At 40.1% G+C, this 230686-nt stretch carries 214 protein-coding genes (2 of these 214 only partly in view); 88 read left to right on the plus strand and 126 right to left on the minus strand.

The genetic code is table 11. The features are described 5' to 3' along the window. The 5 genes from ACFQZJ_RS15705 to ACFQZJ_RS15725 form a co-directional block, all read right to left on the minus strand. Positions 1-2328: the 5' portion of an ABC transporter permease gene (locus ACFQZJ_RS15705; protein ID WP_379935824.1), read on the minus strand. It extends 51 nt beyond the left edge of the window; 2328 of the gene's 2379 nt are visible here — the first part of the coding sequence; it begins with the start codon at positions 2326-2328; its stop codon lies off the left edge, out of view. A gap of 155 nt (positions 2329-2483) precedes the next feature. Further along, positions 2484-4886, minus strand: a complete 2403-nt coding sequence (locus ACFQZJ_RS15710; protein ID WP_379935825.1) for an ABC transporter permease — start codon at positions 4884-4886, stop codon at positions 2484-2486. A gap of 410 nt (positions 4887-5296) precedes the next feature. Continuing rightward, positions 5297-5992 (minus strand): ABC transporter ATP-binding protein, encoded by a 696-nt coding sequence (locus ACFQZJ_RS15715; RefSeq protein ID WP_379935826.1) that lies wholly within the window; start codon positions 5990-5992, stop codon positions 5297-5299. A gap of 151 nt (positions 5993-6143) precedes the next feature. Further along, the gene (locus ACFQZJ_RS15720; RefSeq protein ID WP_379935827.1) at positions 6144-7394 is read right to left on the minus strand and encodes an efflux RND transporter periplasmic adaptor subunit; all 1251 of its coding nucleotides are present in this window, start codon (positions 7392-7394) and stop codon (positions 6144-6146) included. 229 nt (positions 7395-7623) lie between these two features. After that, positions 7624-8976: a TolC family protein gene (locus ACFQZJ_RS15725; protein ID WP_379935828.1), complete on the minus strand. Its 1353-nt coding sequence runs from the start codon at positions 8974-8976 to the stop codon at positions 7624-7626. Positions 8977-9291: 315 nt separating this feature from the next. On the opposite strand from ACFQZJ_RS15725, the gene ACFQZJ_RS15730 reads away from it, so the two are divergent. Continuing rightward, positions 9292-10656, plus strand: coding sequence for a sigma-54-dependent transcriptional regulator (locus ACFQZJ_RS15730; RefSeq protein ID WP_379935829.1), 1365 nt, complete (start codon positions 9292-9294; stop codon positions 10654-10656). Between the two features lie 670 nt (positions 10657-11326). Continuing rightward, positions 11327-12673, plus strand: coding sequence for a sensor histidine kinase (locus ACFQZJ_RS15735; RefSeq protein WP_379935830.1), 1347 nt, complete (start codon positions 11327-11329; stop codon positions 12671-12673). On the opposite strand, the gene ACFQZJ_RS15740 is transcribed toward ACFQZJ_RS15735, so the two are convergent. From ACFQZJ_RS15740 to ACFQZJ_RS15760, 5 genes are read right to left on the minus strand one after another with little or no spacing between them, the layout of a single operon-like run. Continuing rightward, positions 12670-13017, minus strand: a complete 348-nt coding sequence (locus tag ACFQZJ_RS15740; RefSeq protein ID WP_379935831.1) for an MGMT family protein — start codon at positions 13015-13017, stop codon at positions 12670-12672. The genes ACFQZJ_RS15735 and ACFQZJ_RS15740 overlap by 4 nt on opposite strands. 2 nt (positions 13018-13019) lie before the next feature. Continuing rightward, entirely contained in the window at positions 13020-13649 is a 630-nt protein-coding gene (locus ACFQZJ_RS15745) for a LysE family transporter (protein ID WP_379935832.1), read from the minus strand. Positions 13650-13653: 4 nt separating this feature from the next. Beyond that, positions 13654-14322, minus strand: coding sequence for a tRNA (guanosine(46)-N7)-methyltransferase TrmB (gene trmB / locus ACFQZJ_RS15750; protein WP_379935833.1), 669 nt, complete (start codon positions 14320-14322; stop codon positions 13654-13656). Between the two features lie 49 nt (positions 14323-14371). Next, positions 14372-15436 (minus strand): sensor histidine kinase, encoded by a 1065-nt coding sequence (locus tag ACFQZJ_RS15755; RefSeq protein WP_379935834.1) that lies wholly within the window; start codon positions 15434-15436, stop codon positions 14372-14374. Then, on the minus strand, positions 15436-16122 hold the full coding sequence (locus ACFQZJ_RS15760; RefSeq protein ID WP_379935835.1) for a response regulator transcription factor: 687 nt from the start codon (positions 16120-16122) through the stop codon (positions 15436-15438). The genes ACFQZJ_RS15755 and ACFQZJ_RS15760 overlap by 1 nt, the downstream gene beginning before the upstream one ends. A gap of 183 nt (positions 16123-16305) precedes the next feature. Between ACFQZJ_RS15760 and ACFQZJ_RS15765 the strand changes: the two genes are divergently transcribed. The 5 genes from ACFQZJ_RS15765 to ACFQZJ_RS15785 all read left to right on the plus strand — a co-directional run bounded on the left by ACFQZJ_RS15765 (position 16306) and on the right by ACFQZJ_RS15785 (position 22497). Beyond that, entirely contained in the window at positions 16306-19128 is a 2823-nt protein-coding gene (locus ACFQZJ_RS15765; protein WP_379935836.1) for a TonB-dependent receptor, read from the plus strand. A gap of 33 nt (positions 19129-19161) precedes the next feature. Beyond that, positions 19162-20364 (plus strand): multidrug transporter, encoded by a 1203-nt coding sequence (locus ACFQZJ_RS15770; RefSeq protein ID WP_379935837.1) that lies wholly within the window; start codon positions 19162-19164, stop codon positions 20362-20364. Positions 20365-20508: 144 nt separating this feature from the next. Continuing rightward, the gene (locus tag ACFQZJ_RS15775; RefSeq protein WP_379935838.1) at positions 20509-20817 is read left to right on the plus strand and encodes a T9SS type A sorting domain-containing protein; all 309 of its coding nucleotides are present in this window, start codon (positions 20509-20511) and stop codon (positions 20815-20817) included. Positions 20818-20993: 176 nt separating this feature from the next. Then, the gene (locus ACFQZJ_RS15780) at positions 20994-21317 is read left to right on the plus strand and encodes a T9SS type A sorting domain-containing protein (RefSeq protein WP_379935839.1); all 324 of its coding nucleotides are present in this window, start codon (positions 20994-20996) and stop codon (positions 21315-21317) included. A gap of 190 nt (positions 21318-21507) precedes the next feature. After that, positions 21508-22497 carry a LuxE/PaaK family acyltransferase gene (locus tag ACFQZJ_RS15785; RefSeq protein ID WP_379935840.1) on the plus strand — a complete coding sequence of 330 codons (990 nt, stop codon included), beginning with the start codon at positions 21508-21510 and terminating at the stop codon, positions 22495-22497. On the opposite strand, the gene ACFQZJ_RS15790 is transcribed toward ACFQZJ_RS15785, so the two are convergent. Together ACFQZJ_RS15790 and tyrS are read right to left on the minus strand one after the other, a co-directional pair. Continuing rightward, entirely contained in the window at positions 22494-22943 is a 450-nt protein-coding gene (locus tag ACFQZJ_RS15790; RefSeq protein ID WP_379935841.1) for a hypothetical protein, read from the minus strand. The two genes, ACFQZJ_RS15785 and ACFQZJ_RS15790, sit on opposite strands and share 4 nt — an antisense overlap. 98 nt (positions 22944-23041) lie before the next feature. Next, positions 23042-24337 (minus strand): tyrosine--tRNA ligase, encoded by a 1296-nt coding sequence (gene tyrS, locus ACFQZJ_RS15795; RefSeq protein ID WP_379935842.1) that lies wholly within the window; start codon positions 24335-24337, stop codon positions 23042-23044. A gap of 102 nt (positions 24338-24439) precedes the next feature. Here tyrS and ACFQZJ_RS15800 point away from each other — a divergent pair, with 102 nt between their 5' ends. Continuing rightward, positions 24440-25444 (plus strand): NAD-dependent epimerase/dehydratase family protein, encoded by a 1005-nt coding sequence (locus ACFQZJ_RS15800; RefSeq protein ID WP_379935843.1) that lies wholly within the window; start codon positions 24440-24442, stop codon positions 25442-25444. Here the strand turns inward: ACFQZJ_RS15800 and ACFQZJ_RS15805 are convergent. The 3 genes from ACFQZJ_RS15805 to ACFQZJ_RS15815 are packed head-to-tail and all read right to left on the minus strand — an operon-like array spanning position 25428 to position 27933. Next, complete coding sequence (locus ACFQZJ_RS15805) at positions 25428-25868, minus strand: DUF4296 domain-containing protein (RefSeq protein ID WP_379935844.1); 441 nt, start codon at positions 25866-25868, stop codon at positions 25428-25430. The genes ACFQZJ_RS15800 and ACFQZJ_RS15805 overlap by 17 nt on opposite strands. Then, positions 25865-27202, minus strand: a complete 1338-nt coding sequence (locus tag ACFQZJ_RS15810; RefSeq protein WP_379935845.1) for a dihydroorotase — start codon at positions 27200-27202, stop codon at positions 25865-25867. Before ACFQZJ_RS15810 ends, ACFQZJ_RS15805 begins: the two co-directional genes overlap by 4 nt. Positions 27203-27204: 2 nt before the next feature. After that, a complete protein-coding gene (locus tag ACFQZJ_RS15815; protein WP_379935846.1) occupies positions 27205-27933 on the minus strand; it encodes a polyprenol monophosphomannose synthase in 729 nt (242 codons plus the stop codon). Between the two features lie 130 nt (positions 27934-28063). On the opposite strand from ACFQZJ_RS15815, the gene ACFQZJ_RS15820 reads away from it, so the two are divergent. From ACFQZJ_RS15820 to ACFQZJ_RS15830, 3 genes are read left to right on the plus strand one after another with little or no spacing between them, the layout of a single operon-like run. Next, positions 28064-29740, plus strand: a complete 1677-nt coding sequence (locus ACFQZJ_RS15820) for an ArnT family glycosyltransferase (RefSeq protein WP_379935847.1) — start codon at positions 28064-28066, stop codon at positions 29738-29740. Then, positions 29737-30390 (plus strand): DUF4271 domain-containing protein, encoded by a 654-nt coding sequence (locus ACFQZJ_RS15825; protein ID WP_379935848.1) that lies wholly within the window; start codon positions 29737-29739, stop codon positions 30388-30390. The genes ACFQZJ_RS15820 and ACFQZJ_RS15825 overlap by 4 nt, the downstream gene beginning before the upstream one ends. 8 nt (positions 30391-30398) lie before the next feature. Continuing rightward, entirely contained in the window at positions 30399-31142 is a 744-nt protein-coding gene (locus tag ACFQZJ_RS15830) for a uroporphyrinogen-III synthase (RefSeq protein ID WP_379935849.1), read from the plus strand. Between the two features lie 74 nt (positions 31143-31216). On the opposite strand, the gene pckA is transcribed toward ACFQZJ_RS15830, so the two are convergent. From pckA to ACFQZJ_RS15855, 5 genes are all read right to left on the minus strand, one after another. Beyond that, complete coding sequence (pckA, locus tag ACFQZJ_RS15835; protein ID WP_379935850.1) at positions 31217-32833, minus strand: phosphoenolpyruvate carboxykinase (ATP); 1617 nt, start codon at positions 32831-32833, stop codon at positions 31217-31219. Positions 32834-33097: 264 nt separating this feature from the next. After that, positions 33098-34228, minus strand: coding sequence for a glycerate kinase (locus ACFQZJ_RS15840; protein WP_379935851.1), 1131 nt, complete (start codon positions 34226-34228; stop codon positions 33098-33100). Next, positions 34225-35694 carry an SLC13 family permease gene (locus ACFQZJ_RS15845; protein WP_379935852.1) on the minus strand — a complete coding sequence of 490 codons (1470 nt, stop codon included), beginning with the start codon at positions 35692-35694 and terminating at the stop codon, positions 34225-34227. Before ACFQZJ_RS15845 ends, ACFQZJ_RS15840 begins: the two co-directional genes overlap by 4 nt. A gap of 265 nt (positions 35695-35959) precedes the next feature. Next, positions 35960-36391: a hypothetical protein gene (locus ACFQZJ_RS15850; protein WP_379935853.1), complete on the minus strand. Its 432-nt coding sequence runs from the start codon at positions 36389-36391 to the stop codon at positions 35960-35962. 275 nt (positions 36392-36666) lie between these two features. Further along, the gene (locus tag ACFQZJ_RS15855; protein WP_379935854.1) at positions 36667-37050 is read right to left on the minus strand and encodes a DUF423 domain-containing protein; all 384 of its coding nucleotides are present in this window, start codon (positions 37048-37050) and stop codon (positions 36667-36669) included. Positions 37051-37132: 82 nt separating this feature from the next. Between ACFQZJ_RS15855 and ACFQZJ_RS15860 the strand changes: the two genes are divergently transcribed. Together ACFQZJ_RS15860 and ACFQZJ_RS15865 are read left to right on the plus strand one after the other, a co-directional pair. Next, a complete protein-coding gene (locus tag ACFQZJ_RS15860) occupies positions 37133-38506 on the plus strand; it encodes a saccharopine dehydrogenase family protein (protein ID WP_379935855.1) in 1374 nt (457 codons plus the stop codon). A gap of 87 nt (positions 38507-38593) precedes the next feature. Then, positions 38594-39064 carry an Lrp/AsnC ligand binding domain-containing protein gene (locus ACFQZJ_RS15865; RefSeq protein ID WP_379935856.1) on the plus strand — a complete coding sequence of 157 codons (471 nt, stop codon included), beginning with the start codon at positions 38594-38596 and terminating at the stop codon, positions 39062-39064. A gap of 86 nt (positions 39065-39150) precedes the next feature. On the opposite strand, the gene ACFQZJ_RS15870 is transcribed toward ACFQZJ_RS15865, so the two are convergent. The 5 genes from ACFQZJ_RS15870 to ACFQZJ_RS15890 form a co-directional block, all read right to left on the minus strand. After that, complete coding sequence (locus ACFQZJ_RS15870; protein ID WP_379935857.1) at positions 39151-39561, minus strand: GNAT family N-acetyltransferase; 411 nt, start codon at positions 39559-39561, stop codon at positions 39151-39153. A gap of 456 nt (positions 39562-40017) precedes the next feature. Further along, positions 40018-40713, minus strand: coding sequence for a zinc metallopeptidase (locus tag ACFQZJ_RS15875; protein ID WP_379935858.1), 696 nt, complete (start codon positions 40711-40713; stop codon positions 40018-40020). 150 nt (positions 40714-40863) lie between these two features. Continuing rightward, positions 40864-41964, minus strand: coding sequence for an alanine dehydrogenase (ald, locus tag ACFQZJ_RS15880; RefSeq protein ID WP_379935859.1), 1101 nt, complete (start codon positions 41962-41964; stop codon positions 40864-40866). A 144-nt stretch (positions 41965-42108) separates the two neighbouring features. Then, positions 42109-42363, minus strand: a complete 255-nt coding sequence (locus ACFQZJ_RS15885; RefSeq protein ID WP_379935860.1) for a SemiSWEET family sugar transporter — start codon at positions 42361-42363, stop codon at positions 42109-42111. 104 nt (positions 42364-42467) lie between these two features. Beyond that, positions 42468-45479 (minus strand): leucine--tRNA ligase, encoded by a 3012-nt coding sequence (locus ACFQZJ_RS15890; protein WP_379935861.1) that lies wholly within the window; start codon positions 45477-45479, stop codon positions 42468-42470. Positions 45480-45670: 191 nt separating this feature from the next. On the opposite strand from ACFQZJ_RS15890, the gene ACFQZJ_RS15895 reads away from it, so the two are divergent. The 6 genes from ACFQZJ_RS15895 to ACFQZJ_RS15920 all read left to right on the plus strand — a co-directional run bounded on the left by ACFQZJ_RS15895 (position 45671) and on the right by ACFQZJ_RS15920 (position 51343). Next, positions 45671-47551, plus strand: coding sequence for a T9SS type B sorting domain-containing protein (locus ACFQZJ_RS15895; protein WP_379935862.1), 1881 nt, complete (start codon positions 45671-45673; stop codon positions 47549-47551). Positions 47552-47678: 127 nt separating this feature from the next. After that, positions 47679-48557: a cell division protein FtsX gene (locus ACFQZJ_RS15900; RefSeq protein WP_379935863.1), complete on the plus strand. Its 879-nt coding sequence runs from the start codon at positions 47679-47681 to the stop codon at positions 48555-48557. Between the two features lie 85 nt (positions 48558-48642). Continuing rightward, positions 48643-48906: a DUF3098 domain-containing protein gene (locus ACFQZJ_RS15905; protein ID WP_379935864.1), complete on the plus strand. Its 264-nt coding sequence runs from the start codon at positions 48643-48645 to the stop codon at positions 48904-48906. Beyond that, a complete protein-coding gene (locus ACFQZJ_RS15910) occupies positions 48907-49704 on the plus strand; it encodes an undecaprenyl-diphosphate phosphatase (RefSeq protein ID WP_379935865.1) in 798 nt (265 codons plus the stop codon). Positions 49705-49856: 152 nt separating this feature from the next. Further along, positions 49857-50561, plus strand: a complete 705-nt coding sequence (gene truB, locus ACFQZJ_RS15915; protein WP_379935866.1) for a tRNA pseudouridine(55) synthase TruB — start codon at positions 49857-49859, stop codon at positions 50559-50561. 53 nt (positions 50562-50614) lie between these two features. After that, the gene (locus tag ACFQZJ_RS15920) at positions 50615-51343 is read left to right on the plus strand and encodes an energy transducer TonB family protein (RefSeq protein ID WP_379935867.1); all 729 of its coding nucleotides are present in this window, start codon (positions 50615-50617) and stop codon (positions 51341-51343) included. On the opposite strand, the gene ACFQZJ_RS15925 is transcribed toward ACFQZJ_RS15920, so the two are convergent. The 6 genes from ACFQZJ_RS15925 to ACFQZJ_RS15950 all read right to left on the minus strand — a co-directional run bounded on the left by ACFQZJ_RS15925 (position 51326) and on the right by ACFQZJ_RS15950 (position 58303). Then, positions 51326-51937, minus strand: coding sequence for a thioredoxin family protein (locus ACFQZJ_RS15925; protein WP_379935868.1), 612 nt, complete (start codon positions 51935-51937; stop codon positions 51326-51328). The genes ACFQZJ_RS15920 and ACFQZJ_RS15925 overlap by 18 nt on opposite strands. Before the next feature lie 353 nt (positions 51938-52290). After that, positions 52291-52656 (minus strand): hypothetical protein, encoded by a 366-nt coding sequence (locus tag ACFQZJ_RS15930; RefSeq protein ID WP_379935869.1) that lies wholly within the window; start codon positions 52654-52656, stop codon positions 52291-52293. A 535-nt stretch (positions 52657-53191) separates the two neighbouring features. Next, positions 53192-54595, minus strand: coding sequence for a TolC family protein (locus ACFQZJ_RS15935; RefSeq protein ID WP_379935870.1), 1404 nt, complete (start codon positions 54593-54595; stop codon positions 53192-53194). Between the two features lie 2 nt (positions 54596-54597). Next, positions 54598-55950: an HlyD family secretion protein gene (locus ACFQZJ_RS15940; protein WP_379935871.1), complete on the minus strand. Its 1353-nt coding sequence runs from the start codon at positions 55948-55950 to the stop codon at positions 54598-54600. Then, a complete protein-coding gene (locus tag ACFQZJ_RS15945) occupies positions 55943-57622 on the minus strand; it encodes a peptidase domain-containing ABC transporter (protein WP_379935872.1) in 1680 nt (559 codons plus the stop codon). Before ACFQZJ_RS15945 ends, ACFQZJ_RS15940 begins: the two co-directional genes overlap by 8 nt. Positions 57623-57628: 6 nt before the next feature. Then, positions 57629-58303, minus strand: a complete 675-nt coding sequence (locus ACFQZJ_RS15950; RefSeq protein WP_379935873.1) for a TetR/AcrR family transcriptional regulator — start codon at positions 58301-58303, stop codon at positions 57629-57631. 140 nt (positions 58304-58443) lie between these two features. Between ACFQZJ_RS15950 and ACFQZJ_RS15955 the strand changes: the two genes are divergently transcribed. Both ACFQZJ_RS15955 and ACFQZJ_RS15960 read left to right on the plus strand, forming a co-directional pair. Then, positions 58444-58833: a hypothetical protein gene (locus ACFQZJ_RS15955; RefSeq protein ID WP_379935874.1), complete on the plus strand. Its 390-nt coding sequence runs from the start codon at positions 58444-58446 to the stop codon at positions 58831-58833. Between the two features lie 688 nt (positions 58834-59521). Next, positions 59522-59839, plus strand: a complete 318-nt coding sequence (locus ACFQZJ_RS15960) for a hypothetical protein (RefSeq protein WP_379935875.1) — start codon at positions 59522-59524, stop codon at positions 59837-59839. Here the strand turns inward: ACFQZJ_RS15960 and ACFQZJ_RS15965 are convergent. Beyond that, positions 59829-60752, minus strand: coding sequence for a LysR family transcriptional regulator (locus tag ACFQZJ_RS15965; protein ID WP_379935876.1), 924 nt, complete (start codon positions 60750-60752; stop codon positions 59829-59831). The genes ACFQZJ_RS15960 and ACFQZJ_RS15965 overlap by 11 nt on opposite strands. 98 nt (positions 60753-60850) lie before the next feature. Between ACFQZJ_RS15965 and ACFQZJ_RS15970 the strand changes: the two genes are divergently transcribed. The 5 genes from ACFQZJ_RS15970 to ACFQZJ_RS15990 all read left to right on the plus strand — a co-directional run bounded on the left by ACFQZJ_RS15970 (position 60851) and on the right by ACFQZJ_RS15990 (position 63910). Beyond that, a complete protein-coding gene (locus ACFQZJ_RS15970) occupies positions 60851-61297 on the plus strand; it encodes a hypothetical protein (protein WP_379935877.1) in 447 nt (148 codons plus the stop codon). A gap of 107 nt (positions 61298-61404) precedes the next feature. Next, positions 61405-61713, plus strand: coding sequence for a hypothetical protein (locus ACFQZJ_RS15975; protein ID WP_379935878.1), 309 nt, complete (start codon positions 61405-61407; stop codon positions 61711-61713). Between the two features lie 354 nt (positions 61714-62067). Then, entirely contained in the window at positions 62068-62631 is a 564-nt protein-coding gene (locus tag ACFQZJ_RS15980; protein ID WP_379935879.1) for a DNA-3-methyladenine glycosylase I, read from the plus strand. A gap of 12 nt (positions 62632-62643) precedes the next feature. After that, positions 62644-63234 carry a hypothetical protein gene (locus tag ACFQZJ_RS15985; RefSeq protein WP_379935880.1) on the plus strand — a complete coding sequence of 197 codons (591 nt, stop codon included), beginning with the start codon at positions 62644-62646 and terminating at the stop codon, positions 63232-63234. Then, positions 63221-63910 (plus strand): DUF2490 domain-containing protein, encoded by a 690-nt coding sequence (locus tag ACFQZJ_RS15990; protein ID WP_379935881.1) that lies wholly within the window; start codon positions 63221-63223, stop codon positions 63908-63910. The genes ACFQZJ_RS15985 and ACFQZJ_RS15990 overlap by 14 nt, the downstream gene beginning before the upstream one ends. On the opposite strand, the gene aat is transcribed toward ACFQZJ_RS15990, so the two are convergent. Next, a complete protein-coding gene (gene aat / locus ACFQZJ_RS15995) occupies positions 63902-64561 on the minus strand; it encodes a leucyl/phenylalanyl-tRNA--protein transferase (RefSeq protein WP_379935882.1) in 660 nt (219 codons plus the stop codon). The genes ACFQZJ_RS15990 and aat overlap by 9 nt on opposite strands. A gap of 135 nt (positions 64562-64696) precedes the next feature. Beyond that, the gene (locus tag ACFQZJ_RS16000) at positions 64697-65074 is read right to left on the minus strand and encodes a DUF3127 domain-containing protein (RefSeq protein WP_379935883.1); all 378 of its coding nucleotides are present in this window, start codon (positions 65072-65074) and stop codon (positions 64697-64699) included. Positions 65075-65204: 130 nt separating this feature from the next. Between ACFQZJ_RS16000 and ACFQZJ_RS16005 the strand changes: the two genes are divergently transcribed. Both ACFQZJ_RS16005 and ACFQZJ_RS16010 read left to right on the plus strand, forming a co-directional pair. Then, a complete protein-coding gene (locus ACFQZJ_RS16005; protein ID WP_379935884.1) occupies positions 65205-66353 on the plus strand; it encodes a sensor histidine kinase in 1149 nt (382 codons plus the stop codon). 2 nt (positions 66354-66355) lie between these two features. Further along, a complete protein-coding gene (locus ACFQZJ_RS16010) occupies positions 66356-66712 on the plus strand; it encodes a hypothetical protein (protein ID WP_379935885.1) in 357 nt (118 codons plus the stop codon). On the opposite strand, the gene ACFQZJ_RS16015 is transcribed toward ACFQZJ_RS16010, so the two are convergent. Both ACFQZJ_RS16015 and greA read right to left on the minus strand, forming a co-directional pair. Beyond that, positions 66699-67091 carry an HIT family protein gene (locus tag ACFQZJ_RS16015; protein ID WP_379935886.1) on the minus strand — a complete coding sequence of 131 codons (393 nt, stop codon included), beginning with the start codon at positions 67089-67091 and terminating at the stop codon, positions 66699-66701. The two genes, ACFQZJ_RS16010 and ACFQZJ_RS16015, sit on opposite strands and share 14 nt — an antisense overlap. Before the next feature lie 174 nt (positions 67092-67265). Continuing rightward, positions 67266-67742, minus strand: coding sequence for a transcription elongation factor GreA (greA, locus tag ACFQZJ_RS16020; protein ID WP_379935887.1), 477 nt, complete (start codon positions 67740-67742; stop codon positions 67266-67268). 133 nt (positions 67743-67875) lie between these two features. On the opposite strand from greA, the gene ACFQZJ_RS16025 reads away from it, so the two are divergent. Then, a complete protein-coding gene (locus ACFQZJ_RS16025; RefSeq protein ID WP_379935888.1) occupies positions 67876-68313 on the plus strand; it encodes a hypothetical protein in 438 nt (145 codons plus the stop codon). Between the two features lie 154 nt (positions 68314-68467). Further along, positions 68468-69436, plus strand: a complete 969-nt coding sequence (locus ACFQZJ_RS16030; protein WP_379935889.1) for a sugar phosphate isomerase/epimerase family protein — start codon at positions 68468-68470, stop codon at positions 69434-69436. A 24-nt stretch (positions 69437-69460) separates the two neighbouring features. Here the strand turns inward: ACFQZJ_RS16030 and ACFQZJ_RS16035 are convergent, their stop codons facing one another. From ACFQZJ_RS16035 to ACFQZJ_RS16050, 4 genes are read right to left on the minus strand one after another with little or no spacing between them, the layout of a single operon-like run. Next, entirely contained in the window at positions 69461-70366 is a 906-nt protein-coding gene (locus ACFQZJ_RS16035; protein ID WP_379935890.1) for an ABC transporter substrate-binding protein, read from the minus strand. Positions 70367-70393: 27 nt separating this feature from the next. After that, positions 70394-70987, minus strand: coding sequence for a nicotinamide riboside transporter PnuC (gene pnuC, locus ACFQZJ_RS16040; RefSeq protein ID WP_379935891.1), 594 nt, complete (start codon positions 70985-70987; stop codon positions 70394-70396). Next, positions 70988-71776 (minus strand): 2OG-Fe(II) oxygenase family protein, encoded by a 789-nt coding sequence (locus ACFQZJ_RS16045; protein WP_379935892.1) that lies wholly within the window; start codon positions 71774-71776, stop codon positions 70988-70990. A gap of 10 nt (positions 71777-71786) precedes the next feature. Further along, positions 71787-73964, minus strand: a complete 2178-nt coding sequence (locus ACFQZJ_RS16050) for a TonB-dependent receptor (protein WP_379935893.1) — start codon at positions 73962-73964, stop codon at positions 71787-71789. Positions 73965-74517: 553 nt separating this feature from the next. Between ACFQZJ_RS16050 and ACFQZJ_RS16055 the strand changes: the two genes are divergently transcribed. Beyond that, positions 74518-77001: a hybrid sensor histidine kinase/response regulator gene (locus tag ACFQZJ_RS16055; protein ID WP_379935894.1), complete on the plus strand. Its 2484-nt coding sequence runs from the start codon at positions 74518-74520 to the stop codon at positions 76999-77001. On the opposite strand, the gene ACFQZJ_RS16060 is transcribed toward ACFQZJ_RS16055, so the two are convergent. The 9 genes from ACFQZJ_RS16060 to ACFQZJ_RS16100 all read right to left on the minus strand — a co-directional run bounded on the left by ACFQZJ_RS16060 (position 76976) and on the right by ACFQZJ_RS16100 (position 83654). Continuing rightward, complete coding sequence (locus ACFQZJ_RS16060; RefSeq protein WP_379935895.1) at positions 76976-78301, minus strand: sigma-54-dependent transcriptional regulator; 1326 nt, start codon at positions 78299-78301, stop codon at positions 76976-76978. The genes ACFQZJ_RS16055 and ACFQZJ_RS16060 overlap by 26 nt on opposite strands. Before the next feature lie 175 nt (positions 78302-78476). Beyond that, the gene (locus tag ACFQZJ_RS16065; RefSeq protein WP_379935896.1) at positions 78477-78776 is read right to left on the minus strand and encodes a hypothetical protein; all 300 of its coding nucleotides are present in this window, start codon (positions 78774-78776) and stop codon (positions 78477-78479) included. A 291-nt stretch (positions 78777-79067) separates the two neighbouring features. Continuing rightward, a complete protein-coding gene (locus ACFQZJ_RS16070; protein ID WP_379935897.1) occupies positions 79068-79250 on the minus strand; it encodes a hypothetical protein in 183 nt (60 codons plus the stop codon). 217 nt (positions 79251-79467) lie between these two features. Next, positions 79468-79770 (minus strand): hypothetical protein, encoded by a 303-nt coding sequence (locus ACFQZJ_RS16075; RefSeq protein ID WP_379935898.1) that lies wholly within the window; start codon positions 79768-79770, stop codon positions 79468-79470. Between the two features lie 94 nt (positions 79771-79864). Continuing rightward, the gene (locus ACFQZJ_RS16080; RefSeq protein WP_379935899.1) at positions 79865-81397 is read right to left on the minus strand and encodes a DUF4301 family protein; all 1533 of its coding nucleotides are present in this window, start codon (positions 81395-81397) and stop codon (positions 79865-79867) included. Then, positions 81394-81957, minus strand: a complete 564-nt coding sequence (locus tag ACFQZJ_RS16085) for an AAA family ATPase (RefSeq protein WP_379935900.1) — start codon at positions 81955-81957, stop codon at positions 81394-81396. The genes ACFQZJ_RS16080 and ACFQZJ_RS16085 overlap by 4 nt, the downstream gene beginning before the upstream one ends. Continuing rightward, positions 81918-82550: a nicotinamide riboside transporter PnuC gene (gene pnuC, locus ACFQZJ_RS16090; RefSeq protein ID WP_379935901.1), complete on the minus strand. Its 633-nt coding sequence runs from the start codon at positions 82548-82550 to the stop codon at positions 81918-81920. Before pnuC (ACFQZJ_RS16090) ends, ACFQZJ_RS16085 begins: the two co-directional genes overlap by 40 nt. Further along, positions 82534-82794, minus strand: coding sequence for a thiamine-binding protein (locus tag ACFQZJ_RS16095; RefSeq protein ID WP_379935902.1), 261 nt, complete (start codon positions 82792-82794; stop codon positions 82534-82536). Before ACFQZJ_RS16095 ends, pnuC (ACFQZJ_RS16090) begins: the two co-directional genes overlap by 17 nt. 215 nt (positions 82795-83009) lie before the next feature. Beyond that, a complete protein-coding gene (locus tag ACFQZJ_RS16100; RefSeq protein WP_379935903.1) occupies positions 83010-83654 on the minus strand; it encodes a 4'-phosphopantetheinyl transferase family protein in 645 nt (214 codons plus the stop codon). Positions 83655-83780: 126 nt separating this feature from the next. Between ACFQZJ_RS16100 and ahcY the strand changes: the two genes are divergently transcribed. Together ahcY and ACFQZJ_RS16110 are read left to right on the plus strand one after the other, a co-directional pair. Further along, complete coding sequence (gene ahcY / locus ACFQZJ_RS16105; protein ID WP_379935904.1) at positions 83781-85097, plus strand: adenosylhomocysteinase; 1317 nt, start codon at positions 83781-83783, stop codon at positions 85095-85097. A gap of 68 nt (positions 85098-85165) precedes the next feature. Next, a complete protein-coding gene (locus tag ACFQZJ_RS16110) occupies positions 85166-86269 on the plus strand; it encodes an SDR family oxidoreductase (protein WP_379935905.1) in 1104 nt (367 codons plus the stop codon). A gap of 13 nt (positions 86270-86282) precedes the next feature. Here the strand turns inward: ACFQZJ_RS16110 and ACFQZJ_RS16115 are convergent, their stop codons facing one another. Next, positions 86283-86618 (minus strand): CCC motif membrane protein, encoded by a 336-nt coding sequence (locus ACFQZJ_RS16115; RefSeq protein ID WP_379935906.1) that lies wholly within the window; start codon positions 86616-86618, stop codon positions 86283-86285. 222 nt (positions 86619-86840) lie between these two features. Here ACFQZJ_RS16115 and ACFQZJ_RS16120 point away from each other — a divergent pair, with 222 nt between their 5' ends. Both ACFQZJ_RS16120 and ACFQZJ_RS16125 read left to right on the plus strand, forming a co-directional pair. Then, positions 86841-87362, plus strand: coding sequence for a 5' nucleotidase, NT5C type (locus tag ACFQZJ_RS16120; RefSeq protein ID WP_379935907.1), 522 nt, complete (start codon positions 86841-86843; stop codon positions 87360-87362). A 72-nt stretch (positions 87363-87434) separates the two neighbouring features. Next, positions 87435-87773, plus strand: coding sequence for a DoxX family protein (locus ACFQZJ_RS16125; protein ID WP_379935908.1), 339 nt, complete (start codon positions 87435-87437; stop codon positions 87771-87773). A 166-nt stretch (positions 87774-87939) separates the two neighbouring features. On the opposite strand, the gene ACFQZJ_RS16130 is transcribed toward ACFQZJ_RS16125, so the two are convergent. The 4 genes from ACFQZJ_RS16130 to ACFQZJ_RS16145 form a co-directional block, all read right to left on the minus strand. Further along, positions 87940-88314: a DoxX family protein gene (locus ACFQZJ_RS16130; protein WP_379935909.1), complete on the minus strand. Its 375-nt coding sequence runs from the start codon at positions 88312-88314 to the stop codon at positions 87940-87942. Positions 88315-89150: 836 nt separating this feature from the next. Beyond that, entirely contained in the window at positions 89151-89411 is a 261-nt protein-coding gene (gene rpmA, locus ACFQZJ_RS16135; RefSeq protein ID WP_379935910.1) for a 50S ribosomal protein L27, read from the minus strand. Positions 89412-89474: 63 nt separating this feature from the next. Then, positions 89475-90155, minus strand: a complete 681-nt coding sequence (gene rplU / locus ACFQZJ_RS16140; RefSeq protein ID WP_379935911.1) for a 50S ribosomal protein L21 — start codon at positions 90153-90155, stop codon at positions 89475-89477. Positions 90156-90251: 96 nt separating this feature from the next. Further along, positions 90252-90707, minus strand: a complete 456-nt coding sequence (locus ACFQZJ_RS16145) for a DUF4199 family protein (RefSeq protein WP_379935912.1) — start codon at positions 90705-90707, stop codon at positions 90252-90254. A gap of 170 nt (positions 90708-90877) precedes the next feature. Between ACFQZJ_RS16145 and ACFQZJ_RS16150 the strand changes: the two genes are divergently transcribed. Both ACFQZJ_RS16150 and ACFQZJ_RS16155 read left to right on the plus strand, forming a co-directional pair. Beyond that, positions 90878-92200 (plus strand): M16 family metallopeptidase, encoded by a 1323-nt coding sequence (locus tag ACFQZJ_RS16150; RefSeq protein WP_379935913.1) that lies wholly within the window; start codon positions 90878-90880, stop codon positions 92198-92200. Between the two features lie 8 nt (positions 92201-92208). Continuing rightward, positions 92209-94281 carry a M16 family metallopeptidase gene (locus tag ACFQZJ_RS16155; RefSeq protein WP_379935914.1) on the plus strand — a complete coding sequence of 691 codons (2073 nt, stop codon included), beginning with the start codon at positions 92209-92211 and terminating at the stop codon, positions 94279-94281. A gap of 69 nt (positions 94282-94350) precedes the next feature. On the opposite strand, the gene ACFQZJ_RS16160 is transcribed toward ACFQZJ_RS16155, so the two are convergent. Together ACFQZJ_RS16160 and ACFQZJ_RS16165 are read right to left on the minus strand one after the other, a co-directional pair. Further along, entirely contained in the window at positions 94351-95094 is a 744-nt protein-coding gene (locus ACFQZJ_RS16160; RefSeq protein ID WP_379935915.1) for a head GIN domain-containing protein, read from the minus strand. Positions 95095-95167: 73 nt separating this feature from the next. Beyond that, the gene (locus ACFQZJ_RS16165; RefSeq protein ID WP_379935916.1) at positions 95168-96052 is read right to left on the minus strand and encodes a DMT family transporter; all 885 of its coding nucleotides are present in this window, start codon (positions 96050-96052) and stop codon (positions 95168-95170) included. A 237-nt stretch (positions 96053-96289) separates the two neighbouring features. Here ACFQZJ_RS16165 and ACFQZJ_RS16170 point away from each other — a divergent pair, with 237 nt between their 5' ends. The 3 genes from ACFQZJ_RS16170 (at position 96290) to ACFQZJ_RS16180 (ending at position 97822) form a co-directional block, all read left to right on the plus strand. Continuing rightward, on the plus strand, positions 96290-96847 hold the full coding sequence (locus tag ACFQZJ_RS16170; RefSeq protein ID WP_379935917.1) for a hypothetical protein: 558 nt from the start codon (positions 96290-96292) through the stop codon (positions 96845-96847). Between the two features lie 202 nt (positions 96848-97049). After that, on the plus strand, positions 97050-97400 hold the full coding sequence (locus tag ACFQZJ_RS16175) for a heavy-metal-associated domain-containing protein (RefSeq protein ID WP_379935918.1): 351 nt from the start codon (positions 97050-97052) through the stop codon (positions 97398-97400). Next, positions 97397-97822: a hypothetical protein gene (locus tag ACFQZJ_RS16180; protein ID WP_379935919.1), complete on the plus strand. Its 426-nt coding sequence runs from the start codon at positions 97397-97399 to the stop codon at positions 97820-97822. The genes ACFQZJ_RS16175 and ACFQZJ_RS16180 overlap by 4 nt, the downstream gene beginning before the upstream one ends. A gap of 47 nt (positions 97823-97869) precedes the next feature. On the opposite strand, the gene ACFQZJ_RS16185 is transcribed toward ACFQZJ_RS16180, so the two are convergent. From ACFQZJ_RS16185 to mutY, 5 genes are all read right to left on the minus strand, one after another. After that, the gene (locus ACFQZJ_RS16185; protein WP_379935920.1) at positions 97870-98817 is read right to left on the minus strand and encodes a pyridoxal-phosphate dependent enzyme; all 948 of its coding nucleotides are present in this window, start codon (positions 98815-98817) and stop codon (positions 97870-97872) included. A 101-nt stretch (positions 98818-98918) separates the two neighbouring features. Continuing rightward, the gene (gene gldD / locus ACFQZJ_RS16190; protein ID WP_379935921.1) at positions 98919-99476 is read right to left on the minus strand and encodes a gliding motility lipoprotein GldD; all 558 of its coding nucleotides are present in this window, start codon (positions 99474-99476) and stop codon (positions 98919-98921) included. After that, positions 99466-100794, minus strand: coding sequence for a gliding motility-associated protein GldE (locus ACFQZJ_RS16195; protein ID WP_379935922.1), 1329 nt, complete (start codon positions 100792-100794; stop codon positions 99466-99468). Before ACFQZJ_RS16195 ends, gldD begins: the two co-directional genes overlap by 11 nt. 17 nt (positions 100795-100811) lie before the next feature. Then, positions 100812-101276: a single-stranded DNA-binding protein gene (locus ACFQZJ_RS16200; protein WP_379935923.1), complete on the minus strand. Its 465-nt coding sequence runs from the start codon at positions 101274-101276 to the stop codon at positions 100812-100814. A 27-nt stretch (positions 101277-101303) separates the two neighbouring features. Next, positions 101304-102353, minus strand: a complete 1050-nt coding sequence (gene mutY, locus ACFQZJ_RS16205; protein ID WP_379935924.1) for an A/G-specific adenine glycosylase — start codon at positions 102351-102353, stop codon at positions 101304-101306. A 126-nt stretch (positions 102354-102479) separates the two neighbouring features. Between mutY and ACFQZJ_RS16210 the strand changes: the two genes are divergently transcribed. From ACFQZJ_RS16210 to ACFQZJ_RS16220, 3 genes are all read left to right on the plus strand, one after another. Beyond that, entirely contained in the window at positions 102480-102770 is a 291-nt protein-coding gene (locus ACFQZJ_RS16210) for an HU family DNA-binding protein (RefSeq protein WP_013306152.1), read from the plus strand. Between the two features lie 262 nt (positions 102771-103032). Then, positions 103033-104583: an Rne/Rng family ribonuclease gene (locus tag ACFQZJ_RS16215; RefSeq protein ID WP_379935925.1), complete on the plus strand. Its 1551-nt coding sequence runs from the start codon at positions 103033-103035 to the stop codon at positions 104581-104583. A 1178-nt stretch (positions 104584-105761) separates the two neighbouring features. Beyond that, positions 105762-106235 (plus strand): regulatory protein RecX, encoded by a 474-nt coding sequence (locus ACFQZJ_RS16220; protein ID WP_379935926.1) that lies wholly within the window; start codon positions 105762-105764, stop codon positions 106233-106235. Positions 106236-106483: 248 nt separating this feature from the next. Here ACFQZJ_RS16220 and ACFQZJ_RS16225 read toward each other — a convergent pair whose 3' ends face one another. From ACFQZJ_RS16225 to ACFQZJ_RS16255, 7 genes are all read right to left on the minus strand, one after another. Beyond that, positions 106484-106978, minus strand: coding sequence for a DUF6646 family protein (locus ACFQZJ_RS16225; protein ID WP_379935927.1), 495 nt, complete (start codon positions 106976-106978; stop codon positions 106484-106486). Between the two features lie 69 nt (positions 106979-107047). After that, on the minus strand, positions 107048-107896 hold the full coding sequence (locus ACFQZJ_RS16230; protein ID WP_379935928.1) for a cupin-like domain-containing protein: 849 nt from the start codon (positions 107894-107896) through the stop codon (positions 107048-107050). A 79-nt stretch (positions 107897-107975) separates the two neighbouring features. After that, entirely contained in the window at positions 107976-109070 is a 1095-nt protein-coding gene (bioB, locus tag ACFQZJ_RS16235; protein WP_379935929.1) for a biotin synthase BioB, read from the minus strand. A 292-nt stretch (positions 109071-109362) separates the two neighbouring features. Further along, positions 109363-109551, minus strand: a complete 189-nt coding sequence (locus ACFQZJ_RS16240; RefSeq protein WP_379935930.1) for a hypothetical protein — start codon at positions 109549-109551, stop codon at positions 109363-109365. A gap of 19 nt (positions 109552-109570) precedes the next feature. Next, complete coding sequence (locus ACFQZJ_RS16245; RefSeq protein WP_379935931.1) at positions 109571-111001, minus strand: flotillin family protein; 1431 nt, start codon at positions 110999-111001, stop codon at positions 109571-109573. A gap of 4 nt (positions 111002-111005) precedes the next feature. Continuing rightward, positions 111006-111584, minus strand: a complete 579-nt coding sequence (locus ACFQZJ_RS16250) for a hypothetical protein (RefSeq protein WP_379935932.1) — start codon at positions 111582-111584, stop codon at positions 111006-111008. 222 nt (positions 111585-111806) lie between these two features. Next, positions 111807-112970, minus strand: a complete 1164-nt coding sequence (locus tag ACFQZJ_RS16255; protein ID WP_379935933.1) for a beta-ketoacyl synthase N-terminal-like domain-containing protein — start codon at positions 112968-112970, stop codon at positions 111807-111809. 301 nt (positions 112971-113271) lie between these two features. Between ACFQZJ_RS16255 and ACFQZJ_RS16260 the strand changes: the two genes are divergently transcribed. Then, positions 113272-113706 (plus strand): cytochrome c oxidase assembly factor Coa1 family protein, encoded by a 435-nt coding sequence (locus ACFQZJ_RS16260; protein WP_379935934.1) that lies wholly within the window; start codon positions 113272-113274, stop codon positions 113704-113706. Here ACFQZJ_RS16260 and bioA read toward each other — a convergent pair. Continuing rightward, on the minus strand, positions 113692-114960 hold the full coding sequence (bioA, locus tag ACFQZJ_RS16265) for an adenosylmethionine--8-amino-7-oxononanoate transaminase (protein ID WP_379935935.1): 1269 nt from the start codon (positions 114958-114960) through the stop codon (positions 113692-113694). The two genes, ACFQZJ_RS16260 and bioA, sit on opposite strands and share 15 nt — an antisense overlap. Positions 114961-115095: 135 nt before the next feature. Here bioA and ACFQZJ_RS16270 point away from each other — a divergent pair, with 135 nt between their 5' ends. Continuing rightward, a complete protein-coding gene (locus ACFQZJ_RS16270; protein WP_379935936.1) occupies positions 115096-116586 on the plus strand; it encodes an ArnT family glycosyltransferase in 1491 nt (496 codons plus the stop codon). On the opposite strand, the gene bioD is transcribed toward ACFQZJ_RS16270, so the two are convergent. The 3 genes from bioD to ACFQZJ_RS16285 are packed head-to-tail and all read right to left on the minus strand — an operon-like array spanning position 116572 to position 118701. Next, a complete protein-coding gene (bioD, locus tag ACFQZJ_RS16275; RefSeq protein ID WP_379935937.1) occupies positions 116572-117189 on the minus strand; it encodes a dethiobiotin synthase in 618 nt (205 codons plus the stop codon). The two genes, ACFQZJ_RS16270 and bioD, sit on opposite strands and share 15 nt — an antisense overlap. Positions 117190-117191: 2 nt before the next feature. Next, a complete protein-coding gene (locus ACFQZJ_RS16280) occupies positions 117192-117575 on the minus strand; it encodes a putative signal transducing protein (protein WP_379935938.1) in 384 nt (127 codons plus the stop codon). A 4-nt stretch (positions 117576-117579) separates the two neighbouring features. Then, a complete protein-coding gene (locus ACFQZJ_RS16285; RefSeq protein WP_379935939.1) occupies positions 117580-118701 on the minus strand; it encodes an aminotransferase class I/II-fold pyridoxal phosphate-dependent enzyme in 1122 nt (373 codons plus the stop codon). Between the two features lie 323 nt (positions 118702-119024). Here ACFQZJ_RS16285 and ACFQZJ_RS16290 point away from each other — a divergent pair, with 323 nt between their 5' ends. The 4 genes from ACFQZJ_RS16290 to ACFQZJ_RS16305 all read left to right on the plus strand — a co-directional run bounded on the left by ACFQZJ_RS16290 (position 119025) and on the right by ACFQZJ_RS16305 (position 124110). After that, positions 119025-121292: a PAS domain S-box protein gene (locus ACFQZJ_RS16290; protein ID WP_379935940.1), complete on the plus strand. Its 2268-nt coding sequence runs from the start codon at positions 119025-119027 to the stop codon at positions 121290-121292. After that, on the plus strand, positions 121289-121699 hold the full coding sequence (locus ACFQZJ_RS16295; RefSeq protein WP_379935941.1) for a response regulator: 411 nt from the start codon (positions 121289-121291) through the stop codon (positions 121697-121699). Before ACFQZJ_RS16290 ends, ACFQZJ_RS16295 begins: the two co-directional genes overlap by 4 nt. A 79-nt stretch (positions 121700-121778) precedes the next feature. After that, positions 121779-123575, plus strand: a complete 1797-nt coding sequence (locus ACFQZJ_RS16300) for a M61 family metallopeptidase (protein ID WP_379935942.1) — start codon at positions 121779-121781, stop codon at positions 123573-123575. A 1-nt stretch (position 123576) separates the two neighbouring features. Next, positions 123577-124110, plus strand: a complete 534-nt coding sequence (locus tag ACFQZJ_RS16305) for an N-acetyltransferase (RefSeq protein ID WP_379935943.1) — start codon at positions 123577-123579, stop codon at positions 124108-124110. Between the two features lie 309 nt (positions 124111-124419). Here the strand turns inward: ACFQZJ_RS16305 and ACFQZJ_RS16310 are convergent, their stop codons facing one another. Next, the gene (locus tag ACFQZJ_RS16310; protein ID WP_379935944.1) at positions 124420-125274 is read right to left on the minus strand and encodes a universal stress protein; all 855 of its coding nucleotides are present in this window, start codon (positions 125272-125274) and stop codon (positions 124420-124422) included. Between the two features lie 432 nt (positions 125275-125706). Between ACFQZJ_RS16310 and ACFQZJ_RS16315 the strand changes: the two genes are divergently transcribed. From ACFQZJ_RS16315 to ACFQZJ_RS16325, 3 genes are read left to right on the plus strand one after another with little or no spacing between them, the layout of a single operon-like run. Further along, a complete protein-coding gene (locus tag ACFQZJ_RS16315; protein WP_379935945.1) occupies positions 125707-126075 on the plus strand; it encodes a DUF2975 domain-containing protein in 369 nt (122 codons plus the stop codon). A gap of 10 nt (positions 126076-126085) precedes the next feature. Then, positions 126086-126547, plus strand: coding sequence for a DUF2975 domain-containing protein (locus tag ACFQZJ_RS16320; RefSeq protein ID WP_379935946.1), 462 nt, complete (start codon positions 126086-126088; stop codon positions 126545-126547). A gap of 1 nt (position 126548) precedes the next feature. Beyond that, on the plus strand, positions 126549-126770 hold the full coding sequence (locus ACFQZJ_RS16325; protein ID WP_379935947.1) for a helix-turn-helix domain-containing protein: 222 nt from the start codon (positions 126549-126551) through the stop codon (positions 126768-126770). 3 nt (positions 126771-126773) lie between these two features. Here the strand turns inward: ACFQZJ_RS16325 and ACFQZJ_RS16330 are convergent, their stop codons facing one another. From ACFQZJ_RS16330 to ACFQZJ_RS16365, 8 genes are all read right to left on the minus strand, one after another. Continuing rightward, entirely contained in the window at positions 126774-127304 is a 531-nt protein-coding gene (locus ACFQZJ_RS16330) for a hypothetical protein (RefSeq protein WP_379935948.1), read from the minus strand. Between the two features lie 72 nt (positions 127305-127376). Beyond that, positions 127377-127655, minus strand: coding sequence for a hypothetical protein (locus ACFQZJ_RS16335; protein WP_379935949.1), 279 nt, complete (start codon positions 127653-127655; stop codon positions 127377-127379). 68 nt (positions 127656-127723) lie between these two features. Continuing rightward, entirely contained in the window at positions 127724-129232 is a 1509-nt protein-coding gene (gene atpD, locus ACFQZJ_RS16340; protein ID WP_379935950.1) for a F0F1 ATP synthase subunit beta, read from the minus strand. Positions 129233-129432: 200 nt separating this feature from the next. Beyond that, positions 129433-131076, minus strand: a complete 1644-nt coding sequence (locus ACFQZJ_RS16345) for an SGNH/GDSL hydrolase family protein (protein WP_379935951.1) — start codon at positions 131074-131076, stop codon at positions 129433-129435. A gap of 20 nt (positions 131077-131096) precedes the next feature. Further along, complete coding sequence (locus ACFQZJ_RS16350; RefSeq protein ID WP_379935952.1) at positions 131097-133898, minus strand: TonB-dependent receptor; 2802 nt, start codon at positions 133896-133898, stop codon at positions 131097-131099. Positions 133899-134093: 195 nt separating this feature from the next. Next, a complete protein-coding gene (gene glmS, locus ACFQZJ_RS16355) occupies positions 134094-135938 on the minus strand; it encodes a glutamine--fructose-6-phosphate transaminase (isomerizing) (protein ID WP_379935953.1) in 1845 nt (614 codons plus the stop codon). 149 nt (positions 135939-136087) lie between these two features. Beyond that, entirely contained in the window at positions 136088-137971 is a 1884-nt protein-coding gene (locus ACFQZJ_RS16360) for a DUF4270 family protein (RefSeq protein WP_379935954.1), read from the minus strand. Between the two features lie 5 nt (positions 137972-137976). Next, the gene (locus tag ACFQZJ_RS16365) at positions 137977-138786 is read right to left on the minus strand and encodes a glycogen/starch synthase (protein ID WP_379935955.1); all 810 of its coding nucleotides are present in this window, start codon (positions 138784-138786) and stop codon (positions 137977-137979) included. A gap of 103 nt (positions 138787-138889) precedes the next feature. Between ACFQZJ_RS16365 and panC the strand changes: the two genes are divergently transcribed. The 6 genes from panC to radA all read left to right on the plus strand — a co-directional run bounded on the left by panC (position 138890) and on the right by radA (position 143883). Then, positions 138890-139735 (plus strand): pantoate--beta-alanine ligase, encoded by an 846-nt coding sequence (gene panC / locus ACFQZJ_RS16370; protein WP_379935956.1) that lies wholly within the window; start codon positions 138890-138892, stop codon positions 139733-139735. A gap of 13 nt (positions 139736-139748) precedes the next feature. Then, complete coding sequence (gene panD / locus ACFQZJ_RS16375) at positions 139749-140099, plus strand: aspartate 1-decarboxylase (protein ID WP_379935957.1); 351 nt, start codon at positions 139749-139751, stop codon at positions 140097-140099. A gap of 2 nt (positions 140100-140101) precedes the next feature. After that, the gene (locus ACFQZJ_RS16380) at positions 140102-141070 is read left to right on the plus strand and encodes a lysylphosphatidylglycerol synthase transmembrane domain-containing protein (protein WP_379935958.1); all 969 of its coding nucleotides are present in this window, start codon (positions 140102-140104) and stop codon (positions 141068-141070) included. A 22-nt stretch (positions 141071-141092) separates the two neighbouring features. Further along, positions 141093-142235 (plus strand): alpha/beta hydrolase, encoded by a 1143-nt coding sequence (locus ACFQZJ_RS16385; protein WP_379935959.1) that lies wholly within the window; start codon positions 141093-141095, stop codon positions 142233-142235. Positions 142236-142284: 49 nt separating this feature from the next. Beyond that, positions 142285-142446, plus strand: a complete 162-nt coding sequence (locus ACFQZJ_RS16390; RefSeq protein ID WP_379935960.1) for a hypothetical protein — start codon at positions 142285-142287, stop codon at positions 142444-142446. Positions 142447-142521: 75 nt separating this feature from the next. Further along, positions 142522-143883, plus strand: coding sequence for a DNA repair protein RadA (radA, locus tag ACFQZJ_RS16395; RefSeq protein ID WP_379935961.1), 1362 nt, complete (start codon positions 142522-142524; stop codon positions 143881-143883). 105 nt (positions 143884-143988) lie between these two features. On the opposite strand, the gene ACFQZJ_RS16400 is transcribed toward radA, so the two are convergent. Next, complete coding sequence (locus ACFQZJ_RS16400) at positions 143989-145029, minus strand: NADP(H)-dependent aldo-keto reductase (RefSeq protein WP_379935962.1); 1041 nt, start codon at positions 145027-145029, stop codon at positions 143989-143991. 182 nt (positions 145030-145211) lie between these two features. Further along, positions 145212-145973 (minus strand): exodeoxyribonuclease III, encoded by a 762-nt coding sequence (locus tag ACFQZJ_RS16405; RefSeq protein WP_379935963.1) that lies wholly within the window; start codon positions 145971-145973, stop codon positions 145212-145214. A gap of 203 nt (positions 145974-146176) precedes the next feature. Between ACFQZJ_RS16405 and ACFQZJ_RS16410 the strand changes: the two genes are divergently transcribed. Together ACFQZJ_RS16410 and ACFQZJ_RS16415 are read left to right on the plus strand one after the other, a co-directional pair. Next, positions 146177-146731: a DUF3575 domain-containing protein gene (locus tag ACFQZJ_RS16410; RefSeq protein WP_379935964.1), complete on the plus strand. Its 555-nt coding sequence runs from the start codon at positions 146177-146179 to the stop codon at positions 146729-146731. Positions 146732-146761: 30 nt separating this feature from the next. Then, positions 146762-148837, plus strand: coding sequence for a TonB-dependent receptor family protein (locus ACFQZJ_RS16415; RefSeq protein ID WP_379935965.1), 2076 nt, complete (start codon positions 146762-146764; stop codon positions 148835-148837). A gap of 1 nt (position 148838) precedes the next feature. Here ACFQZJ_RS16415 and ACFQZJ_RS16420 read toward each other — a convergent pair whose 3' ends face one another. Both ACFQZJ_RS16420 and ACFQZJ_RS16425 read right to left on the minus strand, forming a co-directional pair. Then, complete coding sequence (locus tag ACFQZJ_RS16420) at positions 148839-150383, minus strand: glycine--tRNA ligase (protein ID WP_379935966.1); 1545 nt, start codon at positions 150381-150383, stop codon at positions 148839-148841. Between the two features lie 37 nt (positions 150384-150420). After that, positions 150421-151317 carry a hypothetical protein gene (locus ACFQZJ_RS16425; protein WP_379935967.1) on the minus strand — a complete coding sequence of 299 codons (897 nt, stop codon included), beginning with the start codon at positions 151315-151317 and terminating at the stop codon, positions 150421-150423. 171 nt (positions 151318-151488) lie between these two features. Here ACFQZJ_RS16425 and ACFQZJ_RS16430 point away from each other — a divergent pair, with 171 nt between their 5' ends. Further along, complete coding sequence (locus tag ACFQZJ_RS16430; protein ID WP_379935968.1) at positions 151489-152064, plus strand: ComF family protein; 576 nt, start codon at positions 151489-151491, stop codon at positions 152062-152064. 375 nt (positions 152065-152439) lie between these two features. Beyond that, positions 152440-154056: an Ig-like domain-containing protein gene (locus ACFQZJ_RS16435; RefSeq protein ID WP_379935969.1), complete on the plus strand. Its 1617-nt coding sequence runs from the start codon at positions 152440-152442 to the stop codon at positions 154054-154056. Here ACFQZJ_RS16435 and ACFQZJ_RS16440 read toward each other — a convergent pair. Together ACFQZJ_RS16440 and ACFQZJ_RS16445 are read right to left on the minus strand one after the other, a co-directional pair. Further along, positions 154040-154816 (minus strand): amidohydrolase, encoded by a 777-nt coding sequence (locus ACFQZJ_RS16440; protein WP_379935970.1) that lies wholly within the window; start codon positions 154814-154816, stop codon positions 154040-154042. The two genes, ACFQZJ_RS16435 and ACFQZJ_RS16440, sit on opposite strands and share 17 nt — an antisense overlap. Positions 154817-154908: 92 nt before the next feature. Further along, a complete protein-coding gene (locus tag ACFQZJ_RS16445; RefSeq protein ID WP_379935971.1) occupies positions 154909-155388 on the minus strand; it encodes an ankyrin repeat domain-containing protein in 480 nt (159 codons plus the stop codon). 354 nt (positions 155389-155742) lie between these two features. Here ACFQZJ_RS16445 and ACFQZJ_RS16450 point away from each other — a divergent pair, with 354 nt between their 5' ends. The 3 genes from ACFQZJ_RS16450 to ACFQZJ_RS16460 all read left to right on the plus strand — a co-directional run bounded on the left by ACFQZJ_RS16450 (position 155743) and on the right by ACFQZJ_RS16460 (position 158937). Then, positions 155743-157935, plus strand: coding sequence for a PAS domain S-box protein (locus ACFQZJ_RS16450; protein ID WP_379935972.1), 2193 nt, complete (start codon positions 155743-155745; stop codon positions 157933-157935). 11 nt (positions 157936-157946) lie between these two features. Next, the gene (locus ACFQZJ_RS16455) at positions 157947-158354 is read left to right on the plus strand and encodes a response regulator (protein ID WP_379935973.1); all 408 of its coding nucleotides are present in this window, start codon (positions 157947-157949) and stop codon (positions 158352-158354) included. Between the two features lie 178 nt (positions 158355-158532). Beyond that, a complete protein-coding gene (locus tag ACFQZJ_RS16460; protein WP_379935974.1) occupies positions 158533-158937 on the plus strand; it encodes a response regulator in 405 nt (134 codons plus the stop codon). 6 nt (positions 158938-158943) lie between these two features. Here ACFQZJ_RS16460 and ACFQZJ_RS16465 read toward each other — a convergent pair whose 3' ends face one another. Then, entirely contained in the window at positions 158944-160332 is a 1389-nt protein-coding gene (locus ACFQZJ_RS16465; protein ID WP_379935975.1) for a DUF5689 domain-containing protein, read from the minus strand. 3 nt (positions 160333-160335) lie between these two features. Then, on the minus strand, positions 160336-163077 hold the full coding sequence (locus tag ACFQZJ_RS16470; RefSeq protein WP_379935976.1) for a carboxypeptidase-like regulatory domain-containing protein: 2742 nt from the start codon (positions 163075-163077) through the stop codon (positions 160336-160338). Between the two features lie 111 nt (positions 163078-163188). Between ACFQZJ_RS16470 and ACFQZJ_RS16475 the strand changes: the two genes are divergently transcribed. Continuing rightward, on the plus strand, positions 163189-164241 hold the full coding sequence (locus tag ACFQZJ_RS16475) for an endonuclease/exonuclease/phosphatase family protein (protein WP_379935977.1): 1053 nt from the start codon (positions 163189-163191) through the stop codon (positions 164239-164241). 141 nt (positions 164242-164382) lie between these two features. On the opposite strand, the gene ACFQZJ_RS16480 is transcribed toward ACFQZJ_RS16475, so the two are convergent. The 9 genes from ACFQZJ_RS16480 to uvrC all read right to left on the minus strand — a co-directional run bounded on the left by ACFQZJ_RS16480 (position 164383) and on the right by uvrC (position 178620). Further along, complete coding sequence (locus ACFQZJ_RS16480; protein ID WP_379935978.1) at positions 164383-164976, minus strand: 3-keto-disaccharide hydrolase; 594 nt, start codon at positions 164974-164976, stop codon at positions 164383-164385. 122 nt (positions 164977-165098) lie between these two features. Further along, positions 165099-165539, minus strand: a complete 441-nt coding sequence (locus ACFQZJ_RS16485) for a hypothetical protein (RefSeq protein WP_379935979.1) — start codon at positions 165537-165539, stop codon at positions 165099-165101. A 96-nt stretch (positions 165540-165635) separates the two neighbouring features. Beyond that, complete coding sequence (locus ACFQZJ_RS16490) at positions 165636-168890, minus strand: TonB-dependent receptor (RefSeq protein WP_379935980.1); 3255 nt, start codon at positions 168888-168890, stop codon at positions 165636-165638. A gap of 173 nt (positions 168891-169063) precedes the next feature. Then, complete coding sequence (gene pgi / locus ACFQZJ_RS16495; protein ID WP_379935981.1) at positions 169064-170710, minus strand: glucose-6-phosphate isomerase; 1647 nt, start codon at positions 170708-170710, stop codon at positions 169064-169066. 1 nt (position 170711) lies between these two features. After that, a complete protein-coding gene (locus tag ACFQZJ_RS16500; RefSeq protein ID WP_379935982.1) occupies positions 170712-171989 on the minus strand; it encodes a peptidoglycan DD-metalloendopeptidase family protein in 1278 nt (425 codons plus the stop codon). Then, the gene (locus ACFQZJ_RS16505; protein ID WP_379935983.1) at positions 171989-172960 is read right to left on the minus strand and encodes a tryptophan 2,3-dioxygenase family protein; all 972 of its coding nucleotides are present in this window, start codon (positions 172958-172960) and stop codon (positions 171989-171991) included. Before ACFQZJ_RS16505 ends, ACFQZJ_RS16500 begins: the two co-directional genes overlap by 1 nt. Before the next feature lie 6 nt (positions 172961-172966). Further along, positions 172967-173746, minus strand: a complete 780-nt coding sequence (locus ACFQZJ_RS16510) for a DUF3108 domain-containing protein (protein WP_379935984.1) — start codon at positions 173744-173746, stop codon at positions 172967-172969. 784 nt (positions 173747-174530) lie between these two features. Continuing rightward, positions 174531-176849 (minus strand): patatin-like phospholipase family protein, encoded by a 2319-nt coding sequence (locus ACFQZJ_RS16515; protein WP_379935985.1) that lies wholly within the window; start codon positions 176847-176849, stop codon positions 174531-174533. After that, entirely contained in the window at positions 176827-178620 is a 1794-nt protein-coding gene (gene uvrC, locus ACFQZJ_RS16520; protein WP_379935986.1) for an excinuclease ABC subunit UvrC, read from the minus strand. Before uvrC ends, ACFQZJ_RS16515 begins: the two co-directional genes overlap by 23 nt. 588 nt (positions 178621-179208) lie before the next feature. On the opposite strand from uvrC, the gene ACFQZJ_RS16525 reads away from it, so the two are divergent. Continuing rightward, positions 179209-179778, plus strand: a complete 570-nt coding sequence (locus ACFQZJ_RS16525) for a 5-formyltetrahydrofolate cyclo-ligase (protein WP_379935987.1) — start codon at positions 179209-179211, stop codon at positions 179776-179778. Here ACFQZJ_RS16525 and ACFQZJ_RS16530 read toward each other — a convergent pair. The 4 genes from ACFQZJ_RS16530 to ileS all read right to left on the minus strand — a co-directional run bounded on the left by ACFQZJ_RS16530 (position 179757) and on the right by ileS (position 184919). After that, positions 179757-180443 carry a lipoprotein signal peptidase gene (locus ACFQZJ_RS16530; RefSeq protein ID WP_379935988.1) on the minus strand — a complete coding sequence of 229 codons (687 nt, stop codon included), beginning with the start codon at positions 180441-180443 and terminating at the stop codon, positions 179757-179759. The genes ACFQZJ_RS16525 and ACFQZJ_RS16530 overlap by 22 nt on opposite strands. Before the next feature lie 31 nt (positions 180444-180474). Continuing rightward, positions 180475-181062, minus strand: coding sequence for a hypothetical protein (locus ACFQZJ_RS16535; protein ID WP_379935989.1), 588 nt, complete (start codon positions 181060-181062; stop codon positions 180475-180477). A gap of 70 nt (positions 181063-181132) precedes the next feature. After that, the gene (locus ACFQZJ_RS16540) at positions 181133-181516 is read right to left on the minus strand and encodes a TraR/DksA family transcriptional regulator (RefSeq protein WP_379935990.1); all 384 of its coding nucleotides are present in this window, start codon (positions 181514-181516) and stop codon (positions 181133-181135) included. 4 nt (positions 181517-181520) lie between these two features. Next, the gene (ileS, locus tag ACFQZJ_RS16545; protein ID WP_379935991.1) at positions 181521-184919 is read right to left on the minus strand and encodes an isoleucine--tRNA ligase; all 3399 of its coding nucleotides are present in this window, start codon (positions 184917-184919) and stop codon (positions 181521-181523) included. 471 nt (positions 184920-185390) lie between these two features. On the opposite strand from ileS, the gene ACFQZJ_RS16550 reads away from it, so the two are divergent. Continuing rightward, positions 185391-185843 (plus strand): hypothetical protein, encoded by a 453-nt coding sequence (locus ACFQZJ_RS16550; RefSeq protein WP_379935992.1) that lies wholly within the window; start codon positions 185391-185393, stop codon positions 185841-185843. Between the two features lie 52 nt (positions 185844-185895). Here ACFQZJ_RS16550 and ACFQZJ_RS16555 read toward each other — a convergent pair whose 3' ends face one another. From ACFQZJ_RS16555 to ACFQZJ_RS16570, 4 genes are all read right to left on the minus strand, one after another. Next, positions 185896-188325: a TonB-dependent receptor gene (locus ACFQZJ_RS16555; RefSeq protein WP_379935993.1), complete on the minus strand. Its 2430-nt coding sequence runs from the start codon at positions 188323-188325 to the stop codon at positions 185896-185898. Next, on the minus strand, positions 188309-189028 hold the full coding sequence (gene recO, locus ACFQZJ_RS16560) for a DNA repair protein RecO (RefSeq protein ID WP_379935994.1): 720 nt from the start codon (positions 189026-189028) through the stop codon (positions 188309-188311). Before recO ends, ACFQZJ_RS16555 begins: the two co-directional genes overlap by 17 nt. A 138-nt stretch (positions 189029-189166) precedes the next feature. Then, complete coding sequence (gdhA, locus tag ACFQZJ_RS16565) at positions 189167-190510, minus strand: NADP-specific glutamate dehydrogenase (RefSeq protein WP_379935995.1); 1344 nt, start codon at positions 190508-190510, stop codon at positions 189167-189169. A 176-nt stretch (positions 190511-190686) separates the two neighbouring features. Beyond that, positions 190687-191844, minus strand: coding sequence for a cystathionine gamma-synthase (locus ACFQZJ_RS16570; RefSeq protein WP_379935996.1), 1158 nt, complete (start codon positions 191842-191844; stop codon positions 190687-190689). An 83-nt stretch (positions 191845-191927) separates the two neighbouring features. On the opposite strand from ACFQZJ_RS16570, the gene ACFQZJ_RS16575 reads away from it, so the two are divergent. Continuing rightward, the gene (locus ACFQZJ_RS16575) at positions 191928-192674 is read left to right on the plus strand and encodes a DUF3298 and DUF4163 domain-containing protein (RefSeq protein WP_379935997.1); all 747 of its coding nucleotides are present in this window, start codon (positions 191928-191930) and stop codon (positions 192672-192674) included. 2 nt (positions 192675-192676) lie between these two features. On the opposite strand, the gene ACFQZJ_RS16580 is transcribed toward ACFQZJ_RS16575, so the two are convergent. After that, the gene (locus tag ACFQZJ_RS16580) at positions 192677-193132 is read right to left on the minus strand and encodes a DinB family protein (protein WP_379935998.1); all 456 of its coding nucleotides are present in this window, start codon (positions 193130-193132) and stop codon (positions 192677-192679) included. 86 nt (positions 193133-193218) lie between these two features. On the opposite strand from ACFQZJ_RS16580, the gene ACFQZJ_RS16585 reads away from it, so the two are divergent. Then, the gene (locus ACFQZJ_RS16585; RefSeq protein ID WP_379935999.1) at positions 193219-193572 is read left to right on the plus strand and encodes an arsenate reductase family protein; all 354 of its coding nucleotides are present in this window, start codon (positions 193219-193221) and stop codon (positions 193570-193572) included. Beyond that, positions 193569-194471 carry a DMT family transporter gene (locus ACFQZJ_RS16590; protein WP_379936000.1) on the plus strand — a complete coding sequence of 301 codons (903 nt, stop codon included), beginning with the start codon at positions 193569-193571 and terminating at the stop codon, positions 194469-194471. The genes ACFQZJ_RS16585 and ACFQZJ_RS16590 overlap by 4 nt, the downstream gene beginning before the upstream one ends. On the opposite strand, the gene ACFQZJ_RS16595 is transcribed toward ACFQZJ_RS16590, so the two are convergent. Beyond that, on the minus strand, positions 194468-195088 hold the full coding sequence (locus ACFQZJ_RS16595) for a GntR family transcriptional regulator (protein WP_379936001.1): 621 nt from the start codon (positions 195086-195088) through the stop codon (positions 194468-194470). The genes ACFQZJ_RS16590 and ACFQZJ_RS16595 overlap by 4 nt on opposite strands. A gap of 34 nt (positions 195089-195122) precedes the next feature. Then, positions 195123-195602, minus strand: coding sequence for an acyl-CoA thioesterase (locus tag ACFQZJ_RS16600; RefSeq protein ID WP_379936002.1), 480 nt, complete (start codon positions 195600-195602; stop codon positions 195123-195125). Between the two features lie 110 nt (positions 195603-195712). On the opposite strand from ACFQZJ_RS16600, the gene ACFQZJ_RS16605 reads away from it, so the two are divergent. Continuing rightward, entirely contained in the window at positions 195713-196687 is a 975-nt protein-coding gene (locus tag ACFQZJ_RS16605) for an NAD(P)H-dependent flavin oxidoreductase (RefSeq protein WP_379936003.1), read from the plus strand. Between the two features lie 203 nt (positions 196688-196890). Then, positions 196891-197853 (plus strand): YheT family hydrolase, encoded by a 963-nt coding sequence (locus tag ACFQZJ_RS16610; RefSeq protein ID WP_379936004.1) that lies wholly within the window; start codon positions 196891-196893, stop codon positions 197851-197853. Here ACFQZJ_RS16610 and ACFQZJ_RS16615 read toward each other — a convergent pair. The 3 genes from ACFQZJ_RS16615 to ACFQZJ_RS16625 form a co-directional block, all read right to left on the minus strand. Further along, positions 197850-198884 carry a lactonase family protein gene (locus ACFQZJ_RS16615; protein WP_379936005.1) on the minus strand — a complete coding sequence of 345 codons (1035 nt, stop codon included), beginning with the start codon at positions 198882-198884 and terminating at the stop codon, positions 197850-197852. The genes ACFQZJ_RS16610 and ACFQZJ_RS16615 overlap by 4 nt on opposite strands. An 832-nt stretch (positions 198885-199716) precedes the next feature. Next, a complete protein-coding gene (locus ACFQZJ_RS16620) occupies positions 199717-201294 on the minus strand; it encodes a SulP family inorganic anion transporter (RefSeq protein ID WP_379936006.1) in 1578 nt (525 codons plus the stop codon). 81 nt (positions 201295-201375) lie between these two features. Further along, complete coding sequence (locus ACFQZJ_RS16625) at positions 201376-202350, minus strand: phytanoyl-CoA dioxygenase family protein (RefSeq protein WP_379936007.1); 975 nt, start codon at positions 202348-202350, stop codon at positions 201376-201378. A gap of 188 nt (positions 202351-202538) precedes the next feature. Between ACFQZJ_RS16625 and ACFQZJ_RS16630 the strand changes: the two genes are divergently transcribed. Next, positions 202539-203402: an AraC family transcriptional regulator gene (locus ACFQZJ_RS16630; protein ID WP_379936008.1), complete on the plus strand. Its 864-nt coding sequence runs from the start codon at positions 202539-202541 to the stop codon at positions 203400-203402. Between the two features lie 153 nt (positions 203403-203555). Here ACFQZJ_RS16630 and ACFQZJ_RS16635 read toward each other — a convergent pair whose 3' ends face one another. Next, positions 203556-204467 (minus strand): nicotinic acid mononucleotide adenyltransferase, encoded by a 912-nt coding sequence (locus ACFQZJ_RS16635; protein ID WP_379936009.1) that lies wholly within the window; start codon positions 204465-204467, stop codon positions 203556-203558. 125 nt (positions 204468-204592) lie between these two features. On the opposite strand from ACFQZJ_RS16635, the gene ACFQZJ_RS16640 reads away from it, so the two are divergent. Next, positions 204593-205594, plus strand: a complete 1002-nt coding sequence (locus tag ACFQZJ_RS16640) for an NAD(P)H-dependent glycerol-3-phosphate dehydrogenase (RefSeq protein WP_379936010.1) — start codon at positions 204593-204595, stop codon at positions 205592-205594. Here the strand turns inward: ACFQZJ_RS16640 and ACFQZJ_RS16645 are convergent. The 4 genes from ACFQZJ_RS16645 to ACFQZJ_RS16660 form a co-directional block, all read right to left on the minus strand. After that, positions 205591-207255 (minus strand): glycerol-3-phosphate dehydrogenase/oxidase, encoded by a 1665-nt coding sequence (locus ACFQZJ_RS16645; protein ID WP_379936011.1) that lies wholly within the window; start codon positions 207253-207255, stop codon positions 205591-205593. The two genes, ACFQZJ_RS16640 and ACFQZJ_RS16645, sit on opposite strands and share 4 nt — an antisense overlap. A 74-nt stretch (positions 207256-207329) precedes the next feature. Further along, complete coding sequence (gene glpK, locus ACFQZJ_RS16650) at positions 207330-208817, minus strand: glycerol kinase GlpK (protein WP_379936012.1); 1488 nt, start codon at positions 208815-208817, stop codon at positions 207330-207332. Between the two features lie 351 nt (positions 208818-209168). Further along, complete coding sequence (locus tag ACFQZJ_RS16655) at positions 209169-209474, minus strand: antibiotic biosynthesis monooxygenase family protein (RefSeq protein ID WP_379936013.1); 306 nt, start codon at positions 209472-209474, stop codon at positions 209169-209171. Positions 209475-209477: 3 nt separating this feature from the next. Continuing rightward, positions 209478-209834 carry a hypothetical protein gene (locus ACFQZJ_RS16660; protein WP_379936014.1) on the minus strand — a complete coding sequence of 119 codons (357 nt, stop codon included), beginning with the start codon at positions 209832-209834 and terminating at the stop codon, positions 209478-209480. An 83-nt stretch (positions 209835-209917) separates the two neighbouring features. Between ACFQZJ_RS16660 and ACFQZJ_RS16665 the strand changes: the two genes are divergently transcribed. The 9 genes from ACFQZJ_RS16665 to ACFQZJ_RS16705 all read left to right on the plus strand — a co-directional run bounded on the left by ACFQZJ_RS16665 (position 209918) and on the right by ACFQZJ_RS16705 (position 217154). Next, positions 209918-210418 (plus strand): CvpA family protein, encoded by a 501-nt coding sequence (locus ACFQZJ_RS16665; RefSeq protein ID WP_379936015.1) that lies wholly within the window; start codon positions 209918-209920, stop codon positions 210416-210418. A gap of 218 nt (positions 210419-210636) precedes the next feature. Next, positions 210637-211116: a CAP domain-containing protein gene (locus ACFQZJ_RS16670; protein WP_379936016.1), complete on the plus strand. Its 480-nt coding sequence runs from the start codon at positions 210637-210639 to the stop codon at positions 211114-211116. 285 nt (positions 211117-211401) lie between these two features. Continuing rightward, positions 211402-211908 (plus strand): CAP domain-containing protein, encoded by a 507-nt coding sequence (locus ACFQZJ_RS16675; protein ID WP_379936017.1) that lies wholly within the window; start codon positions 211402-211404, stop codon positions 211906-211908. A gap of 117 nt (positions 211909-212025) precedes the next feature. Continuing rightward, a complete protein-coding gene (locus tag ACFQZJ_RS16680) occupies positions 212026-212565 on the plus strand; it encodes a 3-hydroxyanthranilate 3,4-dioxygenase (protein WP_379936018.1) in 540 nt (179 codons plus the stop codon). Continuing rightward, the gene (locus tag ACFQZJ_RS16685) at positions 212566-212928 is read left to right on the plus strand and encodes a DUF1304 domain-containing protein (protein WP_379936019.1); all 363 of its coding nucleotides are present in this window, start codon (positions 212566-212568) and stop codon (positions 212926-212928) included. Beyond that, a complete protein-coding gene (locus tag ACFQZJ_RS16690; RefSeq protein ID WP_379936020.1) occupies positions 212925-213350 on the plus strand; it encodes a nuclear transport factor 2 family protein in 426 nt (141 codons plus the stop codon). Before ACFQZJ_RS16685 ends, ACFQZJ_RS16690 begins: the two co-directional genes overlap by 4 nt. Positions 213351-213407: 57 nt before the next feature. After that, positions 213408-214961 carry an L-piperidine-6-carboxylate dehydrogenase gene (gene amaB / locus ACFQZJ_RS16695; RefSeq protein WP_379936021.1) on the plus strand — a complete coding sequence of 518 codons (1554 nt, stop codon included), beginning with the start codon at positions 213408-213410 and terminating at the stop codon, positions 214959-214961. A gap of 701 nt (positions 214962-215662) precedes the next feature. Next, the gene (locus ACFQZJ_RS16700) at positions 215663-216568 is read left to right on the plus strand and encodes an OmpA family protein (RefSeq protein WP_379936022.1); all 906 of its coding nucleotides are present in this window, start codon (positions 215663-215665) and stop codon (positions 216566-216568) included. Between the two features lie 31 nt (positions 216569-216599). Then, a complete protein-coding gene (locus tag ACFQZJ_RS16705; protein ID WP_379936023.1) occupies positions 216600-217154 on the plus strand; it encodes a hypothetical protein in 555 nt (184 codons plus the stop codon). 74 nt (positions 217155-217228) lie between these two features. Here ACFQZJ_RS16705 and ACFQZJ_RS16710 read toward each other — a convergent pair whose 3' ends face one another. From ACFQZJ_RS16710 to ACFQZJ_RS16725, 4 genes are all read right to left on the minus strand, one after another. Then, complete coding sequence (locus ACFQZJ_RS16710) at positions 217229-218227, minus strand: acyl-ACP desaturase (protein ID WP_379936024.1); 999 nt, start codon at positions 218225-218227, stop codon at positions 217229-217231. 64 nt (positions 218228-218291) lie between these two features. Beyond that, positions 218292-219026 carry a metallophosphoesterase gene (locus ACFQZJ_RS16715; RefSeq protein ID WP_379936025.1) on the minus strand — a complete coding sequence of 245 codons (735 nt, stop codon included), beginning with the start codon at positions 219024-219026 and terminating at the stop codon, positions 218292-218294. Continuing rightward, positions 219023-220105, minus strand: a complete 1083-nt coding sequence (locus ACFQZJ_RS16720) for a DNA helicase PriA (protein ID WP_379936026.1) — start codon at positions 220103-220105, stop codon at positions 219023-219025. The genes ACFQZJ_RS16715 and ACFQZJ_RS16720 overlap by 4 nt, the downstream gene beginning before the upstream one ends. Before the next feature lie 65 nt (positions 220106-220170). Next, a complete protein-coding gene (locus tag ACFQZJ_RS16725) occupies positions 220171-221310 on the minus strand; it encodes an SPFH domain-containing protein (RefSeq protein ID WP_379936027.1) in 1140 nt (379 codons plus the stop codon). Positions 221311-221436: 126 nt separating this feature from the next. Between ACFQZJ_RS16725 and ACFQZJ_RS16730 the strand changes: the two genes are divergently transcribed. The 3 genes from ACFQZJ_RS16730 to ACFQZJ_RS16740 are packed head-to-tail and all read left to right on the plus strand — an operon-like array spanning position 221437 to position 224474. Continuing rightward, positions 221437-221568 carry a hypothetical protein gene (locus ACFQZJ_RS16730; protein WP_379936028.1) on the plus strand — a complete coding sequence of 44 codons (132 nt, stop codon included), beginning with the start codon at positions 221437-221439 and terminating at the stop codon, positions 221566-221568. A gap of 28 nt (positions 221569-221596) precedes the next feature. After that, positions 221597-222538: a carbohydrate kinase family protein gene (locus ACFQZJ_RS16735; protein ID WP_379936029.1), complete on the plus strand. Its 942-nt coding sequence runs from the start codon at positions 221597-221599 to the stop codon at positions 222536-222538. A 1-nt stretch (position 222539) separates the two neighbouring features. Next, entirely contained in the window at positions 222540-224474 is a 1935-nt protein-coding gene (locus ACFQZJ_RS16740; RefSeq protein WP_379936030.1) for an alpha-amylase family protein, read from the plus strand. A gap of 38 nt (positions 224475-224512) precedes the next feature. Here the strand turns inward: ACFQZJ_RS16740 and ACFQZJ_RS16745 are convergent, their stop codons facing one another. The 5 genes from ACFQZJ_RS16745 to ACFQZJ_RS16765 all read right to left on the minus strand — a co-directional run bounded on the left by ACFQZJ_RS16745 (position 224513) and on the right by ACFQZJ_RS16765 (position 229441). Continuing rightward, the gene (locus ACFQZJ_RS16745; protein ID WP_379936031.1) at positions 224513-224977 is read right to left on the minus strand and encodes a Fur family transcriptional regulator; all 465 of its coding nucleotides are present in this window, start codon (positions 224975-224977) and stop codon (positions 224513-224515) included. A gap of 361 nt (positions 224978-225338) precedes the next feature. After that, a complete protein-coding gene (locus ACFQZJ_RS16750; protein ID WP_379936032.1) occupies positions 225339-225731 on the minus strand; it encodes a GIN domain-containing protein in 393 nt (130 codons plus the stop codon). Between the two features lie 840 nt (positions 225732-226571). After that, on the minus strand, positions 226572-227708 hold the full coding sequence (locus ACFQZJ_RS16755) for an ATP-binding protein (protein ID WP_379936033.1): 1137 nt from the start codon (positions 227706-227708) through the stop codon (positions 226572-226574). Then, positions 227705-228484, minus strand: a complete 780-nt coding sequence (locus ACFQZJ_RS16760; protein ID WP_379936125.1) for an SDR family NAD(P)-dependent oxidoreductase — start codon at positions 228482-228484, stop codon at positions 227705-227707. Before ACFQZJ_RS16760 ends, ACFQZJ_RS16755 begins: the two co-directional genes overlap by 4 nt. An 81-nt stretch (positions 228485-228565) precedes the next feature. Further along, on the minus strand, positions 228566-229441 hold the full coding sequence (locus tag ACFQZJ_RS16765; RefSeq protein ID WP_379936034.1) for an aldo/keto reductase: 876 nt from the start codon (positions 229439-229441) through the stop codon (positions 228566-228568). 251 nt (positions 229442-229692) lie between these two features. Between ACFQZJ_RS16765 and ACFQZJ_RS16770 the strand changes: the two genes are divergently transcribed. Further along, a protein-coding gene (locus tag ACFQZJ_RS16770; protein ID WP_379936035.1) for an AAA family ATPase crosses the window boundary here: on the plus strand, positions 229693-230686 show its 5' portion. Its footprint extends 8 nt past the window's final position; the window shows 994 of its 1002 coding nt (coding positions 1-994); the start codon lies at positions 229693-229695; the stop codon falls past the right edge of the window.

Consider the following 230686-nt stretch of genomic DNA (forward strand, 5'->3'; position numbering starts at 1 on the left):
TTGAAAACTTACCGTTACTAAGGCAATACAAATAGCCACCGCCCCAGCAATTACGAATACCCAAATATTTATCTCTATGCGATATGCGTAGCTTTCCAACCAATTTTTCATCACCCACCAAGCTAATGGCCCTGCCAATACCAACGCTATTAGAACCAAGCCCATAAAGTCTTTTGAGAGCAACTGCACAATGCCGCTAACACTCGAACCTAAGACCTTACGCACGCCAATTTCTTTCTTACGCTGTTCTGCGGTATAGGCGGCTAGGCCGAACAAGCCTAAACAAGAAATTATAATCGCCAAGGCAGCGAATATCTTTGCTAACTCACCAATCAACTCTTCATTTTTGAACTTAGAATTAAATAAGTCGTTTTCAAATCGATATTCAAATGGAAATGCAGGATTATATTTTTTCAAAACATTCTCGATAGCTGCAAGGGCATCAGTTCTAGATGATTTGGGTTTTATGTTTACATACATAGTGTTCGCATTGTCCGAATAACTATAAAAAATAACCGGTCCTGAATTGTTATTACCGTATATGTCCCCATAGACATAATCATTAACTATACCTATTACATTATAGTTGATACCATCGTCCATAATAGTTTTACCAATAGCACTATCTTCTCCCATCAATTTAGCAAAAGATTTGGTTATTATAACATTGGTACTGTCTATCATAGCATCGTTGTTGAAGTTACGACCTTCAAGTAAATTTAATCCTACTGTGCTAAAAAAGTTTGGACTTACAAACCTATATCTTACCAATACATTCTCGGAATCCTGCCCTCCTTGCCATCGATATCCTTGCCCATTAAAACCCCCTGTGAGCATGTTTGCATTGGTCAGCGCAGCATTATCTATTAGACCTGATGCTATCAATTCCTCTTTAATAGGTTGAAATTTCTCAATCATATTCCCGCTTACAGGTAGATTTAGCAATGTTCCTTTGCTATAACCTACATCCCGAGAGCTTATATGTTGTATCTGTTGATAAATAATTGTACTGCAAATGATGAACATGATGGAAACCGTAAATTGAGTAACCACTAAACCTTGACGAATTAATGATGTGTTTCCTAGATTTTTGCCGGTACCTTTAAGTACTTCTGCAGGTCTAAAAGAGGATAAGTACAGGGCGGGATACCAGCCTGCCAAAACTCCAGAAATCAACGTGATGCCCAAAAGAAAAAGAATATGAGTAGGGTTACCCAATCTAAGCACTATTTGCTTTTCGACTAGGGTATTAAAGTACGGTAACAATAGTACTACAAGAACAACACTTAATATCGCCGACATAACGGATAAAATCATAGACTCCGTTAAAAACTGACCTACCAATCTTTTTTTGCTTGAACCCAATACTTTTCTAACCCCAACTTCATTGGCACGTTTCCCACTTCGAGCTGTTGAGAGGTTCATAAAATTGATACAGGCAATCAATAGAATGATTAAAGCGATGAAGGCCAGCGACCTTACCAAACTAACCTTACCTCCAACAATTTTCCCTTCTTTAAACTCGGAACGTAGATGCCAATCCTTAATGGAATGTAAGAACGCCTCATTTGGAACTTCCGTATCATATTCTATTTTGGAAGCTATCATTTTCCTGACCTTGCTATCTACTGTTTTAAAGTCGGTGTTTGGAGTGAGTTCTACGAAAGTATCAGCAAAATTTCCACCATATTGTTGGGCCCAAGCCATATTTTCTTGTCCTAATTGGAAACGCTGAAAGGGTATAAGCCAATCAAATTTATAGGTAATCGTACTTGGCAAATCTTGTATGATGCCCGTTACGGTAAAGGAAAACTCATTATTCAATTGTAGTACTTTATTCAAGACGTTTTTATCGGTGCCGAAAAGTGCTATTGCGGTTTTCTGTGTCAACACAATTCCGTCTGGCCTGGAAAGGGCTGTCTTCAATTCTCCCTCCAAAAAGTTTAAACTAAAGATTTCTAAAAAATCAGGTTGCACGTACCTTCCAAATCTATTGATTCCCGTTTCCCCGTTGGTGAGCAACATCTCCTCCCCAAATGTTGCGGCAGATTTTGCAATTCCGGGCACTTCTTCTTTTAAATCTTTGGCAAGCGGTCCCGGGGTAACGTTATAAGTATATACTTCCCCTTCAAAAGTTTGGTTGGTGGGCACGTAATAGACCAGATTCTGTTTTGGGAAAACACTATCAAAATTTATCTCGTCCTCTACCCAAAGTAATATCAAACAGGCACAGGTAATGCCTATGGACAGCCCGAAGATGTTAAGCGCACTAAATCCTTTGTTTCTCCAAAGGTTTCTGAATGCGATTTTTAGGTAGTTTTTTAACATGATTTTATCGTTTTGATTTGATTGATGATTATACGCTTGTTTTCTATTTAACTCTGCCAATATAATCCCTCATTCTCGCTGAGGCAAGCCACCTGTGCCTTCCTCTCACTCATACTTCGTTCGTCGGAGACAAGTGAAAAAGGGAGGCCCTTTTCTTACTCGGTTCGCAAACTTTTTACTGGATTATTGTTGGCAGATTTGAACGCATGGAAACCAACGGTAATGATCGCAATCGATAGCGCTATTGCCCCAGCTAAGACAAATACCCACCATTCCACATCAATACTATAGGCATATTCATTAAGCCATTGTCGCATAGCGTACCAAGAAAAGGGTATGGCTATGATAATGGCGATACCTACCAGTTTAATAAAATCTTTGGACAATAGGGTAACTATACTAGAGACTTCGGCCCCTAACACCTTTCGAATACCAATTTCCTTCGTTCGCAACATAGCACTATAGGTTGCCAATCCAAATAGACCCAAACAAGCAATAAAAATGGCCAAACAAGAAAATATCGTAAAGAGTTTTCTAAAACGTATATCAGCTATATATTGTTTGTTAAAAGCATCATCCAAAAAACTATAAATGAACGGTCTATGCGGAGCCAATTGACTCCATTTGTTTTCTATTGCGGCTATCGCTTTGGTATAATTAGTTGAGCTGATACGTAAAGAAAGGTACCTGCCATAAGGAACTTGTCTTATGGTAAGTGGCGCGACCTCTGAGTGCAGCGATATATAGTTAAAATCTTTGACCACACCAACAATAGTACCCTCGCGGCCCCATTGCTGAAACTTTTTTCCAATAATCTGATTTGGGTCTGTATATCCGAATTCTTTAGCAGCCGCTTCGTTAATAATGAGCGAACTTATGCTATCAGCCGGAAAATCTGGAGAGAATGCCCTACCGGCTACCACATCAATTTTATAGTGTTGAATGAAATTATTGTCCACTTCATAAATGTAAGGGGAGAAATTTTCCATATTCCCCTCATACGTTTCTATATCTGTCCCCGCAGCAGGAAAGTGACTACTGGGTACCGTTCTTGAGAGGGAAACCGAGCTTACATCAGCTAGCGCCAACAGCTCTCCTTTAACGGCCTCAGCCTTGTTCAGTACTTGATTGTCCCAATTAAAGTCCAATATCAGCTGTTGTTCCTTATCAAAGCCCATATCCTTATTTAGCATAAATCCAAGTTGGTAGTATACGACCACCGTACTGGCAATAAGCGCAATGGATATGCTAAACTGAAGTACGACCAACCCTTTTCTAAGGTTGGTGCCTTGAGGTGATGTTCTAAAGGCGCCTTTCAGCACACTGACCGGTCTAAACCCAGAAAGTACAAAGGCTGGGTAACTTCCCGAAATAAGCGCGGTCAACAAAGACGTTCCAAAATAAAGCAGAAGGATAGGAGCGGTCATAAAAGAAGCCATTGTAAATACGTTACCTGTTAAGGAGCTCAACCATGGTAAGCCTATAAATGCTAGACCAAGACCAAGAAGTGAGGCAATCAGCACCAAAATCAACGATTCCCCTAGGAATTGATATATAAGACCTCTTCGCTCCGCCCCAATTACTTTGCGTATCCCCACTTCTTTTGCCCTTTCCAAGGAACGTGCAGTGGACAAATTCATAAAATTGATACTGGCAATAACTAAAATAAACAGCCCAATGATAGCAAATATGTAGATATTGGATAAACTACCTGTTTCGCCCGGTTGACGATCGGCGGTAGAATACAGATATATTTCGTTCATGTTCTCCAACGAGAAGTTGTAGTAATACTCTTCAGCTTCTTCTGCATCAAGATGTTTTTCTAAAAAACTTGGAATTTTGGACTCGAATGCGGCTTGATCAAAATTGTCGGCAACCAAGAGATAGGTATAAAAATCAACATAGCCCCACCATTCAAAGATCTCAGATCTGCTCTGCCGAAAACTACTCATGGACATGAGTACATCAAAGTTGAAATGGGAATTTTGGGGAATGTCTCTCATTACTCCCGTTACTGTATATGTTCCATCATTGGCCCTGCCACCAATACCTTCTATGGTTTTACCAACAGGGTTTTCATTACCAAAATATTTTTTTGCCGTGCTTTCAGTTAAAACAATGGAATAGGGAGCCTCTAGCGCGGTTCTCGCATCCCCATTGAGTAAGGGCCAACTAAAGACATTAAAAACGGATGCATCTGCATAAAAGCATTCCCCTTCTTGAAACTTGCGGTTGTTATATTCCAATAAGATATCACTTCTACCAGAAAATTGTGCCTTTTCAATAATTTCTGGAAAATCAGATTTTAATGCGGGACCAATCGGGGCATTGCCCCAAACCCATGCATCTTCTGGGTTGTTTGCGTTGGAATGATGGATTACCCTGTAAATCCCATCTTTCTTGTCATGATAGGTATCATAAGAAAGTTCGTTGGATATAAAAATGGCAATTAATAAAAAGCAAGCAAGGCCTATGGCCAATCCCCCAATATTTATAAAGGAATATCCGCTATTTTTTAGGATATTTCGCCAAGCGATTTTAAAATAGTTTTTGAACATGCTATTCGTTTTTTGTCCTCCCCCTAGCCCCCTCCCAAGGAGGAGGGTACAAGCTTGGTGTTGATGAATAAACTTCCACTTTACCCTAATTCAGACCTGTCAGGTTTCTTTCTTTTTGGCAACTTTCTATATCGATAGCCTCTTGATTTGATTAAAATTTAAACCTGACAGGTCTTGCCTTTTTTATTGATTTTACTGTTGAACCTCAGGCCTCAGGTTCCTAGTAATTGATGAATAAACTCCTATTTGTACTATTTGGTTTCAATCTTTATCACGCAAACCCTCCGTCAGCAAAGCTGCCACCTCCCTTTTACTTCGGCTACACTCAGCAACCAAGAAAGGGAGGAGCTTTTTTTACTCAGTCCTTAGAACACCCAGCATGAAATTCCCCCTTCGGGGGCTAGGGGGCTTTACATCATGGCGCCAATAGCTCTATTTTGACTTTCCGTAACTATTTGACCATCAAATAAGTTCACCACCCTATGGGCGTAATGAGAATCCCGATCCGAGTGCGTTACCATAACGATCGTAGTACCTTCTTGGTTGAGTTCCGTGAGCAAGTTCATAACTTCGATACCATTTTTGGAATCCAAGTTACCGGTTGGCTCATCGGCAAGAATTAGTTTGGGATTGGTGACCACCGCTCTTGAAATAGCGACACGTTGCTGCTGCCCACCCGATAATTGTTGTGGAAAGTGCTTTTCCCTGTGCGCGATCTTCATACGCTCCAAGACCTTCATTACTTTTTCCTTACGCTCTGCCTTGCCCATTTTTAGGTAAATAAGGGGCAGTTCCACATTTTCATAGACGGTGAGCTCATCTATGAGGTTAAAGCTCTGGAAAACAAATCCTAAGTTCCCTTTTCGCAATTGTGTACGTTGACTTTCTTTTAAACCTGCAACCTCATGGCCTGCAAAGTTGTAACTACCCTCCGTAGGATTATCCAGCATCCCTATGATATTCAATAAGGTAGATTTACCACAACCGGATGGTCCCATGATGGCGACAAACTCGCCATCTTCAACGTTCAGGTTTACATTGTTCAATGCCAGTGTTTCTACCTCCTCCGTTCGAAAACTCTTTTTTAAATCTTTAATTGTTATCATTTGTTGTTCGTTTTTGTGTTTGTTTTTTTTTGAAAAAATCGCTCACTAACCCTCTCCAAAGGAGCGGGAATTCCTTTGAGAACAGGGAGGAGCTTTTGCCCTGTCCTTTTAACACCCGGCTTAGCACTCTACGCCTATGGCGGACTAGGGGCTATTTTAATATGATCCGTTCCGCATCGCCAAAACTGTCATAATTGCTGGTAATGACTTGTTCGCCAGACTCCAAGCCATCCAAGACTTCGTAAAACCTGGCGTTCTGTTTCCCAACCCTGATATTTCTTCTTATAGCTTCATCGGTACCTGGGGTCACCACAAATATCCATTGTCCTCCCGTGCTTTGAAAAAAACTTCCCTTGGGCAACAACAGAGCATCGCTAGATTCGCCCAGCTGTAATTTGATATTGTAACTCTGTCCGGTACGGATCGTTTCCGGCTTTTCATCGATAAAAACAAGATCTACCCTAAACCTACCATTTCTAACTTCTGGATATACTTTTCTAACCCGGAGTTTAAAATCTTTTCCGTTACGCTCCAACACGGCACTTAGATCGCGTTTAACACGGTCAATATAATGTTCGTCTATATCTGCCTCTATCTTATAATCGGTCAGTACATTAATCTGTCCTATACGTTGCCCTTGCGATATATTCTGTCCTATTTCGGCATCCAGAAACCCTAATTGTCCGTCAGCTGGAGCCCTAACATTTAAGTGATCCAGTCGTTGGTAAACCATACCCAAGGTTTTTTGCATACGAGCCAGATCGGCATCGAGACCAGTTAATGAAGTTACGCGGAGTTCGTCGTCATTTACCGTCTGCATCTTTACAATATCATATTGCTTTTGGGAGAGTTCGTAGTTTTCTTTGGAAAGCTGATATGCTTCCTTGGATATTAATTCTTCCGCGAACAAGGCTTTATTCTGCTCGTAATTCCGTTTTAGCCTTTGTAAATCGGTACTAGCTGTTGCGAGCGACCGGCGACCTTCAACCTGACGGGAATCGAAGGTTAGTTTTGTAGAACGCAAATCATTTTGCTTTAATGCCAAATTACTCTCACTGGCTAGAATCTGTTCGTAAAGGTTCATATTCTCCAACTTTAAAATGATATCCCCCTTTTTGACCATGGCGCCTTCCTCTATCAATTTTTCGGTCACGCGTCCGCCTTCGTAAGCATCCATATAAATGGTAGTAATAGGTGCAACATTCCCATTAATAGTGATATAATCGTCGAACTTGCCCGCTGTTACCTCCGCAATGGATAGTTTGTCCTTCTCCGTTCTAAACGTAGCTACGGAGGTGCTAAAAATGAGCTGGTACCCCACAAAAAGCACTAACAATCCTATGGCAATATATCCGTAATGCTTTGGCCGTAATCCTTTTTTCTTTTCTAATTGTATGTCCATCTTATTTGGTTCCTGTGTTATTAGGTTACTGTGTTATTAGGTTATTAGGTTACTGTGTTATTAGGTTATTGGGTTACTGGGTTATTTGGTTATTGGGTTACTGGGTTATTGGGTTACTGTTTTATTTGGCTTCATGTTTCACGTTTGAGATTTAAGACCCGCCCGCCGCATGAGGTTCCAATGTTTTGGATATCCGTTGCGTAAACCAACTTAATTCCCCCTTTGGGGGCTAGGGGGCTTTTATATTAAACACCGGTAAACCCCTATAAAAGTCTAATGTACTCTTATTGATCTCGGAGCGCAGCCTAACCTGTAAATTTTCGTTTTGCGCACTGGCAAATAAATTTTTTGCAGTGAACAGTTCAATACCGTTTATCATTCCTTTTTCGTATCGTTTTTGCGCTATGGCAAAGGCCATGCGTTGCGCCTTCACATTTTGATCGCTCTGCCCTGTTTCTACTAAAAGTGCATTATACTCCTGCACCAATTCTTGTATGGTCTGAAAAAGCACCTGTTCCTGTACTTTTAAATTATTTTCTTGCCGTAGCCTTTCTATTTTTGCCTGCTTTACCCTAGATCTTGCAGACCAGCCGTTACTAATTGGTATGTTAAGATTTAGACCATAGAACCGAGAAAAATTATCCCTGAACTGTTCGCGAAAAGGTAAGGTACTTCCCAAACTATCCCTAAACGTTTCAAAGTAACCTGTACCCATACCTGCAAAAAGTGATAACGATGGGTAAAGTCTACCTCTAGCGACTCCCACCTGTTTTTTTGCCGCTTGCGCCCTTAATTCCTGTGCCTTGATTAACGGCAGAAATTCACGGGCTTTGGCATATACGGTATCCGACTTCATTTCTGTTCCGGCTTCTGCATCGGTCATTACTTCTAAATTGGCTATAATTTCTATTTCGGAGGTGTCTTCCAGGTTCATTTCTTGGATAAGTGCCAACTTTGCAGCCGCTAGCTGATTCTTACTTTGTGTTAAGTTTAATTCATCCGACAGCAGTGAAGATTTAGCCTCATACCTATCGGCCCCGGCCATAAGGCCCAATTCAATTTGTTTCTCTACCAATTGAAAATTGGTCTTTGAAACAGATACCTGTTCGGTCGCAATAGCCACTAAACCTTCAAAAAAACGAATGTTGTTAAAGGCTTGCATTACCCGGAACGCTAAAAGATATTTCTGTTGTAAACGTTCCTCCTTAGCTGCCCTGAAAAGAAATTTAGAAACCTTTATCGAGTTTATTTTCTGAAAACCTTGAAACAAGTCGATGTTGGACTGAACCGAATAATTATTAGAGAAAAAATCCTGTACCCCGAAGGTACCCGTAGTAGGATCCTCTGCCCTACCGGAATTCACCTGGTAATTTGCTCCACCGTTTACTTCTGGCAACAGATTTCGAACAGATTGACGGTAGTCTTCCCTATTCGCATCACTGTTATACTGAAAGTCCTTAAGCAGTAAGTTATGTTCCAAGGCATAAGCAATACAAGCATCCAAGGTCCATTGCTCCTGGCCTGTAGCTTTTATGCTGAGGACAAGAAAACAAAATAACGTTATTTTAATTTTTAAATTCATAGGTATAGTACTGTGCCAAACCATACACTAGATACGTGCCATAAATTTAAATACCTGTTTATCAGTTGTTTAATTAAGGAATAAATTATTCGTGTAAAACAAAGTGTAAAATAACTATACAGATATTGTCCAAAAATTGGACAGTGTGCTAAATGTATAGAATTTGATTTGTAGTTTTAACTGTGTTTAAGGTTTAAAAAATTAATGCTAAACACATAAACAAATAATCATATCCTCTTTTTTTGGGTTGCAGGTATAGCCTTGTTTTACATCAAATAAGAGGGTTTTTGGGATTTTTTTTTAATTGAGAACAACATGACAGATGCGAACATACTGGTAATAGACGACAACAAAAGTGTTCTTAGTGCTCTGGAGATTCTATTACAGTTTGTGCATAAAAGTGTGCAGACCATTTCCAATCCTAATCAAATTTCTTCCTTTCCCAATCTTAATGCCATAGACATCATACTACTGGACATGAACTTTTCCGCCGGTGTAAATACTGGAAACGAGGGGCTCTATTGGCTACGGGAAATAAAGAAAAAATCGCCCCATATTTCCGTTATTATGATGACAGCTTATGGTGCCATAGACTTGGCTGTTGAGGCACTAAAAGAAGGAGCCTCGGATTTTATTCTTAAACCATGGAACAATGAGCGATTATTGACTACTGTAAAATCTGCATACGAACTCCGAAAAAGCCAAAAAGAGGTCGATCAACTTAAACAAAAAGAGAGCAACCTCAAACAGGTCATCAATCAAAACAAAAATTTTATTGTTGGCACATCAAAAGCATTGAATTCTGTGCTAAGCCTTGTACAAAAAGTAGCTAAAACAGATGTAAATGTATTGGTTACGGGTGAAAATGGCACCGGAAAAGAACTCATCGCCAGAGAATTACACAACCGCTCCATTAGAAACAACGAAGTTTTCATTTCTGTTGATATGGGTTCTATCTCGGAGAATCTTTTTGAAAGTGAACTGTTCGGCCACGTAAAAGGTTCCTTTACAGATGCCAAGGAAGACCGTGTTGGAAAATTTGAAGCGGCAAACGGCGGCACCCTCTTTTTAGATGAAATAGGAAACCTTTCCCTTCAAACCCAGGCAAAACTATTATCCGCTATACAAAACCGAGTTATCGTACGGGTAGGTTCCAATAAACCGATCAGTGTAGATATTCGCTTAATATGTGCAACCAATTGTAATCTTGACCAAATGGTAGCGGACGGATTATTTAGGGAGGATTTGCTCTATAGAATTAACACGATACGGGTGCAAGTACCTCCACTGAGAGAACGGGACGGCGACATACTGGTCTTGGCCGATTTTTATCTGAATAAATTCGTGAACAAATACGGTAAGCCAGGACTTAAAATAAACCAAGCTGCACAGGAAAAATTAATGGCCTACCACTGGCCTGGAAATATTAGGGAACTACTGCATACTATGGAACGTGCCGTGATACTGTCCGAAGGAAATGTATTAAAACCTACCGACTTCTTATTGGAAACCGGACAAGCGGTTTCCATAGAGAACGGGCCAAGTACTTTAGAAGAAATGGAGTTGGTAATGATAACCAATGCCTTAAACCAGAATGATGGCAACTACAGCGCAGCCGCGGAACAATTAGGGATTTCCAGACAAACGCTCTATAATAAGTTGAAGAAAAGAGGTGGGTAGTTGGTAGTTGGTAGAGGGTAGTTGTTAGAGGGTAGTTGGTAGAGGGTAGTTGGTAGTGAAAAGTAGCAGTTGGCAGTGGCAGTGGCAGTTAAAAGTGAGAAGTAATAAGTGGTCTTGTTCGTCTTTGCGAGGAGTAAAACGAATGCTGAAGTTATGATAGATGGTCGTTGCGACGTGGCAATCTGTTGAAATAGAGGGTAATTGGTAGTGGGTAGCGGGTAGTGGGCAGTAAAAAGGAGTAAAAAGTTAAAAGTGAGAAGTAATAAGTGGTCTTGTTCGTCTTTGCGAGGAGTAAAACGAATGCCGAAGTTATGATAGATGGTCGTTTCGACGCGGCAATCTGTTGAAAAGGTGGATGGTTTTTAGTGGGTAGACGGTAGTGAGAAAAGTTGGTAGTGGCAGTTAGCAGTGGCAGTGGCAGTGGGCAGTGAAAAGGAGTAAAAAGTAATAGGTGAGAAGTAATAAGTGGTCTTGTTCGTCTTTGCGAGGAGCGAAACGGATTCTGATGTACGAAAGCATGGTGAATGCGACGTGGCAAACTGTTGAAATCCGGACATTGCAAAATAACAGATTGCCTCGTGCCCTGCAATCACGTAAGTATAGTGGTAAAGCAGTTCGGTTTACATTTGGAGTTACGGTTGTGTTTGATTTTTTTATTTGAACTTGAACTATGGTAAGTAGAAATATATATCTTCAATTAGTGTTTAGGGTCATTTTAATGACACTTACGATAATCATTTCCACCTATTTCTTTTTTAACGACCATTATGTAGCGGGAGGTATTGGAGCGATTATCATGATTTTCCAAACAGGCGCACTTATAGAATACGTAAACCAGACCAATCGTAAGATAGCCTATTTTTTTGATGCGATCAAGAACGAGGATTTTACGCTTCGGTTTCCCGAGAAACTTAGTGTAAAATCATTGGAAGAACTAAATCATAGTTTGAACATGCTTAATTCCATGATTCAAGATATCCATCTAAAAAAACAAGCTCAGGAACAATACTACCAAGAAATACTGCGGCAGGCAGATATTGGTATTTTTACCATAAATCCAAAAGGGCATATTCTTTACGCAAATCCTACGGTTCAAGAACTTCTGAATTATAGACCACTGAACCACGTAAAGCAGCTCAACCAAGTAGACAAAGACCTCTATGCACTTTTTGCCGACCTTCAACCCTTTGGAAATACCATTTTTAAACTTGGAAACGAGCGCGGTAAAAAGGAACTAAGTCTAAAATGCACACCGATTGTTATAGAAGGCCAACAGCTGCTTTTGGTCGTTGTTCATGATATTCATAAGGAACTGGATGAAAAAGAAACCGATTCCTGGGTTAAGCTTATTCGCGTATTAACCCATGAGATCATGAATACGATTACGCCTATCACGTCAATTTCGGAATCTATTCTAAATTACTTCAAAAAAGGCACCAATCCGGACATACCTACGCACTTTTCCGAACAGCAAATTAAAAATACCACCAAAGGTCTTGAAGTGATAAAGGAACAAGGGTCCGACTTAATGAGTTTTGTACAATCGTACCGTAATTTTTTAAGTATTCCGGAACCTGATAGAGAACTGGTGCCGGCAAATGCACTTCTGGAAAAAATAACCCTCTTGCTAAATGAACAAAAAGAACATTCCGGCATTACCATAAAAACCCAAATAGAACCAATAGGCTTAGAATTATACATAGATCAAAAACAACTAACGCAGGTGCTATTGAACCTAGGAAAAAATGCCAAACAATCATTGGAAGGAATAGATGATGGTTATATCCATTTTACCGCCGGAATAAACGCTGTGAACAAAAAATACATTCAAGTGACAGATAACGGTGCCGGAATCCCGGAAAACCTGATCGATGAAATCTTTGTACCTTTCTTTACCACTAAGAATACAGGGACCGGTATAGGGCTGAGCCTTTCAAAACAAATAATGAGGTTGCACGGCGGAAGTATAAACGTATCATCTGGTGAAAAAACAGTGTTTACCTTAACATTTGACTAAACGTCCTTAGGAGTGCCCAACTCTTTATACGGATCCCAAAAGTGGGCGTCCAAATTCTGGATTTGATTTTCGATAACGGTTACACCTTCACTTTCCAGTAATTGCTGCATAAGGTTTGTGCCGTCAAAATGGTGTTTCCCTGTTAATAGTCCTTGTTTGTTCACAACTCTATGGGCAGGAACATTTTCTATAGTATGCGATGCGTTCATGGCCCAACCTACCATTCTTGCGCTACGAGCAGCCCCCAAGTAACTGGCAACCGCACCATAGGAAGTAACCCTGCCATAGGGAATCTGTTTTACGACCTCATAGACCCTGGTAAAAAAATTAGTGTTATCTGCCATTTTTAGGTGTTGTAAACTCTGACAATGGTAATAATGAGTAGTACCAGCATTAAAAATCCAAGGATATAATTAGCGTTCTTAGCAAATTTTTGGGTCTTATGTTCTAGTTTGTCAAAATAAAAAACATAAAGATAAAGTACTGAAAAAGTCCCGGTTCCTGCCGCTAAAACGAAAGTTACAATGTCCAACACCTGAAATTTTATCCACCCGGATGCGTTCCACATAATATTCAATCCGCTGTAATAGGGAATCGTTAACAAATTCACCGCCGCTAAGAAGACACCTTTAAAGTAGCTGCTACGCTTACTGATTTTTATTTCCTTTATTTTCTTCTTTTTGTTACTTCTGGCAGCCATAAAAAAGTAAACTGCCAACGCTGCAAAAACAATAATAGCGATTTTAAGCAGTATAGCGACTACATCCGGATTTTTATGAAGAAACTTGGAAATGAATACGGCTACAATGGCTTGCAGCATAATCATGGTGGATACTCCCAAACTGAAGACAATACCATTTAGTTTGTTCTTTTCCACACTGGTTTTCGCAGCATTTACGTTTAGCAACCCAGGTGGGACCGTGGCCATAAAAGCGGCTGAAAACGTGGCAAAATAGAGTATCAACAAGTGTTGCATAGCATCAATTTATCCGAAACTGGATATAGGTAATCGGTTTTCCCTTTTCAAGGTACTGATTTTCGTAGAAAGTCTGCAGTTCCAACACTTCCTTAGGACTTCCTTCATTTTTATAAACGTCATGGTTCGCATATAGTACTTCATATCCGGCTCCATGCAAAAGTCCCAACGTGTAGCCATGCATAAATTCGCTATCGGTCTTTAAATGCATTAGCGCTCCTGGTTTTAGTACTTTCTTATAGCGATCTAGAAAAACTTGGTTCGTCATCCGGTGTTTGGTGCGCTTATACTTTATTTGAGGATCTGGGAAGGTTATCCATATCTCGGAGACTTCATTTTCGGCAAAAAGCCGGTCTACCAATTCTATTTGGCTCCTTAAAAAAGCTACATTATCGAGTCCTTCTTCCAAAGCAGTTTTGGCTCCGCGCCAAAAACGGGCTCCTTTAATATCGATTCCTATGAAGTTTTTATCTGGAAACAGTTTAGCAAGGCCAACGGTATACTCTCCTTTACCACAACCTAATTCTAAAACAATGGGGTTATCATTACTAAAATGTTCCTTCCAAACCCCTTGTTTAGAAAAGCCTTTTTCTACCTCGTCCCTAGTGGGCTGAATTACATTTTTAAAGGTCTCGTTTTCCTTAAATCTCTTAAGCTTGTTCTTACTGCCCACAATTCATAGTATAAGTGGACAAAGCTACTAAAAATAAGACCTTTGACCGTTATCCCTTATCTTGAATTTGCATCTTGCTCTTTTCTAAAGTAAACGAAAACTCCGAACCTACGTCCAAGACGCTTTCTACGTATATTTTTTCCCCGTGGGCCTCTATCACGTGTTTTACAATGGCCAGGCCCAAGCCAGAACCACCTTCCTTTCTACTTCGATTTTGATCTACCCTATAAAAACGTTCAAATAATCTAGGAATATGTTCTTTGGGAATACCGTCACCGTTATCCGTTACCCGCACGATCACTTTGTTTTTTACCAAATTTTCTACACTCACCTCTGTTGTACCGTTCTCATTTCCATATTTTATGGAATTGACCAAGAGGTTGGTAAGCACCTGTTGTATTTTTTCCCTATCGGCATGTACCATAATAGGCTTGTCGTACAAAATGTCAAAGGTTAGGACAATTTTATTTTTTGCCGCCTTCATTTCCAAAAGGTCAAATACATTCTGTATGAGCTCAATAATATCAAAATCCTGCTTGTCTAGCCGTAAGTCACCAACTTCCAACTTGGTAATCAAATCCAGATCCTTTACGATATATATAAGTCGATCTACTGCTTTATTGGCCCGCGAAATATATTTTCTTCTAACGTTCTTGTCTTCGATAGCGCCATCTAGAAGCGTCTCCAAATACCCCTGAACGGTAAACAGCGGGGTCTTAAGTTCATGGGAAACATTCCCTAAAAAATCTTTTCGATATTCCTCGCGAATCTTTAAGGTGTCTATTTCTATTTTCTTGTCTTTTGCGAATTTTTCGATTTCTGCCGTAAGTGTCCGCATGTCGGTAGTAATTGGATCGGTAGTCAAGGTAGACGATTCCAACAAGGCAACATCATCGTAGATTTTTTTAATTCGCTTGTAAATGAATTTCTCTATTCTCAATTGAAGCGTTACAAATGAGACCAAGTAGATAAAGAGGAGCAGACAGCTATAAAACCACCAGTTCAAAAATTGAAATTGCCAGAGCAATAATGCCAAGAAAAAGGCGGATAACAGGGTAATATAAAAAGCGGACCTAAAGGCGAACCTATAGGATTTTTTTATTTTACCGGTCATTAGAGTACGAACTTATATCCCACACCCTTGACCGTTTTAAAGTGCTCTTCCCCGATCTTTTCCCTTAGTTTTCTGATATGAACATCTATGGTGCGGCCGCCCACCACCACTTCGTTGCCCCATACCTTATCTAAAATCACCTCCCTTTTAAACACTTTACTGGGCTTGGAGGTCAAAAGGGCCAACAATTCAAATTCCTTTCTCGGTAGGATTATTTCCTTTCCTTTCTTAACAATTTTATACTCTTCCCTATTGATGATGATATCCCCTACTTGGGTGATATCTTCTTGTGAATCCTCATCCTTTAGCACACGCCTTAGTAAAGCGTTTACCTTACTTACCAGTACTTTAGGTTTTATTGGTTTGGTTATATAATCGTCCGCTCCGGCGTCAAAACCCGCCATTTGCGAATAATCCTCTCCGCGGGCCGTTAGAAAGGTGATCACCATATTTTCCAGTCCGCTGGTTTTTCTCAATATCTCACAGGCCTCTATACCGTCCATCTCCGGCATCATTACATCTAAAATAACAAGATGGGGCTGTTTCTTTTTGGCCTTGGCCACTCCTTCCACTCCATTTTTTGCGGTAAACACTTCATAGCCTTCCGCAGTGAGATTATAGCTTATAATCTCAAGAATATCTGGCTCATCATCTACTAAGAGTATTCGAATGTCCTTTTTTTTCATGCTGTTGTGGTACGCTTATTTTCTCAAAAGTAAAGATAATACACGTACGATAGGATGGCTTAACATTGATTTAATGTAGTAACGTTTAGGTAACACTAAAAAAATAAATGTTTAACACGGTAGTAACTCCACCTTTACAATATACCGGTTTCTTTGCAGCGGATTTTAGAACCAATTGATCCTATGAAGAAATTAGTACTAGTTGCTTTACTTATTTGCAGTACCAATGTAGCTGCACAAGAGACCGGCAGCATGGTAGGAAAATTAATCGATAAAGAGGTTAATGACGAGCCGCTACCGTTTGCCAATGTTTTGATCAAAGGCACCACACAAGGAACTACCTCGGATTTTGACGGCCTATATCAAATAGAAAATCTGAAGCCGGGCAACTACACCTTAGTGGTTAGCTACTTGGGTTATGAAACCGTAGAAATTCCGAATATTGAAGTTGTTGCCGGGAAGGTTTCTACAGTTAACGTTCCAATGAGTGCCTCGGTAGGGATGTCCTTGGATGAAGTTGTGGTTACGGTTTCCGCAAGCAAGGATTCGGAAGTCGCTCTGCTTTTACAACAAAAGAACGCAACCGTAATGCAAGAGGCAATTAGCGCAGAAGCCTTAACCCTAAAAGGTATCGATGATGCCGCAGCAGCTGTCTCGCAAATATCAGGGATATCAAAACAAGAAGGTTCCAGTAATGTATACGTGCGTGGTTTGGGTGATCGATATCAGAACACGACCATGAACGGTTTATCGTTACCCTCGAATGACGTCAACAAAAAGAATATAGATTTAAATCTGTTTTCATCTAGTATTATCGAAAACGTTTCGGTAAGCAAAGCATATAATTCTTCTTACTACGGCGATTTTGCCGCAGGAAATGTAAATATAGATTCCAAGGAATATACCGGAGACGGTTATTTGGAAATTGCTCTTGGCAGTGGCATCAATACCAATGCCGTCGGAGCGGATTTTTTGCAAAGTGAAGGTACTAGTTTCTTCGGTTATTACAATCGATACAACAACAACCCCTTTGCAGTAATCCTATCACACGGCGTTGATCCGGAACCTATGTCAACGCCCGTGAACATTAACGGGGCCATTGAAGGCGGTTACTCTATAAACTTGAACGAGGAATCCCGACTAAGTTTCTTTGGAACGGCAAGTTTTAGAAACGGATATGAATTCTTGGAAGGTCCTGCGAGGGATTTCACCAATGTATTAAAGTTCGATTTTCCCAATACGGAAGAATATGCGTACAAAACAACTACTACCGCACTTGGAAATATCGTTTATAAAATTAACAACGAGCATAAAGTTAAGTATAGCTCCTTGTTCATTAACAGTGCAACAGATGCCGTTAGTTTCTTTGGTACGGAAGGACAGGGATTTAACCGTGACGGTATTACCTCGGATGACGGGTTCTTTATTTCTAACGTGCAGTTTAACCAAGACATGATTTTTGTAAATCAGCTTACGGGTCAACATCGATTTAACGAAAAATTGAAATTAGATTGGGGAACAGGTTACAACAAAGTCTTCTCGGACGAACCGGACAGAAAACGAATCACTTTAGAGAACTATCAATTTGCCCTGGATAGCGACCCCAATACAAATCCGGTATTCTTTACCAACACCGCTTTTGAAAATCAACGATTTTTTCAAAGTATACAGGATGATGAGCTTAACAGTTTTGTAAATCTGACCCATACGGTTTCAGACAAACTAAGCTTGAAGTTTGGATATAACGGACGAACCAAGGAACGAAATTTTAGCAGTATCCGATACGGCTATCGCATTTTTGACCGTACCACACCGGTAACGGACGTCAACAACTATGATGCCTTCTTTACGTTGGAAAACAGTAGCCTGGGAACACCACAAGGTGGGCTGTACGAAATCAGAAACCTTAACCCGATCAACACTGAAATCGGAGCCGTGAACAGACCTGGACTACCCGATAACAGCTATCAAGGAAATCTAGATATTCATGCAGGGTTCCTAACGGCAGAATGGAGTATCAACGACAAATTTTTGATAGTGCCGGGTATAAGAGCGGAATCCGTGAGCCAGAATATTGAGTATGATGTAATTAACCTTCCGCCCTCCGATCCCGGGTTTAGAAATGTATATGAGAATATATTTCTACCCAGCTTAAATATGCGTTACAAACTCACCGAAAATTCTAATTTACGATTTGGATTTAGCAATACCGTTTCTTTTCCGGAATTCAAGGAAGTCGCACCCTTTGTCTATGAAGGCGTAACCCAGCGTTTTGGGGGTAATCCCGATCTATTCGGTGGCAAAAACGGGGATGGTGTTAATTTTTCGGATATCTATAATTTTGATCTTAAGTATGAGTGGTTTATGGAACGTGGCGAATTAATTTCCATAGCGGCTTTTGGTAAACTTATACAGGATCCGGTAAACCGGGTTATTGCCGCGGATGCTACGGGAACGCAGCGGCTGTTTCGAACAGGGGAGCAAGCAGAGGTCATTGGCTTGGAGGTAGAGATGAGAAAAAACCTTATTACCGATGAAGACGATAAAGCAACCCTTTCCTTAGGTTTAAACGCGGCATATACGCATACCAACCAGGACCTAAAAAATATTGAGGCCGGAGATGAAAATACGTTTGGAACTACCTTTGACCGCGATTCCGATGCATTGCAGGGCGCATCTCCTTTTATTATCAACACCGATATAAATTATAGTCCGGCTTTTGAAAATTACCGGCCTAAGGCCACTTTGGTATTCTCTTATTTTTCGGACAGAATAGCGGCCTTAGGAGCAGGTTCTTTAGGAAACATTGTAGAAAAGGCCGTCCCTACCCTAAACTTCGTCTGGAAAAATCCAATAGGGGAACATTTTGAGGCAAACCTCAGCGCTTCCAACCTCTTAGACCCAAGCATCTCCTTGGTAAGGGAGAATACCGGAAACGGAGACATCACCATCAGGGAATATAATTTGGGCATCAACTTAGGAGTAACACTTAAATATAAATTTTAACAAAAGCTATAATTACACTTTAAACTAAAGAACATGAGAAACAAAGTATTAGTATTTGGTATAGCAGCCTCATTATTTTTTTCCTGTGAGCGAGATGATACGGCAGATATTATCATCACCGACAATAGCGTAACAACGGTTACCAACAACACAGGTACCGAAGGAGAAAATGATGGGGAGACCATCGTATTAACACCGGCATCCGGATCCATTACAGAAAATTTGACCTTGGAAGCAAGTAAGGAGTACATCCTTAACGGGGCTACCATAGTAGCATCGGGAGCAGTGCTCACTATAGAACCCGGCACCGTAATAAAAGCACAGGCAGGTCCTAATGTGTACTTGGCGGTAGAACAGGGCGCGCAGATCATTGCGAACGGTACCTCTTCCAATCCTATCATATTTACCTCTAACTCCACTACGCCTTCGGCCGGAGATTGGGGCGGGATCATTCTTTTGGGCAGAGCCCCCGTAAACTCGGTTACAGGTACATCTACGGCGACTTCCGAAATAGGAAATTTACCTTACGGCGGAAATATTGTGGACGATAACTCCGGTGTTCTAAGATATGTTCGCGTACAGTATTCCGGTGGCGCTGCAGATGGCCAATCAGAAAACAACGGCTTTTCATTTTATGGTGTAGGTAACGGAACTACCATAGAATACATTCAGGCGTTCGAGGGTGCGGACGATGGTATCGAATTTTTTGGAGGAACGGTAAATGCAAGTTTTTTAGTCGTTGTAAATGCAGAAGATGATTCTATTGACTGGACGGAAGGCTATAACGGAACAATAACGGATGCTTATGTATTACAAGGAAACGGCATTGGGGACGAGGCCTTTGAATGTGATGGTTTTAATACCGATTTCACGAATGCATCCGGAGCTTTTTCCAACCCTACGGTGACCAACGTTACTATTGAGAGTGAAAGTGGTACCAACGACAGTACAAGAGGATTTTTGCTAAGAGCAGGTACACAAGGAACTTTTTCGAATGTGCTTATCATAGGTAAAAATACAGGTATTTCTGTCGATGATGATGAAGCATCCACACCAACCTCATCGGGAGTTTTGGACGGCACACTACGTTTTACGGATGTTACTTTCACCAATGTTGCTGTCAATACTTCTATTGATGGAACAGCAACGGAAGATAATTTAGTAAGCGGAGTCGGGAACGGAACTGGAACTAATGTTACTGATTGGGGTGCCGGCTGGACAGCGGGTATTAATTAAAAAATACTATTGTATTGGACAAAGCCCGTTATTTTCGGGCTTTTTTTACGTTTCATCGAAAAAATACAATAAAGAGTAGTCTAGTTTTACGATAGGTCAATAGATTTTCTATCTTTGTGGCATAGCATTTGTAACTAGCTATATATGAAGCAAATCTACTTTATCATTTTCTTCTTGTTTATTTCCTTTAGCTATGGGCAAAGTGCTCAGGGTAAAGGAGACATAGATGGTTTTACAATGTACCCAAATCCGGTTTCTACAGGTAAGGTTTATATATCCACTACCAACAACGATGCTAAGGAAATTCTCATTTATGATGTTCTAGGTACTCTAGTGCTAAAAACCACCATTTTACGCAAAGAACTGAACGTAAGCGATCTTGATGCCGGTGTTTATGTGTTGCGTGTTTTTGAAAAAGACAAAGTAGCTACCCGAAAGTTGATTATCAAATAATTGTCCCTCGTTTCCGTTTCTTCTTTAGTTTACTCAGTGTCGACCATCGGCAAAAAAAACCGATGAAAAACGCAGCGTATTCCATTGACCTACAAAATACTAGCTTTCACAACATTTTCCGGTAATCCCTAAACTGCTGATGTACCTTTACTGTGTTGACCCCAAATCAATACAAAATGAAAAAAATTTACTTTATCCTACTTCTAGGCTTTTCACTTACGATTCAGGCTCAGGATAACACGCTACCGGTACAAAACCAAAATACTGAAATATCAGGTTTTAAACTCTATCCAAATCCTGCAACGGCAGATATTGTTTATGTCACCACGGAACAAAATGCAGTAAAACAAATACGGGTTTTTGATGTATTTGGCGAACTCGTACTTACCGACAGGATCTCTAACAAGGCATTGGATATTTCTCGCCTGTCACCCGGAGTATATATGGTACAAGTCGTTGAAAACAATAAATCCATTAATCGCAAACTTGTTGTGCGATAGCCATTTGGTTATGTTTTAAACCAACATCTTTGGATAAAAGCTAGAAAACATACCCTTTAAAACTAAAGCTAAGACCAGCCTTTTGACTTAATTAATTCGTAAGCAGCAACACCCAAAATCAGCATACTAACTAAACTAAATACAGCTCTTCCCGTTTCTATATCTACCTGTGTTTCCTACCTTTGCTCCTATGGAAAAGGAAGCACATAACGACCATCTGTTTCAGATCAAGACCGAGGCAGAGTTCTTGGCCATCGCCTTAGAAACCTTTCGTTTTCAATACACCAACAACGGTGTATACCAATCATTCTGCGAGTACCTTAAAGTAAGTCCAGAAAAAGTCATCAACTTGGAGGACATACCCTTTTTACCCATTCAATTTTTTAAGAATAAAAAACTCGTAAGCACTACCGATTCCCCACAGGCAATTTTCACAAGCAGTGGCACCACGGGAAGCACCGCCAGCAAACATCTTGTGACTGATATTGGTCTTTACGAGAAGAGTTACCTAGCCGCTTTTGAGCAATTTTACAGCAAGCCTTCCTCTTTCTGTATCCTTGCCTTATTGCCTTCGTATTTGGAACGGAAAGGTTCCTCGCTTATCTATATGGTAAACGATCTTATAAAAAAATCCGGACATCCTAAGAGTGGTTTTTTTCTTAATGATTTTAACCGTCTGAAAGATAACTTAGACGCATTAGAAGCATCAGGGACCAAAACCCTATTGATCGGGGTCTCATTTGCCCTATTGGATTTTTGTGAACAGCATCAACTGGATTTAAAGCACACGATTGTCATGGAAACCGGAGGTATGAAAGGCCGCCGAAAAGAACTTATACGGGAAGAGCTGCACAAGCTGCTGAAAAAAGGTTTTGGGGTTGACCGAATACATTCCGAATACGGGATGACGGAACTACTTTCACAAGCCTACTCCAAAGGAAACGGTGTATTTAATTGTCCGCCATGGATGCGGTTATTAGTGCGGGACACCGAAGACCCACTTACCTACTTAACCTCGGGAAAATCAGGAGGTATAAATGTGATTGATCTCGCAAACAGGAACTCATGCTCTTTTATTGCCACCCAAGATCTGGGTAAGAAATATGAAGATGGTAGTTTTGAAATTATAGGTAGGTTTGATGCTTCCGATATCCGAGGCTGTAATTTGATGGTGCTTTAGTCCGCCACCAGAACATAATCAAGACCCGGACCATCGCAGGCCATCCAAGTATTCGAAATCTCGGTGGCCGACCTGTATATCAAAACTTCCTTTTGGTCGCCAAAACAATTTCCAATTAATCCATATCCCTCGGTATAGGATAGCTCCAAATAATCGGCATCGTCATTTTCATATTCCACCACTTCAAAAGTGCCCGCGGCTTTAGAGACAACTCCGGCCCTTTCCCTTTCTTTCTGAAACCTACCGTCCGGACAAAAAACGTAGTATTCCTGCCATTCCATATCCGCCCCTGTCGTTGTAGAATTGGCCATACTTCCGGACATACGAACCAATTCCCATCTTTGGTCTGCGAATTGCAGCTCGGTTTCTTCAAATGCCGAAGTATCCGGTACTGAACAGGAGAACACCATAAACAGGACAACAATGGTTATGTATAACTTATTCATGTTAAAAACCTATAGGTTTACCTAAAAAAAGATGTAAAACCTTCCAAATGGTTGCGTTGGCAATTAAATTTTATATGCTTTCGGCTGCCTCGATAATCCTAATTAACTACCAGAACAAAGTAGTTCTTTTTACCCCGTTGTAACAGCACAAATTTTTCGTTAATAAGGTCTTCTTTCGTTATTAAATAATCCTCTTTTACTTTTTCCTTGTTTACGGAAACTGAATTCTGTTTTAACTCTCTGCGCGCTTCTCCGTTGGACCCTAAAAAACCTGTTTTGGCCGACAGCGCAGCGATCATATCCAGGCCACTTTCCAGTTCCGATGCAGAAATTTCCGCTTGCGGTACGCCATCGAACACGTCTAAAAAGGTTTTCTCGTCCAAGCCTTTGACATCTGTTCCGGTAGACTTGCCAAAAAGAATGGCACTTGCCTTAACGGCATTATCCAGATCATCTTGAGAATGCACCATTACCGTAATTTCATCTGCCAAACGTTTTTGGAGCAGTCGCGTATGGGGCGCTTCTTTATGTTGGGAAACCAGTTCCTCAATTTCTCCCTTAGGTATAAATGTGAAAATTTTGATATACTTCTCGGCATCCATATCGGAAGTATTCAACCAATACTGATAAAATCGATACGGCGATGTTCTGTTGGCATCCAACCAAACATTACCACCTTCGGTCTTACCAAATTTGGTGCCATCGGCCTTCGTAATCAAGGGGCATGTAAGTGCAAAACCTTTACCGCCACCAATTCTCCTTATGAGTTCGGTACCGGTGGTAATATTTCCCCATTGATCACTGCCGCCCATCTGCAAGGTGCAGTTGTGCTCTTTATACAAATGCAAAAAATCATATCCCTGTACCAATTGATAGGTAAACTCCGTAAAGGACATACCTTCTTTTGCTTCGGAGGACAAACGTTTCTTAACCGAATCCTTTGCCATCATATAATTTACCGTAATATGCTTTCCTACGTCCCTGATAAAATCCAAAAATGATATATCCTTCATCCAGTCGTAGTTATTTACCAAAACCGCAGCATTCTCCGCATCACTTTCAAAATCCAAAAATCGGGAAAGTTGTTCCTTTAATGCCTTCTCGTTGTGGCGCAGTGTCTTCTCGTCCAACAAATTTCTTTCTGTAGATTTTCCAGACGGATCACCTATCATTCCGGTTGCGCCACCAATAAGCGCATAAGGTTTATGCCCAGCCAACTGAAAATGGCGTAACATCATTACCCCTACCAAATGACCAATATGCAAGGAATCTGCCGTAGGATCTATACCTACGTAAGCAGATTGCATTCCTTCCAATAAATGCTCTTCCGTGCCGGGCATTGCATCGTGTAACATTCCTCTCCATTCCAATTCCTTAACAAAATTCAAAGTCATTCGTATTTTTATTTGATACTATGCAAATATAAAAGGAAATCCGCAGGCTATCTACCTGAAATTATGGGGAATTTATTTCTATGTATTCCCTAACTTTGAGCTATGGTTTTAGTTACCGGAGGTACAGGGTTGGTAGGTTCACATCTTTTATTGGAATTGGTACGTTCCGGGACAAAGGTTAGGGCAATTTACAGAACGGAACACAAACTGGCCCAAGTAAAAAAAACATTCTCCTATTACACAGCTGATCCACAAGCAGTATTTGACAAAATTGAATGGATCCAAGCGGATATTCTGGACATACCGGCCTTGGAAATTGCTTTTATCGATATTCACTACGTATATCATGCAGCAGCTTTAATTTCCTTTGACCCCAATGATTTCGATACTTTACGGAAAATTAATGTTGAGGGTACCGCGAATATCGTTAACCTCTGTGTAGCGTACAAGGTAAAGAAACTTTGTTATGTAAGCACCATCGGGACAATCGGAAGAAGCTTGCCCAACAAGAAAGCCACCGAGGAAAATGAATGGACTGCGCAACGCACAAACGTATATGCATTGACCAAATATGCCGCCGAAATGGAGGTTTGGCGCGGATCACAAGAGAACCTTGAGGTCGTTATCGTAAATCCCGGTGTTATTTTAGGGCCGGGTTTTTGGGAAACGGGTAGTGGAAAATTCTTTAAAGCGGCTAACAAGGGTTCCAAATATTACCCGCCGGGAGGAACCGGTTTTGTAACCGTTGCAGATGTTGTTAGAATTATGATCGGTCTGTTAAAATCCGATATTGTGCAGGAACGCTTTATTCTCGTTGCAGATAACTTGACGTTTAAGGATATACTAACCCGGATTGCGCTGGCCATGAAAAAAAAACCACCGGTCAAGGAGTTAAAAATATGGCAACTAAAGATTGGCCGGTATTTGGATATATTGAATAATGTATTGGCAGGAAACGAACGGAGAATAACCAAAAACACGATCTATTCCCTACAGCATACCAAAGTTTACAGCAATGCCAAAATTAAAGCGGCCCTTGATTTTGAGTTTGAAGACTTGGAAAATACCATACAGCTATGTGCCGAACATTTTATTTCTGATCGTTAGCAATTTTTTTAGGTATTGCCTTTAAACTGTCATTCTTCCTTTGCAAGGCTTGGCGTTCTAGCAGCTTTAGGCTGTCGTTGATTTTCTTTTGCGCATCCAAAATCTCTTTCTTTTCTGTTAGCGAGGCTTCGATCTCTTCGTACATGCTCAAGTATTCCAAAGGGATGGAAGCGTAGTATCTGTCGCTTTCCACGAACATGGTGGAATCGATGTCGTATTTTTCAAAAAGATGTGTTGTTGGCTCTATTCCGTTTTCCTTTAAAATCTTGGTATTGGTTGTCCTACCCGCGTTTAAAATGGCCATTTCCTCCAATATGGCCACCATTTTGTCCCTAGGGATGAGATTCTCGGGTTTTTCGATTAGCTTTTGCACACAGGATACCATGACAACTAACACCGATAAGATACTTATAGATTTTTTCATGATCTATTGAACGTAAGTCTTTTTGCATTTCGCTCTTCGGAGAACACACCATTTTCATAAGCTAAATGTCCGTTGACAAAGGTATGCGTAACCGAAGCCTTGAACATTTGTCCTTCAAAAGGGGACCAACCGCACTTGTATGCTATGTTCTCCCTGGTTACCTGCCAAGGACTATTTAGGTCAATAATCGCAAGATCTGCGTAAAAACCTTCACGAACATACCCTCTTTTTTCTATTTGGAACAATATGGCAGGGTTATGGCACATTTTCTGAACCATGGTTTGCAAACTAATTCTGCCTTCTATATGTTTTTCCAACATGGCGGGCAAAGCATGCTGTACCAATGGGCCGCCACTTGGTGCTTTGGTGTATACATTTTCTTTTTCCGCACGTGTGTGGGGCGCATGGTCCGTAGCCACAACATCTATTCTATCGTCTAAAAGCGCCTCCCATAAAGCATCCCGATCTTGAGCCGTCTTTACTGCGGGATTCCATTTGATAAACGCTCCTTTTTCCTTATAATCGGCATCTGAAAACCATAAATGATGTAGACATACCTCAGCTGTTATTTTTTTCTCCGATAGCGGAATATCGTTTCGAAACAAATCCATTTCCTTTGCCGTGGACAAGTGGAACACATGTAATCTTGCTCCCGTTTTTTTTGCAAGTGCAATAGCGCGGGACGACGATAAATAACAGGCCTCTTCACTTCTTATAAGGGGATGGTATTCCATAGGGATATCATCCCCGTACCTATCCATATATTCTGCTAAATTGCGTCTAATCGTAGTTTCATCCTCACAATGAGCGGAAATAACCATATCGGTACTCCTAAAAATTTGCTCTATTACCTTTTCGTCATCCACCAACATATTACCGGTAGAGGAACCTAAAAATAGCTTGATACCGGAGCAAGAGTTCTTGTCCAATCGTTTTAGTTCCTCTAGGTTATCATTGGTTCCACCAAAAGGAAACGAGTAATTCGCATACGCGGTTTTACTTGCCACAGCAAATTTTTGTTCCAACTTTTCTATGGTAGTGGCCTGTGGTACGGTATTGGGCTGTTCCATGAACGTGGTAATTCCGCCCCCAACCGCTGCCCTACTTTCCGTGGCTATTGTTCCTTTATGGGTAAGGCCAGGCTCCCTAAAATGCACTTGATCATCTATGATTCCCGGTAAAATATATTTTCCGGCGGCATCTATTACTTTGGCTTTCGCATCGGAGATTCCAGGGGCTATTTTAACAATAAGCTCACCGTTCAGCAATATATCTACCTCTTGTATCTTGCCCTCATTGACAAGTTTTCCGTTCTTTATAAGTGTTTTCGTCATAATTAAAACTTATTTCTTTGAAATAGACTTTTTAGTTTCATGGAAAAGACACCCCAAATTGCTTCGGTAATAATCGCAGAACTCATTTTGGATTTACCACGTACCCTGTCCCTGAAAATAATTGAAATCTCCTGTATATTAAAATTCTTTAAGTACGCCCTAAATTTCATTTCTATTTGAAAAGCATAGCCTACAAAACGCACCGAATCCAAATCAATGGCCTCCAGAACAGCCCTTTTGTAACACACAAAACCCGCCGTTGGGTCATCTACACGCATACCTGTGACCATTTTCACATAAAATGAGGCCCCATAGGACAACAACACCCTGTATAATGGCCAATCTACTACGTTTACACCTTGTTTATACCTAGATCCAACAGCGACATCAGCCCCATTTTCGCATGCTTTAAGCAAGCGCAACAAATCTGTAGGGTTGTGCGAAAAATCGGCATCCATCTCAAAGATATACTCGTATTTGTTCGCGATACACCATTTGAACCCATGTATATAGGCGGTACCCAAGCCCGACTTGCCCGTACGGGTTTCTAAAAATAACTTCTCTGGAAATTCTTTTTGTAACATGGCAACGGCCTCGCCCGTACCATCAGGTGAATTATCATCTACTATAAGGATGTGAAACTCCTTTGGCAACTCAAAAACGGCCCTGATAATAGGTTCAATGTTTTCGATTTCGTTGTAGGTTGGAATTATTACAATGCTGTTGGCCATAAAATACTACCGTATTTAAACAAAAATACTATTTTAATACCGGTGCAAGAACAAGGTCGAGAGCTTTATGATTTTTTTAAAAATTGAATGATGTACAGAATTTGTAGTTTTGCACCAAGTAAAACCGACCATGTTAAAGGAGATACCTAAGCAGTTTTATTATTTTTTGGCCGTTATCCTGGTACTCAATCTAGTTCAATCATATTTCACCGAACTGATCTACGATGAGTCTTACTATTGGTACTATAGTCAGAATATGGCTTGGGGTTATTTTGACCATCCTCCTATGGTAGCCTTGCTTATAAAAATAAGCAGTCTTTTTTTTAATGGCGAGCTCGGCGTACGATTTATGAGTAGCATCCTATCCGTTGCGAACATATTGGTTTTGTGGTTACTTATAGATCACCCTAAAAAAAATACATTCATCCCGCATTTTTTCGTTCTGGTTTTTTCGATGACATTACTTAACGCGTATGGGTTCCTTACCCTACCGGATACGCCTTTGTTATTCTTTACTTCCTGCTTTTTGTTGGTATACAAGAAGTTTATCGACAAACCCTCTTTAGGGCTGTCGATTGTGCTTGGCGTTGTAATGGCCTGTTTAATGTACAGTAAATACCATGCAGTACTGGTTATTATATTCGTGCTCTTATCCAACCTAGCGCTTGTTAAGAACAAATACGCGTGGTATGCCGTCATAATCGCATTGTTTTGCTATGCCCCGCATTTTTATTGGCTCTACCAACAAGACTTTGTCTCTATAAACTATCATATTTCCGAGCGCCCAAACGGTGCTTACAGTTTTGAGAAGTATACCTTGGGATTCTTTGTGAACTTGGTAGCTATTTTTGGACTAACGTTTCCGTTCATATACCAAGCCCTGTTTAAAACTAAGGCGAGTGGTCTATTCAATAAAGCGCTTCTGTTTTTAACCTATGGTGTCATCGTCTTTTTCTTCCTCTCCAGCTTTAACAGGAGGATACAGACACAATGGGTCATCCTTATTTGCATTCCCATGGTTGTTTTGGTGTTTGAGTATATGATGCAAAACAAAACAAATGCGAAATGGATATATCGTTTAGGACTTGCCAACATCATTATAATATTTTACCTCCGCATTGGTCTGGTGCATCAGCCTTTATTGTTCAATATGCACTATGAAACCCATGGAAACAAGGAATGGGTTAACAAAGTGGCCCAAGAGGCGAGGGATACACCTGTCGTTTTTGAAAACTCCTACAGAAACGCATCCATGTATGCTTTCTATAGCGGCAACACCTCTTTTTCACTGAACAATGTACGATTCCGAAAGAACCAATATTCGATAGACAACACTGAAGAAACGGTAAGAAGCAAAAAAATACTCTATATAACGAAATATGCCAAAGAAGGACCTTTTACCTTTACCAAAGCAGATGGGGGTAAGTATTACGGTACTTATATTGATAATTTCAGCTCGTACCGAAAACTCCAATGTATCATGGATATGGAAAAGGATGCTATACAATTAGGAAAAATGCTCGATTTCAAGGTCTATAACCCTTATAGCTTTGAAATTCCGTTACATGAATTAAAGTTTGGGGTTGCCTATCTAGATCGCTACAAAAAAGTAAAAGAACTAGTCCCCTTGACCGTAGAAACCACAAAAGAACAAACCGGATTATTACAAGCAAGGGATACCATGTTTTTAAAGATCGCTCCACCGGTAGCGACTAAAATTAAGAATCCTGCTTATTTCAGAATAGTTGTTTCAGAGAACAATCTGTATTTTGGACTTAACGGAAAACCCATATCCTTAGCCCAATGAACCCCATTTTAAGAACTCCCGAATCATTGGATTGGATTACACTGCTCATTTTCGGTAGTCTGATCTTCGTGATTATTGCAAAGAGTCTATACTACGTTCGTTTTCTGAATTTTATGGTATTGCCTTTCAATAACAAGTATATATTCATGTACAACAAAAAAGAGCGGCTAGTCCATCGGTTCCATGTTCTTTTTACCATTTTTCAAGTCATCAATACCGCGTTATTCCTTTTCTTCGTAAACAAACATTTGTTGGCTTCCGGAGCTGGAGATTCCCCTTATTTATTTCCGTTGGTACTGATAGGTATTTTTTTATTCCTTCTTATCAAGACCGTCTTACAATTAGCGAACGGGTCTATTTTTGGATCTCAATCCACAATTAGTGAAATCATATTTAAGAAAACATCTTATCTGAACTACGGAGGCATCCTATTTTTCATGGCGAATCTATTACTTGCTTACGTAACGATCAGTCCTACCGTTGTGATTTTCATAACGATATTCTTATTCTTAGGTATTAATATAATTGGTTGGGTATTAGTGCTGAAGAATTATCAAAACTTCATTGCAAACTATTTCTTTTATTTTATTTTGTACCTTTGCACTCTCGAAATTGCACCCTTAGTAATAATAGGAAGCCTTCTCAAATAGTGCGACATATGAAAGTAAAAACGATTTTGGTATCTCAGCCCGAGCCAAAAATGGAAAATTCTCCCTATTCCAAGCTAATTGACAAAGAAAAGATAAAGGTAGATTTTAGACCGTTTATACATGTAGAAGCTGTGGACGCGAAAAGTGTTCGCCAGCAGAAGATAGACCCTAAAGAGTTTACCGCTATTATTCTTACAAGCCGTAATGCAGTTGATCATTTTTTTAGGATTGCAGAAGAAATGCGATTCAAGGTTCCGGACAGCATGAAATATTTTTGCCAGTCCGAGGCCGTTGCCTACTATCTTCAAAAATACGTGGTTTATAGAAAACGTAAAATATATGTAGGCAAAAGACAATTCTCGGAGTTGATACCACTTATTAAAAAATACAAGGACGAAAAATTCCTGTTCCCTTCTTCGGATGTTTTAAAACCTGAACAACCGGAATTATTGGATACCTTGGGTATTTCTTGGAAAAGAGGCATATTCTATAAAACCGTTATAAGTGACTTATCCGACTTAAGAAACGTCTACTATGACGTACTCGTCTTCTTTAGCCCATCCGGTATCGAGTCTTTACTGCAGAATTTCCCTGATTTTGAACAAAAGGATACAAGAATTGCAGTATTTGGAAATTCTACCGTAGACGCCGCAACCGGAGCGGGTCTTAGAATAGATATCAAGGCACCGACACCCGAAACACCATCGATGACGATGGCACTGCAGAAATACATTACCAGCGTTAACAAATAAGAAACGCCGGCATAGCAATACAGCATAAAAAAACCGGCACTACTGCCGGTTTTTTTATGGGTATCGAATTCTATCTAAAATCCATAACGCTGTGGGCCACCTCTCCTGATCTCCTCACTGGCGTAACTTTCAAACTTCTTAAAATTCTCCCTAAATGCATTCGTTAACTTAAACGCTGTAGTGTAGTATTTTTGATCGTTGTTCCAAGTAGCTCTGGGACTAAGTACAGCTGTTGGCACACCTGGGCATTCCCTAGGTTGTGCAACCCCAAAAACAGAATGTATGTGGTACTTGTCATACGAGTACAATCCTAGATCACCGTTTAAAACGGCATTGATCATTGCTCTGGTATACTTTAATTTCATTCGTGTTCCTATGCCGTAAGGTCCACCTGTCCAACCCGTATTCACCAACCATACCGCTACACCGCTCTCCTTCATTTTCTTACTAAGCATATCTGCATACTCTGTAGGATGTAAAGGCATGAACGGAGCACCAAAACAGGCAGAAAAAGAGGGTTGGGGCTCTACAACACCCGCCTCGGTACCTGCTACTTTGGCCGTATAGCCGGATATAAAATGATATGCCGCCTGACTAGGGGTAAGCTTTGAAATTGGGGGCAGTACGCCAAAAGCATCTGCAGTTAAAAAGAAAATATTCTTAACGTTCTCACCAATAGAGGGTCTTCGTATGTTATCGATATGATAAATAGGATAACTAACGCGCGTGTTCTGTGTTATTGAGGTATTGGTAAAATCAACATTTTTAGCATCGTCCAAAACCACATTTTCCAATATCGCGCCAGGTTTTATAGCACCATAAATTTCGGGTTCTTGCTCCTCGGATAAGTTAATGACTTTTGCATAACACCCACCTTCAAAATTAAAAACGGTATTCTTACTGGTCCATCCATGTTCGTCATCGCCTATGAGCTCCCTGTTCGGGTCTGTGGACAAGGTTGTTTTTCCTGTTCCGGATAAACCAAAGAAAATAGCGGTATCTCCATCTTTTCCCACATTGGAAGAACAGTGCATAGGCAGGGTATTCTTTTCAACCGGGAGGATAAAATTTAAGGCCGAAAAAATACCTTTCTTGATTTCCCCCGTATAACCGGTGCCACCTATCAAGGCTATTTTTTTTGTAAAATTGAGAATCGCAAAATTATGCTGCCGTGTACCGTCTTTGGATGGGTCTGCCATAAAACCAGGTGCATTTATCACCGTCCATTCGGGAGTAAAGTTTTCCAACTCGTTATCCGTAGGCCTTAAAAACATGTTGTACGCAAACATGTTGGACCAAGGATACTCGTTTATTACCCTAATATTCAATTTATATTCCGGATCCGCACAGGCATAACAATCGCGAACAAATAGTTCTTTATTGTTCAAATAATCAATAACCTTTTTATGCAGGGCATCAAAGGTATCCGCCGAAAAAGGAATATTAATATTACCCCACCATACTTTGTCTTTTGTAATAGTATCCTCTACAATAAACCTATCCATCGGAGACCTTCCCGTAAACTCTCCGGTATGCACGGCCAAAGTACCGTTGGCAGTTTCCGTCCCCATTTTATTTTCTACAGTGATAGACTGTAGTTGGCTAGGACTTAATTGATACTGTATGTTCTCGTGCGTAATACCATAGTCTTTTAACGAAATCGTTTTCGTCGTCTGGTCGGATGCAGTCATATATTCGAAATTTATTTTGGGCAAAGCTATTAAAATTATATTTCAAGCAAGTTTGTTTAAACCGTTAATCAAAAGAATATCGGTAGAATTATACTATCCATATCCGATGCTAAAAACTATTGAAAATAACAGGTTGTATGTTACAAGAGTTTAGGTTTAAATCGAAAAATAAACGATTATATTGTGATTTTAATAAAATAAAATACTTTTTTTAAGATTTTCGTACTTTATATTCCAAATGCTATTTTGCATTATATGTACTATTTAAGTTGCACTTTTATAGAATTTTTCCATAGCTTTTATCAGTAAATCTTGGGCGTTTTTCAGGTTATAGGAAAGAGGTTTGTTGGCATTCTGAATTTCGATTACATCCGCAATACCCATTTCCTTTAGCGTAGTCATCTCAACATCCAACTGTCCGCAGACCGCGATTACGGGTATATCAAATTTCTTTCCCAAACTCAAGACACCCTGTACCAGTTTACCGCTAAGGGTCTGTGCGTCTATCCTGCCTTCACCGGTAATAATATAATCAAATGTTTCCGATGCCATAGTGGTCTCAATCTCAGAAAGCTTAAGTATAAAGTCGATACCATGCAGGAATTCGGCATTTAGAAAACTTTTAAGTCCATAAGCTGCTCCCCCAGCTGCACCAGCACCTGAAAGTACCGAATTATCACTTCCAAACAGATGCGTTACCACCCGGTGTAAATTTTGGAGGCCTTTGTCCAAAGCAACAATGACCTTAGCCGAAGCACCTTTCTGCGGGGCATAAACAAATGCAGCACCGTCTTCACCAAATAAAGGGTTCGTTACATCGTTCACCGCAAAAAATGACACCTCTTTCAATAGGGCGGAAACACAGGAAGTATCAATGTGACGAACATGTAACAAGTTCTTACCTATAGGTTTCAGTACGTTACCTTCATCGTTCAAGAACACAAAGCCTAATGCGGCGGCAATTCCAATACCTCCATCGTTCGTGGCACTACCGCCCAATCCTACGTAGATATTACGTGCGCCTTTTTCAATCGCATCTTTGATCTGCAATCCTGTGCCATAAGTAGAAGTTATCATAGGGTCGCGCTCCTTAACGCTAAGCAATTCCAGACCCGATGCGTTTGCAAGTTCTATGTAGGCAGCGGACTCTTCTTGATTGTACAGATAACTACATAGCCTTGCTCTACCCAATGGATCCTCACCCACTGTTTGGATACCTATATATGGTTTGTACCGCGCAATTGCATTTAAAAAACCATCGCCACCGTCCGACGCCTTGATACTATGGAAAGCCGCTCTTGGTTGTACTTTTTCTATCCCAAGTTGAACGGCGCGAGCTACCTCCTCGCTGGTCAACGATCCTTTAAACTTGTCTGGAATCAATAGAAATTTCATTCTTTCAGCTGATCAGGAAACGTATCTATGACAAGGCCCCATAACTCCGGTAAAACAAAGTAAACAAATAGGGTTACCGTAAAAATAGATACTACGTTCATAAAAAGACCCTTACTTACCATATCGGGAATTCGCAAATACCCGGAGCCAAATACCACGGCGTTAGGTGGCGTTGCCACCGGCAGCATAAATGCACATGAGGCAGCGACGGCTGCCCCGACCATCAACACAAAAGGATGCACGTCTATGGTCAACGCCATGGGCGCCAGTACGGGTAAAAGCATAGCTGTAGTCGCTAAATTAGAGGTAATCTCGGTGAGGAAGTTTACGGCCGCCACAAGTACCAAGATCAGCAATAAAATAGGCAGACCGGAAAGCGCCGTCATTTGACCACCGATCCAAGTAGCCAGTCCGCTCACCTCAAAACCTTTGGCCAATGCCATACCACCTCCAAAAAGCAAAATGATGCCCCACGGCATTTTTACGGCTTCTTCCCAGTTGATCAATTGTTCCCTTTTATTCTTGGCGGGAATCAGGAACAAAACGATGGCAAAAAATATAGCGATAATAGTATCGTCCAATGCCGGTAAGAATTTCTGAAGCAGAAAGGAACGGGATATCCAACAAAAGGCCGTAGCGGCAAAAATAAAGGCTACCATTTTCTCCTCATAGGATAACGGGCCTAGTTGGTTCAATTGTCGTTTTATTTCCTGTTTTCCACCGGGGAATTCAACTTGTTTAAATTGAAAGGCATACCGCGTTAAATACTTCCAGCAGATAAACAGCAAGATGATAGAAATAGGCAGTCCAAAACTAAACCATTGCATAAAAGTTATCTCATAACCATACGTATCTAAAACTACCCCTGCCAAAACTAGATTAGGAGGCGTACCGATCAACGTGGCCACACCACCTATAGACGCACTATAGGCTATGGCCAACATCAAGGCTTTTCCAAAGGTCTGGTTTTCGTCTTCAATGGTATCCGGGTTATCCCTTAACTGCTTAATGATCGCCATACCTATGGGGAGCATCATTACCGCGGTAGCCGTATTGGATATCCACATGGACAAAAAAGCCGTTGCCACCATAAAGCCCAAAATTATTTTACGAACATCCGAACCTATAAAATTAATAATCGTCAAGGCTATACGTTTATGAAGGCTCCACTTTTCAATAGCAATAGCAATAATGAACCCGCCCATGTAAAGGAATACATATTTGTGCCCAAAGGAAGCAGCGGCAGATGACAGCTCCAACCCACCGGACAAGGGAAACAGCACCAATGGCAACAAGGCCGTAACTGCAATAGGTATGGCCTCTGTAATCCACCATATAGCTATCCAAACGGTAGTAGCTAAAACAGCATTTGCTTCTTGTGAAAGTCCTACAGGTTGAAAAAAGAATAGTATTAAAAAGAACGATAGCGGCCCCAATAAACGACCTATAAATTTTGTTCGATTCATATTTATATACCTATGGAGAATATAATAGGCAAGGAAACCCGTTGTTTTTGTGTGTAATAAGAGTTTACGCTTGTGCTTATTTCTACCTCTATTTTGTCAATTCAAAACCTTTGAACCACGTTGCAGTCAAAGGATATTTTACGGCACCTAAATCTAATACTTTATACGCTATCTACCATAGCTATCCATCATTGGCTCTTAGCATACTATTTACCTTTAAACCCTTCCCATTCTTGAATATCTTGTGAAGAAACCAACTAAACCTTTAAACCCCAAATTGTTTTAAATGATGATTTAGGTGATATACAGCAAGTTCATGCCAGCGTTTATTTGAAATTTCTCCTAAATACGGATGAACAGCGCATTTATAATTTTTCGTAAAATTTGAGAATTCCAGAATATGTTGTTTTAAAATTATCTTATCATTCTCCAAGTTAGTGGCTGTAGTTCCCTCACCTTCAGTTTGTCCAAATCCGCTTGGTGCGGGTACAGATTTACCTGTTTTAGCAATCGCGATTATATCGTTAGGGTTTATTTTTCCATATTCGTTCGCCTTCTTTACGCCTTTCGCCATTCTGTAAAAATCCGCACAATGACAAACCATTTGATTCACGTTCATTTTGCCAAAAGATGGTTTTGATTCAAGATTTAAACGCTCGATTCTTCCAAAAAACCTTTGTATTTGAATTTCGGTCACCCTAATTTATATTTTAAAGGACAAAAAAACTACTGATAACCCCTTAAACACCTTAAAAGGAACCATAGAAGTCATTTAAACTTTTTCCGTTCGCTCAAAAAGCGCCCTTATTCACTGCGTGCTGCAGCCGGCTACTCATTCAAAAGCCAAATGCTTTTGTTTCTGCCCTGTTTTTTTCCTTCCGTAGCGATGCTATGCAACTCATAAAAGTATTCAAATGTTCAAAAAACATCTAATTTTCGCTTGAACCCGAAAAGTTTAAACCACCTCATAAGCTATTTGCCTTTATATATACTATAGCCCAATACCCCCCATGCAGTAATGAGCAAAGTACCGCCGATAGGGGTTATAAATGCAATCACCTTAAAATCAAAATCAAACAAACCATTAATGGCCAACAGATAAATAGAAAAGGAGAACAGCACAATACCCACAATTACCAAATAAAAAACAGACTGTTTTACGCGGTCGGACAAACCTGGCAAAAAGCCCAGCACATATAAGAAAAAGGCATGGTACATCTGATAGCGTACACCGGTTTCAAAACTAGTAACGGCCTTGGCGTCCACAATCTTCTGTAACCCATGTGCTCCAAAAGCACCCAATAAAACAGCCAACAGACCTAAAACGGATGCTGTTACAAAAATTGTTTTGTTCATAACTTAATTCTCTCCATTTTTTATAAATGTAACAATTTGATACCTTAGTTCATCGTTCTATAACAAAAGTAAGCAATACAAAATGTCGCGAAAAATTTTGGTAGTAGGTGCCGGTAAATCCACCTCATATTTATTAGATTATTTCTTGGATAAATCCATAAGTGAGTCCTTACATCTTACCATTGGGGATTTGAACCCCGAATCCATTCCAACAAAAATAGCATCACATCCTAACTGTAAGGCCCTTGAATTAGATGTGTTTAAAGATGAGGAACGTGCGGCGGCAATTAAAAATGCAGATATCGTAGTTTCCATGCTACCCGCTAGATTTCATATAAAAGTTGCAGAAGACTGTATAAAATTCAAAAAGCACTTGGTTACCGCGTCCTATGTGAGTCCCGAAATAATGGAACTGGACGAGGCAGCTAAAGAGAACGGACTGGTTTTCATGAACGAGATCGGTCTAGACCCCGGTATTGACCACATGAGCGCCATGCAAGTCATTGACCGAATTCGTGACAAAGGCGGTAAAATTCTATTGTTCGAATCCTTTACCGGAGGCCTGGTGGCACCGGAGTCGGACAACAATCTTTGGAACTACAAATTCACTTGGAACCCTAGAAATGTAGTCTTAGCCGGACAGGGCGGAGCTGCAAAATTTATACAAGAAGGAACTTATAAATTTATACCCTATCACAAATTATTTCGTAGGACAGAGTTTTTTGAAATTGATGGTTATGGCCGTTTTGAAGGGTATGCCAACCGAGATTCTTTAAATTACAAGGAAGCCTACGGATTACAAAATGCGCTTACTATTTACAGGGGCACCATGCGACGGGTGGGATTTTCAAAAGCATGGAATATGTTCGTGCAGTTAGGTATGACAGACGACAGCTATACCGTAGAGGATTCTGAAAACATGACCTATAGGGAGTTTGTGAACCTTTTTTTACCATACTCGCCAACAGACTCCGTAGAGCTGAAATTACGCCACTACTTAAAAATAGATCAGGACGATATTATGTGGGACAAACTCACAGAACTAAATCTTTTTGACACTGAAAAACGTATTGGACTTAAAAATGCCACTCCGGCTCAAATCCTTCAAAAAATCCTTGAAGACAGCTGGACATTAGCCCCGGAGGACAAGGACATGATCGTCATGTACCATAAGTTCGGTTACGAAATTAACGGCAAAAAAGAACAGATCGATTCCAATATGGTAGTGCTTGGCGAGGATCGAACCTACACTGCCATGGCAAAAACCGTAGGACTTCCCGTAGCGATCGCCACACTGCTCATATTAAACAAGAATATAACCCAACCTGGCGTTCAGATTCCTATTTCAAACGAGGTTTACACTCCAATACTTAAGGAACTGGAGAACTATGGGATTAGCTTCAAAGAACACCATGTACCCTATTTAGGCTATAACCCGGATACTGTAGCCAGTTAAGAAAATTTTGTTCACCGTAATATTTTTTTTTGACTAACACTATTAGGGTATTTTAGCTATTTTTGATTTCAAATTGATATGTAAAAAATGAAATCACCTAATCAAAATGTCAAAATTGATGGGATAGACAAAAAAATCCTAAGATTTTTGATGGAGGATGCACGTAAACCGGTACTGGAAATTGCGCGAAGTATAGGGATATCCGGTGCCGCCATACACCAAAGATTACGAAAACTAGAAGCTTCCGGGCTTTTGGTAGGATCAAAATTTGTAATCAATCCCAAAGTTATGGGCTACACAACCATGGCCTATATTGGCATTTATCTGGACAAGGCCATGAGCAATCCAAGGGCTGTAAAACAGTTGGAAAAAATTCCGGAGGTACTGGAATGCCACTACACCACTGGCAACTGGTCTATCCTGATCAAAATCCTTTGTATGGACAACGAACATCTAATGCATGTACTGAACAAAGAGATCCAGCAGATAGAAGGCGTTTCCAGAACGGAGACCTTTATATCACTAGCTCAGCAAATTGATCGTCAAATTACGATCTAGCCCACAAATAGCATCAATTCGTGTGCATCTACATTGGGCCTTATTGTACCGTTTTCAATAAATCCCAGTTTTTTCAAAAGATGAACCTACCTTGTATTGGTTTCTAGGCAAATGGCAAATATTTTCTTGAATTTCAACTGATCTCTACCATATTCCATTATTGATTTGGTAGTTTCATAAGCATATCCTTGCCGTGCAAATTTCGGCAAAAAGGCAAACCCGATATCTGGATGTTCCAAATAGTCGCGTTGTAAGAACCCACATATACCTATAGGTTGGTTATTTGTTTTTAAACACACCTTTCGCATACCCAGTCCGCTTTCTGTATAGCCCTTCAACAAGGATTCATTTATATGTTTACCGGCTTTTTCTATGGAGTTAATCCCCTTATCGCCAATAAAGCTGATCCATTCTGGGGCGTTCATCAAATCGAAGATAAAACCGGCATCTTCAATTTTTAGGTCCCCCACAAATAATCGTTCTGTCTCTAAATACATCGTGTCGACTTAAACCCAAAATATGAATTAGAAAACTATTACAGTTCCAAGCTACTGCGAATGCTACCGCTGTGCTACTTTTTTCGATTTCACCATGGCGATGCTATAATAAATCGATGCAAGCCCAGGATTCATAGTATCTCGAAACTCCATAACGAGGTTTCAATACATAATTTGGCTAAAAATAAAAAAACCTGTTACGCTCTCGGCAACAGGTTTACTATTTGAAGTCATTTAAACTTTTTCCGTTAGCTAAAAAAATGCTCTTTTTCGCCGCGGGCTGCAGCTGGCTCCTCATTCAAAAGCCAAATTGTTGGCTTTTGTTTCGGCCCTGTCTTTTTTTCTTTCCATAGCTATGCCATGCAACTCAAAAAAGCCTTCAAATGGTCATAAAATTTCTAATTTTCGCTTGAACGCGAAAAGTTTAAACCACTTCTTTTCCTTACTTTAGAAAAACTAGTCCCTTCCGCCAAATACCTGAAGACCCCAATAAACCAAAGTAGCCAAGGAACCGATAGCGGCAACCAAATAGGTTCTTGCGGCCCATTTAAGAGCATCCTCCGAACCTTTATACTCTTCTCGAGTAACAATATTCCTATCTTTTAACCATGCCAACGCCCTGTTACTGGCATCATACTCCACCGGCAAGGTTACAAAACTGAACAGGGTGGCGAAACCCATCATTACCAAACCGGCAACTGCAACGTAATATCCTAAACCAACTCCTGCAGCAGCCCCGAGTGCGAGACCCCCAAAAACTACCCAAGTAGACATACTGGATGTGACGCTTACTATAGGCACTAATTTGGAACGCATACCTAACCACTCGTAAGCAGTGGCGTGTTGTACGGCGTGCCCTACTTCGTGCGCGGCAACAGCTGCTGCCGAAGCATTTCTTTGGTTATAAACCCCCTCACTTAGGTTTACCGTTTTATTCTTTGGATTGTAATGGTCGGTCAACATCCCTGGTGTAGACACCACCTGCACATCCCTGATTCCATGGTCGTCCAACATTTTTTGTGCTATCTCGGCACCACTCATTCCATTTTGTAGGTGAACTTTTGAATAATGCTTAAACTTACTTTTGAGTCGGCTACTTACCAACCAGCTTACCAAAGCAATACCACCTATCAATATATAATATCCCATCATAACGTTTCAACTATTTAAATTCAAAATAAATATAAGTAAAGATTCCGATTTACAAACGAAATCCTGCTCTTGCAAAGCAAAAACCCCGCCAAACCCTTTTTACGTTACAAAAGGGCTGGAGAGGTCTAAATATACTGACAAAATGTACTTTTACGAGAGAACTTCTTCCCAGCTAAAAGCCTCTATGATTTCTTGATATACCACTTTACCGGATACAATATTAAGTCCCTTCTTTAAGCTGGCATCCTTTTCACATGCTTTTTCCCAGCCCAAATTTGCCAAACGTACCGCATAGGGCAAGGTCACGTTAGTCAAGGCTACCGTAGAGGTATAGGGTACCGCCCCGGGCATATTGGCAACCGAATAATGTACGACATCATCTATAATATAAATAGGGTCTTCGTGGGTCGTGGGCTTTGTGGTTTCTACGCATCCGCCTTGGTCTACCGCCACATCAACGATCACCGTTCCGGGCCGCATCTCTTTTAGCATATCCCTCGTAATCAAGTTCGGTGCTTTTTTACCTTTCAATAAAACGCCGCCAATAATAAGGTCATGAGTTTTTATATGTTTTCTGATGTTGTATTCGTTAGAGAATTCGGTAACTACATGGGGCGGCATTACATCGTTTGCATATCGCAATCGTTTCATATTAATGTCCATGATCGTAACGTGGGCACCCAAACCTGCTGCCATTTTAGCAGCTTGTATGCCAACTACACCGGCTCCCAGTACTAAAACCCTTCCCGGTGCAACACCGGGAACACCGCCTAACAGCACACCACGTCCTTTAACGGGTTTTTCCAAATATTTTGCGCCTTGCTGAATCGCCATTCTCCCGGCGACCTCGGACATTGGAGTTAATAGGGGCAAGGTTCCTTCCTCATCCTCTACAGTTTCATAAGCAATACAAATGGCCTTTTGTTTGATCATGGCCTTGGTAAGCGGTTCGCTAGACGCAAAATGGAAGTAAGTAAACAATATCTGCCCTTCTTTGATCAAGTCATATTCCTCAGCAATAGGTTCCTTTACTTTTACGATCATCTCGGCGATAGCATACACTTCCTGTATCGTTTCCAAGACGGATGCACCAACCTGTTGGTAATCCGCATCAAAAAAACCACTGCCCTCCCCTGCTCCGGACTGCACATATACGGTATGGTTGTTCTTTACCAATTCAAAAACTCCTGCAGGGGTCATCCCTACCCGACTTTCATTGTTCTTAATTTCTGTAGGAATACCAACGATCATTATTATATCATTTTAAATTATACAGCTAAGTTGTGATAATTAATGTTATAATAAAAAATTACTCGGTAAAATACAGGGGTTATTAGTTTAATTATTATTTATTTTAACATATACCCCCTAAATATCAAGGGGTATGTATTATAATTATCTATATTTCATTTTCATTAAAAGCATTAGAAACAGAAGAACTGCCGTAATGGAATTTGCAAGGATAATTGGAAAACTAGCAATACGAACACCATAAAAAAGCCACAATAAAGTACCCGTTAACAACACCATATACATCACAAGGGAAATATCCCTTGTGGATTTGTGCACCCAAGTTTTATACACTTGGGGCAAAAATGCAGCCGTCGTTAATGTGGCAGCTACCAGACCAATTAGCTCTGTGGTTTGCATATATTTATTTGGTTTTACCTAAACGTGAACCTCATCCTACTTTTATTTACCACATAATGATCAGCTATGGCAATCCTTAACCAAGTCCAACAAATCAACTATGCCTAACCCACAATATTCACAATCTTACCTGGTACTACAATCACCTTTTTAGGGGTTCTGCCCTGCAATTGCTCCTTGGTCTTTTCATGCGCCATAACTACGGCCTCTATTTCATCTTTAGATAAGTCCAAGGATAATTTCAGCTTAAAGCGCATTTTACCGTTAAAGGAAATAGGGTATTCCTTGTTACGCTCTACCAAATAGCTAGATTCGAATTTTGGGAAAGGAGCGGTGGAAATAGATTCCCTATGCCCTAGTTTTTCCCAAAGTTCCTCTGCGATATGGGGCGCATAGGGCGATACCAAAATAGCAAGCGGTTCCAGAATAGCACGACTTGTACATTTTTGGCTCGATAGCTCGTTCACACAAATCATAAAGGTAGAAACCGAAGTGTTAAAGCTAAAATTCTCGATATCCTCTTCCACTTTTTTGATGGTTTTATGCAGTGTCTTTAGGCTCTCTGCGGATGGCCCACTCAGACCGACCTCCCCCTCGCCCCCTCCCGAGGCCGGGGAATCGGTCACGAAAAATGTATTATCCGGTCCTGAATGATACAAACGCCATAATTTTTTTAAGAAGGAATGTGTTCCCGTAATACCTGCCGTGTTCCAAGGTTTTGATTGCTCCAAAGGCCCCAGGAACATCTCGTACAAGCGTAAACTGTCTGCCCCGTATTCCTCACATATAGCATCTGGATTCACGACGTTGTATTTGGATTTGGACATTTTTTCGACCTCGCGATGAACCGTAACCACATCTCTCTTTTGTTCCTCTTTTGAAACAATAAATTTTAAATAATCAAGGTTGAACTCTTTCATCCATCTACGAAATTCAGGAATATCAATTTCATTTGATGCGTTTACATATTTCACATCAACCCTAATCGGATTTAATTGAATTGCAGTTAAATCCTGACCTGTAAAACTTTGAATGAATTTTAAAGTTTCTAATCTACTACTTGGGTTATTATAATTTTTATAAACCGCATTAGAAACCATGAATTCCGGATATTCAACTATAGAATAAACAAAAGCACTTGTCCCCGTTATCATCCCTTGATTGATCAACTTCTTCGCAAACTCGTCTTTGGGCACTAAGCCTTTATCGAACATGAACTTTTGCCAAAAACGGGAGTACAACAAATGGCCCGTGGCGTGCTCGCTGCCGCCTATATATAAGTCCACATCCTGCCAATAGTTAATCGCCTCTTGGGAAAAGATCTCTTCGTCGTTATGGGGATCCATGTAGCGGTTAAAATACTGGGAACTTCCGGCCCAACCGGGCATGGTGTTCAGCTCCAAAGGCCCTCCCAACCTTTCTTCTGGGGAGGAATTATTGTATTCTTCCTCGGATACCACCTTTCCTTCATCGCCATATTGCAACCAATGCCATTCCTTGGCATTGCCTAAGGGCGGTTCACCGGTTTCGGTGGGTAAATACTTATCCACCTCCGGTAATTCCAAGGGTAGAAACTTTTGGTCGAGCATCTGCGGCATTCCATCGGCATCATAATATACCGGGAAAGGCTCTCCCCAATACCTTTGGCGACTAAAAACCGCATCGCGCAAGCGATAATTGATCTTGCCTTCTCCCTGTCCTAAGGCCTCCAATCGTTCAATGGCCAATGTACTGGCCTCTTTTTGTCCAAGGCCGTTCAAAAAATCGGAATTCGCGATGATTGTCTTATCCTTGTCAGCAAATGCTTCTTCCGAAATATCGACACCTTCAAAAATATTTGGGATCGGGATATTAAAATGTTTCGCAAAATCATAATCGCGCTGATCGCCGCAGGGAACGGACATGACCGCCCCTGTACCGTAACCGGCCAATACGTAATCGCCTATCCAAATAGGAATGGGTTCTTTGGTAAATGGATGTTCCGCATACGCCCCGGTAAAGGCACCGGTAATAGTCTTCACATCGGCCATACGATCTCGCTCGGAGCGTTTTGCCGTAGCTTCTACATAAGCCTCGACCTCGGCTTTTTGTGCATCCGTAGTTATTTGCGCCACCAATTCATGCTCTGGCGCTAATGTCATGAAGGAAACTCCGAAAATGGTATCGGGTCTCGTTGTAAACACATCAATACTATGTTGTACTGTTTTATTCTCAGCAAGCACATGGAACGTAACGCTAGCCCCCACCGATTTACCTATCCAATTCGTTTGCGAATCTTTAAGCGGCTGCGGCCAATCTATTTTGTCCAATCCATCCAATAAGCGTTGGGCATAGGCAGCGATCCGCATACTCCATTGCGTCATCTTCTTTCGGATGACCGGATGGCCGCCACGTTCGGAGACTCCGTTAACGATCTCATCATTGGCCAAAACGGTACCCAATGCCGGACACCAGTTTACTTCACTTTCGGCCAAATAGGTTAGCCTATATTTTAAAAGGATTTCTTGCTTTACTGTATCTGAATACGACTTCCAATCTACTGCTGTGAATTTTTCGATGGCATCATCACAAACGGCATTGACTTTACTATTTCCATCGGATTCGAACATGGAAATCAAAGTGGATATATCCTCTGCTTTATCCGTCTCTTTGTTGTACCAGGAGTTGAACAACTGAATAAAGATCCACTGTGTCCATTTGTAATATTTTGGGTCGGAGGTGCGTACTTCCCTGCTCCAATCAAAAGAAAATCCCAGTTGGTCCAATTGTCGCCTGTAGGTCTTGATATTTTCAGCAGTGGTTATAGCAGGGTGCTGTCCCGTTTGTATGGCATACTGCTCTGCCGGGAGGCCAAAAGAATCATACCCTTGCGGGTGCAGCACATTAAAGCCTTTATGCCTTTTGTAACGGGCATAAATATCACTGGCGATATAGCCCAAAGGATGACCTACATGAAGCCCTGCACCAGAGGGATACGGAAACATATCCAACACATAGTATTTAGGTTTTAAAGGCTCCCCTCCTTGAGAGGCATCGGGTGAGGAAGCCTTAAATGTTTGATTCTTGGCCCAATAGGTTTGCCATTTCTCTTCTATCGCATTAAAATCGTAGTTCATAGGATACCTGTATAAAACACTAAAATCATACCCGAGCCGTTTTGAAATAACGGTTACGCATGCCCTTATTTTGCGGGGCAAAAATAGGTGTAATCGATGAAAGTTAAAAAGATATTGGCGATTAACCTTTTTGGTTCGTACAATCGTTGCCCAAAGAAAACGTTATACCCTAAAACAGTATTTTTAGAAAGATGATCGTACGTTGCTCCAAACTCCTGTTTTTACTCTTCTGTTCTCTCGGATTTTTTACGAATGACCTTAGCGCGCAGCTTGGATTTTGCACTGGAAATTCGGGCACTCCGATCTTTACCGAGGATTTTGGCACCGGCCTCACCGATGGCCCTGCCTTGCCCATTGGAACCACTAATTATCTATTTACCACAGGTACGCCAGCAGATGGGGAATATACCATAAGTAGCACTACGGACTATTACGATTGGGCCAATGTTGCCGACCATACCCCAGGGGACACCAATGGACGGTCCTTGATCGTAAATGCAAGTTTTACCGCCGGTGAATTTTACAGGCGAACAGTGACAGGCCTTTGTGAGAATACAACTTACGAATTTTCTTCCTGGCTAATAAATTTACAACCAACGAATCCAGGTTGCGACGGTATTCCCATTCCCATAAATGTTAGGTTTCAAATTTGGGACGAAACGGATACCGATCTTCTTGCACAAGGAGATACGGGGAACATTCCCAATAGCAACAGTCCAGAATGGGAACAATACGCCCTTGTGTTCAAAACCTTACCGGGGCAGACCTCGGTTATTTTAAAAATGAGGAACAACGCCAACGGAGGCTGCGGAAATGACTTAGCTATAGATGATATTTCATTTAGCTCTTGTGGTGATACGATTACAATAACAGATGAACAAAATGAAACCGCACTTATTTCCTGCGAAGGGCAAGGCGGTATCACGGCCGAGTTAGAAGCTACACCAGATGGCACTATTTTCACCAATTTCGCCTATCAATGGCAAGAAAGCACCGACCAGTTAATCTGGACGGATATCCCAGGTGAAAACACTAGTAGATTGGTAACATCTCCAATAATTACCACCACTTATTTCAGGACAAAAGTAGCGGAAGACCCTGTAAATCTATCCAACGATCTTTGCAATGTCCTTTCAGATGTTTTTGAAATCGTAGTTATACCCACCCCACCACCCCCTGTTAGCAATGGCGATATAAGCCAATGTGAAAATGAGGAAACCCCCTTAACCGTTTCCGTTGCAGGAGACGCACGGGTCAACTGGTACGATGCCCCCACGGGAGGTACTCTTTTATTGGAAGACAGCCCTAGCTACAGGCCTGCTGCTACCGGAACCTACTATGCGGAAAGTGTTGCGGGAAGCATAGGCTGTATATCTACTCTTAGAACGCCCCTTACCTATACGGTAAACCAAATACCCCAAGTAACGGACGAAACAATAGAGATTTGTAACGGAAGTTCCGTTGTCCTTTCGGCTGATCTGGAAAACATGTCCTATGCATGGAGCACAGGAGAGACTACAGAAGAAATTTTGATAACCACTGCAGGGGAATACACGGTTGTTGTTACCAATTCCGAGGGCTGCTCCAATACTAAAACGATAACCGTGAGACCGGCAACACAGCCAATAATAAGCAATATAATATCTAACGGCGCGGACATTAGTATCGATTTGGAAAACGAAGGACAGTTTGAATTTGCATTGGGCAACGGCCCTTTTCAAACGAGCCCTGAGTTCTACGGAATTCAAGGAGGTCGCTATACCGTTAACATACGTTTTGGGAATAACTGCGGTATTATATCCCAAGAATTTATCCACTTGGTCATCCCTAAGTTCTTTACTCCCAACGCAGATGGGAATAACGATGTATTTATACCGCAAGGGCTGGAATTCTTTTCTTCCTTTGAGCTATCCATTTTTGACCGATTTGGACAACTGCTTAAAAACGCGGGGGCAGATAATCCTTCTTGGGACGGTACTTTTAACGGAGCCCAAATGCCCTCCGGTAATTACTGGTACCGCATACAGATTCAAGATACCGTACGTAACGGATATTTCGTTTTAAAGCGATAATACCATGTTTTACGATTACTGTAACGTTATAAACGCTCCACACCTTAAATAGCGAACCAATAGCAATGTTAATTGTTGTGGCCCGTTTCACATTACTTTCCTATTTTTACGGTACTTAAATGGTCCTATGAGCACTTCTTTTGAAAATTACCAGAAGCGAAAGCTTATCTCCTCCTATTTCTCGGTAGTACTAAGTATTGCTTTGGTACTCTTTTTATTGGGAATATTGGCACTTCTGGTTTTGAATACCAAAAAAATGGCAGACCGCTCCAAAGAGCAGATCACCATTTCTATATTCCTAAAAGAGAACGCTAAAGAAATAGAGGTGGAACAGCTACAGAAAACCTTGGCTATGTCCGACTACACAAAATCTGCCGTATATGTATCCAAAGAAGAAGCGGCCAAACAGCATAGTGAGGATATTGGGGAGGATTTTGTAGATTACCTTGGCTATAATCCTTTAAAGAATTCTATAGACGTAAACCTTAAGGCAGATTTTGTTACGGCCGAAAAAGTAACTGAAATTGCCGAGACCCTCTCTGAAAAAAGCTACGTAGAAGAAGTAAGCTACGATAAGGTATTGGTAGGCATGGTAGCCAAAAGTGTGGAGAAAATCAGTTTTTGGATATTGACCGCCAGCGCCATTTTTACCCTCATCGCCGTATTATTGATCAATAGTTCTATTCGCCTATCTATTTATTCCAAGCGTTTTGTAATTAAAACCATGCAAATGGTAGGCGCTACCAAAAGCTTCATCAGAAGGCCTTTCATTTGGCAAAATATAAAACTGGGCATGTTGGGAGCCCTCTTGGCCCTGATAGCGATCGGTGGTGTACTCTATTATGTGAATACCAATTTCCAAGACCTAGGACTTTTGGACGAACCTTATATTATTATAAGTCTGCTCGTCGGGGTTTTCGTATTGGGCATACTTATTTCCTTAACCAGCACTTATTTTGCCACACAGCGGTTTTTAAACCTTAGAACCGATGAACTTTATTATTGATAACTTCATGCCGGATATGAACCTATTTAATGGTTTTATTGGGTGACATCGATGTACTTATGACCAACTTTGCTAACTTTGTATTATGAGTAAGAAGAAACATATTCAGTCTGCCCCTAAACAAGAGTTTATTTTCCAAAAGAAAAATTATCTTTTCATGTTTATAGGGCTGGCGTTTATTACATTAGGTTTTATATTGATGAGTGGGGGCGGAACGGACGACCCCAATATCTTTAACCCTGAAATATTTAATTTTAGAAGAATCCGCTTAGCTCCTACTTTAGTGCTTATAGGCTTAGGAATAGAAGTGTACGCTATTTTGTTGAATCCGCATAAAACAAAAAGCTAATTGGAAATTTTAGATGCCATTATCCTGGGCATAATACAGGGATTAACAGAATTTTTACCTGTCTCCTCCAGTGGTCATTTAGAATTGGGGAAAGCCATTCTTGGAGATAACTCCGTACCCGAAGAAAGCCTACTGTTTACCGTAATACTGCATTTTGCAACTGCATTGAGTACCATTGTAGTTTTCAGAAAAGATGTATGGGAGATCCTAAGCGGGCTTTTACAGTTCAAATGGAACGAGGAAAGTCAGTTTTCCGTCAAAATAATCATCTCCATGCTCCCCGCTGTTTTTGTGGGCCTGTTTTTTGAAGAGCAGTTAGAAGCATTTTTTGGTGGCAATATTCGCTTTGTTGGCTTTATGCTGGTAATTACGGCCGTACTCCTATATTTTGCGGACAAGGCAAAGGATACGGATAAAAAAGTAAGTTTTAAAAATGCCTTTATCGTAGGAATTTCGCAAGCGATCGCTATGCTACCTGGAATTTCGCGAAGTGGCGCCACTATTTCAACATCGGTACTTTTGGGAGTAGATAAATCTAAAGCGGCGCGATTTTCTTTTTTAATGGTCGTGCCTTTGATCTTTGGCAAGATTGCCAAAGATCTGCTAAGTGGGGACCTTACTTCTAATGGAGAAAACAATATTGCTATGGGAGCCGGATTTATAGCGGCCTTTGTAGCCGGGCTAGCAGCATGTACATGGATGATAAAACTTGTACGTAAAAGCAAGTTAAGCTATTTTGCCATATACTGTTTGGTTGTAGGACTTATCGCCATTGTTTATGGTTTCATGAATCCATAGACTCTTTTCGAAATTAAAATAGTAAGGAAAAACGACATCTTTACAAGGAATCCAACCAATATTAGGATTTGATAATTAGGTTCTTGGAAACCCCCAAGATAAGATAGCCGGTTCGAATGAAGCACCACGAGAACTACATACCTAAAAAAAACGTGAAAACTAAAGAAGATTACTTAAGCGGTGAATTACTATTGATAGATAAGCCTTTACAGTGGACCTCCTTTCAGGCAGTAAATAAACTAAAATGGGTTTTAAAAAAACGCTTTGGTCTAAAAAAGATTAAAATAGGCCATGCCGGAACCTTAGACCCGCTCGCAACAGGTTTGCTTATGATATGTGTTGGCAAATTCACTAAAAAAATACACGAGTTCCAAGGACTCGAAAAAGAATATACCGGCACACTAATACTTGGTGCAACTACACCTTCATACGACCTGGAAACAGAAATAGACAATACGTTTACCATTGAACATATTACGGAAGAACTGGTACATAAAACCGCAAAAACCTTCATTGGCGAGCTAGATCAGGCCCCACCTATATTTTCCGCACTTAAAAAAGACGGAAAAAGACTATATGAATACGCGCGAGAAGGAAAACCTGTAACGATACAAACCAGAAAAGTTACCGTGACCGAATTTGAAATAACTGAAATTAAATTACCCACAATTCGTTTTCGTATCGTATGCAGTAAGGGAACCTATATCCGTTCTATCGCTCATGATTTTGGAAAAGCCTTGGTTTCCGGCGCCTATTTATCCTCTCTTAGGAGAACCAAAATAGGGGTTTACAACGTAGATAATGCCCTAGACCCAATGGTTTTTGAGGAAATAGTATTGAAAGAACTAGACTCCTAAGCCTTATGGCTTGGATTTTTGTACTATTTTCCAAATAAAGCAGTTATATATCCATGAACCTCAACAGGCAACAATTATCCCTTATAATTACCATTTTCTCCTTGGCAATTGTTGTATTGGTACTTTATTCGATTCAATTAGGTGGCAAGACCGAAAAGGACGAAGACTATGTAGTAGAAATGATCTTGGACGAGGAGCTACTGGAAGAAATACTTGCAGAAGAAAAAATTATTGAAGAAGAGTCCAAGGTCCAACAGGTAAAAAGCCATACAGCATTCAACGAAACGGCCAAACCCAGCTATGGCAATCCAGAACCCCTTAAAACATTAGAAGAAATTCTAGCGGAAAACACACCTTTTGCAGAAGGCTCCGCATCGGACGATTTAATGGCCGACTCGGAATATAGCACCAAAATAAAGGAACTTGCAAAAAAACGTGAAGAACAGAAACAACTTTTAGGCGAAAAAGAAGCCAAAAAAAAAGAGTTTACGGATTATTTGGCAGAACGAAGAACAACGATATCCTATTCCCTGTTAAACAGGAACAGTATTAAACTTCCTCCGCCCATATACACCTGTATAGAAGGGGGAAAAGTAGTAGTTAACATAGATGTAGACGCCAATGGCTATGTTACCGATGCCAGTTTCAATGCAAAAAGTTCCGGTACGTCCAACGGCTGTCTGGTAGAGAACGCTATCGCCTATGCGTTAAAAGCAAAATTTAGCAAAGCATCCAAACCAATACAAAAAGGAACCATAACGTATTTATTCCAAAGTAAGTAATTCCAGGAGCTCCTTTAAAATACTTTGCCCTTTATCCGTATTGTACCATACTTGTAGTTCTTCCTTAAACTCGGGCAATATAGAACCGTGCAAGGCCTTGTGGTCTTCTACCAGTTTTGTGGCGTTTTGGGAGCGAGGCCCCCAAGTTCCAAGTACTTTTTGGCTTGCGTTATCCATGACAATAAGTTTAGGGATAGACATACCACCATTGGTCAAGAATCTATTCATTAACGCCTCGTTCTCGTCCCTAATGATGATCCGCAAACTAATACCCGGATTAAGACTTGCTACTTTCTCCATAACCGGCAGGGCAGGTGAAGCGTCTCCACACCAACTTTCGGTCAAGACAAGCCATGTTTGGTTTCTAGTTGTCCCGAGAACAATTTTGGCGGCCGTCTCGTCTATCTTGAACATTTTGTCCCAACGTTTCATTCGTCGGTCATTCAACTTTGTATAGTTTGCCAAGTCATCTGTTTGCGTAGCACCGGTTGATTTGCCGTATTTGGCCAAATTGGCAACCAGTTCTCTATATTCCGTGTAGGAAATTGCTTTTGTCAGCGCTTCTTGTATTAACTCATCCGTAGATCTTGTCATAAAATTTGTTCTATACGTTTATGTGATTCGTACTTTTAAGTGCAATTTACGAACTTAATCAACGTTGTTTTGCAACTCCTGTTACATTGCACCAAGCCAGCGACCGAACACCCGTTTTATATATGCTCATTGTAACCCTAAATTGGATAATTATTTAAATTATTCTCTTGTAAGGAGCTCACCAATTTAATGGTAGCTGGAAATATTTTCCAGCAAAATCCTTATCTAACCTGCAAAGTGAAAGGCTGGGAGCTTACTTTTATACCTGTTGTACGTTTATCTATAAAGACAAAGTATCTAAAAAACTACTCATATAGGCCCAAAATGGTTGTGCTGCTATACTTTATACGCAGTTAAGCATCCAGCAACTCAAATGATTCGTGCGCCTTTTGAATTTCGGCATAAATATGCACCATATCCTGGGAGAAAAGCACATCTCCCTGCCTAGCCAAAACGGCATAGGACTCTCCATTTTTCATTTTTAAAATACTTCTTACGTATACTTCAAAACCTTCATAATCCAATAGGCCGTTTAAGTTATCCAAACTATGATCTTCAAAATTAAGCGAGGGGTAGATATACTGATAATATCGATTGGATGGCTTTCCAATTTTCAACTTATGCTCCGGTCTAATATCCTGCCATCTAACGTCCACTTTGCTCGACATATTTTCATTACCGATAAACTCTGGAAACAACACAGGTCTGCTCTTCTTCATACAATTTGTCTTTTTATATTTATTCTATAAATCGACTAGGTTGTTGGTCTAGTGTGCTGCACAAAAATACCTCACAAAATTTATTTCAATAGTAATAATCCGTTAAACAATAGTTAATATATCATATTTTCATAGTAAAACTATCATATTGTGATATAATAATGGCAGAGCATTAAAAGAATCTATTTTTGGTACCTTATTTTTAAGATGAAATAAAGTGAAAAACGGGGCTATTATCCGATTGCCCCAAAGCCAAAAACCCAAAATTAAACGCAGTTATGACAACTATGGTTTCAAGCCTATAAAACCTTTTTCGGGTTACCAAATTGTAATTCTACTACATCACATCTGTTGGCTTCGGCTATTGCTATCCAAACCCAAGATACAAGCGATCCGCTCAACTAATGACTACAACAACCTACGTTACAAAACAAACTTTTCATAGCATCCAAACAGATGTAACCTATAGCTTTTGGTCACAGAACGCCGCCTACAATAGAAGCTATTAGTGTTTCTAGCGGATAAGCCAATATTTTTAAAGATTTTCCGGATTCACCGCCAAACTATTGAACAGTTTTGCCTTTGCCGCGTAGTACTTGTTCTGCACCAAGTTCTGTTTTAATACCGCATCTATAAGCTTGCTTTCCCTTGAGTTGATCAAGAACAGGGAACTCTCCCCAAAACTAAATTTTCTTTCCTCCGCAGCGAGTAACACCCTGTAGTTTATAACAATATCGTTTATTAGTACATTTTGGTCCTGAAAAGATTCCAACTCGTTATAAATAGCGTACACTTTATTACGAATCTCTATCTGGGCATTGTCATACTCAAATTCCGCATCTTGTAATTTAATCTTCGCCAACCGCAAATCGCCTCTTTCCTTTCGCAGAAACAGTGGTAACTGAAATGTAACCCCACCTTTGTACTCGTCCGTCACGAAAGAATTGATACGTTCTGGGGATTCTGTCAAAAAATTATAGTCTACGTCTATCGTGGGCAATAATTTATTGGTCTTAAGGCGCTTATCTACTTGTAGGCCATCTATCTTAAAACCTAAGGACCTAAGTTTAGGGTGGTTGTCAATGGTAAAACTATCCAAGGGTTTACCTAAGATTTCCAATGTATTATCTATGTCGGCAGCAATATCCTCTTCCGGTATTACATTGTTCTGTAGCTCTAACGGAAGATTGTCGTTCAACCATAGAAAATTGGAAAGTTCCAAAGATTTATTCCTGAACCTTACCTTGGCCTGCTCCAGTTCCAAGGCCCTACTTTGGACGGCAATTTTGGCCTCAACGGTATCTATAGCCGCTATTTCTCCTACCAAAGCACTCTTTTTGATGCCTACAAACCTAATTTGCGCGTTGTTAAGAAAGTTAGCGAATACTTTGCTGTCCCTATACGCCTGTAACCAATCAAAATAGGTAAGGGAAGCATCGAACAGTATTTGGTTTACCAGGAGGTCGCGATCTGCCTTGGTCTGTTCCCTAAAAAACTTGGCTTGTTTTAAGGTAGCCATTCGTTCGTTGATCCAAGAACCACGTCCTAATGAAACGGAAACTCCCGCACTGTAAAGCCCATTGGTCGGAACAGTTTCCGCAGGATTCAAAAAATCGCCTTCGTTTTGTTCAAAATTTCCTTTTAGATCTATTCCATACCAAGTAGGAATCTTAAACGTTGCATTAAGTTCGTCATAGTATTCCGTTCCCTTAAACTCTTTACGGGCATAGTCTACCTCTATTTTTGGATCGAAGCCCCCACGGGACTTCATTAAATTCGCCTGCCCCATACCTATTGCCAATTCTGCCTGTTTGGCTATCGGATGATATTTTTTAACATACCCCAAATATTCGCTAAACTGCAGGACAATAGAATCCTGTGCGCAAAGCTTGGGCGCAATGGCCATGAAACAAATCACCAATACAACCAGGTTTCGCATCACTATTTCTTTACCGGTTTAGCCTGGGCGCCCTCTGGTTGATAATAATTTGGCGGAAATCCGTTCAGTTGCCGCCAAAGTTCGAACCATATAGGCACATCCTCTAACAAGGCTATGGTCTTGGCCCCAGAACCTACTCTAATATCCTTTGGCCATGCATTATCCTCTTCATCGGGAGCCAACAACACCCTGTATTTACCGTTATCGCTAATAAAGGTCTCAATCGCTACCACTTTGCCACCATAAGTACCGTAAGACACATTTGGCCATCCGCTAAAAACAATGGCCGGCCAACCATCGAACCATATTCTTACTTTTTCCCCCAAATGCATTAAAGGCAAATCTATAGGCGATACAAAGGTCTCTACCGCCATTTGGTAGTCCGATGGCATAATACCTACCAGTCGATCACCTTCTTTAAAGGTTTCTCCAATACCTCCTTGTATGGCCCTATTGATAAAACCGTTTTGGGGAGCTCGAATGTAATACATCTGGTTCCGGATTTCATAGTTTGTCTTTTCGTTTTCCAGTTTGGTTACCTGAGCTTCCGAGTTGAACTGATTGGACTGCGCTGTAAACATATCGCTCTGGGCCTTCGAAATCTTGTCCGTATACGAGGCTCTAACCCTGTTAATTTCTACCTCGGCGTTTATGACCTCGTTTTTGGCGGCCAGCAATTTATTCTCTTGGGAAATCAATTTAGCTTGTGTTTCCTGTAATTTCAAGCGTTTTTCTTCCACATCGGTAACTGCTTTCAATCCTTCGCTCTCTAGCTGCTCTGTGCGCTCAAACTGGCGTTGTGCAATTTGTATATTGGTCTTAGCGGCCTCTAGGTCTATACTATCACTTTGCACCTTTAATTTGGACTGTAACAATTTGTTACGCGCTTGTTCCAGTTTTAACTCACGTTCCCTGCCCAGAGCGATAATTTGATTGTTCAGCGCACCCACCTTGCCTTCATAAGAGACTACCGAGGCAGACTTGGCCCTGATCTGATCTCCGGTCCGCTCCACTAACATTGGATCAAAGTACTCGTTCTTAATTTCGGATATGAACAATATGGTATCTCCCTTTTTCACATAATCTCCTTCTTGCACGTACCACCTTTCTATCCTACCCGGAATCGGGGATTGTATGGTCTGAGGACGTTGGTCCGGTCTAAGCGTGGTGAGGAAACCTTCACCACTTACATTTTGCGTCCAAGGCAGAAACAGTATAATCACCATAATCACGGCAAACACCTTAAGAAACTGATTAAAGCGTTTGTAGTGTTTTTTATGAAAAACCCTATCGGTGGATTTGTATCCAACAAGATGTACCGTCTTATTTACAGGGTTCTTTGAAATATTAAGCATCTTTCTGTTTTTCGCTAATTAATTTTCCTTTTTCCAAAGTAAGAACTCTTCCGCACCGCTGCGCCCATCTAGGGTTTTGACTAACAACGACCAAAGCCCACTTGCGATCCGGATGTGTTAAAAAATCCATTATCCTAATAGCCTCATCCGGATTAAAATGGTCTAACGGGTCTTTAAGAATAAGTAGTTTTGGCCTTCGAATAATACTCCTGGCCAACACAATTTTTTTGGCAATAGTAAAGGATATTTGTTTACCCTCGGGATACAGTATCGTGCTTAAGCCCAAGGCTTGTGATTTAACGAACTCCGTTAGACCCGTGTGCTTTAAGGCCCAATTAATATCGTCTCTGGTGATGGATGTATCGCCAAAGGTTAGGTTTTCCAAAAGTGTTCCCTCAAAAGGGGACTCTTCGGTCAATGACTGGCCCAAATGTGATCTAAAGTAATTTAGGTTAAGACCTTGTAGAGAAACATCGTTTACATAAATATCGCCCTCGGTAGGCTCAATAATACCGGCAATCAACCTTAACAGTGTTGTTTTTCCAGATGAATTATTGCCTTGAAGGACTATAGAGCAATTAGGGGTAATTGTAAGCGATATATTATCAATAATCTTACCGGTCTTCTCCGGCACTTCATAAGACACATTACTCAACTCTACCGTAAAACTATCATTTTCCCCAAATGGTTTCTCACCGCTCTGTGGTTCAAGATCCTTGTCTACCACCTGTCCCAATTTCTCCAAGGAGGTTAAAACATCATAAAAGGATTCTAGTCCCAAAATTAATTTTTCTACAGAGGCGATGACCAATAAGATAATAATCTCCGCAGCAACAAACTGTCCAATGTTCATTTCTTGATTAAGTACCAAAAGACCTCCGATCAAAAGAAGTCCCGCCGTTACCAGTACCTTAAAGCCGATCATTTGTATAAATTGCAGCACCAAAACCTTAAAATGACCTTCCCTGGCTTCTAAATACTTATCTACCAAACCGTCTGTTTTATTCAGTGCATGCGAAGTTCTGCCAGATAATTTAAAACTTATTATGGATCTGGCCACCTCTTGGATCCAGTGCGCCATCTTGTACTTTTGCTTGGATTCTATCAAACTACTTTCCAATCCTTTCTCAATGGTAAACTTAAAGACCACATAAATCAAGGCCAACAACAATATGCCATAAATAATGAAAAATGGATGGTAGAAGGAAAGCAGGAGCAGGCCAAAAATAATTTGTAACAGTGCAGCGGGAAAATCCAACAAAATCTTAGAAAGTCCTTTTTGAATATTGAGTACATCAAAAAAGCGATTTGCCAATTCCGGTGGGTAAAAATTACGTAGTTCACGCATCTTTATCTTTGGAAAACGATACGCAAACTCAAAGGAAGCCCTCGTAAAAATCTTTTGTTGTACATTTTCTATGATACGTATTTGCATCAACTGTAATGCCCCTACGAAAACTACTCCAAGGGTTACCACTACCACAAGCACAATCCATGACGTGCTCACTTGAGCCCCCTGGATCAAGTTGATAATAGCCTGTATACCCAGAGGCAGGGAGAGGTTAACCAAACCTGCAAAAATAGCATAGTAAAAAACTTGTAAAACGTCTCGCTTATCCAAACGCAACAACCCAATAAGCCGCTGCCAAGCGGTCAATATATTTTTTGACATCTTCCTTTAAGATTTAAGCACGGAAAAAACGAGGTTTGTAAAATACTGACTCAAATCATCGTTCCCCCTACAATCTGTTAAAGAAACAAAATGGTTCTTTAGAAAATGCTGGTGCAACGAACCTTCCAATACTGTACTGGCCAAACTAGAAGGATATGCGTACCCCTTATCAACATTTTGTATCATTTCCTTTAAACGGTTTACCAATCTCTTATAAATAACAAAATATCCCTCCTTATTTTCGGTATCTACCTCCTTTGTCAAATATGATTTTGAGTATTCGTTAATTACAATTCTATTCAAAAGTACTTCGTTTATATGTGAAAACGCATTGTCCTCAGCAGTAGTTTTCGTAACAATTTCTATTGCCCTTGATAATTTGTCCCTACTATCCGCGATACCATTGGTTGCAAACACTAGTTGATACTCTAACCAACCCCAGTACCAAGAGGTTAAATACAGGAGCAATTTGTGCTTATTCTCAAAATACCTATATATGGAACTTTCATTGGACCCTATCTTAATTCCCAATTTTTTAAAGGTAAAGCTCTCAAAACCCATCTCGTTAATCATTAGAATACTATTTTCTATAATTCTCTTACCTAGATCTGAAGACTCTGGATCTTTGAGAAAAATCTTTTCGTTTATCTTTATTTTAACGGATTGAAGCAAATGTTCCATAGCTGTTATTTATTTTCCTGCACAAATATAATAGCATTACTACTAATTACTAATAGTTTAACTAATATTTAACGACACTAAAGCCATTATTTTTACTACTTAACCGTATATTACATAAATAAATTCAAAATCAAACAGTTATGGTTAAAAAACTACTCTTAATCGTACTAATTCTGCACCCTTTAATAGGGAAATCCCAAGAGCTATTCCAACTATCTTTTGAACATAGGCAAACCTCTTCCTATAGTCCTTGGACAGAAGCAAACGAAACTAGCTTTCCTACGACAAATTCTACCATTATCGTAGGAGGGTTAAATGACCTGGACGGAATTGGAAATTATCTAAATATTTTTGGCAGCAAACTTATTGTCGATAGTTTGGACATAGCATCCGATGGCACACAAAACGTGGTGCTAAGAAGAGAAGATGGAGGTAACTTTTTTAACTTATACCCCACTATAAATGCTAAACTCACACCTGTTCGCTACGGTAAAAATGAAGCGGCCCTACCCATAGAAAGCACGCCATAAGCCTTAGGTAAATAAACAGTGTTAACAGTAACTATTAATTAAACCTTGTATCATATCGAAATATATTAAATACGGAAATTAGGATCAAATATCCGGCACAACCCTTAAAGTTGTCTAAAGCCGTTTAAGTTTCCAAAGATTCCGCTTTTTTTATCTATTGCTCCTAACACTTACTAGATATTAAAGTGTTAATGAAAAAATAAAGGAAAAGACATACAACCAAAGCGCGTTTTATTCGTGTTGCGTTTATAAGTCTAACCGGGATAAAGAAAACATCCGTCAAAAAAATCCTAAAATTTTCATGACAATTACTTGAATCCAAACAACGTAAAGATGAGGACAACAAATTAACATTAAAAAATCTAGCGATAAATTTAGTTTTCCAAAGTTTCAAAGGCTATTATCACCAGATTAGAGATGCCGTTTTTTACCAAGTTCGGCTTTACCGGAAATTTACATGTTAAACCCAGAATATGCATTAGAAAAACTATTACAGCTCCTAGCTACTGCGAATACTACCGCTGCGCTACTTTTTTACGATGTAACCATAACGGTACTATGCTAAAATCGATAAAATGCCGGTATTCATTGTATCTCGAAGCTTCATAACGAAGTTCCAATACATAATTTAGGTGAAACAAACCGCTGAATAAAATATTGGGACAGTACCACTAAAACAACAAAAAGAATGATACTTGCACATATCATGGCTACGGATCGTGTTCAGGCTCTTGAAATCATCGATCTTTTAATGGACAAAAAACTATTGCTACAAGCAGCTGTATCGGAAAAGACCATTTATCAGAAAAAAACAGAGAAAGGCGAATTGGTAAGCGAGCACCGAACTTTAATTATCGGCAAAACCAAGGGTTTACTCTTCTCGGCCATAAACAAGGAACTCAAAAAACATTTTGTTGAAAACATGCCCATGCTGTATTCCGTTCCCATAATTTACATGGATGAGGAACTCGCAGACCTACTTAGAGAAAACACGGCTAAAGTGTAGTCTCAAACCAGCTAAAGTGCTCAGCAATAATTCGTTCCTTATCTTGTTCTATATACTCTAGAAATGCAATTGCCGCCGGAGATTGTTTTTTTGCCGAAAGCCAAACCAAGTTCCAGGTAGTACTTATGGGAAGCCCCGCTACCTCCATTATTTGTAACTCCTTATTCAGCAATTCGCTTTTGATACCGATAAGGGGCATTATAGAATACCCTAATCCTGCGATTACAGCTTGCTTTACCGCCTCATTTGAGGTGAGCTCAATTTTTTTTGTTGATGGTAGATTATTTTTTTTGATAAAATTCTCCATTGCATTTCGCGTTGCCGAGCCTTGTTCGCGATAAATGAGCGGTAATTGCTCAAAAATCCTTTTCGTTATTTTACGACTTGTTTTACTCTTAGTACTGCCTACAAGAAAAAGCTTATTTTCCATAAGGTCTACGCTGTTCACTTTAAGATGATCGGGTACTACGGACACCAAGGCAAAATCCACCTCGTTACGCTCCAAAGACCTAACCACCTTGGATTTATTGGTGACATCCATGACCAATTCCACTCCAGAATTTTCATTAATGAAATCACTCAAAAAATAGGGCATAACGTACTGCCCTGTAGATACGATCGAAATCTTAAGCTTACCGGACAAACTACCTTCGTACGCCAAAGACTTATAATTTATGGCATAAACCTGATCGATTATTTTTTCCGCTGCCTCGGCAATTTCCTTACCAAAATCGGTTACATATAGTTTTCTGCCTACCACTTCTGTTAAAGGAATGGAAAACTGGTCTTGAAAATTCTTTAATTGAATGGACACCGCCGGCTGGGTCAAGAACAATTCCTCGGCAGCCTTTGTAATGCTCTCCTTCTCGGTAACCTTCAAGAATACCTGTAGTTGATGTAGTGTATAATTCATTAAAAACTTTTATGTTTTTGATAATAAATATAAATAAAAATTAATGATAAATGCTTCTTACCTTTAAAAAAAGCGGAAATCTTTAAAATACCTTAGCTATGAAAAATATAATCATCACAATATGTTTTAGTCTTATATGTTTACAAGCTAATAGTCAACTTGCTTATGAAGTTTTGGACATCGTTTATTTAGACGAGTTCTCGGCCAAGAAACATAATCTTAATGGCACTCCGTTTACTAACGCCAGCTCAGAAACTAGAGCAGTTTTGCCAAAACAGGCATTAGATAGGAAAAATACGACCAAGCTGCGTAGCCTAACCACTTTGGCTCCTGCCAAATACCCTAGTATTTACTCCTTGCACAGCTTTAGTGCCTTTAAAAGAAACTTCTCAGACGCAGAAAAACGTACACCTTTATCGCTTGTGTTTCACAGAACTAACGAGGGGAACCTTTTTAAGTTCCTTTTACCAATTAACCATGATATCCTAAACCTACCCAGCAGTCAACAAATTCCTAAGGGATTTGGACCTACGTTTAAAATTTAGCGCAATATAATCTATATTTATGTATTATATAATTAATATAAATAAAAATTTATAAATAATTAATACCAACTTTGTACTTTAACTTAAATTTATACAAAAAAAACATCATGAAAGTAGCAAACGCCAAAACGGAACAGACCACAACGCAAAAAATTCAACTAGTAGAGGGAGAGTTTACCATATCGGAGGCCAACGACGTTGTAACTTCCCTTATTGATGAAAAACTAAATTTTCATAAACTACAACGACTGTCATTGAGTGAGGGCTCTTCCTTTGCGGACACTAGATATCCAGACGGGAGAATAGGAGAGTTAGAACGGGAAAAAGCAACAGCAAGAGCTTTTTTTGCGGAAGCACGTAAAACAGGGGCGACCATAAAAATAAATGGCACACTGGAAATCTCTTTACTTAAGTAAAAGTTATGTAGCGGCACACTGATCAGTTAATGAGAAGCATCAGGATAATCCTTAGGAACAAACTAAGCTACACAGCCTTCCTTTTTATTTTATCCTGATTGTTTCCAACGGGGCGCTAGTATCCGTACTGTTCGTTTTTAAAACAGTAATAACAAAAGTAGACGATATGCAAACAGCTACTTCTGTATACTGTTCATAGCTAACCGAACACCTCTTTTCCTTTGAGGGTACAGCACTGCATAGCACAACAAACGGCTCGTGGCCACCTTAAAAACAATCTAGTTACCCCCCATAGATATAAATTGCAATAACCTTGTAATTATTGCCCTATCTTTAGGCAATTAATGGTATACTATGGATAAAAATAGATGTGGTTGGTGCAAGGGAGATGCCCTGTACGAAGCCTACCATGATCAAGAATGGGGGGTTCCGCTAAAGGACGATGCCTCTATTTTCGAATTTTTGATACTTGAAACCTTTCAGGCGGGTCTCAGTTGGATAACCGTACTAAAAAAGAGAGAGAATTTTAGGGAAGCACTAGACCATTTTGATTACAAAAAGATAGCCGAATACGATCAGTCAAAGATAGACGCCCTTTTACTGAACAACGGTATAATTAGGAATAAACTTAAAATAAATGCTACCGTTACAAATGCTAGGGCATTTATTGAAATCCAAAAAAAATACGGCAGTTTTAGCAATTACATTTGGGGATTTGTAAATCACGAACCTATAAAGAACAAGGTAACCAATTATAAAGAGGCCCCTGCTAACACTCCTATTTCGGACCGACTCAGCAAAGACCTTAAAAAAAATGGATTTAAATTTGTAGGAAGCACCGTTATCTATGCACACATGCAAGCAACCGGAATGGTCAATGATCATGAAACGAGTTGTTTTAGATATAACGAAGTATAAAATCCAAACCCAATGTCTGTAACCCTTAAAATTTTCACTGTTACTATTTTCTTTTTATACTCCTTTGGTTCATTTGCCCAAAACAAATACGAACGGGAATATCGCATAAGAAAAGACCAATTTCCAACACTGGCACTACAGATTCTAGATACCAATATAACAGATACAAAACGATTACGATTCTATAAGGAAACGGATAGTGCCAAAAGTAGTTATGAAGCAAAGTTTAAAAAGGACAAACTTTGGTACAGTATGGAATTTAATGTTGCCGGCAACCTTGAGGACATTGAAATAACGATCAAACCTTTAGACATCCCATCAGATGTGCTAGCGAGGATAACAAGGTATTTTGGCATGTCTTTCCAAAAATACCGTATAAAAAAAATACAGCAACAATACCTCTGTTCCGCAAATGAAGATCTGACAACCACATTGCGGAACGCATTTCAAAATCTACTTATACCTACCCTAAACTACGAAATTATTGTATCTGGCAAAGAAGGTAAAAGCTATTTGGAATATGAAGTTCTTTTTAATGCCGAGGGCAATTTTATAAATAAAAGAAAACGATTACCTGCCAATTATGACCATGTCCTTTACTAATCATAATCGTTTTTTATTTATTCTGGTTCTCTTTGCCTCGTACTTTACGCAAGGGCAAGATGCTGTTATCGGATACTGGCAACCCCAAATAGGAATAAACTATACCGTAGCACCAAACTACTCGCATAATTTTTCACTTGCAAAACGTACGTTTGTCTTTAGGGACAGTGAAACAGAGTTCACGATAAGGCAGTTGGACCTTGCCCATTTTTCCAACCTAAAGATCAGGGGCAACCAAAGTGTTGGTTTTGGAATTCAATACCGGTTTAGCGGGTTTTTTGATGCCACTAGGGAAAACGAGCTACGACTTGTGCAGCAATACAACATAACCAAAAGCGATAGGGGACTTCGTTTAGGCCACCGGTTACGCTCCGAGCAGCGCATTACCAACAGTGCTACCATCCATAGATTTAGATACCGGTTCGCTTTGGATTTTCCCCTTCAGGGCGAATCATTGGATATTGGCGAAACCTATTTGGTGCTATCCACAGAATCCCTATGGAGCGTTGCGACAGCTACGCACCCTGAATATGACCAACGTATTAAGGCAAACTTGGGATGGATGCTGGACCAAAACACCAAAATACAGATTGGTACGGAATACAGGGCAGAGAACTATACACAAGAAACAGGACATGTTTTTTTTCTGCTCACAAGTCTTGTGCTATCACTTTAGGAGACCAATAAACTCCTTCCTAGGAATCTCAAAGGCTCCCATACTTGCCAAATGGTCCGTATAGATCTGACAATCAATGCAGCTATAGTTTTTCTCTTTAAGTTCCTCTGCCAGTTTTATGAACGCGAATTTGGAAGCGTTGGCCTTAAAGCTAAACATACTTTCTCCGCAAAAAACCGTACCCAAGTCAACACCATATAATCCGCCAACTAAACTATCGTCCTCCCATACTTCGTAGGACTTGGCAAATCCCAATTCATGAAGCCTTATATAAGCATTTCTCATGTCTTCGGTAATCCATGTTCCCTCTTGATCCTGGCGTTTTACGGTAGAACAGTGCTTTATTACAGCTTCAAAACATGTATTTACGGTTATTCTAAACTTTTGGTCCCGAAGTACTTTACGCATACTTTTGGACACCTTTACTTGATCTGGAAAAAGCACCATTCTGGGGTCTGGACTCCACCAAAGAATCAACGAATCTTCATTAAACCAAGGAAAAATACCGTTTTGATAGGCCAACAAGAGCCGTTCGGGAGAAAGATCGCCACCAACGGCCAATAGGCCTTCCTTATTGGCCAAAGATACATCCGGGAAGACCAATCTATCCGACAGAAATGCAATGGAATTTTGCCGTTTTCCTTCTTTCACACCGTTTTTATTTACAATGTAACCAAAAGCTAAAAAAACAAAAAACTTGTTCAACCTTTTATGTCAAACAAGTTTTATAGTTCCAAATAATATGGAAACTGCGGTAAGCAAATATAATTATGCTATATCAGAATTTTAAAACGGAAGATCATCGTGATCTTCTTCGTTTAAATTATCTGCAGGTTCAAATGCTTCCATAGGAGGAACGGGAGGCATGCCTGCCGCCGGAGCTTGTTGCTGTACCGTTTCTATACGCCAGCCTTGAATAGAGTTGAAATACTTCACCTCTCCCTGTGGGTTGGTCCATTCCCTTCCCCTTACGTTAATACCTACTTTTACATCTTGTCCAACGCCGTAATTGTTCAACAAATCACATTTATCCTGTACAAACTCTACCAAAATATGCTGTGGATATTGCTCATCTGTAGTAATCACCAGTTCTCTTTTCCTAAATCCGTTGTTACCAAAAGTTTTGGTTTCTCCAACTAACTTTACTTTACCTTCTAATTCCATCTTAAATGCTCTTTAATTCGATCTAAATTCAAAAGTACATAAAATGATGCGGTAATAAAACTAACACCCAAGAATACAGCACAACAATTATTTACAATTTAGGTTATCTTTAGTATTAGATAACATTGGAATGAAATTCAACCCTAAAAGCAAGACCTCTACTATTTTTCTACTCATTGGTTCGTTCGCTGTGGTTAGCCTTATTCTTTGGAACACCAATAGCTTTTTTAAAACCTTTAAAGAAGAGGAACGCCTTAAAATGGAAATCTGGGCTACGGCACAGTCAGAGTTTTTACAATCGTCCGAAAACGTAGAGCTTGGAAACCTTCATCTTCGGGTATTCCAGAACAATACCTCTACGCCAATGATCTTGATCAACAAGGACAGTTCTATTCGCGTAAACAACATCCCAAAGGAAAAAGTAACGGACTCGGTCTATATTCAAAAAAAATTAAAACAGTTCCAAAGCGAAAACACACCAATTTCAATTGATCAACAAGGCGAACATTTAGCTACCCTATATTACGGAAATTCAGATGTGTTGAACAAATTAAAATACTACCCCATTGCGCTTTTATTGATAATTTTTCTATTTGGAACCGTAATTTATTTCCTTTTCAAGACCAATAAATCCTCCGAGCAGAACAAACTATGGGCGGGCATGGCAAAAGAAACAGCGCACCAGATCGGCACTCCATTATCCTCATTACTTGGCTGGAACGAATTATTAAAAACGGAACATATAAACCCGGACATCACCAAAGAGATAGAAAAGGATATTGACCGACTACAGACCATTACCGAACGTTTTTCCAAAATTGGCTCCTTGCCCAAATTGGATAAATTGGATATTGTAGATGAAACTGAAAAAGCTTACGCCTATTTAAAAAAACGCAGTTCCAAGCTCATCCATTTTTCCTTTGTAAGCAAAATAGAATCCGTGCCCGTACTCCTAAACAGCTCCTTATACAACTGGACCATAGAAAATCTAGTCAAAAACGGAATAGATGCCATGCGAGGCAAAGGCAGCATTGCCATAGAGATCGTTCCCGATGGGAAATTCGTGAATATACTGATAGCGGACACAGGCTCTGGAATTCCAAAAAGCAGCTATACCACCATCTTTAACCCCGGGGTTACGACCAAGAAAAGAGGTTGGGGACTAGGCCTGTCGCTTGTTAAAAGAATCGTAGAAGAATATCATAATGGAAAAATAAAAGTACTTTCGTCTGGTAAAGAGGGTACCATCATGCAAATATCCCTAAAAGTAGCAGTGTAATTATGGCAAAAGAAAAGTTAGTCGTTGTTAAAGAAGCGAACCTCACAAATAATTGTCCGGAATGCTTTAACCAAGACTTGAACCTCACCTTTTTTCAAAAACATACGTACGGCCGTTTCTATCATAAAACAACCGCTGAGGTTACCAACAGGTTGGTTTGTAATACATGTAAATCAAATATCTATCCCGTGAGCTGGACGGAGGATATAGAACGGATGTTCAATTACTATCAAAAAACGGTAGTCCCGGAACCAAAATCCTCCAAGCCCACCATCTTGCTATATATAGCACTATTATTGTTGCTGGTGGTGGTTGCCGCAGTACTCTACCTTCTTTTTGGCCCGCCTATCGAATATTAGCCCTAATACTGGCTGCTATTGTTTCAAATTCCTCGGTAGTGCAAGTAACTTTATGTTGAAATTTTGCATCTTCCATGGTATTCAATGGAATCAGGTGCACGTGCGCATGCGGAACCTCCAAACCTATAACGGTAATACCTACCCGCTTACAAGCAATGACCTCACCAATAGCCTTGCCTACTTTCCTGGAAAAAGCCATTAAGCCCAAAAAGTGCTCTTCTTCCATATCCAAAATTTTATCTACCTCAATTTTAGGAATACATAAGGTATGGCCTTTGGCGTTTGGGTTGATATCCAAAAAGGCGAAAAAGTCGGCATCCTCCGCAATTTTATAACAAGGAATTTCCCCGTTTATGATTTTTGTGAACAAGGTTGACATATAAAATAGATTTTGGGTTCAAAGCTCAAGGTTTCAGCTTAAAGGTTCGAGTTTCCAGGTTTTATAACATTCCCCAATTGAAAATCATCCGATAAATTGGAATCAATTTAAAATCTAAAACCTAAAAATCCTGTTCTTTTTGGGAACAGGATTAAAGATAATAAAATTCGTGAGCTATTCTCTTGTAATTTCCAATACCTCTAATTTTAGGGTACCGTTAGGAACGGCAATTTCTGCCACCTCACCTACTTTTTTGCCCAAAAGACCTTTTCCAATTGGCGAACTCACGGATATTTTACCTGTTTTTATGTCAGATTCACTTTCGGCCACCAAGGTGTACTTCATCTCCATACCGTTACCTTGATTTTTTAGTTTTACGGTAGAAAGGACAAGGACTTTTGAAGTGTCTAGTTGGGATTCGTCTATTAATCTTGCATTGGCCAGAATCGCCTCCATTTTAGAAATCTTCATTTCCAACAGACCCTGTGCTTCTTTGGCGGCATCATATTCCGCATTTTCGGACAAATCACCTTTATCACGTGCCTCGGCTATGGCTTGCGAAGCTTTAGGACGTTCAATATCCCTAAGCTGATTTAACTCATCTTTTAGTTTTCTTAGACCTTCTGCGGTGTAGTAAGATACGTTACCCATAATAGCATCGTTTAATAAATAAGAAAATCCCCTACTTATGCCTTGTTTACAGGCTTTTTTAGAGAGGATTTAACGCAAAGATACATATTTTTTATGCATTTTTGTTTAGCTTTTGTTAAAACCGTGGTTAGACATGAAACGTATTTTCCTACTTGTATCCTTACTAGTTTTATGCGCTTGTGAGAGCGAACGCACCAACAGAAATCCCTACTTGCAGGAGGTGGGCTTTAGTTTTGAGCTCAATTTAAACCTTCCGTTATATAGCCCTTTGACAAATTTAGGGAGCGTAGTTTTGGTAACGTCCCAAGAGGTAGGTACCCGCGGGGCTTTCGTTATAAAATCAGGTATCGACACCTATAGTGCCTTTGAGGCCAGCTGTCCAAACCATCCGCCCAACGACTGCTCTACCATGAGCTTTAGCGGACAAGTGGCCACCTGCTCTTGTGAGGACTATGAGTACAGTCTTTTTACGGGACAAATGCTGAACAGACCAGATGACGGTAATAGGTATTACGATATGCTGAATTACCGTACCAGTTTTAATGGGAATTCTGTACGGATCTTTAATTAACTGGCATACCTAGTGCTTTATGTCTTTGTAATCATCGAATTCCCGTGATTTGATAAAACCGCTACCTATGGCACACTTTAGAACACTGAACTCCTCAAATTTTTAAACCACCGGAACTACGCACATAAGTACCACCAATAATAATCCAACTTGCATGAAAAGAAGAAGCTTCGTTAAAAACATAAGTACCGTAGCTACCGCCTTGGCATTTGCACCGGCGTTGGCTACGAGCCGCAAAAGCCCAAAACCATCTAAGGTGGGCGTACAGTTATTCTCGCTCCCCAAACTTTTGGAAAAGGACTTTAATGCAGGGATCCAAATGATCTCGGAAATAGGCTATAAAGAAATTGAAATGTACGGTCCCTTTCCGTTCAGTGTGGATGCCATTAAAGAACGGTGGAACACCATTACCCCGAACTTAGGTTTTAGCGGCAGCGGTTATTTTGGACATTCGCCCCAAGAGGTCAAGAAAATTTTGGACCACCATGGGATAAAGGTGACTGCCGCACATGCCGATATGGATACCATGCAGACCCGCATGGAGCAAATTGGCGAGGCCGGTGACCAACTTGGCTTTGAATATATTGGCCTACCCTCTATCCCGGAGGCCAAACGACAAACCTTGGATGACTATAAAAGGGTGGCCGAGGAATTTAATGAAATAGGCGAAAAAGCAAAAAAAGTAGGATTGAAATTTGCCTACCACAATCATGGCTACGGGTTACAGAAAGTAGCTGGTCAAATACCCTTGGATCTTATTTTTGAGGAAACAGATCCCGATCTTGTTTTTTTTGAAATGGATATCTATTGGACCATTGCCGGAGGAGCGGACCCCATAGCATATCTTACAGCATACCCCGATCGCTATCGGTTAATGCACATTAAGGACATGAAGGAAAAGGTGCGATTTTCTGGCGATGGCGGCGAACCCAGTCAGTGGATCGCCCTGTTCCCCTATATGACCGCCTTGGGGGAAGGCGTATTGGATATACCCTCCATTATTTCCTTTGCACGGGAAAAAGGGGTGAAACACTTTTATGTAGAACAGGATATGGCAGCCAATCCTGAATCGGAGCTCAAAAAGAGTTTTGATTATTTGAAGACAGTGGGATTACTGAGATAATAAAATTTATAACAAACCAGATTCTTAAACCAAGCCAGAAACCACCAACTCGGCCACCGTACAAGAACGCTGCTCCAGCTTATTTTCCAATAACCAATCCAAGTAGGCCTTTACTTTCTGTTTATCCATAACGCCCCAAGTATCCATAGTGCCGTAGAAAGGGGAAGTGAATTCCTGACTTTGTAAAAGATCTATATCCCAATCCTGCTTCGCTACATAAGGCGCAATACACTCCACTCCTTTAACGGGATTTGCTTGGGCGAACAAATAGCCTTTTTTGGTGGCCTCCAAAAAACGGGCGTAATCTCCTTCGTTATCGGAAACTAACTTTTCACTGGCTAAAATAATCGGGGAATAGCCGTAAGGAATACCGTAATCGGACATTTTAAAAAGATTTAGTGCTATACCCTCGTTTGCTGCCTGTACGCCCTCCCAGTTTCTAAATATCCACGTGGCATCCGCCTTGCCAGTTAAGATGGTTTCCCAGATGCCCAGTTTCTCCGGATAGCTTATTTCAAAATCTCCAACACCGCCATCGTTCTTGATCATTTGCCGAACAATTTCGTCTTCATAACGCGCTTTGTACGATGCATATTTTTTTCCGTCCAAATCTGCAGGGCGTTTAATTTTTCCATTGGCCAAAGTTGCTATGGCACTTATATCTTCTTGAAAAATAGTGGCAATGGCGACCGCCTCGAACGGAGTTGCCTTGGTGCGATAACTCACCACACTCTCAAACGGACACAAGGCCATATCCGCTTGGCGCAGTTCTACCTTTTTCGCCGGAGTAACACTGTAATTGTCCATATCGGGAGTAGTTATCGTTACATCTAAACCCAATTCTTTATAAAATCCTTTGGCTTTGGCAACATAAAAACCGGTATGGTTTGTATTTGCCGTCCAATCCAAGGCAATTGTAAATTTTTTCATCGTTTTCGTTTTTACATGATATCCGCATTAAGCGGACACCATCTTATTATTATTATACTTTTTTCTCCAGTTCCAGAAACCAAAAAAGGAGAATGCAAAATACACCATAGTAAGCAGGGTGTATATATTTAAATCTTTGGATTGATACAAGAAAATAGTAGCTCCATTAATGAGTATCCAAAACAACCATGCTGCAATGTATTTTTTCACTTCTAAATAACTGGCTACAAAACTAAAAGCCGTTGTTGCAGCGTCAAAATAAGGGCTATCCGCATCTGAGTGATTCGAAAAGAACCAACCTAGGAATAAAGCACCTAAACACCCCACAACGACACTTATCAGCAGTATTTTTTTAGGTATTTTAATAATCTCGACCGGCGTGTTCTGCGCACTTTTTGTGGTCCACAACCAATAGCCGTACACTCCAATAATAACGTAGTAGACAAACAGAATGGCCTCTGAATACAAGTTGTTCCGATAAAAAAGAACAATACTCAATAACGAAGCTGCGATGCCGAACAACCAGCATGTCCGTTTTTCCTGTATCAGAAAAAACAAATAGGCCAAACCAAAGAGTACGGCCATAATTTCCAAGCCCAAAGCAAGAATTTCCCCTTTCATTTAAAACTTGTTTAGGTAGTATTCGTAATATGCTTTACCACTTCCGGTAAATGAACTGTGTTGAATGCTTGCCCTTGGCTCGGGTATAGAGAAAAAAGCAAATGAAAATCGCTCTTCACTACTATTTTCCGGTAATATCACACCATGGTTCAAAGCTTTTATTTTTCCATTGGTCATTAGTTCCATAAAACAACCCGGAAAAAGGACTACCTCATCTATGGCGTTTTGCAGTACTTTTTTCCCGTTGGATTTCTCGTAGGCAAAGCCGGACTCCAATCCAAACAGGAAAACGGAAAACAAGGAAACATCGGTGTGAAAAGAGAGTCGGTCTAAGGGTTTTGTTTTTTGATCCGTCAACGCTAATGCCGGATAGTAATTACAGGAAACCATCTGTTTTATATAATCATCATAAAACAGGTCTAATTCAGAAACACCTAACCAATGTAGCACTTTTTTCTCCAGCGCATTAATATATGCCAACTGCTCGGGAAACTCTTGTTTCAGGTATTCTTGAAAAGTTTCGGGGAAGGTCTCTACCGTACTGATATCCGACAATACAAAAGAATGTAACAGGTCTTTATCATATTGGTTGAGACTGTCTGTCTGCCCCATATAGGAGTAGCCATCAAAGGCAACTCCCAATTTCTTTTGAGAATACTGCATTCTTTCGGATAAGGGCAATTCCAAGAACCGTTGTAAAGCGGTCCTTAGAACAGAATCCTTAGATGCGGGAATATTCGTGGTTATAAAACCATCATCCCTAAGGCGAAGTTTCAAATCTTGAAACATCTTTTCCCCTTTAAAAATTAACCGTTGCGCCCAATAAAAAATTGGTTCCTGCCTGCGGATAAAAGCCTGCTCCCTCTATGGTAGTTACCACATTTGGTGTAGAAAAATCGTCATCGAACGTGAAGAAATATCCGTTGGATTCAAACTTCGCGTCGAAAATGTTATTTATCAAGCCAGAAAACACAATACTCTTTAAAAAACCATTGCATTTTAATTCATACTGGATATTGAAATCGGTCTGGGAATAGGCATCTAAAACCGAAGTATCCGAATCTATATTTCCCATATACTGCTTGCCTACATATTTAGATAATAAAGACATCTGAAAATTAGTGGTAGGGCTATACACAAATATGTTGCCGAGGACTACATTGGGCGAAAATGCAATATTCGTATTACCCAATTCTTCCAATACCCCATCCCGTTCAAATATAAAATCCCTATTCTGGTTAATGCTCAGTGCGGCATTAGGTCTTAGGGCGAACTTCTCCCCGATACTAATGTTCGCATCCACTTCCAGACCTAAACGGTAACTATCGCCTACATTTTCTCGCAACGGCGCACCAACATCGTTCAATGCTCCCGTAAGCACCAACTGGTCTTGGTATTGCATATAGTACATATTCGTATTTACCTGTAAGCTAGGCGAAACATAGCGCCAACCCAACTCATAATCCTGTAACCGCTCCGGTTTAGGATTACCACCTTCGTAGTCGTTTCTATTGGGCTCTCTATTGGCCACGGCGTAGGAAAAATAGAAGTTATTGTTTCGATTTAAGTCGAAGGTTAGACCCACTTTAGGATTGAAAAAATTAAAGGTATCGTCTACCAGACCGGTCTCAATGGCATTGGCTTGATATCCAACGGTTCTGTACTGTAAATCCCCATAAACCGACCATTGTTCATCTAACTGATAATTAGCTTTGGTGTAAAAATTGAAGTCGGTCTTTGTAGAGTTGTCCTCATAATACCTATCTCTTATTTCACTATCGCTCGCAAAACGTGCCCATATCACCTCGCCAAAATGGTCTCCTTCGTAACGGTTCCAGCCACCGCCCATGATTAGGTCCAATTTATCCTTTTTATAATTGGCCGAAAAAACGGTACCGTAGAAATCATTGTCCAGCCATCTTCTACGAATAAGGTCCGTGGTATTTACCTCGGTACCATTTACCGTAAGTGGATCAAAACCATAGGTCTCAAAATCGTCGTCTTCCCTAAATTGTTCAAAAAATCCTCTTCCTCTAGTATAATGTAAGGCGATGTTGGTACTCCAATATTCGTTTATTTGCTCGTTCCACAGCAATTGGGCGTGATCTTGCTTGTAGTTATCTACTTCATTATCATAGAATTGAGTCTCCCCATTTTCATCCGTAAATATTCCAGAAGGATTAAAAGTTCTATCGCGCTCCAATGTTTCGGCATCAATTCCGTACCACGCTTGGTAGGTTATTTCGTGACCACCGAACAACAAGGCTTTTACGACCGTATTGTCATCTTTATAGGCTCCCTGCAAAAAATAGGAGTCCATGTCGGCACGGGCACGGTCAATGTATCCATCGGAATTTAATTGGGACAAACGGCCTGAAATCTCAACATGGTCGTTCAGCATGCCCGTACTGAATTTGATATTGTTGCGTAAGGTGTTGAAACTCCCTATGGAGGAACCTATTTGGGCAAAGGCATCCTCGGAGAAACCATCGGTCAACAAGTTTAAACTCGCTCCAAAAGCTCCCGCCCCATTGGTGGATGTTCCTACCCCACGTTGTAATTGCAGACTCTCTGTAGAAGATGCAAAATCGGGCATGTTAACCCAGAACGTTCCTTGGGATTCTGCATCGTTGTAAGGGATACCATTGATGGTTACATTTACCCTTGTAGCATCGCTACCGCGCACTCGGATACCGGTATAGCCTATTCCCGCTCCTGCATCGGAGGTTGTGACCACAGAGGGCAAAAAATTCATTAAAATTGGAATATCCTGACCCAAATTTCGGGGTGCAATTTCCTCCTTGGTAAGATTGGAAAAGGTTACCGGGGATGCCTTGGTAACCCTCACTGCGGATACAAAGACCTCATCTAATGCTACTTTTTTCCCTTCTAAGGAATCGGTTGGTTGTTGTTGTTGGGCCTGTAGGCCCATGTTCATCGCAAGACCTGCGGCAATTGTAAAAATAGATAGCTTCATTCGTACTAGAATTTAGTTACGAATAAAAGGGGCTATTATTCTAAGTTAAAGATTTGTTTTTGTCTAGTTAAAGACGGTGTAATCCATAATGAAGTTGGCCAACCTAAAGGCCAACCCGTCGTAAAAAACGCCTACTGGGCATTTAAAACGCTCGGTCCCTTGGCGGCATTACCCGCCCAGGTTCATTGGGTATAATCTCAGCTTCATCCTAAACGCCTTTCAGGACCGGCCTGATTTTGTTCGGGAATTAGCACCCCTTTGAGATGCCACAAATGTAATGCGCATTTTTAATCTTGCAAACCTAAAAATGAAAATTTAACGAAATACAACGAAGCACGAGACAAGAAGTAGGAAGCTAAATAGAAAAGTCAACTGGTATGACTTCAAATTCCAACCTAAAAATGACTTTACTTTTTACAACTTGCTCACTACTGCTTACTGTTACTATAAACTGTTACCTCCATCCATTCTCCCTATCCTACAAAATATCACTTACAAAAGAATTAACATCTTAAAATAACCCAGCACAAGGTAACCTACGTAAATACATTGTATGCAAACTCCAAAGACTTTATCGACCTTAAAAATACTGATCAGTTACCTGCTCTTAGGTATATTGGCCTTGCTTGCCTCAGTATTCGTCTATGCGGAAATACGGGACTACCTTAGCGACAACACAGAGATAAGGAGCGAAGAAAAACTGCTGATGATCAACACCTTATTGACCAAACTTCACGAAGCTGAGAGTTTATCAAAACTGGCTGTACAGTCAAAAAAACAAAAGAACTTTGAGGACTACGCTCTAAAAATAGATTCGGTTCGCAATACAATTGACACCATCAAAAGAATGACCATAAGTCCCCAACAGCAGCACTTATTGGACAGCTTAAAACTACTCCTAAACAAAAAGGAAACGAATATTGAGGCTTTACTTGCCCTAAAGGTTACGAACAATACCAGCTCAACGATTACGAACGCACTGCAACAATTGAACGATATGGAAGCATCCTTGGGCATTATTACGCCCGAGGCTCTTGCCCCGAATATAAAATCGCTCTCGCCCAAGGCCCAAGAAACTATAAAGAAAGTTGCCAACTATCTAAACGACAATGTGCCGAACACCGATTCCAATGCACAAAATGCGCAAAAAACAGACAGTATCCTTCGTTTATCCAAAGCTTTACTCCAGGGTGTTAAAAATGAAAGTACCCTGGCCGCAAAATCCTTGGCAACAAAGGAAAACACGATCAACAAGACCGATATAGAGTTATCGCAACAACTACGACAGATTTTGGTCTCTTTTGAGAAAGAAATCCTGAAGAACAGCTTTAACGAAAATATTAAAAAAGAAGCCGTATTAAAACGAAGCATTCGATTAGCTGGTTTGGCAGCCGTTCTTGGGTTTATGGTAGTTGGTATATTTATTTTTATCCTTAAAAAGGATTTTTGGAAAGCAAAGCTATACCGCGAAAAACTGGAAAAAGAAAAACACCTGTCGGAATCGCTGCTCAGCAGCCGAGAACGTCTTATTAGGACTGTAAGCCACGATGTTCGCACACCTATTAATGCCATATTCGGTTACACGGAACTCCTGCGGACCTCCAAAATTAGCCAAGACCAAAAAAAACATCTTCTCCAAATAAAATCGGCAGCGGATTACGTGAACCAATTGGCACAAGATCTTTTGGACTTTTCGCAGTTGGAGGCCGGAAAAATGAAAACGGAAAACAGTACTTTTAACCTAGGCGAACTCATTAAGAAAACTGCGGAAAATATAGCTATATCCCACAGCAGTAAAGCGATAACCCTAATTTTGGACATTGATGATAAACTAAACCGTAGCATTAGCAACGACCCACTTCGAATCCGGCAGATCATAACCAATATTTTGGACAATGCCTATAAATTTACCCTAGAGGGAGAAATAAAAACAGTTGTAAGCTTGATTCAAAAATCCAAAAGTGAATCAAAAGTACGAGTCCAAATTTCCGATACGGGTATTGGTATTCCCAAGGAACAACAGCAACGTATCTTTACCGAATTTACCCAGGCAGACGACAAAACAGGGAGTACACAGGAAGGCTATGGCTTGGGATTGACCATTTCAAAAAAGCTTACGGAACTCTTGGGCGGTAGACTATTCTTGGAAAGTACGGTTGGCAAAGGAAGTACATTTACCCTTGAACTTCCTATTTTATTTGATACAGAAACTACGACACATACGGAGACAAAAAAGTTGGTTCCGTTCGAAAAACCAATATCCATTCTCGTTATAGAGGACGACAATACCTTACTGCAACTTATTGGTAAATTCTTGGAACGGGCGAACATACACGCTATCCCTTTAACCAATTTTGATGCACTAGAGCGGCAGACCAACCTCTCCTATGACCTTGTATTGACCGACATTGAAATGCCTGGGGCAACCGGCTACGAGGTACTCCAAAACCTAAAATCCGGAAATTATTCCCATTATACGGATCAAGTCATTATCGCCATGACAGGAAGACAGGATTTAGATACAAAAGAACTGTTACAAAAGGGGTTTTCGGCAGTTATTAAAAAACCGTTCACGGCCAAGGAACTCCTAAACGTAGTGTACGAACTTTACGAACACCAACACGTACCCCTTAAAAACCATCACATTGAAATAGCACACTACCAGCCTTATGATAAAAAACTATTCTCGTTAGAAAGATTGGCCTCATTTTTAGGAAACGACACTGCGGCCATCCAGGATGTGCTGCGTACATTCAAAAACGAAACACTTAAAAACAATATGGAACTAATTGCTGCGCGGCGCCAAGGGAACAATAAGCAACTGAGCGTAGTTGCCCACCGTATGCTGCCCATGTTCCGCCAAATGGACATTAAAAGCTGTATTCCCTTTTTAGAGCTGCTAGAAAAATTAGATGCGGATTCCACGCCAGACGAAATTAACGCTGATCGGTTTAAACAGCTGTGCCTTGCCCTGGAAAAGCTACTAATAGCATTGGAAAATTATGAGTTCACTATACTTCCAAATCATACTGTATAATCCGGTTATATAGGGTTTTTCGCGTAATCTGCAATAATTTTGCCGCTTTGGATTTATTATAGTTGGTTCTTTTTAAAGCAGTTAAAATCTGTTCTTTTTCAAATTCCGCTTTAGAAAGAGTTCCATTACGGTCAGCTTTAGCTTTACTAGCCTGTTTTATTTCTTTAGGTAAAACCAGTGGTAAAATTACATCGCCCTGCGTTAATAGAACCGCCCGTTTTACGACATTCTGGAGTTCCCTAATATTACCAGGCCAGCCATAGGCGTTGAAGATTTCCCACACCTCATCCGAAAAACCCACTACGTTTCTTTTTAAATCCGCATTGGCGACTGTAAGGAAATAATTGGCAAGTGCTTCCAAATCGTCCTGCCGGTCTACCAAAGAAGGAATTTGTAGGGAAAACTCGTTGAGTCGGTGATATAGATCTTCCCTAAACGTACCTTTTTCAACCGCACTTTTTAAATCTTCGTTAGTTGCTGAAATAATGCGTACATCTACCGATATCTCCGAGGTACTGCCTACCCGTTTTACTTTTCGTTCCTGCAACACCCGCAGTAGATGAATTTGATTGCCATAGGAAAGGTTTCCTACTTCATCCAAGAACAATGTGCCTTCATGGGCAGCTTCAAAACTACCAATATGATCGTTGATGGCGCCCGTAAAACTTCCTTTTATATGACCGAAGAACTCGCTAGATGCCAACTCTTTGGGAATTGCACCACAATCAATAGCTACAAAAGCACCTTTTTTTCTTCTGCTAGTCTCATGAATTCTTTTTGCAGTTACCTCCTTTCCAGTTCCGCTTGGTCCGATCAGCAACACAGACATATCCGTTGGCGCAACCAAGGAAATATATTCCTCCAAGACTAGGGCTGCTTCACTTACCAAAAAGGGTCTTTGGGGTTTTCCTGTAGAAAGTCCGGAATTGGTTTGGACGTTAATCGCTGAATTACTTTTTAAAGCAGCTTGTATCACCGTAAGGATTTGTTCTGGCATAAAGGGCTTTTCTATATAATCAAAAGCGCCTTGCTTTATCGCTTTTACCGCTATAGCAACTTCGGCATAACCTGTCATTACAATCACTTGTGTTGGCGCTGATACCTTGGAGAGCAAGGTTATACCATCATATTCTGGTAACCTTACATCCGTGAGCATAACATCGATATGATGTTCCTTTAATATTTTTTCTGCTTGAATACCCGTGTGGCCAGTTTCAACCATGAATCCATTTCGCTCTAAAAACTTAGATAATAGCCTTGCAAAAGAAACATCATCTTCAACTATTAGGACTTTGTACATGGGGAAAGCTTATAGGTTCCCTGTATGTACGTAGGATTCACCTAAAGTAGCTGACCATTTTTGTTAATTGTCGCACATCATTTCTCTTTAAACTACATTTATACATAAAAAGGGACAGCAAAATGCCATCCCCTTTCAAACCAAACCAACTTAATAGTGACTAACCAACTACTTTCTATAAGTCTAACCAATTGCCGTCCTCATCGGCGTAAAGGGTTCCCGTTGTCCCGTCCTCAAGAGCCACTTCCAACTTGTATTGCTTTTCGGAATTAACGTGCGCCTTGGTAATGGTGGCCGTGGGGTAACTTGTGGCGACAGCGTCGGTAACAGCAGTGGGCAACTCCGATGTAGAAATTTCAGTAAAATCATCTTGGGCTACCGTAACAATGACCTCATCTGAAGTTAATGCCGAACCGTTTGCCATAACCGATAAACTTCCTAGAGCCAATGCTCCAACTAAAAATAATTTTCTCATGTTCTTGTGATTTTATTTATATTCATTTAAACTCACAGGATACTATAGAAAAATAGTGCCACAATTGAAAAAAGCACAACCAATTGACTTGTTGCTGCTTACGCTTAATTACGAAAAAGTAAAATGGGTAAAACTGTAACCTCAGTTGTAATATTGTGTAAAAAGTATACAAAAAAGTAAAGGAGTTACCGAAATAACTCCCTTACAACCAACCAAAAAAATCAATCTTAAAAACTTCCTTATTTTTTGTGAACACTATCCAAGGACAGCGTCTGAACGGGGGTTAAGGGTTTACATTTTCTTGGTGTCGCCTTCATAGTCAATGGTTAGTGTTTCCACGAAGGTTATCTGTTCTTTAGTTTTATTCTCTTTTTTAAAACTATTGTCTTTTAAATCTTTCATAACTATAGAGGCCGCGAACCAAACCGTAACGGTCAGAACTCCTAAAACAATTGATTTTATAATGTCACCCATACTATGTAGTTATAATCTTATTCCTTTTCCCAATACATTCTTGCCATTACACAAAGTGAGGTTACAAATACCAAGGTACTTATCGATGTAAATATTATCGCTACCATATTTCCATTTCTTATGTTCTGTAGTATAAGACACTTGTATCTTTAAAAAGTCACTTTTGGGCATAAAAAAAGCTGCTAAAAAGCAGCTTTTTTTATAAATTTTTATTTAATTACTTCTTTTTGAGCCAATTACCATTAGAATCTATATATACTGTCCTTCTGGTGCCGCTCTTTAATACCATTATAAGCTTAAATTCTCCTTTGTCGTTTTTGTAAACCCCACCCAGTTTTGATGTAGGGTATTCCTTTAATAACTGTTCCACGACTTTATGGGTAAGTTCCTTTGAAGTAACTTTTTTAAATTCCTCTACGGACAACAGCGTTACTTCTTTATTTATTTCCGTGGACTCTTTTGCGGTTGCATTGAACATTGTTCCAATCGCCATAAGGCCAACTACTACGTATTTCTTCATGCTGTAAAATTTCGAGTTTTATACTTGTAACGTGTCCCTATTTACGGAAGAAAACTGTTTTTGGATTTTAAACCGGCTGAATTTTTGTTAATCCCTACCCTTGATGCGATGGTTTTAAAAGGTCATTTACGGTTTTTACGGGATTAAAGGTTACCAAGGGAACCTCTACAAAGATAGTGTTCCAGTAGGCCATGGCACCGTTCCACAGGCCAGGCAGCTCCAAAGCTTTTAGTTCTTTCCCATCCTTTGTTTTTCCAGTGATAAAACCTTGTTTGTGGTCTACGAAATCTAGTAAATTATATTTTTTTCCTTCATAATCACGCACGCCACATACCAAATCTACCGGATTAAAATGGGTTGCATTTTTTAATATGGCTACCTGTTCTGGCTTATTCATATCTATTTGTGCCGACTCAATGATCTGCAAGGACAGCTCTCCTTTGCCATTGGTAATCCAAAATGGACCGCCTCCCGGTTCGCCCTCGTTCTTTACCATACCGCAAACACGTATAGGCCGTTGTAGTTTTGACAATAAAAAATCCACTTTAGATTTTTGGGACATGGCAGCATAGCCTTCCGGCAGCTTGGCGTTCAACTTTGATTCTACAAAGGTCCCGATATCATGAAGGCTATCTTCATTGCCTTTTTTTAGTTGCTGGGTATACAGAAACGCTTTTTCTTGCGCTTCTAAAAGTAAGCCTGCCAATATTTTTTTGCTTTGGGCTATGGCATCCGAATCCCTGGTTACGGCGACATTATCTATATTTTTAATAAAAATAATGTCCGCGTCTTGATCGTTCAGGTTTTCGATCAAGGCACCGTGGCCGCCCGGACGAAAAAGTAGGGAACCATCGGCATTGCGAAACGGACTGTTATCCATATTCACTGCAATGGTATCTGTAGCCGATTTTTGAAAGGAGTAATCAACATCGAACTCAACTCCGGTATCTGCTTGTACTTTCTTACGGACATTTTTGAGTTCATTGTTGAACATGGCCTCGTGCTGTTCGGATATTGTAAAATGTAGCTGCGACTTTCCGCTAGAAGCGGCATATAGGGCACCTTCTTTTAAATGCTCTTGAAATGGTGTCACTGTAGTTGTTCCGTATTTATGAAAAGGCAACAATCCTTTTGGATAAAATCCGTAATTAAGGGCGCCCTCATCCAGTAGTTCTTTTACAAAGGCATATACCTCTTCGCCTCTGGTGGCACCGATTATCTCTAAACGACTTTTAACATCGTCATAAAACGGGAATTTTTCCAAACCATCGGCAAATACTTGTATATCCTTATCATTTGTTCTTTTAACATAGGCCGCTAACGTTTCGTTTTTGGGGTCGAAAGCTCCTAAAAAACTGAACAAGGCCTTAAACATTCTGGAGGCCGCACCGGAGGCCGGTACAAATTTTTGTATTTTCAAATGCTTGGAACGCTCGCTATACGTGGCTACCAAGTGTTGCTCCTCTTCCAGTGTAAATCGATAAATACCATCCCCTACTACAGCTGCGCTTTTTAGGTTCACAAAAGGAATTCCCTCTTTAAACGTCTCTATTTGCCGTGCCACTTTTTCGGCACTAATTCCTTTAGTAGTCAGTTGATCTTTATCCTTTTTTGTTAGTTCCATCATTTTTCCAATAACTTTTCTATATGTTCAATAGCGGTTTTTAAACGCTCCTTCTTACCACCCTTTAAGATAATAAAATTACGGTCATATTTCTCCAATGTTTTTTTAAAATAAGAAAACATTTCTTTCCTTTCTCCCGGCTTGTCCCTAAGGTCGTCTGCCTCCCATGGGATATCTATATAGGTAAGAAAATATAGGTCATACGTGTTCTCCAAGGCGAATTTCTCCAATACGGGGTCACAACGGCCAATATAATAGGCTTCGGAATACACTTTGGTTTCCAATAGGTCCGTATCACAAACGAGAATATCGGTCGCTTTTTTCGTCAGTTCGTTTTCCAGCTTCATCTGCCCTTCCGCTATGGGCAACAGATCGTTAGGCTCACAGGTCTTGCGTTCGTTGTTCCATTTGCGCTGTAAATACTCCCGTGCGTATTCCGGCACCCAAACGGTATGGTAATGCCTTGCCAGCTGCTCGGAAAGGGTAGTCTTTCCTGTAGATTCTGGCCCAAAAAGGACTACTTTTATAATATTCGAAGGGTGTTGTTTATACTTTTCTTCCATGCGAGATAGCCATAAATGGCAATAATGGTAAATAAAAAGAACTGTAGCGATGTAAAGATAAGTCCTTTATACCAATACAGTGGAACGGAGATGACATCTCCGATGATCCAATAAACCCAATTTTCGAGCTTCTTTTTGGCCATGAGCCACATGCCCACAAAAAATATAGCGGTAGTGACGGTATCTATATAGGCGGTCCAAGTATTGAACTTATCAAATATAATATAGACTATGCAAATAAAAAGAATGGTCCCAAAAAACAAAACAACAGACCATTGTTGTTCTTTACGGGTGGTGCGGGTTACGGAAACTAGGGAATCGTCCTCTGTTTTTCTTGTCCAAAAATACCAACCAAAAACACTCATGGCAAAATAATAGGCATTGATCAACATATCTCCCAATAACCCGAACACCAAAAGGATATACACAAAGATTCCCGTACTGATAATTCCTGTGGGGAAGACTAAAATATTTTCCTTTTTGGAATACCAAACACTTAAAAAACCAAAGAACACACCAACCATTTCTAGAACTACCAAGTAACTGGGCGTGTCTTTGTATTGGGCGAATATCCAATCAAAAATGAGGTTCATAGGTACTCCTATCGGATTTTACGATTTTCATGTACAGCAGTCCTTTGTCCATAAGTTCAAACGCTAATTTAATCTCTTTTTGCAGCACGGCCATTACGTCATCGTAGGAACCATACACCTGCGTGCTCAAAGGGTTCTCTAAAATCGTTAAACCAGAACTTCTGAGCTTTTTGATAAAGTTGATGATATGCTCTTCAAAATCATTCTGTAATGGGGAAAAGGTCAATTCTACTGATATGTTCATTGGGTTATTGGGTTATTGGGTTATTGGGTTATTGGGTTATTGGGTTATTGGGTTATTGGGTTATTGGGTTATTAAAAATTATATTCTTTGGATCTCAAAACCGTATTGTTTCTCAGTAAACTTTCACAAGTATTTTCAAAAAGTCAACCATTTGGTCTTACTTCTTGCTTCTTGCTTCTTGCTTCTTGCTTCTAAAGCAAACAAAATCCCAACCATCACTCATTCCCATCCAACGGAAACGCATAAACACAGGTAAATCCTTCAAACTCCAAAAATGAAATTTGATAGCTTATCGTATCCATTTCGTATTGGATGGTAGCTGTTGTTCGCCCGTCATCGAATAAAAAATCAGTTACGTTAATATGGCGTAAAAAACTTAGCCCCTTTTGACCATAAATTTTATACAGGGATTCCTTGGCTCCCCAAACTATAGTAAGTTTTCGAACCACGGCTTCGGTGTTGGCCAAAGTACGGTATTCGTTTACCGGTGTAAATTTATGTGCTATTCTTAAAATCTTTTCGCGTTGCATTTCAATATCTATTCCCACCTCCTGCTGCTTCCCAATAATGATCGCCGTAAAATTATGGGAATGGGTAATAGAAATATGCGTGCCATCCTTTAGATGGGGTTTCCCCGCTTCGCTGTAGTAAAGATCATCATCAACATAACCATAAATAGCCAAAAGATGCCGTATGCTCAAAAATGCTCTCCGGTGCATCCCGGATTTCATACCGTTGAAGCGGGTCTGGCAGTGGTGACTTAATTGTATCCCCTGTGCTAATTCTTCCTCAGTTTCGTCTACCTTCCAAATTACAACGGATATATGATGACTTACAGCTATTGTTTTGAGTAGCGGCATGGGATTTCTTGTCTTTTTTGTACCTTTGCAAAGCTAAAATGAAAGCTGCAAAATTACATCTTTGTGCTCTCCTTAAAGGAGATAGAAAGTAGTTAAATAAAAAGCTAAAGATAAAATAATTAAGATATGAGCACCAAAACTATTCCATTTGTACCCTACAAAGTTAAAGATATTAGTTTAGCCGGATGGGGAAGAAAAGAAATTGACCTGGCCGAAGCGGAAATGCCGGGACTTATGGCCTTACGTGAGGAATACCATGATGAGCAACCCTTAAAAGGTGCCCGTATTGCCGGATGCTTGCACATGACCATACAAACAGCGGTGCTTATAGAAACACTGGTAGCTTTGGGCGCGGACGTTACTTGGAGTTCCTGTAATGTTTTTTCCACCCAAGACCAAGCGGCAGCCGCTATTGCAGAGTCGGGCGTGCCTGTATACGCTTGGAAAGGGATGAACGAAGAGGAATTTGATTGGTGCATTGAGCAGACTTTGTTCTTTGGCGAGGACCGTAAGCCTTTAAACATGATATTGGATGATGGTGGTGATTTGACCAACATGGTGTTGGATAGATATCCTGAACTGGCCGCTGGTATTAACGGACTATCCGAAGAAACTACTACCGGTGTCCATAGATTGTACGAGCGGGTAAAAAATGGAACGTTACCTATGCCGGCAATAAACGTAAACGATTCCGTTACTAAATCAAAATTCGACAACAAATACGGATGCCGTGAAAGTGCGGTAGACGCGATACGAAGAGCGACGGACACGATGTTGGCCGGGAAAAAAGTTGTTGTTGCCGGATACGGTGATGTTGGAAAAGGAACCGCAGCTTCATTTAAAGGAGCTGGTTCTATAGTAACCGTTACAGAAATAGACCCTATTTGTGCCCTGCAGGCCTGCATGGACGGTTTTGAAGTGAAAAAACTAGAAACTGTTATTGCCAAAGCAGATATCGTAATTACTACTACCGGGAACAAAGACATTATAAGACAAGAGCATTTTGAAGCGCTAAAGGATAAGGCCATTGTTTGTAATATAGGTCATTTCGATAATGAAATAGATATGGGCTGGCTGAACGAAAATCACGGCGCTACCAAGGATGAAATTAAGCCACAAGTTGATAAGTACACCATCGATGGGAAAGACATTATTGTCTTGGCAGAAGGTAGATTGGTGAATTTAGGTTGCGCTACCGGACACCCTAGTTTTGTAATGAGCAACTCCTTTACCAATCAAACCTTGGCTCAAATAGAGCTTTGGAAGCACAAGGACAGGTATGAGAATGATGTATATATGCTACCAAAGCATTTGGATGAAAAGGTTGCTAAGTTACATTTATCCCGAATGGACGCGGAACTCACGGAATTAAAACAAGACCAAGCAGAGTACATTGGTGTTACCGTAGAAGGGCCATTTAAACCTGAGTATTACAGGTATTAATATCAGATTATAAATTTTAAAACCCTTATCTAAAAGTTGGATAAGGGTTTTCTTTTTACCTTCGATATATGGTTATACTCCTTACAGGTGCCACAGGAACCCTAGGCTCCAGAATTCTCTTTTCACTTTTAGAAGAGAAATGGGTAGATATTCAACAAATTTACCTCCCGGTTCGGGAACGCAAATCCAAAACGGCCGAAAGTAGAATAGCAAAAATGCTCGCAAGCAACTTTGCCCCGGATTTCATAAAAGAGAACATGGATTCCATTCGTTCTAAAATAACTGTTGTGCCGGCCAGGATATTACTGCAACCGGAGAAGTTTTTATCGGGGCATAAAATAAATCATTTCATACATTCGGCCGGACTTGTAAACCTATCCACTGCACCAGAAGCCAGAGAAGGTATATTCGAGGAGAACTTAGAGTTTACCAAACGTATTTTTGACACCTACAAGGGTCTAATAACTAAATTCATCTACATTAGTACGGCATTTTCGGTTGGAAATATAGAAGGCCTAATTCCTAACGACTACCTGTCAAACGCGCCAAAAAACCACAGGAACCACTACGAAGCTTCTAAATATGCAACAGAGAAACATCTGATGCAAGCAGGCAAGGAAGCGGGTATTCCGGTCCAAATATTAAGACCTAGTGTACTAGGAGGAAATATTATGGACAGCCCTAGTTTTTTCATCTCTAAATACATGGTATTCTATTTGTTCGCAAAATTTTTTCATCGGAATACTTCGCAGGATAGTATTCGAATTACAGCTAACTCCGAAAGTGGACTAAACATTATACCCACGGATTATGCAGCAAAGGTCATTGTTTCGGTTTTTGATAGTAACATCGAACAACTGAACATTGTGCACTCCAAAACAACCCATATCAACAGAGGTATCTTAAAAATTTTAGAAACTGTAGAATTCAATAATTTTAAGCTCACCAATACTTTGATTAACACGGCTACCGGCTTTGAATCTAAACTAGAAAAATTTTACTACGATACTATAGGTGTGCATCTTACTCCATATCTTACCTCTAAACCTTGCGAATGGGACACAACGGTACTCGAAAGTATTTTACCAATACCCACCTATAATTTGGAAGAATATTTAGGCGATACCATTAGGTTTGCAAAAGCGCATGGTTTTAAAGGACAACAGTGGTAGAAGTTTAATACTTTTATTGTCCGCCTCGGCTCTCCAAACCAGCATTCCACCTCCTTACAAATTCGTCGGACCATGCATCCCAACCTATTGTCATTAAGGTCCATATAGCTATGCCAAGAATTATTAGATTAAGTACAATTCCAATAATAGCAATTATCCTGGCTTTCTTAACGGTTCTAAAATTAGTATATGCAGGTTCATTAGCTTTAAATGTTCTTTCCGCTTTTAACGTTAAAAAATAGGAGGCCAGAGCTGGTACGATTCCTATTCCCGCAAAGCAAAAGATAAATATACTTAGTAATGCGAGAAGGTATGAGGTTCTAGCATTGGGCAGTCTTTTTGTTGTCATTTATCTATTTGTTTTTTACTAAACTACACTTTTTAACGAAAACATCACAACTACACATATAATGATTAGATCATCTTGGGTCCAACACGATGCATACGTTCTACTGTAGCCATCTTTAGGAGGACGATCTTTACTAAACCATCTTAATTATAGTTGATCTTAACCTTAGGATTATTTCCTCGTTCATCTGGCATTCACGAACTTTGTATAAAAATTAAGGTTATGAGAATATTTGTGGACATGGACGAAGTAATGGCAGATACCTACGGAGCCCATATAAAAATCTATAACTCGGATTTTAACGGGAAACTAACCACTGAAAAATGTGCCGGTAAGGAAGTTTGGCACATGGTACCCGAAGCACACCAAGAGAGTGTTCGCAAACATGCATTTAGACGTGGTTTTTTTAGAGACCTAGAACCTATTGCCGATAGTAAGATCGTATTGGAACAACTAGCTTCAAAACATGAGATTTACATTGCATCAGCCGCCATGCAATTCCCAAACTCCCTAGAAGAAAAAAGTGAATGGCTAGACGAACACTTTCCGTTTATTCCATGGCAGAATAGGATACTATGCGGTCACAAGCATATCCTTAATGGAGATTTACTTATAGATGACAGAAGCTACAACCTTGAGCATTTTGAGAATAGAGGCATACTGTTTACTTCTCCTCATAACGTACATACCAAAGGTTTTGAACGGGCGGATACATGGTTGGAGCTTGGTAAAAAGCTACTTTGACCGTTTGGGGATACGTTACTTCTTTTTCTACTTAGTGTTATCAACTTTAGTTAGCCTATCTTTAAAGTAACAATGAACATACTCACCGCCCTACTTTTCTTTTCGTCCTTCTCCTTTTTATTTTTTGGATTAGGCTGTCTTTACTCTCCCCACATGAAAACTGAATTTATTAGATACGGCCTGGCAAAACAACGCACTACAGTTGGTGTATTGCAGCTTATTGGTGCCATAAGTCTTCTATTGGGCTATTTATACCATCCAGTACTTCAACTTATCGCTGCGCTAGGTCTCTGTATTCTAATGATTCTAGGGTTCGGGGTCCGCTTAAAGATCAAGGATTCCTTTATACAGTCTGCACCGTCCTTACTTTATGCCATAATCAACGGGTATATTTTCTTAACCCTAGTATAATGCCATTTCCCAATTGAAAATAAGTCGATAAATCATCTCTATTTACATCCTACTTTAAAATAAAAACAAGCCGTAGCTAGACTATGCCCGATTTTTCTTTTTCGCAGGCAAAAAAACCAGTTCAATTTCTTTGGCTGAATTTAAAACGCGAACCGGTATAAGAATTCTAAAAGTATTGAGAAAGAAAGGCCAGATAGCCGCACATACATAAGAATAAAAAAGCCGGAAAGGATTTTTTAATAGGGTCATTAATTTTAAAGTGCATTAGTATGGAGCCGGTTAACAAGAACCCTAGCCCTATCGCTGCAGGCTGCAACAACTTGGGAAACCAGATAGCTGCTATTAAAGCTAAGGCCAAGGCTACCTTAAGAAAACCGATAAGGTAACAACTCCATCCAGGTAGTCCGTAAGCTTCAAATTCCTCCTTTATATTTGTCGCGCTGCCCCCACGCCATTGGGTAGATTTATTGGCATTAACGAGCCAAACATTTAAAATACTTAATCCAACGATAAGCTGTAGGGCAATAGTAAGATAATCCATAGCAGTATAACTAAAATTAGTAAAGAAATTTCTTTTTCTTTAAAGTTAACCGCTTAAATCGAAATAGAAAATTTTTAGCCTTACTAAAATTGACCTAATCATCGGTTTTAGGCAATTGACTAAAACCAAAAGCCACTTTTTATACCGTTTTAAAGAAAAAATCGATTAACCAAAAACGAAACGGTTGCAACAATTTTCTGATCAGTATTAATCACAAACCGTTATTGTAAAATTTTAATAGCCATCATTATCGGCTAGGTTTAAATAAAGACATTGACTTAGGCACTTAATCAATACTCTTTATTAGGAATGGGCTAAGCCCAATGTCATTTAGTTGCCCGATTTCTAAGCTCGGGTCCGTTCCATGTTTTCATGGGAAGGACTTTTAAAAGGCTCCTCTCTTGAGATCAAGGGAGGTGTCCGCCAAAGGTGGACGGAGGGTTTGACCCGCAAACTTGCTCGCGCCAGCTTGGTTCTTGACACGCATGTCGTTACCGACGCCAAGCTGAAAGAAGACACCAAACTTCCCCGGATTATGCGGTGACGCCCCATACGTGGGCAATTTTGCGGTCATATCTCCCCGTCAGCAAAGCTGCCGCCCTTCTTATCTAAAGAAGGGAGCAAAAAAATATGCAGACATGATGTAACCGTAAGCCGAAATTTAACAGGTATGATGGTAAAGCAGGCTTAATAAATTACTGAAATCCAATAAACGTAGGGCTTAACATTTATTAGCTAAGTGCCTAAGTCAATAAAAACAATAGAAACTGAGACATAAAACAAAAAACCCTGCCTCTAAAGACAGGGTTTTTTTGTTTAGAAAAACACTAAACTTATTACGCTTCAAAAGGCTCTATGGAAACAAATGATTTTCCACCAGCTTTCTTCTCAAACTTAACAAGACCATCTACACGTGCGTGCAATGTATGGTCTTTTCCGGCATAAACATTTTCGCCCGGATTATGTCTTGTTCCTCGCTGTCTAACAAGAATGTTACCAGCAATAGCCGCTTGGCCACCAAAAATCTTCACACCTAAACGTTTCGATTCCGATTCCCTACCGTTTTTAGAACTACCTACACCTTTTTTATGTGCCATTTTGTTACGGTTTATATTCCCGTGATATCACGGAAAAAAAGTTATACTTATAGTGATCGGCACTTATGCCTTACCACCGTCTAATTCGTCTTGCCATTTTTTAAGCTCGTCCCATTTACCATCGGCTGCCAATTTAGCTTGTGCCGGCCAGGTATCCGTTACGTGATTACCACGAACATCGGCAATAATTTCCGCAATTTTTGCCGGCTTGGTCTTTGCTAATTCCGCAAATGTTGAAATTCCCGCAGCAGCTAAGGTTTCGGCAATTTTAGGACCAATGCCTTCTACTTTTTTCAAATCATCCGCTTTAGTGGACTTTGGCGCTGCAGCCTTCTTGGGCTCTGCTTCTTTTTTGGGAGCAACAGCTTTTGGGGCAGCTTCTTTTTTGGGAGCCGCCTTTTTAGGTTCGGCCGCCTTTGTTTTCTTGGCACCCTTCGCAACGATACTTTCGATTACGATTTCAGTCAAAGACTGTCGGTGTCCGTTTTTCTTTCTGTAACCCTTACGTCTTTTCTTGTGAAAGACAATTACCTTGTCACCTCTTAGGTGCTTAATGACTTTGGCCTCAACAGCCGCTCCGTCTATAGCTGGGGCGCCAACAGTAACGTTCGTACCGTCTGCCAAAAGAAGAACATTGTCAAAAGTTACCTTTTTTCCTTCTTCTGCCTGTAAACGGTGAACGTACACTTTCTGGTCTTTTGCAACTTTAAACTGCTGCCCTGCCATCTCTACAATTGCGTACATATCGTTAAAAATGTGTAATTAAAACCCATTGGATTTTTTCCAAAGGGGCTGCAAATATAAGCTTTATTGAATAATCTACAAGGTTTTTTTTGGAATTTAGTTCCGGTTTTTCTTTAAATTGTTTGAGCTTTTAAAAAGCTGCATAAACGTTAGCGTGAGTACTATCGTAGTGCTAAAACCCATAACTGCTACTACAAAGAAAACAATGGCCTCAAAACTTTCGTATTCCCCGGCCCACTGAGAAGATAAAACCTCTAAAAACCCTGGGTTTAGTTCGGTGGAATAAAAGGCGAAAAATATAGTAAAAACCAAGGTAGCCATGCCGCCTGTAGTTAATCCTGTGGTAAAACCGGTACTGTACCTAAACGATTTTCCTTCTTGTAATTTGTAATATTTAATCGCTTCATAAATACCAAAACCCGTTATCACAGCATTAAAAAGACTAAAAAACACGTTGGTATGCCACCCTAATAGCGAAAGGATCAAGAAGTAAGCAATTAAACTACCGCTGGTAGCAACCCCAAAACGAATGGGTAAAGTAACGTTTTTCATAGCCGTTGTTTTAAAATTTCCCTTTTAAGATAACCAATAAAGCGCAAATGAAGGCTTAATTACATGTTAAAGAAAAGTTTAACCTACATAATTCCTCTTACAAAATTTAGAATAACTGTAACTTTCGCCTGAAAATCGACACTAATTTATCAAATGAAAACACGAACAAAATGAAAAACAAATTAATTATGGCCTCGGCTTTGCTATTGTCCTGCGCCATTGCGGTCGCGCAAGAAGTAGCGTATGAAGAATACACCTTGGACAATGGCCTACACGTTATCTTGCACCAGGACAATACCGCCCCTATCGTAACTACATCGGTAATGTACCATGTTGGCGCTAAAGATGAAGATCCGGAAAGAACTGGATTTGCACATTTTTTTGAACACTTGCTTTTTGAAGGTACCAAAAACGTGGAAAAGGGCAAATGGATGGAGATCGTATCATCAAACGGAGGGTCTAACAATGCAAATACCACAGACGACAGAACGTACTATTATGAAGTATTTCCTTCCAACAACTTACAACTGGGGCTTTGGCTGGAATCGGAACGTATGTTGCATCCCATTATAGAACAATCTGGTGTTGACACTCAAAATGAGGTGGTGAAAGAAGAAAAACGCCTTCGTGTCGATAATTCCCCCTACGGCAGATTCATTGAGAATATAAAAATCCACCTGTTTAAAAAACATCCGTACAAAGGAACTACCATTGGCAAAATGGCTCATTTAGATGCGGCTACTTTGGAAGAGTTCATGGCCTTTAACAAAAAATTCTATGTTCCCAACAATGCTGTTTTGGTCGTTGCAGGGGATTTTGAGGTTGGTACTGCAAAAAAAATGATCAATGACTATTTCGCAGATATCCCAAGAGGGGAAGACATCATAAGGAACTTTCCTAAGGAGGATCCCATTACCGAACAAATCAATGCCAAGGCGTACGACCCCAATATTCAGATACCCGCTACGATGATCGCCTATAGAACCCCAGGTTTTAAGGATAGGGAAGCACTGGTGCTTGATATGATATCGACCTATCTGAGCGATGGGCCTTCCTCCAAATTATATAAAAAAATGGTAGATGAACAAAAGCAAGCGCTGCAAGTAGGTGCGCTCCCATTTACCCAAGAAGATTACGGTATGTATATCGTGTTTGCCCTGCCTGTTGGAGAAACCGGCCTAGCCGAACTTACCGCTGAGATGGAAGAGGAAATAGCAAAAGTTCGCACAGACCTGATTTCTGAAAATGATTTTCAAAAAATCCAGAATAAATTAGAGAATAGGTTTGTAAACAGTAATTCCAGTGTAGAAGGGATCGCAAGTTCATTGGCTAGGTACTATATGCTTTACGGAGACACTTCATTAATCAACAAGGAGATAGACGCCTATCGATCCATCACCCGCGAAGAAATAAAAGAAGTTGCGAATAAATACCTTAAGCCTAATCAAAGGGTAGTACTTGAGTATTTACCGGAAGAAAAACCAACAAATTAAACACTGTTATGAAAAAAATATATCTATTCGTTATCGCGGCATTCTCCTTAATGTCGCTCCAGGCACAAGTTGATCGCAGTAAGATGCCCGAACCAGGTCCTGCACCCGAAGTAAATCTCAAAGAACCCCAAACCTTTGAGCTCAACAATGGCTTAAAGGTTATGGTCGTAGAAAACAATAAACTACCAAGGGTCTCCATACAGCTGACCATTGATAACCCGCCTGTTCTGGAAGGCGATAAAGCCGGTGTTTCCAGCCTAACGGGAAGCCTTATGGGCAAAGGTTCCGTTACTATAGGGAAAGATGAATTTAACGAGGAAATAGATTTTCTTGGTGCAAGAATGAGTTTTAGCTCCCAAGGTGCATACGCTAGTTCCTTGTCCAAATATTTTCCTAGGATGATGGAGCTTTTGGCAGATGCGGCAATAAATCCAAATTTCACCGAAGAGGAGTTTAATAAGGAAAAGGACAAATTAATTACAGGGCTCAAGGCAGAAGAAAAAGATGTTGCCGCTATTGCATCGCGCGTGCAGCGCGCTTTGGCTTATGGCAAAAACCACCCTTATGGTGAATTTACTACAGAAGAGACGGTTAACAATGTAAAACTGACGGACGTACTTCAATTTTACCGAAAATATTTTGTTCCTGCCAATGCATATTTGATTATCATAGGCGATGTGAAATTTGAGGACGCCAAACAACTTGCCGAAGCCTACTTTACATCATGGACAAAAGCAGTGCCGCCCTCCTTTAGCTTCTCAAAACCAAGTGATGTGCAGTACACCCAAATCAACTTTGTAGACATGCCCAATGCCGTACAATCCGAAATAGCAGTGCAAAATCTTGTAAACCTTAAAATGTCGGATGCCGATTATCTTCCGGCACTTGTTGCCAACCAAATTCTTGGTGGCGGCGGAGAAGGAAGACTGTTCCTTAACCTAAGGGAAGATAAGGGGTACACCTACGGATCCTATTCGTCTATTGGGAACGACAAATATGAGGTTTCAAGGTTTAGGGCTACGGCGAGTGTACGAAATATGGTGACGGACAGTGCCGTAGTAGAACTTTTAAAGGAAATAGATCGTATTGCCAACACACCGGTTACCGAAACCGAGCTGGCAAATACAAAAGCGAAGTATGCCGGAAGGTTTATCATGGCCTTGGAAAAACCGCAGACCATTGCCGGTTATGCCTTGAACATTGAAACCGAAAATCTACCAAAAGATTTTTATAAAACATATCTAGAGCGATTGGATAATATTACCGTAGCCGATGTGCAAAATGCCGCTCAAAAATACTTTAGTTCAAAAAATGCAAGGGTAGTTGTTGTAGGCAAGGGCAGGGAAATTCTAGAGAATCTGGAAAAAGTTACCGCAAACAATTCCAAAGTACCTGTGTTGTTTTTTGATAAGAATGCCGAAAAAACCGAAAAACCCAATTATAATGAAGACCTGCCCAAAGGTATTACGGCCAATGGCATTATAGAAAAGTACATTGCGACCATTGGAGGAAAAGACGCCTTGCAACAGCTAGAATCGGTTTACATGGCTGCTACGACAGAAATGCAAGGAGTGCAATTGGAACTGGAGATGAAAAAAACGTCGAACAACCAATTTATGCAAGATATTAAAATGGGCGGAAATTCCATGAGCAAGACCGTACTGAACGGGGATAAAGGCTACGCGATGGGACAAGGACAACGAAAGGATTTTTCGGACGAGGAAGTTTCTAAAGTGAAAGAAGAAGCGGCTCCGTTTCCAGAACTGCATTACCTTGCCGCCAATGGCATTAGCTTTGAAGGAACAGAAACCGTAGGAGACAAAAAAGCATATATCGTAAAAGTAACGGATACAAAAACTGCGTATTACGATACGGAAACAGGATTAAAGCTACAGGAAAAAAACAGCATGGAAATGCAGGGGCAGCAGGTAAGCCAAACCGTACTGTACAGTGACTACAAAGCAGTCTCCGGTATTTTATTCCCCTTCAGTTTTGTACAAACCGTTGGGCCACAAACGATGGAATTTACCGTGAACGAAATTAAAGTCAACGAAGGGGTCTCGCCTATAGATTTCGAGTAGCCAACACTTCATTATAAATAAAAAAAATCCCGCCGTAAAGCGGGATTTTTTTTATTCTTCACAGCCAGACTATCCTATTTTCCGAACCTTGGCCTCTCCGATAATAATACCGTTATCTACGTCCGGGTCTCCTTGATAATTAATGGTGGTCTCGCCATAACAGGTAACCTTTAACCGATCCGAAACCTTAACCCTAAAATTACTTTCGCCATAAGCGGTAATTTTAGTTTCCCCATTTTCCATTCCTAGGGTATTTACTTCACTTTCACCGTAGGCCCTGAATACTTGGCGCCCTGCGTTTCCTTTTGCTATTTCTAAATAAGAAGATCCATAGATAGCCACCACAAGCTCGTTCAACACAAGGTCATCAAAATATACTTTTGTTTCCCCGTATAAGCTCAGCTTTAGTTCGTCTTCGTTTATACGGCTCTTGCAGCGCACTATCTCCTCTCCCCTTACAGAAAGATTTTTCAAGGTTTTATAGGTAATGGTAGCGGTTGCCATAGTACCCTTATAAATAGGTCGTTTTCCGTTCCAGTTATCCGATGAAACCCGCTCTGATTTTGTAACTGTCTTTGCGCCGTCCAAATACACCCGTAAAGTATTCCCTTCAACTTGTACATTTATTTTGTTCATGGGCACTTTTGTATTTTCTATGAACACTGAGGTTTCGTTGCCCGCTATAAGGTTTACTTCTACATGCGGACTAATAATAATCTTATCAAAATCTTTTACTTGGAACGTTTTGTCTTGTGCAATGCTGGTTAAGGCAGCTAAAATTACCGTTACAACCGTTAGGTATACTGATTTCATATTGGCTCGTTTTTAAATTGATTCTCCACTTAAAGACTAGAATTGCTTTTGATTGTTACAGTTGGTCTAAAATTTAGCTACTTTTTCTTTTTTGGTTTACCAAATAAACCCCTGCCAAAATCAAAAATGAAGCCCCAATTTGTTGCAAGGTAAATACTTCGCCATCCATAACTCCCCAGAATATTCCAACAATAGGGATTAAATACGTAACCGAGACCGAAAAAACCGGAGAGGAAATCTGTATCAACTTATTAAATAACACCTTGGCAATGCAAGTACCTATAACACAAAGTAGTGTAATATAGCCCAAAGAGGACCAAAAAAATTCTCCTGTCCTAACTTCATAGCTTAAGGTTCCGGATACCGGCAATAAAAAAATACCCGGCAATAGAATACACACAAAATTACCGACCGCGATTCCCATAGGACTCACATTTTGCAGCTTGCTCTTGATTATATTGGCATTACTGGCATAACAAATCGTAGCCAAAACAACCAAACCGGCGTACCAGTAGTTTTGTTCCGGATTAATACTGCTTCCGAAAACTACCAACATACTGGCACCCAACAAACCTACCAGTACACCTATAAATTGATTTCGTGTAAAGGAGATACCAAAAGCGAACAGGCCAACAAATAAGGTAAATAATGGTACTAAGGAGTTTAAAACCGCGGTTACACCACTATCAATTTCGGTTTGGGCAAAGGCAAAAAGAAACATAGGAAAAAAGCTTCCGACAAAACCGGATAGCGCCAACCACTTCCAGTCTTCCTTGCGAACGGTTTTCAAAGACCTAAAACCGATTAAGAGCAACAGGCTGGCCGCTATAACAATACGTAAAGCACCCAATTGCAAAGGTGCAAAACCTTCCAACCCCTTTTTTATCAAGATATAGGAAGAGCCCCAGATAACAGATAGCACAAACAGGTAAAACCATTTTCGTTGTTGAAGGCTCAAAGCAATAATTTTTTTGCAAAAGTGGTGCTTTTTTATCATTAATAGGGAAGAAGAAAGACTATCCTACCGACAATTACCTATTTTGCTTTGATTACAAAGCAAAATCCTTTCAACGGTTTTGACCAAAAAACAACACAAAACTAGCAGTACGAACTCCCTTATTTTAATACGATCCAAGAACTGTCTTTTTTTAAGTTTTGGTATCTTTATACAGTTGTTAGGGGTAATTTTAAATCTATGAAATCAATTTTACTTTTTTGTCTTTTGACAACTTGCTCAATTTCCATATCAAACGGACAAAAATTATTAGCGGAAATTGGTAGTGAAAGAAATGTTTACATTATCTATTATGGACAAACCCCTACATTTGAATACGATTCAGTTACAACAGTTCATAAGGGAGGAGGGATTGATAAAGGCTGGAAAAGTTCTGTAATGATTGACAAAATATTAAAAAAAATGTCAAAAAATAAAATTAAGGGAGATGCCATAATGTTCACATCGGAGAACATGACCGATGCTCAAGTAATAAACTTTAAAAAGAATGATTTAACCAAACCTTCTGTAGAATTGGAAAAAATTGAAAACATTAACTTAATATATCTAGAGCAAAGACCACTATTTGAAATGGAATATGTAATTGCTGTTGAATCTCCTAAATTTATTAAAAATTGGAGAACCAAAACACTCAAAAAAATTATGCTTAAAAAAGCCCTAGGGCAACAAAAAAAATTTAATATTTTACATTTTAAAGAAGATGACCTATGGCAAGCTGACCTCTACATTACTAAATAAAAAAACTACACAGTCCTATCTAGGGAGGCTTACAAAAAGTAATGTGGACTTCAGGCCAATACCGAAAGGTTCGTATAATTTTAATAAGTCGCTAAATTTCATGGATTTAGTTTTAGAAGAAAAAGCAAAACAACAAACTTTAGCTCTGTTGTTCGGATATAGCTGACATCGGATTAAAAACCCATCAAAATAAATTAAAGGTATGAAGTCACTTTTAACTATGTTAAGCCTATTTCTATTCGTCAACATCTCACTTGGCCAAGAAAATCAAAAAGATATTTTAAGCCTTGACAAAAACAATCTAAGCATGGCAACAATTGGCATAGAAGGAATGGCTTGCCAGGAAGGATGCGCAGATAAAATTGCCAGTAATTTACAGCATTCGAACGGAGTGGTTTCGGCACTTGTAAGCTATGCGGAAAAAGAAGCTGTCATTACGTATGATGCAGGAATAACAACCCCGGAACTACTAAAAAATATCATCACCAATACCAAGGTAAAAGACTATGTTTGCACTATAGATTCAATTACGATTAAAGAGCGAATAAAATGAAAAAAACAACTTTATTATTGGCGTCCGCCTGTTTGATGCTGTTTTTCTCCTGCAAAGAAGAAAAGAAAGAAGAAGGCACATCGCAAATGCAGAACGTTATGGCCATACATGACGAAGTAATGCCTAAGATGGGGGAAATAGGAAAACTTGTTGGACAGCTAAAGCCTATGGCGGATTCTTTGGGTATGGATTCCCCGGAAGGAAAAGCCATGCGCGACCTTCAAGACGCCAATAAATCGATGATGGATTGGATGCAGGGCATCGGAAAACGGTTTGATGCCGACGAAATAATGAAGGGCAAGGCACTTACCGAGGAAAAGCAAAAATGGTTGGACGAAGAGGAAGAAAAAGTGAAGGTGGTAAAAGAAAAAATAAACACCAGTATCGCAAATGCGAGGGCGCTTTTAGATTCCGGTAAGTAAAAAACTAACGGAGGTGAGCTTGCTAGTTTGGTCCCATTCCCAAAAATTTAAAAGGGCAACGAATCCAAATCAACATTACCACCAGAAATAACAACCCCTACTTTTTTATCCTTGTACATAACCGGATGTTCGCTTGCATCGCGAAGTAGGGCGGCAACCGTAACTGCGCTAGAGGGCTCTATGATAATCTTCATGCGTTCCCAGACCAAACGCATGGCAACTATAATTTCACTCTCGGTAACCCGAACAATTTTGGAGACGTGCTTTTGAATAATGGGGAAATTCTTGTCGCCCAAGGTTGTTTTGAGTCCGTCCGCGATGGTGTTCACGGTATCGTTCCCTTCTATTTTTCCGCTGAGCATAGAGCGATAGGCATCATCCGCTTCAAAGGGTTCGCCGCCTATGATAAGACAATTCTTGCCATAATATGCCGCAGCCAGAGAAGAACCAGCTATGAGTCCGCCGCCACCAACGGGACAAAAAATAAAATCCAGCTCCGGCCGCTGGTCTAGCAATTCCAAAGCCGCGGTGCCCTGTCCAAGGATTACATGTTCATCATTAGAAGGATGTAAAAACACGGCTCCCGTCTTTTTACCTATTTCATTTGCCATGGCCTGTCTTGCGGCCAAAGTAGGTTCGCACTCATAGATATTTCCACCATATTCCCGTACCCCGGCTTTTTTAATCTCGGGCGCGGAAGACGGCATTACAATATGGGCGGTTATTCCCAGGCTCTTTGCGGCAAGGGCAAGGGCTTGGGCAAAATTACCCGAAGAATGGGTTACCACACCATTTTTCCTTTGGGCGTCCGTTAGAAGTACTATAGCATTGGTAGCGCCCCTAATTTTGTATGCACCGGCACGCTGAAAATTTTCACATTTAAAGAATATCGGTGCTCCTACGATCTTGTTGATCGCACTAGAAGTCATCACAGGGGTATTATGAACGTATGGTTTTATCCTTTTATGACAATCCAGCAGGTCTTTTCTGTTCATAACATAATATTTTACCGCATTTTTTTTAATAGCCTTGTCAGACTTTGAAAACCTAACAGGTCCTACAACTTAAACCAAAGCGACAAACCTACTATTTTTCATCATTTCCAGCGCAAGGTTTCCATAATTGTCCTAATATCGTTCTGAAGGTAGGCCGCCGCCGGTAGAATAGAATCATAATTGGGTTTACTGTAGAAATAAACGGACCCCGTTAAAAAATGTGAGGTACTATCGGTAACAAAAAACTGGGTCTGAGAGGCAGCATCGCCTTGTACTTCAAAAAGGGAGCCGTATACTCTTGCATCAGGGTTCAAAAAAGGTTGTTCTACAATGTTATGTGCTTTAACCGCATGCTCGTAGCTCAATCGCTTGGCATCCTGTGTCAATTTATCCAAATCATTGTTCAATCTTCGATAGCTCAAAAAAATGGCTCCCTTCATTTCAGGATATTCCAAGGTATAGGCCAAGTCTTTATTCTCCTTTGGGATTGCCAGCTTGTTGTAATTGACAGAAAAATTTGCAGTCTCCAAAGTTGCCAATTCTCCTTGGGGATATTCCAACCGTATTTGTGCCTTTGGTTTTGGAATCGGGGTTTCCTCCTTACAGCCAACCAAAACAAAGAAACATACAATACAAAAGGTCAAATATTTACTGGTCATTGGGCAAGGTAACTTTAATTTGTTTTAATCTTTTTTTATCCAAGCTTTCGACGATAAAGGTATAGCCACCAAAACGGACTTCCTCTCCTCTTTTAGGAAAACTACCGGCAAGCTCCAGCACAAAGCCCGCAATCGTTTCCGATTCTCCCTTATTATCCTCAAATATAGTTTCATCGGTTATTTTTACCACCCTGTAAAAATCCTTAAGCGTGGTTTTGCCTTCAAACACATAGTTGAAATCGTCCATTTTGGAGTAAATAAGGTCCTCGTCATCGAACTCGTCGCTAATATCACCAACTATTTCCTCTATAATATCTTCCAAGGTAACAATACCGGACGTACCGCCATACTCATCGACCACAACGGCCAAATGGTTTTTCTTGGCCTGGAATTCGGTTAACAGATCATCTAGTTTTTTATTTTCTGGAACAAAATAGGGTTCCCGGATCAAGCTTAGCCAATTAAAGGATTTGCGCTCTAGATAGGGCAGCACGTCCTTAACATATAAAACGCCCATGACGTTATCAATATTATCCGAAAATACAGGGATACGGGAATATCCATTTTTTTTAATCTCTTCCAGAACTTCAAGGAACTTCATTTGGTCGTTCAGGGAGAAAATATCTATTCGCGGTCTCATTACTTGTTTGGTATCTGTATTTCCAAAATTCACGATTCCCTCCAATATCTTCTGTTCTTCTTTGGTGGTATCTCCTTCGGAAGTAAGCTCCAGGGCCTGTGACAAATGATCCACACTAAGACTGGACTTCTCCTTTCCAAGTTTTTTGTACAAAAAAATTGTTCCCGAACGCATAGGCAAACTCAATGGCGTAAAGATAAAATCCAATACTTTTAATGGATAAGCCATAAAGTTGGAAAAAGTCATTCTATTGCGGTTTGCATAGACTTTGGGTAAAATTTCACCGAACATCAAAATTAAAAAAGTAGCAACGACCACTTCTAATAAAAAACGAAGGGAAAGCACTCCAAAAAGGACTTTCGTAATAGTAGAGAATAAGGTATCGCCGATTATATTAAAAAGTAGTACGATACCGATGTTTATGGCATTATTGGTGATAAGAATGGTGGCCAATAATTTTTTGGGCCGTTCCAAAAGTTTTACAAGGATATTTCCTTGGGGCGTATTTTTCTCGTTGATGGTATTGATTTCGGTAACGGAAAGACCAAATAAGGCTACCTCTGCACCCGATATTAATGCGGAACAGCACAACAGTAGCACCAGCACGCCCATGTTTAGCACAAAAGCGCCGTCCATCGCCAAAAAACTCAACAAATAACGTAAAGGGTCAGGATCCAATGGTAGGTCGTATAATTTTAAAAGGGAAGGTCATCTTCCTGTTCGGGTTCGCTAACACCTGTAGGTGTTTTTGGTTGCACCGGAGGATTAACCGGGGCAGCGGTATTTCCAGAAGGCTGCGTTTGATTGTTCGCCATACTTTCCTTTTTGGTAGAAAGGAACGTGAATTCCTGCACATGTACCTCGGTGGTGTATCTGGTATTGCCATCCTCGCCTTGCCATTGTCTGTTTTTAAGTCGGCCCTCTACATATACCTTATCGCCTTTACTTAAATATTTTTCGCAGATTTCGGCGGCCTTGTTGCGCACCACAATGTTATGCCAATCGGTGTTGGTTACCCGTTCACCGGTTTGCTTGTTCGTATACGTTTCGTTGGTAGCTATAGGAAATCTACCGATACTCCCGCCACCCTCAAAATAGTGCATCTTAACCTCGTCACCTAAATGCCCAATCAGCATTACCTTATTTAATGTACCGCTCATACCAATAGTTTATGTCATACAAAAATACTAAAATTTAAATGCATTCATAAAGCTGGATATCAAAACGGGAACAGGATATTTATGCAATTCCGAAATGGGCACGGCATCAGGCATAGGCGCATCAATTTCAAGAATCCAAAATTTAGTATACAAATGCTGATGCGATAATTTATGAACCACCACCTCTGTATTGAACAAGGTAACCATCGCTTCCTCTTTAATACCCAAAACCCGATTGTAGTTTTCTTTTACGGTTTTTAAATCGATATCGCTTTCGGATTCCAATAAAGGAAATTCCCAAAGGTCTTGCCAAATCCCTTTTCCTGTCCTTTGTTTTAAAAGGGTAGAATTTAAACCGTTCCCGGAAACAAAAAGAGGTACCAAATAATTAAAATAACGGGTCTTGACCTTGGTCTTCTTAAGTTTAACAGGCAAAACATCCGTTTTTCTTTCCTTTAACGCCACGCAACTTTCTTTAAGCGGGCATTGCCCACAATTTGGATTTTTAGGAGTACACTGTATAGCTCCAAATTCCATGATTCCCTGATTATAATCCCTTACATTGCTTTCGTGCAGTACTTCTAGCGCCAATTCTTTAAAATACTTTATACCTGCAGTACTGTTTATTGGTATCTCTACTCCAAAATAACGGGACAATACACGATAAACATTACCATCCACTACTGCCTGTCTTTCATTAAAGCATATAGAAGATATGGCACTAGCCGTATAATCACCAACACCTTTAAGCGTAATGAGTTTTTTATAGGTATCCGGGAAACGACCTCCATAATCATCCACCACCATTTTTGCCGCGGCATGTAAATTCCGCGCCCTGGAATAATACCCAAGTCCTTGCCATAATTTTAACACGGTTTCTTGCTTGGCACTAGCCAAATCGGATACCTTTGGAAAAGTTTCGATAAAATTCAAATAATAGGGAGTTCCTTGCGCTACACGGGTCTGTTGCAAGATAATTTCGGACAACCAAATTTTATAGGGATCGGTTGATGCGCGCCACGGTAGATCGCGCTTGTTTTTATTGTACCATTCTAGAATTTTATCCGAAAAAGCCATCAACATTCATACTAAGCGATAAAAGTAGCAGTTTATATACTTAAAATTAACCCTTTAGAAAGAAAGATTGAATTTAATTTATATATTTGCAACCCGAAAAAAATACAGAAAATCTAATAACGAAAGATGACGAAAGCGGAAATTGTATCTAAAATCTCAGACAAGCTGGGAATTGAAAAAGGAGATGTACAGGCAACGGTTGAATCCTTCATGGAAGAGGTAAAAACTTCCTTGGAAAGCGGAGACAATGTGTACCTTAGAGGTTTTGGAAGTTTTATTATCAAAACTAGGGCAGAGAAGACCGGTAGGAATATTTCCAAGAATACGACTATTAAAATTCCTGCACACAACATACCTGCGTTCAAACCTGCAAAGGTCTTCGTAGAAGGAGTAAAGAGCAACGTACAAGTAAAATAATAATCTAAAAAGAGAAGCTTTATGCCGAGTGGTAAGAAAAGAAAGAGACATAAGGTAGCTACACATAAGCGCAAAAAGCGCAGAAGAGCTAACCGACACAAGAAAAAGTAGTTTTTTAAACTACTTTTTCATTTTATAACGTTCCTTGACATAGAGGTTCCAAAGATGAGCCTCGGCAGGTTTGTACAAATCTGTTTATGATATTGTTTAATCAATTTATCTAGCTTGCTATGCAAGTTCGGATAAGTATAAATACATTCAGGTGAATAGAGAATTAATCGTAAGATCTAGTTCCGATGCCGTCGATTTTGCCTTGTTAAAGGACGGAAAACTCACTGAGCTGCATAAAGAAGAGGACAATAACGATTTTTCTGTTGGCGATATTTTTTTAGCCAAAATTAGAAAACCGGTCACAGGGCTCAACGCTGCATTTGTAAACGTTGGATACGAAAAAGATGCTTTTTTGCATTATCACGACCTTGGCCCGCAGTTATCCTCTATGCTAAAGTTCATAAAACAAGTGAGCTCCGGAAGATTAAAGGAGTATTCGTTAACGAATTTTCCTTTTGATAAGGACATTGATAAACATGGCGTAATAACGGATGTTGTTAAGGCCAATCAGTCCCTTTTAGTGCAAATTGTAAAAGAACCCATATCCACCAAAGGACCAAGAATAAGTTCCGAGCTATCGATAGCCGGGCGCTATTTGGTTATGGTCCCGTTTTCCGATCGTGTTTCCGTGTCTCAAAAGATAGGTAGCAACGAGGAAAAAGACAGGCTTAAAAGGCTGGTTAAAAGCATAAAGCCCAAAGGATTCGGAGTAATTATAAGAACAGTTGCCGAAGGCAAAAAAGTAGCAGAACTAGACAAAGATCTAGAAAACTTGTTGGACAAATGGTCCACAATGTGTAAAAAATTACAGCGTGCACAAACACCGTCCAAAGTATTAGTGGAGCTAAACCGAGCTTCCTCCATTTTACGGGATGTCTTTAATGACAGTTTTACAGGGATACATGTTGATGACGCTGACCTATATAATCAGGTAAAAGATTACGTGGTAGAAATTGCCCCTGAAAAAGAGTCGATCGTAAAACATTATAATTCTCGGGTTCCAATTTTTGAAAAATTCGGAATAGACAGGCAAATTAAAACCTCCTTTGGCCGCACGGCCGTAATGAGTAGGGGCGCCTATTTGATTATTGAACATACCGAAGCACTGCACGTAGTAGACGTGAACAGCGGCAACCGTTCCAATAAAGCAAAAAATCAGGAAGACACCGCACTAGAAGTGAATTTACTGGCAGCTTCCGAAATCGCAAGGCAATTACGTCTTAGGGATATGGGGGGCATCATTGTCGTAGACTTCATAGACATGGTAAAGGCGCAGCACAGGAAAAAACTTTTTGAACATCTAAGAGATGAGATGAAAGATGACCGTGCCAAACACAAAATTTTACCTCCAAGTAAATTTGGACTTATCCAAATTACTAGGCAACGCGTTAGGCCAGAAATGAATATTAAAACGACGGAGGAAGATCCCAACCAAAAAGGCAAGGAAGTAGAAGCCCCAATAGTTCTAATAGACAAAATTAACGTGGATTTAGAACGTTTGTTAAAAGGCCCCGCAAAGGACAGTAAAGGCATAACTTTGAATATACATCCGTTTATTGCGGCGTATATTACAAAAGGTTTTCCATCAATACGTACCAAATGGTTCTTGGAACACAAACGATGGATCAAAATACAACCAAGGGATGCCTACACGTATCTCGATTTCCGTTTTAAGAACAAAGACGGCAAAACAATTTACTAGCCAAAAAAAAGCGACCCCAAAAGGAGGTCGCTTTTTTTATTTGGGGCGCATATTATCCAACCCTCTTCCTTTTTTACGGTCCTAAGTATTTTTGGTTTTAATACCAATGGCTTTAGTTTAATTTTGCATTGACAGCTTTATGTTATACTAAGCAAAATAGAACCTTTTGAAATTATCGCTATACACTTTCATTTTCGGTCTGTGTTCCTTCCCCTTTGCAGGGGAAGGTGGCATTTTTGTCCGACCGCCGAAGGCAGAGGGGACAAAGATGACGGAAGGGGTAGCGCCCCGACCACCGGGCAGGACGGATATTTATATTGGCGCAAACACGACGCATCGGCATGTTACCGTGAGAGGCTGCGTTTGGACATGGGCCTGAGTTCAACCCCTTCCGTCTTGCCATCCCGACTTTAGGTCGGGTTGGCAATCCACCTTCCCCTGCTAGGGGAAGGAACCATAATGGGAACAGTTTGTTCAAAAAAAAGGAGTGCCTGTCAAGAAAAATGGGTAAGCGACCCATAGCCCACACGGCTTCGAACATTAGCGAACCCTTTTTACCGTTACGTTTATGGATTTGGTAAATCAACGCTATTTTTAACTAGATCTATACCAATTTAAGTTTTGAATGTCGTATTAAAAATTTGAATTCGTTTTTTCTCAGGTTAGGAATGAAATCTAAGCATAGTATTAGCTATAGTTCTTTTTTATGACGACAAATGAGTAAAAAAGAAACTTGTTTTGTACGACCTCTAGAATTTAAATTGGAATAAGATCCATAAGTTTAAGAAAAGCTATTAAATCTCTTTGTTCTCGGTAAATATTTGTTATCTAATTTTATAACGAAGTGGTTTAAACTTTTCGCGTTCAAGCGAAAATTAGAAATTTTATGACCATTTGAAGGCTTTTTTGAGTTGCATAGCATAGCTATGGAAAGAAAAAAAGACAGGGCCGAAACAAAAGCCAACAATTTGGCTTTTGAATGAGGAGCCAGCTGCAGCCCGCGGCGAAAAAGAGCAATTTTTAGCTAACGGAAAAAGTTTAAATGACTTCACTATTTAATTCTAAAGCCAATTCTAGAATAGCTACTTTTGTGCGATTCTAAGCGACCTATAAGGTAAATACCAAAACCATCACATCTCCTAAAACCAATAATTACAAAACGCGACGTGAACAATAAAATGAAAAAGGATATTGCCTATTCGTTGAAGGAAGCTACAAAAAAACTTGAAGCATACTGCGCCTACCAAGATCGCTGCCACAAGGAAGTTGTTTCTAAATTAAAGGAAATGGGGATGATTCCAGTTGCCATAGACGAAATCGTAGGACATCTTATAAAGGAGAATTTCCTTAACGAAGAACGATTTGCACGAAGTTTTGCACGGGGTAAATTCAATATAAAAAAGTGGGGGAAGAATAGAATTATCAACGAACTAAAACAAAGAGGTATTACAAAATACAATCTTACGTCTGCACTAAAAGAAATAGATGAAGAAACGTATGTACAAACTTTAGAGCAACTTGCCAAAAGACGACTGGGACAGATTTCGGAGACCAACCTATTAAAAAAGCGCAAAAAACTGGCCGATTATCTTTTATATAGAGGTTGGGAAAGCCCCTTGGTATATGAAATAACCAAGAGGTTAATACCTTAAACCCAAAATATGCATTAGAAAAACTATTACAGCCCCTAGCTACTGCGAATACTACCGCTGCGCTACTTTTTTCGATTTAACCATAGCGGTGCTATGCTAAAATCGATAAAAAGCCAGTATTCATTGTATCTCGAAGCTTCATAACGAAGTTCCAATACATAATTTAGGTTAAACCTGCAAAAAATATGTGCACCGTAAATCCTTGGAGCCGAACCGCCCAGAAATTATTGAAAATACCAATAGGTAGTCTACAAGTTAAATACCGCACCCACAGCAAACACAAATTGATTATTGAGCAACTGTGCAGCCGAGAGTTCGGTGTTGTCATATTTTGCAAAAGGAACCGAAAATTCCGTAAAAATACCGAAACCGTCACCGAAGAAATACCGTGCTCCCAAATGCCCCCCGAATTGCTTTAGGCTAAGGTTGAGTCCCGGGTATATATCTATATGGTCTCCAAGGTCGATAACGCTGCTTAAATTGGCATTGAACCTGGCAACCAAGTTAAAACGATCTGTAAAATCGGCGCCTATAAGCTCTTCAACACCCAAAACATAACCGGCTCCCAGTCCCAAAGAAAAATTTTCTCCCAGACCTTTATCATAGGAAACGGCAATTCCAGTTCCGTTATCCTGAAAGCTGGCACCTACCTGAAATTTGGTATCGCCCTTTCCGTTAAAAGCTTGGGCGTTCATCGTGAGAACCCCAAATACTGCTATTAGTCCTAATACTATATTCTTCATATTAAAAATATTATGGTTTGTGTTTTATGAGTACAAATATATTTAATTACTCCACAAGTAGCGGATAAACTAAACGGTAGTTCGTTCTATGGCACGTTTGTTTTTCCAATCTATCCATTTTTGGCCTTTAATTTTTCGCATCAACACATCAAAATGACGCATGACAAAAATATTATAGGCCGCTTTTGCCAAATGCCTCGGATTCCTTGCCAAGGCGCGCAGACTCATGGAAAACCCAGGAGTTTTATACTTCATATAATGCCAATAACCTTCTGGCATGTACAACACTTCCCCGTGTTTTAGTGTAGTCCTAAAGCCGTGTGCTTTTTTTAAAGCCGGCCACTTATCCAAATCCGGATCAGAAAAATCGATGCTCTCGTGCGTTATCAAGGAATGGGGCACTTTATACAAATATTTATTCTGTGACTGCGAAAAGAGAATGCACTCCTTCTCACCCTCAAAATGAAAATGGAAGATATTGGCCAAATCGATATCATAGTGCATAAAGGTGTGCGAATCCCTCCCTCCAAAAAATAACATAGGTAACTGCTTAAGCAGACGGATACCAAAATCCGGATAGCTAAAATCCTTTTGCAATTCCGGTACTTCCTTTAAAATATTCCAAAGAAATATTCTGTATTTGGTTGGTTCTTTTTTGAGCAGATCAATATAATCGCTCATTTTCATGGTGGCATGCGGCTCGTTAAAACCGTCTTTATGTTGCACGGGGCGATCATCGTACAGCGGCACTACTTTATCTCCTGCAATGGTCTTCATATAGTCCAAGGACCACTTGGAATACGCAGGCCATTCACCATCAAAAGAGGTTAGTACTACAGGAAGTTGTGGCTTTAAATAGTTGGCGACAAAATCTTTTTTAGAAATGGAACTTACCCTTGGAATTTCGACTAATTTCAAAACTGCTTAGATTATTAGGAAACACAAAGTTAATCAACCCGTTTGGAACAGTTTCTTAAAAAAGATGGATAATGTAAGTTTATTCCGATAATTTCGCTTTCTGTTTGGCCACCTCGTTACGTTCTATTTTATGGCCGGGCCGTGTCCATTTTGGCTTTTCGCCTAAGGTTTGATATTCGGAATCCGATGCCTCTACCGTTTTGGGTTGTGAAACTTTCGTAAAGGGTTTCTGTGGATTTAGGCCCAGTAATTTAAACATTTCCATATCATCGTTCACATCGGGGTTAGGGGTCGTTAATAACTTATCACCGGCAAAAATAGAATTCGCACCGGCAAAGAAACACATTGCCTGTCCTTCCCTGCTCATTTGTGTTCTTCCCGCGGATAAACGCACTTGGGTTTCTGGCAGTACAATACGTGTGGTCGCTACCATCCGCACCATGTCCCATATAGAAACCGGCTCCATATCTTCCATAGGAGTGCCCTCTACCGGCACCAAAGCGTTAATAGGTGTAGACTCCGGTTGTGGACTCAAAGAGGCAAGTGCCACCAACATACCTGCTCTATCTTCCAATTTTTCACCCATACCTATGATGCCGCCACTACAAACTGTGACATTGGTCTTTCGAACATTCTCAATGGTATCCAAACGATCTTCAAAAGCACGGGTAGAAATCACATCTTTATAATAATCCTCTGAAGTATCCAGGTTATGATTGTAGGCATAGAGTCCGGCTTCGGCCAAACGTTTTGCCTGGTTTTCCGTAATCATTCCCAATGTACAGCAGACCTCCATATCCAGTTTGTTGATGGTACGCACCATTTCCAAGACTTGGTCAAACTCGGGACCGTCCTTTACGTTACGCCATGCTGCTCCCATACACACTCTAGAACTGCCCGATGCCTTTGCTCTAAGCGCCTGTGCCTTCACGTGTGGCACGGTCATCAAATCGTTTCCTTCAATATCGGTATGGTAACGCGCTGCTTGCGGACAATAGCCACAGTCCTCCGGGCAACCTCCCGTTTTTATGGAAAGTAAGGTAGATACCTGAACCGTATTGGGATCATGATTTTTCCTGTGGATGGTAGCTGCATCGTAAAGCAACTCCATCAGTGGCCTGTTGTAAATATCAAGAATTTCTTGTTTTGTCCAATTATGTCTCGTTTCGCTCATATACTTTTGGGTTGTACTACCGCGTAAAAATAGCTGAATTCGGGTAGAAATAATAATATCCATTACCTAAATTGGTAGGTGAATGTACCCGTAGAACATTACTGTTCATACTTTTTTATTCAACGGTAATCATTTTTGTATACACTAATTTAAGACCCCTAAGGCTCTTTTACTGAATTAATATCGGTATCCAAACCTTAGGGGTCTTAGTTTTAGATTCAAATATTCTTTTAATCCTTATTTATGGAAGTGGAACCTTATGCTTTTTTAACCCACCTAAAACGATTAGGAATCACCTCTTTTTGGTAGCCTTATAAAAATCGGTAAACGAAATTATCGCAATAACTGCCCAAACGCTACGATATGCCCAAATATTCATTTCAATTCCAAAAATAGAACCCGATTGCTGATCGTTCGCAAAGCCATACGCTATGTTGATTATGGCCAGAATACCGATAACGAGAGAAATATATTTTTTCATGATGTTATTGATTACGCTGCTACTCATTCTTTTTTGGAGCGGTAGGGCTCTTGGTATCTTTTGGTGCATCTTCCCCTTCCACTACGTTCTTCCCTTTCAAATACTCCGGCAACTGCATACCGGCCATATTGAACATGTCCTGTAATGGTGGAACCGACTTGTACATTCCCGATATAAAATTGGCCGTAGAATTTTTACCATCTTCCGTTTTGGCTCCGGTGTCCCAAACCGTGACCTTATCTATCTTAATATTCTTGATAGCTTCGGCCTGGGTTTTCACCAGTTCCGGTAATTTATCGGCCACTAATAATAATACGGCATCTTTGGGACTGTCTCCCGCGGCCTGTACTATTTTATCCAAACCTTCGGCCTGTTTGGTCAGTACTTCCAAGATTCCTTGCGCCTCTGCCTGCGCTTTGAACAAGATCGCGTCCGCCTCACCTTTGGCTATACGTCTGGTTCGTTCAGCATCTGCCTCGGCATCGATTTCTACTTTCTTTTTATCAATTTCCGCAGGTACTACGATATCCGCCATCTGTGAACTACGCTCACGCTCTGCCCTTGCCAATTCCGCATCCCGTTCCGCTGCATAGGATTCTTCCAAGGCCTTTGCAGATTGTACTTTTTCGGCAGCAATTGCAGTCCGCTCGGCTTCCGCCTCCCGTTGTCTTCTTAAAGAATCCGAATTGGCTACATTGATCTTTGCAATGTTCTCCCCTTCTACCGCCTTTGCATTTGCAGCGGCAACTTGGGTACGTTCATCTTGCACCGCGTTGGCTTCTCCAATAGAACCGTCCCTATTTTTCTCGGCCACCGATTTACGGGCAGCGTTGATCGCATGGGCAGCGGCTTCTTTACCCAATGCTTCAATATAACCGGACTCGTCAACTATATCCGTAATGTTTACGTTGATCAACTTTAAACCTACTTTTTTCAGTTCCGATTCTACACTTTGGGAGATATTGGTCAAGAATTTATCCCTATCGGAATTTATCTCCTCTATATCCATGGATGCCACCACCAAACGCAGTTGTCCAAAGATAATTTCCTTGGCCAAATCCTGTACTTCCTGTGCACCCAGCCCTAAAAGTCGCTCTGCCGCATTCTGCATCACGCCCGGCTCCGTAGACACCCCTATGGTAAACCTGGAAGGTACGTTTACACGTATATTCTGCTTACTAAGTGCATTTGCCAAATCTACCTCTATGGAAATGGGCGTTAGGTCCAAATATTCATAATCCTGTATTACGGGCCAGATAAAGGCCGCACCACCATGAATACATTTAGCGGAATTACCCGTTCCTACCTTACCATAAACCACCAAAATACGATCGGACGGACATCTTTTATACCTTCGGATAAAGGATATTATTATGATAAAAAAGAACAGGATAGCGAAGCCGATGGCCAATAAAGAGGCGCCTCCACCAAGTTGTAAGGGTACTAGCATAGGGTTATTTATTTAAGAGTTCAACAATTAAAATTCCGTTGTCGGTGATATCCTTTACCTGCACCACCTCCGTTTGGACCAAATCTTTGGGCTCGTCCGTTAACGCATCCAGTTCCCGCAGCGTGCCCTGCACGGTAATGCTAACCTTTCCAATCTTAGAGCGGTTAGCTCCAATGGTCAAATACACCTCGCCGACCTGGTTCAGTGCATTGTTAAGTTTTAACGTGCCACTACTCTGCAATTTGGCCAGATAGTAAAATAAGGCTGCCATGGCCGTCATCATCAAAAGACCGCATATAAAGGAAATTACCACGGTAATCGCAGCAGATAGTCCGCCGTTTATACAGGCTATGCCGGACCATCCAAAAATGGTAAGGAAACCGATCAAATTTTTAAAAGATAAGAATTGAAAACCTATACCGGTATCGCCCTCTATTTCCATATCTACATCACCGGCAATATCGTCTGCATCGCCGCCCAGGAGGGTCATAACGAGCAGTACCACGAATATCGCAGATGAAACGAGCGCCACAAGCCAATAAATATTTTCAAACAGAGATAAGGACTCGTACCATTGTTCCATAATAAAAAGGTTTAGTTGGTAATCTGAAAGATACTATTTTATTGTTGTTATTTTAAGATTACCTGCCGCGCGAACAAAAAAAATTCATTTTGATATTTTCTGAAATTTTAGAGTTCTCCCTACACTAAGACCTTAAACCAGCGTGAAACATATCCGATTAGGAGATATGTAGCTACAAGTAACCCCTACTTACGCTTGTTGCGATGTAACCTAAAAAATGTGTTAGGTGGCAGATAGCAGTATGCTTACCGCGTTCCCACCAAATCCTACGGCGTTTACCACTACTTTTTTAATGCTTTTAGGTAGATGTTGCGGCTTTACAAACGGAACAGCAACCGCTTTTTGATGTTGCAACATCAATACGGCCAGCTCCATATTAAGCATGCCCGATGCAGCAAAAGTGTGACCCACTTTCCATTTATTGCTAGTTAAAAATGGCGTTTTGTTACGGAACACCTTTTTGATAGCGTTAAATTCGGTCTCATCTCCTTTTATCGTTCCAGGGGCATGCATTACAATTGCATCTACCTCGTCTGGCGAAATATTACCTAAAGCCATTTTCATGGAACGTTGAAAACAGAGGGCATCTGCGGAAATAGATACGTTGTGCTCCAAAGGCTCCGTGGCATAGCCGACACCAACGATTAAAGCAAGTGCATTGGATACGGTTCCGCGCTCCAAACAGGCCATAGCGGCGCCTTCCCCTAAAACCATTGAATTAGCCGACTTGTCCAAATCCAGTGCCCGGCACGGGTAACTTACCGTATCCCCGTTTTTAGCATAAATTTTCAAGGCCTGCATTTGGGCAATGGTAAAATCTGTTAAGGGTGCCTCGCTACCACCTACCAGAAACTTATCTGCCATGCCACTTTGCAGCCAGGCCATACCGTTCAAGACCGAATGTAATGCAGTGGAGCAGGTAATGGAATGGGAAATTTCGGGTCCTTGCGTTTGTAAATCATGGGCTACCCATGAAGAAATATTGCCCAATGTTGTGGTTGGCGAGGTCAAGGTTGCCGTCTTGTTATCCCGCAAATACTCCTTATGGTACCGTTCAAACAAAGCAGTTGCACCGCGGGAAGAACCTATGTTGATTCCGAAGTTATCGGTAGGTTTCCAACCAGCTTTTTCCATCGCTCCTCTAGATGTGTATATAGCGAACAAAACAGAATTGTCCAGTTTTCTGTATTTCGAATCTGAATTTCTGAGTATTTCGATTTCGTGTTTTGCATTTTCATCTAACGCCGACACCCATTCCTGCTGCAGCCTAAAGCTTTGTTGTACAAAAAGATGTTCCGATTTTAGGTAGTTGAACCACACCTCTTCAATAGAAATGCCCAAGGCGGAAATGGAACTCATCGCGGTAACGGAAATAGGTTGCATCACAAAAATGAATTATTGGGTAAAAGTAAAAGTTATTACCTTCATCAATGCAAAATCTACGTAAAAAAGCTCAATTGTCCATTAAGTAACAAAATACTCCCGTATCGTAAGAACCTTACCAGAATAAACGATAAAAACATTATAATCAATAATTTATAACTTTAATAGAACTAGTTATTCCTTTTCTATAATTCATGACCTGTAAAAGAGCAAAGCATAATAATTTGAAAACTCTGAAGGGTTATACCACAGAGACTTTAAACGAAAACTCCGTATATTAATCGGTCACTAAAAATTAAAAACAATGAACAACGAACTGGTACCATACCCCAGCTGGTGGAAAAGAAATTGGAAATGGGCATTGCCCTTGGGCGGCTGTTTAAGTTTAGTTGTTGTTTTTATACTGTTTATTGCATCTATATTCTATGGGGTCACCGCAGCATTAGAGGAATCACAACCGTACGAATATGCGCTTGAAACCATAAACCAAGACACAGAAATTACCAGTGTTTTGGGTACTCCTATCGTTAAAGATGGAATGGTACAGGGCAGTTACAAGAATACTAACGGAGCTAAAACGGCCGATATGAAAATTCCTGTGTCAGGTCCTAAAGGCTCTGGAACCTTATTTGTAAAAGCGACAGGAACTGGAGACGACTGGAACTATGATGTCATTAGAATAGAAATTAAGGACGATGAAAGTATTGATTTGTTGCCGGAGGAATCAGAAGACTACTAGCGCACTTTTTATGGCATTGTAAACCTTGTTCAATTGCTCATTTGTAATCACAAAAGGCGGCAATACGTAAACTGTATTTCCCAATGGCCTAAGAACAACGCCTTTTTCCATAAAAAACTGATACAATTTATCACGCAGGTTTCCGTAACGCTCCATTTCTATATTCAAATCAATAGCCAAAATAATACCCATGCAGCGTGCATTCTCCACTTTTGGATGGTCCTTAACCTCAGCCACAAAACGTTCATGGGCTTCTTTGATATACTTGCGCCGTTCCATTATTTCGGGCGATTCCAACAGATCCAATCCCGCCAAGACCGCCGCACATCCCACGGGATGTGCGCTAAAGGTATGTGCATGAAAGAAGCCTTTGGAAACCTCATCGCTTAAAAAACGATCATACACCTCTTGCGAACAACTGGTAATACTCAAAGGAAACATGCCTGCGGTCAACGCCTTACTCAAGCACATAATATCCGGTTGTTGATCCATATTTGCCGAAGCGAAATTTTTGCCGGTTTTACCAAAACCCGTCATTATTTCATCGGCAATACAAAGTACTCCCGCTTTTTTACAGATTGCCAACAAGGCATCCAAACCGGTTGCGGAATGAAATTTCATACCTGCCGCGCCTTGGGCCAAAGGTTCATAAATAAAAGCGGCACAATCGTATGTATCAACAATGTGCTGTAGTTGTGAAACCACAACATCCAAATTATCGGCTTGGGGCACTGGGATACGTTCCACTTTTAACAAAAAATCCTCGAACGGACCATTATAGGAGGAGAGTCCGGAGGCACTCATAGCCCCAAAGGTATCGCCATGAAATCCATCTTCAAAAGCAATGAGCGTATCTCTTTTATCACAGTGGTTATGATGGTACTGCAAGGCCATTTTTATACCTGCCTCAACGGCAGTAGAGCCGTTATCGTTAAAAAAAATCTTAGCCTGATTATTAGGTAGTAATGGTACTAACCTTTCGGATAATTGAACGGCAGGCTCATGCGTAAAACCACTGAACAAGACAAAATCCAACTGTTTCATCTGGGCGGTCATCTTATCGATGATATAGGGGTTGCCGTGACCGTACATACTGGTATACCAAGATGCGATACCGTCTATATATTCCTTACCTTCCTCGTCCCAGAATACGGCTCCCTTTGCCTTGACCATACCTAAAGGAGCTGCCGCCGTTTTATGCTGGGTCAACGGATGCCACAAGTGTTTTTTGTCTCTTTCCGAAAGATTTTTCAATTCAGGTTATTTTGTTGCACAAGGTTTTACGTATTTTGCAAAGATGGGAATTTATTTACTTCCTTACACAGCGGTAAAGACCATACCGGTAAAAGCATCTTAAATAAGGGGTGACGCCATAGGAACGCTAATTTTATGTTGAAGAATAGTATAAAATTTCTTGTTGGGAACTTCAAAGACCTAAACAACAAAAAAGTTATCATCACGTTGTCCTTAGTTAGCCTATTTTTAAGGTTACCCTTCTTTTTTAGAGACTACATAGACCGTGATGAAAGCACCTTTATACTGCTGGGTCAATCTTGGGTAGATGGTTTTCTCCCCTATCTACAACTGTGGGATTTAAAACCTCCTTTAACATTTGCTTTTTTTGCCGCGCTCATATCCATCTTCGGAAAGAGTTTTATAGCTCTGCGAATTGCAGGAACGGTATTGGTTATAGTAACTGCTTTTTTTACCTATAAAATTAGCACTCGGATTACCAGTAAAAAAGTTGCTTTAGGTGCGGCGTTGGGCACAGTTGTATTATTAAGTCTGTTCGGAAGTTTACAAGGTGTCATGTCCGAGCATTTAAGTATGGCTTTTTTTATGCCAGGCCTTTACCTACTTATGGCAAAGAAAAGTAATGGCTGGTTTTTTATTGCGGGGCTCCTTATGGGCATTGTAGTTATGGTAAAACTAAACATGGCCTATCCCATTCTTTTTTTAGGACTCTACCTATGCTATGAAGCAATAAAAACAAAAAGAACCGCTCTTTTTTGGTATACGACCCTCTTTGGGGCAGGAACTATAACCGTTATTCTTGCAACTATACTCCCTTACTATTTAGATGGAAATAGTTTGGTTTGGTGGAAGTCCGTAATACTGGCTCCTTTGGAGTATACAAGCGCACGAAGATACCCCTTACTTAAGTTAGCCCCATTTTTTTTAATTATTACAGCCTTCCTTTTTTTCGCTTGGAAAAAGAAATATGTCAATTTTAAAGACAGGACAGTTCTATTTTTGATTACGGCCATCGTTGGGGTTTTGGTTTCTTTTTTGAAAGGCGGTAGGATCAACGGACACTATTTAATACAGTTACACCCAATGCTCGTGATACTTGTAGCGATAACCCTGAATGTATTGCTTACAAAATACCTAACAAAGATTCCGAAAAGTGTATTGTTTATCCTACTTTTAGTACCTGTAGAAAGCTACTTGGAATACGGCAACATTGTTCGCAACAAATTAAGGCATGATACTTTCTTCAATGGCGAAGGTTTTACGGTACCCGATTATATTAACAAAAACAAGCTGGAAACCAAAAACATCCTATTTCTAGGATACCATATAGGATATTGGAATCTAGGAAAGCTACCACCGACCATGGCATCTACACATCCTAGTAATCTTTGTAGGGACGAACTTTTTCCTTTCTTTAACAATCCAAGAAAAACATCCGTAGAAGAACTAAGCTATATCATGGAAGAATTGAGGCCAAAGACGGTCGTCCTGAGAAAAAACAAACGTATTTTCGATAAAAAAGAACTAGAACAGAACGCCTATATAGAAGCCTATTTGGAAAAACACTACAAACTACATACGACAGTCGAGAATGCGGAAATACTACAACGTTTAGAGGGTTTTTAAAATGGTATTAAATTGCGCTGCATAGCCTTTTATCACTTCCTTGGTAAATACTGTCTCTTCGTTAATTCTACCGATCAAGGAAACCCCGGTTTTATGTAAAATTATATTTTCGGTATGTGGGTTGGCATCTCCACTGAACAGAACAGAAACATCGTATCCTTTTTGTTTCAACCAGTTTATCGTCAATAATGAATGATTGATGCTCCCCAAATAATGCCTGGAAACCACAACAACCTTATAGCTAGGCATGATAATGTCGAACATGGTGTCCTCTTCGTTCAGGGGCACTAAAAGTCCGCCCGCTCCTTCGATGACCAAATGATTTTCCGTTTTCGGTTCTTTAATATGAAAACGGTCTATTCGTACACCATCGATCTCCGCGGCAGCATGCGGACTCATAGGTGATTTTAACGCATAACTATTGGGGTGTATCACCGTTTTGGTATTGGAAATAAGTCTTGCTACTTTATGGCTGTCCGTATTGTCCAGGTCCCCGGCTTGTACCGGTTTCCAATAATCGGCCTCGAGCGCCTCGGTAATAATAGCTGAAGCTATGGTTTTGCCTACTTCTGTAGATATTCCGGTAACAAAGATTTTTTGCATGCCTAACTGGGTTTCGTGATTATGCCACAATTTAAACACTTATATTTTCTTTTCTCAAAAAATGGGAAAAGTTTATAAAAAATACCCTTTCTGGCATAAAACGTCTCCGATTTGCCGGCCTTGCAATTGGGGCAAATTACCGGATTATTGTTATCGTCCAGTGCATAGGCACGTACCTCGTTGTAAATGGCCACTGCGCGTTCCCTATCCTTAGCATATACCTGTAGTTTTACGCCGCCAATGGCATTACTAATTAAGGGATCGGAATTTAAGGTGTTCTCGTCCCGCAGAAATACAGGAATACCTTCGGACTCCAATTTACCTTTTATAATCTGCACATCGGCGGCATATTCAAAGGATGCCAATTGATAAAACCTTTCTTCCATAACCTTAAAGATAGGTTGATAACAATTTTAAGACCAATCCCAGTTCTTCTTTGGAGTTATAACTATGGATACAGAAACGCAAGCGCTCTTTGCCTTCCGGCACTGTTGGAGACAGTATCGCTTTTACGCCAAAACCTTTCTCCATAAGTTTTGTAGCGACAGATTTGGCTTTTCCAACACCTGTAATGATACAGGATTGAATGGGGGATTCACTGGCTATAAAATGCTTTTCTAATCCCTGTTTCTTTACTTCCTCTTTAAAATAGTTAATGTTACCGGTCAGTTTTTGTACTTCTTCCTTGGCGGATGTTGAGAAAAAATCATGTGCGGATATTATTGTCGCTAACGTGTGCGGCGGGAGCGCCGTGGTATAAATGAAGGATTTAGCGAAATTTACCAAATAGTCCCTTAGCTCCTTAGATCCCAGAACGGCAGCTCCATGACAACCAAAGGCTTTGCCAAAGGTAACTGTTCGGGCAAAGACCTTTTTCTCCAGTTTTAATTGGGGTATGATTCCGCCTCCATGAGATCCATGCACCCCAACCGCATGCGCTTCGTCTACAATTAAACGATATCCGTTTTTGCCGGCATAAGCTACCAAAGCTTTTAAGTTGGGCGTATCGCCGTCCATAGAAAAGACACTTTCGGTAACGATATAAATAGTTGCATCTTTTGCCAGTTGGGTAGTGTTGAACGCTATTTTTTCCTTTAGACTATCCATATCATTATGAGAAAAATGATATGATTTCGCATGACTCATTCGTATGCCTTCCCGTATGCTGGCATGTATGAATTCATCATATAAAATCAAATCCCCGCGCTGTGGAACCGCACTAAAAAGACCCATATTGGCATCATAACCAGAATTAAACACTAAGGCCGCATCGGCACTGTAAAACATGGCCAATTGAGGTTCCAAGATTCCGTATAATTTATGATTTCCCGATAACAATCGCGACCCTCCAGAACCGTTTGATGCCACACCTTCATTTAAGAGCAGTTGAAAAGTCTTAGAAAACAGAGTTTCATTTTTAGCAAAGCCCAGATAGTCGTTGGACAAAAAGTCTATATTGCCCTGATGGGCATATAACGTTCGGAGCGTTTTATCCTTTCGTCTCCCTGCCATCAACTTTGCTAATTTTTCCGGAAATTGAATCATCCCACAAAAATAATGTTTCTATTGCATGATTATTATCTTTTTTATTGAATTGATAGCGGTAATGTAACCTAAATTCCATTTGATTAAATACTTTAACCAACCTATCAAATTTCTTTACAAAATCGCTATTAATGATTTGATTTTTAGTATCTTATAAGTAAATGCTAAAATTTGATTAAAACAGCTCTAAAATACTTTCATGTTTAAGATAAAAACTAAATTCGCAAATTATTTATGAAATTTCTTACTTTTTAATGCATTAACTGTAAGAATAACTTCTCCAGAATTCTATGAAGTGGAAGGAAACTACAACCAGACTTGATGTACTTAAGCCCTACGGCCTACTGAACAGTCTACCTGAAAAGGTTTATGATGATATAACACAGCTAGCCGCCGTTGTATGCGGTACGGAAATAAGCGTAATAAAAATTTTAAGTGACACAAAACTACTTTTTAAGTCCCGTTATGGTCTCGCCAATTCAGAAACACCCATAGAAACTTCGTTTTGCAGACATATAATTTCGACACATTTAGATGAACTTATTATAGAGAACGTCCAAAATGACCCTAGGTTCAAGGAGCATCCTTTTGTACTTTCAGAACCTCATATTTCCTTTTATGCAGGGGTTGCATTGGTCAACTCCAATGGTCTTTCGTTGGGAACTTTGAGCGTAATGGACGCCAAACCAAAAAAGCTGGAAGCGCATCAAAAAAAAGCACTTCATACCTTGGCCAAACAAATTGTACAGCTATTTGAATATAGAAAAATATGTAAAAAAAATAAAGAAATCGTAGCTGAGCTAAAATCCAAGGATGAGCTGCTCAACACCATAGTAGAATCAACAAAAATAGGAGTCTGGGAATGGGAAAAACGATCAGACCGCTTACAACTGAACAAACAAGGAGCTGCCATTGCGGGCTATTCCCCTAACGAGTTAAAACAATTGAAAAAGGAACAATGGGACAAGCGAATACACCCAGATGACAGATGGGTCATAAAGGACAAAGTAGACCGTTGCCATGCCAACAAAAACGATATTTATAAAGTTTCGTATCGAATACTCCATAAAAATGGGTCCATAACTTGGATTCACGAAACAGGGAAAGTCACTTCTTGGACAAGTCCAAACGAGCCCCATACCATACAGGGAACTATTAGCGATATTAGCCAAAAGGTACAAAAGGACACCGAACTGGAAAAAGTAAAAAACAACCAGGAAGCCCTAATCAATAGTACAAAGGACCTTTTATGGTCTATAGACACAGCGTACAATTTAATTATCGCAAATAAGCCTTTTAAACAGATAATCAGAGGGGTATTAAAACGTGAGCTCTATGAAGGTGATTCGGTATTATCGCTAGAATTTCCACAAGAAACTATACATAAATGGAAGTCTTACTATGATAGGGCACTAAACGGAGAGCAGTTTTCCACAAAGGAAATACTTCAAGGCCCCTCGGAAACCTCAAAAATGTACGGCTTAGTTTCCTTTAATCCCATTTACGATAAAAATAAAAAAATATCGGGTGTTTCCTGCTTTTCAAAAAACATCACCTCCGAAGTGCATGCACAGGAAGCTATCCTAAGTGCAAAAGAAGAAATGGACAAAATAATGAATACATCCCTCGATATTATTTGCACTGTGGATAAGGATGGCTTCTTTGTAACGATCAACAAGGCATGCTCCCGAATTTGGGGTTACACTCCGAGGGAACTTATAGGAAGAAAATATATCGATTTTGTTTGCCCGCAAGATATTGATGCTACATTACTAACAGAAAAAAAAGTAGCCAACGGAGAAAAGATTGCCTACTTTGAAAATAGATATATACACAAGAATAGCAATCTGATACCTATGCTTTGGTCTGCAAATTGGGACGAGAGTGATGGCATTATGTACTGTATTGCACGGGACAATACCGAAAAAAAATTGGCGGAACAGCAGTTGGCTCAAAGCGAACGCCACTTTAAGACCCTTGTTCAAGAAGGAACAGAACTCATAGCCATTTTTGACCAAGAAGCTAACTTTACCTATGTAAGCCCAACATCGAATAGAACCCTCAAAATGTCACCAGATAGTCTTGTTGGCACTAATGCATTTGACCACATACATTCAGATGACCGCGAAGAAGTATACGCTCAGTTTTTAGAAACCTTAGAAAAACCACAAGTATATATCAGACCGTTTCGATTTAAGAATGGAGTTGGTGATTGGACTTGGCTGGAAACCATTGCCACTAATAAAACAGATGAACCCTCTATAAACGGTATTGTTGTAAATACCAGGAATGTTACCGATCGTATACTCCATCTAAAGGCAATTAAGGAACAAAATAAAGTATTAAGAGCGATTTCATGGAACCAATCACATGTTGTACGGGCACCCGTAGCAAGATTAATGGGCTTGATACATGTTATCAAAGAAGAGGGTCTGGAAAGAGAAGAAAGAGAAAAAATCCTTAACTTTATAATAGACTCGGCGGAAGAAATAGACAGTGTTATCAAAAAGAACGTTGAGCAAACTGCAAAGATAACAGACATAGAAAACCTGAAATGAAATATGAGTTAATACTGATCGAGGACGACCCCATATTTACTTTTTTATTGGAGAAAGCTATTGCAGGAGCCGGATTGGAAGGTACTATTCTCAACTTTTCCAATGGCTTGCCAGCTATAGCTTATTTTAAAAAAAATTACACTAAGGCAGGTAATTATATCATTTTCCTGGACCTTAATATGCCTAATATGGACGGTTATGAGTTCATGGATACGTTTAAGAAGATGGCGCATACAGATAATACCATGGTGTTTATCCTTACTTCCTCTAGAAGTCAACGTGATATGGACATATTTGAACATAATCCGTTTGTAGCCAAATATATAACCAAACCTATTAGCGAGGCCATTATCAAAAGTCTAAAAGAACTCATAGAAGAAAAATTTGGAGAGGCCAGCACGATTTAACAGATGGCTAAATTAGAGGATTTTAAATTTGAACCTCTATAAATTAAAGGCCTTTAGTATCTTAGCCAAAAACATACGCATGCGCCATTCATTTTTCCTTCTTCCCTTGTTCCTGTTTGTGTTCTCCTTAAACGCACAAACCAATACTTACACTATTTCGTTTGAGAATGCCGTACACCACGAGGCTGATGTAAACGTTACTTTTACCAATATAACCAGCGACACCTTAGAAGTCCGCATGAGTCGTTCTTCTCCCGGACGCTATGCGCTTCATGAATTTGCTAAAAATGTGTATGGTTTAAAAGCAACGGACGGTAACGGAAAAGTACTGAACATTTATAGAAAAGACCCTTATTCATGGTTTGTTTCTGGTCACAATGGCACCGTACACATAAGGTACACCCTATTTGCCAATAGAGGTGACGGTACCTACTCCCAAATAGATGAAACCCATGCCCACCTGAACATTCCTGCAACATTTATGTATGCTCCCAAATTGTCCGACAGGAAAATTGAAGTCAATTTTAATGTTCGTAAAGACTTAAATTGGAAAATAGCAACACAATTGCCCTTGGTCTCCGGCACAACCTACGCCGCTCCGAACCTACAATACTTTATGGATTCCCCAACGGAAATAAGTGATTTTGGGCTGCGCGAATTTATGGTCGACGGACAGAACATACGCTTTGCACTGCACCATAACGGCACCGAAGAAGAACTGGACACGTATTTTGAAAAAGTCAAAAAAGTTGTTCTGGAGCAACAAAAAGTATATGGTGAGCTACCCAATTTTGATTACGACACCTACACATTTTTAGCCTGCTACATACCAAACGCCTCGGGCGATGGCATGGAACATAGAAACTCTACCATCTTGACCAGTACTAGAAGCCTGGCCGAAGGCGGGATGGAACGAAACATTGGCACGGTTTCCCATGAATTTTTTCATGCGTGGAACGTAGAACGTATAAGACCAAAATCTTTGGAACCTTTCGATTTTTCCAAAGCCAATATGAGCGGTTCCCTTTGGTTTGCCGAAGGTTTTACGAGCTACTATACCAATCTTATTCTGGTACGTGCCGGACTCATTACTCCAGAAAAGTATGTAGAAGGTCTCACCGGAACATTCAACTACGTATGGAATTCTCCTGCAAGGCAGTTCTTTAACCCCATAGAAATGAGCTATCAGGCGCCTTTTGTAGACGCTGCTACCTCGGTAGACCCCGTAAACCGCGAAAACACTTTTATCTCTTACTACTCTTACGGAAGTATGCTGGGCTTGGCCCTAGATCTTTCGCTCAGAAAAGAAAACCGCAACTTGGACGATTATATGAAACTAGTATGGAAAACCTTTGGAAGAACCGAAAAACCCTATAGTATCACCGATTTACAAAAAACACTGGCACTATATGCAGGAACCGATTTTTCCAATTCATTCTTTGATAATTATATTTACAACAGCAAAATGCCCAAGTATTCGGAACTATTGGGTTCCGTTGGTGTTTCGTTATCGCAGAACCCCGAAATGCCCTATTTTGGAGCTTCCGTAGGCAAAACTAAGGATGGCAACGGACTTGTGGAGAATAATCCCTTTTTGGATTCCCCTGCATACAAGGCAAGATTAACTAAAGGAGATATCATCACACAGCTCAACGGCAAAGCATTTCCCAAAGACCAAAAGTTTACGGAATACATAAAAAGTTTTCCAGTAGGAGAAGCCATAACGGTACAGTTCGAAAGGTTTGGAGAGAAAAACACTACCGAAGTTATCCTAGAACCCGATCCGGCATATAGTATTACGTTAGTCGAAAAATCGGGTCTTGCACCTAAAAAAAGCGTGCTGAAATCGCGAAATGATTGGCTAGGATCAGATTAATATGAACTACGAGTACACTAAGGTAACATCGGACAACGAACTAGAAGATATTCTGGCGTTACAAGGTCGTAATCTGAAACGATCATTGGCTACCAGTAAAACTGCTAGCCAAGGTTTTGTGACCGTGGAGCATAGTTTACACCTTTTAAAGAAGATGAACGCTATAGCCCCCCATGTCATCGCTAAACACAACAATCGTGTAGTAGGGTATGCACTTAGCATGCATCCTAGTTTTGCAAATGATATTGCTATATTAAAGCCTATGTTCCAAGAATTAAACAGACTGGATGTAGCCGATTATATTATCATGGGGCAGATTTGCATCGAAGACATACATCGAAAAAAAGGCATATTTAGATGTTTGTACATTGAAATGAAGGCACAATTTACAAATACCTTTAAGCATATTATAACCGAGGTAGATACTACAAACGTACGCTCCTTAAACGCGCACTATGCCGTAGGTTTTAAAACTCTTGGCACCTATACGTCAAACGACCAAGATTGGGTTATTATTTCCTTACCCATTAGATGAAATAATCAAGACATTTGATTTTAAACCTGACTTAAACGGCTACAACTAAGCTCTGGCAAACCGAACCCAGTTCATATATCCTCTAAGCAACTTACTATGGCAAATGCACGCTACATATACTAATTTATAACGTTATACCAGTTCTATTCTGAAAACCAGCCAAAGAAATTGAACTGTTTTTTTGTCCTTCGAAAAAGAAAAACCGGGCATAGCAGGGTTATGGCTTATTTTTATTTTGAAGTAGGCCGCAAAAAGGAGTAATTTATCGGATGATTTTCACGTGGGAAATAGTATTACTAAGGGGCCGGATTACTTGCTATGCTTTAGAACCAGTACCGGTACCTTAGAATAATACCCTAATTTCTTCACCAAGGGCTTTGAGAAGAGATTACTGAAAAAACTGTGCTTCTGGTTGGTAAATGCTATCATATCACTATTCCTACTTTCAATAAACCCAGTAATGCCATCCTGCACTCCCACCGTGTTCAGCTCGTGAAAACTGTGATCTACATTGGTTAAAATCGACTCCAAAAGAGCCTTGCCTTCTATTTGGTTCCGCGTAAGCTGTTCCGATTTTTTGATATGCAAGACACATATATTTGACTTGTGTTTTTCGGCAATGTTAATCATATATACCAGATCCCGTTTCTTGTAAGGGCCTTTATAGTCCGTAGGAAACACTATTTCCTTTGGAGGTTTAATTTCTAAATGTTCGGGAACCGCCAATACGGGACATTCCGTTACCCCTTCCATCAGTTTTATGGCATTGGTTCCAAATAATAAGGTAGTAGCACCGGTCATACCCTTGGTGCCCATAACGATCATATCAATATCTTGCTTGGCAACAGCTTCTTTTGCAGCCTTGAGCAAGGTTTCAAACGTAACTATAGTTGTAATCCGGTGCTCTGTATTGGTAGTAAAAACCGATAACTCCTTTAAAAAAATTCTAAATTTCTCCTCTGTTTCCCTTTGGGCTATATCGTGGGGTTCATGTCCTCTTTCGGGCAAAATATAGGCAGATCCTCGAATAGAAAAAGGATCTACTTCATAACTATGCAGTAGATAAAAGGAACATGCACGATCCGGATACAATGCCATTATATAACGAACGGCATTAAGTGAATTTTTAGAAAAATCGGTAGGTATTAAAATTTTTTTGTTCATATCTGATTTCCTATTTATCCGATTAAAATAAGCCTATTTGCGCACTAAAACCATGATACTTGTCATAACTTGTTTTAAGCGCATACTTACTTGCGTTCGGTTTCATCGTTCAGTAGGATCTTGTCTATATTACTCGGTATTCCGACTTCCCATTTTTATAGGATACCATGCTCGGGTAGAATTATAGCTGATTTGGGATATCCAATAATTAACAAAAAAGAATTTATTTTATTATTGTTTTTCAATAATATTTATATATTTGTTATTGTTAAACAATAATATTTTAATATGAAGATGTTCGGTCCAAAGTCGTTCTCCCACATCCTGTTTTATTTATTCCGAATACTATCCATTTTGATTCTATTCCTTGTGATTTACATTGACATATCTTTTTTAATAGGTAATTTTACCCAGGAAAACGGAAGGTACTTTATGAATATTCCCTTAACGGGTATATTTATTGAAGGTGATTATCAATTTAACGTAATTCTTACCATTTCATTGGGACTTGTTTTTGGTGCTATCTTCTTCTATGTGCTTTCCAATATTTTCAATGGACTGAAAAAAGATATAATTTTTAACCAATTTGCTATTAAGAGTCTTGCTTACTTTACCATTCTAAATTTGATAGTAGGTCCAGTTTTATACATTCTAATCCATTACGTGATTATGCAAAAAGATAATTACAGGGATATTCATAACCTCATACTCCATATCATCTTTGGTATCGTTGCACTCTTTTTGACGTATATATTTAAGCAGGGTGCGCAAGTTCAACAGGAAAACGAGCTAACTATATAATCTAGTAAAAATGAATAAAATTAAAATACTTTTAAGCTTTATAAGCGGTCTTACTTTAATGTATGCCATAAGCTTTCTTTCAAACCTTTTTGGTCATAACATTTATCAATATTATGAGACAGAAACGCTAGAACAGAAGATTATATTTGCCTACAGTTTACTATCGGAAATAATATTATTTATTGGGCTACTATTCATATCTGTAGGCCTGACCAAAATTATTAAGGCCGGAGTATTTAATTCCATACCTTCCAAATTTTTAAAAATCGGAGGTATTCTCTTTATAGCTGTAGCTTTATGCGATTTTATTTATGTTTTTGAATCGATGATGACACAAGAAAACCCAGAATTATGGCTTCAAAGAGTTTTTACTAACTTTCTCTTATTGCTACTTGGATTAACTTCTCTTATAGTTTCAGATGTACTTCAGAAAGGTTCTCTTCTAAAAAACGAAAACGACCTAACGATATAACATGGGCATCATCGTAAACCTAGACAGGGTATTAACAGACCGAAATATGAAAAGTAAAGAACTGGCTCAGGCTATAGGCATTACAGAGGCCAATTTGTCCATTCTAAAATCCGGCAAGGCAAAAGCGGTACGGTTTTCTACCCTTGAGGCTATTTGTAAGGAGCTGAATTGCCAACCGGGGGATATATTAAAGTATATGAATTTTGAAAACGAAACCAAGTAGTATTTATTTACCCTCTTCTACTTTTACCCAATGACCCTTATGTGCTACGGTAGAATCCCACAAGTCAACCTTTAAAAGTTTTGCCACGCTTTTACCCATTAGCATAACTGTTTCTTTATCATAATTTTGATATATGTTAAAATGCCGATTACCAGCATACCATAAGTTAGTTTCAAAGATAATACTACCGTCTACTTTTGGTTGTCCAAATACAGATACATATTCTATTTCTGGTAAAACACGCCAATTACCCCAACGAATCGGTCCTACACCATAAGCCACCTTATATTGTTTGTTGTTCAGATCGAAAAGAGAACTGCCCACTACCGAAAATGCTAGAGCACTGGGGAGTAAAAACAGAGCTAATTCCAATAGGCTAAGACTACCTCGTAATTTCTTTGTGTCTGTAGTGAACTCAAATTTCACGAAAAAGAAAAAAAGCAAGAATACGATTACGGTATAATGCAACGCAGCAATAACCAACTGCCATAAAGGCCTGTTCCCTTCAGAAATAATCACATTCTTACGTTCCATAATTATGCAAACGAAAAAAGCCGCACGATTAGTACAGCTTTTAATAGACTTAAAACATTTTGTTTGACTGGTCTAGTCTGCCAACACAATTAGTTTATTATCCTTTAGTTCAATAGTTCCACTGGAAATCGCTAAAATAGTCTTGCCACTAGCATCTTTAGTAAACTTGTCCTCATGTTCCTCTTCCAAGGTTATAGTACCTTCTACCTTTACCTTTCCTTCTTGCAATAAGGAAACAACAGGAGCGTGGCCTTGTAACATTTGAAACTCACCATTTATTCCCGGGACAGTTACAGATTTAACTTCTCCCGCAAATAATGTTGCTTCTGGCGATACGATTTCTAAATACATATTTTGATAGTATTAAGTAATAAGTGCCAAGTAATAAGTACTGCATACTCATTACTTTTTACTAAAATTTAAGCCTCAGCCAACATTTTCTCGCCAGCTTCTATAGCTTCCTCGATGGTTCCTTTAAGGTTAAAGGCAGATTCTGGCAAATGATCTAACTCACCATCCATAATCATATTAAAGCCTTTGATAGTCTCCTTAATGTCAACCAGAACACCTTTAAGACCGGTAAACTGCTCGGCTACGTGAAAAGGTTGAGATAAGAAACGCTGTACACGTCTAGCTCTACCTACAGCCAATTTGTCTTCCTCGGACAGTTCTTCCATTCCTAAAATGGCAATAATATCCTGTAGCTCCTTATAACGTTGCAACAACTCCTTTACGCGTTGCGCACATGCATAGTGATCGTTACCTAGAATTTCGGCTGTTAAAATCCTTGATGTAGAATCCAATGGATCCACCGCTGGATAGATACCCAACTCCGCAATCTTACGGGATAATACCGTTGTAGCATCCAAGTGCGCAAACGTAGTTGCCGGTGCCGGATCCGTTAAATCATCCGCAGGAACGTAGACCGCCTGTACAGATGTAATAGAACCTCTTTTTGTTGATGTAATACGCTCTTGCATGGCACCCATCTCCGTTGCCAAAGTTGGTTGATATCCCACCGCGGAAGGCATACGTCCTAAAAGTGCGGATACCTCTGAACCTGCTTGCGTAAAACGGAATATATTATCTACAAAAAACAGTACATCTTTTCCTTGGCCTTCTCCTGCGCCATCACGGAAAAACTCTGCAATGGTCAAACCAGAAAGGGCAACACGCGCACGCGCTCCAGGTGGCTCGTTCATTTGTCCGAAAACGAAAGTAGCTTTAGAATCTTTCATAGCTTCTTTATCTACTTTGGACAAATCCCATCCGCCTTCTTCCATAGAATGCATGAAATCATCTCCATATTTTATAATACCGGACTCCAACATCTCACGAAGTAAATCGTTTCCTTCACGAGTTCTTTCCCCTACTCCTGCGAATACGGAAAGACCACCATGTCCTTTAGCAATGTTATTGATCAATTCTTGAATTAGAACCGTTTTACCAACACCTGCGCCACCAAACAATCCAATTTTACCCCCTTTTGCATAAGGCTCGATTAAATCGATTACCTTGATTCCGGTAAACAATACCTCGGTAGATGTGGTCAGATCTTCAAATTTTGGTGCCTCACGGTGAATAGGCAATCCATTCTTACCTGCTTTAGGCAAATCGCCCAAACCATCGATGGCGTCGCCGATTACATTAAATAAACGCCCATACACATCATCACCTACCGGCATTTGTATCGCAGCTCCGGTTGCAACAACATCAGTCCCTCTACTTAGACCATCGGTAGAATCCATAGAAATAGTTCTAACCGTATTCTCCCCAACATGAGACTGCACCTCCAATACCAATACGGACTTGTCCTTATTGACGATTTCCAAAGAATCATATATTTTAGGAAGGTCTGCTCCTGATTGAAATTCTACATCGACGACAGGGCCAATGATTTGCGAAACTTTACCTGTAACTTTTGACATTACTATACTGTTTATTTTATTTAGTTGTTATACCTGTCAGGTTTTGAAAATCCGAAAGGTATTCGGGCGAAAAATCTTCTTTTTTCAGGCTGCAAAGATATGTTTTTTCAATTTAAACGAAAATTGTTTTTATTCCTTTTTTAAAAACAAAAAAGGCGCTCCATGAGCGCCTTAAAAAATATGGTCTTAGTACTAAACCACTATTGTAAAGCAGGTGAATAATTTGTTGGATAATCCCCAACGTTTACAAAATTCCCAGATGCTTCAAAATTACTTCCGTAGGTAGCATCTATAGCCCTCATAAATTCATTTGCGATAAGTGCATACCCTCTTGCCGTAGGATGAACCCCATCCAATGAAAAAGCACCGCCGGTCACCAAATTGGAGGCAAGCGTATACTGACCACTGGTAATACCAGTATCGGCTAATTGATTAAGTAATGAATTTGCATCTACAAAAGCTAATCCCGCACTTGCGGCAGCAGATTCGATAACAGCATTAAAGGCCTGGGTAGCGGTTGCTATCTCGTCTTGCTCACTGGGTAATAGTACCCATTTATCTTCCAAGGGCAAAGAAATACCTTCCACCGCAAACTGGCCGGCCAGAGCAGCCGGTAAGCCTTGTGCCGCCAACGCACCTGCCACCTCCATATTTACGGTTCCAATTACGGCAGAAGACGGAAGAACGAACAAGTCGTCTGCTGTAGCTTCCCTGGTTTGCCCGTACGTAGTTCCTAGTAAACCGGCAACTAAAGGTGCGGCTTGTGCCGGTAAGCCAAATGACTGTACAAATGCCGGAAACGCCGGACTTTGAAGTAATACTCCTGCAATTTGACCGGATAAGTCCGGTAGTGTTTCATCTTTAATAATTACCTCGCTAGCAGCATCCGTAGCAAAGACAATTTGACGATCAGTTGCATTTGGAACGCCTTGAGCTTCTAGAAAAGCATATACGGCATTGAGTTGTCCAAAAATGCCATTAAGTGTTGGTATCTGAGGTCCAAAATCCGGATTTGTCGGGTCCAATGGATTATGTGGCACCGTCGTAAAATGCGGTATGCTCGTTACATTTGGAATATTAGCCACTATTCCTTGAGTGCCATTCTGTGTCAAAGCACCTATCAAAGCTGCATACGTATTGGCAAAACCTTGACCTGGAGGTCCGTCCAATGGAGTTATCGGGTTTGTACCATCGCCTCCGGTAGTTGCATAACCCAATACATCGTTATTTCCTATCCATAACGAAAAGAAGGTAGGAGCCTGCACTAGGGCATCGTTCAACATAGTTGCAGAAGGACTGGATGCCATCCTTACAAAATACGGATTTGCCAATGCAGGAAGATTGGCGGGGTTGCCGTATCCATCAAAAAGTAAATGAAAACTTTTGGCACCTGGCACACCCATATTTTTAAAGGGTCCTGATGGATTATTGGTCAGGATGTCGGTTGTTACCGTCACTTCACCAATTAAAGATTCCAGACCCACTGGGCCGGCGCCTCCAAATACCAATCTAGGCCCTTGAATACGCGTACCACCGGCAGCAAGTCCTCCAAAGTTGTCATTTGTAAGCGGTTGTGTAAAAGCACCTCCGCCAACCAAGGCAAACTTCTGTGACAAAATATTTGGCAGGGAATTTTCTTGAGATGCTTTAAAAAGTGCCCCATCGGTAAAACCGGCCGTTAAGGAATTTCCCAACGCCACATAGTTGGAAAAATCAGCTGAACCAGCGGTAAGTTCCGGCAACATCTCTTCCATAATCGGATCTAAGTCTACATCCTCCGGATCGTTACAGTTTGTAAAGAACAATAGTGAGGAAACAAAAAATATGTATTTAAAATTTTTCATGTCAAATATGATTTGATTTTTTAGTTGTTGATGATCCAAGAAACGTAGTAAATAGAACCGATAAAACCAGTTCCAAATGCTGTAAAATATTCATCTCCTAACAAGTTGTTACCTCCCACTTTAAAGGTGGACTTGATACTTGGTACGCGAAAGTTGACCTGCGCATCTACTACGTGAAACTCAGGTATGATTCCATTACCAAAAGTAGCCTCCCAGTAGTAGTCATCACTAAATCTATAGTTTACGTTAAAACCAACGTTTTTGAACAACTCGTCGTTTCCGAAGGATGCCTTAAACTGATGCTCAGGCGTGTTAAATTGCACAAAAAAGTCTGGATTTGCTTCACGGTCAAAATCCAATCTGGTAAAGGTATAACTACCACTTAGGTCAAAATCACCGAATACTTTTGTGCTCAATCCCAATGCAGCTCCATAGGAAGCAATATCGGCATCTGAATTGGTGTAGGCCTGATACGTAGCAAAATCTCCATTGGCGATAGCCGCCAAAGACAATGAATTGTCACCAACGGTACCATAATAAGGAGCGATCACATTTTCTGGTGAAAGAAAATCTTGATACTGATTGTAGTAGGTACTAAAATCGATGACCAATTTGTCCAATTTTCCTCTATACCCTACTTCAAATGAAGTTACCTGCTCTGGTTGTACTACATTAGGGTTGCCAATTTCAATATCCGCAGGGTTTCCACTTGCTGCAAAGCGTTGTATGGAATTGGCAGAAAAAGAGTTCTCGTAAGCTGCCCTACCTGTTTGGGTAATGGTAGCCGGTTGGCCTAACAACTGTCCGCCACCACTAACCGAAAGATCTCTGGAATACCGATCTAAGTTGTCCGGTGCCGCACCTACCAAAACCGCTCTACCGGCATCCAGTCCAATAAATAAATCCTGGGTCGTTGGGTTTCTAAAACCTGTTTGTACCGATGCCCTAACATTGTGGTTTCTGTTAATGGTATATCCCGCTGAAACCCTAGGTGAAAAGAAACCGTCAAAAAATTCATTTTTATCATATCGAACCGATCCCGTTAGCTTTAGGCTCTGCTCTCCGGCCAATTCAATATTTTTCTGAATTTGTGTATACAATCCAAATTCGTTGTATTCAATTGGTCCATCACTATCGGTGTAAATGGTTCCAAAGGAATTCAGTTGGTACTGTCTAAAAGACCCACCTACTTGGATTTCTGCCCAATCGATCAAATGTCCTAAATTATAATTTGCATCTGCATGATAGTATTTTGAGGCGTCCCTAAACTGAGAGCCGCGTGATAAATCCGGATCTTGAACTACACGATCAAATGCCGCTTGAAACTCCGGCGATCCGGGCAAAAACCGCCCAGATTCTGCTTGTGCTCTACCAGCTGCGTGTGCCTGATCCTCTGTAGCACCTGCCAAGGTAGCTTGTACAAATGCACCTGTATATTCACCAAACCACGTATTGTCATCTTTCCAAGCGCGGTTTATATTAATTCCTGTAAATACCATGTCGTAAGAATCCCCGGCACGATCACCGACCATATAGCCTCGAACAAAGAAATTGTCATTTTTTACTTCAAATTTATGCTGTTGCTGAAAGAAGTTGCGAATGTTATATCTGTTCGTACCCTGATAAATTGTATTACCGGTACCAACCTTACCAACGTAGGAAAGTTCTAAGCTGTTACCCTCGATAGGTCTGTAAAACAAACCCCAATCCGTTTTTATACTTCTAGCGGTATAATCCGTCAAATCCCGTTCGTTATATCCGGTTCTACTCACAGCTTGTGATGGTACTAAGGCATTGGCTCCTGCTGGCAATATTCCTAAACCTTCTAGTGTAAGTGCTACATCTTTTATATCGGTAGACACCTCATCACCATATACATTGATACCATTATAATTTAAATCGTTCTGTCTGGTACTACCAGGCTGCGCAGTATTTTGCCCATTCTTACCAACCTCGCTAGTAGCGGCCCAATCGGTACCGTCTAAATAACCAAAGTTCCATTTTACGGCAAACTTGTCGCTAAACTTGTGCGCCGCCCTAACACCAACATCGGTGTAGGAGTTGGTTCCTGCAGCTTCCTGTGAGGTTACCCCTTGTTTTACGGAAGCACTTATCCCTTGATAATCAAAAGGATTTTTACTGCGCATAAATAGGATACCGTTAAAAGCATTTGCCCCATAAAGCGCAGACGCCGCTCCTGGCAACAGTTCAACACTAAGCACATCCGGTTCTACCAAACCTGCCAAGTTGCCAATGGGGAAGTTCAATGCCGGGGTAGAGTTGTCCATACCGTCTACCAACTGCATAAAACGCGTATTGGCAAAGGTGGCGAAACCTCTTGTATTTACCGATTTAAAGGTTAAACTATTGGTGTTGACATCAACACCTTTTAAATTCTCCAAACTGCCATAAAAATCTGCGGAGGCAGTGTTCTTTATAGCCTCAAGACCTATGCGCTCTACCGTAACGGGAGATTCAAAAATACGCTCCGGCGTCCTGGAAGCCGATAACACGACTTCGTCCAAGAAGGTTTGCGCCTCTTGCAGTACTACGTTTAACGTTTGATTTGCGGTAGTTATGTTTTCACGTACCTCTGAATACCCTAAACTTGTAATCACAATTTGAAAGGGGGGAGCTTCTGAAGTCTGTAAAACAAAATTACCGTCAAAATCCGCGGTGGTACCTATCGTAGTGCCGGCAATCACAATATTGGCTGCCGGAATAGGCTGGCTGTTTTCATCAACAACGGTTCCACTAATAGTCGTTTGTGAGAATCCAAAGGCTCCAAACAACATCAATGCTAAAAACTGTATCGTTTTCATTCTTTTATTTGAGTTTAAATTAGTTGGGATGAAGATACAGATAATTTTAAACGCATAATAGCAAAACAAAAAAAATTATGCATGCATAGTATTACTATGTTAAAATAATACTTGTTCTGTTGTGAATTTCACAAAACAAAAAAGAGGTCCTTAACATTAAGGACCTCTTTTTAACACTTATTTTTTTATAAACTTTTATTCTACCGTAACAGATTTCGCTAAATTTCTGGGCTGATCTACGTTACATCCTCTCATTACCGCGATATGGTACGATAACAATTGTAAAGGAATGGTCGTTAATAGCGGGGTAAGACTTTCTAAAGTTTCAGGTACTTCGATTACATGATCTGCCAAGTCCGTAACTTGCTCATCCCCTTCCGTTACTATGGCAATAATCTTACCTTTTCTAGATTTTATTTCCTGGATATTACTTACCACTTTTTCGTAATGTCCTTTTTTGGTAGCGATCACAAATACGGGCATGTGCTCATCGATCAAAGCAATAGGGCCGTGCTTCATTTCCGCCGCCGGATATCCTTCTGCGTGGATATAGCTAATTTCCTTGAGTTTTAATGCACCTTCCAATGCTACTGGAAAATTGTAGCCCCTACCTAAATACAGGCAATTTGTAGAATCCTTATAGACATCGGATATAATTTCTATCAACGGATTGGATTCCAAGGCTTTTTCCACCTTAGCAGGAATCGTTTCCAATTCACTTAAATACTCATGATATTTACTTTCCGAAAACACCCCTTTGGCCTTTGCCAATTTTAAGGCGATCAAGGTCAAGACCGTAATCTGTGTGGTAAAGGCTTTTGTAGAGGCAACACCAATTTCCGGACCTGCGTGGGTATATGCGCCTGCGTCCGACTCTCTTGCGATAGAGGAGCCCACAACGTTACAAACACCAAAAACAAAAGCTCCTTTTTCCTTTGCCAATTTAATGGCGGCCAATGTATCTGCAGTCTCACCGGATTGTGATATGGCAATTAACACGTCCTTATCCGTAATTACCGGATTCCTATATCTAAATTCGGATGCATATTCTACTTCGACGGGTATTCTGGCCAAGTCTTCGAAAATATATTCCGCCACAAGGCCTGCGTGCCAAGATGTACCACAGGCAACAATTATTATTCTGTTCGCATTCGTGAATTTTTCCAAGTTCTGGTCTATGCCGGCCATTCGTATTAATCCTTGATCAGCAAGCAATCTTCCTCTATATGTATCCTTAATAGCTCTTGGCTGCTCATAAATTTCCTTTAGCATAAAGTGCTCGTATCCGCCCTTTTCAATTTCCTCCAAGTTCATCTGTAACTCAAGGATTCTGGGATAGGCTACGGCATCATCCTTAATTTTTCTTAGTTTAATTTCCTTACCAAGTCTAATAATAGCCATTTCCTCATCTTCCAAATAAACGGCATTGTTCGTAAACTCGATGAAAGGAGATGCATCGGAGGCGATGAAAAACTCATCTTCCCCAATACCTATGGCCAATGGACTACCTAATTTGGCGACCACGATCTCGTCCGGTTTTCTTTTGTCAAAAACAGCAATAGCATACGCACCAACAACTTGGTTGAGTGCAATCTGAACCGCTTTGCCAAGCATCACATCCTCTGTTTTCTTCACTTCCTCTATAAGGTTTACCAAAACCTCGGTATCCGTATCGGAGGAAAAAACATAGCCCCTTTTGGTAAGCTCTTTTTTTATGGATTCGTAATTTTCAATAATTCCGTTGTGAATAATGACCAAGTCACCGGAATTGGAATAATGGGGATGGGAATTAACATCGTTTGGGACACCATGTGTAGCCCATCGCGTATGGCCTATTCCCAAATTCCCTTTTTGGGATATTTCCTTTGCTTTGTTTTTTAGATCTTCTACTTTACCTTTTGTTTTGGAAAGGTTGATATCGTTTCCATCGAACAATGCGATACCCGCACTATCATAACCCCGATACTCTAGGCGTTGCAATCCTTTTATAATAATAGGAAAAGCGTCCCTATGACCTATGTAACCTACGATTCCGCACATAATTTTATACTATTTGATGGTTTTGTGTTATAAATTCCTACGTAAAACTATATGATTATCTAGGAAAATATATACATTTCAAGGTATAGAACGTATTTATTCTATGAAACGATATACTAAAGTTCAAAAAAAAACCGATAAACAAAGAATTAGTCTACTCTTGTATAAAAAACTTCAAGGGTTAGGCGCTTGTCATAATTAGGGTCCGAAGCTGGTATATTACTTCCAAATAGCACAGTACCAAAAGGAGTTAAACTAGCGCTTACGGGCATTGGCTTTTCTTCCCCGTTTGCAAAAAGAGCGTCAGATACCAAAACATTTGCAATATCAGAGGTTAAGGACAATCCCAATCTATCGTTTGCTTCATCTCTCAAGATTAAATTATTGATGTGCTCTGTTATATTAACCGTGTATTTGACACCTCCATCTTCATCTTCCTCAATTACGCCGTCATAATTGGGGTATGCGGTCAACAAAGGAAAAGGGTCGTTCTGTTGTGGGCCTTGGTCCGTAAACGGGTTGTACAATGGCACATTTGTTTCGGCATTATAAAGGTACAGTCTAGGTGGTTCTATGATTCCCCCGGCGGCATTCAATTGCTCCCTATCTATATAAAATACAAGATGTGCTTCGTTAACGATCCAGTTCTCCGCTTTAATTTGATTAATCGCGTCCCTACCGTTCATGGGGTCAAAAAGATCTATTTCGGCTACTATACCAGCTCCCCCTTTTAAGTAAATCCTAGATGTAGCTTCATCTGTATCCAAAGATTCCGAAATAGCGGTTGGATAGTCGTCGTTTAACAATGTATTCACGGCATTTCCGTTTATCCCTTGTGTGTTAGGAATCGGCGTAATAAAATTTAATATATAACTTTTTTCCAGCACATCGGGATCATCGCTTTCACTGTTATAGGCTTCATGTGTGTAGGTAATCTCAATATTCGCACGCCTTAAATCCAATAACAACATTAGACCTTCCGGGTCTACACTTTCAAGCGATAAATGTATACCTCTTAAGAATGTACTAAAATTAGATTGACTAAAGAGTTCACTACTGCTTTCTTTATCCAAGATGTTATCCTGAAAAAACTTATTGTCCAAAGGAACCCGAATTCCTGGCGGAAGTTTCCGAAAGGATAATGACTCATTTACATCTTCCGTGGTTTCGTTATCCTCACGGGCTATTAGGATTTCCCTGTCGTCTATGAACAAATCTACTGAATCCTTGGTGGTGTCGTACAAAACATCAGCGACAAAATCCGGAGAAAACTCTTGGGACGAAAAGTAAGCCTGCGCTTCTTGAAAATTAGTGTTCGGGTCTAAATCCCTTAGAAAAAAGGTACTGCGTTCAACTTTTAGATTAAACGCCGCATCGATTGCACCGTAGATACTATCCAACTCAAACCGTTGTGCAAAGTTATCCTCAAATATAGGAGCATTATCGCCATCGTTAAAACCATCTGCGTCTGCATCTACGCTGCTACTGTCCAAAGGATCAGTATTGGCAGTCGCCTCTAAGCTATTGGAGACACCATCGTTGTCACTATCATTGTCCGGATCTTCGGGCAGTGCATCAAACTCATCCAGAACACCGTCACCATCTGTATCCCTAGAGCCTCTTGAAGTGAAATAGGGAATGTAGAGGTATACCTCTTTTATGGTTTCATTTTCGGGAATCGTGCTTACAGATTCATCTGTATCCGCATTTTCCTCAGTGGCCTGCGAAAAGGAACCAAAAACTGGATTTGGAGTAGACAACTGTAGTTGAGCGGTCACACTGCCACGGGTGTTGCCGTATAAACCATGGTTAAATCTACCTAATTGATACAGCGGGAGCTTATTTGCCCTTACGGCAACTACATTCTTGTTATAGGTAAAAACATCGTAAACCTCTTTACCCGTTGTAAAAGCTTCGGCTCCAACAACGCCTGCACCAATTGTGGTTAAATCCTCTTCACAGGAGCTAAAAAAGCCCATAGTTAGCGCAAGACCCAAAAGTATGGGAAACGTGCATTTCTTAAAAAAATTCATTCCGATTATTTTAAAACTTCTGTGTTATAAAAATTGGCGTAGGCTTCCTCGAACTCTTGAACGGGAACATACGACAACACTGGTTTTTGAAGGTTGGCAATATGAGAATTTAATTCCTCAGGGATATCCTCGGAGGCTAAAATAACCGCATCTGAAAAATCAACAGCTACTTTTAACAAATTATTATAGGTGGGCGAACCTAAGGAAGTAATTTCTTCTTCTGGAATACCATCAAACGTAATCTTTTTGAGCATGTCCTTGTCAAGTTCCCCTTCAAAGGTTTTTCCGTAAACGGACAACACAATTTTACTATCCGCAAAAAGTGGTTCGTCTGCATAATATTTCTTTAGGTATAATGGCAATAAACTCGCCATCCAACCGTGTACATGTATAATATCTGGCGACCAGTTTAGTTTTTTAACCGTCTCCATAACCCCTTTCGCAAAGAAAATGGCACGCTGATCGTTATCCGGAAAAAGCTTACCTTCTTTATCCGTAAAAGTGGCCTTTCTCTTAAAATACTCGTCGTTATCGATAAAATAGACCTGTATACGTTCCTTAGGAATAGACGCTACCTTTATTATCAAGGGCATATCCATATCATTGATGACTAAATTCATCCCGGATAAGCGAATAACTTCATGCAGTTGGTGCCTTCTTTCATTAATGTTACCATATCTTGGCATAAAAATCCTTATCTGCCCCCCATTGCTGTTGACCATCCGCGGAGTTTCGTAAGACATAAGTGAAACTTCGTTCTCCGGTAGATAAGGCACTAATTCAGAAGATACAAACAATATCTTTTTACCATTCATAAAAGTTATTTTAAATTTTTCGCCTGAACGCGATTGCAAAATTACAAAAAATATAGAGATTACCAGTATTTATAGTAAGTTTGCTCGCCAATGACACACTTACATGGTTCCCATTAAGACGAAAAAAGAGCTTCTAAAAAAGCTGAACAACATAAACAAATCCAATAGCCTGGGACTGGTTCCCACCATGGGCGCATTACATCTAGGACATGCATCCCTTATAAAGAGAGCTGTGGCCGAAAATGATTTTGTAGTAGTCAGTATTTTTGTTAATCCTACGCAATTCAACAACCAAGAAGATCTCCTTAAATATCCAAAGACACTAACCGAGGATATTGACCTGATAAAAAAAATAGCATCTGATATCATTGTTTTTGCCCCTACGGTAGCGGATATATACAACAATACCACCGAATCCAACACGTATGCCTTCAACGGTTTGGAAAAAGTAATGGAAGGCGCCTTTAGACCGGGACATTTTAATGGTGTTGGAACCATAGTAGAAGCCCTATTTAGATTGATAGAGCCCGAAAGAGCCTATTTTGGCGAAAAGGATTTCCAACAATTACGCATTATCCAAAAACTAACGGAAATACAACGATTACCTGTACAAATTGTAGGCTGCCCCATAGTTCGTGAACCCCATGGCTTGGCCATGAGCTCTAGAAATGAGAGACTTGATCCCAAGGTACGAAAAAAGGCTTCATTTATATACGACACCCTTTTATCTGCCAAACAAAAATTTGGCATGGATAATGCATTCAAAATTAAAGAATGGGTAACTCAAGAGTTCAACGAAAATACAGATTTTGAACTAGAATATTTTGAAATAACCGATGTTGCCACCTTGACCCCTATTCAACAAAAAATTGAAAACACCAAATATAGAGCGTTCATTGCCGTTTTTGCAGATAACATTAGACTCATAGACAACATAGCGCTCAATTAATTACTTTTGAACCATGCAAATAGAAGTAGTAAAATCTAAAATACACCGAGTAAAGGTAACCGGAGCCGATTTAAATTATATCGGTAGCATTACCATTGACGAAGATTTGATGGATGCCGCCAACATTATCAGAGGCGAAAAGGTACAGATCGTCAACAACAATAACGGAGAGCGACTGGAAACTTATGCTATTCCCGGCCCACGCAAAAGCGGTGAAATTACATTAAACGGTGCCGCCTCTAGAAAAGTTGCCGTTGGGGATGTACTTATACTTATATGTTATGGCACTATGGATATAGAAAAGGCAAAGACTTTTAATCCTTCCTTAGTATTTCCTAACGAAACAAACAACTTGTTAACCTGATTTTGACGAACAACTTTAAAAAAAACCTTAAAACTATACTCCCGATCGCATTGGGAGTTTTTTTGGTTTGGTACTCCTATAACGCCACAAGTCCCGAAGATCGAAAGCAAATACTTTTTTATATCAAAGAGGCAGATATGCTCTGGGTTTCCCTATCTGTTTTTCTTGGTATCCTTGGCCATGTATCACGTGCTTTAAGGTGGAATTTTTTATTGGAACCACTTGGCCATAGACCCCAACTAAAAAACAATCTGCTTATAATCCTAATGTCCTATTTTGCCAATCTTGGTATTCCAAGAACAGGGGAGGTATTGCGGGCCACCGCACTTACAACCTACGAAGGAGTACCGTTCGAAAAAGGATTTGGCACCATCGTAACAGAAAGGGTAATCGATGTAATTATGCTATTGCTTATCGTACTTACGGCATTAGTGCTACAGACCGATGTACTCATGGACGTACTACAGAAAAAAGGTCTGGATATCAAAGGTATTTTACTGCTTTTGGCACTAGCTGCGGTTGCCGGTATTGTTTTCATCTTATTCATAAAAAAATCATCCCACAAAATAGCGTTAAAAATAAAGTCTTTCGTTAAAGGGTTATTAGATGGTGTTTTTAGCATTTTTAAGATGAAGCGAAAATGGTCGTTTTTGTTTCACACCTTATTTATATGGGGTTGTTATATCGGTATGCTGTGGGTCATAAAATTTACCGTCCCGGAGACCGTAACACTTACGTTTAGCCAGCTCTTGGTAGCCTTTGTAGCAGGAGCTTTTGCGATGGCCACTACCAATGGGGGAATAGGGCTATACCCCATCGCCGTAAGTAACGCCCTTGCCATTTTTGGGATTAGCTCGGTGGCGGGAGATGCCTTTGGATGGATCATCTGGATATCGCAAACCCTAATGATCGTAGTTTTTGGTGCAATATCTTTTCTGCTATTACCGTTATTGAACAGAAACAAACAGTAAACTTACTGTTGAAAACTGTAAAATGCGCCATATTTTAATCCTATTCATTCTTTTACTGGGCCTTTCTACCAGTGCCCAGACAACAAAAGAAATATTTGAATCCTTTAAGCTTCAAGAACGACGCGATGTTCATTACTATTTTCCCGAAGATATCGATGAAACCAAAAAATATCCGCTCATTTTAGTTTTAGATGCAGAATACCTTTTTGAACAAGTTGTTGCTACCTCCAAGTTTTATAGCAGTTTTCATGGTGCTCCGGAAAGTATTGTGGTGGGTATTGACCAAAGCAAAAACGACCTTCGTTTTGATGATTGTGCCTTTGACCCGGAAACTGGACTACCACAAGAAAAGGCAAAAAAATTCTTTGAATTCCTAGGAATGGAAATCATCCCATACTTGGACCTTAACTACAGTACGGCACCGTTTAAGATGATCGTAGGGTATGATATAAGCGCAAATTTTCAAAATTATTGGCTGTTCAAGGACCACTCCCTTTTTAATGCTTACGTAAGCATTTCGCCTACTTTGGCACCAGAAATGGATAACCGCGTGCCCAGTCGTTTAGGTGTCTTTGACAAGCAAATTTTTTATCAGCTAATTACGTCTGGAGAAAAGACCAAAAGCACCGATGCTATCTTGGCCATGGACAAAGGCATCAAAGCCATCGATAAAGAAAACTTACATTACTTTTTTGATACCTATGAGGACGCAGATCATATTTCTGTTGTAACCTACGGAATCGGAAAGGCATTCGACAATATCTTTAGCATGTTCAAGCCAATTAGCCCGGCCGAATACAGAACACGGATTCTTACTTCCGAAGAGCCCGTATTCAATTATCTGGAATCCAAATACCAAGGTATAGAGGATCTCTTTGGCTTCAGTAAACCGGTAGCGCTAAACGATATTATGGCAATTTATGCCGGCAGCAGAAAGAAAGAGGATTTTGAATCTTTAAAACCACTATCGGAGCTATGTAAAAAACAGTATCCGGAAACCATGCTAGGCTTCTATTTCGAAGGGGAATATTACGAACAGATGGGGGAGCCCAAAAAAGCCCTGAAGACCTTTGAAAAAGCATTTTTAATGAACGAGATAGATTTTCTGACCAAAGATCTGGCACTGGAAAAAATAGACGCCCTTAAAGCCGATTTCGGTTTCTAAACCTACCAAATGATTGCATCCCAAATCTTAATCCCTACACCTACCGCTTATGATAAAAATCGACTCCAAGTACTTCATTGTATCGGGTATCCTATTCACCTATTTTGGGCTTAAAGGAGAATTTGTATTGGTCTATAACGGCTTATCCCTTCTTATGGCATGGGCTTCATTTTTTATAGCATTTAGCGAACTGCACAATAGCAAAAAATAACCCGCCTTTGTAAGTAAAACCTACTAGTCATATTCAAAGTTCTTGTTACCTTTAACCCAACAGGAAATTCGAAAGATGGCCAAGACAAAAACAGCATTTTTTTGCCAAAACTGTGGCACGCAATATGCCAAATGGGTGGGACAATGCGCAGCGTGCAAAGAATGGAACACGGTAGTAGAGGAAGTAGTTCAAAAGGAGGATAAAATACGTTGGAAAACACCCACAAACACAGCAAAAAAGGTCTCTAAACCTCTTTTGGTTAATGAGATAAGTACCGAAAAAGAACAACGCCTAGACACCTATAATCTAGAATTTAACCGTGTTCTCGGTGGTGGATTGGTACCTGGTGCATTGGTACTTATTGGAGGTGAACCCGGTGTTGGAAAAAGCACCTTACTGTTACAGATCGCTCTTAAATTACCATACAGAACACTTTATGTAACCGGTGAAGAAAGCCAGAAGCAGATAAAAATGCGGGCAGACCGCATTCACCCCAATAGTCAGACTTGTTTTATCCTCACGGAAACCAAGACCCAAAATATTTTCAAACAAATAGAAGCGACAGCACCGGATATCATAGTAATAGATTCTATACAAACTTTACACTCGGACTATATTGAATCTGCCGCGGGGAGTATATCCCAAATACGGGAATGTACCGCCGAACTGATCAAATTTGCGAAAGAAACGAATACTCCTGTTATTCTCATAGGCCATATTACCAAAGACGGATCCATAGCCGGTCCAAAGATTTTGGAACACATGGTGGACACTGTCCTACAATTCGAAGGCGACCGAAATTACGTGTACCGCATCCTTAGGTCCTTAAAGAATCGTTTTGGCTCTACGGCAGAACTTGGTATTTACGAAATGCAGGGAAGTGGTTTAAGAGAGGTTAACAACCCTTCCGAAGTACTTATTTCCAAGAACGACGAAGGCCTAAGTGGTACTGCGATCGCCTGTACGGTAGAAGGCATGCGACCCTTATTGATAGAGATACAGGCTTTGGTAAGTACTGCGGTTTACGGCACACCTCAGCGCTCAACTACGGGTTACAATGCCAAACGTTTGAATATGTTATTGGCCGTACTGGAAAAACGTGCAGGTTTTAAATTGGGGGCAAAAGATGTATTTCTGAATATTACAGGTGGTATTTCTGTAGATGATCCAGCGATCGATCTGGCCGTAATAGCGGCCATTTTATCCAGTAACGAGGACATTCCCATAGAAAAGGGCATTTGCTTTGCCGCGGAGGTAGGCCTTGCAGGCGAGGTAAGGCCTGTACAGCGCGTAGACCAGCGTATTCTGGAAGCCGAAAAGCTAGGCTATCACACGATAATTGTAGCAAAAAGCAATAAAATAGGACTTAAAAAGACAAAAATTAAGGTATTGTTAGCTTCAAAAATTGAAGATGTGGTCCAAAATCTATTTGGTTAACGTTTATCCCTCATGATCCGAGCCGTTACCAAGATGATAAGAATAACCGCAATAATCAATATAATTTGACCGAACCCTACTTTTAAAAAAACAAGCTGTGTCATATCAAGGTGCTGGATTCGGGATTTGATTATGAATCGTTTCAATGCCTTTTAGCACATCCTCCGAAAGTTCCACATCAATACTAGCGATATTTTCCTTAAGTTGTTTTACCGAGGTAGCCCCAATGATATTGCTTGTAACAAACGGCCTGGTATTCACAAAGGCAAGAGACATTTGTGCCAAGGAAAGGTCGTTGGACTGTGCCAACTCATAGTATTTCTGTGTGGCTTGGGCAGCTGTTTCGCCTATATACCTACTAAAATTAGGGAATAAGGAAATCCTAGAACCCTCTGGCATTCTTCCGCCTAAATACTTTCCGCTCAACGCTCCAAATCCCAATGGAGAATACGCCAAAAGACCTATTTTTTCCCGTATGGCTATTTCTGAAAGACCCACCTCAAAAAGTCGGTTCAGTAAACTATAAGGGTTCTGAATTGTAATGGTCCTTGGCAAGGTAGCATGTACCTTGCTCTCCTCCAAATAGCGCATGGTGCCCCATGGTGTTTCGTTGGAGATGCCAACGTGCCGTATCTTACCTTCACGTATAAGATCCCTTAATGTCTCCAAGACTTGATGAAAATTATCTTTCCAATGGTCCGAAATATCATGCTCATACCCCCGCTTACCAAAGTAATTGGTAGTACGTTCCGGCCAATGTAATTGGTACAGATCAATATAATCGGTCTGTAAACGTTCCAAACTATTTTCTACCGCGGTAATTATAGACTCCCTAGAAAAACCAGTGGTACGTATAAATTTGGTATAATCGCCATTTCCTGCAATTTTGGAGGCCAGAACCACCTTGTCCCTATTTCCGGTTTTTTTGAACCAGCTGCCAATAATCTTCTCGGTATTTCCATACAGATCGGCTTTGGCGGGCACGGGATAGAGCTCTGCCGTATCAAAAAAATTGACACCTTGTTCCAAGGCATAGTCCATTTGTTCATGCCCTTCTTCCTCTGTATTCTGCCTGCCCCAAGTCATCGTGCCTAAACAGATTTTACTTACTTCAATGGTAGTATGTGGAAGATGGGTATATTTCATAATAGCTGAAGTTTATCGATTTTTAACGTGGCAAAATTAATGAATAAAATATGTTTGGGCGGGGTTAATATAATATTGCCATATCGTTTTAGTCATAGGTTTATAAATCATATAAAGGTTGACATTTAGGAAGATGGAAACAATCGCCTACAAAAGAAAAATTCGGTTGTCATAACCGGTATTTAATCCACCTCTACCAAAATGGGACAGTGGTCACTATGTTTGGCCTCGGAGAGGATAACGGAGCGCTTTAATCTCTTTCTCAAGGGTTCCGCGACCATGGCATAGTCCAACCGCCATCCTTTATTGTTGTTCCTGGCATTAGCCCTATAGCTCCACCAGGTGTAATTCTCCGCCTCCTTATTGAAGTGTCTAAAGCTATCTATAAAACCGCTATCAATGAAATTGCCTATCCATTCCCGCTCTACGGGCAGGAAACCGGATACATTTTTTAGCCCTACCGGATTATGAATGTCTATGGCCTCATGGCAAATATTATAATCGCCTAAAACGATTAGATTTGGTCGGTTCTTTTTAAGTATATCAATATAATCACGGATTTCGTCCATGTAATTCAACTTAAATTCGAGTCTATCCATATTGGTGCCGGAAGGAAGGTACATGCTCATTATGGAAAGATCACCAAAATCTGCCCTAATGTTACGCCCCTCGTGATCCATGGTCGCTATTCCCGTACCAAACTCAATATTATCCGGTTCATTTTTTGACAGGATAGCAACGCCACTATACCCTTTTTTTTGCGCACTGTACCAATAGGAGTTACCATACCCTGCCGCTTCAAAAACAGAAAGGTCCAATTGATCTTCCTGCGCTTTTATTTCTTGTAAACAGACCACATCTGGATCAACCGCCTGTAACCAATCCAAAAATCCTTTTTTTAACGCCGCACGAATACCGTTTACGTTATACGAGACTATCTTCACTTCGCAAATTTTTTACTAAAATAAGGATTGTACTTTCTTAAACGATGAAAGAACCGACTTTTATCCTTATTGCCTATAAACTCCAATACATATTTGAGACTAGGTATCTCCCCGTATTTATTCGCTAATAAATCGATAAACAGTAACCCTTGGCGCGCAAATTGTTCCTATCTTTCCTTCTTATTTTTTAAATACCATCCTAGATGAAAAAATTATACCTTTTGTTCGCTTTTTTGTTGTTTACCAATACCGTTATTTACGCACAAAATAGCTTGGACACCACAACGGATAAAGATGAAATAAAACTAAACGTGTTCAACCTTGTTGTTTTTAAGTATTTGGACGGTGCTTACGAGCGCGTTATAGACGAAGAATCTTCTTATGGTGTTGCGGCACTTGTTAACCTTGGGGATGATTCGGACACATTTGATCTGCTCAGGGAGTTTTCCATTACCCCGTATTACCGCAGGTATTTCTCCAAAGGTTATGCAAAAGGATTTTTTGTGGAAGGTTTTGGGATGCTGAACCAAACCTCGGACGAGTTTTTCATTAATTACAATGAACAAACCATGGAAAGCACTTACAATACGGAAAAATATACAGATTTTGCCGTCGGGGTATCCCTAGGCGGAAAGTTCATATCCAAAAGAGGCTTTGTAGCCGAGGTATACGGTGGGGTAGGCCGTAATCTGTTTAACACTGACAATACAGTGGATTTTGTTGGCCGTGGGGGTATTTCCTTAGGTTTTCGCTTTTAATCCTTACTTTTGAGGGCTTACTTAAAAGGCATGAGGTATACCCTATTTTTTCTGTTTGTTACTGGTTTTTTAGCTTGGGGACAGGAACCCTCGAACAAGGATAGCATTACACAATTGGATGAGGTTATCTTGCTAGACGCCCTGCGAAAAAAAAATACCGCCGGTATAACCCCCTCCGAAATCATATCGGCACGCACGTTTCAGAACTACAGTCCGGTTTCTATGGTGCCCGCCATGAATCAAATCCCCGGGGTCTATGTATTTTCGGGTGCATTGAACACCAACCGCATCACCATTCGCGGTATTGGATCTAGAACACTTTTTGGAACGGACAAACTGCGGATGTATTACAGTGATATTCCCATAACCGATGGGTCGGGTTTTTCTTCTATAGAAGCGTTTGACTTAGAAAACCTGAGCCAAATTGAAGTCGTTAAAGGTCCAAAGGGCACTTCCTATGGTGCTAATCTAGGAGGGGCGATTATTTTAGGCCCAAAAGAAGCCCTAGGTGTTGCCACCAATTTTTCGAACAATAGTACCATCGGTTCTTTTGGTCTCTTAAAAAACAATCTTTCCTTTAACCATTATGACGGTAAATTGCGGTTGGGATTACAATACGGCCATTTAGAAACCAATGGCTACCGGGAGAACAGCAATTTTGAACGTGATGGACTCTTACTCAACACCGCTTACCAAATCAACAAAAAGAATACCATTTCCCTGCTCGTTAACCATATAGACTTTACCGCACAGATACCAAGTTCCTTGGGGGCTACGGCCTTTGCGGAAGACCCACGGCAGGCTACCTTTACCTGGCGCGCCTCCCAAGGGTTTGAAGCCAATAATTATACCCTGGCAGGTCTCAACCTTGTACACAGATTCCACGATACTTTTGAAAACTCCACCAGTATTTTCTATTCGTATTTGGACAAAGAGGAGGCCCGGCCTTTTGGTATTTTGGAAGAAATAACCAAAGGCTATGGTCTTAGAACGCGCTTTGCCGGCAGCTTAGGTTTTAACGAACGGTCTGCCAAATATAGCTTTGGGGGCGAATTATTTAAGGATGAATACGATTGGGACGAATATGAAAATCTGTATCAAGAAAACAGCGGTAACGGCAGTTTAAAGGGAGATCAGTTTGCACAAAATAAGGAATTTAGGAGTCAATGGAATATTTTTGGCACGCTTTTGCTCCCCGTATCCCACAAACTTTCTGCACAGCTGGGGCTGAACATTAATAAAACGCAATACGACTACCGAGACTTGCTCAACACCGGTGCGGACAACAGGAGTGCGGACAGGAACTTTAAGGCCATCGTCTTACCAAACCTGCTTTTGGACTATACACTTACGGACAACCATAAGGTCTACGCTAATATCAGCCGTGGATTTTCCAACCCTACCGTGGAAGAAACCTTGACGCCCGATGGCGTTATTAATCCCGATATAGCCCAAGAAACCGGAATCAATTACGAACTGGGCACACAGCTGTATTTTGATGATAGAAGGTTAAAAATAGACCTCTCGGTCTATCAAATGCGAATCAGCAACCTATTGGTGGGCGAACGCATACAAGAAGATAGGTTTGTAGGCAGAAACGCCGGGGAAACACGACATAACGGCTTGGAACTTGGATTGAATTATACCTGGAACGTATCCAAAAATCTACACATTGCGCCTTTTCTAAACTATACGTTCAACGACCATAGTTTTATAGATTTTGAGGATGAAGGGGTAGATTATTCCGGTAACGCACTAACCGGAGTGCCTAAGGTAACCGGTACAACCGGACTCCAATTGCGCTTCTTTCAACATTTTTACTGGAATACGACCCACCAATATGTAAGTGCCATACCACTTACCGATGCCGGAGGGTTGGAAAGCGATGCCTTTCATGTCTTTACCACACGGTTGGGCTATCTTAAGAAACTATCCCCAAAATTTACTTTGGGAGTCGATTTTGGCATCAACAACTTGTTGGATACGGTGTACGCGCAATCCGTTCTTATTAACACCCAAGCCTTCGGTGGACGTGAGCCACGTTACTTTTATCCGGGGGACGCCAGAAATTATTATGGAAGTCTAAGATTGGGGTATCAACTTTAACTTATCCCATCTTCTTAAGCCAAGATTTCATGTCTACCGCTTCGTGAATGATGCTTTTTAAATCCGCTATGGCAACTCGTTCCTGTTCCATAGAATCGCGGTGACGTATGGTTACGGTTTGGTCCTCCAAAGTTTGGTGATCTACCGTTATACAAAAGGGCGTTCCGTTGGCATCTTGCCTTCTATATCTTCGGCCTACTGCATCTTTTTCATCATAAGAGACATTAAAATCCCATTTTAAGTCCTCTATTATGGTGTGGGCCACATCGGGTAAGCCGTCTTTCTTTACCAAGGGCAAGATTGCTGCCTTGGTCGGCGCCAATACAGCAGGAAGCTTTAAAACCGTTCTTGTGGTACCGTTTTCCAATTCTTCTTCCTGTAAAGAATTTGCGAATACCGCCAAGAACATACGATCTAGTCCAATAGATGTTTCCAACACATAAGGAACATAGTTCTTGTTGGTCTCGTGGTCAAAATACTGTAGTTTTTTACTGGAGAATTTTTCATGGCTGGCCAAGTCAAAATCAGTTCTGGAATGTATGCCTTCCAGTTCCTTGAATCCGAATGGGAAACGGAATTCTATATCAGCGGCAGCATCTGCATAATGTGCTAGTTTTTCATGGTCGTGAAAACGATAGTTATCGGCTCCCAAACCTAGGGAAAGGTGCCATTGCATTCGTTTTTCCTTCCAGATATCGTACCACTCTTTTTGTGTGCCGGGCTGAATAAAAAATTGCATTTCCATCTGTTCGAACTCCCGCATTCTAAAAATGAACTGCCGTGCCACAATTTCGTTCCTGAACGCTTTTCCGGTCTGCGCGATTCCGAACGGAATCTTCATGCGCCCACTTTTTTGAACGTTCAAAAAATTCACGAAAATACCCTGTGCCGTTTCCGGTCTCAGGAATAGGTCCATGGCACTTTCTGCATTGGCGCCCAATTTGGTACCGAACATTAAATTGAACTGCTTTACATCTGTCCAATTTTTAGATCCGGACATGGGGCAGGCAATATCCAATTCATCTATTAACGCTTTTACATCGGCGAGATCCTCCTTGGCCAAGGACTGTCCCATTCGTTTTAAAATAGCATCGCCTTGTTCCTTGTACTCCACCACTCGTGGGTTTGTAGCCAAAAACTGTTCTTTGTTGAACTTATCGCCAAAACGTTTGGTAGCTTTTTTTACTTCTTTCTCTATTTTAGAATCCAATTTACCTACATAGTCCTCAATTAAAACATCTGCGCGGTATCTTTTCTTGGAATCTTTATTGTCTATTAATGGGTCGTTAAAAGCATCTACATGGCCAGAGGCTTTCCATACGGTAGGGTGCATAAAAATCGCCGAATCCAAACCAACGATATTTTCGTTGAGCTGCACCATGGCTTTCCACCAATACTCACGTATATTTTTTTTAAGCTCCGTCCCGTTTTGACCGTAGTCGTAAACAGCACTTAGACCATCATAAATTTCACTGGATTGGAATACGTATCCGTATTCCTTTGCGTGGGATATAACCTTCTTAAAATTATCTTCTTGATTTGCCATGCGGCAAAAATAGAATTTTAACTAGAAAGAAGTAATATTATTTTAACTGAAATTCCGAAGAGGTAATCAGACGTTCGTCCTCAAACACATTAAGGGTATAGGTCCCTTCCTTAAGAGAACCTTCGGGAACGGTTATTACCTCGCAAACTGAGGTTTCAGTTCCTAAAAACATAAATTCTACACGTTTACTGTAAACATTCCCGTTTACAACAATAGTATTCGCATTATCCTCTATGATCTGTTTGTCCGGGTCCAGAAACTGGAAATAAATAACTTTTTCCGACTCTACCTCGGTATCATCTTTAAGAACGGTAACGCAACCTCTCAGCTTCTCTATCGTAGACGCTTTGTTGGTACCCACCGGTCTTGAACTTCGCATTCTAAAGCCACGCCCTTCGGCAAAATCCATATTCAAATAGCTTTTGGTCCTTAGCTTTTGATTCAGTTCCAATATTTTTCTACGTTGTAAAGCTTCCGCTTCGGCCAGAGAGCTACTATTGGCTCGCAATATCTCTACTTCCTTTCTTGTTTCCTCATATTTTTCGGTCAACAACATATTGTTGTATCGCAAGAAATTGTTTTTCAACCTTAGGCTATCGTTCTTGGCCTCTAGCCTTCTCAATTCCGATTTGAACTCCCTTAACTTATCTATGGTAAATGTTAACCTACCTACGGAATCCAATAATTGCTGTACTTTATATTTGGAAGTTTGAAGCTCTATATCATTTACCTCGTTCAATGTAGACAAACGGTCTACATCCGCTTTCATAAGCGTAAGGTCGCTTATCAAAATTTTCTTTTCCTTTTCCAAAAAGTCAATTTGGCTGGTAGACTGTGCATGACTGTAATAAAAGGCAATAAGAATACCAATTACAACCGCTACAAGAGCAGCGAGGATAATATTATAATTGAATTTGTTATCTTGACTATCCATTAAAAATTTGGTCGTTAAGTAGGTTAACAAAAATTACAGGAATTGCCCCATAACAAGCTATCAAATATAATAAACGATATAAACACTCTCCTATTGCCGCTACTATGTTTTGGATGTAATGCGCAATTATACAGAGGAGAGAAACATCTATGCACCGTTTGTCGACATCAATTGCCACTCACCGAGTACACCTTTAACGTTGAAAATCCGATAGACCGTATTTTTTATGGACGAATTAACATAAAAAAAGCAAATTCTTTTCTTTTCTTCACGGACCATGGCGTCGTAAAGAACCTGATCCATCACCTAAAGTATAAAGGTCAAGAGCAGATCGGTGTGTTGCTTGGAGATTGGTTCGGCCAAATACTAAAGGAAAACGATCATCTCCCAAACATAGATTACGTAATTCCCGTTCCCTTACATAGAAAGAAGCTAAGGAAAAGAGGCTATAACCAAAGTGCGCTGTTTGCCAAACAATTAGCTTTTCATATAAACAGTACGTTCAACGACCAACTACTTATAAAAACGGCCAACACGCGCACACAGACAAAGAAAACCAGATTAAGCCGTTGGTACGATAACCGATCACTCTACGAAATAACGAATGCCAACATATTGAAAAACAAAAATATACTGTTGGTAGACGATGTAATTACCACGGGTGCCACCATGGAGCTTTGTGCTACCGAGTTCAAAAAAATACAAGGAACAACCATATTCATTGCCAGTATGGCAGTGGTAGTTTGATTTTTTTTTCAACGTATCGATTTTTCCTTTACATACAGTTGCTTTGCTGTAACCCTAAGGGGTATAACGTCTAAAATACCCACAATATCTTTATAAAAAGGTAAAAGAGTGTTTGACATATACGGTTTACAAGTTAACGCATCGGCTACGCTTTTTTAGTACCAAGCAAAAACGCTTTTAACTACAATTCTATTTTTGATACTACCTTTTGTCCCATCTTTTTTCTAAACATCGGGCCTCACGGTAACTTAAATTTTCCTTTCCTAAAAGTAGCACAAAAGTAAAATTCATATAGCAACCTAACCTAGCCCTTTTAAACCCTTCTTGGTTTACTTTCTATTAAATATGTTGTTTCTTTGTGAGACAATTTCATCAATGTTACGAAGAATATTAGCTTCCTTTTTTGTTTTTTTCATGGCCTTGGCCTTTTATCAATGTGCGCGCAAAGGAACGCCCACAGGAGGCCCCAGGGATACTACACCGCCGGTTTTGATCAAAGCGGAACCAAAAAACATGACCGTCAATTTTAAAGCCCAAAAAATAAGGTTGTATTTTGATGAACTTGTAAAATTAAAGGATGTTCAGGAGCAGCTCATTGTTTCTCCACCCTTAAAATATCAGCCTCTCCTTACACCGCAGGGCGGAGCAAGTAAATTTGTTGATATTACCATTAAGGATACCCTTTTAGAAAACACGACCTATACGCTAAATTTTGGTCAAAGTATAACGGACAATAACGAAGGTAATCCCAATAGTTTCCTCACCTATGTGTTTTCAACTGGGAGCTATATAGATTCCTTGGAACTATCCGGTGCGGTAAAGGATGCTTTTAACAAAGCAGCGGATGATTTTGTAAGTGTAATGTTGTACCAGATAGATTCTGCATATACAGATTCTACCGTATACCAAAAACCGCCCAACTATATCACGAACACCTTGGATAGCACAGTTATTTTTAAACTTAGAAACCTTAAGGAAGGAACCTATGCCCTCATCGGAATCAAAGATGCCTCAAAGGACAATATCTTTGATCAGAAAGTAGATAAAATAGGTTTTATAAAGGATACGGTAACCCTTCCCACAGATTCGATCTACCTACTTAACTTGTTCAAGGAAGAGCCCAATTATGGGGTAACTGTTCCTTCGATGGCAGCAAAAAACAGAATTAGTTTCGGTTATTTTGGAAATGGAGCGGACATAAAAATCAACACCTTGACCAAATTACCCGATACCGTGGCCTCTATTGTTGTAAAAGAACGGGACAAAGACACGTTAAACTTCTGGTTTACGCCATTTGAAATGGACTCCATTCTTTTTACGGTTACTAATGAAAAATTAAAAGTAAAGGACACTTTTAACGTTAAAAACAGAAAAGTAGGGCTGGATTCCCTGTTGTTGAATCTTAACCAGAAAGGAACCCTACAATTTGACACCCCGTTAAGTATCCTTTCCAATACGCCATTAATACAAGCCGATAGTTCAAAGATCAATTTTATAAACAAGGATTCTTTACGTGTTCCCTACACCCTTGTTTTGGATAGTATAAAGAATAAATTGGATGTTGTTTTTGAACTGGAGGCCAACGAGAACTACAAAATGCAACTATTGCCAGGTACGGTACTGGATTTTTTTGGAAACACCAATGATACCCTGAACTATTCTTTTGGAACCAAAAGTCTTGCAGATTATGGAAATTTGCAGCTTAACATTGTCGGAAGCGCCATTGCATATCCAATTATCGTGCAGTTACTCAATGAAAAAGAGGAAGTGCAACGCGAAATATATGCCGAAGAAACACAACTATTTGAATTTAACAATCTGGATCCCAAAAATTATTTGGTACGGGTCATCTTTGATGAGAACCAAAACGGAAAATGGGACACCGGAAATTTTCTCAAAAGAATCCAGCCAGAGCGGGTAAGCTACTACCCGGGCGTGATAGAAATGCGGGCGAACTGGGAAAAAATCGAAACCTTTACCCTGAAAGAGTGAAAGCGTCCCTATCGTTCAAGAACCCCAGTTTTTGTCGGGTTTCGGCAATGTGGCTTTTAGATAATATTACTTCCAGTACCTCATCCTTATCGGAAAACAACACTTGTTCACCCAAAACATCGTACACTGCGGAATGCCCTGAGTAGGAGAGGCCGTTGGCATCCGTTCCAACCCTATTGACCCCTACACAGTAGGCCATGTTTTCAACAGCTCTAGCCTTTAACAAGGTATCCCAAGCACCTACTCGGGTTTTAGGCCAATTGGCCACGTAAAGGAGCACATCGTATTCCATGGTATTTCTACTCCAAACCGGAAAACGAAGATCATAACAGATCAAAGGACAAAACTTAAATCCTTTGTACGTTACCAAAAGCTGTTGGGTTCCAGGGGTATATTCCTTGTCCTCTCCTGCCAAGGTAAACGTATGCCTTTTATCGTACGTGGAAATGGTACCGTCCGGTTCAACGAAAAAAAACCTGTTGTAATTCTTTGCTCCCTCCCTATACACGATGCTACCTACAATAGCCGCCTTTGAATTTTGGGCCATTTGCTGCATCCATGCCACCGTAGCCGCATCCTCGGACACCGAGATATTATCGGGACACATCGTAAAACCGGTACTGAACATTTCGGGAAGTACAATGACGTCAACATCAGATGATACAGAACTGATCTTCTTGGCAAACTCCGTTCTATTCTCCTTAGGCCTTTCCCAGATAAGTGGTGCTTGTACCAGTGCTATTTTAATATTTTCTTCCATATAAACGGTAACTCATGAACATTCTATTTCCTATACTTACGTTTTTTTTCGACACGCTCTTTTACACACGCCAGAGAAAAACAATACATTTATTATCGTTTGGCTTCCAGTAAATCGATCAAGGTAGGGGAGCCTTGCAGCTTTGCATGGTCCAGCGCGGTGTTGCCTCTTGCATCCTTCACGGTTATATCTGCGTCCTTGGCCAAAAGCATCTTTGCAATTTCCGGTCTGTTAAAAGTTATGGCATAAATTAACGGAGTGGCACCCATGGTATTGCGCGCGTTCACATCAGCACCATTATCGATCAGTTTTTTAGCGAGCCCGGTAAATCCCTTGAAACAAACACCCATTAAAGCGGTGTTCCCGGTACCGTCCTTTTCATCTACCGCTGCTCCGTTCTCAAGTAAAAAATCCGTTATATCCGGGTAATCGTAATAACTAGCAAGGATCAAGGGCGTACTACCGCGTGAATCCCTAGCATTTATCAACCTAGGTTCGGTATCTATTAGCGTTCTAATGCCGTTAAGGTCACCTTTCCTTATTTGTTCAAAAAAATGGGTTGTATTTTCCATAGAATCAAGATATAAAAACTAATGCAAATTTCGGTAGTATTTTACCATCACTACAATAAAACGGGAAAGAAAAATCCAAAAAAATATAACCAAGCTATTCGTTTCTGTTTATAACAAATAATACGCGTAAACCCTACTAAGAACCCTAGGGAAATAAAATGTTACGTGAAAATACTACTTGTAACCAAGAATATAATGATTACCGGTACTCCTCTTCTGGCAAGAGAAATAAACGGCCAATAGTGCAGGCAAAAAAAAATATTACTTCGTACTTGCATAGGTATAATCAAGGATAAAAAGGTAAAAATGTAATTATTTTCCTACCTTTATTAAAGTTAATTAGAAAATCGCCATTTGAAAACCATTCCTACCACCCTTCTAGTAAAAGACTCTCTTGAAGCTTTAGCTATGTTGGACAACGAGCTAAGATTGGTAACTTGTTCCAACGCATTTATAGCCAAGTTTGCAACTGCTCCTAATAATTTAGAGGGTAAAAACATCCTTGATATTATTCCGTATACGCCCACAGCATTAAAACTGGCACTTGAAGAAAGTTTAACAGGTGTAAACCTTATAAATGCAGGCGAAAGATTTGTACTACCCAATGGGAGCGTTCAATGGATTAAATGGAAAATACAGTGTGTATTGGATGAATCAGGTAAGACAAAGGGACTCATGGTCATCTTGGAAGATATTACCAAAGATAAAAGGGAAAACGAATTACTGCTCCGCGCCGAACTGGTTTCCAGAACCGGTAGTTGGGAGGTAGATCTCTTACAGGATACACTGTTTTGGAGCCCTATGACCAGAATTATTCACGAGGTTCCAGAAGACTATATACCCACAATTGCCGGAGGTATAAATTTTTACAAAGAAGGCTATTACAGGAATCTTATATCGGAATTGGTAAATGATGCCATAGTAGAGGGCAAACCTTGGGATACGGAACTCATCATTGTTACAACAACAGGCAAGGAAATTTGGGTAAGGGCAAAGGGAGAATCCGAGCTGGTAAATGGGAAATGTATTCGTATTTCAGGAACGTTCCAAGATATAGACGAAAAAAAGAAAATAGAACTTAAATACAAGGAAACGGCCGAGCGATTAAAAATTGCTACGAACACTTCAAAAATAGGGATTTGGGATTTAAACATTGAAGAAAATGTGGTCGTATGTAATGACAATATGTACTCCATGTACAATATTCCTATGGACTCTTCCAACCTATTGGACGAATGGATGAAAAGAATTCATCCGGAAGACCTAGAGCGCGTACAAGAAGAGTTAAATGCTACCATAGCCGGTGAAAAACCTTTTAACTCTCAATTTAGAGGAGTACAACCCGATGGTAATATCATCTATTTAATAGCTTACGGGGCGGCACAAAAAAATTCCTTAGGTGAAATTGTGAAAGTAATTGGAGCTAATTGGGACATCACCGAACTTAGAAGTACCCAACTTAAGCTTGAACGAAATAAAGAATCCTTTCTTGATACCTTTACCAACTCTGCTATTGGAATGGCTCTTATAAACTTAGAGGGCGAATGGATCAGGGTAAACAAAACAATCTGCACCATTTTTGGATACACCCAAGAAGAACTTGCAAAGACCACCTTTAAGGATATTACCTATCCTGAAGATTTAGAGATGGGATTAGTCCTATTCCAAGAAATCCTGAATGGAAAACGCGACAGCTTTCAGTTGGAAAAAAGGTATACCCATAAAACCGGTAGAATTGTGTATGCCGTAGTAAATGTAACCGCAGCAAAAGATATAAATGGCCAATTATCCCATTTAATAGCTCAAGTTATGGACACTACCTCCACAAAAACAGCGGAAAAGCGGCTGAATTCCCTTTTACAGGTAACAAAAGTACAAAACGACAGCCTTCTTAACTTTGCCCATATTGTCTCCCATAACCTACGCTCCCACTCCAGCAATATGTCTATGTTAACGAAATTCCTTTTAGAAGAGAATGACGAGGAAGAGCGCCAAAACATGATACGCATGCTAGTAGATGCCACCGATAGTTTGACAGAAACCATACAACACCTCAACGATGTGGTGCAGGTGAAAACAGATGCTACTGAAAACATGAGGTCCGTGAATCTGTTGCACATCCTTAACCAAATAGAAAACAGTATCAAAGGCCTGCTCACCCAAGAAAACGCCAAGACCCATATCAAGGTTTCAAAAGCTCATAATGTTAAGGTAGTTCCCGCCTATCTGGAAAGTATTCTATTAAATCTATATACAAATTCCCTAAAATATCGTTCCCCTTTCAGAGAACCCATATTAAATATATCTTCTTCAAAAAGGGGGAATACTATTCTAATCGAATTCAACGATAATGGCCTAGGAATAGACTTAAAAAGACACGGGGCCAAGCTATTTGGAATGTATAAAACCTTCCATAAACACAAAGAAGCAAAGGGGATAGGGCTATTTATTACAAAAAATCAAATAGAATCCATGAACGGTTCCATTACCGTTGAAAGTACCGTAGATGTCGGCACTACCTTTTTAATAACATTAGAACAAGGATAAATATTCCAGGTATGAACAAAATAAAAAACTGCTGTATCATAGATGATGACCCCATTTTTATTTATGGCACCAAACGCATGATGAAAGAAACCAATTTTTGCGACTCCATTACGGTTTTTAATAATGGTGAAGATGCGTTGCTAGGATTAACCGAGATGCTTCAAGTAACACATGAACTTCCACAAGTTATTTTTTTGGACCTAAATATGCCCATTATGAACGGGTGGGAGTTTTTAGATGAGTTTATTAAACTGCCAAATAATTCGTTAAACAAAACAGTGATTTACGTCATTAGTTCCTCTGTTGATCCTAGGGACATAGAAAAAGTAAAAGAATATGAACTCATAAGCAATTACATACTAAAACCTATTACTCCCAACGATTTTGAAACAATACTAAACTCTCAACTTGTACAATAATTAGGTTTTTATCATCACAAATAAATAGAATTACTCATTTTTTGTTTAGCCTTTCTCGGGAAATGGTGGGGAATATTCTAGCTATAGATCAACAAAACCAAAAACATCTTTTACTTCATAAGCAATTATCCTAGTTTTGTTACCTAATAGTGTAAAGTAGTTACTTTAACCATTACTAATGGAAGCATACCACACGTGTTGCATAATCGATGATGACGAGTTTTTTGCCTTTAACGCAAAGCGACTTATCATAGAATCTGGCTTTGCAGAAAACGTTTTGTGGTATTCTGATGGTCAACGTGCCATAGATGGATTGGTCGGTTTATTGATCGAGGATATTCCTCTTCCTGAAATTATTCTTCTTGACTTAAATATGCCCAATAAAAACGGTTGGGAATTTTTAGATGAATTCTCGGTTTTACCACTAAAACAAAGAGAAAATGTACGTCTTTTTATCGCATCCTCTTTTGTAAGTCCAGAATTCCTTGAAAAAGCAAAGGGCTACGACCTTGTTCTAGAATATATTGTAAAACCATTGACCAAGGACTCGCTACAAAAAATCTCTACCTTCAAAAATAAATAAGTTCAACTATTCTCGAGTTCCAGGGGTATAATCATCAGGAGCTATTTGAGGGTCATTACCTGTTCCCTGACCACCAGTATCGTTTAACACGACCCATTCCGCAAACGTATAAGAAGTTTTTCCGCTGTTGACTTCCTGTTTTCTGAATGCCCTGCCATCTTCAAATTCATGGTTCGTTCCGGAACCATCAATGCCTATAACACCAAAAACATCGATTACAGTTCCGAAAGGATCAATAAGCTCAAAATTATCATCTCCATTTGAATCTGCGGGAGAATTACTCCCCGCGGTGATATCGGGCAAAAACCCATAAACCTTTAAAAATTCATCGGCATCTGCCGCTGCGACCAAGGTAGTGTTCGCTTCTATCACATAATCGGATAGATCCAAACTAGAACTGATTTCCAAAGATGTGTTGGTATACCTAGCTATTTGCCAACCCTTCAAGGACAGGGCGGAGTCGGCCGCATTGTATATTTCTATGAACCTTGCCTTGGCATTATTGCTCGGATCTGCAAACTCTGTAAAGAATATAGATAGCGAGGTAAATTCATCGATAACATCTTGGCAACGCTCATCGGTAAAATCGATATCGTCAAGGTCTCTGATCTGTATATAAAAATCGTCGTTTTCCTTGATCAATACTCCCGTAATACTGCCGCTGCCACTAGGCAAAACATCTGCCTGAAAATCAGAAAAACCACTGTTTCGCATTTCTATTTCATTGTCGTTACAATCCACCAGTATTCTAGTCGTTTCCTCTCTTTCCACCGCAAAGGGCAGTCCTAAATCGCTTTGGGAGAACTCCACGTTTTTTAGCTGTACCAGTGTACCCCCAACATTTTCGGAGAGTTCCGATAGGTTTATGGGGGCAGGCACAATCATCTGCCTAGCCCCACAGGAAACAAACAGATGCTCGAACACCGCATTGGACGGCAATCTTCCTACGGATATATTACCAAAAGAAAGAAACACACCCCCTATCTTATATACTTCTTTGGATTTACCCAAATAAAGCCCTTTTAGTTTGATGTGTATTTTATCGCCCACGGCAAAAAATAAATGGGAATCCCTCAAGTCTATTTCTATCTGAAATGCTTCGGTAGGATCGGCCGGTGTATCTTGAAAATGAAGTACACCAAAAAAATTACCAGTAATATCCGAAGAAACAACATAGCCGGCTATGATGAGGTCTTCCTGTATTTGAACGGTTTCGCCATCATATAGGTTTCTTACATCATCAAAGCTGGCGTTCACCACTAAATCGGAGTTACAAGCGGTCTCCAAGGGATCAAAATCCCTATTTTTCACACAACCAGCCATTAACAGTAAAAACACGAGTACCTTAACAAGTAGGGCGTGCATTCTGGTTACAGGTTTACTTCTTTGCTCCATCGGTTAAAAACTTATAGCTAGATTAAGAAAATAAGTACGGCCAAATCCATACCAGTATTTTGGTGCGAACGTGGGCGAAGCACTAAGGTTGTCTCGTTGTAATTGTCCAAAATTACCATTTCTGCTCTGCTCGTAGCCCCCGGTTCTAAAGCGGGTATCGAATAGGTTGTTTACGCTTGCAAATACACCAATATACCTCCCGTTTTTTAGCCAAGATTTACCACCTACCATATTCAACAAATAAAAATTATCCAGTGGTTTTTGGGCTAACAACCGATCTACATTTTCTACGGTCGCATCAGGGAACTCTTGTCCGGTTTCAGGGTCTAAGTAAAAACTTTGGGTTCTGGTAATGGTAGAAATATTGGCGTAGTTATTCGCTAAATAATTAGCGGTCGCTCCTATCCACCAATATTTGGGGTCACGATATTCCATACCCAATGCTATTGCGGTTTGTGGGCCTTGCGCAAGTCTTAGTCCCTTTATTTTGGCAACACCCAGATCCTTGGAGCCGCTAACATCTATAAGTTCTTCATCGGCAGCGGCCGTATCAAAATTTATACTCACAAAGGGATCGCTTGCAAACGTATACTCACCTATGGCAGCTACTGCGGACGCTTTAACAAAAGCAGATAACTGATACTCCAAACCCAGCTCCAAACCCTTGTGCAAACGATCTAGGTCCGTTAATACCTCTTGCACAAAGTCGGACCCTAAACCACTGTTCACAAAAAAGAAATTAACGTCGGTCGTGTTTTGGAACCTTGTATAAAAGCTGCTTAGCCTACCCGTTAACTTTGGCATACGGATGTAATAATTTAAGTCTGCGGAACGCACCGTTTCTCTTTGTAGATTTGGGACTACCGTATTGGACTCCCTAGGATTTATAAAAACATTTTGTAACACAGGTGCTCTTTGTAACTGTGCGGCATTGGCAGCGACCCAATGCCGGCCCGTAATTTTATAGGATAGCCCACCCTTAATACTTAGATTAGGGAAATTCACTTTTTTACTTTTCCCTAATGAGTTTTCTAAAAAACGTTCATTTTTAAAAAAACCGTTACGTTGATAGGATGCCAAGGAATACTCCCCCGCAATAAAGCCCTTCCATGCATTGTAATCCAAGTTTAGTTGTGCAAAGCCATCTGTATATTTGACCAAAAATTCATAATTATAATTAAACTTCTCACCTTCAAATCGGTTTACCGCTGCATCGATGTTATTTTTGGTGTCCGAAAACGGATCTATGTCTGCATGAAATTCGGCACCTAACAGATCAGTTACTTCTGCGTAATTCTTTGACTGAAGGTTTTTATGGGTGAGTCCAAAATCCAAACCTAGTTTTTCATTTATCCTGTAATTTCCGTTGATACGTGCCGTTAGTTGGGTGTCGTTTATAACATCGTCATACAAGACATAGGCCGCTTTTCCATTATTGGACGGACTCCTATTTGCGGTATATATATTTTGCCAATTCCACTGCGGATTGGCCATAAAACTTGTTCGCGCCCTATCTGCACTTACAAAATTGGCACCTATGGGACTGTTGATATAAAAACTAGGCAGGTACCTATAAAAACTGGGGTCCGGGTTTGGGGCGTTGTAATACCCTACCCTACTCCTAGCGTGGCTCCCGGTCTGGAAAGCCAGACCTGCAATAAGGTTCAAGCTTTTTGAATCATGGAAATAGTTTAGTAAAACCATAGGTTCGGATATTCGACGTTCCCTGGAATTTCTGATTTTACCATCTTGTTTGCCCCAATACGGATTGTAGCGATTCCCTACCAAATCATAAACCTCTTCTGTAATAGCGGATGATCTTCCTCTTCGGTTGGTAGCCGAAAATGCGGTTAGCGACACACTATTTTTTGAATCCATCTGATACTCCAAAGCACCATAAAATGAAAAGGCATCGTATAGTGTCCCATCTATAAACCCTTCCTTGGCCCATCTTCTAGAAGCGGATATCATATATGCTAGTCCGTTTTTCTGTACGCCCGAGTTATAAGTGGCCATCAGCCGGCCCGTATAGGTCCTATTGGATGCGGACGAAGATAACCGGAATCCAGAACGTAGTCCCGAAGGTCTCAAATCTATATTGGTATTGCCCAGAATACCCCCAAAAGTGAAGGAAGAGGCCCCGAGACCGTTCGTAAATTCCTGATTTCTGATAACATCGTTTAGGCCGCCCCAGTTATTCCACTGTGGCCTACCATCAAACAACTTGTTCATGGGAATACCGTTCAACAACACATTACCATATTGGGAATCATACCCACGAACCCTGAAAAAGGCCTGTCCAAAGTCAAAGGCCGCCCTGTTCAAGAAAATATCCCGCGTCGCTTGTAGCAGGCCCAAAGAGCTACTGTTGGTTTCGTCATCCAACAGCTCCGCATCCGTCAAAGTTATAAGATTGTCCTGTTTATCAAGGGTCAGATCACTATCAAGATATATATTCCCCAGGGTTATGGCAGTACCATCAAGATAGATAGGGATTCTTTTGCTTACATAATCCAGGTATTCAATTCTTAGGATGTACGCGCCATTTAGCGAAACCTCAAGATGAAATAGTCCGGCTGTATTGGTTTGCCCAACAATCTGTTCCCCTTCCAAGGATACCTTTGCGCCATTGACAACAGATTTATCGATAGCAGTAAAAACAGTACCGGAAATAACTGTTTCAGTTTGCGCGAAAAACAAATGCGCATGCATAAAAAGTAGTATAAACAGAAGCTTTCTATACATGCTTGATGGTTAGTGTTTTATAGTGTTGGTACTACAATATATCTAAAAAAGAACGAATGTTTTAAAAGTAACCGTTTATTGCTGTATATTTTGGGTCGTAATCACCAATAAATGAAGCTTATCCTCATTGTTATTACACTAATTGCCCCCCTTTTTATTGGTACGGCCCAAACCAGTAACGAATACCAGTTACGTACTATCGCATTTTATAATCTAGAGAATCTTTTCGACACTAAAAATGACAGCCTAATTTATGATGATGACAGAACTCCAGAGGGAAAAGATGCTTGGACCGATGAGCGATATGCCCATAAATTGGCACAGCTCTCTAGGGTGATTTCTGAAATTGGCTTTGACATGAGTTCAGCTCCACCAGATATTCTGGGTGTATGCGAGGCGGAAAACAAAAAGGTACTAGAGGATTTAATCAACCACCCGTATCTAAAAAAATTTGATTATGACATTGTACATTTTGATTCTCCCGACGAGCGCGGTATAGACGTTGCACTTCTGTATAGAAAATCGGCATTTATACCTACTTCTTTTGATAGTAGAAGGCTTTTGCTCTATAAAGATAATGGCTTTCGCGACTATACCCGAGACCAGCTGGTGGTAGAAGGCATACTGGATAATGAAAGAATCTATTTTATAGTTAACCACTGGCCCTCTAGAAGTGGCGGAGAAGCACGCAGTAGGCCATTTAGAATAGCAGCTGCCAAATTGAACAAGCGTATTATCGACTCTATAAGGCGCAACAATTCCAGGGCTAAAATTATAAGTATGGGCGATTTTAACGATGACCCGATAGATGCCAGTTTCAAAAGCGTATTAGAAGTAAAAGGAAAGAAGAAACAACTGGATTCCATGAGCCTCTTTGGCCCCATGGAAAAATTGTTCAAAAAGGGTGAAGGTTCCTTAGCCTACCGAGATAAATGGAACATTTTTGATCAGATGTACATGACCTCGAATCTGGTAAGCAGTGCGGCAAGCGAGTATCGGTATTGGAAAGCAGGCATCTTCACTCCCAACTACATCATTGATCCAAAGGGAAGATATAAGGGCTACCCTTTACGCACGTATGCCGGTGGAAGCTATATTGGAGGCTTTAGCGATCATTTTCCGGTGTATGTTTATTTGGTAAGGGAAGTTAATCGCGCAGAGTAATCACCAAAGACTTGTGCGAATCAAAAGGAAGGAATTATAAAAAAACTCAAATATTCAGTTCCAAGCTCGTTTCAGAAGTGAACTTATGGCGTCTGCATCGTATTTAAAACTCGTATGTGCGTATGCCGTAACCCTCCTAATTTAATCCAAGGTCTTTATATTGATGTTTCGCCATTTCACTTTAATACCTCCACCGTCGTGGATCTGTAACAATACGGCACCTTCGCCGGCACCTATAATAGCATCATCCAGCGAAACCATCTTTGTACCATTGATCCAAGAGGTGAGTCGATCACCATCTACCTTGATCTTCATTTTGTTCCATTCGCCCATCTTTAATGCTTTATCCTTTTTTGCTTCTGGTTGTATAAGCCAATTTCTACCATAAGACTCGTAAACACCACCCGAATGCTTTCCTGGCGGTGCGATTTCTACCTGCCAACCACTAACGGTTGTTCCGTCTACTGTAGAACGGATAAAGACACCACTATTACCATCGGCTTCCTGTTTAAATTCCAATTCCAGAACAAAATTCTTATAGTGATCATTGGTTCCAAGATATCCGTATCCTTTATCCGGACCACTTTCGCACACTAAAAGGCCGTCCTCGACATACCATTTTTCGGTACCGTAAATAGTCCAACCTTCTAAGTTTTTGCCGTTGAACAGTGATTTTTTTTGCGCCGAAACATTGACTGCCAATAGCAGGCCGATCACAAGTAGACTATTTCTCATTAGTACAGGTGTTTATTATAGTTATGATAAAGTCGATATGTATAGCTAGCAAAGCCCTAATAGCCCAGAGCAACGACTTTAAATTGCTTGGTTCTGTATTGAACTGTAAATTGGTGGGTCGGTTAATTAAACCAAGTACCCCAAGGAATCCTACTTAATATGAGCAGAAGTCCCAGCCCGTAAAAAATAGCAATACTTTTGAATTTTTTATTTCCTTCCACAAATTTCTTATGACGGGACCAGCCTACCGTAATCAATACAATGGCAATGATATTGATAAAAGGATGTTCTACGGCTAAAAGGCGCGCTGCAGAAGTTAAGCCTCCCATACCAAATTCCTGTATGGCACTGAGTCCGCTTGGAGAAACAAAATAAAGAATGAGTCCTATAAGCAATTGAATATGGCAAAGGATCAAGGCAAACAGACTTAGCCTTAAATCTTTGCCCATATCAAATATTCTTTTTGATATTAGGCCCGTTAGGGCATTGGCAACTGCCAAAAGAAGAATTCCCAGTGCCGCATAAGCCAAATAGGAATGGAGCATTTGTATAGTTTCGTACATAGTTTTTTATTTAGCTGATAAAAATAGGGATTTTTAGGCATAAAAAAAGGCACTGCATAGCTGCAGTGCCTTTTAAATTAGATTCTCTTATAAAGCTTAGTTGAATATGTATCGAACCCCTACTTGTAGTCTCCAAGTAGCACCTATACTCGAGGAAGGTCTAAATGTTTCGGTCGGCAAATCACCAGTTCCAGGAACTGTATTCAACCTGTATATTGGCTCATTAGCTGCATTACGCCCTCGGTAGTTTAATAAGTTCTGTTGGAATGCAAATTGAGGTACACCCCAATCCGAATTCAACATATTACCTACATTCAAGAAATCCATAGATAATTGAAGTGTATTTTTAGTGTCCTTGGTTAACTCAATATCTTGAGTGATACGAAGATCATAGCGATTTAGCCATGGGTTTATCGCCCCATTACGCTCTGCTATCTGACCCTTATTTTCACTTAAATACTCATCCTGAGCTATATAATTGTTCAGCGCATTTACCTGAGCTTGTTCTGTTATAGTATTTCCACCAGAAGTATACTGCTCAAAATTCAACTCCGATGCATCATTAGGTATATACATTAAGCGATCGGAATTATCTCCAAAATTACCAGAATAGGTATAACTGTACCTACCATTTTCTCCTCCTTCCCAAAACAAGGAAATTACGGTACCATCTTTTTGATAACTTAAGTTACCAATAAAACGATTTGGTTGATTAAAGCCAGCAAATCCTAATTCAGGATTATTTCTATCTTCTCGCACAGTAGCCGTCCATAAGGAACCCGCCTGTGACCCACCAGCTGCGTCTAAGTCTTTCGCTCTAGAAGCTGTATAGGCAAGCATACCATAAAAGCCATTATCAAATTGCTTAGATAACTGAGCTGTAAATGAATAGGAGTAGGGATTTCTATCTGCATTAGTCAAAAGAAAAACATTTCTAAAATCTGCATCATTAGAATAGCCCCCGTCCCAATAAGGTCTTGCATCGGGACCGGCTAATACACCATCAGCTTCTCTCAATATCGGGTTGTAAACGATAGCAGTAGAAATATCTCGAGAATAAATAAAATCCATAGTACCTGTAATTCCCCAAGGCAATTGATGATCAACGCCAATATTCGTTCTCCAAACCTGTGGTAATTTAAAATCACGGTCGGATAAGTTTAATTCGTTAGATAGTGTCTGACTCGGATTAGTAGGATTACCAAAAGTGACATCTGGATTAAAAACATAATTAGGGCCAAATTCCGCTGCGACTTCGGCACCCTCAAAACCAACACCACCACGAACAACACCAGAACCATTAACCTGGTTGCTCATCCAGACAAAAGGTATACGCCCAGAGAAAATACCGGTACCTCCTCGTACTTGGGTTTTTCCTTCACCATTAACGTCCCAGTTTACACCCACCCTTGGTGACCATAGGGGTCTAACTTTTGGAAACTGGCTTACATCTGGGGTAAAACTACCACCATCACCGTCTGTAAAAGTTTTGTTTAAATTATCCAACAAGGTATTTGCTGGAATATCTGTAGTATAAAATGGAAAGTCGATTCTTAAACCACCTGTTACCTTCAAATTATCGTTTACTTGGTATTCATCTTGAAAATATACTCCAAATTGACCAAAATTAGTTTCATCAACTGGCGGCGTGGTAGACCCGTCCAAAGCAAAACTTTTGGCAAAAGCATCAGGGTATGCTCCCGGGGTTTGATTGATGACCGTTTCTACAAAACTATCATAGCTTGTGAACCTGTAGAACCCATTAAATACAGGATTAAAAGCATTTTTAAATGTCATTAATTCTAGGTTTGCACCGATTGTATATGTATGCTTGCCAGAGTAAATAGAAAAATTATTTGTTATATTAAATACATTGTTTTCTAACAAGTTCCCTACAGTAAACAATTCATTCCCTAAAGCAGTGTAGTACAATAGATTTCCAGAGTCGTCTGGCTCTAATACTTCTATAAATGGAAAAGCTTGCCCTCCCGGAACTCCTCTTTTTGGATCGCGTATGGCAGTATAACCAATATTCAATTGATTGGACATGTTATCCGATACTTTAGAATTCCATTCCCCAACAATGGATTCCACTAAGCGATCATTGGTGTAGTTGGCATTGGCAAAAGTGATCGCTTCAATGTTAGATCTACGTGTATTTCTATAGCGTGTGGGCAGAAAACGATTAGAATTCCCGTTTATACTGATATCAGCACTAGAATTAAAACGATTATATCTCAAAGAAAACTTATTGTTTTGGTTCAAGTTATAATCCAAACGTGCATTAAAACGTGTTTGCTCGGATGCAAAAGGATAATTTTCATAAGGCCCTGTTTCATAGCCGTAAAGACTACGCATACTTTCTTGGATAAAATCCAAATCAGAAGCTGGAACCCTTGAAATCAAAAGACCATCCGGTGCAAGACCTGGTCTTGATGCTTGCCTTGTAAAGCCTGGAACAGCCTCCTCCTCTTCCTCGTAACTTACGAAAAAGAAAAGCTTATCTTTAATCACAGGCCCGCCAATACTAAGCCCCTTTATATCATTCTGGGAATTACCGCGATTTAATTCTAGATTACGTAATCTATCCCCGACCATTTGCTCATTTCGATAGAAATAATATACAGATCCTTTAAAATCGTTCGTACCAGACTTGGTAATGGCATTAACCGAAGCTCCCGTAAAACCGGCCAATCGAACATCAAAAGGCGCAAGATTTACTTGTACTTCCTCAATAGCATCCAAGGATATAGGATTTGAGCCTGCAAATTGTCCTGAGCCCAAGCCAAAGTTGTTATTGTAAATATTACCATCAATCGTGTAGTTATTGAACCTACTAGAGGTACCTGCAAAGGAATTCCCATTACTCTGTGGTGTTAGCCTTGTAAAATCTTCAATACTCCTGCTTACAGTTGGCAAGGCATCAATTTTATCTCTAGATAGGTTAATAGAAGCTCCGGTTCTGTCCGGGTCAATGACGTTACCTCTTGTTGATGTAACCACAACCTCTTCCAGTTCCATCCCTTCGCTTAGAACTACTTTAAGATTGTAACTTTGACCCAGTCCTAAACTGATGCCTTCGAAGGTTCTATCTTGAAAACCTACATAAGTAACCTTAACCGAATAAGGCCCCCCTACTCTAATATTTGGCAAATAAAATCTACCATCTTCATTGGAAATAGCTCCATAAACCGATCCTGAAGGTGTGTGGGTAGCCACAATGTTGGCTCCAAAAAGGGATTCCCCAGATTGGTCTACAACGGATCCTTGCATACTTGAGGTGGTAACCCCTTGCGAGAAAGCTGTTGCCGCCATTAAAAAAGCCGCAAATGCGAAATAAATCTTTTTCATTTTTTTGAGTGTTTTGTTAGTTTTTAACTTGCTGCAAAAGTCCTGCATTTTTAAACCCCTAAGGTTAAGAGAACGTTAAATCAGCCTCGTTAAAATTAAGTTAAAAAAAACAAATACACCCCTGAATACAAAGAAGTTATCAAGAAAACTTAAAATACTATACAGATGAAAGCTTAATTCTTAAAAAATTGAAGAAGCTGCAATGTAGACCCATCATGATCAGCAATTTCCGAACCCTCGATATCCTTTAAAATGGTCCCAGCCAATTGTTTTCCTAGCTCAACGCCCCATTGGTCATAGCTAAATATGTTCCAAACCACACCCTGAACAAAGATTTTATGCTCGTACAACGCAATTAAGGCTCCAAGCGAACTGGGCGTAAGACTGTCGATCAACAAGGTGTTTGTTGGTTTATTCCCTTCAAAGACCTTAAAGGGTGCCAGTGTTTCAATTTCCTCCTCGGAACGGCCTTTATTCTTTAGCTCGGCTATAACTTCATCTATGGCCTTCCCGTTCATTAAGGCTTCGGTCTGTGCAAAAAAATTGGCCATCAACTTATTATGATGATCTGTATTCCCATGCAAGGAACGTTTAAAGCCGATAAAATCCGTAGGTATGAGCTTTGTGCCTTGATGTATCAATTGGAAAAAAGCATGTTGTGCATTTGTGCCGGGCTCCCCCCAAATTATAGTTCCGGTTTCGTATACCGTTCGGTTCCCGTTCCTATCTACACTTTTTCCGTTACTCTCCATGATCCCTTGCTGTAAATATGCCGAAAACCGACTTAAATATTGCGTGTACGGTATTATGGCCTCTGTTTCCGCTCCATAAAAATTATTGTACCAAACGCTCAAAAGGGCCATAATTACCGGGATGTTTTCTGATAGATCCGCTTCCTTAAAATGACTATCCATTTCATTGGCGCCTTTTAAGAGGTCGTTGAAGTTCTCATAACCAACCGCCAAGGCAATAGACAGACCCACCGCACTCCATAAGGAAAAACGACCTCCTACCCAATCCCACATAGGAAAAACATTATCGGCCGTAATACCGAATTCACCAATTTTCTCCGTGTTGGTGGATACCGCCGCAAAGTGTTTTGCAATATCTTCTTGTGTGGTCCCAAAATTTTCGGATAAAAACCACTTTTTGATCGTGGTGGCATTACTTAAGGTCTCCTGCGTGGTAAACGTTTTAGAAACTACTACGAACAGGGTCGTTTCAGGATTCAGTTCTTTTAGCACCTCGTTCACATGATCGCCGTCTACATTGCTTACGAAATGAACTTTTAAATGATTTTTATAAAACTTCAATGCCTCGGTCACCATAGCCGGCCCAAGATCGGAACCACCAATACCAATATTAACTACATCTGTAAATGCCTTTCCGGTAAATCCTTTTCTTTGCCCGTTAACCACTGCATCGGCAAAGCCTTTTATCCGTTGTTTTACGGCGTATACTTCTGGGACAACATTAATGCCATTTACCTTTACTATATCATTTTCTTTGGCTCTTAGCGCTGAATGCAACACCGCCCTACCTTCTGTTTCATTAATAGCATCTCCTCTAAAACTTGCAGAAATAGCCTCTTTCAACTTTACCGCATCGGCAAGCTCCAATAATAGGGACATTGTTTCTGCCGAAATGCGATTTTTAGAATAATCGAAAAAAAAGTCCTTCCAATGTACCGTGAACTTAGAAGCTCTACCAGCGTCTTCATGAAAGTGATTTTTGATTTCGTCGGATGTTGTTTTCGTATAATGCGCTGTTAATTTACCCCAAGCTTTTGTGGTTGAGGGATCGATCTTAGGTAGGGACATATTATTGGTTGAGGGTTATAAGGTTATTTTCTACGTTCTCGAAAACGGTATACTCTATACAATCCAGTTGTTCTTTCAAAGGATTTATATAGGCAACATAAGCACTTCTGAGCGAATCTGCAATAGGTTCTGCGGTAGGTAGTTTTTCACGTAAAGGATCTACCTGTTTGCCATTTTTCCAAAATCGGTAACAAACATGGGGGCCTCCGGTATTTCCGGTCATACCGACCCAACCTATAACATCGCCCTGACGCACGAATTCCCCTTTTTTTACCTTTTGTTTTTTCATGTGCAGGTATTGGGTGCTATAGGTACCGTTATGTTTTATTTTTACATACCTGCCATTACCTCCTCTTCTGGTAGATTCCGTTACCGTACCATCTGCAGTAGCAATTATCGGTGTGCCTATGGCGGCGGCATAATCGGTTCCTTTATGGGGACGCACCTTATAGCCATAATAGGCTATTCGTCTTTTAAGGTTATATCTTGATGATACCCTGTAACCGAATTTGATCGGTGCTTTTAAGAAGGTACTCCGCAGGTTGTTCGCATCCTGATCAAAATAATCCGTAATCTGTTTTAGGGAATCGGTCTCGTAGGCGAAAGCATAAATGGGTTTGCCCTTATGTTCAAAATATGCGGCTTCTATGGGCTCAAAACCTGCATAGATACTATCGTTTATATAGCGCTCTTTGTAAAGTATTTTGAACTTATCCCCTTTTTCAAGGCTGAAAAAATCAATGGTCCAGGCATAAATTTCCGATAAGGATATGGTTACCGCGTAATCTACGCCAAGGGTATCCAAGGATTCGGATAAATTGTTCTCAATCATCCCTGCTATTTCCCTTTGTACATATCTTATTTTTTTTCTACTTGTGTACGCATTTACCGTATCCCTTAAATCTACTACGGTGTAATTTATTCTATCATTTTCATAAATAAAGAATTGTGTAGTCTCCGTGGTGTCCTTTGATTTTAGGATAACATAGGGCTTTCCGACTTTTACACGCTTTACATCGAAAGTATCCTTGAACTCCTCCGCTATTTTAATGATTTTAGGATAATCTACCTCATGGGCTATCATTAATTCCCCAAAGCTATCCCCTCTGCGAATGGTATCACGGACCACCTTAAAATCCTCTAAATTAAAACCATAAGTTTTAATAACAGGTTTTTCTATAATAGGTATCTGTGCTATTTCCTTAGTTTCTAGTTCTTTTTCCGTTTTACACGAAAAAAGCATGGTAAGTGCCAATAAAGTGCCCCAAAATTTCTGCATTACTTTAAATTACTTTTTTCTGGGTTAAAGATATGGTCTACCCATTGTTTACCCCACTCATTTAACTCCTTATTTGTATATAATGATGGGAAAAAGATCACTTTTTGGAAACTTGGCGGCAAATAGTCTTTCCAGTTGGTTCCGCCCGTGGCTTCTATGCTGCTTCCTTCCTTCCCAAGATAGCGATGTGCGGACCCCATGTGCATTAAGGGCCAGTTAACGTTGGCGTTCAGATCCATCGCTTTTAACGCCTCCTTTAGCTCCTTATCTTCTCGGTTCATCTTAGGCAAAGCCAAGTACTTTGTATAGATATTGGCATCCTTCATTTGCCTTGCAATACGTATCAACCTTGGTGTATACCTGTACTCAAATTGTTTCAGGGTCAAGGTTTTCTCACCCGTAGCAGCGTCGGTAGCTCCCTTTTTCCAATATATGTTCTCGTACAATTCTTCTACCGTGTTTTCCGATGAAAAAGAATCCCGTTTGGTGTGGTGCACCAAATGTTCCATTCCTGTTGCGTAAATCTCGATCATTCTGTATTGTGCAGACTGAAATCCACTAGCAGGCAACAATGCCATACGGTATTGAAGAAATTGCTCTCGCTCCATACCCTTTATCATAATGCCAAAAGACGAAATAAGGGCCTTGTAATAACTATTGATACGCCTAACCTTTTCTATAAAAAACGCTAGTTTTTGAGACTTATCGTCTACCAACTGTTTCTGCTCGTGAAGAATGAGTTTAAAGTACAATTCGGTTATCTGATGGTACATGATAAAAATTTCCTCATCCGGAAAATGGGTGCGCGGCACTTGAAGGCTTAACAAGGTATCTAAATGGATATAGTCCCAATAGGTGAGGTAGCGCTGGTAAAGGAGACCGTCCAGATAAGAGCTTAAATCCTGACCCGAATCCTTGTATTTGTCGGCAAGCTTATCAATTTGGGACTGAATTCGCTCTTTATCTTCCATTTTTAATTAATCCATTATTATCTTAAACTGATGCTTAAGACCGTTATAGCCATCCAAATCCGCTTTAATGGCTCCTACCGCCAAATCTGCCTTGATTCTTATCGGAATTTTGTTTTGGTCATTGGACACCCAAAGAGATAAGCTTTCTTCTTCTTTAAACACTCTGCCAGACTGCACCAAAGGTCTAAACTTATGGCATTCTACCTTACCAAACTTTGTTCTTAGGACTTCCTTTCCTAGATATTTTAATTTAAAATTAAAAACACCGTCATCATCGTATAGCAATTTCATTCCTATACTTTCCCCTTTCACCAAGTCTTTGGCATCATAATTATTTCGTAAATAATAAAAGGCCGAAATTAAATCATGTATCCCGTCTTGAATATCAAAATTAAACTTTTTCTTGTTTTTCTTATCATTTAGAACGGCTTTGTCTTCTTCGTAGTCAAAATTGATTTCTACATCTTTGGTGTATCCCCCTTCATCTATTTTTCTAATAAAGCGGTACGGCCTGCCATTTTCCTTATCAAAATAACTTTCATAATTATCGTCTACCTTAAAAAATAGGCTGGCAAAGCCCGTGGTTTCACCATGGCCCACCACATGGTATACGTTCTTATCGTTGATCTTGGCATTTTTTACATGAAGGGTCGCATAACTTGCGTTCAGAAAAGCATAATGCATCCTAAACTTTAACCATTCACCTGCTTGGAACGCAGGTTTGGTTTCTTGTGCAGATGTGCCCAAGAATGCAATTAGAAAAACAAACAGGAAAAATCTTCTCATAAACGGTATTTTACGCTAAAGTATCAGCAAGACGGTTTACCCTACATCGCTACAACATTAATGTAAACAAATTTTATTCCAAAGTATTGTATAAAAAAAGCCCGGCTTAAAAACCGGGCTTTTCCTAAATAACCAACCAAACTTTAAATTATGAAAAACCAATACTTAAAGTTGTAAGGGAACCACCCCTTACTGATGTAAAATTAAGTCATAACTAACTAATCATAATTGGCTTTAACGTACTTTAACGCTTACCTTAACACTAATTAATAATTCTCGATATATATTATGAATTTCTTAAGAAAAAAAGGGAATCATTGTAAACAAAACCTCCCTTAAAAGCACACGGGGCAACCCAAAATAAAGATGTATTGTTTAAACCAAAAATATGCAATGGAAATGCTATTGGAGCTCCGAGCTACTTCCAATACTACCGCTGCGCTACTTTTTTCGATTTCACCTTAGCAATGCTATGCTGAAATCGATGCAACCCCCGTATTTATTATATCTCGAAGCTTCTCAACGAAGTTCCAATATATAATACCAATATAACTTCTAGATGTCGCATAAAACAAGTTTCTTTTTTACTCATTTGTCGTCATAAAATAGAACCATAGCTAATGCTATGCTTAGATTTCATTCCTAAACCGAGAAAAAATAATTCAAATTTTCAATACGACATTCAAAACTTAAATTGGTATAATTCATGTTAAAACGGACGGCACCGGAAATAATGCCATCGCAGCACCTATTCATTGAGCTGATTCAATGTTTCGATTTCATATTAAAACCAATACCCGATACTAAAGAAAACGTTGGAACGATTTAGCTCAGGAGACCAAGAATACATAAATTGAACAGGACCCAAAAAAGATTCCCAACCATAACCAAGGCCATAACCAGAAAAACTAGGGGCGGTAAACCATTCGCCGGTCCTAAAAAGGTCATCGTCTACATTGGCAAAATTTGCCGCACCCAAAAAATGATGTTTTGGCGTAAATTCGTAATCCAGCCTACCGTAGGCCTTTACGTAACTGTTTCCGGGCAAACTTAAGAAATCATAGCCATAAAACGGAACAAAGTTGTTTATTAGCGTTGTGCCAAAACCTCCTAGCACAAAATCAAAAGACGTTACATTCGAAGTCCCTAATTTAAAACCACCTTCGGTCTCCAGGTTCAGCGACAGGTTTTCAAGGATAGAAAAAGCTCCGCCCATTCGTGCCTTGGAAACGGAAAAATCCTTAAAGTTGCCATTAAAATCGGAAGAGAAAAGGTAATAGTGGAAATCTCCATTAAAAAACAATCCACTAGAAGGAAAATATTTATCGTCATACGTATCTAGCTTTAACCCTCCAAAAACACTGTAAAAATTACTTTTCTCAAAAAAGGTCCTTCCTTTTGAATCGTTTACCGGAACAATGGTAGGTGTATCCAAATTATTTGCATCGGACAAATCACCTAATGTTCTTGTACTGTATTTTAAAAACTTATGTTCTGCTCCCAAAGTAAAAGCAAATTCTTCCCTTAGCACCGTTTGTACGTAGACTTGATTGGTAAAATCGACTACATCCAAATTTATATTGTTAACGTTTAGCACAGAAGGAACCTCAAAATTATTGGCTATAATATCAAAAGCAATTTCCTGTTCAAAATCGTTATATCTGGAGTTAATTCCAAAGCTCCAGTAGCTGCCCTTATCTATATAATACTCAAAGTTATACCTTGGGTTATCTCCCAAGATAAAATCTATAGATGCCCTATCGTCCCTTACCAGTAAATTTTTCTTGGTAAAATTCAAGATAGCGGCACTCTTGTAAAGATCGTCATAATGGGCTCCCACCCTAAAGAAAGCAGAATTTGTTGATTCATCCAAACGTAAAATTAAATCGTCTCCTATACCATTGGAAACCAATTTATAGCGGTTAGTTTTAAAGTTACCCGTTGCACTAAGGTTGCCCATTCCTTGTTTTAGTTTATTGAACGTTATGGGTGTTCCCAATTTAAAACGAAGCTTTCCTTTTACATAACCTCTGGTATGAACCGTATCTCCACTGATCATAAGTCTATTTACCGTAATAGAATCGGTTGGTTTAAACGGTACCACAACCGGTGTCGGCTTTGAAATACCAGATGACAACTGCCGTAATTCATTGTACTTCGCTATTGCCGCCAGTTCTCCGGTCTTTACAATTTCATTACCCTTGTTAAATTCTATAACCGTATATTTTTCGATTTTTGGTTTGATATATATATCGGTGTCGGCAGCTTTTTGTACCATATCGGCCACACTTTGGAAATTATTTATCTGTAAAAGGATCTCGGTTGCGGAGCCTAAGGACTCCCTGTCCGAAAGACCATGCTGTACATCTACCCCAATAATTATATCGGCACCCATGGCCCTTACCTTGTCTATGGGGTAATTATTGACCACACCGCCATCTATTAACACTTTCCCATCTATTGTTACAGGCTCAAAAAGCGAGGGAAACGTACCGCTTGCCATAATTACTTCGGGCAAATATCCAGAATTGAATACGACTTCTTTTCCTGTTTCAATATCCGTGGCAATACAAACAAAAGGTATCGGTAATTTAGAGAAATCCTCAATATCCCTAACATGGTATAACATACGTACCATCTCGTTATAGATATTCTGGCCACCAGAATATGCAGGGGGCACCGAAACTTTAAACCCATCAAAGGGGAGTGTTAAAGCGTACCGTTCAGAATCTTCCTTTTCATAAAATGTTTTGGCACTTCTGGGAAGGTTATCTTGGATGAGCTTGCTAAAATCAGTGGCCCTGAACATAGAGTCCAGTTGGTCTGCATTATAACCAGAGGCATATAAGGCTCCAATAATTGCGCCCATACTCGTACCTCCTATATAGTCTATTTTAACTCCGGCTTCCTCTATGACCTTTAGTGCCCCGATATGCGCCAAGCCCTTTGCGCCACCACCGCTTAGGACAAGACCTATTTTTTTATTGGACGTACCAATAGTGTCCTGCGCACCTGCTGCACAAGTAAAGCAAAGTGCAAATAGAAACAAAGCCCTTACCAATGTGCCCAACCCATTGGTACTATGTTTTATTGAAGGATTCATATATTTTCTTTGCTTTTGAATCTCCAACTACCTCCTTAAGGTTTTCTATGGTAGCTTCCTTTATTCTTTTAACAGATTTAAAACGTTTTAAAAGTTCCTTTGCCGTTTTTTCCCCCACACCGTTAATTCCTTCCAGTTCCGAACTTATGGCCGTTTTGCTTCTTTTGTTCCTATGAAGGGTAATTCCAAAGCGGTGTGCCTCGTTTCTCAATTGCTGTATAATCTTTAAACTTTCAGATTTTTTATCCAAATATAAAGGAATGGGGTCTTCTGGAAAATAGATTTCTTCCAGCCTTTTAGCAATACCAATGATTGCGATTTTACCGCGTAGTCCCAAGATATCCAGACTTTTTAACGCAGAGGACAACTGGCCTTTGCCCCCATCTATTACGATAAGTTGTGGCAATGGTGCTTCTTCTTCCAACAAACGTTTATATCTCCTAAACACTACCTCTTCCATTGAAGCAAAATCATCCGGACCATCGACCGTTTTTATGTTATAATGTCTATACTCCTTTTTAGAAGGTTTGCCATCCTTGAAAACAACACATGCGGCCACAGGATGCGTTCCTTGGATATTACTATTATCAAAACACTCTATATGCCTTGGTTCCGCGGAAAGCCGCAAATCTTTTTGCATCTGCACCATTATCCTTTTGGTGTGCCTATCCGGATCAATAATTTTAATCTGATTAAAACGCTCCTGCCTAAAAAATTTAGCGTTTCGTTCGGACATTTCCAAAATGCGCTTTTTGTCTCCCAATTTGGGGATGGAAACCAAAAGACCTTCTGGAACGGACACTCTAAACGGTACATAAATCTCTTTGGATTGCGATTTAAAACGCTGTCTTATTTCTACTATCGACAATTGAAGCAGTTCCTCATCCGTTTCCGATAATTTCTTTTTTAGTTCCATGGTATGTGATCTTACTATAGAACCATGGGAGAGCTGAAGGAAATTTACGTAGGCAAAGGCCTCATCGGAAATTATGGAGAATACATCTACATTACTGATCTTTGGATTTACCACGGTAGATTTTACCTGATAATTCTCCAAAACATCAATTTTCTCCTTTATTTCCTGTGCCTCCTCAAACCGCATTTCGCCGGCCAATTGTTTCATTTGCCCTTTAAAATACTGTAGGGACGACTTAAAATTTCCTTTTACAATATCCCTTATATCCGCTATCTGGCGATCATACTCTTCACTGGATTGCAAGTCTTCACAAGGCCCTTTGCAGTTGCCTAAATGATACTCCAAACATACCTTGTATTTCCCGTTCTTAATTTTCTCCCTAGAAAGGTCATAATTACAGGTACGTAAAGGGTAAACACTTTTTATAAGGTCCAACAGGGTCCTGACCGTCTTCATACTGGTGTACGGGCCAAAATATTCGGAACCATCCTTGATTACCCTACGTGTAGGAAAAAGCCTTGGAAACCGCTCATTTTTCAAACAGATCCACGGATAGGACTTATCATCTTTCAACAATACGTTGTATCGCGGCCTATATTCCTTTATTAGGTTATTCTCCAAAAGAAGGGCATCGGATTCCGTAGGCACAACAATATGTTTTATCTTATCGATTTTTTTTACTAAAACCCTGGTTTTTCCATACTCGTGGTTTTTGGTAAAATAAGAAGAAACCCTTTTTTTTAGGTTCTTTGCCTTGCCAACATATAGGATAACATCATTTGAATCATAAAATTGATAAACACCCGGACCTGTGGGCAATGCACTTAATTGAATTTCAATAGGGATTTGAGACATGATGTGTACCGATCTGTATTTAAACAATAATATTGCTCAAATTACCTTCTTTTTATAAAATGAGTATAGCTTTTACAGAATTTAACGTACCGAAGCCCAATTTTCCCTTAACGCACTTTTTTTAATTTTCAACTTCAAGAAACAACATTAAAAAAGACAAAGACCCTGTTGCCAACTTCTCTCTTTTGACTTATTATATTAAAGTAAACGTAAAAAAGGAGGTCAATTTTTATCAAGTTCTTAAACCGTTGACATAGTGCCGTCATCTCACCTTTTTATAGAAATATAGCCTTTAAATCACAACTTATTGATTATCAATATATTAAATTTAAAACATACTTATTATTATTCGTGCAAGTGTTAATTTTTTACAAAAAATGTGCATTTAATCGATAAAAAACGACACTTAAAGGATAATTGATAAATATTTTTCCTACATTTAGCATCAACAAAAATCCCTCGGACATGGAAAGCTATATTATCACCTTAGGCACATATCTAATATTAATGCTTTTCTTTAAAGTATTTTTTGCGGTTGCAGGGAAGGAGTAATACGCTTTTATTACCGGTATCATTAGTTCTCCAACCATGTTGAAGAAAACCTTACGTACTAAATATACCTTACAACGAGATTCACTTACAGCAGCCAAACGCAATTCCGATAGCATTTCTATTGCCAACCAACTTCTTTCATTACCTATTTGGCAATTTGATTATTACCACCTGTTTTTATCCATAACTAAGAAAAAAGAAATAAACACTTCTGCCATACTTTCTATTTTGCAAGGTAAGGACAAGCATGTTGTAGTCCCAAAGGTTATTGGAACCGAAGATCTACAACACTTTCTATTAACCGATAGCACTAAATTTACCCTCAGCAGTTGGGATGTTCCGGAACCTTTAAACGGTATAACTATTTCCCCAACAAAGCTTGATGTGGTTTTCGTTCCCTTACTTGCCTTTGATACTAATGGTAACCGTGTGGGATACGGAAAAGGTTTTTATGATGGCTTTTTATCCCAGTGCCGCAATGATGTTATAAAAGTTGGGCTTTCTTTTTTTGAGGCCGAAGAAAAAATAACGGATGTCCACGATGCAGATGTAAAACTGGACTACTGCGTAACACCAAATACTGTTTATTCCTTTGGTGTTTCTTGAGGTACCGGGTCTGTCAAACTTGCTTCTTCTACCATATCCTCCTTTATTTCTTCATCTTCCTTAAATGCCCTCTTATTAAAGACCAATAAAATACCTACTCCTGTGCTTATAGCTGTATCGGCAATATTAAATACAGGTTCAAAAAACCTGAAGTTACTTCCGCCCAAATATGGCAACCACTCGGGCCAAGTGGTGTCTATCAAAGGAAAATACAGCATATCTACTACTTTTCCGTAAAAAAGGCCGCCATAAGGTTCATCTGAAAACAGGGTTGCTATCTCATTATAACTTTCGTTAAATATCATCCCATAAAATACAGAATCGATAATGTTACCTAGCGCTCCTGCAAAGATCAACGATACAGCTATTATCAATGTCCTAGATGTATTTTTACGGATTACATCATATAACCAATAGCCGATCCCGCCTATTGCGAACAGCCTAAAAATTGTGAGAATCAGCTTTCCTGCTTTATCGGAAATAGGAAAAATATCACTGAGCTTTGCACCCCACGCAGCACCCTCGTTTTCTATAAAAAGAATTTTGAACCAATTAAAAACATCGATGGACTCACCTAGCACAAAATTCGTTTTGATATAGATTTTACTCCATTGATCTACCACAAGAATCGATAAAATAAGGAGGGCGGACTTTTTTAAACTCATATAATTGTAATAAAGGGCAAAAATAGAAATATTATTTGGGTTTCTTTAGCTCAATATTACCCGTCACCGTAGATAAATTATAACGATTCGCGCCTTTTGGAAGAACCATTTTATTTACCAGACCATATTTACTGGAGGCAGCTATACTGCCACTTTTGGCTTTCATAGTAATGTTACCGCTTTGTGTACTGACCCTAACGTTACGGCCTACCTGGTCCAACTCACAACTCCCGTCTGCCAACACAATGTTCATATCTTCATAATCACCCTGCGCTACGACCCTGGCGTTAGTACCGTATAATTGAACATTCTTCCATTTTGGCAGGAGTATATGCAAAGCAATAGAAACTACTTTATGTGCGCTTAGTTTATCGTTGGGGTTAATAAATGTATCCTTAAAACCGGCATTTATCTCCAAAGTACGGCCATTTTCGTAGACCTTAAGATCCAGGTCCTTCGTATACTCACCTTCCAAGCGTGCCGTCACAACTATATAATCCGTGTCGCCAGTTTCGATTTTTACCTCAAAACAATTAGCGGCATCTATTTGCAGTAAGGAAACGGACCTAGCATCAATAGTTCTTTCTAACTGTTTCTGGGCCAGACCGGAAATTCCCATAAACCATACTATTAAAAATGACAATACTCTCAAGGCCTATACTTAAAAAACGCCCCTAAAGGCGTTTTTGTTACGATTGCATGTTCTTTGCTTCTATACTCAATGTAGCATGGGGAACCAGTTTTAAGCGCTCCTTGTTAATGAGTTTTCCTGTTACCCTACAAATACCGTAGGTCTTATTCTCAATGCGTAACAGTGCGTTTTTAAGATCCCTAATAAATTTTTCCTGACGTATGGCCAATTGGGTATTTGCCTCTTTACTCATGGTCTGCGAGCCTTCCTCAAACGCCTTAAAGGTAGGTGAGGTATCATCAGTACCATTATTGCCATCGTTCATATAGGAACTTTTAAGCAACTCCAAATGTCCGTTCGCTTTTACGATCTTCTCTTCGATAAGTTTTTTGAACTCGGCCAAATCCTTATCGGGAAATCTTATATTTAAATCCTGTCCCATTTTTTTAATGTTTTACAATAAACAATTTCGTTTTCACTTCGTCAAAAGCAATTTCAGTGCCATTTTCTACGCTATCCTCTAAATTAAGTTCTGCTGTTAGCGTCTCTGTTTTTATATATGCTAAATTACTGGTTACCGCCTGTTCTACAAAGCCGTCTTTTTGTAAATTAATCACAATTTTATCCGTAACCTCAAAACCGGATTCTTTTCTTAGGTTCTGTATGCGGTTTACCAATTCCCTAGCAACCCCTTCTTTTCTTAGGTCGTCGTTAATCGTAATATCTAGTGCTACCGTTATTTTACCGGAACTTGCAACCAACCAACCTTCTATATCCTGTGAACTTATTTCTACATCCTGTAACTGTAAAATACTATTTTTATTTTCTATTTGGATAGATATTTCGCCCTCCTGTTCAATTTTTTGGATATCTTCCTGTGTGAATTTGGTTACAGCTGCTGCCACCAACTTCATATCCTTCCCGTATTTTGGCCCTAAAGTCTTAAAATTAGGCTTGATGCGTTTAACCAAAACACCGGATGCATCATCCAAAAGCTGAATTTCCTTTACGTTCACCTCTGATTTTATTAGATCCGAAACGGCAAGAATATCTATTCTATCCTGTTCGTCCAAGATTGGAATCATTATTTTCTGTAAAGGCTGTCTCACCTTTATTTTCTCTTTTTGACGAATAGAAAGAACCAAGGAAGAAATAATTTGTGCCTTGTTCATCTTAGCCTCTAAACCTTTGTCTATCAACGAAACATCCGCTATGGGAAAATCTGCCAGATGTACGCTCTCAAAAGGCTCGGCTTTTGTGGCGGCTATCAAATCACGATACAACCGATCCATAAAAAACGGTGCAACGGGAGCGGACAATTTTGCCACGGTGGCCAAACAAGTATATAAGGTTTGGTAGGCCGCTATCTTATCTTTCCCATAATCGCCCTTCCAGAAACGTCTTCTGCACAAACGCACATACCAATTGCTTAGGTTTTCCTGTACGAAATTTGAAATGGCTCTAGTTGCTTTCGTAGGTTCATAATCGGCGTATGCTTCATCTACTTCCTTAATCAACGAATTCAATTCGGATAAAACCCATCTATCGATCTCTGTTCGTTCCGTAACTGGAACGGAATCCTCATCAAAAGCAAAGGCATCTATATTCGCATATAGCGCAAAAAACGAATAGGTATTGTAAAGGGTGCCGAAGAACTTTCTCTTAACCTCAACGATACCTTCCGTATCAAATTTTAAATTGTCCCAAGGATTGGCATTGCTGATCATGTACCATCTGGTGGCATCCGCACCATGTTGGTCCATTGTTTCAAAAGGATCCACGGCATTGCCCAAACGTTTGGACATTTTTTTACCTTCCTTATCCAGCACAAGTCCGTTGGAAACTACATTTTTATAGGCCACAGAATCAAATACCATGGTACCTATTGCATGAAGTGTATAGAACCAGCCACGGGTCTGATCTACGCCCTCTGCAATAAAATCTGCCGGAAAGGCTTCTCCCTTATCGATCAACTCTTTATTTTCAAAAGGGTAATGCCATTGGGCATAGGGCATAGAACCACTATCGAACCAAACATCTATTAGATCGGCCTCACGTTTCATTGGTTTCCCGGAAGGGGACACCAAGGTAATGCGGTCTACTATATTTTTATGTAAATCGATTTTATCGTAGTTGTCATCGGACATATCGCCCACTACAAAGTCCTCGAAAATATCCTTTTCCAAAACTCCGGCCCTTACCGCTTTTTGCATTTCGGCCTTTAGTTCTGCAACCGAACCTATCATAATCTGTTCGGTACCATCTTCGGTTCTCCATATAGGCAAGGGAATACCCCAGTACCTAGATCGGGACAAGTTCCAATCGTTCGCATTTGCCAACCAATTTCCGAACCTACCGTCTCCGGTAGATTTAGGCTTCCAGTTAATGGTCTGGTTCAACTCGAACATACGGTCCTTGACATCGGTAATCTTAATAAACCAAGAATCTAGCGGATAATACAAAATAGGCTTATCTGTGCGCCAGCAATTGGGGTAGCTGTGTACGTACTTTTCTACCTTAAAGGCCTTATTCTCCTCTTTTAACTTAATGGCGATTTCAACGTCTATAGACCTTTCCGGAGCTTCACCCTCTTCGTAATATTCATTTTTAACATACTTGCCGCCAAACTCCTTTAACTCCGGTCTAAATTTTCCTTGTAGATCTACCAAGGGAACCGTATTGCCATTCTCGTCCAAGACCAACATAGGCGGTATTTCGGGAACGGCCTGCTTGGCGACCAAAGCATCATCCGCACCAAATGTTGGGGCCGTATGAACGATACCTGTACCATCTTCGGTCGTTACAAAATCACCGGTAATTACCCTAAACGCATTTTCGGCATTTTCGTAGGGCAGCACATAATCTATAAGCTGTTCGTATTTTATATTGATAAGATCTTTGCCTTTAAACTCCTTCACAAGAAAGAACGGAATCTTTTTATCACCTCCAGCATAATCCAGTAAGCCAGATTTTGCATCCACTTCAAAAAACTTACCCGAAAATTGTTTCCCTACCAAGTTTTTGGCAAGAATGACATTCATAGGTTCAAACGTGTATTGATTATACGTTTCTACAAGTACGTAGTCTATTTTGGGACCTACGGTTAGTGCTGTATTAGAGGGTAACGTCCAAGGTGTGGTCGTCCAGGCCAAGAAATATATGGTCCCCTCGTTCTGTAAAAAAGCGGGCAAGGTTTCTTCTATTGCCTTAAATTGTGCGGTAACGGTGGTATCCGTAACATCTTGGTACGTTCCGGGCTGGTTGAGCTCATGAGAACTCAATCCTGTCCCCGCTTTAGGAGAATAAGGCTGTATGGTATAGCCTTTGTAAATAAGTCCTTTATCGTAAATCTCCTTTAACAACCACCAAACGGACTCCATATATTTGGACTTGTAGGTAATATATGGATCGTCCATATCTACCCAATAGCCCACCTGTTCGGTCATCGCGTTCCAAACATCCGTATACCGCATTACGGCTTTTTTGCAGGCCGCGTTGTACTCCTCAACGGAAATTTTAGTGCCAATATCCTCTTTGGTAATTCCCAGTTCCTTTTCAACACCCAATTCTATTGGAAGTCCGTGCGTGTCCCAACCGGCCTTTCGTTTTACCTGAAACCCTTTCATAGTTTTGTACCTAGGAAAAATATCCTTTATGGTACGTGCCATAACATGATGTATGCCCGGCATTCCATTGGCGGAAGGTGGACCCTCAAAAAAGACATAGTTTTCCTTACCCTCACGGGAAGAAATACTTTTATCAAAAATTGTATTGGATTTCCAATAAGACAGCACTTCCTCGGCTACTTTGGGTAAATCCAATCCTTTATATTCTGCAAACTTCATAAGAAATACTTCTAGGTCACTAATTTAAGGTTGCAAATTTACTAAATAAGCAGGTAGGATTACATATTATAATACTACCTGAATTGTTTTGGGAAATTTAAGCCCCGAAGCCTTGTTCAAAATATATAAATTGTTCTCGGCATATCGCCACTCTTTTTGTATATAGTTTTTACCTGGATACATCAAAACAAATCCGTAGCACCTAGATATCAAGTTAGAAACCCATATTTTAATAAAGCGATCCATTGCCTTTCTTTTTGAATATGCGCACCTATATAAACAGAAAATAGGGTAAAAGCTTAGGGTTCAATTACCATAATTTTAGGATGTTGAAAAATTAATTCAAATACATAGTACTGATAATCAATTAATTAAAATAAATAATACCTATAAATTTTAAGGTTGACGTCCAAAAGCAGATTATATGCGTATATCTCACGATTTAAATAAACACTAAATAAATTAACACACATGAGAAAAGTAATTTTAGGTTCAGTACTTATGTTGGCTTTGAGTATTTCTTTTGTTTCTTGTAGGGAAACAGCAGACAAGGCAAAAGACGCGGCAGAACAAGCAGGTGAAGCAGTAGAAGCTGCCGGAGAAGATTTAAAAGAAGTTGGCGAAAGCGCAATGGATGCGGCTGGAGAAGCAGTAGACAGTGCAACAGAGGCAGGCGCTGATGCTATCGATGGTGCCAAAGAAGCTGGTTCCGATGCCATGGACAAGGCTAAAGAAGCTGGTTCCGATGCCATGGACAAAGCGAAAGAAGCTGGTTCCGATGCTATTGAAGGTGCAAAAGAAGTAGGTGCGGATGCCATAAACAAAGCTAAGGAAGCCGGTACCGATGTAAAAGATGCAGCTAAAGATGCTGCTGACAAGGTATCGAACAAAGCAAAAGAAGTTAAGGACGCGGTCAAGAACTAAGCCCATTCCACAACTAAAGATAAGAGGCCCGATTAAATCGGGCTTTTTTTATTTAAAAATTATATGAAATACCTAATATAAGGTTCCTGCCCGGTGCCGCAATTCCGGAAGAATATGTACGATAAAGCTGATTCGTGATGTTTTCCAAGTTTACGGAAGCCACTAGGTTGGCACCAATGGTATACTGAGACCTGCAGTTTAGGGTATACCAAGATGGGGAATAGGGATTCCCATTTCGGTCTTTAGCGTACATAAAATCCTTGGATATTTCGGAGACCGCTAAATCGTTAAACGCTAGTTCCCCGTTATAGTTCAAAAATACATTTGCCCTAAATTTCTGATTTTTCCATATCAAATGAAAGTCGCCAAAGGTTGGTGCGGCGTGTCTTGCAGGGGTATCTGTCCCGTCCGCTTCTTCTTCTATCCCTTCGGTTATGGTAAGATTTGAGGATAGGGACCAATTATCCGATAAGAATGCGTCCATTCCAAACTCAAAACCGTACACATAAGCCTTGGCCGCATTTTGTATGGCCTGCACGTTACTCAACTCGCCTTGGTAAATAAGTTCGGTATTTCCGTTAAAAGAAAAATCCCTTCTCACCAATGCGTCCACCAAATAGGTATAGTAGGTAGCGCCTTTCAACACCAATTTGTCCCCTAAATTCTTTTGTATTCCCAACTCTACATTATACGCATATTCCGGTTCTAAATTTGGATTAGGCACCACTACCGCACCTGGTTCGGAATCGAATATTTTTCCGACATCATCTATATTAGGCGCCCTGAACCCGGTAGAGCCATTAAAGGTAACCTGCAGATCTGCCTTTGGAAACCAACTAAAACCCAAACTTCCCGTTAATGCGCCAGTGCTTAAGTTGGTATCATCAAAAGGAAAAGTGTAAAACGTTTGGTCAAAAACAGCATCTATCCATACATGGCTATACCTTAACCCAGACATTAATGTAAAGTTGGGCTTGGTCCTATATTCACTGTTCACATAGCCCGCCAAGCTTTCCCATGAGGAGCCGTCCGGATACCTTGTTGGTGCATCCGTGATTACATCCGTACGAACGTTCCTGTTTTGAGCTTCGGAATGTACGCGATTAAAGATGTATTCTCCACCGTAATACAGTCTAAAGTCGCCCATCTTTTTATCTTCCAAATCGATATTAAAGTTAAAAGCGTCCACCTTTTCTTTGGTACTGTTCAAATTCACATCTTGAAAATCCCTGTTGTTCCTGCTTTCCTCAAAACGTTGATAAGCACTAGTTATCTTTAAGCCATCATAAAACTTACCGTTTCCTTTTTTATTTAACTGCACATTACCCATAAACCATTTTTGAGGTCCATAAAACCAAACTGCGGAACGCAGTCCGGTACCATCGCCAGTAGGACGTATCAATCTATCATACCTTGGATACTCTGTAGTTTCCGAATAAAAGATACCCGACCGCACATCCCATTTTGCATTTGGCCTGAACCGAACTTTTTGCATAAAATTAATTTGGTCGTATCCTGTTGAAACTTGTTTTCTGGGCTTATCGTTGGCCACTAGAAGATCTTCTCCGTTAACCGTTCTCACAAAGGAATTTCTTAGATAGGAATCCGGGCCATGGCTTCCCATGACCAAATCCTGAAAACTGTTGAATGTGAAACTCGTTAATGAAGCCCATTTCTTTTTTCCCAAGCCCACCTTTGCGTTAAGCGTATTTTCCAAACTGGCGGAGGAAAATCTATAATTGGCACCGCCATACACATTAAGACTATCATTTTCGCTTAATTCAGGTACTTGGGTGTAAAAATTCATGACGCCACCAATGGCGTCGCTACCGTAAATGACAGACCCAGGGCCAAAAATGATCTCGGTGTTCTTTATGGTAAAAGGGTCTATGGAAATTACGTTCTGCAAATTACCTCCCCTAAAAATAGCATTGTTCATTCGAACCCCATCAACGGACAACACCAGCCTGTTGGTAGAAAAACCCCTGATCATTGGGCTTCCACCACTCAATTGGCTTTTCTGAACAAAAACTTTACCCGTATTTTGCAAAAGGTCCGCCGAGGTTTGTGGCGCAGTAAAAGCAATATCCCTAGCGGTTATCGTAGCAATTTTATTGGGAATATCCTTCTTCTGCTGTTCCCATTTGGACACCGACATCACCACTTCGTCCAACTGCTCCGGCCGCATCACTAAAAATGCCTTTCTCCCTTGTTTAAGGATTTGGGACTTAGACGTTTTTAACAGCTCGTAACTTATATGTTTTATTGTAATACGTTCGTTTTTTGAGAATATCGCTATATCAAAAAAACCATCAAAATCGGTAAGTGCAACTTTAGATTTGTCGGAATTATAGATGGCCACATTAGAAATAGCATCTCCGGTATCGGCATCTAGAACAGCTATTTGCTGTGATCTAGCGACCATCACGAAAATAAAAAAGAAAAAGAGACTACTTCTATACATGTTAGATAAAAACTTCATTTAGAATGGCAAGTGACCTAGGTTTCCTGAATCCCTGTAAATGCAGTTCGTAAAAAAGGACAATGGACTTCAACAATTCTTGACGATTATTCTTTCTCATTTTAATACTACCCAAAGTATCAAAATTTGTGCCTAAAATTTTCTTAAAAAAAAGCAGGCTTTGACCGCTGATCATTGGGTTTAATGAAGGTTTGGAAACAAATTCTCCTTCCAAAAGATCAAAGTAACCGGCATCTATGTTATCCGTATCGGGGTAAAAACCCAAATACTTGGTAAGCACTACTAAAAAATAAAGATGAAAATTAGCCACATCGTCATTCATGTCCAACCATTGCAAGGCAACTTCCAGATAGTTAAAAAGTGCCTTGTTTTCCTCCTCTTCATGTATGCTGTTCCCCAACATTTCCGCTAAGAAAAGTGTGACCGCATTTTTAGCGACCTCAGTGTGCAACGTAAGGTAATGATAGCTTACTTTAACTTCGCGTATGCTTTCCAAGGTTCCTTTATTCCGGTGGTTCGCAACGAGTTCCAATTGTGTTAAGGGCTGAAAATAGGCAGCTTTGAGCTTTCCTTTCTTAGCCGACAAAACACCTTTTAACAAATAGGATTTAAGTCCGTTCGATAATGTAAAAATTTTTACGATAAGGCTAGTATCGCCATATTTTAAGGAAGTAAGTACAATGGCCTTGGTAGTGACTTGCATAAACAAGATTTGTGTTGTTCAAAGATAACAGGATCAGGCACATTTTTGAACCAAACACTTCACCTAATACCAATAGATAAAAAAGACCCGACAGAATTTAAAAACCTGTCAGGTCCGTATTTGTCGTCAACAGAACTATTATATAACCCCCTGAGCCAGCATGGCATCCGCTACTTTAACGAACCCGGCTATATTTGCGCCTTTTACATAATTGCAATATCCGTCTTTCTCCATACCATACGCTACGCAGGATTCATGAATATCCGACATGATCTTTCTTAATCTTTCGTCAACTTCTTCGCGAGTCCAGCTGATACGTAATGAATTTTGTGACATTTCTAAACCAGAAGTCGCCACCCCACCTGCATTAGAAGCCTTTCCTGGGGCAAAAAGAACTTTAGCTTCGTGGAATTCGTGTATAGCTTCGGGTGTAGAAGGCATGTTAGCACCCTCTGCAACACAAATACACCCATTTTTCACCAAGACCTTTGCGTGTTCACCATCCAATTCATTTTGGGTTGCACATGGTAAGGCAATATCACATTTCACGTCCCATGGTGTTCCTCCTTTATGGAAAGTTGCCGAACTATATTTATCCGCATATTCCGAAATACGACCACGTTTGTTATTTTTAAGATCCATTACATAGGCCAACTTTTCTTCATCGACCCCATCCTTGTCGTAAATATAGCCTTGGGAGTCGGATAAGGTCAACACTTTGGCTCCGAGATGCAAAGCTTTCTCAGCAGCGAATTGTGCGACGTTTCCTGATCCGGAAATCGTAACATTTTTTCCTTCAAAATCCATACCCTTCGTCTGCATCATACTCTGTGCAAAATATACCGTACCATAACCAGTTGCCTCCGGGCGAATCAAAGAACCGCCCCAAGAACGTCCTTTACCGGTAAGCACGCCGGTAAACTCGTTTCTAATTTTCTTGTACATTCCAAAAAGAAAGCCAATTTCCCTAGACCCTACTCCAATATCCCCGGCAGGAACATCTGTATTTGGACCAATATGACGATTAAGCTCTAACATAAAAGCATGGCAAAAACGCATGACCTCATCGTCAGATTTCCCTTTAGGGTCAAAGTCCGAACCTCCTTTACCGCCGCCCATAGGCAATGTTGTCAAACTATTTTTGAATACCTGTTCAAAAGCCAAAAACTTTAGTATACTGGCGTTTACCGTAGGATGAAAGCGGAGCCCGCCTTTGTAAGGTCCTATGGCAGAGTTCATTTGAATTCGGTATCCGCGATTCACATGGATTTTACCTTGGTCATCGTACCATGCCACCCGAAAAGAGATAAGTCGCTCTGGCTCTACCATTCTAAGAAGAATATTCTTCTCATTGTAAATTTCATTTTTTACGATGTAAGGAATTACTGTTTCGGCCACTTCTTGCACCGCTTGTATGAATTCTGGCTCGTGACCGTTACGGGTCCTTACCTCATCCATGAACTGTTTTATTTTTTCTTCCATAAAACTATTTGATATCTCTTATTGTTGAATTCTAAATATATCGGTAAAATTATAGTATTATTATAATTTATCCATTGATTATTTTATAAAATGATAAATTGGTTCCTTATGACCAAGGTAGTCTGCAATGTGTAGTACAAAAATCCTTGTATATTTCCTTTCAATCGCCTTACCTCTTATGAGCCTATCGCCTGCTCCAGATCGGCAATAAGGTCTGCCGCGTCTTCAATACCCACACTTAATCGAATCAAAGCATCTACAACACCCACTTTTTCACGATCTTCTTTTGGGATACTACCATGCGTCATACTTGCCGGGTGGCCCGCTAAACTTTCCACACCTCCCAAAGACTCTGCCAAGGTAAAAATCTTTAGTTTTTCTACCATTTTAATAGCGGCCTCATAACTACTGCCTTTGGGCACAAAAGAAATCATACCGCCAAAATCCTTCATCTGCCTTTTAGCGATGGCATGGTTTGGATGGTCTTTGAATCCTGGCCAATATACCTTATCTATCTTAGGATGGTCTGCTAAATATTCCGCGATAACCCTGCCGTTCTCGCAATGCCTTTGCATACGAACATGTAATGTCTTAATTCCCCTTAGTACCAAAAAACTGTCCATGGGGCCACATATTGCGCCACTTGCATTTTGTATAAAATACAGTTTGTCCGCTAACTCCTTGTCCTTTACTACCAAACCGCCCAACACTACATCCGAATGTCCTCCCAAATACTTGGTGGCGGAGTGCATTACAATATCCGCCCCCAAATCCAAAGGCTGCTGTAAATACGGGGTAGCAAAGGTATTATCTACAGCCAGCAAGATATTATGCTTATTTGCAAGCTCAGCTACTGCTTCGATATCTATAATGTTCATCATTGGGTTGGTAGGTGTTTCTACCCATATAAGCTTTGTCTTTGCCGACAGATATTCTTCAATAGCATTTACATTTTGCATCCCAACAAAACGAAAAGTGATTCCGAAATTTTCATATATCTGTTTAAACAAACGATAACTTCCTCCATATAAATCGTTCGTAGAAATCACCTCATCTCCTGGTTCCAATAATTTTAATACGGCATCAATGGCGGCCATGCCACTACCAAATGCTAGTCCGTATGTGCCGTTTTCTATACTGGCCAAGGAATTTTCCAATGCCGTTCGGGTAGGATTGGCACTTCTGGAATAAGCATATCCCTTATGCCCCCCGGGTGTAGCTTGTGCGTAAGTAGAAGTTTGATAAATAGGCGGCATTACGGCACCGAACCCTTTATCGGGTTGTTGGCCCCCATGTATAGTCTTACTATTGAACCTTAAATTCTTATCCTTCATTTCCATTAATCTTATACACAAATGTATCGTTATCCATTGGAGAATACAATGAAGCTGTATTTTTGCCCAATATATATTACTTTATGAAAATCCGACGTATTTTTTTCTTTCTAGTCCTTTTAGCTTTTTCCTGTGAAAAAGATGACAAACTTGCGTTTGAGTACATTACCTATCTTGGGGATACTTGTGATGGCTGTCCCAATATTAGAATTACCGCACCAAAAGCGTTGGCAGATTCTAAGATCGATAAAGTCGTAAACAATGCAATAAAGGAAGAAATCATTTACCTGTTAGACTTTAATGAGGAAAATGATGCTACGGACATTGAAAGCGCCGTGCATTCTTTTACTAAGGGGTATACGGATTTAAAGCATCTTTTTGTTGACGAACCTATGACTTGGGAGGCCACTATCACCGGATCCATATCTTACGAGGACGATACAGTACTTACTATAAAGTTGGAGTCTTACTTGTTTACAGGAGGAGCGCATGGTTACCAGACCATACACTATTTAAATTTCAACAAAACAAAAGCCATAGCGTTGGATGGCGAGAACTTATTTAAGAACACTTCTGATTTTGAGGAATATGCCGAATCCAAATTTAGGAAACAAGAAGGCATTCCTGAGAAAGGTGACATCAACAGTACTGGATTTATGTTCGAGACCGGGTCCTTTTACCTTCCCCAAAATATAGGGTACACCCAAAAAGGTATAGAGTTATTTTATGAGCAATACGAAATTGCCTCCTATGCCGATGGCCCCATTGTGCTTACTTTCCCCTACCCGGAACTCCAAAAATATTTGGCCCACGTCCCAAAACCAAAATAAGTCTAAAGCATTTTTCTAAGGGCAAAAATAGACCCTAGATGTATACCTTCGTGAAAATTGTTGAAACTAATAGCATCCTGTACATTGTTCAATGTTACCTTGGCACTGGTGGTATAGGGTTTAAAATCTTTAAAATGTCCGGCTGCATAGTCCTCCTGAGTGCGCTCTATGGTCGACACCAAAGCCTTGGTAATCTGTGCTATTTCAACATCGGTGGCAGTCCCGTCAGGAACCGTTCCTTTCATGAATTTGGCTACCAACTCTTCTGAAACCAACATAGGCAAGCCACTAAACTTGTAAACCAATATTTGTTGGGTAACTACTACATGGGCAATATTCCACCATATATTATTACGGAATTCCTTTGGTATGCGCAACAAATCCTCTTTGGATGTATTTTCTAAAATTGCCAAAAGGTTTTTTCTGTTCTGAAGTGTAATTCCCAATTCGTTTTTCAATGCGAGTAAATTTAAATGAAGGCTAAAAATAGTACAAATACTATTATTTAAGTTTCTTTGCAGGGTATATATGTTAAAAGTTTAAAATGAAAAAAATATACCACCTTAGTAGTTGCTCTACCTGCCAACGCATTATAAGAGAACTACAACCTTTAGAAGGGTTTATTTTACAGGATATTAAAACCGAGCCCATAACCCCGGAACAATTGGAAGAAATGCGAAAACTAACGGATAGCTACGCATCACTTTTTAGCAAAAGAGCCATGCTGTTCAGACAACGTGGACTTCATGAACAAAACTTGGGAGAGGAAGATTACAAGAGCCTGATCTTAGACCATTATACCTTTTTAAAGCGCCCTGTAATTGTATTGGACGAAACTGTTTTTATTGGCAACAGCAAAAAAACCACTGCCTTGGCCAAGGAAGTCATACACTCGTGAACAAAAGGACCCTAGCTATTTTAGCGGCCATAGGTGCCACTACAATCTATGGCGTTAACCATACGATTGCAAAAGAGGTCATGCCCAACTATGTGCAACCTTTAGGTTTTATAATTTTACGCGTCTTAGGAGCCGCTATCTTGTTTTGGCTGATTTCCTTTTGGGGTCCCAAAGAAAAAATAGACAAAAAGGATTACCTACGCTTGGGTCTGTGTGCTTTGTTGGGAATGGGTTTTAATATGTTGGTCTTCTTTAAGGGATTGTCCCTGTCCACTCCTATAAACAGCGCGGTACTTATTACGACAACGCCCATCATAGTACTCATTTTATCGGCCATCGTGATCAAGGAAAGGATCGTTGGTCGCAAGGTTCTGGGAATAGGTATAGGATTAGTAGGGGCTTTAGGATTGATTCTTTTTGGTTCGGAGATACGCCAGGACGCACCAAATATTCCTTTGGGAAATTTTCTGATTCTAATGAATTCGGTTTTTTATGGTTCTTATTTAATTGTGGCCAAGACCTTAATTGAAAAATACCATCCGTTTACATTTATGAAATGGTTGTTTACTTTAGGCATCCTTATTTGTTTGCCCTTTGGATATCAAGAATTTACGGAAATAGCATGGAGCAAACTTCCTTTGGAAGCGATGTGGCGCATTGTATTCGTAATCATCGGAACAACGTTCTGCACCTACCTTTTTAACATTTTTGCACTCACCCAGCTTAAAGCTTCTACGTTGAGCGCTTTTGTTTATGTGCAACCTTTAATAGGTATTGGCTATGCTATTGGCACTGGGCAAGACCGCTTAACAACGGTCAAGATCATTGCTGCCTGCCTTGTATTATTGGGTGTTTACTTGGCCAGTAAGAAACCTAAAAATAAAGAAGGTATAGTTTAGGCCATAAAAGCCTGTTTGGAGTTTTCTAAGTGTTTTCGCATTAGTAGCACCGCTTTTACAGCGTCTCTATTATGGATTGCGGTTACGATATCCAAATGCTCTTGCAGAATTTCTTTTAAGGATCTTTCAAGACCTATAATCTCCATGCACAGCCAAATATGCCCCTTATCAAAAAGTTCATATACATATCTATTTCGGCAATTGGCAAGTATAATATCGTGGAAATGAAAATTTATTTTCTGAAAAACCTTAGCGCTTAAAGGGCCTTTCTCAAAAGGAACCAACAAATTACGAAGATCATCAATTCTTGCCTGTTCCGCATGCAGGGCAAAGGCTTTGACCGCCATAGTTTCCAAGGCAATTCTACAATCGAAAATTTCCAAAATATCCTGGTATGAAAAATTTCTGACCACTAAACCCTCTTCGGGAACGGCAATGACCAAGCTATCGCCCTGTAACAGTTTTAACGCCTTCCTGACTGTTTTCGCACTTGCGCCAAGTTTTTCACAAAGGGCAGTGAACACTATCCTTTCGCCTCCTATAAGTTCTTTGGAGGCAATCATATTCTTTATAGCCAGGTATGTGTCCTGAACCGACATGGTTGGAGTGACCTTCATCCTTTAAATATAGAGATTATCTAACCAATATGGCTCACTTTTTAAGATGCTTTGGAATTTTAGCAAACCTACGCGTATCCTCCTTGGTAAGTATTTTAAAACCATCTGACTTTTCAACACCTTCGAACCGCTTTAAAAAAATAGGGTCTAATCCCGTTAATTTTCTTGTCTTCAAATCGATCCAGGAGCCCATCATTTCGCCGTGTGCAAAATTCTCACCTTTTGAATCGTAAAAATCATGATGGAATTCAAAAAACTTTCCGTCCTCGCTCAAGCCCATAATCTCCATGGAAACGCTTACGGGCTTACCTAGAAATACTTCTTTGAAATAATAGATATGTTCATAAAAAACCACCGGGCCTATATTAAATTTTGCAAGCGCTCTTTGATCAAATCCCATTTCCATTAAAAAGGCCATTCTCGTATGGCCCATAAAGTTCACATAAGCCGAGTTTGCCAAATGACGGTTCGCATCAACATCACTCCATCTAATTTCAAATTCCTTTAAATACATTGGTTATTTTTTTGCTACGCACGCATAATGGTTGGTAAAAATAGTATAGTTTTGAAAGAACAGAAGGCAATCCTCCTAAATTCTATTTATTTTACTTCAAATTAAATCTTATGGCTAACAAACCGGCTTTTATCAAAGAACTTTCCTTACCGGCTATTGCAGCACCTATGTTTTTAATCTCGGGACCCCAATTGGTAATCGAATGTTGTAAAAACGGAATAGTTGGCACCTTTCCGGCCTTAAACCAGCGCACGAGCGAAGGCTTTGAGGAGTGGTTGGTCGAAATAAAAACGGAACTTGAAAAATTTGAGAAAGAAACGGGCAAAAAACCAGCTCCCTTTGGTGTAAATCTAATTGTACATGCTACCAATCCCAGATTAGAGGCCGATGTAAAGCTTTGCGTAAAACATAAAGTTCCCATTATCATCACCTCCTTAGGAGCAGTATCTACAGTAGTAGATGCCATTCACAGTTATGGTGGTATTGTTTTTCATGATATCATCAAAAAAAGACATGCGGAAAAAGCTGCGGAGGCCGGTGTAGACGGACTCATTTTAGTGGCAGCGGGAGCTGGCGGACATGCAGGCACCATAAATCCAATGACCTTGGTGGCCGAAATAAAAAAAATCTTTCACAAGAACATTATACTTTCCGGATGTATAAGCACCGGTCGCGATATTGCATCCGCAATGCAAATGGGAGCCGACCTAGCCTATATGGGCACCCGTTTTATAAATACCGAAGAAAGCAAGGCATCGCCCGAATACCGAAAAATGATCATTGAGGCCGGAGCCAGTGATGTAGTGTATACGGCTTCCATTTCCGGGGTACATGCCAATTTTCTGGGAGCCAGTTTAAAAGCTGCCGGTATTACAGAGGAAGACCTTAAAAAGGACACTAAAATAGATTTTGGAAAAGAACTGGATACAGAGGCCAAGGCTTGGAAAACGATTTGGTCCGCTGGTCAAGGCTCTGCGCTTATAGATAATAACCCTCCTGTTTCTGAACTTGTAACCAGCCTGAAGAACGAATTTAAAAAAGCGATTCAAGAGCAGATAAAGCTTTTGGATACCTATCCGAAATAGGGTTTTAGGTTCAAGGTTTAAAAAAAATACGTAACGATTTGTATGTATATCCGAAGTTCGCAAAAAACAAAAAAGCTGAAAACAAATAGATATCTTAACGACGAGTAAGACAAAGCCCCCTCTCCTTGGGAGAGGATTTTAAAGTCCAAAATTTCGTTTTGTTTCTTGTTTCTTGTTTCTTGTTTTTTAATTTCACATAGTAAATGCCACTTGTAAACTCCGATTATAATCCCCCTCACTTTTTTAAAAACGGACACTTGTCTACCATATACGCCGGTCTTTTTAGAGAAGTTACCGGTCTTGTTCAAAAACGGGAAAGAATACATTTGCCCGACGGTGATTTTTTAAATCTGGATTGGAGCTTTTCCAACAGAATCTCTAACAGTGTAACAGTGCTGCTGCATGGCCTAGAAGGAAATGCACAGCGCGCTTATATATTGGGCAGTGCAAAAGCCTTAACAGAAAGTGGCCATGATGTTTGCGCTGTAAACTTTAGAGGATGCAGCGGAGAACCGAACACGACCTATCGCTCCTACCACTCTGGTGCCACAGAAGATTTAAAGGCAATATTGGACCATATTTTAAATACCAAGGAATACGGCAAAATATACCTGAAAGGTTTTAGTCTTGGTGGAAATCTTTTACTAAAATATCTGGGCGAAGGAAATACCGTTCCTTCAGAACTTAAAGGTGCCGTGGCCATTTCCGTACCGTGCCGTTTGGATGATTCCTTACACCAATTGTTATCCTTTAAAAACATAGCCTACGCAGTACGGTTTAAAAAGAATCTGATCGAAAAACTAAAAGCCAAACAAAAACTTTTTCCTTCTAAAATTTTAGATGCCGATATCCAAAAAATAAAGACCCTAAAAGATTTTGACGATGTATATACCAGTAAGGCACATGGTTTTAAAGATGCCATGGATTACTATACCCAGTGCAGTGCACGTCAATTTTTAGGTGGAATTAAAGTTCCTTCCTTAATTATAAATGCCAAAAACGATTCTTTTTTAGGTAAGGCTTGTTACCCAATAAAGGAGGCAGAAGACAACCAAAACGTTTACCTAGAAATTCCTAAATATGGCGGCCATGTTGGTTTTCATGGTGTCGATAACTTTACATATACAGAGCGTAGGGCAGTCGCTTTTTTAAATAGTTTGGGCTAGTGTAAAAACTCCAAGCAAACTGGGCTAGGAAGAACTATTTCATGGGTAAATGTTAAACCACCGTTTTCCTTATCCCTTTTGTAGACCGTAATATTATTACTACGCTGATTTGCTACTAGCAAAAAATTACCGCTAGGGTCTATATTAAAATTGCGAGGCCAATCGCCACGAACGTCTTCTCTTTCAATAAGCGATAGTTTACCCGATGTTTGATCTACTGCAAAAACCACAATGGTATTTTCACCCCTGTTGGAACCATAAAGAAACTTTCCATCTGGTGATAAGCGAACATCGGCACAATAACTATCCCCTTTAAAATCATCGGCCACCGTAGACTTCGTCTCCAATAAATGGTAACTACCGTCTTCGGTATTTTGATAAACGGTAATGGTAGAATTCAGTTCGTTGATAACGTATAAAAACATAGCATTATCACTAAACACAAAATGTCTTGGCCCTGCTTTTTCGGGTAATTGGAGTACCTCTATTCGTGTAGCATCTATTCCTCCATCCAAAAAGGGATATGCTGTTATCCTATCCAAACCTAGATCGGCCACAAAAAGCTTGTCATTTAAAAACAGGGCGGAATGTGCATGCGAAGTTTTAGTACTGTCCAAGCGTGTATGGTCTATTACCTCTGGTATTATCAGATTACCATGAGCATCGGTTTTAAAAACACTTATCGTACCTCCAGAATAATTAGAAATCGCTACCATTCCCCCGTCTTTCGAAATACCTATGTGGCATGGATGTGCTCCATAACTAGACACCGTATTCAGAGGAGCCAATTGTTTCCCATTAATCTTAAAAGCGGTTACCGCGCCGCTATTACCGTTCACGGTATCGGTTTCGTTTACCGCGTACAAGTAGTTCTTATCCGGTGCTATTTTTATAAAAGATGGGTTAGGGGTAGCAGCAGCTAAGGCCTTTTCGGTAAGTTCGCCGGTTTCCGAATTAAAGGTATATCTGTAGATTCCCTCACTATCCGTATCGGTATAGGTGCCTACAAATAGGTCATATAATGTATTCATTTTTTCATTTTTACAACTGCTTAGACAACTCAAAACTAAAATCGCACAAACCATCCATAAACCTTTTTTTTTACTCATACCTTTTCTATTCTTTTGCCCAAAATAAATAGATTTTAAGCGTATTAAGCTAAAAATTACGCAACAATCTTACTATTTTATTATCACTACAGTACTAAATTACGTTATGGAAAATAGCGTATAACCAAGGAAAGCAATTAAAGCCAACAGGGGTTTACTTTGAAAATGTACTGGTTTTAGTGATATCAGAAAACGATATGCAGAAGACACTTAAATCAGTTTTAAACAATTTATCAATATGTACGTATAAATAAAGGACAATATTAAGAAGACAAGCCGGTTTACATCAGAGAAACAAGATTTACCTGTTAGCTCGGGCTTTAATCGGTGCCTTCGGAATATTTTTGCTCTGCATCGGATGTTTATACCAATTTTAGTTTTGAATGTCGTATTGAAAATTTGAATTATTTTTTTCTCAGTTTAGGAATGAAATCTAAGCATAGCATTGGCTATGGTTCTATTTTATGACGACAAATGAGTAAAAAAGAAACTTGTTTTATGCGACATCTAGAAGTTAAATTGGTATTAAATAGTGAACTGGTTTAAACTTTTCGCGTTCAAGTGAAAATTAGTGATTTTTTGAACATTTGAAGACTTTTTTGAGTTGCATAGCATCGCTACGGAAGGAAAAAAAACAGGGCCGAAACAAAAGCCAATAATTTTGCTTTTGAATGTGGAGCCAGCTGCAGCGCGCAGTGAAAAAGAGCAATTTTTTAGCTAACGGAAAAAATTTATATGACTTCAGTAACTGTATTTACAACTTATCTACCATTACTTTATAGGTAGGATCTTCCATTACGTTTACATCTATAATGTCCTCGGCACTGGCCAATAAACGAATACAATCCTTGCTTAAATGACGTAAGTGAACCTTCTTGCCCACTTTAGCATAGCGCTCCGTTATCTTGTTCAGGGCCTCTATACCGGACATGTCTGCCACACGGCTTTCCTTAAAGTCGATAATCACCTCATCTGGGTCGTTAAGAACATCGAACTTTTCGGTAAACAAGGTAGTAGAGCCAAAAAATAAGGGGCCATAGATTTCATAATGTTTTACTCCATTATCATCTACAAACTTCCGTGCCCGAATACGTTTGGCGTTCTCCCAAGAATAGGCCAATGCAGAGATAATAACACCCAAAAGAACAGCAATTGCTAGATTATGCGTAATTGCAGTAATCAATGTAACTAAGACCATGACCACTACATCGGATTTTGGCATCTTCCCAAAGGTCTTGAAACTGGCCCATTCAAAAGTACCAATGGCCACCATGAACATAAGCCCTACCAAGGCTGCCATGGGTAGTTGCTCAATAAGACTGGACCCGAACATGATAAACACCAAGAGCATGATGGCTGCAGTAATTCCGGACAATCTTGCCCTTGCACCAGAAGAGGTATTGATCAAACTCTGACCGATCATGGCACAACCACCCATACCGGATAAAAAACCTGAAAGGATATTAGCGGTTCCCTGTGCTACGCACTCTTTGTTGCTTCTACCACGGGTATCCGTAATTTCGTCTATGATATTCAATGTAAGTAAGCTTTCTATTAGCCCAACTCCTGCAACAATACCCGCATAAGGAACAATAATTTTAAACGTTTCCCATGTAAGCGGCAACTGTGGAATGGATAGTGGAGGGAATCCACCTTTGATGGATTCTCCCTCGCGCATGGTATCTGCAACCGTTAACGTCTCGACCCCGAAACCTATAACGATGCCCGAGACGACTATAATGGCAACTAGGGAAGAAGGTACCGCTTTGGTCAGTTTAGGAAGTCCCCAGATAATCAACATGGTCAATAGCGTAAGGCCAAGCATCACATACATAGCGCTACCGCTCAACAAATCTTCTGTCCCTTTCTGGTAGAAATTAGGGAATTGCGCCATAAAAATGATGATTGCCAATCCGTTCACAAAACCGAACATTACGGGATGCGGAACCAAGCGTATAAATTTGCCCAGGCGAAGTACGCCTGCCAATATTTGAAGTACTCCCGCTAAAATAACGGTTGCAAAGACATAGTTGAGAATAGTTTCCGGCTCTATTCCGGGGAAATTTCGTTTCAATTCCAATATCAATCCAACGAATATGACGGCTACAGCCCCCGTTGCTCCGGAAATCATGCCTGGCCTACCACCAAGAATGGAGGTGACCAATGCCAAAATAAAAGCGGCATACAATCCTGTTAAAGGAGAAAAGCCTGGTATTAAAGCAAAGGCAATTGCCTCTGGCACCAAAGCCAAAGCCACAGTAAGGCCAGAAAGGATCTCTGTCTTATAATCTACTTTTTGTTTGAAATCGAACAAATTAAAATACTTGCGCACGCCTTATGAATTTAAGGGCGCAAAAATAAGATTATTTGTTGAGACTCATAGAAAGCTGATGATTATTAACGATTTAGCATTTTACCACGGTTTTAATCCTAATAGTTTCTCTCCCAAGGACGATAATTTTGCAGTTTCATATTTTGTCTGTTCCCAATTTCTTGGATCGCCGGGAAAAGCATAACCTTCAGGTGCCACCCTATTTTTCCAAGAATTAATACGCCATTCCTTTAAGGCCTTGTTATCCTCCTCTGCCGGCATCATGGAAATATATTGTGCTATGCGTACCTTGTCCTTAGATTTATTAGGGCGTATGCCATGGGGTTCGGTACTGTTAAAAATTAATAGATCCCCTGCATTCATTTTAACCTTTACTATTTTATCTTCCAAATCCGAGATGTCTGGCTGAAAACGGTCCCTATCTTCCGGTTGCGTTAACTTCCAGCTATCATAATTTCGGTACAGCCATGGAATACATTGAAAACCACCCATGTTTTCATCGTCCTGATCCGCTAAAGCCAATACGCCCTGTACATTTTGTGGTCGTGTTTCCGGGTCATAATCCCAGTGGATAAAACCTTTTTTAGCTACACCGGGCGGTAACGGAAAATTAAGATTGGCCCGGTCTATGGTTACCCATAATTCCTCAGTTCCCCAAACATCTACAAAAGCGTCGTAAACACGCTGTGTTTGTCTATTGTTCCATAAATATTGATGGTTGTACACCTCTACCATTCCGGTACCTGTTAATTCCTTCATTTGCATTTCTGCCCGCGGTGGTGCATACCAAGTTGTTTTGTCGTTAGGGTCTTTTTCATCAAACTCCCAAAGAAAATCGGCAGTCTGTTTTGCCTGTTCCACAGGCACTGCATTTTTAATAACGATATAACCATTATGGATCCAAAATTGCCAATCGTCCTCACTTAAAACACGCAACGATTTTTGATTGGAACGGTCGTTCAATCCTTGCTTGCTACTGGTGGCGGTAGAAGGATTCCCAGGAATTTCTTTATGGGCAGTATTGGCCATTTCTATTTTTCTCTCCGTATTTTCCATGGTATATAATTTAAAGTTATTGTCCCTATCGACAAAGCAAAACTAGCATGAACAAAAAGGAAAGACCACCTTGATATTGATATATATTTGTACTATATTGATATTGCCAATCATTTTTATCATATATTGATGTTAATTTTGTTTGAAGTCCAGTTGTTCAACTCCAGAAACCCCAGTATTTCCCCAGTATGAAAATAGCCCTAGAAACCATAACGCCAGCTAGCAAGAGTCCGTTTAGGCTTTTGCACGACCCTAAACTGAGCCATCTTTTTTATTGGCATTTTCACCCGGAACTGGAACTTGTATACATTGAGGGTGCAAGTGCAAAAAGGCATGTTGGCGATCATATTTCACAATTTGAAGATAGCGACTTGGTACTTATTGGCCCTAATATCCCTCATCTAAATTTTGATCATGGAGTCACAACACCATACAGAAAAGAAGTCCTTCACCTTAAACCTAATTTCAAGGAAGATGTATTGGACGCACTGCCGGAATTAAAACAAATAGACCGGTTATTGGAACTCTCCAAATATGGCATCGCCTTCTCGGGAACAACAAAGTCCGAAGTAGGTGCGCTGTTAAAAGAACTGCACTCCCTGGACCCTTTTGCTTTTTTTATGGCGGTCATGAACATTTTAAAACGTTTATCCAACAGCAATGAATTTGAACTGTTGCATAAAACCCCTTTTGTGAACAAGCACAATGACAAGGAGCAAAAACGGTTACGTAGTATTTATGCCTTTATAGATGAACGTTACGAAGGTAAAATTACCTTGGATGAAGTGGCTGGCCTTTGCAACCTTACCAAGCCTGCATTTTGTCGTTATTTTAAGAAAAATACGGGCAGTACGTTTATACAATTTTTGAACCAATACCGGGTAAGTCAGGCGAAACGTTATTTGTTATCCGGGAAAAATGTAACTGAAACCTGCTTTGCCTGTGGATTTGAAAGTCTTTCTTACTTTAATAGAAGTTTCAAAAGAATCGTTGGGGAGAACCCATCAAAATTTAAGGAGAAACATGTAAGGAATCCAAGCTCATCCGCATAAATTACGATAGCTTTAATGGTATATAACTTTAGGAACAAAAGCATAGCTGCGACTGCAATATGGGGTAAATAAACTATTTCATTCTAAAAAATATAAAAACCCGCCTTGAAGTTTCCTCCAAAACGGGTTTTACCAACCAACCTAAAACTATTTTTATTTCCTTTTTCGTTTTACGTCCATAATAGGGTTGTCCGATTTTGTTCTTTTCTTTGCCTCCGAACCTTTGGCAGACTTCAGATACTGTTGGTATCCCCTTCCCCTAAACTCATAGACAGTTCCACTATCCGGGTGGTACAGTTCTATGGTACTATCGTTAATAACATAAAGTTCAAAATAATCACTCCCCATAAATTCATAGTCCAAGGTCAAGGTTTTTAAACTGGCGTCCCCGGCAACATCGAACACTTGATAGTCGCCTTCAAAATCCCAACGTAGGGCATTTAAAGGGGTTCCGGGAGCATCTATAGAAGACCGGAAAAACGTGGGCAAAAACTGTAAAAAGTTTTCATCGTCAAAATCGTTCAAAGCGCCTTCCTCACTGGTAAATACTTTTTCCCAAGCATCGTATTCCTGCATAAAGTAATTGATGTTGTCATAAAACACCATGTCGTAATCAAACCTGTTTCTTTGGAATCCACGCAAGACATAGGATGTATTTGAACGCACGTCCAACAATTCTATCGTGTTGTTGTTCAAGGCATACACTTCCAAGAGCCATAGTCCGTCTACATCATGGTCTATTTCTACCACCCCTCTAAGGGTGCTGTAAAAACCGACATCTATTCCTAATCCGTTCCCTGTTTTACCAATACCAACAATGTTGTTATTAGCTACCAATACGCCTCTATCAAAAGAAACCGTAAAGGCACGTTGTAAAAAAGGAACTTCCCCGTTACCTCGGGTTTCATTAATATCTACATACCAAAGATCAAAAGACTGTAACACCTGATCGGTGTTAAAAGCTGATTGTTCTATAAACTGGTCCTCTATAATGACTTCCGAGTAGCATGAAACTAAAGTGGTCGCCATCAGCATATATCCGAAAAGTAGTTTGATTGTTTTCATGCGTATTGATTTTAAAGATTCCCCTAATTTAAAACAAGCACCGTGCCAAAATACATAACCTATTGATTACCAGTGTGTAAGATTCTTTTGTTTGACCGATGGTTTTGAATACCTACTTTTATCCCATGAAAAACGAAAAGACATTTGCAGTTTTAGGAGGAGGAAGTTGGGCGACAGCTATTGTAAAGATGTTGACCGGCAACGGACATAAAGTAGGCTGGTACATGCGCAATACGGATGCTATTCAACACATTAAAACACATAGACACAATCCCAACTATTTGAGCTCTGTAGAGTTTCCAGTAAATTTATTGGATTTATCTTCTGACATAAATCATATCATAGGTTCTTATGACGTGCTCATTTTTGCCATCCCATCTGCATTTTTAAATACGGAACTAAAAAAACTGACTGCCTCCTTCGATGGTAAAATCATCTTTTCCGCCATTAAAGGTATCGTGCCAGAATCCGGGCTGATCGTCGGGGAGCATTTTCATAGAACCTATGACGTACCCTTTGAGAACATTGGTGTACTTACGGGCCCCTGCCATGCGGAAGAAGTGGCCCTAGAGCGACTTTCATACTTGACCTTGGCCTGTGCCGACCCTAAAAAAGCGGAACTTGTAGCCAACGCTTTAAAGGGCGATTATATTAAAACTAAAATTTCGGATGATATTATAGGGACGGAATATGCCGCGATGCTTAAAAATATTTATGCCATTGCTGCCGGAATTGCCCACGGACTTGGTTATGGAGACAACTTCCAAAGTGTATTGATGAGCAACGCCATACGCGAGATGAAACGTTTCATAAAAAAAGTGCACAAAATGAAACGTAACATTAATAATAGCGCCTATTTGGGCGACCTGTTGGTTACTGGCTACTCAACATTTAGCCGAAACCGAATGTTCGGTAACATGATCGGAAAAGGCTACACTGTTAAAAGCGCACAAATGGAAATGAGTATGGTGGCAGAAGGCTACTACGCCACCAAAAGTGCACACGACCTAATGGAAAAATTGGAAAAAAAATCAAAAACACCTATTATAAATACGGTGTACGAAATTCTTTATAACAATGGAAATGCCAAACGGCTTTTTAAGGAATTGACGGATAAGTTGGATTAAACCCGTTCCATAGAAAAATCGGAATGTTCCACCAGTTCTGTCATCAAGATTTCTTTCCACTTCAGCATCTGGGCGTCATCGGTTTTGAAAATCGTTTTAAATTCCTTTAGTACAGGCTCCATGTACGTACGCACACTACCAATATCAAAATACAATCTACCCGTTCTTCTAATAAAGAAGTCCATGGGGTCCTGTACCATTTCATGTGCAATACCAAACTGAAGTTCTGCAAGTATGAGTCTCGTAGGGTTATCTTTCTCCTTTCTTTGCCCATATAATTCCAAAATCGCCTCGGTCTGCTTTCCGTAGTTGGTGACCAAGAACCAGGCATCATGTTGTGTAAACCCATCTACTTTAATACGGTCAAATACCTCATCGATATACTTTTTCACATGTTTGTACTTTTTAAATTCGTTCCCACAAAGCGGAATATCCTCAGTGGCACAGGATTTTATCTTGGTATCATATTCTTCTTCCATTTTTTTAGCGATGCGGTCTACCACACGCTCCGCCATTTTACGATAGCCTGTTAGTTTTCCTCCGGCAATGCTTATCAATCCGGTATCCGAAGTAAAAATTTCATCTTTACGGGATAGCTCCGACGCCGATTTCCCTTCTTCATGTATCAAAGGCCGTAAGCCTGCCCAAGAAGATACAATATCTTCCATCTCCAAATTAATTTTTGGAAACATATTATTTACCGCGGAAAGCAAATAAATGGCATCGGCCAAATCGGTTCGCACCTTGTCCTTATCGTTGTTGAAATTGGTATCGGTAGTTCCAACATAGGTTACTTTACCGCGTGGAATGGCAAACATCATTCTACCATCTGGAACATCAAAATAAACGGATTGCTTTACCGGAAGTTTCTCGTACGGGAATACCAAATGAACGCCTTTTGTTAAATGTAGGCGCTTTCCTTTTTTAGAATTGTTGACCGTTCGCAGTTCGTCTACCCAAGGACCGGCGGCACTAATAACATACTTACAATTGATATTAAAATCTTCACCGGAAAGCTCATCTTTGACAATTACTCCGGATATTTTTTCATCGGTATATAAAAAATCCGTGACCGAGGCATAATTCAGGGCCGTCGCTCCAAACTGCAAGCTGGTCTTAATATTTTCAATGGTAAGTCGCGCATCGTCCGTTCTATATTCCGCATAATAACCGGCTCCCTTTAAAATCTTTTTGGGCAACAAAGGCTCCAACTTTAAGGCCTCTTTTTTTTCTAGCATTTGACGTTTGTCATCTCCCGTAACCTGTGCCAGGATGTCGTACACCTTTAGTCCTACAGAGGTCAGCCACTTCCCATAAGAACCGTTTTCGATGAGCGGCAACAACATTTTTTCGGGCAATACCAAGTGAGGTGCCAATTTATGCACAATGGCACGTTCGGACCCGACTTCCTTTACCAACCAAAAATCGAACTGTTTTAAATAGCGTAATCCACCGTGAATCAGTTTTGTTGATTTACTGCTGGTACCCGATGCAAAATCCTTTTTTTCTACAAGTGCTACTTTAAGACCTCTTGATGCGGCGTCCAGAGCGATACCACCACCGGTGATGCCACCTCCTATCACTACCAAGTCAAACTGGTCTTTGGTGAGTTTAGCAATAGTGTCGGTTCTTTTTAAATTTGAAAATTCAATATTCCTCATAGCTTTTTTTACTTCGTTTTTGGAGCGTACCTTTATATATCTTTTTGGTCCCCAAGTTTCTTTTTACTTTTTATTTAGTTTTCTTCCCAACCTTTAGACCGTTCTACCGCTTGTTTCCACTTGGTATACAAACGTTTTCTTTTTACCCGATCAAACGTAGGTTTAAAAATTTTATTCATGGGTCTAGTTTGATCTATATCCTCTTGTTTCCATAATCCTACTTGAATACCTGCTAAAAATGCAGCACCCATTGCAGTGGATTCAATAACCTCTGGGCGATGTACTTCGGTATCCAAAATATCGGCCTGAAATTGCATTAGGTGATTATTGGCACACGCACCACCGTCTACGCGAAGGTTCTGCAATTGCAGTCCGGAATCATCTTCCATTGCCTTTAATATATCCTTGGTCTGGTAGGCCAAAGCCTCCAATGTCGCCTTTGCTAGATGCGCCTTTCCGGTATCTCTGGTAAGTCCAAAAATGGCGCCACGGGCATACATATCCCAGTGCGGAGCACCAAGACCGGCAAAAGCCGGGACAACGTAAACAGAACTTTCTCCGTGAACAGAATCGGCCAAAGCCTCGGTTTCCTTCGCTTCCTTTATAATTTCTAATCCGTCCCTAAGCCACTGAATTGCGGCACCGGCAATAAAAACACTACCTTCAAGCGCATAGTACACCTTGCCATCCAAACCGTATGCAATGGTCGTTAACAAGCCATTTTTAGAGAATTGAGGTTTTTCCCCGGTATTCATCAACATAAAACAACCTGTACCATAGGTATTCTTTGCCATTCCTTTTTTAAAACAAGCCTGTCCGAATAGCGCTGCCTGCTGATCTCCTGCAATTCCTGCAATCGGTATTTTTATGCCAGCTATCTCATAATCCCCAAAATGATAGGCGGAGGGCTTTACTTCTGGCAACATCTGGCGCGGTATTTCAAGTTCTTCCAGTAAGCGTTCATCCCATTTTAAGTCTACAATATCATATATCATAGTACGGGAGGCATTGGTATAATCTGTAACATGGTTTTCCTTATTGGTCATGTTCCAAACCAGCCATGTATCTATGGTTCCCATTAAAAGATCTCCATTTTCGGCCTTTGTCCTTGCCCCGGGGACATTGTCTAAAATCCATTTCACCTTAGTAGCGGAAAAATAGGAATCGATAACCAATCCCGTAGTTTGCCTTACATGCTCCGTTAGCCCTTCTCTTTTTAAATGCTCACAAATATCGGCCGTGCGCTTGTCTTGCCAAACGATTGCATTATAAACGGGTTCGCCCGTATGTTTGTCCCAAACAACAGCAGTTTCACGTTGATTGGTAATACCTATGGCCTTTATTTCCGATGGCGCTACGTTCTGCTCTTCTAAAAGTTGGTTCAGCACGCCCAGTTGTGTAGAAAGGATTTCTTTGGCATTATGCTCTACCCAGCCCGGTTTTGGAAAAATCTGTTGGAACTCCTGCTGTACCATACCTTGAATGTTTCCTTTTTCGTCTACAAGAAGTGCTCGGGAACTTGTGGTACCTTGATCTAAAGAAATGATGTATTTTTTTGACATAACTATTTAAGGATAAGAATTTAAATATACCTTTTAAAAAAGCGAATTCAAAGGGGAATTTTTACGCAAACGATAACGTTGAGCAAAATATATGAAATGATCGTTCTAGTAACGGGCCCAGTTAGGTATAAGATAAAAAATACGGTAGCTTATGATGTAAACCCAGGTAAGGGTAAAAACGAAATTCAGCGTACGTTTTAGAAAGTAGCCTAGGTTTGTTTTGACAAAAGAATCACGTTTGTTTTAAACCGGTATTAATAGCCGTTAAAACATGATTTATTTCTGACCGGTAAACTCTTTTCAAACCAGTAAAAAGTGTATGTGTAGTTTAGGAAGTTTGCTTAATGCCGATTATTCTTTAAAAAAACGATACTCCCGCTCTACTTTGCAAATACGAACGCTGTAGGCTCTATACCAAAGACTTTTCCCCTTTTCTTGTGCCAGTAGATGCTCGGTATTCGCTTTCCATGTAGCAATGGCCTCTAAACTTTTCCAATAACTTACCGTAATACCGATATTCTCTCTAGCACTATCCATACCCAAAAAACCGGGTTGGCTTTTTGCCAAATTTTCCATTCTAACGGCCATATTGGTGTAGCCTTGGTCTCCCAATGTCCTAGTAGAAGTGAAAATTACCGCGTAATAGGGCTCCTTCATTTGTTAGGTAATAAAATTACGTTCCAAAAAATAATCTACGATTGCCTGTTTCATCAGTACAGATTGCTCGCCGGCCTTTAAAGTGGGTAGCTCTTCCTTTACGGTATAATGTGGCCACCCGTCTTCATCAAAAAAATCAAATTCATAATAGCCATAAGGCTCCAATAACCTGCAGATAGCAATATGCATTAAGTCCAACTTATCGTCTTTTTTATATTTTCTGTGGTACTGTCCCAATTCCTGTACGCCTACCAAATAGATAATAGCATCCAGTTCCAAGGAGTCCCCATCCGCAAATTGGGCGGACAGTTTGCCTACCAAAATTTCCCATCTATCTTTTAACTGTGTATCCCTAGACATTTTATTGGTTTAAAGCTGATAATTCTTTTTACGAAAGTAAAGGTACTAATCAATGTTCTATATTTGTTACAAACTGTTTTCAAATGGCGCTTTTAGATATCATTTTAGGACTTCTGCTCCTCCTAGGTCTATGGAAGGGATTTAACAACGGACTCCTCATAGAACTTGCCTCTATTGTGGCACTTATTGCAGGGATCTATGGCGCTATCCATTTTTCCTATATCACGGGAGACTACCTTACCCAACAATTGAATTGGGAGGAACGTTATGTTACCATTGCCGCATTTATCGTAACCTTTGTCCTAATTGTAGTCGCGGTACATTTTGCGGGTAAATTACTTACCAAAGTAGCGAACATTGCACTGTTGGGATTGTTGAACAAAATAGCAGGGGCCATTTTTGGCACCTTAAAAGTAGCTGTCATTTTAGGAGCGATACTCATATTTTTTAACCGGGTGAACACCAACCTAAAATTCATTTCCGAAGAGGCACAGAACGAATCCGTGCTTTTTAATCCTATCAAAGAAATCGGTGCTTTGGTATTCGATACTATTTTACGAAAAGAGTTAGCGGAGACGGAGTAATAGTGTTGGTCGATGAAATACCCATAAGGGCGTTTAAAAGCGGATTCTCCCAAATTCCGGTCCTTTCATCGAATAAAAAATAATTTTTACCGTAGCAACCTCAATTTTATTTAATATTACCATGTCGATATCCCCTATTGGCACGAGAACAATAAGTACCCAATTCTTATAGACCTACTTTCCTGCCTTGAGCGACCTGCTTACAAATAGAACAGTATATGAAAATGAGAGCGCAACACGCTTTCCTTGTTTTGTTTGTATTTATTTTAGGTTCCTGCTCAAAAGAATCTATTGATGATACACCCAACATTGAAGCGACAAATGTAGTAGCCCTGGAACAAGAGGTATTGGAAATTGTAAACTCCCATAGATCTGATTTAGGAGCCACTACTCTGGTATTCAGCCCCATTGCCTACGAATATGCCAACAAGCACACAGATTATATGATCGCCAAGGGTAATCTTAGTCATGATAATTTTAGTTCAAGAGCATCAAGTATAGCCGCTAAGGTACAAGTGCAAATGGTAGCCGAAAATGTAGCAAAAGATTATAGTACGGCACAAGAAGCCTTTCTAGGTTGGTATGAAAGTACAAGCCATAAGAAAACGATGGAAGGTGATTTTACACATACCGCTGTAAGTGTAAAAAAAGATAAAAACGGTAATTTATACTATACACAACTTTTTTATAAAGAATAATAAGGCACTGCCATGAGCTAGTTTTAATCGATATAAAATAACCATCTGTCGATATACCAATTTCTACATATCCGACAAGAAGTTTTCTTCTTGTGTTAAAAGGCAAAATCTTCTCTAAAACGAGCTAAATGTTCGATAAAAATAAGATGTGTTTCATCGATAAGGCCTTGTTGTACAACATTATACCGGTCAACGAAAATTAAACTACACTTGCAGATGTTTTTATGCATGTAGCTTAGTTCTATACTAGATTTGTCCCAGTTACATTTATTAAACCCCCGAGCAATGAAGCTTAATCGTTTTTATCTTTTAATTATCATCATAGCTGTTTCCTCGTGCAGTAGGCATGAGTTATCATCGTTGGATTTTGAGCAACTCAACAAGCCGGAAAAAGAAATATTCCTCGTATCTACGGCACAACATTCCACGCAAGAAAAAGCCTTGTTCGAGTTAATTAACAACTACCGTCTAAGTATAGCATTGGATACACTTGCGTTTGAAGGTGCCTCTTACTACTTTGCAAAGAAACATTCCATGTATATGATCTCGCAAGGTAACACGAGCCATGATAATTTCGCAAAACGCGCTGAACAACTTTCTATGAATACGGGCGCAAGTTACGTGGCCGAAAACGTAGCCAAAGATTACGATACCATCGATGAGGCTTTTGAGGCATGGTTGGAAAGTGAAGGCCACCGATTAAATATTGAAGGAGACTATACCCATTCTGCAATTAGTATTAAGGAAAACGAGGAAGGAGACCTCTATTTTACACAACTATTTTTTAGATAACCATTTTACACATATCAAACAATCAAAGCCTTAGACAATTCTAAGGCTTTTTTGTGGCCTTCTTGTTAGGTACACTAAACACTATTATTTAACTTAGGGTATTCAAAATGAATAGCTATGCCCGTACGTAAGCCGTTTAACCTTAACAAATGGATAGAAGAAAACCGCCACACCCTAAAACCTCCGGTAGGGAACAAAAACCTATACAAGGACTCAGGGGATTATATAGTGATGGTCGTCGCAGGTCCCAATGCTAGAAAAGATTACCATTATAACGAGACAGAAGAATTGTTCTATCAGTTAGAAGGCAAGATCGAAGTTCACATACAAGAAGATGGGCGAAAGCGAACGATGGAACTAGGACCCGGGGATATGTACCTGCATCCTGCGAAAGTTCCGCACTCTCCCGTAAGACATGAAAACTCCATAGGATTGGTGATTGAACGGAAGCGTTCGCACATGAACGTAGATGACGGATTACTTTGGTTCTGTGACAACTGTAATCATAAACTATATGAAGTCTATTTTACGCTCAACGATATCGAAAAAGACTTTTTAGCACATTTTAAGCATTTTTATGGCTCAAAAGAATTAAGAACCTGTGATACTTGTGGAACCGTAATGCCCGTTGATGAACGTTTTACCAAAGAAGAGTAAATGGGAATCACGATTAAAATAACCATTGCATTTATATCGCTTCTACACTTCTATTTTCTTTGGTTGGAAATGTTCGCATGGACCAGCAGGGGGCCAAAAATATTTAGAAAATTTCCAAAAGAACTTTTTGCGCAAACAAAATCGATGGCGGCTAACCAAGGTCTATATAATGGATTTTTGGCTACTGGCCTTCTTTGGACATTTTTCATAGATAACGCGGATTGGATAACGAACATCTCCTTGTTCTTTCTAATTTGTGTAGCTGTCGCAGGGGTTTATGGAGCCTTAACGGTAAGTAAAAAGATATTCTTTATTCAGGCACTTCCTGCAATTCTTGCCATTATTCTAATTATGCTATCATGAAGCCAACTTCAACGTTTATTCTTTTTTTTCTATTTCTAACGTATTCAATATCTACCGTGATCGCACAAAAAATGACTCCGGAACAAGTAGTTCAAAAATCAATGGAAAGCTATAACAATAGAAATATAGAAGAATTTATGAAGGTCATGGATTCTAATGTAACGTTCCATAATTTTTCTGACGGCACCGTTACCATGCAAGGGGCCGCAAGCTGCGCCAAATTCTATACTGCCCTATTCGATGCCTCGCCCAACCTGAACTCTACCGTTCTTACCCGAACCGTCTTTGGCAATAAAATTATAGACCATGAATATATCATTGGACGTAACGGAAGTAAGGAAGCCATAGAACTCGTGCTAATTTACGAGGTTGAAAATGAAAAAATTGTCAAGGTTACCGTTCTACGAGAAGAAAGCGAATGAGAAGTATTATTCGTAACTTTGAAAAAATCTAACAATACATATATAAAAAGTTATAAAATGTCTAAAATAGCTACAAAGTTCGGAATTAATGATGCCCTAAAAGCATTGGGAATCAAAGATATAAATGAAGGAAGCTCTACCGGCTCAACTAACTTTTCCAGTGGAGAATTAATTGAAAGTTATTCACCGGTAGATGGTGAGTTAATAGGAAAAGTAAAAGCAACGACTCGTGCAGACTACGACAAAGTAATGGATTCGGCAACCAGCGCGTTCATATCTTGGCGAGAAATGCCAGCACCACAACGTGGGGAAATTGTGCGCCAGTTTGGAAACAGACTAAGGGATTTAAAAGAACCTTTAGGGAAATTGGTCTCCTATGAAATGGGCAAATCTTTACAAGAAGGTTATGGAGAAGTACAAGAAATGATCGATATCTGTGATTTTGCTGTCGGTTTGTCGAGACAATTAAACGGAAAAGTAATTCCGTCCGAACGTCCGTTCCACGTTATGAGAGAGCAATGGCATCCTATAGGGGTTGTTGGTATTATTTCGGCATTTAATTTTCCGGTTGCCGTTTGGGCTTGGAATACCGCTTTAGCATGGATCTGTGGTGATGTTTGTGTCTGGAAAGGATCTGAAAAAGCACCTTTATGTACTATTGCCTGTCAAAATATAATCGCGAAAATTTTAAAGGAAAACAAGTTGCCCGAAGGTATTTCCTGTATCATCAACGGCGACTATAAAGTTGGTGAAATGATGACAACGGATACTAGGGTCGCTTTGGTTTCTGCAACAGGCTCAACGCGCATGGGACGTATTGTCGGAAAAACAGTTGCCGAGCGTTTTGGTAAATCCTTATTAGAACTAGGTGGCAACAACGCTATTATCATTACACCTACTGCAGATTTAAAGGTTGTGGTTCCCGGTGCCGTTTTTGGTGCCGTGGGAACTTGCGGGCAGCGTTGCACATCAACACGTCGATTGATCATACACGAATCGGTTTATGATAAGGTAAGGGACGCGATTGTTGGTGCATACCAACAATTAACCATTGGAAACCCTTTGGACGAAAAAAATCATATTGGTCCTTTAATCGATAAAGACTCCGTTAAAACATATTTAGCAGCTATTGCAAAAGCAAAAGCCGAAGGTGGAAACGTTTTGGTCGAAGGTGGGGTATTAGAAGGTGAAGGCTACGAAAGCGGATGCTATGTGAAACCAGCTATTATTGAGGCAGAAAATCATTTTGAAATCGTACAGCACGAAACCTTTGCTCCAATTCTATACATCATGAAATATTCTGGTGACGTAGAAAATGCTATTGAAAAACAAAACGGGGTCGCACAAGGATTATCATCTTCAATTATGACCAACGACCTTAAAGAGGCTGAGAAGTTTTTGTCTTATTCGGGTTCTGATTGTGGAATAGCGAACGTTAACATCGGAACTTCGGGTGCAGAAATCGGTGGTGCTTTTGGAGGCGAAAAAGAAACCGGTGGCGGTCGCGAGTCTGGTTCGGACGCTTGGAAGGTGTATATGAGAAGACAAACAAATACGGTTAATTACTCCAATGAACTGCCTTTAGCACAAGGCATTAAGTTTGATCTGTAAGCCGCAATTTTGAAATAGTTATTTTTAAACGGTAGTTTGATCTCTATTTTCAGAGGTCCAACTACCTTTTAATAGTTCCTGTGTTCCCAAAACGACAATCATACAAATGAAAGTGAGCAACGCAAAAAGGCGTTTTTTTAACTTTTTCATTCCGTTTGTTCTTTTTTTATTAAGATACTGGAACACTGGTACGAACGCTTCTAAATCTGTACAGTTGGATATCCTTTTTGTATGAATGGGAATTTCGACAAAAAAGCCAACATTGGGCTATTCCCTTTTAGTTATCTTAAATGACCTATGCTGTAGTTAACGAAATAGCTATAGAAACCAAGGTAGCTTCACTACCTCCAAAACCCGGAGCACGTTTTTCGCCCGCAATCAGATAATAAAACCCTTATGCGAATTCGCATAAGGGCTTTTTAGTAAACCAACTAACTCAAATATGTACGATGCCACTAGCACAATGCCACATCTTTGTTGGGAGCGCTAACGATATTTTTGTACTATCTAAAGTTACTTAAAAAAGCCGTCCTAAACGTTCAACAATATACCGATCCTACCCTAGTCTGTACCAATGGAAATGTTTTATGTATAGGTGGAATATTCACTCTTTACTGATTACTAGCAATTAACGGACATAATCTTAACAATTTTAAGATTTTTTTAATACATTGTGGGCAAACACTAAACCTTTACTAACAATGACAAGAACAACTAAGTATCTATTGCTGATGCTCCTTACCATTCTCATCGGGACTTTTTTTTACATTACCTGTTGTAGTGAATGTGGAGCCACTGAAACAGCCGAACCGCAAAAAGAAGCGGTAATCCCCTCGGCACCGAAGCCAACCTCTTATCCCTTTGCCTTTAGCGATGGGGACTACGCGTATAGTGAAAACGACAACTATAACTTTAACGCATCGTCTTCGGATATATTGATGCCTTTGGCGTCAAGTATGGGAGCTAGCATAACGGACCTAAAAACGTTTCTATCCGAAAACGTGGGTAAGGTCATTAACGTTACGGGCTATTATAAAAGCGACGAGACAAACAACACTGCATATCCTAATTTGGGATTGGCGAGAGCCAATGCGGTTAAAAATCACTTGGTCGAAAATGGAATTTCATCTGCCAGTATCAACACTATGGGTAAACTAATGGATGATATGGTACCTGATAATGGAATATATCTTGGCCCTATAGCCTACGCAGTTTCGGGAGAGTCGGAAACTGCCGGCGATGATATTAAAGCCTTGTATGACAAAATTAAGGCTGATCCATTAGTACTCTATTTTGATACTGCGCAAGCATCTATAAGCTTGTCTGCGGAACAACGGCAAAAAGTGGCGGACATTTCTAGATATTTGGACAAAGTCGATGGAGCGGCAGTAAACATCATTGGCCATACGGACAATACCGGCGTTGCCGCTACAAACATGAGGCTGGGTCAGAACAGGGCAGATTTTGCCAAGGCGTATTTAATGAGAAATGGTATTTCCGAAGCTAAAATCAATACTTCTTCGAAAGGACAGACAGACCCTATTGAAAGCAACGCAACAGAAGAAGGCAGGTCTAAAAACAGAAGAACCGTCGTAACATTAAACTAAATAAACACTAATACTTAAAATAAGATAAAAAATGGATTTTGAAAATATGAACATCTGGTGCTGGATAATTCCCGCTTTAGCAGGAATAATTTGTGGAATTTTAGGCTACCTCCTAGGAAAAGGTGGTAACACCACTATCGACAACTCTGCCGATCTAAAACTATTGGAAGATAAAAATGCAAGACTTCAGGCAGATTTGGATGCCTGTAACAAAAAGGTCAGTGCCAATGCAAACTTAGGTGCTTCGGCTGCCAGTTTTGCGGCAGGAGCCGCCGTGGCCTCCATTCCTTTTGATGCAGCAGCAGCGAAAGCCGTATTTGGAAAAACAATCAAACAAGACGACCTAAAAGTCGTAGAAGGTATTGGCCCCAAAATAGAGGGTATGCTAAAAGATAACGGCATCAAAACTTGGAAAGCACTTTCCGAGGCAACCGTGGCCGACTGTCAAAAAGTACTGGATACAGGTGGAAAAAGATATCAAGTACACGATCCCGCATCTTGGCCCATGCAATCGAAAATGGCCTACGAAGGCAAATGGAAAGAACTCTTGAAATGGCAAGACGAGCACGATCACGGAAAATTATAGTATACTAACCAACCTAAATACAAAAACCCCGATTCCAAATGGAATCGGGGTTTTTAATTTCATAATTTTTAGGGTTATAGTCTGCCGTTGGCCTCTACCCATTTAAAATGATATTGATCCTCCGGAAATTTCATTCTTGTAGCAATGCGCTCCAAACGATCCGGTAATTTCATTAAATAATCGCGTGCCCTTTGCGCATCGTCATTAAGTCCTCTAACCGCATCGATTTCCCAAAATGCATTCAGTTTTTTTAAGATTTCTATGTAGTCCTGAGCGGTATATACCCCTAACCGCTGCGCACAGTTGGAGAAATTCTCAAATGCAGCTCCAATGGTACCACCGGATTCCCTTAAGAAATGTGCGGGCATTACAATTTTTTGTTTCATCATATCGGCAAAGGCCAACATCATTCCGTTGGGATCGTGTCCTAAAATGGTTTTAACAAACTCCCTATAGGCCAAATGGTGCCGCATTTCATCCCCTGCTATAATCGTGCACATCTTTCCTAACAGTGCGTTCCCTTTTTTCTTGGCCATTTGCCCCACACGTTTGTGCGAAATATTCGTGGCCAGTTCTTGGAAAGAGGTATATACAAAGTTCTTGTACGGGTCTCTATCGGTTCCAATATCAAAGCCATCGGAAATCAAATGCTGGGTCGTTATCTCTATCTCGCGCATGTTTACCCTTCCGGATAAATACAGATATTTATTAAGGACATCGCCATGCCTATTCTCTTCTGCCGTCCAAGCACGTACCCATTTGGCCCATCCGTTGGTCTTATTTTCCCCATGTTGATCTATTCCCACCACATCCATTAACCAAGACTCGTAGGTTGGCAAAGCTTCCTCTGTAATCGTATCGGCCACCATGGTAACCCAAAAATCATATCCCAGTTCTTTGGACTCCTCTCTCAACTGTTCAACATGGTCCAAAAATCCATCACTCTGTGGATCCGGCAAAAAGTCACTTGGCTGCCAAATATCTTCTGGCTGAATTAAAAAATTCTCCATAAAGCCTTCGACTTCAGGCTCAATTGCCTGCATTACTTCTAATCGTATGTTCTTTTCTGACATCTATCCCTTTTTTATCAAAGTTCGTTAATTATTAACCAAAATGTATTTAAAACTTTCTCAATTTTCAATTTCTACCCTTTTCCGTTGGATAAAAAGTATGTACAGGGCTACTTTGCCAATACTTTTTAGAGTCTACATCCATAATCGTTAAAGGCCCTTTAAAGGCGGCACCCGTATCTATATTCCAAACGTTTGCCGCATTTATCGGTGTTGTTTTTCCTATTCGTGTAACCGGCGTATGCCCAATATAAATCTCCTCGTAATGCGATAATCGTTTAGGGTAACGAGCATCTCCTTTCTTTAAATTTGGGTTGAGCGCAAGTACCAATTCCCAAAGTGTCCTGTCCCAATAAAAAGTAACCTTGTTGTATTCAAAATCCACTCCGTTTAGATTGGTAAAGCCTGCATGTAAAAAAAGCCTATTTGCACGATCAAGATGATAATTTCTAAGATTCTCATAAAACTGTAGGTGTTCTGCCTTCCTTTTTTCATCCAAGTTTTTATAGGAATTTACCGTAGCTTCACCACCGTGTTTAAACCATAATGGATTATCGGCTTCCCTTACCAACCAATCATAGCAAAGTGCGTCATGGTTGCCACGCAAGAAAATACAGTTATGGGTTTTATTTAACCCGATCAAAAAGTCGATTGTTTCAGTTGCCTGGCTCCAGCCATCTATATAATCACCTAAAAAAATAAGGGTATCGGCAGGTGTAATCTCGGCATTTTGTAATACTTGCTCCAAAGCTTTTAGTCCGGAGTGGATATCCCCTATCACAAGGGTTCGGGCGTTTCTCATTTAGCAAAAATCGCAATTACTCCAATGACAACAACGATAAACAATACTAAAAATAAAATTTTCCAAAAAGAATAGGGCCTGGTTCCACTTAAAACCCCGGTTTGGCCGTTCACATAAAAATGATATTCTTTTCCGTTATACCGATAAGAACTAATATATACGGGCAATAATATATGTTTAAAAGTTTCCTTGGATAGTTTTATGTCGGCGTTGGAGATGCGCTGGGTATCCCCGCCAATATCTCGCCTTATCCAATTATACGCCCTATACTTGGCTTCTTGAAAAGATTGATGATGGCCCTCCTTAAGGGATACGGTATACTTTTCCGTCACAAAACCGGATAGGTATTTAGAATTGAATACCACCAGCTCCTTTAAATTCCAAAATGCTACCCCAGCGGGAATGTCCCTTCTCTTTTTCTGTGAGGCGTTAATAAGGATATCATCAATAAAGCCTTCTACAGTGCCAGATGCAGAAGACCACTTGGTTTTGCGTACCTGTCTTGTTTGCTTGCCTTTGTTAGTTCTGTACGTTTGGGTTTCATAATAATAGTCCCCCCGTTTTCCCTGATACCTTGCAAACAGATTTGCATCAAAGGTCCAGTAGGGAACGTATAATCCGTGAAGTCCTTCAGGATCCAAAGCGGCACGTTTCAAGTTATTTGGAGCGAACCACAAACCGTTTACCCAGTTCTTAAAAATACCTCTCGCCTTTTTTACGTCCAACTGAAAAGGAACCAAGGCACCGGGCAATATCCAACCTTCTTGCTCCACATCTTCCCGGATAAGTGGTTCACCACAATAGACGCAGGCTAAGGATTTATAATTTTCCTCTACATGCTGGTTGGCACCACAGCTCTTGCAATGTAAAAGTTCAATAGTTTCGGTATAAGCGTTCTCTCCTACTATTTTTAAATAATGGGCAAGTTCCAGCTCCTCAAAACTACTTTTGGATTGTTCTATAAATTCCTCGTAACCACAATACTCGCAGTTAAGATGGTGCGAACCTGGTTTAAATTTTAGTTCCGCACCGCAACTAGCGCATGTTTTTTTATGTTCGGATGCTTGGATTTCTTCCATTACAGCTATGCTAAAACTATGGTCTAACCCTACAGTTCTTCATTTTAACTATTGTACTACCTATCTTAAGCCGTTGGTAATGGCGGTGGTGTATTACCTCCTAGAAAAGACTTTAATTCCTCGACCTCTTTTAAGGGGCTCCAATTGGCCATACCTTGTTTCCAGATTAAAGAATCCCTGTTGATGGTGCGGTTGGCAAAAAGCTCCTTTAGCTTATCAAAAGGCACTGGACCGGACTGTTGCCCATTTACTGCATAAAAGTAATTTACTTGAACCGGAATTGGTGGTGGCGCAGGTTGTTGTACTTGCTGGGGTTGCGTTCCAAACGGCTGTACGGATGGTTGCCCCATGAGTCCGCCCATTTGTTGCGCCAGCACAAAACCCATACCCATTCCCATACCGGCACCAGCGGTACCACCTTCGTTCGCAGCTGCCAATTCCATAGCCTTTGCGGCTTTAAACTGCGCTAGTTTTGTCATATCCAATTTATCCAGGCGGCTGTACTCGAAAATTTCCTTTTTAAGTTCTTCGGGCATGGACACATTTTCGATATAGAATTTCTCCAGCTCAATACCTACACGATCAAACTCGGGCTGCATTACCGTTTGGCAGGTTTCCGAGAGTTCCGTCGTATTCGCGGCATACAATTCTATCGGTAAATTCGCCTCGCCTACCGTATCCGTAAAGCGGGTTACAATCAAGCTTTTTAAATGTTCGTTTATCTCATAATTGGTAAAATTACCATCTGTCCCTACCACATCTATAACGAATTTTCCCGGATCGTTTATTCTAAAACTATAGGTCCCAAAGGCGCGTATCTCTACCAGACCAAATCGTTCATCACTTAACATAAAAGGGTTTTTGGTACCCCATTTTTCATCTGTAAACAATCTGGTGTTCACAAAATACACCTCTGCCTTGAACGGACTGTCAAAACCATATTTCCAGCCCTTTAAGGTAGTTAGAATAGGTAGGTTTTGCGTGTTTAAGGTGTACGTACCCGCGGTAAAAACATCCGCTAGCTGCCCTTCATTTATAAATACAGCGGTCTGTCCTTCGCGAACGATCAATTTTGCGTTGTTCTTTATTTCATTTTGATACCGCTCAAACCTGTGAACTATGGTGTCGTTCGTAGTGTCCAACCATTCTACGATATCTATAAACTCATGGCTAAGTTTTTTCTTTATTTCATCGAATAAGCTCATCTTTTAGCGTGTTTAAATTGAAGTAAAAAGGTAGGGAATTTGAGAACATCCGACAAGGATATACAAGTAATAGATTATTAGACCTGCACATTTACATCGTTTTCGTGTAGGTCCAAACCCAAAAAAATGAACAATTCACAACAAATTATAGACCAACTTATATTTTCTATTTACCTTGGAACGGTAAGGGATATGCCCGGCACCCTGCAGACAGCGTTTTGGACGAGCAAGGGGAGCATAACAAGAACGTCTCGGTAGCATACTCTTTTATAAAAGAACTAAACAAATGAAAAAGGTATTTTGTATTGGTGAATTGCTCATCGACTTTGTGGCCGAAAACCAAGGAAATGATTTGTCAAAGGCAAAAGAATTTACAAAAAAAGCAGGTGGAGCGCCAGCAAACGTTGCTTGTGCCATAAGCAAATTGGGCGGCAAAAGCACCTTTATAGGTTCTGTGGGCAATGACCCCTTTGGCACATTTCTTTTGGATATCCTGCAAAGCGCAAACGTAGATATTTCCCTAGCGCAGCAATCCGAAATCTTTACGACCCTTGCCTTTGTTTCCATTGATAAAGATGGTGAACGCGATTTTGTCTTTAGTCGTGGTGCGGACCGGGAATTGAAATACAATTCCTCACTAAAAAATGATTTTAAGGGAAGTATAGTTCATTTTGGTGCGGCAACAGCATTGTTGGGCGGAAACCTGGAAGACGCTTATGGTAGATATTTCTTTGATGCACTTACCCAGAATTCCTTTATAAGTTTTGATCCTAACTATCGGGTGGACCTTTGGAAAAACAAAGATTCGTTTATAAAAAAATGCATGCCCTTTGTGCAAAAAGCGCACTTATGTAAATTTAGCCTGGAAGAAGCCCAATTGCTATCCGGAAAAACAAGTTTAAAAAAAGCCTGTAAAACCCTACACGACATAGGAACAGAAACCATAGTCGTTACCTTAGGTGCAGAAGGTACCTTATTGAGTACCAAAAATTACAGTAAGACAATTCCCAGTATCGCCGTTAAACCCATAGACACTACAGGGGCAGGAGATGCATTCATCGGCTGTCTTTTAAAACAGATGTCCGGCCACCCGAATCTTGACACCCTTTTACAAAATGAAATGGAATTAACCACTATGGTTGCCATGGCCAATAAAGCAGGAGCCATTACCACAACAAATTTTGGTGCTATAGAAGCACTTCCCTACCAACACCAATTAGATTCTTAGTATGAATCAAGCAGCTTTACATCGTTTAATGGCCTCAAAAAGGTTAAAAAAAGCGGTAGATGATCCCCAATATTTATTTGAATTGCGACTGTCTACAAACTTGTCCCTTATCAGTTCACTCTTTTTTTCATTGTATCCCAAGGATAAAAATGAAGTCTTTTTCCATAAGCTTTTAAACCGAATGGAAAAAATGTACGCCAATAGGGACATAGCTCTAAAAAAGCTAGACTTGGAGCGTTTACGATCAGGAAACTGGTATCAGAGCAATGAATTAGTAGGAATGCAATTATATGTGGATCGGTTTAACAAGGACATAAAGGGGCTACGGCAAAAACTACCTTATTTTGAGGAACTTGGAGTCAATTTTTTACATCTTATGCCTATAACCACAAGACCGTCCGGAGAAAACGATGGTGGCTATGCGGTAAACAATTATCACGAAATAGATTCCAAATACGGAACCAAAAAAGACTTTTTGGACTTTACTAAGAAAGCACGGGACAATAACATGGTTCTTATGCTCGATTTTGTTGTAAACCATACTTCGGATGAATTTGAATGGGCAAAAAAAGCTAAAGCGGGAGACCCTAAATTTCAAAGCTATTATTATACCTATCCAGATAGGAAGATCCCCGATGCGTTTGAAAAAACCATGCCAGAAGTATTTCCGGAGTCAGCCCCGGGTAGTTTCACATACAGTAAGGAAATGAACAAATGGGTCATGACCTGTTTCAACACCTACCAATGGGATTTGAACTACACGAACCCAGATGTCTTTATAGAAATGTTGGACAATTTGGTGAAATTGGCCAATATGGGCGTAGACGTTATCCGTTTTGATGCCCTTGCCTTTTTATGGAAAAAAATAGGTACCTCATCACAGAATCTACCAGAGGCACATCAACTTATAGCGCTGTTCCGGATGTGTTTACAGGCTATTGCTCCAGGTGTAATTCTATTGGCCGAAGCTATAGTTGCCCCAAGGAACATTATAAAATATTTTGGAGAAGGCACTTTGGAGGGGAACGAATGTGAGGTTGCCTATAACGCATCGCTCATGGCCTTATTATGGAACTCCGTCGCCACCAAAAAAACCGCTTTGCTTCACAAAAGCTTATTAGAGATACCGACAAAACCGATAGACGGTACCTGGATAAATTATATAAGATGCCATGATGATATTGGCCTTGGGTACGATGATGATTTTATCAGGGAGATCGGATGGTCTCCGGCCGAACATCGAAGCTTTGTACTGGATTATTATGCCAGAGGGTTGGAATGGTCTCCGGCAAAAGGCCTAATGTTCATGTACAATCCAAAAAATGGGGATGGTAGAATAACAGGGAGTGCGGCATCCTTATTGGGGCTGGAAAAGGCCCTGGAAGAAAAGAATGGGCACAAGGTTAACCAAGCCGTGAAGAAAATCCTAATGCTACATGGCATAATTCTTAGCTATGGCGGAATCCCACTTATCTATGCCGGTGATGAACTTGGCACCTTAAACGACTACTCTTTTGAAACACAAAGTGACCATAAAAATGATAACCGATGGGTAAACAGACCAATGCACGATTGGGATGCCGTAGCCAAATTAAACACAACTACTACTCATAGTTCGGAGATTTTCAAAGGCCTAAAGCAGATGATTTTAGCTCGAAAGAAACTAACTTGTTTTGCAGATACTCATCCTACGATTATACATCCCAGTCCAAATACACACCTGTTCGTATTTGAACGAAATAACGGAGCTACCAAAGTATGGGTGTTGTCCAATTTTGATGAGCAACCCCAATTTCTGCATAGTTCTTGGTTGTTTTCAATAGGAATGCTACCCAAAAACGAACTGGTAGACCTTATCACCGGCAATGTCTTGGTCATAAAAAATAACCTTTTGGAATTGAATGCATATCAGCATTTGTGGATAACCGGAACGTAAATGAGTCCTAAAAAGGGTGCCGTTGTTTTCAAAAAGAGTTAACTGGCCGATTTTTCCTTTGCCGCTTTTTTGTTTCGCGTACCGTAAAAATATAAGGAGTGCTTATCTATTTTAATATCGAAAATTTCTTCAATACTCTTTTTGATCGCTGCTACCCTGGGGTCGGAAAATTCTACTACCTCATCGGTATCGGTTAAAATAATATGGTCGTGCCCACCATCAAAAAATGATTTTTCGTAGTGTGCCTGCTTGTCCCCGAACATGTGCTTTCTTGCAAGGCCGGCATCCAACAATAACTCCATGGTATTATAAAGCGTAGCCCTGCTCACCCTAAAACCCTTGTTTTTCATGTGCACATACAGCGAATCTACATCCATGTGTTCCTCCAAACCGTATAATTCCTCTAAAATAGCATAGCGCTCCGGTGTTTTCCGGTGTCCATTATTCTCCAGAAAGGCGGTAAACACGCCTTTGATTATACTAAAACTACTCTCGCAAGCCATGATTTCCTCTATTTTTGACTATTAAAATTCTACTCCAGTACCCGTAAAGAAAGTAAAAAAGTAAAGAAAAAATATGAGAGATGTCATTTTAGGCCTTATTCACAATCATTCTTAATAAAAAAGTGTGTGTTTTTTAATAAACCAATACCTTCTGGTGTACTATATGTTTAGTTCGAAATTTTAATGACATCCCTTTATTTTGTAGAGTTTGTCGTCCTTATTAAAACGATACCGCATAAAATACGGTATGCTATATTAGTGCGGAAAAATTATTGGTTTTATGAGGCATCAAAAAGCCCTTTCCAAATGTGTAGAAAGGGCTTTATAAACGAATATTCTAGTGGTTTTACTATGAAAGTTTCTAATCACTAATAATCGCAATACCATCGGAAACGCTTTTACCACTTTTAGTCTTTAAACTTCTAGCGCAAATCATTCCAATACCAGCAATTTTTAAGTTTGCGGTATTCGCTGTACCAGAAAAATACATAGTTGATATTCCTTTTAAATCTACGCTAAGGGTATCAACAAAAACCTCCAGGTCTCCGTTCAATATACCATCGCCCTGTATGCGCAACTCTTTTTGCCGTATTACATCCTCCGATTGCAGATCTACTATACCGGCCAAGGTTACCCCTAAAATCCCCGTATGGTTCAGGTAAATATCGTATTGTGGTGATTGGTAATGCTCACATTCGTTGTTATAATAAATCACGAGTGTTGCGTTATAATTCGAATTTAGAATTGGATACAATCATATTCTTTGAAATTTTTGAAGATTGATTTAATAAATAGCTGGTATACGAGCTATTTATTAAATGTGTTGATGCTCAAAACCTGTAAGAATTCGTAGATCGACTTGTTAATCTTGGGTTCCTTTTTTAGGTTAATTAGGGTAACATATACGGTTATGGCTATCCAGATTTGGTCTTGACAGCATTTCTGCTAGCGCTCAAGAAGGATTTTATTTTCAGGTATTTTTTTTCCACTTGAAGAACGTATCGATTAACCACCTGTGCCTGTAGAGTATAGCAATTTCCTTTGTCCTGAGGTTCAAATTATTAGTCAAAAAGACCAATGTCTTGCTATCATGTTACTTTATGTGCCTAAGCTTTTCGGGATAGTCCTTGGAGGTATAGCACCCTGTAAGGTTGTAGGTCTGTTCGCATTGGAATACCCAGGCCGTGCAGACCTTGACGTATCATACCCGTTCAAATTTCATGTTCTTCTCTGCCCTAATAAAAAATATCCGCCGGCTCAGTGAATCCGGTGAAGTCTTTCGAAGTCCACGTAGCCCCTGTCTATTGCATAAAAGGAGGCGGCCATGAGTACGATTACTTCAAGTACGTTGACATCGTATCTTTGTACGTACTTAAAAAGTCGTTGTTAGGTACAAAATCAAAAAATCCGGGCAAAGACATATTTACCATGGTTCCTAATAATAACGGTTTTCCACAAAATTATTTTTTCAAAACCGTTTGAACCTCGAAATCGGCCGTAGGCCCCATCTACAAAACATTTCAGAGCGTTTAAGTTTTCAATAGCGTAGCATTAGTTAGAAAAAGTATGAAACCAAGGTTATACCTTTTAAACATCAGTTATAGTCCACCTTCCTTAGAATCCGCAACGCAGCTTTGACCGATGTGTATACTTTGGGAAAATCATTCTTAACCAAAACCCTGGCCAGTTCCATCTGATCCCGTGCTTCTTCAAAACCGTTTAGGTAGCATATCAAATAGGTATCCGGCAGGTGCTTCAGATCCTCTACTTCGTTCGGGTTTAAGCCAATACTACTTTTAATCTTTGCCAAAATGCTGTTGTTACTATTGTAAGTGTGGTGCAAAACTTTCTTATCATATTGCGGTGGCATAAAAACCAGATCTGTTTGTATATGATAGGTACCATTTTCTTGAAAGGTTATGGTCAATTCTTCTAGGGGATAAAAACGCTGGGTTGCCCCAAGCCCTAATTTTACATACTCCATAGTGGTAAACGAATCCTCGGTATATGAAATGGTTACCTCGTCCAAATTGGAATAGAACAGCTTTACCTGCTCGTTTATTAGTTCTATATCTACCCGGTTATAGTAAGTCTGCCCTTTTACCGTTTTTTTATTGCCGGCCCAGCACACCACAAACTGCTCTTTAAACACCTTATAGTGGCTCTCCAGATCTTTATGCCGGTTGTTTATAAAATCGATGACACCGTCCAAGGTAAGTTCAATGTTGTTACGGGCGTGCTGTTGAATGGTGGAGACCGCTTGGGAGTTTACGTCCTTAAGCTCAATGTCGTATACTTTTGGCATACTAATGCTGCCTTCCCTAAAAAACACGGAACCTCCATAATATTTCCAGATATTTTTACGCAAGGAACATACCTTACCGCTAGATTTTATAGTAACTAAACCTACTACCTTTCCTTCTTCCAGGTGCGGAAAAGGAATATTCTCGTAAGCGATCAACGGAGGGTTGTCCAAATAAGCATTTACCAAGTTTTGGATTTTACTGTCATCAAAAAAATCTACCCCGACTATTTTATTGTCCTCGTCCTCTACCCCGACCACGATAAATGAATTGTTATTGGGGTTACTATTGGCCAGAGCGCATACATGCTTTAGAAATTTTGCCTTGCCTTCTTTGTGGTTAATGGCAATGAAACGCTTTTTATCATAGAAACTGTTCTCGTCGTTATGGGCGAGCAAGTTCTTGACCAATAAGCGTTTATTAATCATAAATTTTTATTGATTTGGGTAGATGAAGCTTGCGCCGTGGGCATGACCACAAGATCGGCAATATTAACATGGTAAGGTCGTGTAACCACAAAATAGATTATGTCCCCAATATCTTCCGGTTTTAATGGCTGATATCCTTTGTACACCGTTTTGGCGCGTTCCTCGTCTCCTTTAAAACGGACATTGCTGAATTCTGTTTCTACCAGTCCCGGGTTCACCGCCCCAACCCTGATACCGTGTTGGTTCAAATCCATTCGCATACCTTGGTTTAGGGCATCTACGGCATGTTTGCTCGCGCAATACACGTTTCCTTTAGGATAAACTTCCTTGCCAGCGGTGGAACCGATATTGATGATATGCCCCTCTTTGTTTGCAATCATTTTTGGTAAAATTGCCTTAGAAACATACAATAGGCCTTTAACGTTGATGTCTATCATGGCGTCCCAATCGTCTACACTACCCTCTTGAATGGTATCCATGCCATGCGCATTACCGGCATTGTTCACCAAAATTGAAATATTTGAAAACGCTTGGGGAAGCGATGCTATTGCACTTTGCACCGCTACTTTGTCCCTAACATCAAAATTGAGTACATGTACTTTTGTCCCGGATCCCAACTCGGTTTTTAGTGCGTTTAGCCGGTCCTGCCTTCTTCCGCAAAGTACCAGGCCGTACCCGTGCTTCGCGAAAATTTCCGCAGTCGCTTTTCCAATTCCACTTGTGGCACCTGTTATAAATACGGTCGGTGCCTCTTGGTCTCCCCCAAACGTAGCCATTCTATTTGTTTCTGTTTCCATAGCTGTTATCATTCTTAATCCCTCTTAAAAGGGGTTTGTTTTTTCTCGATCCTTGATTTTTTAGGCCACCACATGCCCGTTACTTGCCTCTAGCAATTTAAACCAATCTTCCAGCTCCATTTCAATGGTCAGGGCTTTCATTGCCAAACCTAAGCGAACAGCATCTGTGGTGCCCACTACTGGATGCACTTCTGCCGGATGTTTCAATACCCAGTTCAACAATAACTGATCCTCCGTAGCTGCATATTTTTTGCAAAGTGGTTTTATTGCTTTTTTTATTCGTTTGGACTGCATGGAGTTTTCTTTAAAATAATTGCCCAAGGGACTCCAAGACATGGCTAAACGCTTATTAACCATACAATCATCCAGTGTGCCGTTATCCATAGCACCATTGCTCGTAAGAGAAAATTCTATCTGATTACTTTCTACGGGTATCATGGTTTCTATAAGCGCAATTTGCGCCGAATTGAAATTGGAAACCCCGAACCGCCGTATCTTACCTTCCTTTTTAAGTTGGGTGATTGCGGCTGCGATTTCATCAGGTTGCATGAGCGGACTTGGCCTATGTAGCAATAGCATATCCAAATACTCGGTCTGTAGGGATCTTAGGGAGCGCTCGGCGGACCGGATAATATATTCGGATCCGTAGTCATAATGTTTTACAGTGTTGTTTCTACTTTTCGCATTTAACTGTATCCCACATTTACTTATCAATTGTATGTCTTCCCGATCAATGCCACAAGCAGAAAAAGCCCTCCCGAACTGTTCTTCAGTAGTATAATCCCCATAAATGTCCGCATGGTCAAAAGTACTGATGTCAAAGGCCAAACAAGACTGTATTCGGTTCTCCATTTCCCTTTTGGAAAGCTGTTTGCCCCAATCGCCCCAAGTCATGGTTCCTGCTATGATTCTAGAATAATCGATGGTATTGTTCATCTAAGTTAACGTTCACATACCTCTTAATACAAATTCCTTTATACCGGCGGGTATGGCGATTGTTGTCTATATTCCCGCTACGGGTTTTCTTAACCGAGTGAAATTAAAAAGAAATCCCTTAAATACTTCATAAAAATAGGGGCTTTTCACATTTTTTAACCAATCGTTAACAGCTACTCAGCTAATAAATTTTCAATTTGCACAACTGTTAAAATAATAGCCTATCATTACCAAAAAATAGAAGACTTTAAATGGAAGAAAATACACCAGTTGACATTAGCGCGGTAAATGAGAAAATAGCTCAGGAAAGTGCTTTTATAGATTTACTTATCCTCGAAATGAACAAAGTGATCGTGGGTCAAAAACACATGGTCGAAAGGTTGCTCATAGGACTTTTGGGTCAAGGGCACATTTTGTTGGAAGGTGTTCCCGGCTTGGCAAAGACCTTGGCCATAAACACCCTTTCCAAAGCCGTAAAAGGCAGCTTTAGCAGGATCCAGTTTACCCCGGACCTATTACCGGCAGATGTTGTAGGCACCATGATCTACAACATGAAGGAAAATGATTTCTCCATTAAAAAAGGACCCATATTCGCAAATTTTGTGCTCGCTGATGAAATTAACCGTGCTCCCGCGAAGGTGCAGTCCGCTCTTTTGGAGGCCATGCAGGAAAAACAGGTGACCATTGGTGATGAAACCTTTGCCCTGGACAAACCTTTCTTGGTTATGGCGACCCAAAACCCGGTAGAGCAAGAAGGAACATATCCCTTACCCGAAGCACAGGTGGACCGTTTTATGTTGAAAACGGTAATAGACTACCCAAAGATGAACGAAGAACAACTGGTGATGCGCCAAAATCTTCTCGGTAAATACGAAACGGTTAATCCGGTAGTTTCGGTAAAGCAAATTCTAAGTGCGCAACAAGCTGTACGTGAGGTGTACATGGACGAAAAAATAGAGAAATACATCTTGGACATCGTTTTTGCCACTAGATATCCAGAAAAATATAACCTTGAAAATTTAAAACCACTCATAAGTTTTGGAGCATCACCAAGGGGAAGTATCAACCTTGGGGTCGCGGCAAAATGTTATGCCTTTATAAAACGAAGAGGATATGTGGTACCGGAAGATGTTAGGGCCGTAGTGCTTGATGTGCTAAGGCACAGGGTAGGGATTACTTACGAAGCAGAGGCAGAAAACATAACCTCGGAAGAAATCATCAATAAAATCGTAAACGAAATCGAAG

It is taken from the genome of Maribacter chungangensis (genome assembly GCF_042676845.1).
Lineage (GTDB): Bacteria > Bacteroidota > Bacteroidia > Flavobacteriales > Flavobacteriaceae > Maribacter > Maribacter chungangensis.

Excerpts from the sequence above, each read along its gene's own strand:
- ACFQZJ_RS15710 (WP_379935825.1), bottom strand. The coding sequence starts at position 4,886 with ATGTTCAAAAACTATTTTAAAATCGCTTGGCGAAATATCCTAAAAAAT.
- ACFQZJ_RS15715 (WP_379935826.1), bottom strand. The coding sequence starts at position 5,992 with ATGATAACAATTAAAGATTTAAAAAAGAGTTTTCGAACGGAGGAGGTA.
- ACFQZJ_RS15720 (WP_379935827.1), bottom strand. The coding sequence starts at position 7,394 with ATGGACATACAATTAGAAAAGAAAAAAGGATTACGGCCAAAGCATTAC.
- ACFQZJ_RS15725 (WP_379935828.1), bottom strand. The coding sequence starts at position 8,976 with ATGAATTTAAAAATTAAAATAACGTTATTTTGTTTTCTTGTCCTCAGC.
- ACFQZJ_RS15730 (WP_379935829.1), top strand. The coding sequence starts at position 9,292 with ATGACAGATGCGAACATACTGGTAATAGACGACAACAAAAGTGTTCTT.
- ACFQZJ_RS15735 (WP_379935830.1), top strand. The coding sequence starts at position 11,327 with ATGGTAAGTAGAAATATATATCTTCAATTAGTGTTTAGGGTCATTTTA.
- ACFQZJ_RS15740 (WP_379935831.1), bottom strand. The coding sequence starts at position 13,017 with ATGGCAGATAACACTAATTTTTTTACCAGGGTCTATGAGGTCGTAAAA.
- ACFQZJ_RS15745 (WP_379935832.1), bottom strand. The coding sequence starts at position 13,649 with ATGCAACACTTGTTGATACTCTATTTTGCCACGTTTTCAGCCGCTTTT.
- ACFQZJ_RS15755 (WP_379935834.1), bottom strand. The coding sequence starts at position 15,436 with ATGACCGGTAAAATAAAAAAATCCTATAGGTTCGCCTTTAGGTCCGCT.
- ACFQZJ_RS15760 (WP_379935835.1), bottom strand. The coding sequence starts at position 16,122 with ATGAAAAAAAAGGACATTCGAATACTCTTAGTAGATGATGAGCCAGAT.
- ACFQZJ_RS15765 (WP_379935836.1), top strand. The coding sequence starts at position 16,306 with ATGAAGAAATTAGTACTAGTTGCTTTACTTATTTGCAGTACCAATGTA.
- ACFQZJ_RS15770 (WP_379935837.1), top strand. The coding sequence starts at position 19,162 with ATGAGAAACAAAGTATTAGTATTTGGTATAGCAGCCTCATTATTTTTT.
- ACFQZJ_RS15775 (WP_379935838.1), top strand. The coding sequence starts at position 20,509 with ATGAAGCAAATCTACTTTATCATTTTCTTCTTGTTTATTTCCTTTAGC.
- ACFQZJ_RS15780 (WP_379935839.1), top strand. The coding sequence starts at position 20,994 with ATGAAAAAAATTTACTTTATCCTACTTCTAGGCTTTTCACTTACGATT.
- ACFQZJ_RS15785 (WP_379935840.1), top strand. The coding sequence starts at position 21,508 with ATGGAAAAGGAAGCACATAACGACCATCTGTTTCAGATCAAGACCGAG.
- ACFQZJ_RS15790 (WP_379935841.1), bottom strand. The coding sequence starts at position 22,943 with ATGAATAAGTTATACATAACCATTGTTGTCCTGTTTATGGTGTTCTCC.
- tyrS (WP_379935842.1), bottom strand. The coding sequence starts at position 24,337 with ATGACTTTGAATTTTGTTAAGGAATTGGAATGGAGAGGAATGTTACAC.
- ACFQZJ_RS15800 (WP_379935843.1), top strand. The coding sequence starts at position 24,440 with ATGGTTTTAGTTACCGGAGGTACAGGGTTGGTAGGTTCACATCTTTTA.
- ACFQZJ_RS15805 (WP_379935844.1), bottom strand. The coding sequence starts at position 25,868 with ATGAAAAAATCTATAAGTATCTTATCGGTGTTAGTTGTCATGGTATCC.
- ACFQZJ_RS15810 (WP_379935845.1), bottom strand. The coding sequence starts at position 27,202 with ATGACGAAAACACTTATAAAGAACGGAAAACTTGTCAATGAGGGCAAG.
- ACFQZJ_RS15815 (WP_379935846.1), bottom strand. The coding sequence starts at position 27,933 with ATGGCCAACAGCATTGTAATAATTCCAACCTACAACGAAATCGAAAAC.
- ACFQZJ_RS15820 (WP_379935847.1), top strand. The coding sequence starts at position 28,064 with ATGTTAAAGGAGATACCTAAGCAGTTTTATTATTTTTTGGCCGTTATC.
- ACFQZJ_RS15825 (WP_379935848.1), top strand. The coding sequence starts at position 29,737 with ATGAACCCCATTTTAAGAACTCCCGAATCATTGGATTGGATTACACTG.
- ACFQZJ_RS15830 (WP_379935849.1), top strand. The coding sequence starts at position 30,399 with ATGAAAGTAAAAACGATTTTGGTATCTCAGCCCGAGCCAAAAATGGAA.
- pckA (WP_379935850.1), bottom strand. The coding sequence starts at position 32,833 with ATGACTGCATCCGACCAGACGACGAAAACGATTTCGTTAAAAGACTAT.
- ACFQZJ_RS15840 (WP_379935851.1), bottom strand. The coding sequence starts at position 34,228 with ATGAAATTTCTATTGATTCCAGACAAGTTTAAAGGATCGTTGACCAGC.
- ACFQZJ_RS15845 (WP_379935852.1), bottom strand. The coding sequence starts at position 35,694 with ATGAATCGAACAAAATTTATAGGTCGTTTATTGGGGCCGCTATCGTTC.
- ACFQZJ_RS15855 (WP_379935854.1), bottom strand. The coding sequence starts at position 37,050 with ATGAACAAAACAATTTTTGTAACAGCATCCGTTTTAGGTCTGTTGGCT.
- ACFQZJ_RS15860 (WP_379935855.1), top strand. The coding sequence starts at position 37,133 with ATGTCGCGAAAAATTTTGGTAGTAGGTGCCGGTAAATCCACCTCATAT.
- ACFQZJ_RS15865 (WP_379935856.1), top strand. The coding sequence starts at position 38,594 with ATGAAATCACCTAATCAAAATGTCAAAATTGATGGGATAGACAAAAAA.
- ACFQZJ_RS15870 (WP_379935857.1), bottom strand. The coding sequence starts at position 39,561 with ATGTATTTAGAGACAGAACGATTATTTGTGGGGGACCTAAAAATTGAA.
- ACFQZJ_RS15875 (WP_379935858.1), bottom strand. The coding sequence starts at position 40,713 with ATGATGGGATATTATATATTGATAGGTGGTATTGCTTTGGTAAGCTGG.
- ald (WP_379935859.1), bottom strand. The coding sequence starts at position 41,964 with ATGATCGTTGGTATTCCTACAGAAATTAAGAACAATGAAAGTCGGGTA.
- ACFQZJ_RS15885 (WP_379935860.1), bottom strand. The coding sequence starts at position 42,363 with ATGCAAACCACAGAGCTAATTGGTCTGGTAGCTGCCACATTAACGACG.
- ACFQZJ_RS15890 (WP_379935861.1), bottom strand. The coding sequence starts at position 45,479 with ATGAACTACGATTTTAATGCGATAGAAGAGAAATGGCAAACCTATTGG.
- ACFQZJ_RS15895 (WP_379935862.1), top strand. The coding sequence starts at position 45,671 with ATGATCGTACGTTGCTCCAAACTCCTGTTTTTACTCTTCTGTTCTCTC.
- ACFQZJ_RS15900 (WP_379935863.1), top strand. The coding sequence starts at position 47,679 with ATGAGCACTTCTTTTGAAAATTACCAGAAGCGAAAGCTTATCTCCTCC.
- ACFQZJ_RS15905 (WP_379935864.1), top strand. The coding sequence starts at position 48,643 with ATGAGTAAGAAGAAACATATTCAGTCTGCCCCTAAACAAGAGTTTATT.
- ACFQZJ_RS15920 (WP_379935867.1), top strand. The coding sequence starts at position 50,615 with ATGAACCTCAACAGGCAACAATTATCCCTTATAATTACCATTTTCTCC.
- ACFQZJ_RS15925 (WP_379935868.1), bottom strand. The coding sequence starts at position 51,937 with ATGACAAGATCTACGGATGAGTTAATACAAGAAGCGCTGACAAAAGCA.
- ACFQZJ_RS15930 (WP_379935869.1), bottom strand. The coding sequence starts at position 52,656 with ATGAAGAAGAGCAGACCTGTGTTGTTTCCAGAGTTTATCGGTAATGAA.
- ACFQZJ_RS15935 (WP_379935870.1), bottom strand. The coding sequence starts at position 54,595 with ATGCGAAACCTGGTTGTATTGGTGATTTGTTTCATGGCCATTGCGCCC.
- ACFQZJ_RS15940 (WP_379935871.1), bottom strand. The coding sequence starts at position 55,950 with ATGCTTAATATTTCAAAGAACCCTGTAAATAAGACGGTACATCTTGTT.
- ACFQZJ_RS15945 (WP_379935872.1), bottom strand. The coding sequence starts at position 57,622 with ATGTCAAAAAATATATTGACCGCTTGGCAGCGGCTTATTGGGTTGTTG.
- ACFQZJ_RS15950 (WP_379935873.1), bottom strand. The coding sequence starts at position 58,303 with ATGGAACATTTGCTTCAATCCGTTAAAATAAAGATAAACGAAAAGATT.
- ACFQZJ_RS15955 (WP_379935874.1), top strand. The coding sequence starts at position 58,444 with ATGGTTAAAAAACTACTCTTAATCGTACTAATTCTGCACCCTTTAATA.
- ACFQZJ_RS15960 (WP_379935875.1), top strand. The coding sequence starts at position 59,522 with ATGATACTTGCACATATCATGGCTACGGATCGTGTTCAGGCTCTTGAA.
- ACFQZJ_RS15965 (WP_379935876.1), bottom strand. The coding sequence starts at position 60,752 with ATGAATTATACACTACATCAACTACAGGTATTCTTGAAGGTTACCGAG.
- ACFQZJ_RS15970 (WP_379935877.1), top strand. The coding sequence starts at position 60,851 with ATGAAAAATATAATCATCACAATATGTTTTAGTCTTATATGTTTACAA.
- ACFQZJ_RS15975 (WP_379935878.1), top strand. The coding sequence starts at position 61,405 with ATGAAAGTAGCAAACGCCAAAACGGAACAGACCACAACGCAAAAAATT.
- ACFQZJ_RS15980 (WP_379935879.1), top strand. The coding sequence starts at position 62,068 with ATGGATAAAAATAGATGTGGTTGGTGCAAGGGAGATGCCCTGTACGAA.
- ACFQZJ_RS15985 (WP_379935880.1), top strand. The coding sequence starts at position 62,644 with ATGTCTGTAACCCTTAAAATTTTCACTGTTACTATTTTCTTTTTATAC.
- ACFQZJ_RS15990 (WP_379935881.1), top strand. The coding sequence starts at position 63,221 with ATGTCCTTTACTAATCATAATCGTTTTTTATTTATTCTGGTTCTCTTT.
- ACFQZJ_RS16000 (WP_379935883.1), bottom strand. The coding sequence starts at position 65,074 with ATGGAATTAGAAGGTAAAGTAAAGTTAGTTGGAGAAACCAAAACTTTT.
- ACFQZJ_RS16005 (WP_379935884.1), top strand. The coding sequence starts at position 65,205 with ATGAAATTCAACCCTAAAAGCAAGACCTCTACTATTTTTCTACTCATT.
- ACFQZJ_RS16010 (WP_379935885.1), top strand. The coding sequence starts at position 66,356 with ATGGCAAAAGAAAAGTTAGTCGTTGTTAAAGAAGCGAACCTCACAAAT.
- ACFQZJ_RS16015 (WP_379935886.1), bottom strand. The coding sequence starts at position 67,091 with ATGTCAACCTTGTTCACAAAAATCATAAACGGGGAAATTCCTTGTTAT.
- greA (WP_379935887.1), bottom strand. The coding sequence starts at position 67,742 with ATGGGTAACGTATCTTACTACACCGCAGAAGGTCTAAGAAAACTAAAA.
- ACFQZJ_RS16025 (WP_379935888.1), top strand. The coding sequence starts at position 67,876 with ATGAAACGTATTTTCCTACTTGTATCCTTACTAGTTTTATGCGCTTGT.
- ACFQZJ_RS16030 (WP_379935889.1), top strand. The coding sequence starts at position 68,468 with ATGAAAAGAAGAAGCTTCGTTAAAAACATAAGTACCGTAGCTACCGCC.
- ACFQZJ_RS16035 (WP_379935890.1), bottom strand. The coding sequence starts at position 70,366 with ATGAAAAAATTTACAATTGCCTTGGATTGGACGGCAAATACAAACCAT.
- pnuC (WP_379935891.1), bottom strand. The coding sequence starts at position 70,987 with ATGAAAGGGGAAATTCTTGCTTTGGGCTTGGAAATTATGGCCGTACTC.
- ACFQZJ_RS16045 (WP_379935892.1), bottom strand. The coding sequence starts at position 71,776 with ATGTTTCAAGATTTGAAACTTCGCCTTAGGGATGATGGTTTTATAACC.
- ACFQZJ_RS16050 (WP_379935893.1), bottom strand. The coding sequence starts at position 73,964 with ATGAAGCTATCTATTTTTACAATTGCCGCAGGTCTTGCGATGAACATG.
- ACFQZJ_RS16055 (WP_379935894.1), top strand. The coding sequence starts at position 74,518 with ATGCAAACTCCAAAGACTTTATCGACCTTAAAAATACTGATCAGTTAC.
- ACFQZJ_RS16060 (WP_379935895.1), bottom strand. The coding sequence starts at position 78,301 with ATGTACAAAGTCCTAATAGTTGAAGATGATGTTTCTTTTGCAAGGCTA.
- ACFQZJ_RS16065 (WP_379935896.1), bottom strand. The coding sequence starts at position 78,776 with ATGAGAAAATTATTTTTAGTTGGAGCATTGGCTCTAGGAAGTTTATCG.
- ACFQZJ_RS16070 (WP_379935897.1), bottom strand. The coding sequence starts at position 79,250 with ATGGGTGACATTATAAAATCAATTGTTTTAGGAGTTCTGACCGTTACG.
- ACFQZJ_RS16075 (WP_379935898.1), bottom strand. The coding sequence starts at position 79,770 with ATGAAGAAATACGTAGTAGTTGGCCTTATGGCGATTGGAACAATGTTC.
- ACFQZJ_RS16080 (WP_379935899.1), bottom strand. The coding sequence starts at position 81,397 with ATGATGGAACTAACAAAAAAGGATAAAGATCAACTGACTACTAAAGGA.
- ACFQZJ_RS16085 (WP_379935900.1), bottom strand. The coding sequence starts at position 81,957 with ATGGAAGAAAAGTATAAACAACACCCTTCGAATATTATAAAAGTAGTC.
- pnuC (WP_379935901.1), bottom strand. The coding sequence starts at position 82,550 with ATGAACCTCATTTTTGATTGGATATTCGCCCAATACAAAGACACGCCC.
- ACFQZJ_RS16095 (WP_379935902.1), bottom strand. The coding sequence starts at position 82,794 with ATGAACATATCAGTAGAATTGACCTTTTCCCCATTACAGAATGATTTT.
- ACFQZJ_RS16100 (WP_379935903.1), bottom strand. The coding sequence starts at position 83,654 with ATGCCGCTACTCAAAACAATAGCTGTAAGTCATCATATATCCGTTGTA.
- ahcY (WP_379935904.1), top strand. The coding sequence starts at position 83,781 with ATGAGCACCAAAACTATTCCATTTGTACCCTACAAAGTTAAAGATATT.
- ACFQZJ_RS16110 (WP_379935905.1), top strand. The coding sequence starts at position 85,166 with ATGGTTATACTCCTTACAGGTGCCACAGGAACCCTAGGCTCCAGAATT.
- ACFQZJ_RS16115 (WP_379935906.1), bottom strand. The coding sequence starts at position 86,618 with ATGACAACAAAAAGACTGCCCAATGCTAGAACCTCATACCTTCTCGCA.
- ACFQZJ_RS16120 (WP_379935907.1), top strand. The coding sequence starts at position 86,841 with ATGAGAATATTTGTGGACATGGACGAAGTAATGGCAGATACCTACGGA.
- ACFQZJ_RS16125 (WP_379935908.1), top strand. The coding sequence starts at position 87,435 with ATGAACATACTCACCGCCCTACTTTTCTTTTCGTCCTTCTCCTTTTTA.
- ACFQZJ_RS16130 (WP_379935909.1), bottom strand. The coding sequence starts at position 88,314 with ATGGATTATCTTACTATTGCCCTACAGCTTATCGTTGGATTAAGTATT.
- rpmA (WP_379935910.1), bottom strand. The coding sequence starts at position 89,411 with ATGGCACATAAAAAAGGTGTAGGTAGTTCTAAAAACGGTAGGGAATCG.
- rplU (WP_379935911.1), bottom strand. The coding sequence starts at position 90,155 with ATGTACGCAATTGTAGAGATGGCAGGGCAGCAGTTTAAAGTTGCAAAA.
- ACFQZJ_RS16145 (WP_379935912.1), bottom strand. The coding sequence starts at position 90,707 with ATGAAAAACGTTACTTTACCCATTCGTTTTGGGGTTGCTACCAGCGGT.
- ACFQZJ_RS16150 (WP_379935913.1), top strand. The coding sequence starts at position 90,878 with ATGAAAAACAAATTAATTATGGCCTCGGCTTTGCTATTGTCCTGCGCC.
- ACFQZJ_RS16155 (WP_379935914.1), top strand. The coding sequence starts at position 92,209 with ATGAAAAAAATATATCTATTCGTTATCGCGGCATTCTCCTTAATGTCG.
- ACFQZJ_RS16160 (WP_379935915.1), bottom strand. The coding sequence starts at position 95,094 with ATGAAATCAGTATACCTAACGGTTGTAACGGTAATTTTAGCTGCCTTA.
- ACFQZJ_RS16170 (WP_379935917.1), top strand. The coding sequence starts at position 96,290 with ATGAAATCAATTTTACTTTTTTGTCTTTTGACAACTTGCTCAATTTCC.
- ACFQZJ_RS16175 (WP_379935918.1), top strand. The coding sequence starts at position 97,050 with ATGAAGTCACTTTTAACTATGTTAAGCCTATTTCTATTCGTCAACATC.
- ACFQZJ_RS16180 (WP_379935919.1), top strand. The coding sequence starts at position 97,397 with ATGAAAAAAACAACTTTATTATTGGCGTCCGCCTGTTTGATGCTGTTT.
- ACFQZJ_RS16185 (WP_379935920.1), bottom strand. The coding sequence starts at position 98,817 with ATGAACAGAAAAGACCTGCTGGATTGTCATAAAAGGATAAAACCATAC.
- gldD (WP_379935921.1), bottom strand. The coding sequence starts at position 99,476 with ATGACCAGTAAATATTTGACCTTTTGTATTGTATGTTTCTTTGTTTTG.
- ACFQZJ_RS16200 (WP_379935923.1), bottom strand. The coding sequence starts at position 101,276 with ATGAGCGGTACATTAAATAAGGTAATGCTGATTGGGCATTTAGGTGAC.
- mutY (WP_379935924.1), bottom strand. The coding sequence starts at position 102,353 with ATGGCTTTTTCGGATAAAATTCTAGAATGGTACAATAAAAACAAGCGC.
- ACFQZJ_RS16210 (WP_013306152.1), top strand. The coding sequence starts at position 102,480 with ATGACGAAAGCGGAAATTGTATCTAAAATCTCAGACAAGCTGGGAATT.
- ACFQZJ_RS16220 (WP_379935926.1), top strand. The coding sequence starts at position 105,762 with ATGAAAAAGGATATTGCCTATTCGTTGAAGGAAGCTACAAAAAAACTT.
- ACFQZJ_RS16225 (WP_379935927.1), bottom strand. The coding sequence starts at position 106,978 with ATGAAGAATATAGTATTAGGACTAATAGCAGTATTTGGGGTTCTCACG.
- bioB (WP_379935929.1), bottom strand. The coding sequence starts at position 109,070 with ATGAGCGAAACGAGACATAATTGGACAAAACAAGAAATTCTTGATATT.
- ACFQZJ_RS16240 (WP_379935930.1), bottom strand. The coding sequence starts at position 109,551 with ATGAAAAAATATATTTCTCTCGTTATCGGTATTCTGGCCATAATCAAC.
- ACFQZJ_RS16245 (WP_379935931.1), bottom strand. The coding sequence starts at position 111,001 with ATGCTAGTACCCTTACAACTTGGTGGAGGCGCCTCTTTATTGGCCATC.
- ACFQZJ_RS16250 (WP_379935932.1), bottom strand. The coding sequence starts at position 111,584 with ATGGAACAATGGTACGAGTCCTTATCTCTGTTTGAAAATATTTATTGG.
- ACFQZJ_RS16260 (WP_379935934.1), top strand. The coding sequence starts at position 113,272 with ATGAACAACGAACTGGTACCATACCCCAGCTGGTGGAAAAGAAATTGG.
- ACFQZJ_RS16270 (WP_379935936.1), top strand. The coding sequence starts at position 115,096 with ATGTTGAAGAATAGTATAAAATTTCTTGTTGGGAACTTCAAAGACCTA.
- bioD (WP_379935937.1), bottom strand. The coding sequence starts at position 117,189 with ATGCAAAAAATCTTTGTTACCGGAATATCTACAGAAGTAGGCAAAACC.
- ACFQZJ_RS16280 (WP_379935938.1), bottom strand. The coding sequence starts at position 117,575 with ATGGAAGAAAGGTTTTATCAATTGGCATCCTTTGAATATGCCGCCGAT.
- ACFQZJ_RS16285 (WP_379935939.1), bottom strand. The coding sequence starts at position 118,701 with ATGGCAGGGAGACGAAAGGATAAAACGCTCCGAACGTTATATGCCCAT.
- ACFQZJ_RS16290 (WP_379935940.1), top strand. The coding sequence starts at position 119,025 with ATGAAGTGGAAGGAAACTACAACCAGACTTGATGTACTTAAGCCCTAC.
- ACFQZJ_RS16295 (WP_379935941.1), top strand. The coding sequence starts at position 121,289 with ATGAAATATGAGTTAATACTGATCGAGGACGACCCCATATTTACTTTT.
- ACFQZJ_RS16300 (WP_379935942.1), top strand. The coding sequence starts at position 121,779 with ATGCGCCATTCATTTTTCCTTCTTCCCTTGTTCCTGTTTGTGTTCTCC.
- ACFQZJ_RS16305 (WP_379935943.1), top strand. The coding sequence starts at position 123,577 with ATGAACTACGAGTACACTAAGGTAACATCGGACAACGAACTAGAAGAT.
- ACFQZJ_RS16310 (WP_379935944.1), bottom strand. The coding sequence starts at position 125,274 with ATGAACAAAAAAATTTTAATACCTACCGATTTTTCTAAAAATTCACTT.
- ACFQZJ_RS16315 (WP_379935945.1), top strand. The coding sequence starts at position 125,707 with ATGAATATTCCCTTAACGGGTATATTTATTGAAGGTGATTATCAATTT.
- ACFQZJ_RS16320 (WP_379935946.1), top strand. The coding sequence starts at position 126,086 with ATGAATAAAATTAAAATACTTTTAAGCTTTATAAGCGGTCTTACTTTA.
- ACFQZJ_RS16325 (WP_379935947.1), top strand. The coding sequence starts at position 126,549 with ATGGGCATCATCGTAAACCTAGACAGGGTATTAACAGACCGAAATATG.
- ACFQZJ_RS16330 (WP_379935948.1), bottom strand. The coding sequence starts at position 127,304 with ATGGAACGTAAGAATGTGATTATTTCTGAAGGGAACAGGCCTTTATGG.
- ACFQZJ_RS16335 (WP_379935949.1), bottom strand. The coding sequence starts at position 127,655 with ATGTATTTAGAAATCGTATCGCCAGAAGCAACATTATTTGCGGGAGAA.
- atpD (WP_379935950.1), bottom strand. The coding sequence starts at position 129,232 with ATGTCAAAAGTTACAGGTAAAGTTTCGCAAATCATTGGCCCTGTCGTC.
- ACFQZJ_RS16345 (WP_379935951.1), bottom strand. The coding sequence starts at position 131,076 with ATGAAAAATTTTAAATACATATTTTTTGTTTCCTCACTATTGTTCTTT.
- ACFQZJ_RS16350 (WP_379935952.1), bottom strand. The coding sequence starts at position 133,898 with ATGAAAACGATACAGTTTTTAGCATTGATGTTGTTTGGAGCCTTTGGA.
- glmS (WP_379935953.1), bottom strand. The coding sequence starts at position 135,938 with ATGTGCGGAATCGTAGGTTACATAGGTCATAGGGACGCTTTTCCTATT.
- ACFQZJ_RS16360 (WP_379935954.1), bottom strand. The coding sequence starts at position 137,971 with ATGAATTTTTTTAAGAAATGCACGTTTCCCATACTTTTGGGTCTTGCG.
- ACFQZJ_RS16365 (WP_379935955.1), bottom strand. The coding sequence starts at position 138,786 with ATGAATGGTAAAAAGATATTGTTTGTATCTTCTGAATTAGTGCCTTAT.
- panC (WP_379935956.1), top strand. The coding sequence starts at position 138,890 with ATGGTTCCCATTAAGACGAAAAAAGAGCTTCTAAAAAAGCTGAACAAC.
- panD (WP_379935957.1), top strand. The coding sequence starts at position 139,749 with ATGCAAATAGAAGTAGTAAAATCTAAAATACACCGAGTAAAGGTAACC.
- ACFQZJ_RS16385 (WP_379935959.1), top strand. The coding sequence starts at position 141,093 with ATGCGCCATATTTTAATCCTATTCATTCTTTTACTGGGCCTTTCTACC.
- ACFQZJ_RS16390 (WP_379935960.1), top strand. The coding sequence starts at position 142,285 with ATGATAAAAATCGACTCCAAGTACTTCATTGTATCGGGTATCCTATTC.
- radA (WP_379935961.1), top strand. The coding sequence starts at position 142,522 with ATGGCCAAGACAAAAACAGCATTTTTTTGCCAAAACTGTGGCACGCAA.
- ACFQZJ_RS16400 (WP_379935962.1), bottom strand. The coding sequence starts at position 145,029 with ATGAAATATACCCATCTTCCACATACTACCATTGAAGTAAGTAAAATC.
- ACFQZJ_RS16410 (WP_379935964.1), top strand. The coding sequence starts at position 146,177 with ATGAAAAAATTATACCTTTTGTTCGCTTTTTTGTTGTTTACCAATACC.
- ACFQZJ_RS16415 (WP_379935965.1), top strand. The coding sequence starts at position 146,762 with ATGAGGTATACCCTATTTTTTCTGTTTGTTACTGGTTTTTTAGCTTGG.
- ACFQZJ_RS16420 (WP_379935966.1), bottom strand. The coding sequence starts at position 150,383 with ATGGCAAATCAAGAAGATAATTTTAAGAAGGTTATATCCCACGCAAAG.
- ACFQZJ_RS16425 (WP_379935967.1), bottom strand. The coding sequence starts at position 151,317 with ATGGATAGTCAAGATAACAAATTCAATTATAATATTATCCTCGCTGCT.
- ACFQZJ_RS16435 (WP_379935969.1), top strand. The coding sequence starts at position 152,440 with ATGTTACGAAGAATATTAGCTTCCTTTTTTGTTTTTTTCATGGCCTTG.
- ACFQZJ_RS16440 (WP_379935970.1), bottom strand. The coding sequence starts at position 154,816 with ATGGAAGAAAATATTAAAATAGCACTGGTACAAGCACCACTTATCTGG.
- ACFQZJ_RS16445 (WP_379935971.1), bottom strand. The coding sequence starts at position 155,388 with ATGGAAAATACAACCCATTTTTTTGAACAAATAAGGAAAGGTGACCTT.
- ACFQZJ_RS16455 (WP_379935973.1), top strand. The coding sequence starts at position 157,947 with ATGAACAAAATAAAAAACTGCTGTATCATAGATGATGACCCCATTTTT.
- ACFQZJ_RS16460 (WP_379935974.1), top strand. The coding sequence starts at position 158,533 with ATGGAAGCATACCACACGTGTTGCATAATCGATGATGACGAGTTTTTT.
- ACFQZJ_RS16465 (WP_379935975.1), bottom strand. The coding sequence starts at position 160,332 with ATGGAGCAAAGAAGTAAACCTGTAACCAGAATGCACGCCCTACTTGTT.
- ACFQZJ_RS16470 (WP_379935976.1), bottom strand. The coding sequence starts at position 163,077 with ATGTATAGAAAGCTTCTGTTTATACTACTTTTTATGCATGCGCATTTG.
- ACFQZJ_RS16475 (WP_379935977.1), top strand. The coding sequence starts at position 163,189 with ATGAAGCTTATCCTCATTGTTATTACACTAATTGCCCCCCTTTTTATT.
- ACFQZJ_RS16480 (WP_379935978.1), bottom strand. The coding sequence starts at position 164,976 with ATGAGAAATAGTCTACTTGTGATCGGCCTGCTATTGGCAGTCAATGTT.
- ACFQZJ_RS16485 (WP_379935979.1), bottom strand. The coding sequence starts at position 165,539 with ATGTACGAAACTATACAAATGCTCCATTCCTATTTGGCTTATGCGGCA.
- ACFQZJ_RS16490 (WP_379935980.1), bottom strand. The coding sequence starts at position 168,890 with ATGAAAAAGATTTATTTCGCATTTGCGGCTTTTTTAATGGCGGCAACA.
- pgi (WP_379935981.1), bottom strand. The coding sequence starts at position 170,710 with ATGTCCCTACCTAAGATCGATCCCTCAACCACAAAAGCTTGGGGTAAA.
- ACFQZJ_RS16500 (WP_379935982.1), bottom strand. The coding sequence starts at position 171,989 with ATGCAGAAATTTTGGGGCACTTTATTGGCACTTACCATGCTTTTTTCG.
- ACFQZJ_RS16505 (WP_379935983.1), bottom strand. The coding sequence starts at position 172,960 with ATGGAAGATAAAGAGCGAATTCAGTCCCAAATTGATAAGCTTGCCGAC.
- ACFQZJ_RS16510 (WP_379935984.1), bottom strand. The coding sequence starts at position 173,746 with ATGAGAAGATTTTTCCTGTTTGTTTTTCTAATTGCATTCTTGGGCACA.
- ACFQZJ_RS16515 (WP_379935985.1), bottom strand. The coding sequence starts at position 176,849 with ATGAATCCTTCAATAAAACATAGTACCAATGGGTTGGGCACATTGGTA.
- uvrC (WP_379935986.1), bottom strand. The coding sequence starts at position 178,620 with ATGTCTCAAATCCCTATTGAAATTCAATTAAGTGCATTGCCCACAGGT.
- ACFQZJ_RS16525 (WP_379935987.1), top strand. The coding sequence starts at position 179,209 with ATGTTGAAGAAAACCTTACGTACTAAATATACCTTACAACGAGATTCA.
- ACFQZJ_RS16530 (WP_379935988.1), bottom strand. The coding sequence starts at position 180,443 with ATGAGTTTAAAAAAGTCCGCCCTCCTTATTTTATCGATTCTTGTGGTA.
- ACFQZJ_RS16535 (WP_379935989.1), bottom strand. The coding sequence starts at position 181,062 with ATGGGAATTTCCGGTCTGGCCCAGAAACAGTTAGAAAGAACTATTGAT.
- ACFQZJ_RS16540 (WP_379935990.1), bottom strand. The coding sequence starts at position 181,516 with ATGGGACAGGATTTAAATATAAGATTTCCCGATAAGGATTTGGCCGAG.
- ileS (WP_379935991.1), bottom strand. The coding sequence starts at position 184,919 with ATGAAGTTTGCAGAATATAAAGGATTGGATTTACCCAAAGTAGCCGAG.
- ACFQZJ_RS16550 (WP_379935992.1), top strand. The coding sequence starts at position 185,391 with ATGAGAAAAGTAATTTTAGGTTCAGTACTTATGTTGGCTTTGAGTATT.
- ACFQZJ_RS16555 (WP_379935993.1), bottom strand. The coding sequence starts at position 188,325 with ATGAAGTTTTTATCTAACATGTATAGAAGTAGTCTCTTTTTCTTTTTT.
- recO (WP_379935994.1), bottom strand. The coding sequence starts at position 189,028 with ATGCAAGTCACTACCAAGGCCATTGTACTTACTTCCTTAAAATATGGC.
- gdhA (WP_379935995.1), bottom strand. The coding sequence starts at position 190,510 with ATGGAAGAAAAAATAAAACAGTTCATGGATGAGGTAAGGACCCGTAAC.
- ACFQZJ_RS16570 (WP_379935996.1), bottom strand. The coding sequence starts at position 191,844 with ATGAAGGATAAGAATTTAAGGTTCAATAGTAAGACTATACATGGGGGC.
- ACFQZJ_RS16575 (WP_379935997.1), top strand. The coding sequence starts at position 191,928 with ATGAAAATCCGACGTATTTTTTTCTTTCTAGTCCTTTTAGCTTTTTCC.
- ACFQZJ_RS16585 (WP_379935999.1), top strand. The coding sequence starts at position 193,219 with ATGAAAAAAATATACCACCTTAGTAGTTGCTCTACCTGCCAACGCATT.
- ACFQZJ_RS16595 (WP_379936001.1), bottom strand. The coding sequence starts at position 195,088 with ATGAAGGTCACTCCAACCATGTCGGTTCAGGACACATACCTGGCTATA.
- ACFQZJ_RS16600 (WP_379936002.1), bottom strand. The coding sequence starts at position 195,602 with ATGTATTTAAAGGAATTTGAAATTAGATGGAGTGATGTTGATGCGAAC.
- ACFQZJ_RS16605 (WP_379936003.1), top strand. The coding sequence starts at position 195,713 with ATGGCTAACAAACCGGCTTTTATCAAAGAACTTTCCTTACCGGCTATT.
- ACFQZJ_RS16610 (WP_379936004.1), top strand. The coding sequence starts at position 196,891 with ATGCCACTTGTAAACTCCGATTATAATCCCCCTCACTTTTTTAAAAAC.
- ACFQZJ_RS16615 (WP_379936005.1), bottom strand. The coding sequence starts at position 198,884 with ATGAATACATTATATGACCTATTTGTAGGCACCTATACCGATACGGAT.
- ACFQZJ_RS16625 (WP_379936007.1), bottom strand. The coding sequence starts at position 202,350 with ATGGAAAATACGGAGAGAAAAATAGAAATGGCCAATACTGCCCATAAA.
- ACFQZJ_RS16630 (WP_379936008.1), top strand. The coding sequence starts at position 202,539 with ATGAAAATAGCCCTAGAAACCATAACGCCAGCTAGCAAGAGTCCGTTT.
- ACFQZJ_RS16635 (WP_379936009.1), bottom strand. The coding sequence starts at position 204,467 with ATGAAAACAATCAAACTACTTTTCGGATATATGCTGATGGCGACCACT.
- ACFQZJ_RS16640 (WP_379936010.1), top strand. The coding sequence starts at position 204,593 with ATGAAAAACGAAAAGACATTTGCAGTTTTAGGAGGAGGAAGTTGGGCG.
- ACFQZJ_RS16645 (WP_379936011.1), bottom strand. The coding sequence starts at position 207,255 with ATGAGGAATATTGAATTTTCAAATTTAAAAAGAACCGACACTATTGCT.
- glpK (WP_379936012.1), bottom strand. The coding sequence starts at position 208,817 with ATGTCAAAAAAATACATCATTTCTTTAGATCAAGGTACCACAAGTTCC.
- ACFQZJ_RS16655 (WP_379936013.1), bottom strand. The coding sequence starts at position 209,474 with ATGAAGGAGCCCTATTACGCGGTAATTTTCACTTCTACTAGGACATTG.
- ACFQZJ_RS16660 (WP_379936014.1), bottom strand. The coding sequence starts at position 209,834 with ATGTCTAGGGATACACAGTTAAAAGATAGATGGGAAATTTTGGTAGGC.
- ACFQZJ_RS16665 (WP_379936015.1), top strand. The coding sequence starts at position 209,918 with ATGGCGCTTTTAGATATCATTTTAGGACTTCTGCTCCTCCTAGGTCTA.
- ACFQZJ_RS16670 (WP_379936016.1), top strand. The coding sequence starts at position 210,637 with ATGAAAATGAGAGCGCAACACGCTTTCCTTGTTTTGTTTGTATTTATT.
- ACFQZJ_RS16675 (WP_379936017.1), top strand. The coding sequence starts at position 211,402 with ATGAAGCTTAATCGTTTTTATCTTTTAATTATCATCATAGCTGTTTCC.
- ACFQZJ_RS16680 (WP_379936018.1), top strand. The coding sequence starts at position 212,026 with ATGCCCGTACGTAAGCCGTTTAACCTTAACAAATGGATAGAAGAAAAC.
- ACFQZJ_RS16685 (WP_379936019.1), top strand. The coding sequence starts at position 212,566 with ATGGGAATCACGATTAAAATAACCATTGCATTTATATCGCTTCTACAC.
- ACFQZJ_RS16690 (WP_379936020.1), top strand. The coding sequence starts at position 212,925 with ATGAAGCCAACTTCAACGTTTATTCTTTTTTTTCTATTTCTAACGTAT.
- amaB (WP_379936021.1), top strand. The coding sequence starts at position 213,408 with ATGTCTAAAATAGCTACAAAGTTCGGAATTAATGATGCCCTAAAAGCA.
- ACFQZJ_RS16700 (WP_379936022.1), top strand. The coding sequence starts at position 215,663 with ATGACAAGAACAACTAAGTATCTATTGCTGATGCTCCTTACCATTCTC.
- ACFQZJ_RS16705 (WP_379936023.1), top strand. The coding sequence starts at position 216,600 with ATGGATTTTGAAAATATGAACATCTGGTGCTGGATAATTCCCGCTTTA.
- ACFQZJ_RS16710 (WP_379936024.1), bottom strand. The coding sequence starts at position 218,227 with ATGTCAGAAAAGAACATACGATTAGAAGTAATGCAGGCAATTGAGCCT.
- ACFQZJ_RS16715 (WP_379936025.1), bottom strand. The coding sequence starts at position 219,026 with ATGAGAAACGCCCGAACCCTTGTGATAGGGGATATCCACTCCGGACTA.
- ACFQZJ_RS16720 (WP_379936026.1), bottom strand. The coding sequence starts at position 220,105 with ATGGAAGAAATCCAAGCATCCGAACATAAAAAAACATGCGCTAGTTGC.
- ACFQZJ_RS16725 (WP_379936027.1), bottom strand. The coding sequence starts at position 221,310 with ATGAGCTTATTCGATGAAATAAAGAAAAAACTTAGCCATGAGTTTATA.
- ACFQZJ_RS16730 (WP_379936028.1), top strand. The coding sequence starts at position 221,437 with ATGAACAATTCACAACAAATTATAGACCAACTTATATTTTCTATTTAC.
- ACFQZJ_RS16735 (WP_379936029.1), top strand. The coding sequence starts at position 221,597 with ATGAAAAAGGTATTTTGTATTGGTGAATTGCTCATCGACTTTGTGGCC.
- ACFQZJ_RS16740 (WP_379936030.1), top strand. The coding sequence starts at position 222,540 with ATGAATCAAGCAGCTTTACATCGTTTAATGGCCTCAAAAAGGTTAAAA.
- ACFQZJ_RS16745 (WP_379936031.1), bottom strand. The coding sequence starts at position 224,977 with ATGGCTTGCGAGAGTAGTTTTAGTATAATCAAAGGCGTGTTTACCGCC.
- ACFQZJ_RS16755 (WP_379936033.1), bottom strand. The coding sequence starts at position 227,708 with ATGATTAATAAACGCTTATTGGTCAAGAACTTGCTCGCCCATAACGAC.
- ACFQZJ_RS16760 (WP_379936125.1), bottom strand. The coding sequence starts at position 228,484 with ATGGCTACGTTTGGGGGAGACCAAGAGGCACCGACCGTATTTATAACA.
- ACFQZJ_RS16765 (WP_379936034.1), bottom strand. The coding sequence starts at position 229,441 with ATGAACAATACCATCGATTATTCTAGAATCATAGCAGGAACCATGACT.